At 63.3% G+C, this 226,339-nt stretch carries 213 protein-coding genes, 5 tRNA genes and 2 pseudogenes (2 of these 220 only partly in view); 77 read left to right on the top strand and 143 right to left on the bottom strand.

The window, feature by feature from the left end:
* The 30 genes from JJC00_RS16710 to rpsL all read right to left on the bottom strand — a co-directional run.
* Positions 1-145 carry the beginning of a DNA-directed RNA polymerase subunit alpha gene (locus JJC00_RS16710; RefSeq protein ID WP_200473589.1) on the bottom strand. The gene continues 887 nt to the left of window position 1, outside the view, so the window shows 145 of its 1,032 coding nt (coding positions 1-145); its start codon is at positions 143-145; its stop codon lies beyond the left edge, outside the window.
* Positions 146-257: 112 nt separating this feature from the next.
* On the bottom strand, positions 258-647 hold the full coding sequence (gene rpsK / locus JJC00_RS16705) for a 30S ribosomal protein S11 (RefSeq protein WP_007603045.1): 390 nt from the start codon (positions 645-647) through the stop codon (positions 258-260).
* A 128-nt stretch (positions 648-775) separates the two neighbouring features.
* Positions 776-1,144: a 30S ribosomal protein S13 gene (gene rpsM, locus JJC00_RS16700; RefSeq protein WP_129268084.1), complete on the bottom strand. Its 369-nt coding sequence runs from the start codon at positions 1,142-1,144 to the stop codon at positions 776-778.
* A gap of 188 nt (positions 1,145-1,332) precedes the next feature.
* Positions 1,333-2,199 carry an adenylate kinase gene (locus tag JJC00_RS16695; RefSeq protein ID WP_200473588.1) on the bottom strand — a complete coding sequence of 289 codons (867 nt, stop codon included), beginning with the start codon at positions 2,197-2,199 and terminating at the stop codon, positions 1,333-1,335.
* 277 nt (positions 2,200-2,476) lie between these two features.
* The gene (gene secY, locus JJC00_RS16690) at positions 2,477-3,808 is read right to left on the bottom strand and encodes a preprotein translocase subunit SecY (protein WP_200473587.1); all 1,332 of its coding nucleotides are present in this window, start codon (positions 3,806-3,808) and stop codon (positions 2,477-2,479) included.
* 150 nt (positions 3,809-3,958) lie between these two features.
* A complete protein-coding gene (rplO, locus tag JJC00_RS16685) occupies positions 3,959-4,444 on the bottom strand; it encodes a 50S ribosomal protein L15 (RefSeq protein WP_200473586.1) in 486 nt (161 codons plus the stop codon).
* A gap of 66 nt (positions 4,445-4,510) precedes the next feature.
* Positions 4,511-4,717: a 50S ribosomal protein L30 gene (gene rpmD / locus JJC00_RS16680; RefSeq protein WP_027535307.1), complete on the bottom strand. Its 207-nt coding sequence runs from the start codon at positions 4,715-4,717 to the stop codon at positions 4,511-4,513.
* A gap of 25 nt (positions 4,718-4,742) precedes the next feature.
* Positions 4,743-5,336, bottom strand: coding sequence for a 30S ribosomal protein S5 (rpsE, locus tag JJC00_RS16675; RefSeq protein WP_027535306.1), 594 nt, complete (start codon positions 5,334-5,336; stop codon positions 4,743-4,745).
* Between the two features lie 44 nt (positions 5,337-5,380).
* On the bottom strand, positions 5,381-5,743 hold the full coding sequence (gene rplR / locus JJC00_RS16670; protein WP_027535305.1) for a 50S ribosomal protein L18: 363 nt from the start codon (positions 5,741-5,743) through the stop codon (positions 5,381-5,383).
* 11 nt (positions 5,744-5,754) lie between these two features.
* Entirely contained in the window at positions 5,755-6,288 is a 534-nt protein-coding gene (gene rplF, locus JJC00_RS16665; RefSeq protein WP_200473585.1) for a 50S ribosomal protein L6, read from the bottom strand.
* 16 nt (positions 6,289-6,304) lie between these two features.
* Positions 6,305-6,703: a 30S ribosomal protein S8 gene (gene rpsH / locus JJC00_RS16660; protein ID WP_027535303.1), complete on the bottom strand. Its 399-nt coding sequence runs from the start codon at positions 6,701-6,703 to the stop codon at positions 6,305-6,307.
* Between the two features lie 14 nt (positions 6,704-6,717).
* Positions 6,718-7,023: a 30S ribosomal protein S14 gene (gene rpsN / locus JJC00_RS16655; protein ID WP_057745473.1), complete on the bottom strand. Its 306-nt coding sequence runs from the start codon at positions 7,021-7,023 to the stop codon at positions 6,718-6,720.
* A 46-nt stretch (positions 7,024-7,069) separates the two neighbouring features.
* Positions 7,070-7,627 carry a 50S ribosomal protein L5 gene (gene rplE, locus JJC00_RS16650; RefSeq protein ID WP_200473584.1) on the bottom strand — a complete coding sequence of 186 codons (558 nt, stop codon included), beginning with the start codon at positions 7,625-7,627 and terminating at the stop codon, positions 7,070-7,072.
* Complete coding sequence (gene rplX / locus JJC00_RS16645) at positions 7,620-7,934, bottom strand: 50S ribosomal protein L24 (protein ID WP_007603031.1); 315 nt, start codon at positions 7,932-7,934, stop codon at positions 7,620-7,622. The genes rplE and rplX overlap by 8 nt, the downstream gene beginning before the upstream one ends.
* Complete coding sequence (gene rplN, locus JJC00_RS16640) at positions 7,934-8,302, bottom strand: 50S ribosomal protein L14 (RefSeq protein ID WP_007603030.1); 369 nt, start codon at positions 8,300-8,302, stop codon at positions 7,934-7,936. Before rplN ends, rplX begins: the two co-directional genes overlap by 1 nt.
* Positions 8,303-8,386: 84 nt before the next feature.
* Positions 8,387-8,635: a 30S ribosomal protein S17 gene (gene rpsQ / locus JJC00_RS16635; protein ID WP_027535298.1), complete on the bottom strand. Its 249-nt coding sequence runs from the start codon at positions 8,633-8,635 to the stop codon at positions 8,387-8,389.
* 13 nt (positions 8,636-8,648) lie between these two features.
* Positions 8,649-8,855 carry a 50S ribosomal protein L29 gene (gene rpmC / locus JJC00_RS16630; protein ID WP_094895733.1) on the bottom strand — a complete coding sequence of 69 codons (207 nt, stop codon included), beginning with the start codon at positions 8,853-8,855 and terminating at the stop codon, positions 8,649-8,651.
* Between the two features lie 5 nt (positions 8,856-8,860).
* Complete coding sequence (gene rplP / locus JJC00_RS16625) at positions 8,861-9,274, bottom strand: 50S ribosomal protein L16 (protein WP_008136349.1); 414 nt, start codon at positions 9,272-9,274, stop codon at positions 8,861-8,863.
* Between the two features lie 32 nt (positions 9,275-9,306).
* Positions 9,307-10,032, bottom strand: a complete 726-nt coding sequence (rpsC, locus tag JJC00_RS16620; protein ID WP_148750336.1) for a 30S ribosomal protein S3 — start codon at positions 10,030-10,032, stop codon at positions 9,307-9,309.
* A gap of 18 nt (positions 10,033-10,050) precedes the next feature.
* Positions 10,051-10,440, bottom strand: coding sequence for a 50S ribosomal protein L22 (gene rplV / locus JJC00_RS16615; RefSeq protein WP_057745488.1), 390 nt, complete (start codon positions 10,438-10,440; stop codon positions 10,051-10,053).
* A gap of 10 nt (positions 10,441-10,450) precedes the next feature.
* A complete protein-coding gene (rpsS, locus tag JJC00_RS16610; RefSeq protein ID WP_008136357.1) occupies positions 10,451-10,729 on the bottom strand; it encodes a 30S ribosomal protein S19 in 279 nt (92 codons plus the stop codon).
* Positions 10,730-10,741: 12 nt separating this feature from the next.
* Positions 10,742-11,575, bottom strand: coding sequence for a 50S ribosomal protein L2 (gene rplB, locus JJC00_RS16605; RefSeq protein WP_200473583.1), 834 nt, complete (start codon positions 11,573-11,575; stop codon positions 10,742-10,744).
* A gap of 12 nt (positions 11,576-11,587) precedes the next feature.
* Positions 11,588-11,890, bottom strand: coding sequence for a 50S ribosomal protein L23 (locus tag JJC00_RS16600; RefSeq protein ID WP_195803897.1), 303 nt, complete (start codon positions 11,888-11,890; stop codon positions 11,588-11,590).
* Positions 11,887-12,507, bottom strand: a complete 621-nt coding sequence (gene rplD / locus JJC00_RS16595) for a 50S ribosomal protein L4 (RefSeq protein WP_011088150.1) — start codon at positions 12,505-12,507, stop codon at positions 11,887-11,889. The genes JJC00_RS16600 and rplD overlap by 4 nt, the downstream gene beginning before the upstream one ends.
* Before the next feature lies 1 nt (position 12,508).
* On the bottom strand, positions 12,509-13,225 hold the full coding sequence (rplC, locus tag JJC00_RS16590) for a 50S ribosomal protein L3 (RefSeq protein ID WP_200293126.1): 717 nt from the start codon (positions 13,223-13,225) through the stop codon (positions 12,509-12,511).
* Positions 13,226-13,278: 53 nt separating this feature from the next.
* Complete coding sequence (gene rpsJ / locus JJC00_RS16585) at positions 13,279-13,587, bottom strand: 30S ribosomal protein S10 (protein WP_002712302.1); 309 nt, start codon at positions 13,585-13,587, stop codon at positions 13,279-13,281.
* A gap of 85 nt (positions 13,588-13,672) precedes the next feature.
* Positions 13,673-14,863, bottom strand: coding sequence for an elongation factor Tu (gene tuf, locus JJC00_RS16580; RefSeq protein ID WP_200473582.1), 1,191 nt, complete (start codon positions 14,861-14,863; stop codon positions 13,673-13,675).
* 40 nt (positions 14,864-14,903) lie between these two features.
* Positions 14,904-16,976 carry an elongation factor G gene (gene fusA, locus JJC00_RS16575; RefSeq protein WP_200473581.1) on the bottom strand — a complete coding sequence of 691 codons (2,073 nt, stop codon included), beginning with the start codon at positions 16,974-16,976 and terminating at the stop codon, positions 14,904-14,906.
* 30 nt (positions 16,977-17,006) lie between these two features.
* Positions 17,007-17,477, bottom strand: coding sequence for a 30S ribosomal protein S7 (gene rpsG / locus JJC00_RS16570; protein WP_041748231.1), 471 nt, complete (start codon positions 17,475-17,477; stop codon positions 17,007-17,009).
* 15 nt (positions 17,478-17,492) lie between these two features.
* A complete protein-coding gene (rpsL, locus tag JJC00_RS16565) occupies positions 17,493-17,864 on the bottom strand; it encodes a 30S ribosomal protein S12 (RefSeq protein ID WP_007603006.1) in 372 nt (123 codons plus the stop codon).
* Between the two features lie 683 nt (positions 17,865-18,547).
* On the opposite strand from rpsL, the gene JJC00_RS16560 reads away from it, so the two are divergent.
* Positions 18,548-19,801, top strand: coding sequence for an FAD-dependent oxidoreductase (locus tag JJC00_RS16560; protein WP_200473580.1), 1,254 nt, complete (start codon positions 18,548-18,550; stop codon positions 19,799-19,801).
* On the opposite strand, the gene JJC00_RS16555 is transcribed toward JJC00_RS16560, so the two are convergent.
* The 11 genes from JJC00_RS16555 to JJC00_RS16505 form a co-directional block, all read right to left on the bottom strand.
* On the bottom strand, positions 19,714-21,747 hold the full coding sequence (locus JJC00_RS16555) for an ABC transporter ATP-binding protein (protein WP_200473579.1): 2,034 nt from the start codon (positions 21,745-21,747) through the stop codon (positions 19,714-19,716). The two genes, JJC00_RS16560 and JJC00_RS16555, sit on opposite strands and share 88 nt — an antisense overlap.
* Before the next feature lie 134 nt (positions 21,748-21,881).
* On the bottom strand, positions 21,882-23,942 hold the full coding sequence (locus JJC00_RS16550; protein ID WP_200473578.1) for an FAD-dependent oxidoreductase: 2,061 nt from the start codon (positions 23,940-23,942) through the stop codon (positions 21,882-21,884).
* Positions 23,943-24,134: 192 nt separating this feature from the next.
* The gene (gene rpoC / locus JJC00_RS16545; RefSeq protein WP_200473577.1) at positions 24,135-28,331 is read right to left on the bottom strand and encodes a DNA-directed RNA polymerase subunit beta'; all 4,197 of its coding nucleotides are present in this window, start codon (positions 28,329-28,331) and stop codon (positions 24,135-24,137) included.
* Positions 28,332-28,460: 129 nt separating this feature from the next.
* Entirely contained in the window at positions 28,461-32,579 is a 4,119-nt protein-coding gene (rpoB, locus tag JJC00_RS16540) for a DNA-directed RNA polymerase subunit beta (protein WP_200473576.1), read from the bottom strand.
* A 475-nt stretch (positions 32,580-33,054) separates the two neighbouring features.
* Positions 33,055-33,432 (bottom strand): 50S ribosomal protein L7/L12, encoded by a 378-nt coding sequence (rplL, locus tag JJC00_RS16535; RefSeq protein WP_028152883.1) that lies wholly within the window; start codon positions 33,430-33,432, stop codon positions 33,055-33,057.
* A 54-nt stretch (positions 33,433-33,486) separates the two neighbouring features.
* Positions 33,487-34,005 (bottom strand): 50S ribosomal protein L10, encoded by a 519-nt coding sequence (gene rplJ, locus JJC00_RS16530; RefSeq protein WP_200473575.1) that lies wholly within the window; start codon positions 34,003-34,005, stop codon positions 33,487-33,489.
* Positions 34,006-34,683: 678 nt separating this feature from the next.
* Positions 34,684-35,376 carry a 50S ribosomal protein L1 gene (gene rplA, locus JJC00_RS16525; protein WP_014494487.1) on the bottom strand — a complete coding sequence of 231 codons (693 nt, stop codon included), beginning with the start codon at positions 35,374-35,376 and terminating at the stop codon, positions 34,684-34,686.
* A gap of 6 nt (positions 35,377-35,382) precedes the next feature.
* Positions 35,383-35,811 carry a 50S ribosomal protein L11 gene (gene rplK / locus JJC00_RS16520; protein WP_200473574.1) on the bottom strand — a complete coding sequence of 143 codons (429 nt, stop codon included), beginning with the start codon at positions 35,809-35,811 and terminating at the stop codon, positions 35,383-35,385.
* Positions 35,812-35,944: 133 nt separating this feature from the next.
* Positions 35,945-36,505: a transcription termination/antitermination protein NusG gene (gene nusG, locus JJC00_RS16515; protein WP_129268045.1), complete on the bottom strand. Its 561-nt coding sequence runs from the start codon at positions 36,503-36,505 to the stop codon at positions 35,945-35,947.
* Positions 36,505-36,696, bottom strand: coding sequence for a preprotein translocase subunit SecE (secE, locus tag JJC00_RS16510; RefSeq protein ID WP_007611620.1), 192 nt, complete (start codon positions 36,694-36,696; stop codon positions 36,505-36,507). The genes nusG and secE overlap by 1 nt, the downstream gene beginning before the upstream one ends.
* A gap of 346 nt (positions 36,697-37,042) precedes the next feature.
* Positions 37,043-37,118: transfer RNA gene (locus JJC00_RS16505), tRNA-Trp, on the bottom strand.
* Between the two features lie 148 nt (positions 37,119-37,266).
* On the opposite strand from JJC00_RS16505, the gene JJC00_RS16500 reads away from it, so the two are divergent.
* On the top strand, positions 37,267-38,478 hold the full coding sequence (locus tag JJC00_RS16500) for a serine hydrolase domain-containing protein (RefSeq protein ID WP_200473573.1): 1,212 nt from the start codon (positions 37,267-37,269) through the stop codon (positions 38,476-38,478).
* 193 nt (positions 38,479-38,671) lie between these two features.
* Here JJC00_RS16500 and JJC00_RS16495 read toward each other — a convergent pair whose 3' ends face one another.
* Together JJC00_RS16495 and JJC00_RS16490 are read right to left on the bottom strand one after the other, a co-directional pair.
* Positions 38,672-39,439, bottom strand: coding sequence for an SDR family NAD(P)-dependent oxidoreductase (locus JJC00_RS16495; protein ID WP_200473572.1), 768 nt, complete (start codon positions 39,437-39,439; stop codon positions 38,672-38,674).
* A gap of 69 nt (positions 39,440-39,508) precedes the next feature.
* Positions 39,509-40,207 carry a histidine phosphatase family protein gene (locus JJC00_RS16490; protein ID WP_200473571.1) on the bottom strand — a complete coding sequence of 233 codons (699 nt, stop codon included), beginning with the start codon at positions 40,205-40,207 and terminating at the stop codon, positions 39,509-39,511.
* Between the two features lie 136 nt (positions 40,208-40,343).
* Here JJC00_RS16490 and JJC00_RS16485 point away from each other — a divergent pair, with 136 nt between their 5' ends.
* Both JJC00_RS16485 and argE read left to right on the top strand, forming a co-directional pair.
* Positions 40,344-41,129 (top strand): SDR family NAD(P)-dependent oxidoreductase, encoded by a 786-nt coding sequence (locus tag JJC00_RS16485; RefSeq protein WP_200473570.1) that lies wholly within the window; start codon positions 40,344-40,346, stop codon positions 41,127-41,129.
* A gap of 767 nt (positions 41,130-41,896) precedes the next feature.
* Positions 41,897-43,075 (top strand): acetylornithine deacetylase, encoded by a 1,179-nt coding sequence (gene argE, locus JJC00_RS16480; protein WP_200473569.1) that lies wholly within the window; start codon positions 41,897-41,899, stop codon positions 43,073-43,075.
* A 196-nt stretch (positions 43,076-43,271) separates the two neighbouring features.
* On the opposite strand, the gene JJC00_RS16475 is transcribed toward argE, so the two are convergent.
* From JJC00_RS16475 to JJC00_RS16460, 4 genes are all read right to left on the bottom strand, one after another.
* On the bottom strand, positions 43,272-43,895 hold the full coding sequence (locus JJC00_RS16475; protein WP_200473568.1) for a LysE family translocator: 624 nt from the start codon (positions 43,893-43,895) through the stop codon (positions 43,272-43,274).
* Positions 43,896-43,952: 57 nt separating this feature from the next.
* Positions 43,953-44,537 (bottom strand): DUF2199 domain-containing protein, encoded by a 585-nt coding sequence (locus JJC00_RS16470; protein WP_200473567.1) that lies wholly within the window; start codon positions 44,535-44,537, stop codon positions 43,953-43,955.
* 61 nt (positions 44,538-44,598) lie between these two features.
* Complete coding sequence (locus JJC00_RS16465; RefSeq protein ID WP_200473566.1) at positions 44,599-45,657, bottom strand: phosphotransferase family protein; 1,059 nt, start codon at positions 45,655-45,657, stop codon at positions 44,599-44,601.
* Between the two features lie 53 nt (positions 45,658-45,710).
* Positions 45,711-46,946 (bottom strand): acyl-CoA dehydrogenase family protein, encoded by a 1,236-nt coding sequence (locus JJC00_RS16460; protein ID WP_200473565.1) that lies wholly within the window; start codon positions 46,944-46,946, stop codon positions 45,711-45,713.
* Positions 46,947-47,162: 216 nt separating this feature from the next.
* On the opposite strand from JJC00_RS16460, the gene JJC00_RS16455 reads away from it, so the two are divergent.
* Positions 47,163-47,819, top strand: a complete 657-nt coding sequence (locus JJC00_RS16455; RefSeq protein WP_200473564.1) for a TetR/AcrR family transcriptional regulator — start codon at positions 47,163-47,165, stop codon at positions 47,817-47,819.
* 4 nt (positions 47,820-47,823) lie between these two features.
* Here JJC00_RS16455 and JJC00_RS16450 read toward each other — a convergent pair whose 3' ends face one another.
* Entirely contained in the window at positions 47,824-48,216 is a 393-nt protein-coding gene (locus JJC00_RS16450) for a RidA family protein (RefSeq protein ID WP_200473563.1), read from the bottom strand.
* 99 nt (positions 48,217-48,315) lie between these two features.
* Positions 48,316-48,531, bottom strand: a complete 216-nt coding sequence (locus tag JJC00_RS16445) for a hypothetical protein (protein ID WP_148778652.1) — start codon at positions 48,529-48,531, stop codon at positions 48,316-48,318.
* 349 nt (positions 48,532-48,880) lie between these two features.
* Between JJC00_RS16445 and JJC00_RS16440 the strand changes: the two are divergent.
* A pseudogene (locus JJC00_RS16440) lies at positions 48,881-49,789 on the top strand (AraC family transcriptional regulator); the annotation flags it as partial.
* 242 nt (positions 49,790-50,031) lie between these two features.
* Here the strand turns inward: JJC00_RS16440 and JJC00_RS38140 are convergent.
* From JJC00_RS38140 to JJC00_RS16420, 5 genes are all read right to left on the bottom strand, one after another.
* Complete coding sequence (locus JJC00_RS38140; protein WP_246774234.1) at positions 50,032-51,294, bottom strand: HlyD family type I secretion periplasmic adaptor subunit; 1,263 nt, start codon at positions 51,292-51,294, stop codon at positions 50,032-50,034.
* A 135-nt stretch (positions 51,295-51,429) separates the two neighbouring features.
* On the bottom strand, positions 51,430-53,553 hold the full coding sequence (locus JJC00_RS16435) for a type I secretion system permease/ATPase (RefSeq protein ID WP_200473561.1): 2,124 nt from the start codon (positions 53,551-53,553) through the stop codon (positions 51,430-51,432).
* A 29-nt stretch (positions 53,554-53,582) separates the two neighbouring features.
* Positions 53,583-55,547: a hypothetical protein gene (locus JJC00_RS16430; RefSeq protein ID WP_200473560.1), complete on the bottom strand. Its 1,965-nt coding sequence runs from the start codon at positions 55,545-55,547 to the stop codon at positions 53,583-53,585.
* A 112-nt stretch (positions 55,548-55,659) separates the two neighbouring features.
* Positions 55,660-56,463 (bottom strand): hypothetical protein, encoded by an 804-nt coding sequence (locus JJC00_RS16425; protein ID WP_200473559.1) that lies wholly within the window; start codon positions 56,461-56,463, stop codon positions 55,660-55,662.
* A 280-nt stretch (positions 56,464-56,743) separates the two neighbouring features.
* A complete protein-coding gene (locus JJC00_RS16420) occupies positions 56,744-57,298 on the bottom strand; it encodes a hypothetical protein (RefSeq protein WP_200473558.1) in 555 nt (184 codons plus the stop codon).
* Between the two features lie 120 nt (positions 57,299-57,418).
* Between JJC00_RS16420 and JJC00_RS16415 the strand changes: the two genes are divergently transcribed.
* Complete coding sequence (locus tag JJC00_RS16415; RefSeq protein WP_200473557.1) at positions 57,419-57,940, top strand: hypothetical protein; 522 nt, start codon at positions 57,419-57,421, stop codon at positions 57,938-57,940.
* 81 nt (positions 57,941-58,021) lie between these two features.
* Here JJC00_RS16415 and JJC00_RS16410 read toward each other — a convergent pair whose 3' ends face one another.
* The 12 genes from JJC00_RS16410 to xylB form a co-directional block, all read right to left on the bottom strand.
* A complete protein-coding gene (locus JJC00_RS16410) occupies positions 58,022-59,251 on the bottom strand; it encodes a CaiB/BaiF CoA transferase family protein (RefSeq protein WP_200473556.1) in 1,230 nt (409 codons plus the stop codon).
* A 170-nt stretch (positions 59,252-59,421) separates the two neighbouring features.
* Entirely contained in the window at positions 59,422-60,630 is a 1,209-nt protein-coding gene (locus JJC00_RS16405) for an MFS transporter (protein ID WP_200473555.1), read from the bottom strand.
* Between the two features lie 183 nt (positions 60,631-60,813).
* Positions 60,814-60,984 carry a hypothetical protein gene (locus tag JJC00_RS16400; protein WP_200473554.1) on the bottom strand — a complete coding sequence of 57 codons (171 nt, stop codon included), beginning with the start codon at positions 60,982-60,984 and terminating at the stop codon, positions 60,814-60,816.
* Between the two features lie 42 nt (positions 60,985-61,026).
* Positions 61,027-61,230 (bottom strand): hypothetical protein, encoded by a 204-nt coding sequence (locus JJC00_RS16395; RefSeq protein WP_200473553.1) that lies wholly within the window; start codon positions 61,228-61,230, stop codon positions 61,027-61,029.
* A 10-nt stretch (positions 61,231-61,240) separates the two neighbouring features.
* Entirely contained in the window at positions 61,241-62,575 is a 1,335-nt protein-coding gene (locus JJC00_RS16390) for a PQQ-dependent sugar dehydrogenase (RefSeq protein WP_200473552.1), read from the bottom strand.
* Entirely contained in the window at positions 62,572-63,024 is a 453-nt protein-coding gene (locus JJC00_RS16385) for a DUF2231 domain-containing protein (protein ID WP_200473551.1), read from the bottom strand. Before JJC00_RS16385 ends, JJC00_RS16390 begins: the two co-directional genes overlap by 4 nt.
* Positions 63,025-63,090: 66 nt before the next feature.
* Positions 63,091-64,047 (bottom strand): GDP-L-fucose synthase, encoded by a 957-nt coding sequence (gene fcl / locus JJC00_RS16380; protein WP_283816819.1) that lies wholly within the window; start codon positions 64,045-64,047, stop codon positions 63,091-63,093.
* Positions 64,028-65,098 carry a GDP-mannose 4,6-dehydratase gene (gene gmd / locus JJC00_RS16375; RefSeq protein WP_200473550.1) on the bottom strand — a complete coding sequence of 357 codons (1,071 nt, stop codon included), beginning with the start codon at positions 65,096-65,098 and terminating at the stop codon, positions 64,028-64,030. Before gmd ends, fcl begins: the two co-directional genes overlap by 20 nt.
* A 170-nt stretch (positions 65,099-65,268) precedes the next feature.
* On the bottom strand, positions 65,269-66,216 hold the full coding sequence (locus JJC00_RS16370; protein ID WP_200473549.1) for an ABC transporter substrate-binding protein: 948 nt from the start codon (positions 66,214-66,216) through the stop codon (positions 65,269-65,271).
* Positions 66,217-66,422: 206 nt separating this feature from the next.
* Entirely contained in the window at positions 66,423-67,463 is a 1,041-nt protein-coding gene (locus tag JJC00_RS16365; protein ID WP_200473548.1) for an ABC transporter permease subunit, read from the bottom strand.
* Positions 67,456-68,979 (bottom strand): sugar ABC transporter ATP-binding protein, encoded by a 1,524-nt coding sequence (locus JJC00_RS16360; RefSeq protein ID WP_200473547.1) that lies wholly within the window; start codon positions 68,977-68,979, stop codon positions 67,456-67,458. Before JJC00_RS16360 ends, JJC00_RS16365 begins: the two co-directional genes overlap by 8 nt.
* A 126-nt stretch (positions 68,980-69,105) precedes the next feature.
* Entirely contained in the window at positions 69,106-70,551 is a 1,446-nt protein-coding gene (gene xylB / locus JJC00_RS16355; RefSeq protein ID WP_200473546.1) for a xylulokinase, read from the bottom strand.
* A gap of 240 nt (positions 70,552-70,791) precedes the next feature.
* On the opposite strand from xylB, the gene JJC00_RS16350 reads away from it, so the two are divergent.
* Complete coding sequence (locus JJC00_RS16350) at positions 70,792-73,167, top strand: glucose/quinate/shikimate family membrane-bound PQQ-dependent dehydrogenase (RefSeq protein WP_200473545.1); 2,376 nt, start codon at positions 70,792-70,794, stop codon at positions 73,165-73,167.
* Positions 73,168-73,305: 138 nt separating this feature from the next.
* Here the strand turns inward: JJC00_RS16350 and JJC00_RS16345 are convergent, their stop codons facing one another.
* Positions 73,306-76,092 (bottom strand): UPF0182 family membrane protein, encoded by a 2,787-nt coding sequence (locus JJC00_RS16345; protein WP_200473544.1) that lies wholly within the window; start codon positions 76,090-76,092, stop codon positions 73,306-73,308.
* A gap of 481 nt (positions 76,093-76,573) precedes the next feature.
* On the opposite strand from JJC00_RS16345, the gene JJC00_RS16340 reads away from it, so the two are divergent.
* A complete protein-coding gene (locus JJC00_RS16340) occupies positions 76,574-77,368 on the top strand; it encodes a pentapeptide repeat-containing protein (protein WP_200473543.1) in 795 nt (264 codons plus the stop codon).
* 174 nt (positions 77,369-77,542) lie between these two features.
* Here the strand turns inward: JJC00_RS16340 and JJC00_RS16335 are convergent, their stop codons facing one another.
* The 4 genes from JJC00_RS16335 to JJC00_RS16320 all read right to left on the bottom strand — a co-directional run bounded on the left by JJC00_RS16335 (position 77,543) and on the right by JJC00_RS16320 (position 82,688).
* On the bottom strand, positions 77,543-78,742 hold the full coding sequence (locus JJC00_RS16335; RefSeq protein ID WP_200470730.1) for an IS256 family transposase: 1,200 nt from the start codon (positions 78,740-78,742) through the stop codon (positions 77,543-77,545).
* A 960-nt stretch (positions 78,743-79,702) separates the two neighbouring features.
* Positions 79,703-80,524: an ATP-binding cassette domain-containing protein gene (locus tag JJC00_RS16330; RefSeq protein WP_200473542.1), complete on the bottom strand. Its 822-nt coding sequence runs from the start codon at positions 80,522-80,524 to the stop codon at positions 79,703-79,705.
* On the bottom strand, positions 80,500-81,582 hold the full coding sequence (locus JJC00_RS16325; protein WP_200473541.1) for an ABC transporter permease: 1,083 nt from the start codon (positions 81,580-81,582) through the stop codon (positions 80,500-80,502). Before JJC00_RS16325 ends, JJC00_RS16330 begins: the two co-directional genes overlap by 25 nt.
* An 80-nt stretch (positions 81,583-81,662) precedes the next feature.
* Complete coding sequence (locus JJC00_RS16320) at positions 81,663-82,688, bottom strand: sugar ABC transporter substrate-binding protein (RefSeq protein ID WP_200473540.1); 1,026 nt, start codon at positions 82,686-82,688, stop codon at positions 81,663-81,665.
* Positions 82,689-82,959: 271 nt separating this feature from the next.
* On the opposite strand from JJC00_RS16320, the gene JJC00_RS16315 reads away from it, so the two are divergent.
* The 4 genes from JJC00_RS16315 (at position 82,960) to edd (ending at position 88,671) form a co-directional block, all read left to right on the top strand.
* Positions 82,960-84,165 (top strand): ROK family transcriptional regulator, encoded by a 1,206-nt coding sequence (locus tag JJC00_RS16315; RefSeq protein ID WP_246774233.1) that lies wholly within the window; start codon positions 82,960-82,962, stop codon positions 84,163-84,165.
* Positions 84,166-84,168: 3 nt separating this feature from the next.
* Positions 84,169-85,119, top strand: a complete 951-nt coding sequence (locus JJC00_RS16310) for a carbohydrate kinase family protein (protein WP_200473538.1) — start codon at positions 84,169-84,171, stop codon at positions 85,117-85,119.
* A gap of 54 nt (positions 85,120-85,173) precedes the next feature.
* Positions 85,174-86,652 (top strand): glucose-6-phosphate dehydrogenase, encoded by a 1,479-nt coding sequence (gene zwf, locus JJC00_RS16305; protein WP_200473537.1) that lies wholly within the window; start codon positions 85,174-85,176, stop codon positions 86,650-86,652.
* Positions 86,653-86,844: 192 nt separating this feature from the next.
* Positions 86,845-88,671 carry a phosphogluconate dehydratase gene (gene edd / locus JJC00_RS16300; protein ID WP_433996530.1) on the top strand — a complete coding sequence of 609 codons (1,827 nt, stop codon included), beginning with the start codon at positions 86,845-86,847 and terminating at the stop codon, positions 88,669-88,671.
* A gap of 296 nt (positions 88,672-88,967) precedes the next feature.
* On the opposite strand, the gene JJC00_RS16295 is transcribed toward edd, so the two are convergent.
* The 13 genes from JJC00_RS16295 to iolG form a co-directional block, all read right to left on the bottom strand.
* Positions 88,968-90,086: a branched-chain amino acid ABC transporter permease gene (locus JJC00_RS16295; protein ID WP_200473536.1), complete on the bottom strand. Its 1,119-nt coding sequence runs from the start codon at positions 90,084-90,086 to the stop codon at positions 88,968-88,970.
* Entirely contained in the window at positions 90,083-90,949 is an 867-nt protein-coding gene (locus JJC00_RS16290) for a branched-chain amino acid ABC transporter permease (RefSeq protein WP_200473535.1), read from the bottom strand. The genes JJC00_RS16295 and JJC00_RS16290 overlap by 4 nt, the downstream gene beginning before the upstream one ends.
* Before the next feature lie 7 nt (positions 90,950-90,956).
* On the bottom strand, positions 90,957-91,661 hold the full coding sequence (locus tag JJC00_RS16285; RefSeq protein ID WP_200473534.1) for an ABC transporter ATP-binding protein: 705 nt from the start codon (positions 91,659-91,661) through the stop codon (positions 90,957-90,959).
* Positions 91,658-92,371, bottom strand: coding sequence for an ABC transporter ATP-binding protein (locus tag JJC00_RS16280; RefSeq protein ID WP_200473533.1), 714 nt, complete (start codon positions 92,369-92,371; stop codon positions 91,658-91,660). The genes JJC00_RS16285 and JJC00_RS16280 overlap by 4 nt, the downstream gene beginning before the upstream one ends.
* Positions 92,372-92,415: 44 nt before the next feature.
* Positions 92,416-93,744, bottom strand: coding sequence for an ABC transporter substrate-binding protein (locus tag JJC00_RS16275; protein ID WP_433996508.1), 1,329 nt, complete (start codon positions 93,742-93,744; stop codon positions 92,416-92,418).
* A gap of 66 nt (positions 93,745-93,810) precedes the next feature.
* On the bottom strand, positions 93,811-95,616 hold the full coding sequence (locus tag JJC00_RS16270) for an FAD-dependent oxidoreductase (RefSeq protein WP_200473532.1): 1,806 nt from the start codon (positions 95,614-95,616) through the stop codon (positions 93,811-93,813).
* 39 nt (positions 95,617-95,655) lie between these two features.
* Positions 95,656-96,591 (bottom strand): intradiol ring-cleavage dioxygenase, encoded by a 936-nt coding sequence (locus JJC00_RS16265; protein WP_200473531.1) that lies wholly within the window; start codon positions 96,589-96,591, stop codon positions 95,656-95,658.
* Between the two features lie 178 nt (positions 96,592-96,769).
* Positions 96,770-97,660, bottom strand: a complete 891-nt coding sequence (locus JJC00_RS16260; RefSeq protein WP_200473530.1) for a helix-turn-helix domain-containing protein — start codon at positions 97,658-97,660, stop codon at positions 96,770-96,772.
* Between the two features lie 875 nt (positions 97,661-98,535).
* Positions 98,536-99,540, bottom strand: coding sequence for a substrate-binding domain-containing protein (locus tag JJC00_RS16255; protein ID WP_200473529.1), 1,005 nt, complete (start codon positions 99,538-99,540; stop codon positions 98,536-98,538).
* Between the two features lie 54 nt (positions 99,541-99,594).
* Entirely contained in the window at positions 99,595-100,677 is a 1,083-nt protein-coding gene (locus JJC00_RS16250) for an ABC transporter permease (protein ID WP_246774232.1), read from the bottom strand.
* Positions 100,678-100,687: 10 nt separating this feature from the next.
* Positions 100,688-101,473, bottom strand: coding sequence for an ATP-binding cassette domain-containing protein (locus JJC00_RS16245; RefSeq protein ID WP_246774231.1), 786 nt, complete (start codon positions 101,471-101,473; stop codon positions 100,688-100,690).
* A gap of 245 nt (positions 101,474-101,718) precedes the next feature.
* Positions 101,719-102,528, bottom strand: coding sequence for an SDR family oxidoreductase (locus JJC00_RS16240; protein ID WP_200473527.1), 810 nt, complete (start codon positions 102,526-102,528; stop codon positions 101,719-101,721).
* Between the two features lie 95 nt (positions 102,529-102,623).
* Positions 102,624-103,628 carry an inositol 2-dehydrogenase gene (iolG, locus tag JJC00_RS16235; RefSeq protein WP_200473526.1) on the bottom strand — a complete coding sequence of 335 codons (1,005 nt, stop codon included), beginning with the start codon at positions 103,626-103,628 and terminating at the stop codon, positions 102,624-102,626.
* A gap of 305 nt (positions 103,629-103,933) precedes the next feature.
* Here iolG and JJC00_RS16230 point away from each other — a divergent pair, with 305 nt between their 5' ends.
* Positions 103,934-104,806 (top strand): MurR/RpiR family transcriptional regulator, encoded by an 873-nt coding sequence (locus JJC00_RS16230; protein WP_200473525.1) that lies wholly within the window; start codon positions 103,934-103,936, stop codon positions 104,804-104,806.
* A 44-nt stretch (positions 104,807-104,850) separates the two neighbouring features.
* On the opposite strand, the gene JJC00_RS16225 is transcribed toward JJC00_RS16230, so the two are convergent.
* From JJC00_RS16225 to iolD, 4 genes are all read right to left on the bottom strand, one after another.
* A complete protein-coding gene (locus tag JJC00_RS16225) occupies positions 104,851-105,924 on the bottom strand; it encodes a Gfo/Idh/MocA family protein (protein ID WP_200473524.1) in 1,074 nt (357 codons plus the stop codon).
* Positions 105,925-105,992: 68 nt separating this feature from the next.
* Positions 105,993-106,967, bottom strand: coding sequence for a Gfo/Idh/MocA family oxidoreductase (locus JJC00_RS16220; protein WP_200473523.1), 975 nt, complete (start codon positions 106,965-106,967; stop codon positions 105,993-105,995).
* A gap of 89 nt (positions 106,968-107,056) precedes the next feature.
* Entirely contained in the window at positions 107,057-107,956 is a 900-nt protein-coding gene (gene iolE, locus JJC00_RS16215) for a myo-inosose-2 dehydratase (protein ID WP_200473522.1), read from the bottom strand.
* Positions 107,957-107,962: 6 nt separating this feature from the next.
* Complete coding sequence (gene iolD, locus JJC00_RS16210) at positions 107,963-109,834, bottom strand: 3D-(3,5/4)-trihydroxycyclohexane-1,2-dione acylhydrolase (decyclizing) (protein WP_200473521.1); 1,872 nt, start codon at positions 109,832-109,834, stop codon at positions 107,963-107,965.
* Positions 109,835-110,003: 169 nt separating this feature from the next.
* On the opposite strand from iolD, the gene JJC00_RS16205 reads away from it, so the two are divergent.
* The 3 genes from JJC00_RS16205 to JJC00_RS16200 all read left to right on the top strand — a co-directional run bounded on the left by JJC00_RS16205 (position 110,004) and on the right by JJC00_RS16200 (position 112,957).
* Entirely contained in the window at positions 110,004-111,134 is a 1,131-nt protein-coding gene (locus JJC00_RS16205; RefSeq protein WP_200473520.1) for a Gfo/Idh/MocA family protein, read from the top strand.
* Positions 111,135-111,852: 718 nt separating this feature from the next.
* Positions 111,853-112,311 (top strand): hypothetical protein, encoded by a 459-nt coding sequence (locus tag JJC00_RS38135; RefSeq protein ID WP_246774230.1) that lies wholly within the window; start codon positions 111,853-111,855, stop codon positions 112,309-112,311.
* Complete coding sequence (locus JJC00_RS16200) at positions 112,235-112,957, top strand: hypothetical protein (RefSeq protein WP_246774229.1); 723 nt, start codon at positions 112,235-112,237, stop codon at positions 112,955-112,957. The genes JJC00_RS38135 and JJC00_RS16200 overlap by 77 nt, the downstream gene beginning before the upstream one ends.
* A 71-nt stretch (positions 112,958-113,028) precedes the next feature.
* On the opposite strand, the gene JJC00_RS16195 is transcribed toward JJC00_RS16200, so the two are convergent.
* Both JJC00_RS16195 and JJC00_RS16190 read right to left on the bottom strand, forming a co-directional pair.
* Positions 113,029-113,102 (bottom strand) — tRNA-Gly (locus JJC00_RS16195).
* Positions 113,103-113,451: 349 nt separating this feature from the next.
* Positions 113,452-115,854: an ATP-binding protein gene (locus JJC00_RS16190; RefSeq protein ID WP_200473519.1), complete on the bottom strand. Its 2,403-nt coding sequence runs from the start codon at positions 115,852-115,854 to the stop codon at positions 113,452-113,454.
* A 335-nt stretch (positions 115,855-116,189) separates the two neighbouring features.
* Between JJC00_RS16190 and JJC00_RS16185 the strand changes: the two genes are divergently transcribed.
* The gene (locus JJC00_RS16185; RefSeq protein WP_200473518.1) at positions 116,190-116,903 is read left to right on the top strand and encodes a substrate-binding periplasmic protein; all 714 of its coding nucleotides are present in this window, start codon (positions 116,190-116,192) and stop codon (positions 116,901-116,903) included.
* A 20-nt stretch (positions 116,904-116,923) separates the two neighbouring features.
* Here the strand turns inward: JJC00_RS16185 and JJC00_RS16180 are convergent, their stop codons facing one another.
* Positions 116,924-117,109 carry a hypothetical protein gene (locus JJC00_RS16180; RefSeq protein WP_200473517.1) on the bottom strand — a complete coding sequence of 62 codons (186 nt, stop codon included), beginning with the start codon at positions 117,107-117,109 and terminating at the stop codon, positions 116,924-116,926.
* 203 nt (positions 117,110-117,312) lie between these two features.
* On the opposite strand from JJC00_RS16180, the gene JJC00_RS16175 reads away from it, so the two are divergent.
* Positions 117,313-117,699, top strand: coding sequence for a YciI family protein (locus JJC00_RS16175; RefSeq protein WP_200473516.1), 387 nt, complete (start codon positions 117,313-117,315; stop codon positions 117,697-117,699).
* A gap of 9 nt (positions 117,700-117,708) precedes the next feature.
* Here the strand turns inward: JJC00_RS16175 and JJC00_RS16170 are convergent, their stop codons facing one another.
* A complete protein-coding gene (locus JJC00_RS16170) occupies positions 117,709-118,299 on the bottom strand; it encodes a TMEM175 family protein (RefSeq protein WP_200473515.1) in 591 nt (196 codons plus the stop codon).
* Positions 118,300-118,426: 127 nt separating this feature from the next.
* On the opposite strand from JJC00_RS16170, the gene JJC00_RS16165 reads away from it, so the two are divergent.
* The 3 genes from JJC00_RS16165 to JJC00_RS16155 all read left to right on the top strand — a co-directional run bounded on the left by JJC00_RS16165 (position 118,427) and on the right by JJC00_RS16155 (position 122,953).
* Positions 118,427-120,484, top strand: a complete 2,058-nt coding sequence (locus tag JJC00_RS16165) for an ATP-dependent helicase (protein ID WP_200473514.1) — start codon at positions 118,427-118,429, stop codon at positions 120,482-120,484.
* Positions 120,485-120,580: 96 nt separating this feature from the next.
* A complete protein-coding gene (locus tag JJC00_RS16160; protein WP_200473513.1) occupies positions 120,581-121,612 on the top strand; it encodes an LLM class flavin-dependent oxidoreductase in 1,032 nt (343 codons plus the stop codon).
* A gap of 369 nt (positions 121,613-121,981) precedes the next feature.
* Entirely contained in the window at positions 121,982-122,953 is a 972-nt protein-coding gene (locus tag JJC00_RS16155) for an MBL fold metallo-hydrolase (protein ID WP_200473512.1), read from the top strand.
* 139 nt (positions 122,954-123,092) lie between these two features.
* On the opposite strand, the gene JJC00_RS16150 is transcribed toward JJC00_RS16155, so the two are convergent.
* Positions 123,093-123,178 (bottom strand) — tRNA-Tyr (locus tag JJC00_RS16150).
* A gap of 207 nt (positions 123,179-123,385) precedes the next feature.
* Here JJC00_RS16150 and rlmB point away from each other — a divergent pair.
* Positions 123,386-124,216 carry a 23S rRNA (guanosine(2251)-2'-O)-methyltransferase RlmB gene (rlmB, locus tag JJC00_RS16145; RefSeq protein WP_200473511.1) on the top strand — a complete coding sequence of 277 codons (831 nt, stop codon included), beginning with the start codon at positions 123,386-123,388 and terminating at the stop codon, positions 124,214-124,216.
* Between the two features lie 62 nt (positions 124,217-124,278).
* Here rlmB and JJC00_RS16140 read toward each other — a convergent pair whose 3' ends face one another.
* Both JJC00_RS16140 and JJC00_RS16135 read right to left on the bottom strand, forming a co-directional pair.
* The gene (locus JJC00_RS16140) at positions 124,279-124,803 is read right to left on the bottom strand and encodes a hypothetical protein (RefSeq protein ID WP_200473510.1); all 525 of its coding nucleotides are present in this window, start codon (positions 124,801-124,803) and stop codon (positions 124,279-124,281) included.
* A gap of 44 nt (positions 124,804-124,847) precedes the next feature.
* Positions 124,848-125,333 (bottom strand): hypothetical protein, encoded by a 486-nt coding sequence (locus JJC00_RS16135; RefSeq protein WP_200473509.1) that lies wholly within the window; start codon positions 125,331-125,333, stop codon positions 124,848-124,850.
* Between the two features lie 303 nt (positions 125,334-125,636).
* On the opposite strand from JJC00_RS16135, the gene JJC00_RS16130 reads away from it, so the two are divergent.
* Positions 125,637-126,077 (top strand): hypothetical protein, encoded by a 441-nt coding sequence (locus tag JJC00_RS16130; RefSeq protein ID WP_200473508.1) that lies wholly within the window; start codon positions 125,637-125,639, stop codon positions 126,075-126,077.
* Between the two features lie 167 nt (positions 126,078-126,244).
* Positions 126,245-126,319, top strand: a tRNA-Thr gene (locus tag JJC00_RS16125).
* 68 nt (positions 126,320-126,387) lie between these two features.
* Here JJC00_RS16125 and JJC00_RS16120 read toward each other — a convergent pair.
* Positions 126,388-127,073: pseudogene (locus JJC00_RS16120) on the bottom strand (class I SAM-dependent methyltransferase).
* Positions 127,074-127,157: 84 nt separating this feature from the next.
* On the opposite strand from JJC00_RS16120, the gene JJC00_RS16115 reads away from it, so the two are divergent.
* Positions 127,158-127,913, top strand: coding sequence for a dienelactone hydrolase family protein (locus JJC00_RS16115; protein WP_246774228.1), 756 nt, complete (start codon positions 127,158-127,160; stop codon positions 127,911-127,913).
* A gap of 221 nt (positions 127,914-128,134) precedes the next feature.
* On the opposite strand, the gene JJC00_RS16110 is transcribed toward JJC00_RS16115, so the two are convergent.
* Both JJC00_RS16110 and JJC00_RS16105 read right to left on the bottom strand, forming a co-directional pair.
* The gene (locus JJC00_RS16110) at positions 128,135-129,832 is read right to left on the bottom strand and encodes a methyl-accepting chemotaxis protein (protein ID WP_200473507.1); all 1,698 of its coding nucleotides are present in this window, start codon (positions 129,830-129,832) and stop codon (positions 128,135-128,137) included.
* Between the two features lie 201 nt (positions 129,833-130,033).
* Positions 130,034-130,198: a hypothetical protein gene (locus JJC00_RS16105; RefSeq protein ID WP_200473506.1), complete on the bottom strand. Its 165-nt coding sequence runs from the start codon at positions 130,196-130,198 to the stop codon at positions 130,034-130,036.
* 105 nt (positions 130,199-130,303) lie between these two features.
* Between JJC00_RS16105 and JJC00_RS16100 the strand changes: the two genes are divergently transcribed.
* Positions 130,304-130,696 (top strand): hypothetical protein, encoded by a 393-nt coding sequence (locus JJC00_RS16100; protein WP_200473505.1) that lies wholly within the window; start codon positions 130,304-130,306, stop codon positions 130,694-130,696.
* 316 nt (positions 130,697-131,012) lie between these two features.
* Positions 131,013-131,267, top strand: coding sequence for a hypothetical protein (locus JJC00_RS16095; protein WP_200473504.1), 255 nt, complete (start codon positions 131,013-131,015; stop codon positions 131,265-131,267).
* A gap of 27 nt (positions 131,268-131,294) precedes the next feature.
* On the opposite strand, the gene JJC00_RS38765 is transcribed toward JJC00_RS16095, so the two are convergent.
* The 4 genes from JJC00_RS38765 to JJC00_RS16075 form a co-directional block, all read right to left on the bottom strand.
* Complete coding sequence (locus tag JJC00_RS38765) at positions 131,295-131,537, bottom strand: hypothetical protein (protein WP_200473503.1); 243 nt, start codon at positions 131,535-131,537, stop codon at positions 131,295-131,297.
* Positions 131,538-131,791: 254 nt separating this feature from the next.
* Positions 131,792-132,499, bottom strand: coding sequence for an outer membrane protein (locus JJC00_RS16085; protein ID WP_200473502.1), 708 nt, complete (start codon positions 132,497-132,499; stop codon positions 131,792-131,794).
* 285 nt (positions 132,500-132,784) lie between these two features.
* Positions 132,785-133,207 (bottom strand): hypothetical protein, encoded by a 423-nt coding sequence (locus tag JJC00_RS16080; RefSeq protein ID WP_200473501.1) that lies wholly within the window; start codon positions 133,205-133,207, stop codon positions 132,785-132,787.
* 200 nt (positions 133,208-133,407) lie between these two features.
* Entirely contained in the window at positions 133,408-133,827 is a 420-nt protein-coding gene (locus JJC00_RS16075; protein WP_200473500.1) for a His-rich protein BRANT, read from the bottom strand.
* 250 nt (positions 133,828-134,077) lie between these two features.
* Here JJC00_RS16075 and JJC00_RS16070 point away from each other — a divergent pair, with 250 nt between their 5' ends.
* Together JJC00_RS16070 and JJC00_RS16065 are read left to right on the top strand one after the other, a co-directional pair.
* Positions 134,078-134,620, top strand: a complete 543-nt coding sequence (locus JJC00_RS16070) for a tetratricopeptide repeat protein (protein WP_200473499.1) — start codon at positions 134,078-134,080, stop codon at positions 134,618-134,620.
* 110 nt (positions 134,621-134,730) lie between these two features.
* Positions 134,731-136,116, top strand: a complete 1,386-nt coding sequence (locus JJC00_RS16065) for a serine hydrolase domain-containing protein (RefSeq protein ID WP_200473498.1) — start codon at positions 134,731-134,733, stop codon at positions 136,114-136,116.
* Here JJC00_RS16065 and JJC00_RS16060 read toward each other — a convergent pair.
* Positions 136,106-137,677 (bottom strand): S10 family peptidase, encoded by a 1,572-nt coding sequence (locus tag JJC00_RS16060; RefSeq protein WP_200473497.1) that lies wholly within the window; start codon positions 137,675-137,677, stop codon positions 136,106-136,108. The genes JJC00_RS16065 and JJC00_RS16060 overlap by 11 nt on opposite strands.
* Before the next feature lie 252 nt (positions 137,678-137,929).
* Between JJC00_RS16060 and JJC00_RS16055 the strand changes: the two genes are divergently transcribed.
* The 3 genes from JJC00_RS16055 to JJC00_RS16045 all read left to right on the top strand — a co-directional run bounded on the left by JJC00_RS16055 (position 137,930) and on the right by JJC00_RS16045 (position 139,961).
* On the top strand, positions 137,930-138,709 hold the full coding sequence (locus JJC00_RS16055) for an NAD kinase (RefSeq protein WP_200473496.1): 780 nt from the start codon (positions 137,930-137,932) through the stop codon (positions 138,707-138,709).
* Between the two features lie 97 nt (positions 138,710-138,806).
* Positions 138,807-139,352 carry a response regulator gene (locus JJC00_RS16050; RefSeq protein ID WP_008133731.1) on the top strand — a complete coding sequence of 182 codons (546 nt, stop codon included), beginning with the start codon at positions 138,807-138,809 and terminating at the stop codon, positions 139,350-139,352.
* 30 nt (positions 139,353-139,382) lie between these two features.
* Complete coding sequence (locus tag JJC00_RS16045; RefSeq protein ID WP_200473495.1) at positions 139,383-139,961, top strand: Hpt domain-containing protein; 579 nt, start codon at positions 139,383-139,385, stop codon at positions 139,959-139,961.
* Between the two features lie 103 nt (positions 139,962-140,064).
* On the opposite strand, the gene JJC00_RS16040 is transcribed toward JJC00_RS16045, so the two are convergent.
* The 4 genes from JJC00_RS16040 to folE form a co-directional block, all read right to left on the bottom strand.
* A complete protein-coding gene (locus JJC00_RS16040) occupies positions 140,065-141,240 on the bottom strand; it encodes a DUF2336 domain-containing protein (RefSeq protein ID WP_200473494.1) in 1,176 nt (391 codons plus the stop codon).
* A 159-nt stretch (positions 141,241-141,399) separates the two neighbouring features.
* Entirely contained in the window at positions 141,400-142,416 is a 1,017-nt protein-coding gene (locus tag JJC00_RS16035) for a transglycosylase SLT domain-containing protein (protein WP_200473493.1), read from the bottom strand.
* Between the two features lie 190 nt (positions 142,417-142,606).
* Entirely contained in the window at positions 142,607-143,029 is a 423-nt protein-coding gene (gene hisI / locus JJC00_RS16030; protein WP_200473492.1) for a phosphoribosyl-AMP cyclohydrolase, read from the bottom strand.
* A gap of 27 nt (positions 143,030-143,056) precedes the next feature.
* A complete protein-coding gene (folE, locus tag JJC00_RS16025; protein WP_200473491.1) occupies positions 143,057-143,749 on the bottom strand; it encodes a GTP cyclohydrolase I FolE in 693 nt (230 codons plus the stop codon).
* Positions 143,750-143,991: 242 nt separating this feature from the next.
* Here folE and JJC00_RS16020 point away from each other — a divergent pair, with 242 nt between their 5' ends.
* Positions 143,992-144,447: an iron-sulfur cluster assembly scaffold protein gene (locus JJC00_RS16020; RefSeq protein ID WP_200473490.1), complete on the top strand. Its 456-nt coding sequence runs from the start codon at positions 143,992-143,994 to the stop codon at positions 144,445-144,447.
* Between the two features lie 16 nt (positions 144,448-144,463).
* On the opposite strand, the gene JJC00_RS16015 is transcribed toward JJC00_RS16020, so the two are convergent.
* Positions 144,464-145,363, bottom strand: coding sequence for a hypothetical protein (locus tag JJC00_RS16015; RefSeq protein WP_433996507.1), 900 nt, complete (start codon positions 145,361-145,363; stop codon positions 144,464-144,466).
* A gap of 239 nt (positions 145,364-145,602) precedes the next feature.
* Between JJC00_RS16015 and yidD the strand changes: the two genes are divergently transcribed.
* Together yidD and JJC00_RS16005 are read left to right on the top strand one after the other, a co-directional pair.
* Positions 145,603-145,941 (top strand): membrane protein insertion efficiency factor YidD, encoded by a 339-nt coding sequence (gene yidD / locus JJC00_RS16010; RefSeq protein ID WP_200473489.1) that lies wholly within the window; start codon positions 145,603-145,605, stop codon positions 145,939-145,941.
* 92 nt (positions 145,942-146,033) lie between these two features.
* Positions 146,034-146,246, top strand: coding sequence for a hypothetical protein (locus JJC00_RS16005; RefSeq protein WP_200473488.1), 213 nt, complete (start codon positions 146,034-146,036; stop codon positions 146,244-146,246).
* On the opposite strand, the gene JJC00_RS16000 is transcribed toward JJC00_RS16005, so the two are convergent.
* Both JJC00_RS16000 and JJC00_RS15995 read right to left on the bottom strand, forming a co-directional pair.
* A complete protein-coding gene (locus JJC00_RS16000) occupies positions 146,247-147,449 on the bottom strand; it encodes a hypothetical protein (protein WP_200473487.1) in 1,203 nt (400 codons plus the stop codon).
* A 2-nt stretch (positions 147,450-147,451) separates the two neighbouring features.
* Complete coding sequence (locus JJC00_RS15995; protein WP_200473486.1) at positions 147,452-148,816, bottom strand: APC family permease; 1,365 nt, start codon at positions 148,814-148,816, stop codon at positions 147,452-147,454.
* Between the two features lie 320 nt (positions 148,817-149,136).
* Here JJC00_RS15995 and JJC00_RS15990 point away from each other — a divergent pair, with 320 nt between their 5' ends.
* The gene (locus tag JJC00_RS15990) at positions 149,137-150,465 is read left to right on the top strand and encodes an alpha/beta hydrolase (RefSeq protein WP_200473485.1); all 1,329 of its coding nucleotides are present in this window, start codon (positions 149,137-149,139) and stop codon (positions 150,463-150,465) included.
* 157 nt (positions 150,466-150,622) lie between these two features.
* Here JJC00_RS15990 and JJC00_RS15985 read toward each other — a convergent pair whose 3' ends face one another.
* Both JJC00_RS15985 and JJC00_RS15980 read right to left on the bottom strand, forming a co-directional pair.
* Positions 150,623-151,012 (bottom strand): hypothetical protein, encoded by a 390-nt coding sequence (locus JJC00_RS15985; protein WP_200473484.1) that lies wholly within the window; start codon positions 151,010-151,012, stop codon positions 150,623-150,625.
* An 89-nt stretch (positions 151,013-151,101) separates the two neighbouring features.
* Entirely contained in the window at positions 151,102-152,277 is a 1,176-nt protein-coding gene (locus JJC00_RS15980; protein WP_200473483.1) for an MFS transporter, read from the bottom strand.
* Positions 152,278-152,463: 186 nt separating this feature from the next.
* Here JJC00_RS15980 and thrS point away from each other — a divergent pair, with 186 nt between their 5' ends.
* From thrS to JJC00_RS15965, 3 genes are all read left to right on the top strand, one after another.
* Entirely contained in the window at positions 152,464-154,506 is a 2,043-nt protein-coding gene (gene thrS / locus JJC00_RS15975; RefSeq protein ID WP_200473482.1) for a threonine--tRNA ligase, read from the top strand.
* 93 nt (positions 154,507-154,599) lie between these two features.
* A complete protein-coding gene (locus tag JJC00_RS15970; protein WP_200473481.1) occupies positions 154,600-155,163 on the top strand; it encodes a nitroreductase family protein in 564 nt (187 codons plus the stop codon).
* Between the two features lie 66 nt (positions 155,164-155,229).
* Entirely contained in the window at positions 155,230-156,498 is a 1,269-nt protein-coding gene (locus JJC00_RS15965) for a serine hydrolase domain-containing protein (RefSeq protein WP_200473480.1), read from the top strand.
* Here JJC00_RS15965 and JJC00_RS15960 read toward each other — a convergent pair.
* Positions 156,484-158,946, bottom strand: coding sequence for a putative bifunctional diguanylate cyclase/phosphodiesterase (locus JJC00_RS15960; protein ID WP_200473479.1), 2,463 nt, complete (start codon positions 158,944-158,946; stop codon positions 156,484-156,486). The genes JJC00_RS15965 and JJC00_RS15960 overlap by 15 nt on opposite strands.
* A gap of 449 nt (positions 158,947-159,395) precedes the next feature.
* Between JJC00_RS15960 and JJC00_RS15955 the strand changes: the two genes are divergently transcribed.
* Positions 159,396-160,667: an IS110 family transposase gene (locus tag JJC00_RS15955; RefSeq protein ID WP_200469934.1), complete on the top strand. Its 1,272-nt coding sequence runs from the start codon at positions 159,396-159,398 to the stop codon at positions 160,665-160,667.
* Between the two features lie 791 nt (positions 160,668-161,458).
* Here the strand turns inward: JJC00_RS15955 and JJC00_RS15950 are convergent.
* Both JJC00_RS15950 and JJC00_RS15945 read right to left on the bottom strand, forming a co-directional pair.
* Positions 161,459-161,653, bottom strand: a complete 195-nt coding sequence (locus JJC00_RS15950) for a hypothetical protein (RefSeq protein ID WP_200473478.1) — start codon at positions 161,651-161,653, stop codon at positions 161,459-161,461.
* A gap of 285 nt (positions 161,654-161,938) precedes the next feature.
* A complete protein-coding gene (locus tag JJC00_RS15945; protein ID WP_200473477.1) occupies positions 161,939-162,922 on the bottom strand; it encodes an aldo/keto reductase in 984 nt (327 codons plus the stop codon).
* Between the two features lie 103 nt (positions 162,923-163,025).
* Between JJC00_RS15945 and JJC00_RS15940 the strand changes: the two genes are divergently transcribed.
* A complete protein-coding gene (locus JJC00_RS15940; RefSeq protein ID WP_200473476.1) occupies positions 163,026-163,919 on the top strand; it encodes a LysR family transcriptional regulator in 894 nt (297 codons plus the stop codon).
* A gap of 3 nt (positions 163,920-163,922) precedes the next feature.
* Here JJC00_RS15940 and JJC00_RS15935 read toward each other — a convergent pair whose 3' ends face one another.
* Positions 163,923-164,996, bottom strand: a complete 1,074-nt coding sequence (locus tag JJC00_RS15935; RefSeq protein WP_200473475.1) for a hypothetical protein — start codon at positions 164,994-164,996, stop codon at positions 163,923-163,925.
* A gap of 243 nt (positions 164,997-165,239) precedes the next feature.
* On the opposite strand from JJC00_RS15935, the gene JJC00_RS15930 reads away from it, so the two are divergent.
* Positions 165,240-166,280, top strand: coding sequence for a patatin-like phospholipase family protein (locus JJC00_RS15930; RefSeq protein WP_200473474.1), 1,041 nt, complete (start codon positions 165,240-165,242; stop codon positions 166,278-166,280).
* Positions 166,281-166,289: 9 nt separating this feature from the next.
* Here JJC00_RS15930 and JJC00_RS15925 read toward each other — a convergent pair whose 3' ends face one another.
* On the bottom strand, positions 166,290-166,718 hold the full coding sequence (locus JJC00_RS15925; RefSeq protein WP_200473473.1) for a CBS domain-containing protein: 429 nt from the start codon (positions 166,716-166,718) through the stop codon (positions 166,290-166,292).
* 188 nt (positions 166,719-166,906) lie between these two features.
* A complete protein-coding gene (locus JJC00_RS15920) occupies positions 166,907-167,719 on the bottom strand; it encodes a rhomboid family intramembrane serine protease (RefSeq protein WP_200473472.1) in 813 nt (270 codons plus the stop codon).
* Between the two features lie 453 nt (positions 167,720-168,172).
* Here JJC00_RS15920 and JJC00_RS15915 point away from each other — a divergent pair, with 453 nt between their 5' ends.
* Positions 168,173-168,727 (top strand): PAS domain-containing protein, encoded by a 555-nt coding sequence (locus JJC00_RS15915; RefSeq protein WP_200473471.1) that lies wholly within the window; start codon positions 168,173-168,175, stop codon positions 168,725-168,727.
* A gap of 219 nt (positions 168,728-168,946) precedes the next feature.
* Positions 168,947-169,738: a Crp/Fnr family transcriptional regulator gene (locus JJC00_RS15910; protein ID WP_200473470.1), complete on the top strand. Its 792-nt coding sequence runs from the start codon at positions 168,947-168,949 to the stop codon at positions 169,736-169,738.
* 274 nt (positions 169,739-170,012) lie between these two features.
* Here the strand turns inward: JJC00_RS15910 and JJC00_RS15905 are convergent, their stop codons facing one another.
* Together JJC00_RS15905 and JJC00_RS15900 are read right to left on the bottom strand one after the other, a co-directional pair.
* A complete protein-coding gene (locus JJC00_RS15905) occupies positions 170,013-170,498 on the bottom strand; it encodes a phasin (RefSeq protein WP_200473469.1) in 486 nt (161 codons plus the stop codon).
* A gap of 353 nt (positions 170,499-170,851) precedes the next feature.
* Positions 170,852-171,241, bottom strand: coding sequence for a COG4315 family predicted lipoprotein (locus JJC00_RS15900; RefSeq protein ID WP_200473468.1), 390 nt, complete (start codon positions 171,239-171,241; stop codon positions 170,852-170,854).
* Here JJC00_RS15900 and JJC00_RS15895 point away from each other — a divergent pair.
* Both JJC00_RS15895 and JJC00_RS15890 read left to right on the top strand, forming a co-directional pair.
* The gene (locus tag JJC00_RS15895; protein WP_200473467.1) at positions 171,240-171,407 is read left to right on the top strand and encodes a hypothetical protein; all 168 of its coding nucleotides are present in this window, start codon (positions 171,240-171,242) and stop codon (positions 171,405-171,407) included. The genes JJC00_RS15900 and JJC00_RS15895 overlap by 2 nt on opposite strands.
* 29 nt (positions 171,408-171,436) lie before the next feature.
* Positions 171,437-171,940, top strand: a complete 504-nt coding sequence (locus JJC00_RS15890) for a GNAT family N-acetyltransferase (protein ID WP_200473466.1) — start codon at positions 171,437-171,439, stop codon at positions 171,938-171,940.
* 19 nt (positions 171,941-171,959) lie between these two features.
* Here the strand turns inward: JJC00_RS15890 and JJC00_RS15885 are convergent, their stop codons facing one another.
* Positions 171,960-173,984: a DEAD/DEAH box helicase gene (locus JJC00_RS15885; protein ID WP_200473465.1), complete on the bottom strand. Its 2,025-nt coding sequence runs from the start codon at positions 173,982-173,984 to the stop codon at positions 171,960-171,962.
* 454 nt (positions 173,985-174,438) lie between these two features.
* On the opposite strand from JJC00_RS15885, the gene JJC00_RS15880 reads away from it, so the two are divergent.
* Complete coding sequence (locus JJC00_RS15880; protein ID WP_200473464.1) at positions 174,439-174,792, top strand: cupin domain-containing protein; 354 nt, start codon at positions 174,439-174,441, stop codon at positions 174,790-174,792.
* A gap of 9 nt (positions 174,793-174,801) precedes the next feature.
* Here the strand turns inward: JJC00_RS15880 and JJC00_RS15875 are convergent, their stop codons facing one another.
* The 3 genes from JJC00_RS15875 to JJC00_RS15865 form a co-directional block, all read right to left on the bottom strand.
* Positions 174,802-175,314 (bottom strand): hypothetical protein, encoded by a 513-nt coding sequence (locus tag JJC00_RS15875; RefSeq protein WP_200473463.1) that lies wholly within the window; start codon positions 175,312-175,314, stop codon positions 174,802-174,804.
* Between the two features lie 109 nt (positions 175,315-175,423).
* Positions 175,424-175,864, bottom strand: a complete 441-nt coding sequence (locus JJC00_RS15870) for a VOC family protein (RefSeq protein WP_200473462.1) — start codon at positions 175,862-175,864, stop codon at positions 175,424-175,426.
* Between the two features lie 90 nt (positions 175,865-175,954).
* The gene (locus tag JJC00_RS15865) at positions 175,955-177,106 is read right to left on the bottom strand and encodes a zinc-binding dehydrogenase (protein ID WP_200473461.1); all 1,152 of its coding nucleotides are present in this window, start codon (positions 177,104-177,106) and stop codon (positions 175,955-175,957) included.
* 241 nt (positions 177,107-177,347) lie between these two features.
* Between JJC00_RS15865 and JJC00_RS15860 the strand changes: the two genes are divergently transcribed.
* On the top strand, positions 177,348-178,514 hold the full coding sequence (locus tag JJC00_RS15860) for an MFS transporter (RefSeq protein ID WP_200473460.1): 1,167 nt from the start codon (positions 177,348-177,350) through the stop codon (positions 178,512-178,514).
* A gap of 69 nt (positions 178,515-178,583) precedes the next feature.
* A complete protein-coding gene (locus JJC00_RS15855; RefSeq protein ID WP_027536189.1) occupies positions 178,584-179,195 on the top strand; it encodes a PilZ domain-containing protein in 612 nt (203 codons plus the stop codon).
* Here JJC00_RS15855 and JJC00_RS15850 read toward each other — a convergent pair.
* Positions 179,182-179,385, bottom strand: coding sequence for a hypothetical protein (locus JJC00_RS15850; RefSeq protein WP_200473459.1), 204 nt, complete (start codon positions 179,383-179,385; stop codon positions 179,182-179,184). The genes JJC00_RS15855 and JJC00_RS15850 overlap by 14 nt on opposite strands.
* 140 nt (positions 179,386-179,525) lie before the next feature.
* On the opposite strand from JJC00_RS15850, the gene JJC00_RS15845 reads away from it, so the two are divergent.
* Positions 179,526-180,152 (top strand): transglutaminase-like cysteine peptidase, encoded by a 627-nt coding sequence (locus tag JJC00_RS15845; RefSeq protein WP_200473458.1) that lies wholly within the window; start codon positions 179,526-179,528, stop codon positions 180,150-180,152.
* A 129-nt stretch (positions 180,153-180,281) separates the two neighbouring features.
* Here JJC00_RS15845 and JJC00_RS15840 read toward each other — a convergent pair whose 3' ends face one another.
* The 4 genes from JJC00_RS15840 to glsA all read right to left on the bottom strand — a co-directional run bounded on the left by JJC00_RS15840 (position 180,282) and on the right by glsA (position 184,933).
* Positions 180,282-181,622 carry a metal-dependent hydrolase family protein gene (locus JJC00_RS15840; protein WP_200473457.1) on the bottom strand — a complete coding sequence of 447 codons (1,341 nt, stop codon included), beginning with the start codon at positions 181,620-181,622 and terminating at the stop codon, positions 180,282-180,284.
* A gap of 24 nt (positions 181,623-181,646) precedes the next feature.
* Complete coding sequence (locus JJC00_RS15835) at positions 181,647-182,210, bottom strand: HdeD family acid-resistance protein (RefSeq protein WP_200473456.1); 564 nt, start codon at positions 182,208-182,210, stop codon at positions 181,647-181,649.
* On the bottom strand, positions 182,207-183,868 hold the full coding sequence (locus JJC00_RS15830; RefSeq protein WP_246774224.1) for an MFS transporter: 1,662 nt from the start codon (positions 183,866-183,868) through the stop codon (positions 182,207-182,209). The genes JJC00_RS15835 and JJC00_RS15830 overlap by 4 nt, the downstream gene beginning before the upstream one ends.
* Before the next feature lie 66 nt (positions 183,869-183,934).
* Positions 183,935-184,933 carry a glutaminase A gene (glsA, locus tag JJC00_RS15825; protein ID WP_200473455.1) on the bottom strand — a complete coding sequence of 333 codons (999 nt, stop codon included), beginning with the start codon at positions 184,931-184,933 and terminating at the stop codon, positions 183,935-183,937.
* A 367-nt stretch (positions 184,934-185,300) separates the two neighbouring features.
* Between glsA and JJC00_RS15820 the strand changes: the two genes are divergently transcribed.
* Positions 185,301-185,510 (top strand): hypothetical protein, encoded by a 210-nt coding sequence (locus JJC00_RS15820; protein WP_200473454.1) that lies wholly within the window; start codon positions 185,301-185,303, stop codon positions 185,508-185,510.
* A gap of 17 nt (positions 185,511-185,527) precedes the next feature.
* Here the strand turns inward: JJC00_RS15820 and JJC00_RS15815 are convergent, their stop codons facing one another.
* Positions 185,528-186,235: a GntR family transcriptional regulator gene (locus JJC00_RS15815; RefSeq protein WP_200473453.1), complete on the bottom strand. Its 708-nt coding sequence runs from the start codon at positions 186,233-186,235 to the stop codon at positions 185,528-185,530.
* A gap of 267 nt (positions 186,236-186,502) precedes the next feature.
* On the opposite strand from JJC00_RS15815, the gene JJC00_RS15810 reads away from it, so the two are divergent.
* The 6 genes from JJC00_RS15810 (at position 186,503) to JJC00_RS15785 (ending at position 192,472) form a co-directional block, all read left to right on the top strand.
* Positions 186,503-187,489 (top strand): ABC transporter ATP-binding protein, encoded by a 987-nt coding sequence (locus JJC00_RS15810; protein ID WP_200473452.1) that lies wholly within the window; start codon positions 186,503-186,505, stop codon positions 187,487-187,489.
* 44 nt (positions 187,490-187,533) lie between these two features.
* Positions 187,534-188,823: an ABC transporter substrate-binding protein gene (locus tag JJC00_RS15805; RefSeq protein WP_200473451.1), complete on the top strand. Its 1,290-nt coding sequence runs from the start codon at positions 187,534-187,536 to the stop codon at positions 188,821-188,823.
* Positions 188,823-189,782, top strand: a complete 960-nt coding sequence (locus JJC00_RS15800) for an ABC transporter permease (RefSeq protein ID WP_200473450.1) — start codon at positions 188,823-188,825, stop codon at positions 189,780-189,782. The genes JJC00_RS15805 and JJC00_RS15800 overlap by 1 nt, the downstream gene beginning before the upstream one ends.
* A gap of 3 nt (positions 189,783-189,785) precedes the next feature.
* On the top strand, positions 189,786-190,664 hold the full coding sequence (locus tag JJC00_RS15795) for an ABC transporter permease (protein ID WP_200473449.1): 879 nt from the start codon (positions 189,786-189,788) through the stop codon (positions 190,662-190,664).
* 5 nt (positions 190,665-190,669) lie between these two features.
* A complete protein-coding gene (locus JJC00_RS15790; protein ID WP_200473448.1) occupies positions 190,670-191,401 on the top strand; it encodes an aspartate/glutamate racemase family protein in 732 nt (243 codons plus the stop codon).
* A gap of 579 nt (positions 191,402-191,980) precedes the next feature.
* Positions 191,981-192,472 carry a hypothetical protein gene (locus JJC00_RS15785; RefSeq protein ID WP_200473447.1) on the top strand — a complete coding sequence of 164 codons (492 nt, stop codon included), beginning with the start codon at positions 191,981-191,983 and terminating at the stop codon, positions 192,470-192,472.
* 218 nt (positions 192,473-192,690) lie between these two features.
* Here JJC00_RS15785 and JJC00_RS15780 read toward each other — a convergent pair whose 3' ends face one another.
* Positions 192,691-193,059 (bottom strand): hypothetical protein, encoded by a 369-nt coding sequence (locus JJC00_RS15780; protein WP_200473446.1) that lies wholly within the window; start codon positions 193,057-193,059, stop codon positions 192,691-192,693.
* Positions 193,060-193,214: 155 nt separating this feature from the next.
* Between JJC00_RS15780 and JJC00_RS38965 the strand changes: the two genes are divergently transcribed.
* A complete protein-coding gene (locus JJC00_RS38965) occupies positions 193,215-193,586 on the top strand; it encodes a hypothetical protein (protein WP_200473445.1) in 372 nt (123 codons plus the stop codon).
* A gap of 2 nt (positions 193,587-193,588) precedes the next feature.
* Here the strand turns inward: JJC00_RS38965 and JJC00_RS15770 are convergent, their stop codons facing one another.
* From JJC00_RS15770 to JJC00_RS15760, 3 genes are all read right to left on the bottom strand, one after another.
* The gene (locus JJC00_RS15770) at positions 193,589-195,286 is read right to left on the bottom strand and encodes a PAS-domain containing protein (protein ID WP_200473444.1); all 1,698 of its coding nucleotides are present in this window, start codon (positions 195,284-195,286) and stop codon (positions 193,589-193,591) included.
* Between the two features lie 120 nt (positions 195,287-195,406).
* Entirely contained in the window at positions 195,407-195,937 is a 531-nt protein-coding gene (locus JJC00_RS15765; protein ID WP_200473443.1) for a gamma carbonic anhydrase family protein, read from the bottom strand.
* Between the two features lie 87 nt (positions 195,938-196,024).
* The gene (locus tag JJC00_RS15760; protein WP_027536204.1) at positions 196,025-196,354 is read right to left on the bottom strand and encodes a DUF6949 family protein; all 330 of its coding nucleotides are present in this window, start codon (positions 196,352-196,354) and stop codon (positions 196,025-196,027) included.
* 222 nt (positions 196,355-196,576) lie between these two features.
* Here JJC00_RS15760 and JJC00_RS15755 point away from each other — a divergent pair, with 222 nt between their 5' ends.
* The 3 genes from JJC00_RS15755 to JJC00_RS15745 all read left to right on the top strand — a co-directional run bounded on the left by JJC00_RS15755 (position 196,577) and on the right by JJC00_RS15745 (position 200,109).
* Positions 196,577-197,308 (top strand): hypothetical protein, encoded by a 732-nt coding sequence (locus JJC00_RS15755; protein WP_200473442.1) that lies wholly within the window; start codon positions 196,577-196,579, stop codon positions 197,306-197,308.
* Positions 197,309-197,585: 277 nt separating this feature from the next.
* The gene (locus JJC00_RS15750) at positions 197,586-199,433 is read left to right on the top strand and encodes a caspase family protein (RefSeq protein WP_200473441.1); all 1,848 of its coding nucleotides are present in this window, start codon (positions 197,586-197,588) and stop codon (positions 199,431-199,433) included.
* A 280-nt stretch (positions 199,434-199,713) separates the two neighbouring features.
* Positions 199,714-200,109: a PaaI family thioesterase gene (locus JJC00_RS15745; RefSeq protein ID WP_200473440.1), complete on the top strand. Its 396-nt coding sequence runs from the start codon at positions 199,714-199,716 to the stop codon at positions 200,107-200,109.
* 129 nt (positions 200,110-200,238) lie between these two features.
* Here JJC00_RS15745 and JJC00_RS15740 read toward each other — a convergent pair whose 3' ends face one another.
* Together JJC00_RS15740 and cysE are read right to left on the bottom strand one after the other, a co-directional pair.
* The gene (locus JJC00_RS15740) at positions 200,239-200,457 is read right to left on the bottom strand and encodes a DUF3126 family protein (protein WP_007602550.1); all 219 of its coding nucleotides are present in this window, start codon (positions 200,455-200,457) and stop codon (positions 200,239-200,241) included.
* Positions 200,458-200,581: 124 nt separating this feature from the next.
* Positions 200,582-201,406 (bottom strand): serine O-acetyltransferase, encoded by an 825-nt coding sequence (gene cysE / locus JJC00_RS15735; RefSeq protein ID WP_200473439.1) that lies wholly within the window; start codon positions 201,404-201,406, stop codon positions 200,582-200,584.
* A gap of 276 nt (positions 201,407-201,682) precedes the next feature.
* Between cysE and JJC00_RS15730 the strand changes: the two genes are divergently transcribed.
* On the top strand, positions 201,683-203,173 hold the full coding sequence (locus JJC00_RS15730; RefSeq protein WP_200473438.1) for a hypothetical protein: 1,491 nt from the start codon (positions 201,683-201,685) through the stop codon (positions 203,171-203,173).
* Here JJC00_RS15730 and JJC00_RS15725 read toward each other — a convergent pair.
* Both JJC00_RS15725 and JJC00_RS15720 read right to left on the bottom strand, forming a co-directional pair.
* Positions 203,054-203,809 carry an alpha/beta fold hydrolase gene (locus JJC00_RS15725; protein ID WP_200473437.1) on the bottom strand — a complete coding sequence of 252 codons (756 nt, stop codon included), beginning with the start codon at positions 203,807-203,809 and terminating at the stop codon, positions 203,054-203,056. The genes JJC00_RS15730 and JJC00_RS15725 overlap by 120 nt on opposite strands.
* Positions 203,810-203,844: 35 nt before the next feature.
* Positions 203,845-204,981 (bottom strand): hypothetical protein, encoded by a 1,137-nt coding sequence (locus tag JJC00_RS15720; RefSeq protein ID WP_200473436.1) that lies wholly within the window; start codon positions 204,979-204,981, stop codon positions 203,845-203,847.
* A gap of 306 nt (positions 204,982-205,287) precedes the next feature.
* On the opposite strand from JJC00_RS15720, the gene JJC00_RS15715 reads away from it, so the two are divergent.
* Entirely contained in the window at positions 205,288-205,533 is a 246-nt protein-coding gene (locus JJC00_RS15715) for a zinc-finger domain-containing protein (RefSeq protein ID WP_007602543.1), read from the top strand.
* A 19-nt stretch (positions 205,534-205,552) separates the two neighbouring features.
* Positions 205,553-206,755, top strand: coding sequence for an FAD-dependent monooxygenase (locus JJC00_RS15710; RefSeq protein WP_200473435.1), 1,203 nt, complete (start codon positions 205,553-205,555; stop codon positions 206,753-206,755).
* Positions 206,756-206,773: 18 nt separating this feature from the next.
* On the opposite strand, the gene JJC00_RS15705 is transcribed toward JJC00_RS15710, so the two are convergent.
* Positions 206,774-207,184, bottom strand: coding sequence for a twin-arginine translocation pathway signal (locus JJC00_RS15705; RefSeq protein ID WP_200473434.1), 411 nt, complete (start codon positions 207,182-207,184; stop codon positions 206,774-206,776).
* A gap of 173 nt (positions 207,185-207,357) precedes the next feature.
* On the opposite strand from JJC00_RS15705, the gene JJC00_RS15700 reads away from it, so the two are divergent.
* Together JJC00_RS15700 and JJC00_RS15695 are read left to right on the top strand one after the other, a co-directional pair.
* Positions 207,358-207,446: transfer RNA gene (locus JJC00_RS15700), tRNA-Leu, on the top strand.
* Between the two features lie 32 nt (positions 207,447-207,478).
* Positions 207,479-207,634 carry a hypothetical protein gene (locus JJC00_RS15695; protein ID WP_200473433.1) on the top strand — a complete coding sequence of 52 codons (156 nt, stop codon included), beginning with the start codon at positions 207,479-207,481 and terminating at the stop codon, positions 207,632-207,634.
* Positions 207,635-208,748: 1,114 nt separating this feature from the next.
* Here the strand turns inward: JJC00_RS15695 and JJC00_RS15690 are convergent.
* Positions 208,749-210,056: a hypothetical protein gene (locus JJC00_RS15690; protein ID WP_246774220.1), complete on the bottom strand. Its 1,308-nt coding sequence runs from the start codon at positions 210,054-210,056 to the stop codon at positions 208,749-208,751.
* Between the two features lie 313 nt (positions 210,057-210,369).
* Between JJC00_RS15690 and JJC00_RS15685 the strand changes: the two genes are divergently transcribed.
* Both JJC00_RS15685 and JJC00_RS15680 read left to right on the top strand, forming a co-directional pair.
* Entirely contained in the window at positions 210,370-211,620 is a 1,251-nt protein-coding gene (locus tag JJC00_RS15685) for a multidrug effflux MFS transporter (RefSeq protein ID WP_200474130.1), read from the top strand.
* A gap of 54 nt (positions 211,621-211,674) precedes the next feature.
* A complete protein-coding gene (locus JJC00_RS15680) occupies positions 211,675-211,815 on the top strand; it encodes a hypothetical protein (RefSeq protein ID WP_200473432.1) in 141 nt (46 codons plus the stop codon).
* Positions 211,816-211,822: 7 nt separating this feature from the next.
* Here JJC00_RS15680 and JJC00_RS15675 read toward each other — a convergent pair whose 3' ends face one another.
* Both JJC00_RS15675 and JJC00_RS15670 read right to left on the bottom strand, forming a co-directional pair.
* Positions 211,823-213,421 (bottom strand): glycosyltransferase family 39 protein, encoded by a 1,599-nt coding sequence (locus tag JJC00_RS15675; protein WP_200474129.1) that lies wholly within the window; start codon positions 213,419-213,421, stop codon positions 211,823-211,825.
* A gap of 231 nt (positions 213,422-213,652) precedes the next feature.
* Entirely contained in the window at positions 213,653-215,263 is a 1,611-nt protein-coding gene (locus tag JJC00_RS15670; protein WP_200473431.1) for an ABC transporter substrate-binding protein, read from the bottom strand.
* 267 nt (positions 215,264-215,530) lie between these two features.
* Between JJC00_RS15670 and JJC00_RS15665 the strand changes: the two genes are divergently transcribed.
* The 8 genes from JJC00_RS15665 to JJC00_RS15630 all read left to right on the top strand — a co-directional run bounded on the left by JJC00_RS15665 (position 215,531) and on the right by JJC00_RS15630 (position 225,875).
* On the top strand, positions 215,531-216,661 hold the full coding sequence (locus tag JJC00_RS15665; RefSeq protein ID WP_200473430.1) for a M20/M25/M40 family metallo-hydrolase: 1,131 nt from the start codon (positions 215,531-215,533) through the stop codon (positions 216,659-216,661).
* 250 nt (positions 216,662-216,911) lie between these two features.
* Positions 216,912-217,853: an ABC transporter permease gene (locus JJC00_RS15660; protein ID WP_200473429.1), complete on the top strand. Its 942-nt coding sequence runs from the start codon at positions 216,912-216,914 to the stop codon at positions 217,851-217,853.
* A 19-nt stretch (positions 217,854-217,872) separates the two neighbouring features.
* Positions 217,873-218,760 (top strand): ABC transporter permease, encoded by an 888-nt coding sequence (locus JJC00_RS15655; protein ID WP_200473428.1) that lies wholly within the window; start codon positions 217,873-217,875, stop codon positions 218,758-218,760.
* Positions 218,761-218,917: 157 nt separating this feature from the next.
* Entirely contained in the window at positions 218,918-220,567 is a 1,650-nt protein-coding gene (locus JJC00_RS15650) for an ABC transporter ATP-binding protein (protein ID WP_200473427.1), read from the top strand.
* 164 nt (positions 220,568-220,731) lie between these two features.
* Positions 220,732-222,234: a M81 family metallopeptidase gene (locus tag JJC00_RS15645; protein WP_200473426.1), complete on the top strand. Its 1,503-nt coding sequence runs from the start codon at positions 220,732-220,734 to the stop codon at positions 222,232-222,234.
* A 27-nt stretch (positions 222,235-222,261) separates the two neighbouring features.
* On the top strand, positions 222,262-223,425 hold the full coding sequence (locus JJC00_RS15640; protein ID WP_200473425.1) for a M20 aminoacylase family protein: 1,164 nt from the start codon (positions 222,262-222,264) through the stop codon (positions 223,423-223,425).
* 2 nt (positions 223,426-223,427) lie between these two features.
* Entirely contained in the window at positions 223,428-224,849 is a 1,422-nt protein-coding gene (locus JJC00_RS15635; protein WP_200473424.1) for an amidase, read from the top strand.
* A gap of 135 nt (positions 224,850-224,984) precedes the next feature.
* Positions 224,985-225,875 carry a crotonase/enoyl-CoA hydratase family protein gene (locus JJC00_RS15630; protein WP_200473423.1) on the top strand — a complete coding sequence of 297 codons (891 nt, stop codon included), beginning with the start codon at positions 224,985-224,987 and terminating at the stop codon, positions 225,873-225,875.
* Positions 225,876-226,093: 218 nt separating this feature from the next.
* On the opposite strand, the gene JJC00_RS15625 is transcribed toward JJC00_RS15630, so the two are convergent.
* Positions 226,094-226,339, bottom strand: partial view of an IS110 family transposase gene (locus tag JJC00_RS15625; protein WP_246774273.1) — the 3' end only. It continues 1,002 nt past the right edge of the window; only the last 246 of its 1,248 coding nucleotides appear in the window; the start codon falls outside the window, past its right edge; its stop codon occupies positions 226,094-226,096.

Here is a 226,339-nt window from a genome sequence, read left to right as displayed (position 1 = left end):
TGCCGAGCGTCTGGCCGAAGCCACGCTCGAGCGGCTCGGCGACGATGGTCGCAAAGCGGGTCGAATCGCTGCCCGGCTGAATCTGGAGCTTGTTCGGCCGAATCAGTTCTTGCCAATTTTTCTGGATCGTCACTGTTTCACCCATACAGGCCAGTCGATTTGAAAATTCAAATACCGGCGTTGGAGAAAGGCCGCAGATCAAACCCGCGGCTTCTTAAAAAAAGCATCGCGGGCGACGATGCGCCCGCAATTTCGTATCAGACGCGCCGACGCTTGCGCGGACGGCAGCCGTTGTGCGGGATCGTTGTCACGTCGCGGATCGAGGTGACGGTGAAGCCCGCGGCCTGCAGCGCGCGGAGCGCCGACTCACGGCCCGAACCGGGACCGGCGACTTCGACTTCCAGTGTGCGCATGCCGTGTTCCTGCGCCTTCTTGGACACGTCTTCGGCTGCGACCTGCGCGGCATACGGGGTCGACTTGCGCGAGCCCTTGAAGCCCATCGTGCCGGCGGAAGACCAGGCAATCGTGTTGCCCTGCGCGTCGGTGATGGTGATGGTCGTGTTGTTGAACGACGAGTTCACGTGCGCGACGCCGGAGGCGATGTTCTTGCGCTCACGACGGCGAACGCGGGTGGCTTCCTTGCCCATGGACTACCTTTCCTGGAGATCTCAAACGCCGCCGTAATGCCAGCGGCTACACCTGTGAAAATGCGAGTGGCAAATGGCGAGTGGCGAATGAATCCATTCGCCACTCCCTATTCGCCATTCGCGTCGAATTACTTCTTCTTGCCGGCGATGGCCTTGGCCGGCCCCTTGCGCGTACGCGCATTGGTGTGGGTCCGCTGACCGCGCACCGGCAAACCGCGACGATGACGCAGGCCGCGATAGCAGCCGAGGTCCATCAGACGCTTGATGTTGATGCCGACCTCACGACGCAGATCGCCCTCGACGAGATAGTCGCGGTCGATGACCTCGCGGATCTGGAGCACTTCAGCGTCGCTGAGCTGATTGACGCGGCGATCCTCGGTGATCTTCACCTTTTCGAGGATCTCACCAGCGATCTTCTGGCCGATGCCATGGATGTACTGGAGCGCGATCAGCACGCGCTTGTTGGTCGGGATGTTCACGCCGGCAATACGGGCCACGGCCTTCTCTCCTGTCGCCGATCCCTCGTCAGGAATCGGGCTTTAAGTGCTTATGTTTCTCGGGCAGGTGTTCACAAACGCGAACACGACGCCCACCCCTGGTCTTCCTGGGGCCCGGCATCGTTTGAAACTATCCGACTTGGATGCGGGGCTTATTAAGGGATTCAGGGGGCTTTCGTCAACCGCCGCTAGCGCTTGGCTCGCTTTTTCGTGACCTTTTTTGGACTCTTCTTCGAACCTTTTTTGACGGCCTTTTTGACCGTTTTCTTGACCGTTCTCTTAGTTGCCTTCTTGGTCGCTTTTTTGGCGCTCTTCACGGCCTTTTTTGCGGATTTAGCCGATTTGGCAGCCTTTTTGGCCGCTTTCGCTGGCTTTTTGGCCGTCTTCTTCGCCACCTTGGCCTTCTTGGCCCCCGTCCTGGCAGGCGCGGCCTTGGCCGCGCTGCGGGCATGGCTCCTGGGTTCAACCGCGCCGAGCGCCAGCAGCTGGCGGTGGATGGCGCGGGTGACTTCGTCGATGGCCATCATGCCGTCGATGGTGGAGAGCTTCCGACGCTCGGAATAATAGTGAATCAGCGGTTCCGTCTGGCTGCGGTAGCTGGCTAACCGCTTGGTCAGGACCTCCGGGGTGTCGTCGACCCGGACCTCCTCCCCGCGCTCCCGCATCTGGGCGACGCGGGTCTCGACGCGGCTCAGCAGCGCGCTCTCGTTGACGCGGAGCTCGATCACGGCGTCGAGCTTGAGATGCTTGTGCCGGAGCAGATCATCGAGCGCCTCGGCCTGCGGCACGGTGCGCGGAAAACCATCGAGGATGAAACCGTTCTTCGCATCCGCCTGGTCGATGCGGTCGGAGATGATGCCCACCACAACCTCATCGGGCACGAGCCCGCCGCCGGCCATGATCTCCTTGGCCTTCAGACCGACCGGCGTTCCCGCCGCGACGGCTGCACGCAACATTTCGCCGGTCGAGAGCTGGACGATGCCATAGCGCTGCACCAGCAGTTGCGCCTGGGTCCCCTTGCCTGACCCCGGCGGTCCCAGAAGTATAATTCTCATCGGCGTACGCCCCCCGAATGGTGAGCGATACGTCGCGCACCCGTGTTTGAAAGTTCAGTAGCAGTGCAAATCATAATCGGCGCCGCACCGCCACCCATATCATAGGGGAGCAAATGCCCGGACGCCAAGAAGGCCTTTGAAATCAGTGATTGTGCTGCGGTGAGAGCAGCTCCGCCGATGCGGCCGAATGACTAGCTGATCGCCTCGGCGGGCGCCGCGCGTTGCTCGCGCGGCGAATCGGCGGCGCGGGCGCGCCGCCTCGAGAGGACGCCGCGTCTTAGCGGCGGCGGCCCCGCAGCTTCGACTTGCGGATCAGGCCTTCATACTGATGGGCGAGCAGATAGCCCTGCACCTGCGCCACCGTATCCATGGTGACGCTGACCACGATCAGCAGCGAGGTGCCGCCGAAGTAGAACGGCACCGAGGCATAGGAGATCAGGATTTCCGGGATCAAGCAGACGATCGCCAGATAGATCGCGCCGAGCACGGTGATGCGCGACAGCACGTAGTCGATATATTCCGCGGTACGCTCGCCCGGTCGGATGCCCGGGACGAAGCCGCCATGCTTCTTCAGATTGTCCGCGGTCTCGGTCGGGTTGAACACGATCGCGGTGTAGAAGAAGGCGAAGAACACGATCAGCGCGAGATAGAGGATCAGGAACAGCGGACGGCCGTGGCCGAGCTGGGTGGTGATCCACTGGAACCATTCCGGCCCACTGCCCGCGTTGAAGTTCGCAACCGTGGTCGGCAAGAGCAGCAGCGAGGACGCGAAGATCGGCGGGATCACGCCGGAGGTGTTGAGCTTGAGCGGCAGATGCGAGGACTGGCCCTCGAACATCTTGTTGCCAACCTGGCGCTTCGGATACTGGATCAGGAGGCGGCGCTGGGCCCGCTCCATGAACACGATGAAGGCGATCACGGCGACCGCCATCACGATCACGACCAGGATCAGGCCGGTCGACATCGCGCCCTGACGGCCGAGCTCGAGCATGTTGGCCAGCGCCGCGGGCAGCTCCGCAACGATACCGGAGAGAATGATCAGCGAGATACCGTTGCCGATGCCGCGCGAGGTGATCTGCTCACCCAGCCACATCAGGAACATGGTGCCGCCGGTCAGCGTGATCGCGGTGGAGAGACGGAAGAACATGCCGGGGTCGCTGACGACGTTGCCGGCGCCTTCGAGGCCGACTGCGATGCCGTAGGACTGGAACGCGGCCAGGATCACCGTGAGGTAGCGGGTGTACTGGTTCAGCGTCTTGCGGCCCGCCTCGCCTTCCTTCTTCAGCGCCTCGAGCTGCGGCGAGACGGTGGTAAGGAGCTGGATGATGATCGAGGCCGAGATGTACGGCATGATGTTCAGCGCGAAGATCGCCATGCGGTGGATGCCACCGCCGGCGAACATGTTGAACATGCCGAGGATGCCGCCTGCCTGCGAGCGGAACACCTGCTCCCAGATGTTGGGATCGATGCCGGGCAGCGGGATGTAGGTTCCGAGCCGATAAACGAGCAGCGCACCCAGGGTGAACCAGATGCGCTTCTTCAGTTCGTCGGCCTTGGCGAACGCGCCGAAATTGAGGTTGGCTGCCAGTTGTTCCGCTGCTGAGGCCATATTGGACTTTCTCCCGCCGCCTTTTGCGCCGTCATACCCGCGGCCGGGCTAATTTAGCGGACGCCGGACATTATCTGGGGCTTCGGCTTCGATAAGTCCATCGTCCCGCATGCGCAAAGGCCCGCGAGGCGCGGGCCAATGACGCAGTTGTTACGCCGCCTCGCCTTCTTCCTTGGCAGGGGCGAGGATCTTCACTGAACCACCGGCCTTCTCGACCGCTTCGATCGCGGTCTTGGTGGCACCATGGACTTCGATGTTCAGCTTGGCCTTGAGCTCGCCGCGGCCGAGCAACCGCAGGCCACCCTTGGCGCGGCGCAGCACGCCGGCCCTCACCAGGGCCTCAACGTTGACGACGCTGCCGGTGTCGAGCTTCTTGGCATCAACCGCATCCTGGAGCCGGTCGAGATTGATCTCGGCGAACTCCACGCGGAAGATGTTGTTGAAGCCGCGCTTGGGCAGACGGCGATGCAACGGCATCTGGCCACCTTCGAAACCCTTGATGCGCACGCCCGAACGCGCGGTCTGGCCCTTGCCGCCGCGGCCGGACTGCTTGCCCTTGCCCGAACCGATGCCACGGCCGACGCGCATGCGCTTCTTGCGCGAGCCGGCATTGTCGGCGATATCGCTGAGCTTCATCGCCCTGCTCCTTGTGTTTTGCGCATGATCTGGTCCGAAAACCGGTTCGGGATCATGCGCGCAATTTTACTTCTCGTCGACAATGCGAACGAGATGGTGAACCTTTTCGATCATGCCGCGGACCGCCGGGGTATCCGGCAGTTCGCTGGTGCGGCCGATCTTGTTGAGCTTGAGCCCGATCAGCGTCGAACGCTGCGAGTGATGGCGGCGGATCGCGCTGCCGGTCTGCTCGAGCTTGATCGTCTTTGCGGACATTGCGGCGTCCTTGGCCATCGTCGTCTACTCCGAAAAGCGTTCGTTAGTCCGCAGCCGCCTCGGCATCGCCGCCGACGCGACGACCCTGAAGGGTGGACACCTTGATATTGCGGCGCGCCGCGACCGAACGCGGGCTATCCTGATGCTTCAGCGCATCGAAGGTCGCGCGAACCATGTTGTACGGATTCGACGAGCCGATCGACTTCGCCACCACGTCCTGGACGCCGAGCGTCTCGAACACGGCGCGCATCGGACCGCCGGCGATGATACCGGTACCGGCCGGAGCTGCACGCAGGTAGACACGGCCCGCGCCATGACGGCCGGCGATGTCGTGATGCAGCGTACGGCCCTCGCGCAGCGACACGCGGGTCAGGTTGCGCTTGGCGGACTCGGTGGCCTTGCGGATCGCCTCAGGCACTTCGCGCGCCTTGCCGTGACCGAAGCCGGCGCGGCCCTTCTGATCGCCGATCACGACCAGCGCTGCGAAACCGAAGCGCTTGCCGCCCTTGACGACCTTGGCCACGCGGTTGATGTGGACGAGCTTGTCGACGAACTCACTGTCGCGCTCCTCGCGCTGCTGGCGGTCACGTCCGCCGCCGCGTTGATCGCGTCCACCACGTTGTTCGCGTTCTGCCATTTTTCCAATCCTTCAGAGGCTTGCGCCTCAATCCTCAAATTCTGTTAGAAGCTCAGCCCGCTCTCACGCGCAGCGTCGGCCAGTGCCTTGACGCGCCCATGGTAGAGGTAGCTGCCGCGATCGAACACGACTTCCTTGACGCCCTTCTCGGCGGCGCGCTCGGCCAGCAGCTTGCCGACCGCCTTCGCCGCATCGATGTCGGCGCCGGTCTTGCCGCCGTCGCGCATCGACTTCTCGAGCGACGAGGCAGAGGCCAGCGTCTCGCCCTTCAGGTCGTCGATGACCTGGGCGTAGATGTGCTTGGACGAGCGGAACACCGACAGACGCGGGCGGCCAGCACCGGAGCGGCGCAGCTTCAGCCGCACACTCCGCTTGCGCCGGGCATTTGTAACCTTGGCTTTGGACATGACCGGCTCCGTTACTTCTTCTTGCCTTCCTTGCGGAAGATGAATTCGCCAACATACTTCACGCCCTTGCCCTTGTAGGGCTCCGGCGGACGATAGGAGCGAATCTCGGCGGCGACCTGGCCGACACGCTGGATGTCGCTGCCCGTCACCGTGATCTCGGTGGGCTTCGGCACCGTGATCGTGATCCCTTCCGGGATCGTGTAGACCACGTCGTGGCTGTAGCCGAGCGCGAGCTGCAGGTTCTTGCCCTGCATCGCGGCGCGGTAACCGACGCCGGTGATTTCGAGCTTCTTCTCGAAGCCCTTGGTGACGCCTTCGACCAGATTCGCGACCTGGGCGCGAGCGGTACCGTACAGCGCCCGCGCGCGGTTGGTCTCGACCCGCGGGTTCACCTTGATCTGGCCGCTCTCGAGCTTCACCTCGACGTCGTCATGGACGACGAACTGAAGCTGGCCCTTCGGCCCCTTCATCTTGACGGTCTGCCCGTCGACGGTCGCGGTCACTCCGGACGGCACCGCAACAGGCCTTTTGCCAACACGTGACATGGATCAAAAATCCTTCTCAGAACACCGTGAAGAGGACTTCACCGCCCACGTTCGCTTCACGCGCACTGTGGTCGGCCATGATCCCCTTCGGCGTCGACAACACCGAAATACCGAGTCCGTTATTGACCCGCGGCAGGTTCTTCACCGAGGCGTACACGCGACGCCCGGGCTTGGAGACACGTTCGATCTCGCGGATGACGGGCTCGCCGTCGAAATACTTCAGCTCGATCTCGATCTCACTGCGGCCCGAGGAGTGCTCGAGCGTGGCGTAACCGCGGATGTAGCCCTCGCTCTTGAGCACTTCGAGGACGTTCTCGCGCATCTTCGAGCCGGGCGTGGAGACCTTGCTCTTGGCGCGCATCTGCGCGTTGCGGATACGGGTGATCAGATCGCTGATTGGATCGTGCGTAGACATCTAAACGACCCTCCTTACCAGCTCGACTTCACGAGGCCCGGGACCATGCCCTTGGAGCCAAGGTCGCGCAGCGCGATACGGGACAGCTTGTTCTTGCGGTAATTCGAGCGCGGGCGGCCCGACAGCTCGCAACGCAGACGAATGCGGGTGGCCGACGAATTGCGCGGCATTTCCGCCAGCTTCAGGGTCGCGGCGAACCGCTCCTCCATCGGCAGCGTCTTGTCGGCGATGATCGCCTTCAACCGCTCGCGCTTCGGGGCGGCGTTCTTCACCATCCGCTTGCGCCGGTTGTTCTTCTCGACTGAACTCTTCTTTGCCATGCTTGGCTCCTGGGTATCCGCGTTTGAGAGGCTTTAGGTCAGCGTCTCACTGCCGGAACGGGAAATTGAAAGCGGTCAACAAGGCCCTCGCCTCTTCGTCGGTCTTGGCCGTGGTGCAGACGGTGATGTCCATACCGCGGGCTTCCGTGACCTTGTCGAAGTCGATCTCGGGGAAAATGATGTGCTCCTTGATGCCGAGCGAGTAGTTGCCGCGACCGTCAAAGCTCTTCGGGTTCAGGCCGCGGAAGTCGCGGACGCGCGGCAGCGCGACCGTCACCAGGCGATCGATGAACTCGTACATACGGGCCTTGCGCAGCGTGACCTTGCAGCCGATCGGCTGATTCTCACGCAGCTTGAAGGTCGCGATCGCGATACGCGAATAGGTCACGATCGCCTTCTGGCCGGCGATCTGGCTCAACTCGGCAGCGGCGGTCTCGGCCTTCTTGCGGTCGTTGACGGAATCGCCAACGCCCATGTTCAGCACGATCTTGTCCAGGCGCGGAACCTGCATGACGTTCTCATAACCGAACTTCTCGGTCATGGCCGTGCGGATCTTCGCATCGTATTCCGCGCGCAGGCGCGGGGTGTAAGCGGCCTCAGCCATCGATCTCAGCTCCCGAGCTCTTGGCGATGCGGACCTTCTTGCCGTCAGCCAAAATCTTGAATCCGACGCGGGTCGGCTTTCCGTCCTTGCCGACATACGCGATGTTGGACAGTTGGATCGGCGACTCCTTCGAGATGATGCCGCCCTCCTGGGCCTGCGTCTGCTTCTGGTGACGCTTGACCATGTTGATGCCACGCACCAGCGCCGTGCCGGCGTCGGGGCGGACTTCGAACACTTCACCGGTGCGACCCTTGTCGCGGCCGGTCAGCACGACGACCTTGTCGCCCTTGCGGATCTTCGCAGCCATCACAACACCTCCGGCGCGAGCGAAATGATCTTCATGTGGTTCTTGGCGCGCAGCTCGCGCGGCACGGGCCCGAAGATACGGGTGCCGACCGGCTCGGACTGATTGTTGATCAGAACGGCTGCGTTGCGGTCGAACCGGATGACCGAACCGTCAGCGCGGCGGATGTCCTTGCGGACACGCACCACGACGGCCTTCATCACGTCGCCCTTCTTCACCTTGCCACGCGGAATCGCTTCCTTGATCGAGACGACGATGATGTCGCCGATCGTGGCGTAGCGGCGCTTGGAGCCCCCGAGCACCTTGATACACATAACACGGCGTGCGCCAGAATTATCGGCCACGTCGAGGTTGGTCTGCATCTGAATCATTGATGCACCTCGTCCTCTTTCTCTTTGCGCCAGCCTAGCCGGCGCTCAACATTTCCCTGAAGTCAGTCGGCCAAAGCCAACAGATCAGGCGCTTTTCTTGTGCTCGCCCCGGATCACGATCCAGGACTTCAACTTCGAAATCGGCTTCGATTCCTCGATCCACACCATGTCGCCCGGCTTGAACTCGTTGTTCTCGTCGTGCGCGTGGTAGTTCTTCGAACGGCGGATCGTCTTCTTGTAGATCGGATGCGTAAAGCGGCGATCGACGCGCACCACGACGGTCTTGGCAGTCTTGTCGCTGACGACCACGCCTTGCAAAGTACGTTTCGGCATATTCGTAAGCCCCTTACTTCTCTTTCGCGCGCTTCTGCGCGGCGACGGTCTTGATACGGGCGATGTCGCGGCGAGCCTCGCGCAGGCGCGAGGTGTTCTCGAGCTGCCCGGTGGCGCGCTGGAAGCGCAGGTTGAAGCGCTCCTTCTTCAGGTTCAGGACGGCGTCGTCCTGCTGGTCGGGGCTCATCGCGCGGATGTCTTCGATCTTCATCTGGGCCATGGCCATTACTCCGCAATGCGCTCGACGAAGCGCGTCTTGATCGGCAGCTTGGCGGCCGCCAGCGTCAGCGCTTCACGCGCGGTCTGGGTGTTGACGCCGTCGATCTCGAACAGCACCCGGCCCGGCTTGACGCGGGCGACCCACAATTCCGGCGAACCCTTGCCGGAGCCCATGCGGACTTCGGCCGGCTTCTTCGACACCGGAACGTCGGGGAATACGCGGATCCAGACGCGGCCGGCACGCTTCATGTGGCGGGTCAGCGCGCGGCGGGCCGCTTCGATCTGGCGCGCGGTGACGCGCTCAGGCTCGGTCGCCTTCAGGCCGAACTGGCCGAACGCCAACGTCGCGCCCGAAGACGCAACGCCGTGGATGCGGCCCTTATGCGCCTTCCGGAACTTCGTTTTCTTAGGTTGCATCATGGCTTTAAGCCCTCAAATTCTCTGTGCTGGCGTCAGGCCGCAGCGTGGTCGCGGCGCTGACGGCCACCACGATCACCACCGCCGCCGGTCTCGCCTTCGGCCATTCTCTTGTCCTGGGCCATCGGATCGTGCTCGAGGATCTCGCCCTTGAAGATCCAGACCTTGACGCCGCAGGTGCCGAAGGTCGTGAACGCGGTCGCAACGCCGTAGTCGATGTCGGCGCGCAGCGTGTGCAGCGGCACGCGACCTTCGCGGTACCACTCCATGCGCGCGATTTCAGCACCGCCCAGACGACCCGAGCAGTTGATGCGGATGCCTTCCGCGCCGAGACGCATCGCCGATTGAACGGCGCGCTTCATGGCGCGACGGAACGCCACGCGGCGCTCGAGCTGCTGCGCGATCGATTCGGCCACCAGCGTCGCATCGAGCTCCGGCTTGCGGATTTCGACGATGTTGATGACGACGTCGGACGAGGTGATGTCCGCGACCTTCTTGCGAAGCTTGTCGATGTCGGCGCCCTTCTTGCCGATCACCACGCCCGGACGAGCCGAGTGGATGGTGACGCGGCACTTCTTGTGCGGACGCTCGATCACGATTCGGGCGACGGCCGCCTGCTTGAGCTCCTTGTGCAGGATCTCGCGGATCTTGACGTCCTCATGCAGCAGCTTGCCGTACTCCTGCTTGCCGGCGAACCAGCGGGAATCCCAGGTCCGGTTGATGCCGAGACGCAGACCGATCGGATTGATCTTTTGACCCATCGTATTCTCCTGCGACCCTTAAGCCGCTGCTGCTTCGGCTTCGACCTGACGCACAATGATCGTCAGCTGCGAAAATGGTTTGTAGACCCGGCCCGAGCGGCCGCGGCCGCGAGCGGCAAAGCGCTTCATCACGAGACCGTTGCCGACGAAGGCCTGCGCCACGACGAGATCGTCAACGTCGAGGTCGTGGTTGTTCTCGGCATTGGCGATAGCCGATTCCAGGCACTTCTTCACGTCAACCGCGATCCGCTTGCGCGAAAACTGCAGGTCGGCGAGCGCAGCGGAAGCCTTCCGGCCGCGAATGAGCTGGGCGACCAGGTTGAGCTTCTGCGGGCTCACCCGCAGCATCCGGGCGACCGCCTTGGCCTCGTTCTCGGCGAGGCTCCGTTCGCGCTTAGGTTTGCTCATCGTTTAATCCTCAAGCCTTCTTGGCTTTCTTGTCGCCGGAGTGGCCATGGAAGGTCCGGGTCGGCGAGAACTCGCCGAACTTGTGACCGACCATTTCCTCGTTGACGGCCACCGGCACGTGCTTCTGACCGTTGTAGACGCCGAAGGTCAGGCCGACGAACTGCGGCAGGATCGTCGAGCGACGGCTCCAGATCTTGATGACGTCGTGACGGCCGGACGCGCGCGCGGCATCTGCCTTCTTGAGCAGAGAACCCTCGACGAACGGGCCTTTCCAGACTGAACGAACCATGTCCGGCGTTCCTTACTTCTTCCGCTTGTGGCGGCTTAGGAGAATGAATTTGTTGGTCGACTTGTTGGTGCGGGTCTTCTTGCCCTTGGTCGGCTTGCCCCACGGAGTAACCGGGTGGCGACCGCCCGAGGTACGACCTTCACCACCGCCGTGCGGATGGTCGATCGGGTTCATCGAAACGCCGCGGTTGTGCGGCTTACGACCCAACCAGCGATTACGACCAGCCTTGCCGATCGAGGTGTTCATGTGATCGGGGTTCGACACCGCACCGATCGTGCCGCGGCAACGGCCGTGCACCAGGCGCTGCTCGCCCGAGTTCAGGCGGATGATGACGTAGTCCTGGTCGCGACCGACGAGCTGGGCGTAGGTGCCGGCGGAACGGGCGAGCTGGCCGCCCTTGCCGATCTTGACCTCGATGTTGTGGATGATCGTGCCGACCGGCATGTTGCCGAGCGGCATGACGTTGCCCGGCTTCACGTCGACATAGTTGCCGGCGACGATGGTGTCGCCCACGGCCAGCCGCTGCGGCGCCAGGATGTAGGCCTGCTCGCCGTCCTGATACTTGATCAGGGCGATGAAGCCGGTGCGGTTCGGATCGTATTCCAGCCGCTCGACGGTCGCAGGAACGTCGATCTTCTCACGCTTGAAGTCGACGGTGCGCAGCGTCCTCTTGTGACCACCACCGCGGAAGCGAACGGTGATGCGACCGGTGCTGTTGCGGCCGCCCGAAGAGTGCTTGCCTTCGGTAAGCGCCTTGACCGGCTTGCCCTTGTAGAGCGCCGAACGATCGACCATGACCAGCTGGCGCTGGCCCGGCGTCGTGGGATTGAATGTCTTCAGTGCCATCGTCGTACGACCTTACAGACCGGTGGTGACGTCGATCCGGTGGCCCTCTTCGAGGGTCACGATCGCGCGCTTGGTGTTCGACTGCGAGCCGAGATTGCCGCGGAAGATCTTGGTCTTGCCCTTGCGGACTAGCGTGTTGACGCTCTTGACCTTGACGTCAAACAGCTTCTCGATCGCTTCCTTGATCTGCGGCTTGGTCGCCTTGGCGGCCACCTTGAACAGGACCTTGTTGTGCTCGGACGCAAGCGTCGCCTTTTCGGTGACGACCGGGGCGACGATCACGTCGTAATGGCGAGCCTCGATATTCTTCGTCATTTGAAGCGCGCCTCCAGCGCATCGATGGCGGCCTTGGTCAGAACGAGCTTCTGACGGCGCAGGATGTCATAGACGTTGATGCCCTGGATCGGCAGCACGTCCATGTTCGGGATGTTGCGGGCCGCGGCGGCAAAGCCGTTGTTGAGCTCGGCACCGTCGATGATCAGCGCGTTGGTCAAGCCGAGGCCCGAGAAGTGACCAAGCAGCGCCTTGGTCTTGGCGGCTTCCAGGGCGGCCTTGTCGATCACGAGCAGATCGCCGTCCTTGGCCTTGGCCGAGAGCGCATGCTTGAGCGCGAGCGCACGGACCTTCTTCGGCAGATCGGTGGCGTGCGAACGCACGACCGGACCGAAGGCACGACCGCCGCCGCGGAACTGCGGCACGCGGGCCGAGCCGTGACGAGCACCGCCGGTGCCCTTCTGCTTGTACATCTTCTTGCCGGTGCGCCAGATCTCGGCGCGGCCCTTGGCCTTGTGGGTGCCGGCCTGACGCTTGTTGAGCTGCCACTGCACGCAACGCGCAATGATGTCCTGACGCGGCTCAAGGCCGAAAATGGCGTCGGAAAGCTGGACCGAGCCGGCTTCCTTGCCCTCGAGGGTGGTGACCTTCAGTTCCATCTCACGCACCCTCTTGCTGGGCCGCAGCCTCGGCTTCGCCGCCCGCAACCTTGAACTTGCCGGGCTTCGGAGCATCCTTCGGCAGCGGCTTCTTGACGGCGTCGCGCACGCGGATCCAGCCGCCCTTGGAGCCGGGAACGGCGCCTTCGACGAGGATCAGGCCACGCTCGACATCGAGCTGAACAACGCGAAGGTTGAGCGTGGTGATGCGGTCGACACCCATATGGCCGGGCATCTTCTTGTTCTTCCAGGTCTTGCCGGGGTCCTGACGACCACCGGTCGAACCGATCGAACGGTGCGAAACCGACACACCGTGCGTGGCGCGCAGACCGCCGAAGTTCCAGCGCTTCATACCGCCGGCAAAGCCCTTACCGACCGAGGTGCCGGTGACGTCGACGAACTGGCCGACGACGAAGTGGTCGGCGAGGATCTCGGCGCCGACGGGGATCATGGCGTCCGCGGAAACGCGGAACTCCTCGACCTGCCGCTTCGGCTCGACCTTGGCGACCGCGAACTGGCCGCGCTCTGCCTTGGGCATGTACACGGTCTTGCGGCTGCCAGAACCAAGCTGGAGCGCGACGTAACCGTTCTTCTCTTCAGTGCGGTGGCCTACGACCTGGCAATTGCCGAGCTTCAGCACGGTCACGGGGATATGTTCGCCGGCCTCTGTAAAGACCCGCGTCATCCCGACCTTTTGTGCGATCACTCCGGAGCGCATCGGCGTGCTTCCTGTTCTTTCTGTCCGCGAGGTGCGAACGTGATCCAAAAATCTTAGAGCTTGATCTCGACGTCGACACCGGCGGCCAGGTCGAGCTTCATCAAAGCATCGACGGTCTGCGGGGTCGGATCGACGATGTCGAGCAGGCGCTTGTGAGTGCGCATCTCGAACTGTTCGCGGCTCTTCTTGTCGACGTGGGGCGAACGGTTGACGGTGAACTTCTCGATGCGGGTGGGCAGCGGAATGGGTCCGCGGACCTGCGCACCGGTGCGCTTCGCCGTGTTCACGATCTCGCGGGTCGACGTATCGAGGATACGATGGTCGAACGCCTTGAGACGGATGCGAATATTTTGGCCGTTCATTGCCGTGTCTTTCTTAGTGAGTGGCGAGTAGCGAATAGCGAATGGACTTCATCCACTCGCCACTCGCCATTCCCTATTCGCGTGATTACTCGATGATCGAAGCGACGACGCCGGCGCCGACGGTGCGGCCACCTTCGCGGATCGCGAAACGGAGCTTCTCTTCCATCGCGATCGGCACGATCAGGTGCACTTCCATCGCGATGTTGTCGCCCGGCATCACCATCTCGGTACCTTCCGGCAGATGCACGACACCGGTCACGTCGGTGGTGCGGAAGTAGAACTGCGGACGGTAGTTGGTGAAGAACGGGGTGTGGCGACCGCCCTCTTCCTTGGTGAGGATGTAAGCCTCAGCCTTGAACTTGGTGTGCGGCTTGACCGAACCCGGCTTGCACAGCACCTGGCCGCGCTCGACGTCTTCGCGCTTGGTGCCGCGGAGCAGCGCACCGATGTTGTCGCCGGCCTGGCCCTGATCAAGTAGCTTGCGGAACATTTCGACGCCGGTGACGGTGGTCTTCTGGGTGGCACGGAGACCGACGATCTCGATTTCCTCGCCGACCTTGACGATGCCGCGCTCGACACGGCCGGTCACGACGGTGCCGCGACCCGAGATCGAGAACACGTCTTCAACCGGCATGAGGAACGGCTGGTCGATCGGACGCTCCGGCTGCGGGATGTACTCGTCGACGTTCTTCATCAGCTCGAGGATCGCTTCGTGGCCGAGCTTCTTGTCGGAATCTTCGAGAGCGGCGAGAGCCGAACCCTTGATGATCGGGATTTTGTCGCCCGGGAAGTCGTACTTGGAGAGCAGCTCGCGAACTTCGAGCTCGACGAGCTCGAGCAGCTCCGGATCGTCGACCATGTCGCACTTGTTGAGGAACACGACGAGCGCGGGCACGCCGACCTGGCGGGCGAGCAGGATGTGCTCGCGGGTCTGCGGCATCGGGCCGTCAGCGGCCGACACGACCAGGATCGCACCGTCCATCTGGGCGGCGCCGGTGATCATGTTCTTCACGTAGTCGGCGTGGCCGGGGCAGTCGACGTGGGCGTAGTGGCGGTTCTTGGTCTCATACTCGACGTGTGCGGTCGAGATGGTGATGCCGCGCGCCTTCTCTTCCGGCGCCTTATCGATCTGGTCGTACGCCGTGAACGTCGCACCACCAGTTTCAGCGAGGATCTTGGTGATCGCCGCGGTCAGCGAGGTCTTGCCATGGTCGACGTGACCGATGGTGCCGATGTTGCAGTGGGGCTTGTTACGTTCAAACTTTGCTTTGGCCATTTGACTCTCCGTTCAATCGTCAGTTCGAGACCGACGACAATCAGGCAAACTTCTTCTGGACTTCTGCCGACACGTTGGCCGGCGCTTCTGCGTAGTGGTCGAACTGCATGGTGAAGGTTGCGCGACCCTGGCTCATCGAGCGCAGGTTATTCACGTAACCAAACATGTTCATGAGCGGCACCATCGCGTTGATGACGTTAGCGTTGCCGCGCATGTCCTGCCCCTGGATCTGACCGCGCCGGGAATTCAGGTCGCCGATGACCGAGCCGGTGTAGTCTTCCGGGGTCACCACTTCGACCTTCATGATCGGCTCGAGCAGGACGGACTTGCCCTTCTGCAGCGCTTCGCGGAAAGCCGCGCGCGATGCGATTTCGAAGGCGAGCGCCGACGAGTCGACGTCGTGATACTTGCCGTCGACGAGCTGAACCTTGACGTCGACCACGGGGAAGCCCGCGACAACGCCAGAGCTCATCACGCTGTTGAGGCCCTTTTCAACGCCGGGGATGTATTCCTTCGGAACCGCACCGCCGACGATCTTGGACTCGAACTCGTAGCCCTTGCCGGGCTCGTTCGGCTCGACCACGATCGACACTTCCGCGAACTGACCGGTACCGCCGGTCTGCTTCTTGTGGGTGTACTTGACCTCGGCCTTCTTGGTCACGCGCTCACGGAACGCCACCTGCGGCGCGCCGATGTTCGCATCGACCTTGTAGGTGCGACGAAGAATGTCGACCTTGATGTCGAGATGGAGTTCGCCCATGCCCTTGAGGATGGTCTGGCCGGACTCCTGGTCGGTCGAGACGCGGAAGGACGGATCCTCCGCAGCGAGCTTCGCCAGCGCGACACCCAGCTTTTCCTGGTCGGCCTTGGACTTCGGCTCGATCGCGATCTCGATGACCGGCTCGGGGAATTCCATCTTTTCGAGGATCACCTGCTTGTCGGGATCGCACAGCGTGTCACCGGTGCGCGCTTCCTTCAGGCCGGCCAGCGCGACGATGTCGCCGGCATAGGCTTCCTTGATGTCTTCGCGGTTGTTCGCATGCATCAGCAGCATGCGCCCGATGCGCTCCTTCTTCTCGCGCGTCGAGTTCACGACGCCCGTGCCGCTCTGGAGAACACCAGAGTAGATGCGGCAGAAGGTGATGGTGCCGACGAACGGGTCGTCCATGATCTTGAACGCGAGCAGCGCGAGCGGCTCCTTGTCGTCGGCCTTGCGCACGACCTCGTTGCCGCGATCGTCGGTGCCCTTGATCGCGGGCACGTCGATCGGCGACGGCAGATAGTCGACGACGGCGTCGAGCAGCGGCTGTACGCCCTTGTTCTTGAAGGCCGAACCGCACAGCACGGGGTAGAACGCGCCGGTCAGCACCGCTTTGCGGATCAGCCGCTTCAGCGTGGCTTCGTCCGGCTCGTTGCCATCGAGGAAAGCGGCAAGCGCATCGTCGTCAAGCTCGACGGCGGCTTCCACCATCTTCTCGCGGTATTCCTTGGCCTGCTCGACCAGATCTTCCGGGATATCGACATAGTCGAACTTCGCGCCGAGCGATTCATCGTTCCAGATGATGCCCTGCATCTTCACGAGGTCGACGAGACCCTTGAAGTTGTTCTCGGCACCGATCGGAAGCTGGATCGCGATCGGCTTGGCGCCGAGGCGATCGACGATGTCGGCCAGGCACTTGAAGAAGTCGGCGCCGGTCTTGTCCATCTTGTTGGCGAAGACAATGCGCGGAACCTTGTACTTGTCGCCCTGACGCCAAACGGTCTCGGTCTGGGGCTCAACACCCTGGTTCGAGTCGAGCACGCAGACAGCGCCGTCGAGCACGCGCAGCGAACGCTCGACTTCAATGGTGAAGTCGACGTGGCCGGGAGTGTCGATAATGTTCAGGCGCTTGCCGGCCCAGAACGCGGTGGTCGCAGCCGAGGTGATCGTGATGCCACGCTCCTGCTCCTGCTCCATCCAGTCCATCGTCGCGGCACCTTCGTGCACTTCGCCGATCTTGTGGCTCTTGCCGGTGTAATAGAGGATGCGCTCGGTGGTCGTGGTCTTGCCGGCATCGATATGCGCCATGATACCGAAGTTGCGGTAATTCTCTATGGCATGAACGCGAGGCATGGGCTGTTCCTTAGATTCCGTGTGCCGCCGTTACCAGCGATAGTGCGAGAAGGCGCGGTTGGCTTCCGCCATCCGGTGCACGTCTTCACGCTTCTTGACGGCGTTGCCGCGGTTGTTCGATGCGTCCAGGAGCTCCGCGGAGAGCCGCTCGGTCATCGTCTTCTCGTTGCGCTCGCGCGCAGCCGAGATCAGCCAGCGGATGCCCAGCGCCTGACGGCGCACCGAGCGAACCTCGACCGGAACCTGGTAGGTCGCGCCGCCGACGCGGCGGGAGCGCACTTCGATCGTCGGCATGACGTTCTCGAGCGCCTGCTCGAACACGCCGAGCGGGCTCTGCTTGGTCTTGGCTTCGATGAGACCGAACGCACCGTAGACGATGCCTTCGGCGACCGACTTCTTGCCGGCGTACATCACCGAGTTCATGAACTTCGTGACGATGATGTTCCCGAACTTCGGATCGGGAAGAACTTCGCGCTTTTCCGCTGAGTGGCGACGAGACATTGAGCTGGTTCCCGCTTACTTCGGACGCTTGGCGCCGTACTTCGAACGACGCTGCTTACGGTTCTTGACGCCCTGGGTATCCAGAACGCCGCGGAGGATGTGGTAGCGCACGCCGGGCAAGTCCTTGACGCGGCCGCCGCGGATCATGACCACCGAGTGCTCCTGGAGGTTATGGCCCTCACCGGGGATGTAGCCGATCACCTCGAAGCCGTTGGTCAGGCGCACCTTGGCAACCTTACGAAGCGCCGAGTTCGGCTTCTTCGGGGTCGTGGTGTAGACGCGGGTGCAAACACCACGCTTCTGCGGCGACTGCTGCAGCGCCGGCACCTTCTTGCGCGACTTCTGCACTTCACGCGGTTGAGCGATCAGCTGGTTGATCGTCGGCATCCTGGCCTTACCCTTTGTTATCGCAGCCCCTTGCGGGCCCGCTGTCTTGCCGCGGCCCGTTGCCGGGACCGCAAATTCTTTCGAGCTACCCACCCGACGGGGCCACCTCGCACGGAACAATCCGCACAAAGCGAAATTGCGCCAACCGCTCCATCACTGAGCGGAAAGCGTTTCGACGCCACAGAGGACCGCAGTATCAAGGCCAACCAGCATAAAGCCGCGGCCCGCGCACTGAGGTCATGCATCCGAATTCGGTCTCAGGAGAACATGCTCCAGAGGCCTAAAATCGCACTGGCATTGCCTAGCTATTATCGACAGCGTTTGAGCGGCATTGGTCGAGGTTGGTGCCCGCCTTTAGCGACCCCTGGAGATCAAATCCCTGGGGATCAACGGGTGGCCCGTTCCGACGTTGGCTATGCTCACCGCCTGTCGTCAAGTGAGGCGCTTTCTATAAGTGAGAATCGGTCAAGTCAAGGTGAAATGACCGTCAGAAAGCGCTTATCGCGCCTGAAGAAAAAGCCTGTTCGCCCTCTCTTCCCGCACCTTCCCGATATGGGATCGAACTACCGGTTCCGCTAGGCCGCGAGCAGATTATACCCGGGAGAAATGTACTTTTATAACCAATGCTAAGGCTTTTTTTCCTCTTGATGGTCAATCTGCCCTCTTCGGCAGAGACAAGCGCCATGCGGTACACCGACATTGCCATCATTGGCGGGGGACTTGCCGGCTCGACCGCCGCCGCGATGCTCGGGCGCGCCGGCATTTCGGCGGTGCTGATCGACCCGCATCAGACCTATCCAGCCGACTTTCGGGTCGAAAAACTCAGCGGTCGCGGACAGGTCGAGCGATTCCAGCGGACTGGAATCGCAGAATCAGTGCTGCGCCGCGCGACGTTCTCCGGCGAGAACTGGATCGCGCGATTCGGGCACCTGCTCGACAAGGCGCCGAGCCAGCAATTCAACATCCTTTACGATTCGCTGGTTAACGCGATCCGCGACGAGATTCCCGAAGCCATCGAGCGAATCTGGACCAAGGCGGTGTCGGTCGAGACCAGCCCCGAGCGCTCGAGAATCGCGCTCGCCAACGACGAGACGATCTCGGCCCGCCTCATCGTGCTCGCCAACGGCCTGAATGTCGGCCTGCGTCACCAGCTCGGCATCACGCGAAACATCGTCAGCGCCTGCCATTCGATCTCGATCGGGTTCGACGTGGTGCCGGCCGGGCGGAATGCGTTCGACTTCCCGGCGCTGACCTATTTTTCGGAGCGGCCGAGCGACCGCATCCCTTACATCTCGCTGTTTCCGGTCGGCACGCGGATGCGGGCCAACCTGTTCGTGTACCGCGGCTTTGACGATCCGTGGCTGCACGAGCTGCGCCGCGCGCCGGCCGCAACGCTGGACGCCGCCCTGCCGCGGCTCAAGCGCATCACCGGCGCCTTCGACATTCCCGGCGAGCTGAAGATCCGCCCGGTCGATCTCTATGTGAACGATGCCAGCCATCAGCCCGGCGTGGTGCTGGTGGGCGATGCCTTCGCCACCTCCTGCCCGGTCGCCGGTACCGGTTGCGACAAGGTGTTCACCGACGTCGAGCGGCTCTGCAACATCCACATCCCGCAATGGCTGGCGTCCGACGGGATGGATGCGGACAAGATCGCCGCCTTCTACGCCGACCCGGTCAAGCGGGGCTGCGACGAATGGTCGGCGGCGAAAGCCTTCGACTTCCGCTCGGTGTCGATTGCGACGAGCCCGTACTGGACTGCGCAGCGCTGGGCGCGCTTCATGGCGTGGTCGAGCCAGGGATTATTGCGGCGACTGGGAGGGGCGTTCCACCTGGAGCCGAATTTCCTCGGTCACTCCTCCTCGTCGTCCTCATCATCCGCGTCGAGGTCGTCCTCATCCTCGTCGCCTTCGTCATCATCGCTGTCGTCGTCGGCCTGAGCGGCCGCGCCGTGCGGCTGGTGGATCTGGTCGTTCCACAGCTTGCGATAGGTGCCGTTCTTGGCGAGCAGCTCGGCATGCGAGCCGCGCTCGATCGCCCTGCCCCCCGAAATCACGATGATCTCGTCCATCTCGACCACCGAGGTCAGGCGGTGGGTCGACCAGATCATGGTGCGGCCCTTGGCGACCTTCAGCAGCGTGCGGTTGATCGCGGCCTCCGTGGTCTGGTCGAGCGCCGAGGTGGCTTCGTCGAGCAGCAGCACGGAGGGATTGCGGATGATGGCGCGCGCGATCGCGATGCGCTGGCGCTGGCCGCCTGACAGCGTGTCGCCGCGCTCACCGACCGGGGTGTCGTAGCGCTGCGGCAGGCTCATGATGTAGCGGTGGATCTCGGCCTTCTTGGCAGCGTCCTCCACCTCCTTGTCGGTCGCGCCTTCCTTGCCGAGCCGGATGTTCTCCCGGATCGACATGTTGAACAGCATGTTCTCCTGGAACACCACCGCCATGCTCCGGCGCAGCGAATCCAGCGTCACCTTGCGGACATCGACACCGTCGATGGTGACCCGCCCCTCGTCCGGCACGTAGAGCCGCAGGATCAAATTCAGCAGCGTGCTCTTGCCGGAGCCGGAGGGGCCGACGATGGCGATGCTCTTTCCCGCATTGAGCTTGAGGCTGAGATTGTCCAACACCGGCGTCTGGCCGCCTTCATACTGGAACGTCACGTGGTCGAAGGTGATGTCGTGGGTGATGCGCGGCAGATCGGGCGCGCCGGGACGATCGGCGCCGCGTGTGGGCTCGTCCAGCAACTCCTGCATGTGGCGGATCGCGGCTGCCGAGGAGATCGACACCGGAATGAAATGCATGACGTGGGCGATGTTGTAGGAGACCTCCCAGAATGCGCTCTCGAAGGTGACGAAGGTGCCGATCGTGATCTGGCCCTTGGTTGCGAGATAGGCGCCGATCGCGAGCACGACGAGGTGCAACAACAGCACCGAGATGGTGACCGTCCGCTCCACCATGGTCGACAGGAACGCAGCCGCGGCAATCCTGTTGCGGGTCTCGTCGTTGCGGAAATTGAAGAAGCCGAACATCCTGCGTTGCAGGCTGAACGCCTTGATCACGGCCTGCGCCGCGACGTTCTCCTGCACCATGCCGAGCAGCGCGCTTTCGTTGAGCTTCTGCTCGTAGTTGGCCTGCACCGCTTTCGGCGTCAGGATGCGCGGGCCGATCAGCGTGATCGGAAACACCAGCAGCGCAACCAGCGCGAGCTGCCAGTTCAGAAAAAACATCAGGATGATGCCGGCGAACAACTCCAGGAACGGAAGTGCCGCGCTGTTGGCAAAGGTCTTGACCGACCCTTCGAAGGCCGAGAGATCGACCGAGAAGCGCGACAGGATTTCGCCGCGCTTGGTGCGGCCGAAATAGGCCGCCGGCAGGTCCTGGACGTGCTCGAACAGGCGCTTGCGGACGTCGGAGATGATGCAGGCGGCCAGCCGCGCGTCCCAGCGCTCGTACCAGACCGCGACGATCGAGGTGAAGATGCCGGCGGCCGCGAGCACGCCGAGGATCTTGTACAGCGCCTGGAAATCCTCCTCGCCGAGCGCGTCGTCGATCAGGAACTTCAGACTGAGCGGCATGATGACGTTGAACAGCGTCTCGACCGTAACGCCGAACGCCACATAGCCCAGGATGCGCTTGTAGTTGGACAGGAACGGCTTGACGAAGCCCAGGATGGTCGCGAGCGCGCCGGCGGCTTCGCGGGCGGTAAAGACGACGAGATCCTCGTCCTCATCGTCGTCGAGCTCAAGCTCGTCGTCGTCCTCATCGTCGTCGTCCTCGACGTCTTCGAGGTCCGGCTTGGCGCTGGAGGCGAGCTTGTCGTCTAGCTCCGCCGCCTCTTGTGCGGCGAGCTTCTGTTTGTCGGGAGAGAGAGGCTTGGACGCCATGAAACCAACCGATGCTGACGGCCGGCATGACCGCAGAGAAAGCAGGACATAGCGGAACGCCGCTACTTCCACCGATTCTATGCGATCAGGATGAATTCGGCAAAACAATTGGCGAATTCATCCGCGCTGTGATGCTAGTCGTCGTCTTCGTCCTCGACCTTGTCGAAGAAGGAATAGCGCAAGGAGTCGGCGTCGGCATACCACTGCCCCGGCCCCTTGTTGGCCGCGAGCGTCGCCGCCCAGAGCGCGTCGGCGCAGTCCTTGCGGTGCATCGACAGGTCGAAGCCGTTGCCGAAGAACAGTTCGGACCATTCCCACCAGGTGCCGAGCTTCTTGACCCCGCGCAGCAGGTCGTAGCGGTCGATCACGACCGAGGCCATGTCCGAGGTGATCGAGCCGAACACGAGGCCGGTCTTGACCACGCGGTTCAACTCTCGGATCGCACGGACCACCTGCTTCGGGGCAACGTGGCAGAGGCTGGTCTCGAACACGTAGTCGAATGAGCCGTCCTTGAACGGCATGTCCAGGATCGATCCAAGCTTGTTGTACTTCTTCAGCGCCTTCGGCGTCTTGGCGTGAATGACGCGGTTGTTCTCGATGCCCCAGGCATCGATACCACGCTCGCGCAGCGCGCCGACCAGCTCGCCGCTGGCGGAGCCCGCGACCAGGAGTTTTGCGCCCTTCGCCTTGCCCCAGACGATGCCGATCAGCTTTGCAAGGTAATCGGGATCGGTGAACTGCCGCCATGCTTCGCTATAGGGGCCAACGCCGCGATAGTTCTCAAAATAGTTGCGGTCGATCTTGTCCGAGACCGCCTTGCGGTCCTGGGCGTGCTCGCGGCGCAGCCGCATCATCTCGGTCAGGATGATGTCGGTCGCCGCGTCCGACGAGTCGAGCAGGCCGTTCAGCGTGGAGTCGAACAGATAATCGCCGACCACGACGATCCCGGGATGTTCCTTCGGCTCGGGCCGGTGATTGGTCATGACGTCGCGCACGGGCAGACCACCCGGTATCGCGTTCACCGACGACAGCCAACGGTGGATCTTGCCTTCCACGAAATGCCCACGCGCATCACCGAGCGAGGCCGGCAGCGATTTCAGCGCGGCGTCGATCAGTTCCTGGTCCGACAGATTGGCGAATGCCAGCGCATCGGAGCCGGGAATGAGCCAGTTCAGGACGCCGTGCTTGCCAACGTCGTGGCGCGCGCCCTCATTGTAGACGCAGCAGCCACCGAAGGCTTCCGACATGAACCAGGCGCCGGAAATCTTGTCACCCCAGAACGGGGACTCGAACAGGATCGAGACGCGCAGATAATGCGCGGGACGATCGAAATACGAAACGTGCTTGACCATCGATCTGCGGAGCTGCTCGCCTTCCCAGCCGACGGTGGAGAGCCAGGAATGCGGCAGGCAGACCAGCACGAGATCGAAGTCGCGCGTCTCCGGCCCCTTCCCGTTCATCATCTTGAGCTGATAGCGGCCGGTCGACGCCTTGCCGACGGTAAGCACGCGGTGATTGAGCTGGATGTCGGCGTTGACCTCCGACTGCAGGCATTCGATCAGCTGCTCGTTGCCGTTCTGGATGGAATATAGGCCGATATAGCCGTCGACATCCATCAGATAGTTCTTGAGCGCGTTGAGACCGTTGGTGTTGTGACTCTCGGTCGCAATATCGGAGCGCGCCATCACCTTGAAAAAGCGCTTTGCGGTCTCGTCCTCGACCTCTTCGTCGAGCACCTGCTCGGCGGTCTTGTAGGCCCAGGGGTTCTCGTTGTCGTGCGCGCCGACGCCCTCGTAATATTCGATCGGCGTCATCGCCTCGGCGCAGCGCATGCGGAACGATTCGATCGCTGCCGCAGTCTTGGCGCCGTATTTGCGGCGCATGCCGGCGACGTCATTGAGCAGTTCGCCGCCGAACTGCACCTGCTCGGCGTCCATCGGAATGGTCTGCAGGCCGAAATGCTGGATCAACTCGCGCAGCGGATCGGGACCCGTCATCGAGTAGTCGTAGATCTCGGCGACGCCGGCCTCGTACATCGCCGGCGCGGAATCGAATTTGCGCGTGACGATCTTGCCGCCGAGCCGATCGGAGGCTTCGTAGATGGTGATGCGGCAGAGGTCGCCAAGCTTACGCTTCAGGTACCAGGCGCTCATCAGCCCGCCGGGGCCGCCGCCTACGATTGCGAGATCAAGCATGTCAGTTCCGTGGTCTCCGGCCCTGCCCCCGTCACGGGACCACCGGCCTAAGCTCCCCTAGCAGAAGCGCTTTTCTGACTGAAGGAAAGATGAACAAAGGTTGATCCCGCATCGCAACAGGCAAACAAAGCAGCAAAAAGGCCGGCTTTCGCCGGCCCTTTCGTTGTCCTCTGTATTCCTACGGATGAACCATTATTCCGCGGGCGGCAGCGCAGGAAGCTCCGCTTCCGGCGCGGGCGACACGACGGCCGCCTGCTTCTCGCGCTCGTCGAGAATCATCTTGTCGCGCTTCACTGCGACTTCGCGGATCTTGGCCATGGAGGCGCCGGTGCCCGCCGGGATCAGCCGGCCGACGATGACGTTCTCCTTGAGACCCTCGAGCGGGTCGACCTTGCCGTTGACCGCCGCTTCCGTGAGGACGCGGGTGGTCTCCTGGAACGAGGCCGCCGAGAAGAAGGAGCGGGTCTGGAGGCTCGCCTTGGTGATGCCGAGCAGAACCGGCGTTCCCGTGGCGATCTTCTTGCCCTCTTCCTTGGCCTTCTCGTTCAGCGCGTCGAACTCGATCTTGTCGACCTGCTCGCCGGAGATCATGTCCGTGTCGCCCTGGTCGGTGACTTCCACCTTCTGGAGCATCTGACGGACAATCACCTCGATGTGCTTGTCGTTGATGAGCACGCCCTGGAGCCGGTAGACCTCCTGGATTTCGTTGACCAGATAGGCCGCGAGCTCCTCGATGCCCTTGACCGCAAGGATGTCGTGCGGCGCCGGGTTGCCTTCCACGATGAAGTCGCCCTTTTCGACGACGTCGCCGTCCTGAAGGTGGATGTGCTTGCCCTTCGGGATCAGGTACTCGCGCGGCTCGTCGGTCTTGTCCATCGGCTCGATCGAGATGCGACGCTTGTTCTTGTAGTCGCGTCCGAACCGGATGGTGCCCGCGATTTCGGCGATGATCGCCGCATCCTTCGGACGCCGTGCCTCGAACAGCTCCGCCACCCGCGGCAGACCGCCGGTGATGTCACGCGTCTTGGCGCTTTCGGTCGACACACGGGCGAGGATGTCACCCGGGTTGACCTTGGCACCGACGTCGACCGACAGAATGCCGTCGACCGACAGCATGTAGCGAGCATCGCCGCCACGGGCGAGCTTGAGCACCTTGCCGTCCTTGCCCTTGACCACGATGGCCGGACGCAGATCCGCGCCGCCGCGGGTCGAGCGCCAGTCGATGACCACGCGCTTGGCGATACCGGTGGCCTCGTCCAGCGTTTCCGTGATCGACTGCCCTTCGACCAGATCCTCGAAGCCGATGGTTCCTTCGACCTCGGTGAGCAGCGGACGGGTGTAGGGATCCCACTCGACGATGCGCTGGCCACGCTTGACGGTGTCGCCCTCGTCGACGTGCAGGCGCGCGCCGTACTGGATACGGTGCGTCGCACGCTCGGTGCCATCGGCATCGACGATCGCCACAACCATGTTGCGCACCATCGCGACCAGGTGACCTTCGCTGTTGCGGGCGATGGCCTTGTTCCGGATCACGATCTTGCCGTCGAAATTGGCTTCGACGAAGGACTGCTCGTTGAGCTGCGCCGCACCACCGATGTGGAAGGTGCGCATGGTGAGCTGGGTGCCCGGCTCGCCGATCGACTGCGCCGCGATGACGCCGACGGCTTCACCGTGGTTGACCGGCGTGCCGCGGGCGAGGTCGCGGCCGTAGCACTTGCCGCAGATGCCGTTGACGAGCTCGCAGGTCAGCGCCGAGCGGATCTTCACCTCCTGCACACCACCCTGCTGGATGGCGTCCAGATGGCTTTCTTCCATCAGCGTATCGCGCTTGATGATCACCTTGCCGGAGCTGTCACGGATGTCTTCGCAGGCCGTGCGTCCGAGGATGCGCGAGCCGAGCGAAGCGACCACGGTGCCGGCATCGACGATGGCGCGCATCTTGATGCCGAGCTTGGTGCCGCAGTCGGACTGCGTGATGATGCAGTCCTGCGCGACGTCGACCAGACGACGGGTCAGGTAGCCCGAGTTCGCGGTCTTCAACGCGGTGTCCGCGAGGCCCTTGCGGGCGCCGTGGGTCGAGTTGAAGTACTCGAGAACCGAGAGGCCTTCCTTGAAGTTCGAGATGATCGGCGTCTCGATGATCTCACCCGACGGCTTGGCCATCAGGCCGCGCATGCCGGCGAGCTGGCGCATCTGGGCCGGCGAACCGCGGGCACCGGAGTGAGCCATCATGTAGATCGAGTTGATGTCGGCATCGGCTCCACTCGCCGTCTTCTTGGTGGAGGAGATCTCCTTCATCATCGCCTTGGCGATTTCTTCCGTGGCCTTCGACCAGGCGTCGACGACCTTGTTGTACTTCTCGCCGTGGGTGATCAGACCGTCGTTGTACTGCTGCTCGAAATCCTTCGCCAGCGTACGGGTGGTGTCGACGATCTTCCACTTGCTGTGCGGCACGACCATGTCGTCCTTGCCGAACGAGATGCCGGCCTTGAACGCGTTGTAGAAGCCGAGCGCCATGATGCGGTCGCAGAAGATCACGGTCTCCTTCTGGCCGCAGTGGCGGTAGACCTGGTCGATGACGCCCGAGATCTCGCGCTTGGTCATCAGCTTGTTGATGATCTCGTACGAGATGCGCGGGTTCCGCGGCAGCAGATTGCCGAGCATGACACGGCCGGCGGTGGTCTCGATCCAGCGCTTGGAGATCTTGCCGGTCTCATCCATGCCTTCCCACCGATACTTGATCTTGGTGTGGAGGTGGATGACCTTCGCATGCAGCGCGTGCTCGAGCTCGGCCATGTCGCCGAACAGCTTGCCCTCGCCGGGCAGGCCTTCGCGCATGATCGAGACGTAGTAGAGACCGAGCACGATGTCCTGCGACGGCACGATGATCGGCTGGCCGTTCGCCGGATGCAGGATGTTGTTGGTCGACATCATCAGCACGCGCGCTTCCAGCTGCGCTTCGAGCGACAGCGGAACGTGCACGGCCATCTGATCGCCGTCGAAGTCGGCGTTGAACGCGGAGCAGACCAGCGGGTGAAGCTGGATCGCCTTGCCCTCGATCAGCACCGGCTCGAACGCCTGGATGCCCAGACGATGCAGCGTCGGCGCGCGATTGAGCAGCACGGGATGCTCGCGAATCACCTCGTCCAGGATGTCCCAGACCTCGGGCCGCTCCTTCTCGACCAGCTTCTTCGCCTGCTTCACGGTGGTGGACAGGCCCTTGGCGTCAAGCCGCGAATAGATGAATGGCTTGAACAGCTCGAGCGCCATCTTCTTCGGCAGGCCGCACTGATGCAGGCGCAGCTCGGGACCGACCACGATCACCGAACGGCCCGAATAGTCGACGCGCTTGCCGAGCAGGTTCTGGCGGAAACGGCCCTGCTTGCCCTTCAGCATGTCGGCGAGCGACTTCAGCGGGCGCTTGTTGGCACCCGTGATGACGCGGCCGCGACGGCCGTTGTCGAACAGCGCATCGACCGCCTCCTGAAGCATGCGCTTCTCGTTGCGGATGATGATGTCAGGCGCGCGCAGCTCCATCAGCCGCTTCAAGCGGTTGTTGCGGTTGATGACGCGGCGGTAGAGGTCGTTGAGGTCGGAGGTCGCGAAGCGGCCGCCGTCCAGCGGCACCAGCGGACGCAGGTCCGGCGGGATCACGGGAACGACAGTCAGGATCATCCATTCCGGCTTGTTGCCGGAGTGGCGGAAGGCCTCGACGATCTTCAGGCGCTTGGCGAGCTTCTTGTGCTTGATGTCGGAGTCGGTCTCCTGCATCTCGGCGCGCAAGGTCAGCTCGAGCTTCTCGAGGTCCATGCCCTTGAGCAGTTCGCGGATCGCTTCCGCGCCGATCATGGCGGTGAAGGAATCCTGGCCGTACTCGTCCTGCGCCTTCAGGTACTCGTCTTCCGACAGCAGCTGACGGTCCTTCAGCGCGGTGAGGCCGGGCTCAAGCACGACGTAATATTCGAAGTAGAGGATCCGCTCGAGATCCTTCAGCGTCATGTCGAGCAGCAGGCCGATGCGCGACGGCAGCGACTTCAGGAACCAGATGTGGGCGACGGGAGCCGCGAGCTCGATATGGCCCATGCGCTCGCGCCGGACGCGCGACAGCGTGACCTCGACCGAGCACTTCTCGCAGATGATGCCCTTGTACTTCATGCGCTTGTACTTGCCGCACAAGCACTCGTAGTCCTTGATCGGCCCGAAGATGCGGGCGCAGAACAGGCCGTCGCGCTCGGGCTTGAAGGTACGGTAGTTGATGGTCTCCGGCTTCTTGATCTCGCCGTAGGACCAGGACAGAATCTTCTCCGGGGACGCGATCGAGATGCGGATCTGGTCGAAGACCTGAGCCGGCGTCGTCGGGTTAAAGAGATTCATAATTTCTTGGTTCATCGTCTTCTCCTCGCGTGCCGGTCGCCTCCGGCCGCAAATTCGAAAATCACTCAAGCGGGGCGCCCTGCCCTCAAGGCATCGGGAGGGGCGCCAATGCCCGGCCGCGAAGGCCGGGCATGAAAGGTCGAATTACTCGGCCGCTTCCGACGTCGGCGCCGGGCCCACCTTGGAATTGTGCAGGTCGACGTTGAGGCCGAGCGAGCGCATTTCCTTGACCAGCACGTTGAACGATTCCGGGATACCGGCCTCGAAGGTGTCGTCGCCACGCACGATCGCCTCGTACACTTTGGTACGGCCGGCGACGTCGTCCGACTTCACGGTCAGCATTTCCTGGAGCGTGTAGGCCGCGCCATAAGCTTCGAGCGCCCACACCTCCATTTCGCCGAAACGCTGGCCGCCGAACTGCGCCTTGCCGCCCAGCGGCTGCTGGGTGACGAGCGAGTACGGACCGATCGAACGCGCATGGATCTTGTCGTCGACGAGATGGTGCAGCTTGAGCATGTAGATGTAGCCCACCGTCACCTTGCGGTCGAAGGCATCGCCGGTGCGGCCGTCATAGACGGTCGACTGACCCGAAGCGTCGAGACCGGCAAGCTTCAGCATCTCCTCGATGTCGGCTTCCTTGGCACCGTCGAACACCGGCGTCGCGATCGGCACGCCGCGGCTGAGGTTATGGCCGAGTTCAAGCAGCTCGTTGTCGTTGAGCGTCTTGATCGTCTCGTCCTCGCCGTAGACCTTCTTCAAGGTTTCCTTCAGCGGCTTGATGTCCTGCTTCGACAGGTAGGCATCGACCGTCTGGCCGATACGCTTGCCGAGGCCGGCACAGGCCCAGCCGAGATGGGTCTCGAGGATCTGTCCGACGTTCATGCGCGAGGGCACGCCGAGCGGATTGAGCACGATGTCGGCATGCGTGCCGTCTTCGAGGAACGGCATGTCCTCGATCGGCACGATCTTCGACACCACGCCCTTGTTGCCGTGGCGGCCGGCCATCTTGTCGCCGGGCTGGATCTTGCGCTTCACCGCGACGAAGACCTTGACCATCTTCATCACGCCGGGCGGCAATTCGTCACCGCGCTGAAGCTTCTCGACCTTGTCGAGGAAGCGCTGCTCGAGCCCCTTCTTCGATTCGTCGTACTGCTTCCGCATGGCCTCGATCTCGGCCATCAGCTTGTCGTTCGGCGACGCGAACAGCCACCACTGCGACTTCGGGTACTCCTCGAGCACCGCGCGGGTGATCTTGGTGTCCTTCTTGAAGCCCTTCGGGCCCGCAATGCCCTGCCGTCCCTCGAGGAGCTCGGCAAGACGGTTGTAGACGTTACGGTCCAGGATCGCCTGCTCGTCGTCGCGGTCCTTGGCCAGACGCTCGATCTCTTCCCGCTCGATCGCCAGCGCACGCTCGTCCTTGTCGACGCCGTGACGGTTGAACACGCGGACTTCCACGATCGTGCCCTGCACGCCCGGGGGAACGCGCAGCGAGGTGTCGCGAACGTCGGAGGCTTTTTCGCCGAAGATGGCGCGCAGAAGCTTTTCTTCCGGCGTCATCGGGCTCTCGCCCTTCGGGGTGATCTTGCCGACCAGGATGTCGCCGGCGCGCACTTCCGCACCGATGTAGACGATACCGGCTTCGTCGAGGTTCTTCAGCGCTTCTTCCGAGACGTTCGGAATGTCGCGGGTGATTTCCTCAGGCCCGAGCTTGGTGTCGCGGGCCATCACTTCGAACTCCTCGATGTGGATCGAGGTGAATACGTCTTCCTTCACGATCCGCTCGGAGAGCAGGATCGAGTCTTCGAAGTTGTAGCCGTTCCACGGCATGAACGCGACCAGCACGTTGCGGCCGAGCGCGAGCTCGCCGAGATCGGTCGACGGACCGTCGGCGATGATGTCGCCCTTCTTGACGATGTCGCCGACCTTCACCAGCGGACGCTGGTTGATGCAGGTCGACTGGTTGGAGCGCTGGTACTTCATCAGCCTGTAGATATCGACGCCCGACTTGGTCGGATCGAGATCTTCGGTGGCGCGGATGACGACGCGGGTTGCGTCGATCTGGTCGATCACGCCCGAACGGCGCGCCGCGATCGCAGCACCCGAGTCACGCGCAACCACGCCTTCCATGCCGGTGCCGACGAACGGCGCCTCGGCGCGAACCAGCGGCACCGCCTGACGCTGCATGTTCGAGCCCATCAGCGCGCGGTTGGCGTCGTCGTTCTCGAGGAACGGGATCAGGGCCGCGGCGACCGAAACCAGCTGCTTCGGCGACACGTCCATGTAGTCGACCTTGTCCGGCGTCACCGGCAAGACTTCGCCGGCGTGACGGCAGACCACCAGGTCTTCGGTGAAGCGGCCCTTCGGGTCGAGCGGCACGTTGGCCTGCGCGACCGTGTAGCGGCCCTCTTCCATCGCCGAAAGGTACACGACCTCGTCGGTGACGCGGCCGTCCTTCACCTTGCGATAAGGCGTCTCGACGAAGCCGTACTTGTTCACGCGCGCGAAGGTGGCGAGCGAGTTGATCAGACCGATGTTCGGACCTTCCGGCGTCTCGATCGGGCAGATGCGGCCGTAATGCGTCGGATGCACGTCGCGCACCTCGAAGCCGGCGCGCTCGCGGGTCAGACCGCCCGGTCCAAGTGCCGACAGGCGGCGCTTGTGGGTGATCTCCGACAGCGGATTGGTCTGGTCCATGAACTGCGAGAGCTGCGAGGAGCCGAAGAACTCGCGCACGGCGGCAGCCGCCGGCTTCGCGTTGATCAGGTCCTGCGGCATGACCGTGTCGATGTCGACCGAGGACATGCGCTCCTTGATCGCGCGCTCCATGCGCAGGAGGCCGATGCGGTACTGGTTCTCCATGAGCTCGCCGACCGAGCGCACACGGCGGTTGCCGAGATGGTCGATGTCGTCGATCTCGCCCTTGCCGTCGCGCAGGTCCACCAGCGTCTTGATGACGGAGAGGATGTCCTCCTTGCGCAGGGTGCGCTGGGTGTCGGGCGCATCGAGGTCGAGGCGCATGTTCATCTTGACGCGGCCGACCGCGGAGAGGTCGTAACGCTCGGCGTCGAAGAACAGCGACTGGAACATCGCCTGCGCCGAATCCAGCGTCGGCGGCTCGCCCGGACGCATCACGCGGTAGATGTCGAACAGCGCGTCTTCACGCGTCATGTTCTTGTCGGCCGAGAGCGTGTTGCGGATGTAGGCGCCGACATTGACGTGGTCGATGTCGAGCAGCGGCAGTTCCTTGTAGCCGTGCTCGTTGAGGGCCTTCATCGACTTGTCGGTGATTTCCTCGCCGGCTTCGGCGTGGATCTCACCCGTCTTCGGGTTGACGAGATCCTCGGCGAGATAGTTGCCGACGAGCTCCTCATCCGACAGGCGTAGCGCCTTGAGCCCCTTCTCCTGCATCTGACGCGCACCGCGCACGGTGAGCTTCTTGCCGGCCTCGAGCACGACCTTGCCGGTGTCGGCGTCGATCAGGTCGTTGATGGTCGAATAACCGCGGAAACGGTTGGCGTCGAACGGAACGCGCCAGCCTTCCTTGGTCCGCTTGTAGAGGATCTTCTTGTAGAACGTGGACAGGATCGCCTCGCCGTCCAGGCCGAGGGCGAACATCAGCGACGTCACCGGAATCTTGCGGCGACGGTCGATACGCGCATAAACGATGTCCTTGGCGTCGAACTCGATGTCGAGCCAGGAGCCGCGATACGGGATCACGCGGGCCGCGAACAGCAGCTTGCCCGAGGAATGGGTCTTTCCCTTGTCGTGGTCGAAGAACACGCCCGGCGAACGGTGCATCTGCGAGACGATGACGCGCTCGGTGCCGTTCACGATGAAGGTGCCGTTCATCGTCATGAGCGGAATGTCGCCCATGTAGACGTCCTGCTCCTTGATGTCCTTGACCGACTTCGCGCCGGTTTCCTCGTCGATATCGAACACGATGAGGCGCAGCGTCACCTTGAGGGGAGCCGCGAAGGTCATGCCGCGCTGGCGGCACTCGTCGACGTCATACTTCGGCTGCTCGAACTCGTAGCGGACGAATTCCAGCATCGAGGTGCCCGAGAAGTCCGAGATCGGGAACACCGAGCGGAATACGGCCTGCAGGCCCTCGTCGAGGCGACCGCCCGTGGGTTCATCGACCATCAGGAACTGGTCATAGGACGCCTTCTGAACCTCGATGAGGTTCGGCATCTCGGCGACTTCCTTGATGTGTCCGAAGAACTTGCGAACGCGTTTGCGACCGGTGAATGTCTGCTGCGCCATCGTGGCCTCTCATTTCGTCGCCCGCTCTGGGCGCGCCGTCCAGGACGCGGCTGCCACCGCTCCCCGGGTTGAATTTTTCGAACCCGTTTTGGGGAACCGAAAATCCAGTTTCAGGCCGTCATGTCCTGAATCTGTTCTTCAGACCTTCAAAACGCAAAACGACGCGCGGGGCGCATAGGCACGCCCGCCCGTCACAACGATCGTCTTCACGGACTGCAAAAGCCCGAAATAGCCTGCTCTCCCAACGGCTTACAGGGAAATCCGGCATCCCTGCCCACCGCGCTTTCGTGCTGTCGACCCGATATGGGGCGACAATAGTGGAGATTCGAGGGGCACACCCTCAAATCCCCACACATTTTCGTGTTCGGCCTGCGTCGGGACGATCCGTCGCACGCCTTTTGCATCCGGCCCACCCTTTTGAGGGATGGACCAAGGGCCCCGGGGCTCGGCCCGGGGCCTCGTCAGCAAGCGTTGCTTACTTGAGCTCGACCTTCGCGCCAGCCTTCTCAAGCTGGACCTTGATCTTCTCGGCTTCGTCCTTGTTCACGCCTTCCTTGACAGGCTTCGGCGCGCCCTCGACGAGGTCCTTTGCTTCCTTCAGGCCCAGGCCGGTGATGGCGCGGACTTCCTTGATGACCTCGATCTTCTTGTCGCCGGCGGCGGCGAGAACGACCGTGAACTCGGTCTTCTCTTCAGCCGGAGCGGCGGCAGCGCCACCACCAGCCGGGCCGGCCACGGCGACGGCCGCGGCAGCCGAAACGCCCCACTTCTCTTCGAGGAGCTTCGCGAGTTCGGCAGCTTCGAGCACGGTGAGGCTCGAGAGGTCGTCAACGATCTTCTGCAAGTCAGCCATTGTTCAGTTTCCTTGAATGTAAGTCTGGTTCGGGTTTGAGTTTTGCGAAGGGCGTCAGGCCGCTTCGCCCTTTGAGGCATGAGCCTGGATGACGCGCGCGAGCTTGCCCGCGGGCGCGTTGGCGAGCTGAGCGAGCTTGGTCGCCGGGGCCACAAGCAGCCCGACGATCTTGGCACGCAGCTCATCAAGCGACGGCAGTGAGGCAAGTGCCTTCACGCCGTCGACATTCAGGACGGTCTTCCCCATCGAGCCGCCAACGATGACGAACTTTTCGTTCGCCTTGGCGAATTCGACGGCGACCTTTGGCGCCGCTACCGGATCGTTCGAAGTGGCGATCACGGTCGGTCCCTTCAGCATGGGGCCGATGGCAACGACGTCAGTGCCTTCAAGAGCAATTTTGGCGAGACGGTTCTTCGAGACCTTCACAGAGGCGCCAGCCTGCTTCATCTGCGTGCGCAGCTTCTGCATCTGGGCAACTGTGAGGCCGGAATATTGAGCAACGACCGCGACGCTCGTGGTCTTGAAGACCCCATTGAGCTGTTCGACCGCTTCTTTTTTTGCCGCTCGTTCCACAGCAAGCTCTTTCCGGTTGGCGGTCATCGCGAAAAGCGGGACCGCCGGGTTGCACCCATCGCCCCACCCAAAACCTGAACCTCAGGGTCAAAACCCATCGGACACGCGCCGGGCGAGACGACAATTCAAAGCCTGCCCTCCGGGAGCTCGTTGGAGCCCACGGCGTGTCGAGGTCCGAACCAAACCCATTCTGCGACCACCTTAAGGTGGAACGCGAAGTGAAATCCGGTCTTCACCCGTCTATGCAGGCCATGCGATTAAGCCATTGAGAAATCGAAATTTCCCGCAGGCGCCTGCAGTCTTGGACAGGACAAGGCCAGCCGGCGAACCGCCTGACCTCTGCCCGCATCCCACCAACCGATGGATTTTCCTTCCTTTTCGGGCAAATCCTCACGGACGTCCTGAAAAGGAATGATCTCCTGCGTGTCGGGTTTTCGGAATGCGTGCACAGACGCGCCAGCCAAGGCCGGCACGTCCGGAAGCGGTTCTTTAACCGCTCTCTGCCCGCTTGCCAAGAGCAAAATTCACACCAGTTCCAATCCGTTGCCGGTGGGGCTTGAGGCGGCCTGACAAGGGCCGATTCAGGCCGATTTGACCCACAAGGTAGCGGCTTGCACAAACGACGAAGGGCGGAATCGGTTGCCCAATTCCGCCCCTCGCCTCGTGCAATTTCCAGACTTAGCCGAGAATGGTACCCGGCTCGACCTTCACGCCCGGGCCCATCGTCGAGGACACCGCAACGCGCTGGATGTAGGTGCCCTTGGAGCCAGCCGGCTTCGCCTTCGAGACAGCATCGGCGAGAGCCTTGATGTTCTCGACCAGCTTCTCCTCGGAGAACGAGGCCTTGCCGACGCCGGCCTGCAGGATGCCGGCCTTCTCGACGCGGAACTCGACCGAGCCGCCCTTGGCGCCCTTGACCGCACCGGTGACGTCCATAGTCACGGTGCCGATCTTCGGGTTCGGCATCAGCCCGCGCGGGCCAAGCACCTTACCGAGACGGCCGACCAGCGGCATCATGTCGGGAGTGGCGATGCAGCGGTCGAAATCGATCGAGCCGTTCTGCACCTTCTCGACCAGGTCTTCGGCGCCGACGACGTCGGCACCGGCAGCCTTGGCTTCATCAGCCTTGGCGCCACGGGCGAACACGCCGACGCGGAGCGTACGGCCGGTGCCGTTCGGCAGGGTCACGACGCCGCGGACCATCTGGTCGGCGTGACGCGGATCGACGCCGAGATTGATCGCGACCTCGATGGTCTCGTCGAACTTCGCCTTGGCGCGTTCCTTGACCATCTTGATGGCGTCCGCGAGCGGGTAAAGCTTTTCGCGGTCAACACCTTCGCGGGCTTTGTTCAAACGCTTTCCGATTGCCATAAGCCCTTACCCCGCCACTTCCAGACCCATCGAACGGGCAGAGCCCTCGACCATCTTCATGGCCGATTCGATAGTGTCGCAATTGAGATCCTTCATCTTCTTCTCGGCGATCTCGCGCACCTGCTCCTTGGTCACCTTGCCGGCCTTGTCACGGCCCGGCGCCTTCGAGCCGGACTGGATTTTTGCAGCCTGCTTGAGGAAGAAGGACATCGGAGGGGTCTTCATCTCGAACGTGAACGAACGATCGGCGTAGATCGTGATCACGACGGGAATCGGGGTGTTCTTCTCTTCCTTCTGGGTCTGGGCGTTGAACGCCTTGCAGAACTCCATGATGTTGAGACCGCGCTGACCAAGCGCGGGACCGATCGGGGGCGAAGGATTCGCCGCACCGGCCGGGACCTGAAGCTTCAGGTATCCGGTCACTTTCTTTGCCATGTATCACTCCTGTTGTGCCGGCCTGGACCGGCGGTTTCAGGTTCGTGGTCTGGGTCGGATGCGGCTGGCAACCGCCCCCTCCCTCCCACGGCCTCTCTTTGCGGGAAGCCTTTCGGCTTCACGCGTGACCCGATCAGACCTTCTCGACCTGACCGAATTCCAGTTCGACCGGCGTGGCGCGGCCGAAGATCGACACCGCGACCTTCACGCGCGAGCGCGCCTCGTCGATTTCCTCGACAACACCCGAGAACGAGGCGAACGGTCCGTCGGCCACGCGCACGTTCTCGCCGATCTCGAACGACACAGAAGCCTTCGGCCGTTCCACACCTTCCTGCACCTGGTGCAGGATGCGCATGGCCTCGGCTTCCGAGATCGGCATCGGCTTGTTCTCGGCGCCGAGGAAGCCCGTGACCTTCGGGGTGTTCTTGATCAGATGAAACGCCTCGTCGGTCAGCTTCATCTTCACCAGCACGTAGCCGGGGAAGAACTTGCGCTCGGCGTCGATCTTGCGGCCGCGGCGCACTTCCGTGACCTTTTCGGTCGGAACCAGCACCAGCTCGAACAGCTCCTCGAGCCCGCGCTGCTTGGCCTGCTCGCGGATCGATTCGGCGACCTTCTTCTCGAAGTTCGAGTAGGCGTGGACGATGTACCAGCGCTTGTCGGTCGATTGGGTTGCAGCGGCTGCTGTTGCCATCAGTGAATGCCCAAAAGGAAGGTGATGAGGTAACGGATGATCTGGTCGGCGGCGAAGAAGAAGATCGAGGCCACGGCGACCATCACGAACACCATGATGGTGGTGATCGTGGTCTCACGACGGGTCGGCCAGGTGACCTTGGCGGTCTCCGAGCGAACTTCCTGCAAGAACTTGAACGGGCTGACTGCCATCGTTTGAGGTCCAACGTCCTTCGCCAGACGCGATTAAAGATTTCAGGGATCCGAACAGCCGCCTGTGGCCCAGCCCTCTGTCTCGAAGGATGAGCCGGAAAACCGGGCTCGATTGTTCGGGGGATTTCAAAGCCGCGCCGGAAATCCGCGTTTAACGGGCCGGCTGCGAGTGCCGGGTAGATACTGCGGATGGGGCCAAAGGTCAAGGCGTGGCGGGGCGGAATGCGTGTGGACCCGGCTCGCGGACGCGATGCGGATCAAGGGCTTATGGGCCCCGCATGATGCACGGTCCGAGCTTTTCGGCCCGCCGCCGTCCTGCCTGTCGATCCTGATTGTCCGGATTAGCTGGCAGGAGTGGCAGGGCTCGAACCTGCGACCCCCGGTTTTGGAGACCGGTGCTCTACCAATTGAGCTACACTCCTACGGACCCTGCGTTGCCGCGGATCAGGGGCGCTTTCAAGCACAGGGGACGGCTCAATTGCAAGGGTGAAGCGCGCTGGCTTCGCTTGTTTGTACCGTGGCTTCCGGGCCAGAGTTCGTTCCCGACAATCATGGGCCCCGGGAGTGAACATGACCGCCACAGCCGCGACCGCGCTGAAAACACGGCCTCTCCCCGAGGCTAAGCCGGAAACGCTGGGTCTGTCGCGGCCCCGCCTCCAGGCGATGTCGGATGCCTTCAAGCGCGAGATCGACAAAGGAACCGTGCCCGGCGTGACCGTGCTGGTGGCCCGCCGCGGCCAGGTCGGCTGGTTCGAGGCGCTCGGCAAGCAGAGCCCGACGGGCTCGACGCCGATGGCGCTTGAGTCGATCTTCCGGATCTTCTCGATGACCAAGCCCATCGTCTCGGTTGGCATCATGGCGCTGGTCGAGGACGGCCACCTCCTCCTCGGCGATCCCGTCGCGAAATTCATTCCGGAGTTCGCCAACCAGAAGGTCGGCGTGGTCAGCGGCGACACGCTGAAGCTGGTTCCGCCGAAGCGGCCGATGACGGTGCAGGACCTGCTGCGTCACACCTCGGGCCTCACCTACGAGCACCAGGGCGACGGCCCCGTGCACAAGCTCTACCAGGAGTCCCGCGTCCGCAGCCGCAAGATCACCAGTGCCGAGCATGCGGCGTTGGTGGCGAGCTTCCCGCTCGTCTGCCACCCCGGCGACGAGTTCAACTACAGCCGCTCCACCGACATCCTCGGCCGCATCATCGAAATCATCAGCGGCAAATCGCTCGGCAGCTTCCTCACGGAACGTATCCTCGCGCCGCTACAGATGACCGAGACCGGATTCTCGACCTCCGAGGCCAACGCCGGTCGGCTCGCCCAGCCGTTCGAAGCCGATCCCTGGACCGGCGACAAGGTCGCGCTCTTCAACATGCTGGAGCAGCCGGTCATGGAGTCCGGCGGCGGCGGTCTCGTCTCAACCACGATGGACTACGCCCGCTTCGCGCTGATGCTGCGCAATGGTGGCACCCTCCATGGCAACAGGATCATCGGCCGCAAGACGCTGGAGCTGATGGCGTCCGATCACCTCGGGCCTCACGTCGTCACCAACGGTACGCTGCTGTCGCCCGGCCACGGTTTCGGCCTCGGCTTCGCCGTGCGCCGCGAGGCCGGCATCGCGCCCTTCCCCGGCAGCGTCGGCCAGTATTTCTGGAGCGGCATTGCGGGGACGTTCTTCTGGATCGATCCGAAAGAGGATCTGTTCACGGTGTTCATGAGCCAGGGCCCGGGCCAACGTGATTTCACGCGGACACTGGTGCGGAATCTGGTGTACGCGGCGGTGGATTGAGGGCAGACCTGCATCCACATTCTCGCTGTCATGCCCCGCGAAGGGGCATCCAGTACGCTGCGACAGATGTGGTGAGATCGAATTCCCTAACGCTGGCCTCTGGGATACTGGATCGCCCGCCTTCGCGGGCGATGACACCTGTGGATGACACCTGTGTATGGGCGAGCTGCGTGCCACACCGCGCGCAATCGCCTCAGCTAATCGTCGCGCCGCCGTCGATCACCATGGTCTGGCCGGTCATGAAGTCGCCGGCCGCGGATCCCAGGAACACCGCGGCGCCTGCGATCTCGTCGGGGACGCCGATGCGGAGCAGCGGCGAGCGCGCCGTCGAGGCTTTCAGATTCTCCGGATTGTCCCACAGCGCTTTCGCAAAATCGGTCTTGATCAGGCCGGGCGCGATGCAGTTCACGCGGATGTTGTGCTTGCCGTATTCGCAAGCCAGGTTGCGCGCGAGCTGCATGTCGGCGGCCTTCGAGATCGCGTAGGCGCCGAGGATGGTCGACCCCTTGAGGCCGCCGATCGAGGAGACGATGATAACCGAGCCATCCTTGCGCTCGATCATCTGCGGCACCACCATCGAGATCAGCCAGTTGTTGGCGACGATGTTGTTGTCGAGAATTTTTCGGAACTGATCGTCTGAGATGCCGGCGAGCGGACCGTAATACGGGTTCGATGCGGCGTTGCAGACCAGCACGTCGATCTTGCCGAAGGCGCGGTTGCTCTCGTCGACGAGGTTTTGCAGATTTTCCTTCGACGAGATATTCGCCGCGATCGCGACCGCGGTGCCCTTGCCGAACTTGTCGTTGATGCCCTTGGCGACTTCCTCGCAGACATCGGCCTTGCGCGAGGAGATCACGACCTTGGCGCCGTGCTCGGCCATGCGCTCAGCGATCGCAAGCCCGATGCCGCGCGTCGAGCCGGTGATGACGGCAACTTTGCCCTTCATGTCGAACAAGGTCATGTTTCTCTCCCAGATTATGACTTGAATTGCTTGAAGCTTACGCCGCGTCCGCGTGAGCGGACAACGGTCTCAGGCGAGCTTCTTGACTTCCGGCCCCGCCGGCTGATGCATCTCGGCATGCGCATCATCGGCGATCCACGGCTGCTGGTTCACCATCGGCAGCCGCCAGACGGAGCGCTCAGGGCTTGAAAAACAGTCGAGCCGCGTGATCGAGACATTGTCGATGTCGAACGCCAACGCCCGCTCCACCTGGCCGTCGAGTGCGAGACCGATCGCCGCCTTGATGGTGCCGCCATGCGCGACCGCGATCACGTCCTGTCCGGCTGCCTCATTGTTGATCCGCTCGACCGTGCGGCGCGTGCGGTTGTAGAGATCCATAAAACTTTCGCCGCCCGGCGCGGGCTCGTTGATGTCGGCAAACCAGCTCGAGCCGATTGGACGGCTGGCGATGAACTCGGCGCGGTTCATGCCCTGCCAGCGGCCGAGATTTTGCTCGGCGAGATCCGCTTCCCATTTCATCGACGCAGGACGCGGGTAACCCGCCTCCCAGATCGCTTCGGCCGTCTGATGCGTGCGCATCAGATTGCTCGAATACCAGACCGCCTTGCGTGGCAGCACCTTGGCAACAGCGTTGAACACGTAAGTGTCGCTGATGTCGCAGGCGAGATCGCTCTGTCCGTAGATGTTGCCGCCGTCATTGCGCACCGGCGCATGACGAACCCACCACCAGCGTGTCGTGACCACATTCGGCTTGTCTGCGGTTACCATGAGCCTCTTCCATCCCGTGTGATGTCGCTGTACGTCAGGTGCGAACGTGTCTCAAGACACTTTACCGTTTGAAATTCTGTTTGAAATTCCGTCGCGCGGCAAGCGTCACGCGGCACACCAAAGGGAGGAGAAACGCATGGGCCGTCTGCAAGGCAAATCCGTCATCATCACCGGCGCCGGCAGCGGCATCGGCCGCGCGGCTGCGCTGCTGTTCACCAAAGAAGGCGCCAGGCTGATCGCGGTCGATCGCACCGAGGCGGTGAAGGAGACCGTCGACGAGGTGAAGAAGGCCGGCGGCGTTGCGGAAGCGATGCTGGCGGATGCTGGCTCCGAGAAAGACGTGATGGCCGTGATCGACAAGGCGGTGAAGACGCACGGCCGGCTCGACGTGATCTGGGCCAATGCCGGCGTCTCCGGCGGGCTCGTTCCGCTCGGCGAGCAGACCGTCGAACAGTGGCAGGAAGTGCTGCGCGTCAATCTGATCGGACCGTTCCTCGCGGTGAAGCATGCGATGCCGCACATGGTGAAGCAGCAGTCCGGCGCGATCGTGCTCACCGCGTCGGTTGCAGGCCTCAAGGCGGGCGCCAGCGGACATCCCTATGCCGCGAGCAAGGCCGGCGTGATTTCGCTCGTGCAGACCACCGCCTATTCGCTCACCGGCACCGGCGTACGCATCAACGCGGTGTGCCCGGGCCTGATCGAAACCGGCATGACCAAGCCGATCTTCGACCGCGCCAAGGAGCGCGGCACCGCCGACAAGATCGGCCAGCTCAACCCCTTGAAGCGTCCCGGCCAGCCGCACGAGCTCGCGGCGATGGGATTGTTTCTGGCCAGCGACGAGGCGTCGTATGTGAACGGCCAGGCGTTCCCGGTGGACGGCGGCCTGACGGCCTCGATGCCATATGCGGGGAAGCCGGTTTAGCACAGGCGCTCTCGTGTCCCGGACGCGCTGCAGCGTCCTTGCGCTGCTGCGCTGCGTCCGGGGCACGAGACCGTCTTTGAAATATCGACATGAGTTCGCATCCTCGCGGCGCATTTCGCCCGAGCTTTGCTTCAATGCCTCACCCTCCATTGAAAGAGGGCGCAGGGAAGGCCGGGAGCCGGCTGGCTCCCATCGACCGCTATGCCATGAGTAGATTGCGCTACACTGCACAGCGGGTAACAGGGCAGCCGGAGGCATCCCGGCCTTCCCTGCGCGGATGGTTGGAACGGCTTATGTCGTGCTCTCCCCGGGGAGCGATGCACTATTGCCCCCGTCGTCTCGCAGATGACTGACACGAGGGCCCGGTTGAGCCACACGCATCACCACGAGCCTTGACGCACAGACCCCGGGCGTCAGGACCACACGATTTCGCCGTACACGGATCACACCGGTCGTGCGCGCGACGGCTTTGCTCACGGTCGCCCGCCCTGCAAATCCCTTCGCGCCGATATGACCCACGTCCACCGCCGTCCGACCCGCGTTCGTGACGATCGCGATACGCCCCTCTTCCTTGGGTCGGAGTGAGCGAAACATACGCCGTTTCCGAATTTCGGTAAAGTGGAATCTTTTTCACGGCGCGGATTGACCGGCGGCTTGGGTGTTTTGCCCGACAGGCACCGCAAGATGTTGATTTGCCCGACCGGCTCCTTCGTTGGTATGGTTCATGCAGGCCCCGCAGAGCCGTCCTCCATCTCATGAACGAGACAATGCCAAGCCAAAGATCTGACCGTATCCGCAAGCTGCTCGCCGACCTCGTCGGCTTCGACACCATCAGCGACCGCACCAACCTCCCCTTGATTGCACATATCGAAAACTATCTCGCAGCCTTCGGCATCAAGGGCGAGCGGATCACCGACGTAACAGGGCAGAAGGCTTCGCTCTGGGTCACGATCGGGCCAGAGGATCGGCCGGGCTTCGTGCTGTCGGGCCATACCGACGTCGTACCGGTGGTGGGCCAGGACTGGAGCCATGATCCGTTCAAGCTCATCGAGCGCGACGGCAAGCTCTATGGGCGCGGCACCACCGACATGAAGGGCTTTGTCGCGGTGTGCCTGGCCATGGTGCCGGAGATGCTGGAGGCGAAGCTTTCGACACCGATCCATCTTGCGATCTCCTATGACGAGGAGATCGGCTGCGTCGGCGTGCGGCCGATGCTCGCCGATGTCGCGAAGAAGAAGGTGAGACCGCTCGGCGCCTTCATCGGCGAGCCGACCGAGATGAAGGTCATCATCGGCCATAAGGGCAAGCACGGCGTGCGCGCGACGTTCCACGGCCTCGCCCGCCACTCCTCGATAGCGCCCGACGGCGTCAACGCCATCGAATACGCCGCCGAGTTGATCACCGAGATCCGCCGCCGCGCGGTGAAGCTCGCAGGCGAAGCCGAGCGCGGCAGTCTCTACGATGTCCCGCACTCGACGCTGCTGACCAGCATCGTGCATGGCGGTGCGGCGCTCAACATCGTGCCCGATACCTGCACGGTGGATTTCGAATGCCGCGGCATCGGCATCACGGAGTCGCGGGAGGTGACGGATGCGATCGTCGCATGGGCCAAGGCCGAGCTGGAGCCCGCGATGAAAACGAAGTGCCCGGAATGCAGCATCGATTTCGAGGAGATCCTCGATTACCCCGCCCTCGACACCAAGGCCGACGCGGCGATCGTCACGTTGGCCAAGCAGCTAGCCGGGCGCAACGATCACGCCAAGGTCGCCTTCGGCACTGAGGCAAGCCTGTTCGCCAGCATGGCCGACATCCCCTCGGTCGTGATCGGCCCCGGCGCGATCGCGCAGGCCCATACGCCGGATGAGTTCGTGGCGATCGTGGAACTGGAAAAGTGTGCGGGGTTCGTGGAGAAGCTGATCGCGCATTGCGCGGAGGCGGCGGCGTAGGCGACGCTGCCGTAGGGTGGGCAAAGCGAAGCGTGCCCACCCCCATTCGTCGTTGAGGAAGGGTGGTGGGCACAGCGCTGCGCGCTTTTGCCCATCCTACGAGAGCTCGCGTAGCCAGCATGAGCGAAGCGACATGCGGGACCACCTGCCCCGGATATCGCTTCGCTCATCTGCGGCAACGGAAGCACGCGGCGCCTCATCGCTCCTGCAGAGCCAGTCGCACACCGACGGCGCAGTAGATGGTCCCAACTACCTTGCCCTGCCACTTCACAACAGCCGGATGGCGGCGCAGGAGATTGCCGAGACGGCCGGCGCCGACGGCGAATACAACGGTGCTGAGCAGGCCGAGCATCACGAAGACGACGCCGAGAGTCGCAAGCTGAAATGCGACCGAACCGTGCTCCGGCCGCACGAATTGCGGCAGGAAGGCCAGGAAGAACAACGCAGTTTTGGGATTGAGCACCTCGGTCAGCACAGCCTGCCGGAAGGCGCGGCCCGCACTGATCGCAGGCGCGCCGTTCAACACGATCGGCGCCTTGTCGAGCATGGCGCGAATGCCGAGATAGATCAGGAAGCCGGCGCCGGCATATTTGACGATGCTGAACAGCAGCGCCGACGTGGCGATGATCGCCGACAAGCCGACGATCGCCATGCTGGTGTGGATGATGTCGCCTACGGCAATTCCTGCGCCCGTTGCGATGCCGACCCGCGTTCCCGAACTTGCCGCCCGCGCCATGGTGAGCAGAGTCGCCGGGCCTGGAATGAAAACGAAGCCGAGCACGATAAGGACATAGGTGATGAGGGTGGCATGATCGATCATGTGGCTGGCTCCCTTGGCTTCGCGCCAGCGACTTATACAGGCGTGCGAGAGGAGCGATCAATCCGACAATGCCCGCCTGATGTCATGGCCGTAGAGGGCGTAGATTTCGAGCAACCTGTCGAAGGTCATTCCACGCTGCTGCTCCAACGCCAGCGGATGCTCGGTCGGCTCCAGCTCGACTTTCGGACGTTGGCGATCGTTCTGAAAATGCAGCCGGCATTTGAGATTGAGGGTGTCGGGATAACCTGCGAGCCGGTTTGAGAACCAGCCGAACCACGGTCCGAGTTCCGCTTGCTCGCCGCTGTCGAAGCTCTCGACATAGCGCTCGAAATTCGGGCGCGACAGCGTTGCCCACACGCCGAAGCCGAAGCACCTGCCGTCGCCGCCAATAATCGGCAGTACGAGCACCGCGCGCACGAAGAAATGCTCGCCGCGGAGCACGCAGAAATCCTCGGAGAGGAAGTCGCCATTGAGATCGAGCGCGCTGTTCGGCGCGCACTGCACCTTTCCCGGCCATTGCTCGGGATTGTCGCAGGCGAGATCGAAGACGCCCTTGTGCTCGCCCCGGCAGGACTCACAGCGCCAGGGACGCTCCCACATCCGGCGCCAGCGGGGGTCGTTGGAGAGGTCGTTGTCCTGCATCTCTTGGCAGCCTCTGCGTCACAAATCACAAGCGCGGCCATCAGCCGCGCCTTCGCTCTTCCTACACCGCACCTGCCTTCTGCGCATATTCCCACGACGCCTTTGACAACGGCAGGGTGCGCTTGGCGGATTCGAGCGCCTTGGCGTTGGCGGCGGTGCCGTCGCGGACGCGGCCGGCGATGCCTTGGGTGATGCCGGCGAGCCGGAACAAATTGTAGGCGAAATACCAGTTGAGATCCGGCACCGTCATCCTGGTGACGTTGCAATAGATCTGTGCGGCCTCTTCCACGCTCGGGATGTTGAGCGCCTTGAGGTCGGCGCCGTGCAGGCCCGGCATGACCCACTGCATCAACAGATAGGTGAAGTCGGCCATGGGATCGCCGAGCGTCGACAGCTCCCAGTCGAGCACGGCCTGCACGCGCGGTTCCGTCGGGTGGAAAATCATGTTGTCGAGGCGGTAGTCGCCATGGACGATCGAGACGCGTGCCTGCTCCGGCAGGGTCCTGGGCAGCCACTCGGCAACCTTCTCGAACTCCGGAATGTGTTGCGTCTCAGAGGCGCGATACTGCTTGGTCCAGCGATCGATCTGGCGCGCGAAATAATTGCCGGGCTTGCCGAAATCGCCAAGGCCGATCGCGACGGGATCGTACATATGAAGTTTCGCCAGCGTCTCGATCTTGCTGGTGAAGATTTTTCGGCGCGCATCGGCATCCTGGCTCGGCAGCGTCGGATCCCAGAACACGCGACCGTCTTCCATCGACATGATGTAGAAGGCAGCGCCGATGATGCTGTCGTCCTGGCACAGCGCATAGGCGTGCGCGACCGGAAAACCCTGCTTTCCAAGGGCCGCGATGACGCGGTATTCGCGATCGACCGCATGCGCCGAAGGCAGCAATTTGCCGAACGGCTTCCTGCGCATCACGTAGGAGCGGTTCGGCGTGTTGAGCCGGTAAGTCGGATTGGACTGGCCGCCCTTGAACTGGAGGACGACCAGCGGGCCTTCATAGCCTTCGACGTTGTCGCGCATCCAAGCCTCGAGCCGCATCTCGTCGATACGATGACGCTCCTCGACCGGCTTGGTGCCCGAGAACTCTTCGTCTTTCCTGACGCCGTCAGCCACGGTGACGCTCCCTTGAATTTCTTGAAGGGAGCGCCACGAAGCCCTCCCCGTTCTTAATGCTTGGGAGAATTGGCATACTTCCGAACTTCGAGCCTTGCAATGGCGCGGTTGTGCACCTCGTCCGGACCGTCGGCGAGCCGCAGCGTGCGGATGCCGGCGTAGTCCTTGGCAAGGCCGGCTTCGTCGGAGACGCCCGCGCCACCAAAGGCCTGGATCGCCTCGTCGATGATCTTCAGCGCCATGTTCGGAGCAGCAACCTTGATCATGGCGATCTCGGCCTGCGCGGTCTTGTTGCCAACCTTGTCCATCATGTCGGCGGCCTTGAGGCAGAGCAGCCGCGTCATCTCGATGTTGGTGCGGGCCTCGCCGATGCGCTGCTCCCACACACTGTGCTCGACGATCTTCTTGCCGAAGGCGGTGCGCGACATCAGCCGCTTCACCATCTTCTCCAGCGCTTCCTCGGCCTTGCCGATGGTGCGCATGCAGTGGTGAATACGGCCAGGTCCGAGGCGGCCCTGCGCGATCTCGAAGCCGCGGCCCTCGCCGAGCAGGATGTTATCCTTCGGCACGCGCACGTTCTCGAGCAGCACTTGGGCGTGGCCATGCGGCGCGTCGTCGAAGCCGAACACGGGGAGCATCTTCTCGACCTTGATGCCGGGAGTGTCGAGCGGAACCAGGATCTGCGACTGCTGCTGGTGCTTGGCCGCGTTGAAATCGGTCTTGCCCATCAGGATCGCGATCTTGCAGCGGGGATCGCCGACGCCGGACGACCACCATTTGCGGCCGTTGATGACGTAGTGATCGCCGTCGCGCTTGATGCTGGTCTCGATGTTGGTCGCATCCGACGAGGCCACCGCCGGCTCCGTCATCAGGAAGGCGGAGCGGATCTCGCCGTCCATCAGCGGACGCAGCCATTTGCGCTTCTGCTCCTTGGAGCCGTAGCGCATGAACACTTCCATGTTGCCTGTGTCGGGCGCGGAGCAGTTGAACACTTCCGAGGCCCAGGAGATGTGGCCCATCTGCTCCGACAGCAGCGCGTATTCGAGATTGGTCAATCCCGCGCCACGGAATTCGTCGTCCTCATGCTCGTTCGGCGGCATGAACATGTTCCAGAGGCCTTCGGCCTTCGCCTTCTTCTTGAGGTCCTCCAGCACCGGGATCACCTTCCAGCGCTCGCCGCTGTGATCCTGCTCGTTGTAGATCGGCACCGCCGGACGCACGTGCTTGGTCATGAAGGACTGCACGCGGTCGAGCCATTCCTTCTGCTTGGGGGACAGATCGAAATCCATGGGACGCTCCTCGGTCTCGCTTTTGAAAGCCTGTTTTGCGCCGGACTGTCCTCCCGCAATGTGCGGCCCGCAAGCGCCATTCGGCGGTTGACGGGGCGTGGAACCGGCGCTGCGTGGATCTTGGCGCAATTCCATCATGCGGATTGACATTTACCGGCCTTCAAACGATAGTTTCATACAAGTGTTTGAATTGCAACTCCCTCCCTGAGGGCATCCATGGCCAGCGATCATACGAGGTCTGCCATTCTCGCCGCCGCCGAACGGCTCTACGCCGATCGCGGTTTTGGCGACGTCACGCTGCGCGACATCGTCGCGGAGGCCAACGTCAATCTGGCCGCGGTCAACTATCATTTCGGCTCGAAGGACGAGCTGATCGCGGAATTATTTGTCACCCGCTCGATCGCGACCAATCGCGAACGCTTGCGCCAGTTGAAGGCCGCCGAGGAGCAAGGCGGCGGCCGTGCACCGATTGACGCGATCTTGCATGCGCTGGTCGGCCCGCCTCTGCGCGGCTGCCTGGGACCGGAGAACCAGCGCTCCACCGCGGCGCGCTTCATGATCCGCGCCTCGATCGAGTCCGTGCCGCCGATCCGCCGCATCAAGAACCGCGAGATCGACCATCTCAGGAAATTTGCCGGCGCGATGCGAAGGTCCCTGCCCGACCGCAGCGAGGTCGATATCTATTGGGGCCTGAATTTTGCGCTGGCGATGGCGCACCACACCATCCGCGAGAGCGAGCGACTGACAAAACTGTCGGAAGGCCAGTGCGATCTCGACGACGTCGAGGACGTGGTCGCGCGCGTCGTCAACGTCGCGACGATGGCGCTGACGGCGGGACGGACGGAGACAAAGGCGCGCGCGGTGGCGCGTTAGCGCCTCACATCATCGCGATGCAGTCGATCTCGACGTCGAAGGGGCCGAACCATTCCGGCGTGCAGACGAAGATGCGCGCTGGCGGGTCGACCGGGAAATAGCGCGCATAGACCGCATTGAACGCGGCGAAGTGTTTGGTCGAGGTGCAATAGACATTGCACTTCATGACGTTGTCCAGCGACGCGCCCGCTGTCTCCAGGCAGAGCTTCATCTGCTCCATGATGATCTCGCTCTGCCGCTCGATTGGCATCCCCCCGATCTCGCCCGTCTGAGGGTCGAATGGCGGCAGCCCCGAAACGAAAATCATGTTGCCGGCGCGCGTGACCGGCGAGGCCGGCGCCTTCACGCGGTCGAGAAAGGACGAAATTGGTTCGACGCGGAGCGCTTCGCGTTTCATGGGCCACCACCTTCGGTTCAAGCGAGACTGGTGCCTGCCTACACTATATTGCAGCCGGCATGTTTCGCATCTGACCGAAGTGTGATCGCCTGGCGCGGGCTAGGCCCGCTGCGGCATCTCCTCGGCCTCTTCCTTGGCGAGCAGCAGCAGCATCTCGATGCCCATGTCGCCTTCCTGCGGCGAGCGGATGAACTTGATCTCTTCGGCGCTTTGCCGCAGCGCAGCAATGATCGCGACAGCCTGGTTGGCCGTCGCCGCCTCAGTCGCCAGAATTGCCTTCTGATCCTTCGCCTGGAACCCGATGGTGTAGGACATGCATTTCCCTCCCGAAGTCAGTGGAGGGATCGAATCAGAGTCGCGCGCGAAGTGGAAGCCTGTGCGAGTACGGACCGGGTTTATCTGGGGATTGCGCGCAAGCCCCGCGTAAGGCCACGAGATCATCATGCTTCCGTCACCAGGTGATGCGCAGCGATGAACTCATGCAGCTAGGCCAGGTTAGCGGACGGCATCCACATCATGCCACCTCCGGCTGCGGCGCAGCGAACACCGTGTGGCATCGGCGCCACAATCGCGCGGATAATATTGTCGTGGACGGAACGGTTTCGAACGCAATGGCGTGACGGCGCGTCATAGAGTTCGAGACGATGTTTTCTGGCGGGGGCCAATGCAGGACACGGGATCGCTTCAGCGCGCACGAATCTCTACGGACGCTTTTCCGGAAGCCAGGCGGCTTCAGATGTGGCGCGAGGTCTACGGGCGCGGCCTCGCCGCCGTCGACATCGAGCCGATCGGAGACACCCCGTTCCATGCAGAGGTGATCTTCAGCCAGCTCGCCGGCATCAGCATCGCCGCCGGCTCACGCTCGCCAGCGCATTACCGCGCTTCCAGGGAGCTTGCGGCGCGGGCCAAGGACTTCATCGTCGTCAGCGTGCTGCGCGCGGGCCGCGCCAGCGCCACCCAGTTCGGCAAGGAGCTGATCGCGGGCGTCGGCAGCGCCAGCGTGATTGCCCCGCTCGATGCTTCAACCAGCACCATGCTGACGGAGGGCAGCTTCGTCACCCTGCTGCTGCCACTGCCAGCGATCGCGCGCCGCGCTCCGCACTATACGCAAGCGTTCGGCCGCCCGATTCCGAGTTCCAACACCGCACTGCATCTTCTGAACCGCTACGCGGACGTCGTCGCCGACACCTCGGTGACCGATCCGGCGATCGCGCGCAGCGTCTCCGAGCATATGCTCGACCTCGCCGCGCTCGCGCTCGGCGCTCATGGCGACTATGCCGAGCTCGCCCGCATGCGCGGCGGCACCGCCGCACGGCTGACCGCGATCAAGTCGGACATTCTCCAGGCGCTCGGGGATAGCGAGCTGTCCACCGAAGCCATCGCCATCCGTCACGGCATCTCGCCGCGTTATGTGCGCAAACTGTTCGAACAGGATGGGTCATCATTCTCGACCTACGTGCTGGCCGAGCGGCTGGCGAAGGCCCATCGCATGCTGGTCGACCAGCATTTTGCCCATCTCAACATCGCACAGATCGCCCACGAAAGCGGCTTTAGCGACATCTCCTATTTCAACCGCACCTTCCGCCGCCAGTTCGGTGGCCGCCCGTCCGACTTTCGCGAGGCTGCAAAATGCGTGTGGCGCGCGCAGCGGGACTATAGTCAAAGGCCAGCCATGGCAGATCGAGCTCTCAGACGAACAAATCAGTCAGCTCTTCGCAACCGGGCACGACGCACCAAGCAGCCGTCCACACATGACTCATTGCAGGCGTGTTTGCGCGGCAACGTGCGTGTTCCAGGGATGGTGACCAGCGATTACTACCGCTCCCGGAAAGCTCGTGTCATGCTGTCCTCAAGCGGCTTGGCGATGTACTGGAGGAAGGTCCGCTCCGAGGACTTGATGAAGACCTCAGCCGGCATTCCGGGCGTCGGGCTAAAATTCGGCAGGGTCGCAGCCTCTGCCGCATCCAAGCGGACCCTAACGACGTAGACGTCTGTCGGCCCGACTTGCATGGACTTGTGCTCATCGGGCAAGGAATCCGCCGAAAGATAGATGACATCGCCGCGGATCATCGGTGTGACGCGCTGGCTGAGCGCGGTAAGTCGTACCATCGCATGCTGCCCTTGCCTCACGCTATCGATATCCTGAGGTCTCACCCGCGCCTCGATGATGAGTTCGGCGTTGAGCGGCAGGATCTCCATGATCGGCTTGCCAGGCTCTACGACCCCCCCTTCGGTGTGATACCGCATTTTGACAACGATACCTTCGACCGGAGCCACGATGTTGACTCGATCGAGCATCGCCTGGGCACTATGAACCCGCTCGTTGACGTCTGCGAGCTCGCCACGGACGTCGCGCAACTGATCGACCGCCTTCTTCACCGCGTCCCTTCTCAGTCCGGTGATTTGCTCCTGGGAACGGGCGATGCGCTCCTTGGCGTCACCAATGTCCGCCATGATCCGCCCGACTTCGCCTTCGAGGCTCGCTTTAGTCCGTTGCAACAGCAAGACATCCGGCTTCTTCACCAGACCGGATTGGAGAAGGTGCAGCTTCGTGTCGATGTCCTCATCGAGGAGGCGCATCTGACGTTGGACGCTGTCGAGCTGCACTTTCGAACCTTCGATGCGCTCTTCGATCGCCTTGATGCTCGCCTCGACGGCGGCGATATCGCTCTTCAAATTGTTGCGGCGGGCAACAAGCGTCATTCGTTGAGTATTCAGAATCTCCAGTATTTCCGGATCGCTCGCCTTTTCAGTCAAGTCGTCCGGAAAACTGACTGCGTCCTGCTCCTGAATTTCGGCCTGCAGGCGAATGTCCTCCGCGACCAGGCGGCTCTGTCGGATCTGCAGCCGTCGCAGTTCAGCCTTTGGCGTTGTCGGATCCAGCTCGACCAATGTCTGGCCGGCCTTCACAACGTTTCCTTCCCGCACGGCAATCTTCCGGATGACGCCTCCCTCAAGATGTTGGATCGTCTTGTTTTCACCCGTGGCGACGAACACGCCTGAAGCAACCACCGCTCCGGCGATCGGGGCCGTGCTGCCCCACACGCCAAAGCCCATGACGGTGGACGCGATGATCATGAGCCCACCGAGTGTGGCTGCCTTCGTCGAGCGCGGAAGATCCGCATCCCAGGATGGCCGTGCCTCGACCCCTCTTCGCCTGACTGCGTCAATAAGAAACTTCATGGATAAGCCCCTGGATAAACCATACGCGCTTCACGCACTGAGGATCGGCGGCCCGCCAGGAGATGGCCCGCTCCCGTTCGGCGGCTTGCGGCCGGAAAGGAGATGGATCATTTCATCTCGCGCCCCGAACGCCTGCACTGATCCATTCTGCAGGATCAAGATCTTGTCGACGCTCTGCAGCAGCGCGGGGCGCTGCGTGACCGCGACGATGGTTGTGCCCTTCTGCTTGGCTCGGGTCAGCGCCTTGGCCAGCGCGAGCTCTCCACTCGTATCGAGATTGGCGTTTGGTTCGTCCAGCACGACGAGGCGCGGGCTACCGTAGAACGCGCGAGCCAGTCCGATCCGCTGCCGCTGGCCTCCCGACAAGGGGCTGCCATCCATGCCGATGACGGTTTCGTATCCTTGAGGGAACTCGGCAATCATCTCGTGCACGTCAGCGGTTTCCGCAGCATCGAAAATGTCCGCGTCGCGCGCATCGTCCCGCATACGCGCAATATTGGCCTTGATAGACGCCGGAAAGAGCTGAACGTCCTGGGGCAGATAGCCGACGCATTCGCCAAATTGGCGAGGATCCCAGTTGCGCAGATCCATCAGGTCGAGCCTCACGTTGCCGGCGGTAGGGATGATGGAGCCGACGAGCATCCTTGCAAGCATGGTCTTGCCGGTGCCGGACGGGCCGACGATCGCCAAGGATTCGCCGGGATCGAGCGCGAAGCTCACGCCGTTCAGGATCACCTTCTTCGTCGGCGGCGGGACGTAGAGAATTCGCTCGACGCTGAGACGCCCTTCCGGTCTCGGCAACCGCAGCCGACGGAGGTTGAGCGGAGTGTTTTGCAGAAGCGTCTTGATGCGCTGATAAGCGGACCGCGCATGAACGTAGCTCCGCCATCCCTCGATCGTGCCTTCAAGCGGGGCAAGCGCCCGGCTGGACACAATGGAGGCGGCAATGATCATGCCGCCCGTGAGGTGCGACTCGAGCGCGAGGATCGCACCCCAACCGAGGATTGCGATCTGCGTCCCCAACCTCAGGAACTTGGAGAGGCCGGTCATAAGGACGTTGCGATCCTGAGCGATCACCTGTGCTTTGAGGGACTCCACAGTCTCTTGGCCCCACACTCGAACGCCCTCAGGAATCATGCCCATGGCGTTTATGACCTGCGCATTACGCGCCATGGCTTCGGCCTGAAGGTTGGCACGGGTGACGAAGACGCTGGCTCGGGTAAACGGATCGGCGGTGACATGCTGGTTCAGCAAGGCGAGCCCGGTCAGGCCAAGACCAGCCGCCGTGACGATCAATCCAAGCTGCGGGTGAATGAGGAACACGACGATCAAATAGACGGGCGCAATCGGCGCATCGAACATTGTCAGCAAGACCGGTCCGGTCATGAAGGATCGAAGCTGCTGGAGGTCGGCAAGCGTCTGGAATTCGCGGCTTGATCCGCTCTGTGCCGCCTTCGCCGCCGCACTCAGCACAGGACCGCCAAGCCGCACCTCTGTATCAACGGCAACCCGCATGAGAATGAAACGACGCATCATATCCATGAGCACATGTGCTGCGATCGCAAATATAACGATCGTCGTGAGCATGATCAGCGTGTCGACGCTCCGGCTGGTCAGAACGCGATCGGACATGTTGAAGAGGTAGATCGGAATCGACAGCGCCAGCAGGTTGACGACAAACGAGAAGATTCCAATCGTCAGAAAATTGCGTTTGATCGACGCGAGACCCTTGGAGAGAGTATCGCGGTATTCGTCGCCCCCCGTGGCTTTCTGTAATGGCGACCATCCGCCGCCGCCACCGCCTCCGCCGCTCCTGGTTCCACCGCCGTTCGATCCGCCTTGATGTGATACCTCTTGTTTCTCGGCCCTAGCAATGACTGCCGCGCCCGATCCGTCCCCTTTTGCGAGCGGAGGACTCGCCTGCGGGTCTTTCGAGTGGACCTGCAGATGCCTTGTCTCTGCTGGCTGGCTGGCTGCCGGGCCGGAAGCCGCCGCGTCGGCACGGTGTGATGTCCGGACTTCGCCCAATTCGTCCAGAGCGGCGCCGGCGTGATGGCGCGCGGCTCCCGGATCGAACCTCGAGACGTTTGGCGTTCGCGGATTCCCGCCCGTCCGCGCTGCGTCCGATGAATTTCCTATGCCCCATCTATCCATTACGCGGCCCTTCCGCTTGCGCTCATTTGCTAGTGCATCATGTGTGACATCGGATCATCGTGATTCACCGTGGTCGTCACGTGAACGATGGGATGCGGAGTCGGATCCACGATTTTCGTGTCGTTGAGGAATGCGACGATCTCCGGAGCAAGCGCGTGAGGATCGTTCCAGTGCCCACTGGAGCATCCGCCCTGAGGGAGCATGTTCGCCTGAATCAGCACAGAGTCGGAGTAAACCTGCCCACCGACAAAGGTCTGATCGGGCTTCACGCAGACGATCGACGCCAGGTTGAGATCCAGATCGTGACCGGCAATGAGCGACTGCTCCGCTGTACCATTCGCTAGCGGATTTCCTTGCGTGGGCGATGACTCGTCCTGCAGAACGTAGTTGCTGTTCTGTAGAAGATTGGTTTGCCAGATTGCGTTGACATCGTAGCAATCGCCCGTCACGTACAAGACGTGAAGCGTTCCGCCGTAGCCGTGAATCAGGGATGCCAGCGATGGATCCATGCTAGTCTGGCCATTCTCGATCTCGTTGACGATCTGCTGAAAGCCGCCATTGAGCGGATTGAAATTCTGACCTCCGTATGTATCGATCGTCGCCGCATTGATGAGGTGGTTTCCGCCGAGGCTGATTGACGGCTCACCGAAGCCGCCGGTGCCACCCGCGCTATTCACGGAGTGGATGATGTCGTTATTCACCAGGATATTGTACTGATAGATCATATTGGCGGAGTGGTACGATCCGCCCACGATGATCATATCGTACTTGAAGTCACCGTTCGTGAGCTGAGCCACATTCATCAGCTGGTTCTCGCCAGCCACAACGTCGTAGTGCGTATCCGCGCTCTTCTGCTCGACGACATCGTTGTTGGAGAGGTAGTTGACCTGTGTCAGCGTATGGACCTGGTAATAATTTCCGTTGACAACATCGAAATCCCACGTGGCGCCGGGCGCTCCCGGAGATCCGGCATAAACCGACGCGTGCTGGACAAACCCGGCCGCATTGGTCGACTCGTCGGGCGTAAAATGGACGGAGCCGCGGGGTCCCCAGCTGCCGCTCGTTTCGACATGATCCTTGTTCGCACTGGCGTTGACCTGGAAGATCGCGTTCGTGGTGTAATCGTTTCCCAGCACGATCATTGTCTTGCAGGCGCTTCCGATATCAACGATCTGCGCGGCATTGGTCAGGTGATTGTCTCCGACATCGGCCCATTGTCCGAGCTTGTGGCCGGTGTCCGCGGGCTTATTGTCGAGAGGCGATGACAGATTCTGATGAAGCGCATCCGGCTCCGTTGTGACGGGCTGCCCGTTCAATTGGTACCCGTTCTTCACGGACGGGGGATTGCCTGAATCACCATGGCTGTTGTTCCAGCCTTGGTCCATCGCGCCAAGTGCCGAAACGATCGCGGACGTGTCGTGCGGAAACTTCCAGGACTCCGGAACGGCATCGCTGACCTGGTGGATCATCGTACCAAGCAGTTGATCCGAAATCTGGATGAGGTGGTTCATGATCGGGGGATAGGTGGTCCCGATCAGGTCATTGCCGTCGTTGAAAAGCGCGTTGACCTGATGAGCCTCGATCTCGCTTTGCTCGCCCCCGGGGTGATACACAACCTTAACTTCGAAGCTGGCACCGCCACCGCCGCCGCCTCCACCACCGCCGAAGAATGGCGGCGCCGGCGAGAGCGGCCGATCAGGTTCGTCGGGGACGTCTTCGTGAGGAAAGGTAATTTTTGGAAGATGTGACTGCGGCGCTCGGTGGAATTGGTAGGTGTCATCCGGCAGGTTTCCTGGAGGTGCCACGGCGGCCGTCTGAAGATCGTCGAAGCTGAGTGGGTCACTATTCTGCGGCGGGCGTGGCGTATCGTCCTCATCGGCGGCACGCGCGCCGGGACCTCCGTCAAGTTGCGCGCGATCGCGCGCTATGTCATCGAAGAGATGAAGGTAGCCGGAAAAATAGGAGATTGCTTCCGTCAAGCCGCCCGGAATCATTGTCGATCTCCGCTCACAGATTGGGTCTCTGCGAGCTCAATGGCCGCAATATGGATCAGTGCTAAAATGGAGCGGCCCGCGCGGGTTGAAGCCACGCGGGCCGTGGAGATGACTAATGTGTGCCGATGTCGTGCGTGTCGTGCAGGTCGTTCCCTGCCACCTGCATCGTCAGGCTGTTGAACTGGATGTTGGCACCCAGCGTGATCGTCTGCGTGAAGGCAGACTGCGTCAGGGCGGCATCGGCATGAGAGGTGATGCCGCTGGCCGACGTGCCGGTGACGTCCCCGACATGGCTGTGGTCGGCACTGGAATCGCCGCCAAGGGCCTTGGCGTCCATGCTGAACCCGCCGCCATGCTCGGTCTCGCCACCGGTGAAGGTGACGTTCGCGTTCTCAACATGTCCGTTGTTGATCAGGTTGTTCACCTGATCTATGTTGAACTGGTTGCCGTCGCCGTTCAGCGTTTGGTTCACGACCTGCGGCATGATCAACGAATCGCTGAAGTGGCTCATGTCGTGCATATCGATCACCGGCGAGCTCAGGCCGGTTGCATGCAGATCGAGGTCGACCTTGACGTCGACGTTGACCTTGGTATCGACAGTGTTCTCGACGTTGTTGTTGACCGCATTGTCGACCTTGTTGTGAACGTCGTTGTCGTTGTGGTCGAAGTTGCCGTTGGCGTTCAGATTGCCGTTGCCATTCCAGTTGCCGTTGTCGTTGCTGTTGTCGCTGGAATTGTCGCTGGAGCTGTAAAGCGCCTGCGAGGCAGTCTGCGTCTCGTTCTGACCTTGACCTTGGCCCTGACCTTGACCTTGGCCCTGACCTTGACCTTGCAGGTTCAACTGGCCTTGACCCTGTCCCTGCAAGTTCAGCTGGCCCTGAGCTTGCCCTTGAAGCTGGCCCTGTTTCTTGGACATGAGATACTCCTGTTTCGGTTTGGAGTATCGTCAACGCTTGCGGTCGCTGATCTTCTGCGTCTGCGGCCCCTCACGTCTTTCGATACTGCTCTGCGTTGAGACGGGTTCTCCCGACTACAGACACCGCCTGATGTCTGTGCAATCAGCATCATCAAAGATGTAGAGGTCTTCAAATGCCTTTCCGGAGTAGTGGGCTTGGTCCGCGGGTTGGAATTCGTCTGCTAAGGAGGTAAGCACTTCGACGAGGACGGCTACTACGTTTGAGGTATCGCCCATTCCGTCATTGCTGCAGGTGAGCCTCGAGCTTCGGCAGAAATTCCCAAACATCTCGATTGATGCGGATCATCGCGCGAACCGTATCAGAAAGCGCCTTCAGACGAGCCTCGTCGACCGGTCGCGTTTCTCCAAACGCAAGGCTTGCACGGGTCTGGACCACGCGCATGGATTGAGTCTGGACTATTTCGCCGCTTTCGTCGACCGTATACATGCAATGCGTGAGCTCGTTACGAACTTGCGTCGTATCGTTGAAGCGCTCGATGAGCTTGTTCAACTCTCTATCAAGAGCTGGATCTCTGATCTTGATCCTGGCCAACCGTTGAATCAAATCGAGACGTGCGCGCGTCGTATTCAATGTGGCGAACACTAACGCAGCCGACGCTTCATCCGTGCTGAGCAGGAGCATCAGGACGTAAATGAATAGGCTCTCATTGTTCGACCAATTGAAGATCAGGTTGCCGATCAGCGCGAGGACGTTCGTTCTATGGCCGGCAGATTCCGGCGCGGTCGCCTCAAGCGCACTGAAATTCGGTTTGGGAGGTAACTTGCTCACGGTCATTGGCCTGGACCCCGCGTGACTCCCGACGACTCGCAATCGCTTGCCAAGTCGACTAACCTTGGCACTCTAGCTCAGTTTGACTCCGCCGCGCTACGCTCGTTTGTTGGCGCCGATGGCCCGATGGCAACGCTGGAAGCCAGAATGCTGAGGTGGCTTTTCGCAATGATCGACGTGGCCCGTGTGCGCAATGCCGCCGTCGCGACGATCCAGCCATTGGTTGAGGCAAGCAGAGGACGTCTCGACGGCATTCCCGGCTCGATCTGGCTTGAGCCGTATATGATCGGACTCTTGGGCATGCTGATAACCTTGGCGGCAGAACGGGAGGCGCGCCCTATCGAGGGGGCCGCCCTGCGCCAGGTTCAGACAGAAGCCTGGCGCAAGATTACCGGGCTGGACTATCGGATAGGCGAAGAGATCATGCTTCTCAGTGCGACCCATGACGAGCAGTTCCTCGCAGGGTGCATAGATGCCGCGAGAATAGCCTCCGAGCTATACGGTTATGAAGCAGCCTCTTGGCGCGGCTGGGATGCCCCTGACCTGCCGGGCCCATCGCTCTTTGCGGATCCAGTCGCAGCTCATCAGGTCCGGGACATCGTCCGATGGCGCGAGACATTCGATTCCTACGTCGTGCGCCGGCAGTAGATCGGTCGGCTAGTTTAGGAGCTTACGCCAACCCGAACATCGCGCGCACATCCCGCGGGATCGCAACCGTCGCGCCGAAACTTAGATGATCCCCCGCTTCTTCAGCTCGTCAATCTTGCCCGCATCGTAGCCGAGCTTGGCACTGAGCACCTCCTCCGTGTGCTCGCCGAGCAGCGGCGGGGCGCGGTAGGTCTTGACCGGGGTCTCCGAGAAGGTCAGCGCGTTGCGGATCAGCGACAGATCGGGCTCGAAGGGATGGTCGACCTTCACCCGCATGCCGCGCGACTGGACGTGCGGATCGGAAAACACCTGCTCGAAATTGTTGATCGGACCGGACGGCACGCCGGCCTCCTCGAGCTTGTCCAGCCAATAGGCCACAGGCTTCTTCAGGAACAGACCGGCGAAGATCGCCATGATCTCCTTGCCGTGCACGACGCGGTCGTTGTTCTTGACGAAGCGCTTGTCGTTGGCGAGCTCGGGCTCACCGAGCACGGCGCAGGTGCGCTGGAACTGGCCGTCATTGCCGACCACCAGCATCAGCTCGCCGTCGGTGCAGCGGAACACGCCGGCCGGCATGCCGCCATTGCCCCAGGTGCCGCGGCGTGGCGGCATCTTGCCGTTGACGAGGTAGATCTGCAGCCAATGCGACAGCGACGCGATCACCGTATCGAACAGGCAAACGTCGATGTGCTGTCCCTGCCCGCCATTGACGTCGCGATGGTAGAGCGCCGACAAAAGCCCGATCGACGTGTTCATGCCGGTCATGTAGTCGACGATCGACGGCCCGACTTTCATCGGGCCCTCGCCGGGCTCACCGTCGATATGGCCGGTGACGCTCATCAGGCCGCCCATCGCTTGCAGGATCGCGTCATAGCCGGCGCGCGGCGCATAGGGGCCGGTCTGGCCGAACCCGGTCACCGAGCAATAGATGATTTTTGGATTGATCGCCTTGATCGTCTCGTAGTCGAGGCCGTAGCGCTTGAGATCGCCGACCTTGTAGTTCTCCATGAAGACGTCCGCATCCTTGGCGAGTTCGCGAATGATCGCCTGCCCCTCGGGCTTGGCGATGTTGACGGTGACCGACTTCTTGTTGCGGTTGGCGCACAGATAGAACGAGTTGTTGTTGTTCGCCTTGCCCTCGGGATCGGTCAGGTAAGGCGGGCCGAAGGCGCGCGCGTCGTCGCCGGTGCCGGGCCGCTCGATCTTGATCACGTCGGCGCCGAGATCGCCCAGCATCTGGGCCGACAAGGGTCCTGCAAGCACACGCGTGAGGTCAAGGATCTTGATGCCTGAGAGCGGCAAGGCCGACATGTCGATTTCCTCCGGGGAACTGGATATTGGCGCGGCGGCGAGATCGCGGGCCGGGCTCCCTGCGGATACACCATTTTCGGGCCCCGAGCACTGCGCTGCGGGCATACGGCCATCCCCCGCCCCGCAGCAGAGGTAGCCCGTGACGCAGAATTCCGCGCCGTGAATATTGCTCAGGTCGCGGCTGCTGCCGTAGCCAATCGCGGGCGTCGGCGGCCCAGCAGAATCAGGATCAGCACCGTCGCGCAGGAAAAGGCCAGGGTGAGCCCAAGCGCACCGCGGCTGCCGAACTGGGTGAGCAGGCCAGCCAGCAGTGGCGGCGAGATCGCGGAGGCCAGATTGAGCGGCAGCGCGATCATCGACATCGCCTTGGCGAATTCGGCCTGGTCGTAGAACACGAGCGGGATCGTCGCCCGTGCCACCGCCATCGCACCGCTGCCGGCGCCATAGAGCAGGATGAAGGTCGCGACCGCCCAGGTCGCCCCCTCGCTCAGCATCAGCAGCACCATGGCAACGGGAAGCGCGGTGCCGGCGACGAGCCCCGTGGTAATGCCGTCCCATCGGCCGCCGCCGAGGAAGTCGAGGCCGCGGGCGCTGACCTGGATCACGCCCAGCATCGAGCCGAATGCAAGCGCCTGCGCCGGTGCGAGGCCCTCAGCCCGCAGCAGCTCGATCAGGATGGCACTGATGCCGAAATTGACGAAGGCGTTCATCGTGATCACGCAAACGACGAGACCGAAGGTGCTTCTTGCAATCGCGGGCGGCGGCGCGGCCTTGACGGCCTCGCCACCATCGTCCGTCGCAATTTTCCGGCGCGGCGCGAGAAATGCGTAGAGCGGAAGGTTGATGGCGAGCATCATCGCAGCATAGACGAGACAGGTCCCGCGCCAGCCGAGCCAGGCGCTGAGGAACGACGTGGTCGGCCAGAAGATGCTGCTGGAGAGACCCGTCACCAGCATCAGCCCGCCGATGGCATTCTTGGCGCCCCGTCCGGCGACCTCGTTCAGCATGATATAGGCGCCGGTCGACAACGTGGCGCTGCCGCCCATGCCGAGAATGACCCAGCCGGCGAAATAGAGCATCGGCTCGCGCGCGAAGAACAGGACGATGTAGCCCGGCACGGAGACAATAGTGCCCGCCATCATCACCTTGCGCGCACCGTGCCGCGCAAAGGCCTTGGCGAGCCAAGGCGCGCACAGGCCCATGGTGACATAGAGAACCGAGCTGCCCGCAAACACCGCCGGCAGGCTCAGGCCGAGGTCGGCCCCGAGGTCGCGACCGACCACGGCCGGAAGCCCGATCGTACCCCATCCAATGAGTTGGGTGATTGCCAGCACCAGCAGGACCCCTATGAGCCTGCTGTCAGATTTCAAGAACCGCATTCCAGTCGTCGCCTGCCCGGCAGGCGCCGATCACGCCTGTGACGCCTGTCTTACCCGGAGACTCAGCGCACGGGAACGCCGGCCGCCGAATGGCAATACGGCGCCAGCCGCAGAGCAGCGCGCGGCTCGGCACTTCGCAACACGGGTAGTCGGTCGTCTGATCGTGTTAGCGGCGGATCGGCGTCACGCGGTGTGACCGGGATCAACGTGCTTCGGCGTCTTTTTCTCGCGCTGCGGCGTCATCTTGGCGGGATCCGGCGCATTCGGCACGCCGCGTGGACCGAGCTCATCGCGCTGGATGTCATCTTCGGAGCGGGATGGCTCGACGCCGTTCGGCTCACGGGGCTTGGTCATGGCGGTCCTCCTCCTGCCGAATTCTGTTCCGCAGCCCGAGCGCTAAATGCCGAGCGCGTTATCCCCGGCTTCGCGGCCCGGCACACTGACATGAACTTCGTGTCCCTCGCGAAGAGCCAGGGACGCGGCCGCGACCGCCGACTCGAATGCTGCTTCCTTGGTGGCGTATCTGCTTTTGACGTCACCGTCATGCAGCACGCCCCATTGGTCCTCGACCGGCACGATCGCGTATTGGGCAAGGCCCATCATCCCTCTCCTATCGTTGCGTGACCTGCGGATGCGCGGCTGTCACCCGCCACACCGTGTTGCCGCTGTCGTCGGCGACCAGCAGCGCGCCTGATTTGTCGATGGCAACGCCGACGGGACGGCCGCGCGCCTGATTGTCGCTATTGAGGAAGCCGGTGACGACGTCCTGCGCCGGCCCGCTCGGCTTGCCCTCCGTGAACGGTACGTACACGACCTTGTAGCCGTTCAGCACCTGCCGGTTCCAGCTGCCGTGCTCACCGACGAAGGCGCCGCTGCGATAGGCCTCCGGCATACTGCTGCCGCTAGAGAAAGCGAGACCGAGCCGAGCGACGTGCGAGCTCAGCGCATAATCGGGCACGATCGCCTTGGCGACGAGGTCCGGCCGCTGCGGCTTGACGCGGGGATCGACGTGCTGGCCGTAATAGCTGTAGGGCCAGCCGTAGAAGGCTCCGTCCTTCACCGAGGTCATGTAATCAGGCACAAGATCGGGCCCGAGCTCGTCGCGCTCGTTCACCACCGTCCACAGCGCGCCTGTCTGCGGCTCGAAGCTGAGCCCGTTGGGATTGCGCAGGCCGCTCGCAAAGATCCGCCAGCGGCCGCTGGCGCGATCGACCTCGAGGATATCGGCGCGATTGTGCTCGGCCTCCATGCCGTTCTCGGTGATGTTGCTGTTGGAGCCGACACCCACATAGAGCTTTGAACCATCCGGACTTGCAACGAGGCTCTTGGTCCAGTGGTGGTCGATCGGGCCGCCCGGCAGCGGCGTCAGCACCGTGCCCGGTGCCGTGATCCTGGTATCGCCGTCGGTGTAGGGATATTTCACGATCGCGTCAGTGTTAGCGACATACAGATCGTTGCCGACCAGCGCGACGCCGAACGGCGAGTTGAGGTGATCGAGGAAGACGTTTTGCCTATCCGGCACGCCGTCGCCATTGGTATCGCGCAACAGCGTGATGCGATTGCTCTCGCCGGTGTCGCCGCCGGAGGTCGCCCAGGATTCGATGAAGCCCATCACGATTTCCTTGGGCCGCTTGATCGCGGCGGCCTTCGGCGCCTTGGATTCCACCACCAGCACGTCGCCATTGGGCAGAACATAGAGGAAGCGCGGATGCTGCAGGCCGGTCGCGAACGCCTTGGCCTGCAGGCCCTCGGCAACGGTCGGCGTCTCGTCCTTCTTCCAGCCGACGATCCGCGCGATGTGTACCGGCGGCAGCAGATATTGCTGGATATCGGGCAACTTCGGATTGGCGCCGATTTGCGCGCTGGGATCACCGCTACCATCGTTGCAGCCGGCGAGACTGAGGAGCGAAGTGCACAGCAAGGCGCGTGCAGGCAGAGACATCATCGCGCAACTCCTACACCGTGGCGGTACACCATGGCCCAGCCGAGCCAGCCGGTCACCGGCAGGATCAGCACGGTAAGCACCGACAGAATGAGACCGAGCGGCCACACCGAGGTCCAGGCATCACGCGTGTGAATGAGCGCATTGCAGATCGCCAGGATCATCGCCACGGCGTTGCCGATCAGATGCGGCCAGGCCGGCGCCTGCGCGCGCACCAGGCGATTGCCGAGGAAATCGGTTAGCCCTGCAATTGCGGCCAGCACGCCGAAGATGACGCCGACCAGCAGAAGCCAGGCAGAGAAATTCGCCCACATCATCTCGGCCGAGACCAGATAGGCGATGTCGGTCAGCAACGCCCCGACGAAGCACGCGATGGGGATCGGCACCAGCATCGGATGAATGGGATGGCCCGCGATTTGCGCTGTCGAGCGCACGCGCACGATGTCCTGCACGGTCGGCCTCGTGTGACGTTTTGCCCGCCCCGATCGGCCAACTCGTTCTGAAAACGATGGTTCCTACTATTGTGCGGGGACAACCAAGCCGGCGAGGTACGCGTCGTAGGACCGCTTCAAGCCATCGTGAAGCGACATTGTCGCGCGCCAGCCGAGCTGTTCGAGGCGGCCGATATCGAGCAGCTTGCGCGGGGTGCCGTCGGGGCGCGAGGTGTCGAAACTGATCTCGCCGCGATAGCCGACGATGTCGGCGACGACACGGGCGAACTCGGCGATGGCGATGTCCTCGCCGGCGCCGATGTTGATCAGCTCCGCGCTCGAATAGGTCTTCATCAGGTGCACGCAGGCATCCGCCATGTCGTCGACATAGAGGAACTCGCGCCGCGGCGTGCCGGTGCCCCAGACCACGACGCTCTTCGCGCCCGAGACCTTTGCCTCGTGAAAGCGGCGGATCAGCGCGGCGACGACGTGGCTCAGCTCGGGGTGATAATTGTCGCCGGGGCCGTAGAGGTTGGTCGGCATCACGCTGATGAAGTCAGAGCCATACTGGCTGCGATAGGCCTCCGCCATCTTGATGCCCGCGATCTTGGCAATGGCGTAAGGCTCGTTGGTCGGCTCCAGCGGGCCGGTCAGAACGGTGTCCTCGCGCAAGGGCTGCGGTGCGAGCTTCGGATAGATGCAGGACGAGCCGAGGAACATCAGCTTCTCGGCGCGGTTCACATGCGCGGCGTGGATCACGTTCGCCGCGATCGCGATGTTGTCGTAGATGAACTCGGCGCGTAGCGTGTTGTTGGCGACGATGCCGCCGACTTTTGCCGCAGCGAGGAAGATCACCTGTGGCCGCACCTTCGCGAACCAGTCGAACACGGCGGCCTGGTTGCAGAGATCGACCTCGCGCCGGTCCACCGTGACAAGCTTCACGTTCTCGCGCGCCAGCCGGCGCAGCAGCGCCGTACCGACCATGCCGCGATGGCCGGCGACGTAGACGCTCTTGCCCTTCAGCTCAAACGGTGCGCTTGCCATTTGCGATGTCCCGTTTGGCCTCGGCCAGATCGCTCGCCATCATCTCCTCGACCAGCTGCGCAAAGGTCCGCTTCGGCTTCCAGCCGAGCACCTCGCGAGCCTTGCTGGCGTCGCCGATGAGGAGATCGACCTCGGTCGGGCGGAAATAGGTCGGATCGATCTTCACCACCGTCTTGCCGCTTTTGGCATCGACGCCGGTCTCCTCGACGCCTGCGCCGCGCCATGCGAGGCGACGGCCGACCTGCGCAAAGGACAGCTCGACCATCTCGCGCACCGAATGCGTCTCGCCGGTGGCGAGCACGAAATCGTCGGGCTTGTCGGCCTGCAGGATCATGTGCATGCCCTCGATGTAATCCCTGGCGTGGCCCCAGTCGCGCTTGGCCTCGAGATTGCCGAGATAGAGCGTCTCCTCGAGCCCGACTTCGATGCGCGCCACGCCGCGCGTGATCTTGCGGGTCACGAAGGTCTCGCCGCGGATCGGGCTCTCATGATTGAACAGGATGCCGTTCGAAGCAAACATGCCGTAGGCTTCGCGGTAGTTCACCGTAATCCAGTAGCCGTAGAGCTTTGCGACGCCGTAAGGCGAGCGCGGATAGAATGGTGTGGTCTCCTTCTGCGGGATCTCCTGCACGAGGCCGTAGAGCTCGGAGGTCGAGGCCTGGTAGAACCGCGTCTCCTTCTCCATGCCGAGGATGCGGACCGCTTCCAGCAGCCGCAGCACGCCGATACCATCGGCATTGGCGGTGTATTCCGGACTCTCGAAGCTGACAGCGACGTGGCTCTGGGCGGCAAGATTGTAGATCTCGGTCGGCCGGATCTGCTGCACCAGGCGGATCAGATTGGTCGAATCCGTCATGTCGCCGTAATGCATCAGGAACGGCACGTCGCCGACATGCGGGTCCTGATAGAGATGGTCGACGCGCGCGGTGTTGAACGAGGACGAGCGCCGCTTGATGCCGTGCACGACATAGCCGAGCGACAGCAGATGTTCGGCGAGATAAGCGCCGTCCTGGCCGGTCACACCGGTGATGAGAGCGACCCGCTGGCTCATAATGTAGACTTGCTCCCGATGACACCCCGACAGGCGCGATTGACGCCACCGTCGAAAACTCTCCCTTCTTTGACATATCGGTCGCCGCGGTCAACCTTACAGGTGCGCCCGGGCGGGAATCCCGGGCGTTCCTGTCGAATTAGGCCGCAGCCGGCAAAGACTGTGGGACTTTACTGCGAACGGTCCGAGGTCCAGCCCTTGTAATCCTTGATATTATCGCGGGTCACGAGCTTCGACGGCAGCAGCTCGACGGTCGAGGCCGGCTTCTGCCCGTTGAGAATGCCGACGCCGACCTGCACGGCTCGCCGTGCCATGAAGAATGGGTCCTGCGACGCTGACGCCTGGATCTGCGGGGACGCGGGATCCTTCAGCGAGGCCTCGATATCCGGCGCGCCGTCGACGGCGGTGATGATAATGCCGCTGCGATTCTGCTGGCGCGCCGCAAGGTCGGTGCCGATCGCCTGCGGGTCGTTGATGGCGAAGATGGCGTCGATCTTGGGAAAGCGCGTCAGATAGCCCTGCGCGACGGTGAGGCCGCCCTCACGCGACCCCTTGCCATCCTGGTCGCCGGACAGCACCTTGATCCCCGCATTCTTCGCGAAGACGTTCTTGCAGCCGGTGACGCGGTCGATGACCGCGGAGACCTGCGGCCCATTCTCGATGACGACGTCGCCTTTGCCGCCCAGCTTGTCGACGATGTACTGGCAGGAAATCTCGCCGGCCTGGACGTTGTTCGTGGTCACCGTGGCATCGGCGCCTTCGGCCGCGGTGTCGACCGCGACGACAACGATACCCGCCGCCTGCGCCTTCTTGATCGCCGGCCCGATCGCCTTGGGATCGCCGGGGTTCAACAGGATCAGGTCGACGCCGGCGGCGATGAAATTGTCGATCTGGGTGACCTGTTTGCCGAGGTCGTATTCGAAACCGACGGTGGTGATCTTCACATTGGGATTGGTCTTCTTGGCCTCGAACTCGGCGCCCTTCGACAGCGCGACGAAGAACGGATTGCCCATCGACCCCAGCGAGACGCCGATCGACTTGAGCTCCTTGGCGAAGGTTGGCGCGGTGGTCAGGGCGAGCGCCATCGCGGCGCCGGCAAGCGTGGTCTTCTTCAACATAGGTTTCCTCCCTGGTCGGTCCTTAATCCGGCACGGCAGACCAGTTGCCGCAACGGAATTTCGCATCACGCAGCGCGCATTCAGGTGCGCGCGAAGCCTTCAGGTTCTGGCGGACCCTTTTCAGGTTCTGGCAGAGCCTTTTTCACGTTCTGGCAGAGCCTTTTTCACGTTCTGGCGGAGCCTTTTCACGTTCTGGCGGAGCCTTTTCACGTTCTGGCGGAGCCTTGCAGCCGATAGCGGTCCAGCGCCACGGCGCCGATGATCACCAGACCCTTGATCACATATTGCCAGATGTCGGAGACGCCTGTGAGGATCAGGCCGTTCGAGAGCACGGCGATGATCAGCGCGCCGACCAGCGTCCCCCAGATCGAGCCGATGCCACCGACGAAGGACGTGCCGCCGAGAATGACTGCAGTGATGGCGTCGAGCTCGTAGCTTTGCCCGAGTTGCAGACCATTGGCCGCGTAGAGCCGCGCCGCCTGCATGGCGCCGCCCAACCCGGCCAACAATCCCGACGCGCCATAAACGAAGATCAGGACGGCCCAGACCTTGATGCCGGCAAGCCGCGCCGCGCTCTCGTTGCCGCCCACCGCATAGATATGCACGCCGAGCACGGTCCGGCGCAGCACCAGCCACGAGATCAGGATGACGAGCAGAGCGATCACCGAGAGCCAAGGGATCGACGCCACGCCGGGCACAAGCGTCAGCGATCCGTTGCCGATGAAGGCGTAGGGAATGGATGGATTGAACACCGTGGTGTCAGCGCCGAGCAACCGCGCCAGACCGCGCACGGCGGTGAGCGACCCCAGCGTGACAATGAAGGGCGGCAGGCGCAACAGCGCAATCAGCGCACCGTTGACGACGCCGAAGCCGAGCCCGGTAAGGACGGCGGCCGGCAGCCACAGCGCCCCGAGCTCGGGCAATTTCGACATCGTCAGGCCGGCCATCGCGGACGCCGCCAGGATCGAGCCGACCGAGAGATCGATGCCGCCGGTGAGGATGACGAAGGTCATGCCCGCGGCGAGCACGGTGTTGACGGCGGCCTGCTGCAGGACGATGCCGAGATTCTGTCCGGTGAAGAAACGGCCGTCCGACAGATAATGAAAGCCGGCGCATAGCAGCAGCAGCACCGGCAGCATGCCGGCCGCGCGGATCAGCAGCCGGATGCGCTGGCGCTTGGTTTCCTGGGCGGCGGCAAGTCCGTTTGCCGTGGCGACCTTCACCTGTGTCGATCCGTTGTCAGGCATCGAGATGCTCCGTCCCCGTGGCGAGGGCCATGATGTCTTCCTGGGTTAATGGCGCCGTCTCGGTTCGCCTGACCTCGCCCGCGACATGTCCCGACCGCATCACGATGACCCGGTCGCAGATGCCGATGATTTCAGGGAGGTCGGACGAGATGACGAGGATCGCGGTACCGGCCTTGGCAAGATTGTCGATGATCGAATAAATCTCGGACTTGGCGCCGACGTCAACGCCGCGCGTCGGCTCGTCGAGGATCAGCACCTTTGGCGCGATGGCGAGAAGCCGCGACAGCAACACCTTCTGCTGGTTGCCGCCGGAGAGGCCACCGGCGGGCACGCCGACATTGGCGGCGCGGATGCTGAGCCCTACAAACGCCCTGTCGGCGCGCTCGCGCGCCTTGTCGCGATCGAGGAAACAGCCGAGCTTGGCATCGCGCCCGAGCACGGCGAGATTGATATTGTCCAGGCACGACATGTCCAGAAATAGGCCAAGCGCCTTCCGGTCCTCGGTCAGATAGGCGATACCGGCCTCGAGCGCTTCGCCGGGCGTGCGGATATCGATTGGCTGGCCCTCAAGCTCGAGACGGCCCGAAATTCTCGACACCGCGCCGATGATGAGATGCGCAAGCTCGGTGCGGCCGGCGCCGATCAGGCCGGCAAGCCCCACCACCTCGCCCGCATGCACGGTGAGCGAGCAGCCCTTGACGCGCAGCCCGTCGGCCATGTCAATAGCGCTGAGCACGGGGTGCCCCTTCCCGGCCTCGGGATCATGATCCTTCTTGTAGAAGGAGGAAACGTCGCGCCCGACCATCATGCGAACGATGGCGTCGGCGCGGATGTCCTGCTTGTCGAGCGAGCCGACCAGGCGGCCGTCGCGCAGCACGGTGACGCGGTCACCGAGCGCATAGACCTCGTCCATGCGGTGCGAGATGTAGATGATGGCAAGTCCCTCGGCACGGAGCTGACGGATCAGCGCAAACAGCCGCTCGCTCTCGCCGGCTGACAGCGCGGTGGTCGGCTCGTCCATGATCAGGATTTTCGAGCGCGCGTGCAGCGCACGCGCGATCTCGACGAGCTGGCGCTGGCCCATGGAGAGATGCGCGACCAATGTCGACGGCAGGAAGTCCGCCCCCAGCCGCTCCAGGATCGGGCCGACGCCCTCGCGCATGGCGCCACGTGCCAGCAAACCTGAACGCGAGATCTCGCGGCCGAGATAAATATTCTCCGCAACGCTCAAATTGGGGGCCAAAGACAGTTCCTGATAGATGATCGAGATGCCCGCGGCACGGCCGCCAAGCGGGCCTTCAATGCGCACCGGCTTGCCCTCGATGCGGATCTCGCCGCCGGGATCGGGCCGGTAGGCACCTGACAGGATCTTCATCAGGGTCGATTTGCCGGCACCATTCTCGCCCATCAAGGCATGAATCTCGCCGGCATAGACCGTCAGATCAACCGCTCGCAGCGCCTTGATGCCGAAGAAGGATTTTGAAACTCCCCGCATCTCGAGGATCGGATCGTTCATCGTGCCTCCCGGCGCACAATGCATTTGCTGTCCGCATCTCGTTTTCTAGGCGCGGTTCGCCATTAAACAAAAGGCCGTCGCACAGGGCAACAGCGAACAGGCAGAAATGCGCAACCAAAGCGACCGCTAGTGGCGCGGCCGATACAATTTGTGCCAGGCGGGGAGCCGTTCGGCATAGGATTCGACCAGCGCGCGATCGGGTTCGAAGGTTTCGACGCGCTGCGGGGGCGTGCAGACGGCCGCGATTGCCTCGCCCGTGACAGCAAGCCGCCCCAATCTCGCCGCACCGAACGCCGCTCCGGTTTCACCGTCGGCAAAGCGATGGATCGGAACATTCAGAATATTGGCCAGCACCGACAGCCAGAACCGGGACCGCGATCCGCCGCCGATGACATCGGCTTCGGTCACCGCAATGCCGGCATCGGCAAGTGCGTCCCGGCAATCGGCGAGCGCAAAGGCGACGCCCTCGAGCACGGCCTGCACGATCGCCGAACGGTCGGTGCCGTGACTCAAGCCATCGAGCATGCCGCGCACGACGGGGTCGTCATGCGGTGTCCGCTCGCCGGCGAGATAAGGCAGGAAGCTCACGGGAGACGGCGCCCGCGGGCGCGCGCCCAGCGGTGCCAGCAGCTCGGTCTCAGTGACGCCGAACAGCCGCGCGGCCCAGGCCAGACACGAGGCCGCCGACAGGATCGCGCCGGCCTGAATCCACATTCCAGGGATTGCATGGCAGAAGGTGTGGACCACGCGGTCCGGATTGGCGGCCATGTGGCTGGTCGGCGCCAGCACGGCGCCCGAGGTTCCCAGCGAGATGAACGCGGTTCCGGGCCTGATCGCGCCGATGCCGATGGCACCCGCCGGATTGTCGCCGGCGCCGCCCGCGATCATCGGGCACCTCGCCATGCCCCAGCGCTGCGCCAGTTCGCTGCGCAATGTCGCTGCGGGCGCGCACCCCTCGACCAGGCGCGGCATGTACGCGCGCGACAGGCCGGTCGCGGCCAGCGCCGCATCCGACCAGTCCCGCCGCGCCGCGTCGAGCCACAACGATCCCGACGCGTCCGAGACGTCCTCGACCGCCTCGCCTGACAGCACCAGCCGCAGATAGGCCTTCGGCATCAGGACGCGTGTCGTCGCCGCAAAAATCTCGGGCTCGTGTGCGGCGATCCAGAGCAGCTTGGGCGCGGTGAATCCGGGCATCGCCTTATTGCCCGTGATCGCACGCAAGGCGGGCCAGCGCTGCTCGAGGATGCGACACTCCGCGGCGGAGCGTCCGTCGTTCCAGAGAATGCAAGGCCGCAATGGCTTGTCGCTCGCATCAAGCAGCGTGGCGCCATGCATCTGGCCGGACAGCCCGATGCCTTCGACCGCTGCCAGCTCGTTTCCGTGTGATGCCTTCAAGGCGTCGAGCGTGGCAAAGGTCGCCTCGATCCATTGCGCGGGATGCTGCTCGAAATAGCCCGGCTGCGGCGAGGCAATCGTCAGGGCCCGGCTCTCGCTCGCAATCACGCGCTGCGCGCCGTCGACGAGAACGGTCTTGACCGCTGAGGTGCCGAGATCGATGCCGAGATACATGACAATATGGTTCCCGAGGTTTAGCGGCGACTGCGAACACGACGCCAGGCATTACGTTCCCATTTAAAAGAACTTTGCTTCCGCAGCCTAGTGCATCGCGACTTTGCGCGCAGATGTTACATGAATGCAGCAGTTGGCGATTGCCAGTTCTGGTTGATTGGACCACAGTCCTTGAAAGTGGGGGTCGTCTGTTGCGCTTGCGCGGCACAGGCGCGATCCGTTTTCCGCGCCGGAGCAGCCATGCAGCGATCCAGGGCAGTCTTTATCACGGGTCTCGTCTACGCTCTAATCGGTCTGGTGCTCGCGGGCGGCGGCCTCTGGCTCGCCGCATTGGGTGGGTCGATCTTCTATGTTGTTCTCGGTGTCGGCGTTCTCGCCACCGGTGCGTTGTTGCTGGCGCAGCGCCGTTCGGCGCTGTGGCTGTTTGCGATCGCGCTGGTCGGCACACTGGCGTGGGCGGTCTCGGAGGTGCAATTCGACTGGTGGCCGCTCGCATCGCGCGGCGACATCGTCTTCCCCATGGCGCTCTGGCTTCTCACGCCGGTGATCGTCCGCGGTCTGCTGCGAGACGAGCCGGCGTCCTACCGAAGCGCGACGCTGCCACTCTGGATCGGCGTAGCCGCTTCTTCCGTCGTACTCATCATCGCGCTTCTGTCGAGCTATCACGACATCAACGGCTCGATCGTCGCGCAAGCTTCTGCCGTGCCGCAAAGCGAAGCCGATCCTCAGCCTGAGGCCGATTGGCGCGCGTATGGACGCACGCAATTCGGACAGCGCTATTCGCCGCTGAAGCAGATCACGCCTGACAATGCCGCCAAGCTTCAGGTCGCCTGGACCTTCCGCACCGGCGACGTGCCGACGCCAGAGGATTCCGGCGAGACCACCTTCGAGGTCACGCCGATCAAGGTGCGCGACACGCTCTATCTCTGCTCACAGCACCAGGTACTGTTTGCGCTCGATGCCAAGTCCGGCAAGGAACGTTGGCGATACGATCCCAAGCTGGTGTTCAACAAGACGTTCCAGCACATGACCTGCCGCGGAGTCTCCTACCACGAGACCGCCGCGGGCGCGGTCGACAGCAGTGGCAGTCCCGCGCCCGCGGAATGCCCCCGCCGGATCTTCCTGCCCGTCAATGACGGGCGCATGATCGCGCTCGATGCCGACAGCGGCAAGCTCTGCGATGGTTTTGGCGATCATGGCAGCCTCGACCTCCAGCAAGGCATGGGGATCAAGACGGCGGGCTTCTTCGAGCCGACGTCACCGCCGGTTGTCAGCGACAAGATTCTCGTCGTCGCCGCCGCGGTGATCGACAATTACGCAGTCGAAGTGCCTTCGGGCGTGATCCGCGGCTTCGACGTCTACACCGGCAAGCTGGTTTGGGCCTGGGACTCCGGCGCGGCGGACGAGAATGAGTTGCCGTCGCCGACGCGGCACTACACCAACGGTTCGCCGAATTCGTGGATCGCAGCCTCGTTCGATCCGAAATTGAACCTCGTCTACATCCCGACAGGCAATAACGGACCCGACATCTGGGGCGGCAATCGCAACGCGCTGGTCGAGCGCTATTCCAGCTCGATCGTTGCGCTCGACGTCAACACCGGCAAGCGCGCCTGGTCGTACCAGACGGTGCATCACGACCTCTGGGACATGGACGTGCCCTCACAGCCGAGCCTGGTCGATGTGACCACGGCCAAGGGCGTCGTTCCCGCGATCATCCAGCCGACCAAGGTCGGCAACATTTTTGTGCTCGATCGCAGAACCGGCGAGCTGATCGTTCCGGCGCCGGAGCGCACCGTCCCGCAAGGCGCCGCACCCGGCGACCGCGCCGCGCCGACGCAGCCGTTCTCCGAGCTGACATTCCGCCCCGAGGCGAAACTGACCGGCGCGGACATGTGGGGCGGCACGATCTTCGACCAGCTGCTGTGCCGGATCATGTTCCACCGGCTGCGTTACGAAGGCACGTTCACACCGCCATCACTGCAGGGCACGCTCGTCTTTCCGGGCAATCTCGGCATGTTCGAATGGGGCGGCATCGCGGTCGATCCGGTGAGACAGATCGCCATCGCCAACCCGATGTCGTTGCCATTTGCCTCAAGGCTCATTCCGCGCGGTCCGCAGAATCCTCCGGCGCCGACGACCGAAAAGCCGGTCGGCAGCGAGGTCGGAACGCAGCCGATGTACGGCACGCCGTTCGGGGTGGAGATCCAAAGCTTCCTCTCGCCCCTCTCGGTGCCGTGCTACCGGCCGCCATGGGGCTCGATGGCCGCAATCGATCTGAAGACGATGAAGATCGTCTGGCAGCATCCGAACGGCACGATCCGGGACACCACGCCGCTGCCGCTGCCTTTCAAGATGGGCGTGCCGATGCTGGGTGGGCCGATCACGACTGCCGGCGGGGTCGCATTCTACACCGGCACCTATGAGTACACGATCCGGGCTTACGACGTGCGCGACGGCAAGGTGCTCTGGGAAGACCGCTTGCCGGCCGGCGCCCAATCGACGCCGATGAGCTACGAGGTCGACGGCAAGCAATATGTCGTCACCGCGGCCGGCGGCCACGGCTCGTTCGGTACAAAACGCGGTGACTACGTCATCGCCTACGCCTTGAAGGACTGAACCCCGGCGGCACCGCCGCCAATCCGAACGCGTTGATGTCGGGCTGAAGACGGTCGCGAATATCTGAGATTGCGCGAAGCGCGTTCACCGCCCGCGTTTCGGACGATTGAGATCACTACAAACAGCGCGCACTGGGATTTAATGCCCGGCCGATTGCCGGCTCATTTTCTCCAAAAGATCACGCATCGCGTCGATCTCCTTGCCGAAGCCTCCCCAATCCCCAGACCTCAACAGCTCCATTGCCCGGTTGTAGCGATCGAGCGCCTCCTGCGCTCCACTTTCCGCAGGGCTTGCACGTGGCATTTCCGTTGCAGTACTCGGCGATGTCGGCGACGCGTTGGTTTCTATGAAAAGCGCGGACAGGGCCTCGGCAAGCGTCTCTTTCATCACGACATGCTCGCCATAGGCCGCGATCACGCGCTTGAGCTCCGGCAAATGTCCCTGCTCCGCTCGCAAATACAGCGGCGATATATAGAGGATCGAGTTCTCGATTGGGATCACAAGCAAATTCCCGCGGATCACCCGCGAGCCCATCTGGTTCCATAGCGATATTTGCTGGGAGATCTCGGTGTTCTGGTGAATACGCGCCTCAATCTGGAACGGTCCGTAGACCAGCTTTTCCTTCGGGAATTCGTAGACGATCAGCTTGCCATAGTCGGGTGCGTCGCAGCGGGCTGCGAGCCACGCGATCATGTTATCGCGGCGGCTCGGCACCATGGGGATCATGATAAAGAACTCAGCCTGCGCTTCTCCGGGCAGTCGCATGATGATGTAGTAAGGGACCATCGGAGCGGCGCCGCCGTCGCTGGTCGGCTGCCGCGGAAATTGCCAAAGATCCTCGCGGTTATAGAAAACGTCGGCAGCTTCCATGTGGTAGGTTTGGTAAAGCTGCGCCTGAATCAGGAAAAGGTCCTCGGGATAGCGAATGTGCTTTTGCAAATCCGGCGGCATGACCGCGAATGGCTTGAACAGTCCCGGAAAGATACGCTGGTAGGTGGCGGCGATCGGGTCCTCCGGATCGATCAGATAAAAATCAACCGTGCCGTTATAGGCGTCTATCACGATCTTCACCGAATTGCGGATGTAGTTGAGATTGAGGTCGGGCGCTGGCTGCGCCGACGGGAAATATTCGCTCGTCGTATAAGCGTCCTGCATCCAGAACATCCGTCCCTCGCTAATGACCAGATAAGGGTCATGATCGAGACTGAGGAACGGGGCGATCATGTGTACCCGTTCCCGGATGTTGCGCCGGATCATTATTCGGCTGTCGTCGGTGACGTAGTCCGAGAGAAGCAGGTTCACGTCGTTGAAGTGGTGGGCGAAGATCAATCTCCGCAGCATCCCTCGCAACGAGATGCCACCGGAGCCGCCATAAGCGGCGTAGACGTTTTCCTTCCCCTTCGGATAGTCGAATTCGGGTGTGGTTCCCTTGACGATGACGTACTCGCTTTTCTCCTGTCCATAATAGATGCGCGGCTCGCGGATTTCGGGACCCCCGTCCGCAACAGGAGGAATATCGCGCAGATAGAGCAGCGGAAGTCCCTCGCCGCTCTTTTGGGTTACCGGACTCATCACCGCACCATTGCCGTGGGTGAATAGAACGTGGAGGTTGACCCACGTCTGTGCATTGGGCGGCAGAAGCGAGGATTTGAGCTCGCGCGCCGAGAGCATCACGCTTTGGTAAGTACTGCCAAGCCAGTAGCGATCCACATCGAGATCGCGCAATTTATAGTAAGTGCGAATCTCCTGCAGTTGCGCGTAGGTATCCGACAATGGTTGCCAGTCCCACAATCTTATATTTTCAATCGTCGCCTTGTTGGCTTCGAGGGTCTTGAAGGTGAGGTTCTGTTCGGCGGGAAATGGCTTCGCCGCGATCCGATCGAGATTGTAAGCCTCCCGGGTAAGCTTGATGTTGCGTTCGATGTAGGGCCGCTCCCACTCCAATTCGTTCGGGCTGACGTAAAATCGCTGGAACAATCCGGGGATCACGCCGGATAGCAAGAAGGCGCCGCCGAACAGCAGCACGATCGCGGCAGCGGGAAGCCGGTAGGTGCGCACCCGCGCGTTCGCACATGCGGCGAATGCTGCGATGCTCGAAAGTCCGACCAGCAACCACAGGACGGGCAGTCCTACATGGATGTCGGTGTAGCCAGCGCCGACCACAACGCCATTGTTGCCGTACAACAGCAGGTAGCGGTCAAGAACGTAGGACAATGCCTTCACGGCAAAGAACAGGCCGAGGAGCGCCGAGCCGTGGGCAATCGCCGTTGGCGATATCGACTGTCGCTGGGCCTGGTATTCGATGGCGCCATGCAGCCAATAGATCAATCCGGCGAACAGCGCGCTCATGAACAGCGTGAGCATTGCCCAATTCTTGATGGCGATATAGCCGGGCAGCGAAAACAGATAGAATCCAATGTCCTTGTCGAAAAGCGGATCGTGGGCGCCATAGGGCATCTGATAGAGGAACTGCAGAATAACGCTCCAGTTGCCGACCTCTCCCCAGGCGACAAGCAGCGCGAGGAGTCCGGCGCTGCCGGCGATGGTGAGCGGCCACGGCAGCCGATCGCGTATGAATTCGAAGAGATCGGGCGGCGTCGCAGTGGCCGCGAGCTTCCAGTCGAAGCCGGGGGGAAGCCAGCCTCGCTGTCGTCGGACAAGAAAGAGTGCGAGCCGTGCGTTCGCCCACAAGATGACGGCAGTTGCCACGAAGACGACGGAAAAGACTCCGGCTTTCGCGCCGATCGTCGTCCAAAAAACCTGCGAATAACCGACCGCGGAGAACCACATCCAGTCGACCAGGAGGTCGCCGACGATCGCGAGAATGATCAGGCAAATTCCGGCGAAGATGCCAGTCACGATCAGTCCGACCACGGCGTTTCGCCCTGGCGACTTCCGTTCGGGCCCGGTAATCCCGATCGACATGTCTGGATTATAGCAGAAACGAGAAACGTACTGGCACCTGTCGCGGGCCTGGCACCTGTTTTTTTGCGTCTCCCTTCCCACATAAGGCCAGAGGCGCGCATCCCCATACGCGCGCCCGAATCGGGAGAGCGCGCCATGGGCAGTGATCTCACGACGCTGTGGCGCCTATGCGCCTTCACAAATGGTCGGAATGGCGCGCCAAGCCGGCGCGGCGGATGATGGCGACAGGAGCGCAGTCATGACCGATTTCGCCGGCCTTGAAGTCCGTTTCGGCGCAGGAAACTACGCTCGATTCAGGCCTAGCGGCCGCCAATGTTGGGCAGGCCTGCTCCGATCCAGTCTCGACGCCGGTCGACAGCCGGCCCGTGACGACCAAGACCGAGATCGCGCGGCGAACCAGCGACGATCGAGTCGCCGCGAGGAACGCCAGATAGGCGGCGCTCGCGCCGCGTAGCAAGGCATACTGTCGATGGAGTTGGCGATGAAACGAACGTTCGGAGTCGCTGCGCTGGGCCTCGCGCTTCTCGCCGCGACGGCGCAGGCGCAAGAAATGATGCGTGACGTCGACCTCTCGTCACCCGATATGGTCTCGGCGGAATTGACTCGCGCGGAGGTCGAGACCGCGCTTGCTGCAGCTACTGCTGCCGCGCCCGCCGATTTTACCAATAGGCGGCTGTCTGGCCTCGACCTGTCCGGGCTCGACCTGTCCGGCGCGATATTTCGCGCCGCACGGCTCAACAAGACGAAGCTTACCGGCGCAAAACTCGATCTCGCCGTCCTCGACCAAGCATGGCTGCTCGAAGCAGATCTCACCGGCGCAAGCCTGAAGGGCGCAAACCTGTTCGCCTCGCAGATGCTTCGCGCCCGGCTCGACGGCGCCGATCTCTCACAAGCACGGGTTGCGGCTGACCTGACTGGTGCGAGCCTTGTTGGAGCCTCGATCGCGGGCGCGAATCTGGGCGTCGACATGCGCAACCAGTCGATGGGCCTCATCCGCACAGTATTGAAATCTGCTAATCTGGAACGGCTTAACGCGCGCGGCGCCGACTTGTCCCGCGTTGACCTCGAATTCGCTTCGCTGAAGAATGCCGACCTGACCAACGCTTCTCTCAAGGGCGCCCAGCTCGGCGGCAGCGACCTGACTGGCGTCACCTTCATCGGTACCGATTTCGACGGTGCCGATCTTGCTTCGGCGAAGGTCAGCGCGCCGATCGGCCTCGACCAGGCCAAAAATTTCGACAGGGCCAAAAATCGCGACCGGCTGATAAGAGAGTGACGGCTCCAAGCGTTCGGTCACCACGAAACGATGGGCATGATGCGACAGAAAACACGTCAAAATAAGAATCTAGAGCCCCGTTCCGATTCCATCGGAGCGGAAATGGCGATCGTGTCCCAGGGAGTGGTGTAACTGGCGGTGGGACACCGCGCTCGCCGGCAAGGGCCGGACTGGTCAGCTGGCGATAGCCGGAAGGCTGACGGTTGGATCATCGCTCAACGGCGCGATGGTTTCCAGCGTCATGTAGCGGGCACGTTGGACGGCCCATTCATCGTTCTGCTCGAGCAGGATCGCACCGATGAGGCGGACGATGGCATCCTCGTTGGGGAAGATGCCGACCACCTCGGTGCGCCGCTTGATCTCGCCGTTGAGGCGCTCGATCGGGTTGGTCGAGTGCAGCTTGGTTCGATGCTGCGGCGGGAATGTCATGTAGGCCAGCACATCGGTCTCCGCTTCGTCGAGGAAGCCGGCCAGCTTGGGCAGCTTGGGGCGGAGTTGATCGGCGACCTTCCGCCATTGGGTTCGCGCGGCCTCGGCATCGTCCTGGGCGAACGCGGTGGCAATGAAGGCGGAGACGACGCGCCGCCCACTCTTGCCGGCATGCGCCAGCGCGTTGCGCATGAAGTGGACGCGGCAACGCTGCCAGGTGGCGTTGAGCACCTTGGCGACGGTGGCCTTGATGCCCTCGTGAGCGTCGGAGACGACCAGCTTGACGCCACGCAGGCCGCGGCGAGCAAGCTTGCGCAGGAATGCCGTCCAGAACGTCTCGGCTTCGGAGGGACCGATGTCCATGCCGAGCACTTCGCGGCGGCCGTCACTGTTGACGCCGACCGCGATAATCACCGCGACCGAGACGATGCGGCCATTTTGGCGCACCTTCACGTAGGTGGCGTCGATCCACAGATATGGCCAGTCGCCCTCGATCGGCCGGGCGAGGAAGGCCTTCACCTTGTCGTCGATCTCGCCGCACAGCCGGCTCACCTGGCTCTTCGAGATGCCGGTCATGCCCATGGCCTGCACGAGGTCGTCCACCGAGCGGGTCGAGACGCCCTGCACATAGGCTTCCTGCACCACGGCGGTCAGCGCCTTCTCGGCCATGCGGCGTGGCTCCAGGAAGCCCGGGAAGTAGGAGCCCTTGCGCAGCTTGGGAATACGCAGCTCAACTGCGCCGGCGCGGGTCTCCCAGATCCGGTCGCGGTAGCCGTTGCGCTGGGCCAGACGTTCGGGGTTCTTCTCGCCATAGCCCGCTCCGGTCTGGCCTTCGACTTCCAGCTCCATCAGCCGCTGGGCCGCAAAGCCGATCATCTCGCGCAACAGATCGGCATCAGGGGTCTTCTCCATGAGCGCGCGCAGGTTCATCATCTCGTCGGTCATCGGTGGTTCCTCGAATCAGGTTGGTGTCAGCAACCCGACCCTACCGACGAATCATCGATGACCACCGCAAAGCCGCCCGCCCGCTACGGCGCTATTTGACGGCGCGCGTGCGGGCGGCTTTGCTCTACCGAGCTACACCATCAATTGGGACACGACCGAAATGGCTCCAGGCTGGCGCTGCGCCGCCGCTGAGTCCAATCCCGTTTGCGAAAGAGACCCGGCCCTCGCCGCGCGGCAAACGCGGCTGGCAGGTGGCTGCTATCCGTGCTTGCAAAGCGAAAACGATGGAGCGGGTGAAGGGAATCGAACCCTCGTATTCAGCTTGGAAGTCTCCGAATTTCCGTAGTGTTTTCAAGACCCCTTCCGACATTTTTCAGCTTTCCGGGCGATTGAGATCACTACAGAATTTCTCCTTGTCGGAATGGCCTGGCGAGACTCATGAGCGATCAGGTCTATGGAAAATCCGTGACGTATGGGCGGCAACGCCTGTATCAGCAAAACGGCGCTTCCGCCCAATCCGGTCGCCCCACCACGAGCAGGAACAGGACGCGTTCCCAAAGCCATGCCCGATTGGTGTCGGATCTGTTGTTGCTCCGGCCATTGGCGTTCATTCGGCCCAACTAACGAACCAAGCGCGCGAAATCGTAGTTTGGCGCACAAAATCGCGCAAATGGCGGAGAGAGTGTCAGTCAACCCCCATTGAAAGACAAAACATTTTCGACCTTCCTGGACCAAAACCCACCGATTGAGCTACCGCCGGAAAACGGATTCCTCCTTCGACTGAAGGCTGTCGTCAACGGGCCTTCTGCCACGATCTGGGTGACGGTGATGAGTTGGATCAGAAAGTGCGGCGACTGATCTCAGCCCTGTTTGTGCATGCGCCGCCGAACGCTGAGAAGCTCGAGGTAGAGATCAGGGGGCGACTTGGGAAACTACGCAGCCGCCGGCCGCAAGAAGCTGTCAGGCCGCCATCTCGACCGGCAGCCGCGCTCCCGTCATGAAAGCGACCGCATCCGACATCGAATACGCCTTGGGATCGATCACGGTGAGCCGCCGTCCCAACCGGTGAATATGGATGCGGTCGGCAATCTCGAATACATGCGGCATGTTGTGGCTGATCAGAATGATCGCCACGCCACGCCGGCGCACATCCTGGATCAGTTCGAGCACCCGCCGCGACTCCTTGACCCCAAGCGCCGCGGTCGGCTCGTCCATGATGACCACGCGTGAGCCGAAAGCGGCTGCGCGGGCGACCGCCACGCCTTGTCGCTGCCCGCCCGACAGCGTCTCCACGCGCTGATTGATGTTCTGCACCGTCAGAAGACCGAGCTCGGTGAGTTTTTCGCGCGCGATACGCTGCATGGCGCTGCGATCCAGCATGCGGCAGATCGAGCCGAGCGGACCAGGCCGACGCAATTCGCGGCCGAGGAACATATTGTCTGCTATCGAGAGGCTCGGCGAGAGCGCGAGTGTTTGATACACGGTTTCAATGCCGGCAGCCTGCGCATCGAGCGGCGAGTAGAACGCAATCGGCCTGCCATCGAGCCTGATCTCGCCTTCGTCCGGCACCAAAGCCCCGGACAGCGCGCGGATCAGCGACGACTTACCGGCGCCGTTGTCGCCGATCACGGCGAGGATCTCACCGGGATAGAGATCGAGATCCGCATGGTCCAGCGCCGTGACGCGCCCATAGCGCTTGACGAGGCCGCGCGCCTGCAGCAGCGGCTCCACGGATTGGGATGTGTTGAGTTCGACAGTCATGCCGACACCTTCCGGATCCATTGGTCGAGGGCGACCGCGATGATAATCAGCCACCCGACGGTGAATTCCTGCCACAACACATCGACGCCGGACAAAGCGAGGCCGTTGCGGAACACGCCGACGATCAAAGCGCCGATCAAAGTCCCGACGATCGAGCCGCGACCGCCGAACAGGCTGGCGCCACCCACCACCACCGCGGTGATGCTGTCGAGATTGGCGGTCTGACCGGCCTGCGGGCTGATCGAGCCGATCCGCCCGATCAAGGTCCAGGCGCCGAGCGCGCAGATCGTTCCAGCCACGACATAGACGGTGAACAGGACGCGCCCGGTGCGGATGCCGGCGAGCCGTGCCGCATCCGGATCGTCACCGACGGCGTAGAGGTGACGTCCGAAGGCGGTGCGGTTGAGCACGAACCATACGAGGCTCAGCAGCGCCAGCAGGAAGAACGAGCCATAGGTGAAGCGTGCGCCGGCTATGTCTACGGGCATTCCCAGCCATTGCAGGAACGGCGCCGCCTTGCCGACATCCTGTGCGCGGATGGTTTCCGATGCCGAATACCAGAGATTGAGCGCGAAGAAGATCGACCAGGTGCCGAGCGTGACGATGAACGGCGGCAGCTTCAGCCGCGTCACCAGCATGCCGTTGACCGCACCGCAGCCTGCGCCCGTGGCGATGCCGGCCATCAGCGCGAGCGGTGCCGGCAGGCCGGTCGCGATGGCGAGTTTGCCCATCACCACCGAGCACAGCACCATGATCGCACCGACGGAAAGATCGATACCGGCGGTGATGACGATCAGCGTCTGGGCAATACCGATCACGCCGATGATCGTCACCTGCTGAATGATCAGCGATAGGTTGAACATCGACAGGAAGCGCGCGCCAACGATCAGGCTGAACGCCACAACGCCGAGCAGGAGCACGATAGCCGGCACGGCTGTGGGATTGGCGTGCAGGAAATGCTGGAGCTTCTGCAACGGAGACTTGGCGCGCACCTCGAATTCAGCGACGCGGGTGTCAGGCTTGGCGAGCGCGGCCTCAAAAGCCTGCACACCGGGATGGCTACTGCCGATATCGGTCATCCTTGGTCCCTCGCAGCGGGGAGACACCGACGCGCTTGTCGGCACCGGCGCTTCCCTCGTTTTTACCGCCGGCTTGAAGTTCAGCCCCAGCACTTCTTCAGGGCGACCGCACTGTCGATCGACGTCTCACCAGCGAGCGGCTTGTCGGTCACCAGTTCCACGCCGGTATTGAAGAAGGTGAGACCGGGAGACGGCTGGGGCTTACTGCCGTCTGTCGCGAATTTCTTGACCGCTTCGACGCCCTTGGCCGCCATCAGCAGCGGGAACTGCATCGAGGTTGCGCCGATCACGCCATCCTTCACGTTGCGTACGCCAGGGCAGCCGCCGTCGACGGATACAAGCACCACGTCCTTGTCTCGGCCGACCGAGCGCAGCGCCTCATAGGCACCGGCCGCCGCAGGCTCGTTGATGGTATAGACCACCGAGACACCGGGGTCCTTCTGCAGCAGGTTCTCCATCGCCTTGCGGCCACCTTCCTCGCTGCCGGCCGTGACGTCATGTCCGACGATGCGGGCATCCTTCTCGTCGCCGATCCTGGCAGGGTTGCCGATATCGATGCCGAAGCCCTTGAGGAAACCCTGATCGCGGGCGACGTCGACCGAGATCTGGTTCACATTGAGATCGAGCATGGCGATCTTGGCCGATGCCGCCTTCTCGCCGAGGGTCTTGGCGGCCCATTGGCCGATCAACTCGCCCGCCCGGAAGTTGTCAGTGGCAAAGGTCGCGTCCGCCGCATTCGGTGGATCGAGCGGCGTGTCGAGCGCAATCACCAGGAGGCCGGCTGCGCGCGCCTTCTCGATGGCCGGCACAATGGCGCGTGAATCGTTCGGCGTGATCAGAATGCCCTTGGCGCCGGCGGCAATCAGATTTTCCACGGCCGCGACCTGACCGTCATTGTCGCCATCCACCTTGCCGGCGAAAGAGCGCAGCTCGATATCATTGGCCTTTGCGGCCTCTTCGGCGCCCGCCTTCATCTTGACGAAGAACGGGTTGGTGTTGGTCTTGGTGATGAGACCGACGATTGGCTTGTCGGCGGCATTGGCGGCTTGAAAGCTCACAGCAAGCGCGAACGCAGACACGGCGAAAAGCCCGTATGCCTGACGCATGGTTTCCTCCTTGGAACTGTTGTGATCGGCGCGGTTCGACCGCAGGCCTTTTGTTTGAGTGATCTTATGAGACACGGACCGAGGTAACCTGTCAATAAATAAATCATCCCGATTTAATAATTGACACCGAGGAATCATTGGGCTCATTCTCGGTGCGGATTTCGCAAGCGGCGCTACGGACGCTACAGAGCTGTCGCGAAAACAAAACGAACAAGGTTTTTGGGAGCTGAGGATGGGAGAAGGAGCGCCGCTCCCGGAGACCGATCAACCCGTGGCAACGGTTTCCGCCGAGGGTCGAGGCACTACGCAGACGGGCGTGCGGCTCTACAACGAGCGTCTGATCCTGTCGCTCATCCGTCGACACAAAAAACTCGCCAAGGTCGAGATCGCGCGCCTCACCGGGCTCTCGATCCAGACCACGACCGTCATCATGAACCGGCTGGAAGCGGATGGGTTGCTGCTCGCGGGAGAGCCTCAGCGCGGCCGCATCGGTCAGCCGTCGGTGCCCTATTCGCTCAATCCTGACGGTGCGTTCGGGATTGGCTTGATGATCGGTCGGCGCAGCTCCAACCTTGCCCTGATGGATTTCACTGCTGGCATCCGCGCCAGACGTCGCACGATCTACGCGTTTCCTGCACCGCGCGACATTCTGGCGTTTGTCGAGCGCGAGATGCCGAACCTTCTCGCAGAGATACCGGACACACAACATGAACGTATCAGCGGCCTCGGCGTCGCCATGCCGTTCGAGTTGTGGAACTGGGAAACTGATCTCGAAACGCCAACGGGCGCACTCGGTGAATGGCGGGATTTCGACGTCGCCGCCGAATTGTCGCGCCATTTCGCACCATGGCCGGTGCGACTCTGCAATGACGCGACCTCGGCCTGCGCCGCCGAGCTGACATTCGGCGCCGGCAGCGCCTATCGCGACTTCGCCTATTTCTATGTCGGCACCTTCATTGGCGGCGGCATCGTGCTCAATGGCAGCCTGCTTCCCGGCCGCAGCGGCAACGCCGGCGCGCTTGGCTCGATGCCGGTGATGCGACGCGAGCAGAACGGCGCGGCCAGTCTCCAGCAACTCATTCGCACTGCCTCCATCTATCGCCTGGAACGACGGCTGATCGACGCAGGCCAACGCGGCACCGACATCTGGCTCTCGCCCGACGACTGGTCGAGCTTCAAGGAACCGCTGGACGCCTGGATCGCGGAAGCTGCCGAGGCCCTGGCGCAAGCCGTTGCTGCTGTGCTGGCCGTGATCGACTTCGAAGCAGTCGTCATCGACGGCGCCTTTCCCGCCGACGTGCGTCGGCGTCTTGTCGGGCGTGTCAACGAACGGCTCGCCGGCATCGACCGGCAGGGCCTGACCGAAGCCGCGGTCGTGGAGGGCTCGATCGGGCGCGATGCGCGAGCAATCGGCGGCGCGGCGCTGCCGCTGCTCGCCGCCTTCGCCCGCGACCACGATGTCCTTTTCAAGGATTGAAGCATGATCCTCGTGTGCGGCGAAGCCCTGATCGATCTCTTCGTTGGTCCGCCAGAGGACGCTGAAATGCCGGCTCGCGCTATTGCCGGCGGCTCTCCCTTCAACGTCGCCATTGGTCTTTCCCGGCTCGGCATACCAAGCGCCTTCCTCGGCGGTATCTCGCGCGACCGCTTCGGCACGCTGCTCGCCGATACGCTCGCCCGAGAGGGCGTCGACCATCGCTTCCTTGTACGCGCCGATCGGCTCTCGACCATCTCCGCTATCGCCACCGCCCGTGACGGCCAGCCGAGCTACACTTTTCATGGCGAGGGTGCGGCCGACCGCTCACTTGGACTCTCCGATCTGCCTGCCGTACTGCCCGAGGAGATCCAGGCTTTGACCTTCGGCTCCTACACGATGGTGGTCGAGCCGGTGGGCTCCGCCTTCGCGGCACTGGCCGAACGCGAGAAGTGCCGGCGTGTCATCAGTGTCGATCCCAATATGCGCCCGAACGTAATCGGCGACATGGCGCGCTGGAACACCGCGGCCGAGCGCTTCTACCGGACTGCGACGTTGATCAAGGCGAGCGACGAGGATGTGCGCATCGCATGGGGCGGCCGCGTCTCCATCGCCGAGGCCGCCGCCTATTGGCTCGGCTGCGGCGCCCGCCTGGTGGTGGTGACAGAGGGAATACGCGGAGCGACCGCTTTCTCCGCCGCGGGCAGCGTCTCGGTGCCCGCCCCCTCCGTCGTGGTGCGGGACACGGTCGGGGCCGGCGACTCCTTTCACGCAGCCGTGCTCGCACAACTCGCCAAGGCCGGCAAACTTCATCCTGATTCGATAGCGGCGCTCGACACGCAAGCGATCGGTGATCTGCTCGCCTATGCGACTGCGGTCGCCAGCATCACCGTCACCCGGCGTGGCGCAGACCTGCCGACCGCGGCCGATGTCGAAGCGAACCTGCTTCATGCCTAGCGTCCGAACTGGATTGAGATTGAGATTGAGATTGAGATTGAGAGAGGCCCTTGCATGACCAGCCGCGTGATACCGGTGGCTCCCTTTGTCCTGACCGTGTTTGGCGCGACGGGCGATCTCGCGCGCCGCAAGCTGCTACCGGCACTGTTTCATCGCGATTTTGCCGGCCAGTTGCCCGAAGAAGCGTCCATTCTCGGCGTGGCGCGGCGCGCGATGGCCCCGGACGAGTTCATTGCGTTGGCGCGCAAAGCCGTGATCGAGCATGTGCCGGTATCGATAGCGACCGGCCCCGAGCTCGAGCGCTTCCTGGCACGGCTGAATTATGTGGCGGTCGATGTCGAAGGTGAGGATGGCTGGACCGATCTGGCCGGGTTGATCACGCCCCATGCAGGTCGCATCCAGGTTCATTATCTGGCCACGGCACCGCATCTCTTCGGACCAATCTGCGAGAAGCTCGGCCGCTATGGTCTGGCTGAAAACGAAGCCCGGGTGGTGATCGAGAAGCCGATCGGCAAGGATCTCGCTTCGGCGATCCGGGTCAACGAAGCCATCGGCAAGGTCTTTCCGGAGGAGCGCGTGTACCGGATCGACCACTATCTCGGCAAGGAGACGGTGCAGAACCTGATGGCGCTGCGCTTTGCCAACGCGCTGTTCGAACCAGTCTGGAACGCCGCCCATATCGACCATGTCCAAATCACCGTCGCCGAGTGCCTCGGCGTCGAGGAGCGCGCAGATTATTACGATACGGCCGGCGCCATGCGCGACATGGTGCAGAACCACCTCCTCCAGCTCCTCTGCCTCGTCGCCATGGAGCCGCCGCCCTCGCTCGAGGCCGATGCGGTACGTGACGAGAAGCTCAAGGTGCTGCGCGCGCTGAAGCCGATCGACGAGCATAACGCGGCGAGCCTGACCGTGCGCGGCCAGTACCGCACAGGCGCCTCTGCAGGCGGCGCCGTCCCGGGCTACCTCGACGAGCTCGGCAGCAGCCTCAGCCGGACCGAGACCTTCGTGGCGTTGAAGGCCGAGGTGGCGAACTGGCGCTGGGCTGGCGTGCCCTTCTATCTGCGCACCGGCAAGCGCCTCGCCACACGTGTCTCGGAAATCGTGGTCGGCTTCCGGCCTGTGCCGCATTCGGCCTTCGGCGGGACGGCAGGGCCGATCCACGCCAATCAGCTGGTGATCCGGCTACAGCCGGACGAAGGGGTCAAGCTATGGCTGATGATCAAGGATCCCGGTCCCGGCGGCATTCGCCTCAGCCATGTGCCACTCGATATGAGTTTCGCCGAAGCCTTCAAGGTGCGCAATCCCGATGCCTATGAGCGCCTGATCCTGGATGTGGTGCGCGGCGACCAAACGCTGTTCATGCGCCGCGACGAGGTCGAGGCAGCCTGGCGTTGGGTCGATCCCATGCTGGATGCCTGGCGCATCATGAACGAACCACCGCGTCCCTATACCGCTGGCACCTGGGGCCCCTCGGCCGCGATCGCGCTGATCGAGCGCGACGGAAGGACGTGGCAAGAGGACGGAGTGTGAGGAGTCCGTATGCGGATGCGGCGCCGGCAGCGCCGCGAGCCCCGGCTCAACGCGTGCAGAGACTTTTGGGCTCTGTCGCCGACAAGCCTGTCAGTACGCGCGAAACATCTGCCGCGGGTTTGCCGCGTTTCTGATTGCAGCCCGACTAGACCAGCAAAGGAGATGCGGATGACCGACCAAGCCAACCACCCCATGATCAATGCCCGTATTGGCGAGGTGACCGATCGCATCGCCAAACGCTCCCACGACACGCGCGGGCGCTACCTCGACCGGCTGGCTGCTGCCGCCGACAACGGCCCGCGCCGCCAGAAACTCGGATGCGCCAATCAGGCCCATGGCTTCGCCGCCTGCGGACCCGGCGACAAGGCGATGCTGCGCGCCGGCGCAGCGGCCAATCTCGGCATCGTCACCGCCTATAACGATATGCTCTCCGCTCATCAGCCTTATGAGCGCTTTCCCGAGTTGATCCGCGCCACGGCCCGAGCCGCCGGTGGAGTTGCCCAGGTTGCGGGCGGCGTGCCGGCCATGTGCGACGGCATCACCCAGGGCGAGGCCGGCATGGAACTCTCGCTGTTCTCCCGCGACGTCATCGCGCTCGCCACCGCAGTGGCGCTCTCGCACCAGACTTTTGATGCGGCAGTGTTCCTCGGCATCTGCGACAAGATCGTGCCGGGCCTCGTGATCGGCGCGCTCTCCTTTGGTCATTTGCCGGCGGTGTTCATCCCGGCCGGACCGATGACCTCTGGCCTCTCCAATGACGAGAAGGCAAAGACCCGGCAGCTCTTCGCCGAGGGCAAGGTCAGCCGCGATGCACTGCTGGAGGCCGAAGCACAATCCTATCACGGCCCCGGCACCTGCACGTTCTACGGCACCGCCAATACCAACCAGATGGTGATGGAGATCATGGGCCTGCACCTGCCCGGCGCCTCATTCGTCAATCCCAATACGCCGCTACGTGATGCGCTCACCAAGGCAGCCGCCGAGCGCGCGATGGCGATCACCGCGCTTGGCAATGACTATACCCCGGTCGGGCGCATGCTGGACGAGCGCGCCTTCGTCAACGGCGTGGTCGGACTGCATGCCACCGGCGGCTCGACCAACCACACCCTGCACCTGGTCGCCATGGCCGCGGCCGCCGGCATCCGGCTGACCTGGGACGATTTCGCCGATCTCGCCGAAGCAACGCCGCTGCTCACGCGGATCTATCCGAACGGCAAGGCCGATGTGAACCATTTCCACGCCGCCGGAGGCATGGGCTTCGTCATCCGCGAGCTGCTTGGCGATGGGCTCCTGCATCGCGACGTCGAAACGGTCTGGGGCAAGGGGCTCGATGCCTATGTCCAGGAGCCGATGCTTGGCGCCGACGGCGCGCTCGCCTGGCGCGATGGCGCAAAATCCAGTGGCGACGAGGCGGTGCTGCGCGGCGCCAAGGCTCCTTTCCAACCGACCGGGGGCCTGACGCTGCTCACCGGCGATCTCGGTCGAGCGGTGATCAAGACCTCCGCAATCGCCAGGGAGCGTCACGTGATCGAGGCCCCGGCCTGCATCTTCCACAGTCAGGAAGCCTTGCAGGCGGCGTTCAAGGCCGGCGAGATCGAACGCGATTTCGTCGCGGTGGTGCGCTTCCAGGGGCCACGGGCAAACGGCATGCCCGAATTGCACAAGCTGATGCCACCGCTCGGCGTTTTGCAGGATCGCGGCTTCAAGGTCGCGCTGGTCACCGACGGACGGCTCTCGGGTGCATCCGGCAAAGTGCCGGCGGCGATCCATGTCACGCCGGAAGCCGTCGATGGCGGCCCGATCGCGCGCATTCGCGACGGCGACCTGGTCCGCCTCGATGCGGTGGCCGGCACCCTGACCGTGCAGGTGGATGCCGACGAATGGGCGGCACGCCGTCCGGCTGAAGCCGATCTTGAACCGTCACATTGGGGTGTCGGTCGGGAGCTGTTCGGCTCCCTCCGCACCAAGGTTGGCACGGCCGATCGCGGCGCGACGATTTTTTCTGACTTCCCCGCGTGACGCCACGAACCGCGCGATCGGCTTCGTTAGAACCAGCAATTTTCACTGGTGACAGTTGCTTCTCAGCGCATTGGGCTCGCCCTCGCCGTCCGTTTCGCCGGAAGGTGCGAATGTCGCAATCAAATTCCTTGTTTCCAATGCCATCGCAGAAGAGCCGTCCGCTCTCTGAAGGCCGCGTCGGCAGAAGCAATACGATGACGGCCAGCTTCTCTTGCTTCACGCAGACGTCGGCAAGTTCGAGGATTGCGGGTCACGCAAGCGCTTCGATCTGGTAATATTCGTTGTCGCAGCGCGACCTACTTTGCCAAATCGTTGTGGTGCGAATCACGGCTGAGCATGCGTTGAGTTGGAAAGAGCCGAATCTCCCACCGCCTCGAGATCTCGCCCCAGATGCCCTTGGGCATGAACAGCACTATTAAAATCGCAACGGTGCCGAGTACGACCAGATAGAGACTGCCGTATTGCGCCAGATGTGTGATCAGGCCCCACAACGTCAGCACGCCGATCATCGGTCCTTCGATGGTGCGGACGCCGCCGATCACCACGATGAAGATGACGTAAGCAGTCCAGTCGGTGACGCTAAACGCCGCATCCGGCGAAATCCGCGCCTTCTGGAGGTAGACGACCGCGCCGACCATGCCGGTCGCGAACGCAACCATGATCCAAAGCAGGTATCGGATGCGGCCGGTGCGCACGCCGACGCTCCGCGCGGCGGCGGCATTGTCCCGGCTGGCCGCGAGCGCGAGCCCCATCCGCGAGCGGGCGAACGCAGTGATGCCGAGGGTCACCATCACCGCGAGCAGCAGCGCGATCCAGTAGATCAGCACGTCCCGCGCGGCAGCGGGACGCATGCCAAACAGCGCCTGAACCGGTTTCAGGCCGATCATCTGCGACAGATCCGATGGCGAGATCGACATGCCGGTGCCGCCGCCGAGTGTCTTGAATTGCGCGCAGACGAGCCGCAGCGCTTCCGCCGCCACCCAACTGCCGATGGCAAAATAAGGGCCGTCCAATCGAAACAGCAACGGTCCCAGCATGGCGGCGACCACGGCCGCAAACAGACCGGCGAGCGGGATCGCGAACATCGGATCAATCTGGACCATGATGACGCCGGCAAACAGCGCATACGCACCGAGTCCGACGAACGCCTGCTGCCCGACCGAGACCAGACCGCCCCATCCCGCCAGCACGTTCCACAATTGCGCCAGGGTCAGCATCGTGAACACGAAAATCAGATCTTGAATCAAGTTGCGCGACGCGATCGCCGGCAGCAACGCCAACGCCACCATGATGGCCGCAGCGGCAATCGCCGCTGCGCGCGACAGCGACGTACCGACGCGTACCCGCCACACCGGCGCGGCTTCAGCGTTCTCGATCTCGATCTCGATCTTCTCGCGCACGGCCACCACACTCATGCTCGCCTCGATGGGAACAGACCACGGGGACGAACCATCAACACCACCAGGAAAGCGAGATGGCCGGCGAGAATCTGCCACTCGGGATTGATCCGCGCGCCAATGGTTTGCGCCAGACCGAGCACGATGCCACCTGCTAGCGTGCCCCACAGGCTGCCCAAGCCGCCGATGATCACCGCCTCGAACGCATAGAGCAGCCGCGCCGGTCCGATCGAGGGATCGAAATTGGCACGGATGCCGAACGTGATCGCGGCGATCACCGAGACCGCAAGCGAGATCCCCACCGCGACGGCGTAGATGCTGCGCTCGTTGATGCCCATCAGCTGCGCGATCTGCGGATTGTCGGCGGTCGCGCGAAACGCCCGGCCGAGCGACGTACGATAGAAAAGCAGTTGCAGCAGCGCGACGGCAATGATGGCGGTGAGCAAGGCCGTCAGCGGCGCGAGACCGACGCTCAATCCCCCCGCCAGCGCCACCGACGATGACTCGAACGCACCGGCCTGGAGCCTGTGGCTGTCGGCGCCATACGCCAGCAGCAAGCCATTCTGAATGACGATGGAGAGCCCGAATGTCACCAGCAATGGCGGCAGGATGTCGTCCCCAAGCACCCGCTCGAGCACCAGCCGCTGCAAGGCAAAGCCGGCCGCAAACATCACCACCACGATCATCAGCGTGGCGACGATCAAGGGAACGCCGAGCACGGTTGTGACGCTGAATAACAAATAGGCCGCAAGCAGGATCAAGTCGCCATGCGCCAGATTGACCAGCCGCATGATGCCGAAGATCAGCGAGAGCCCCAAGGCGAACAGTGCATAAACGCCGCCAAGCAGCACACCCTCGATCGCCGTGTCCAGTCCGATCATCGCGGCCTCATGTTCCGAAATACGCCGAGTGAATGGCGTCCTGGCTCGCTTCCGCCGGCCGGCCCGCGAGCGTGACCCGGCCCTCCTGCAGGCAGTAGAAGCGATCGGTGCTGCGCAGCGCGCGGGCGATGTCCTGCTCGACGACGATGATGCCGGTGCCGTTGTCGCAAATCCGCGGCAGCATCCGGTAGATGTCCTCCACGATGATGGGCGCGAGGCCAAGGCTGATCTCGTCGCAGAGCAGGACCGATGGATTGGACATCAACGCGCGGCCGATTGCCACCATCTGCTGCTGGCCGCCCGACAGCACGGTGACGCTGCCGCGCCTTCGTTCATGCAGCACCGGAAACATCCGGTACACCGATGCCAGATCCCACGGCGAGGTGCGCTCACCGCCGAACGCGCCGATCAAAAGATTTTCCTCGACGGTTAGCGAGGGAAACAACTGCCGGCCTTCCGGCACCAGCGCGAGCCCCAGCCGCACGATGCTTGCAGCCGGACTATCGCCGATCTGCCGGCCGGCAAGACGGACCGCATCGGGCCGGTTGCGCACCAGTCCTGCCAGCGACTTCAACAGCGTCGATTTGCCCGCGCCGTTTGCGCCAATCACTGCCACCGCCTCGCCTTCTCGGAGCTCGAAATCGATACCGAACAGCGCCTGGAAGTCGCCATAGAACGCATCGAGTGCGGTGACCCTGAGCAGCGCGGTCATGCCGGCACTCCCATGTAGATGGTCTGCACCTCGCTGGAGCGCATGACCTCCGACGGCGCACCCTGCGCGACCACCCGCCCGAAATCCAGCACCGCCAGCCGTTGCACCACCGCCAGCAGCGCGTGAACCACGTGCTCGATCCAGATGATGGCGATGCCTTCCGCGTGAATGGTACGAATGGTCGCGATCAGCTCGTGACACTCGCCTTCGGTCAGGCCGCCGGCGATTTCATCGAGTAGCAACGCGCGCGGACAGGTGGCGAGCGCACGCGCCAGTTCCAGACGCTTGCGATCGAGCAGCGGCAGGCTTCCCGCCAGCCGGTTGGCCTTCGCCTCAAGTCCGGTCAGCACCAGCGTCCGGCCGCAGACCTGAACGGCCTCGGCCTCCCCCAGGCCGCCGCCGAACAGAGCCGCGACCGAGAGATTTTCGAACACCGACAGATGATCGAATGGCCGCGGGATCTGAAAGGACCGACCGATGCCCGCACGGCATCGGTCTTCCGGCGCAAGATCCGTGATGTCCTCGCCATCCAGGACGATGCGGCCGGAATCCGGCCGCAGCATCCCGGTGATGAGGTTGAACAGCGTCGACTTGCCGGCGCCGTTGGGTCCAATGACGCCGAGCGCTTCGCCGGACGACAGGCGGAGGTCGATGCGCTCGGCCACGACGATGGCGCCGAACGCCTTGGAGACGGCTTTGAGTTCAAGCATCGTTGCGACCCGTTATCGATCAAAAAATGCGAAATGCGCCGGCGTTAACTCAGCGCCTGCATGTCGCCACCGAGCGGAATCTGCGGGGCCTGTTTATTTTCGGTGATGACCATGTCGTACTTTTCGTCGTTCAAACGCCACTGGCCACCGACGAGCGGCGTCTTGGCGATATTCTTCGCGGCGAACGGCGGCACCTTGTCGGAGCCGAACGCCACCGGTCCCACGATGGTTTCGAGCTTGGTAGTGCCGATCGCCTTCGCAAGCGCGGCGCCATCGGTCGGATCACCAGCGCGCTTGATGGCATCGACCGCGACCTCGAACAGCGAATGGACGAAGCCGATCGGCTGGGTCCATTGCTTGCCGGACGCTTGCTCGTAACCCTTGGCGAGATCCCTGGCGCTGACGCCGGTCAGGCTCGATTTGTAGGGATGGCTCGGGGTCCACCACACCTCGGTCGAGATGTTGTTGCCGCTCTTGCCCAGCGCCAGAACAGTGGTCGGGAACAACAGTGCCTTGGCGACCGACACGACCTTGGGCTTGAAGCCCTTCTGACGTGACTGATTCCAGAACGTCGTAAAGTCCGGCGGGATGATCACGCCGGTGACGATCTCGGCGTCGGCGCCGCGGAACGCAGAGATTTGCGAGGAGAAGTCGTCGGTCAGATTCTGGAAACGGCCCGGATCGGTCAGCTTGAAACCTTGCGTCGAAAGCACCGGCGGGAAGCCGATACCCTTGTCGCCCCAAGCATTGCCATCGGCGTCGTTCGGAAACAGCGCACCGACCGATTTGTTGGTCGCGACCTGCTGCCACATGCCTGTGAACACGCCGATGACGTCTTCAAGCCCCCAGAAATAATGGAAGGTGTAGTCGAACGGCTTCCAAGTCTTGGGATCACCTGGATTGGCCTGCCGGCCGATGAAATTGGTCTGCCACGGCGCCACGCTCGAGATGCAGGGGATCTGCTCGAGCTCGCATTGCGTCGCCACCGGATTGTTGGTCTCGGGCGTAGCGGCGACCAGGATCAGCGAAACATTGTCGCGCGTGATCAGCTCCTTGGCGACCTCTGCCGCACGATTCGGATTCGACTGGCTGTCCTTGGTCACGACCTCGATCGGATAGGTTTGCGAGCCGACCTTCACGCCGTCCTTGACGAATTTGCGGAATTCACTAAGCACGAAATCGTCTGCCTCGGCGAAAGCGGCGAGCGGCCCGCTTTTCGGCGAGACATAGCCGACCTTGATCGGCTTTGCGGCACGAACCGCGGGGGCGAACAACGTCATCGCGCCGGTCGCAGCGATGCCGCCGGCGAGGCCTTGCAGAATGCGGCGACGACTCATTCCTGCCGCCGGATATCCAAATGTCTTGCTGGTCATATGATTTTCCCTCCTCCGTGTCGGCCGGTGCATAGCCGGCCGCAATTCATTTGCTTGAAAGCCTCGTCAGGCCGCGGCGACGGAAGCCTCGGAGCGCCCCGTTTCGGCGGCGCGGCCGAGCAATTGTCCGAATACGCCGATCAGGACATCCGAAGCGCCCGCCACGGCTTGCCTGGCGCGCCAGGCGACGTAGATGTCCGGCCGCACCACGACGCAGCCGTCCTCATCGACCTCGCTCTGCCGATACCAGTCGGCATAGATGTCCTGCGCATCGCAGCCGGCGGGACCAATGCTCACGACATCGACGGGCAAGCCATAGGCCGCTTCAACCGCGGCGGCGGCATCACGCCAGCATTCGCCGCCGATGCCGGTCAGCAGGGTGAAACGACCCTTGCCGACGAGGTCGAGCGTCGACTTGCGAACGCCGTGATGCTCGATCCAGACATGGGGAAGATGCGCGCCCGGCCAGGTGGTGGCGTGGTAATAGAGCTCGTGGTCGCGGGTGAACGCCGGCTCCGCCGTGCCGTCGGAGACCACGGCGCTGGACGCGTAGCGCTGGTTCATCTCGACGCCGTGACAGTTGAACTCGTAGCTCTTGTGCGCAATCGCGGCATAAAGCTTCTTGCGCCGCGCCTTGCCTTCCTCGGTCGGAGCCTTACGCGCCTCGATATTCTTCCTCGCCTGATCCGGATCGGTGGACGACAGCAAGCCGACCGCCTCGAAGATCGGCGGAAAGTCGCCGATGCTCTTGTTGGCGCGGGTCACGATCTGCTTCCCGACTGGCTGACGTTCCGCGGAGTAGCTGTCGAGCAGCGCTGGCGCTGCCTTGTTCTCCAGAACCAGTTTCAGCTTCCAGCACAGATTGTAGGCGTCCTGTATCGAGGTGTTGGAGCCGAGCCCGTTGGTTGGCGGGTGCCGGTGCACCGCGTCGCCCATGCAAAACACCCGGCCCGACGAATAGTGCCCCGCATACATTTCATTGACCGTCCATGTCGAGGTCGACCGGACCGTGACCTCGATCGTCTCGTCGCCGACCAGATTGCGCACGATCGAAATCGCCTCATCATCGGTCAGTTGCCGTTCGCCCTGCTCGATGTCGTAACCCCAGATGAACAGCCATTCGTTCCACGGCCGAACCATGCGCACCAGGCCGGCCCCGATGCCGCCGATCTGCGCGCCGGGTTGCAGCACCCAGTACAAAACGCTCGGTCGATGGGCGACGTATTTGGTGAGATCAGCTTGCACGATGATGTTCATGCTGCCGGCGCGGCCCATCTGTCCCTGCATCGGCAGGCCGATGACCTCGGCGACGCGGCTGCGACCGCCGTCGGCGCCGATCAGGTATTTGGCGCGGATCTCGTAGGTCTCCCCGGTCTGCCGATCCTTCACGGTCGCGCTGACGCCGTCGGCGTCCTGGACCAGATCGACGAATTCGGTGTTGAATCGGATCGAGGTACCGCGCTGGCCCGCGGCCTCGAGCAAAATCGGCTCCAGAAAATTCTGCGGCAGGTCGCAGATGCTGACCGGGCTCGCCAGTTCATAGTCGGCGCGCCTCGCCGGATGATTGCCCCACGAATACAACCGGCCGAGCTCTTCACCCGCGAGGCTTTCACAGAACACGTTGTTGGCCATCAGATGCTGCGGGGTCGCCTGGGCAACGGCCTTTTCCTCAAGGCCAAGGTCGCGCAACACTTCCATGGCCCGCTGGTTGGTGATGTGGGCGCGTGGTGTATCGGCGAGCCAGCCATATTTGGTCACCAGAATATGCTTGACGCCGTACATGCCGAGCAGCGCCGCGGCGGTCCCACCGGCGGGCCCGCTTCCAACCACCAGAACGTCCGTCTCAACTGTGGTCCTAACCGTCTTGGCCATTTCCCTCTCCCAATTTCGTCTGTGACGTACGAGATCGCGCTACTTCGCTGCGACCATCATCGGCCGCGGCACGACGCCCGTCCCCGGCTTCATCTGAAATTCATAAGACATGAGATGCCACGACCCGGATGCTGGCGTGCCATCGGGCATCACCGGCAGGTCGTGACGTTCGACCCTGGCCACAAGCTCGTCTTTGACGCCGAACACCGCATCCGAGGCGAGGTATTCGTCGCCTTCGATGAACACGTGCGTCACCAGCGGCTCAAAGCCTTTCGCCTTGACCAGGAAGTGGACATGGGCCGGGCGCATCGGATGACGTTTGGTCGCCGCGATCAAATCGCCGACCGGGCCATCGGTCGGGATCGGATAGCTGCAGGGCAGAATGGTGCGGAACGAGAACCGCCCCTCGGCGTCGGTAACGAACCGCGCCCGCAGCGATGGACCTTGCGTCTCATAGGATGGCTTTTGCGAATCGTAGAAGCCGTCGTCGTCGGCGTGCCAGACGTCGATCTCGGCGCCCGCGAGCGGCTGGCCGGCCAAATCGGTGACGCGGCTGCGTACGAACATCGGCTCGCCGGTGATGCCCCGCGAAATATCGGAGCCGTGCGGCGTCGGCTTGTGTTCGCCGACATAGAACGGCCCAAGCACGGTGGTCTGGGTGGCGCCTTCCCGTTCGCGGTGATTGACCGCATCGACCAGCATCGACACGCCGAGCACGTCGGAGAGCAAGATGAATTCCTGCCGCAGCGGCGTGCAAGTCTGTCCGGTTCGGGTCAGGAAATCGATCGCCAGCTCCCACTCTTCAAAAGTGAGATTGGTGCGGCGCACGAGATCGTGCAGCGACGTCACGACCTGTTCGAGAATAAATTTGAGCCTGGGATCTGGTGTGGCGTCAAAGCTGCGGATCACTTCCGCGGTGAGTTCCTGATCGTCGAACTTGCCTGCATGTTTGGCATCAATACCGGCGATGCTCATGGCGTCCTCCCGCGCCGGAGGTCCGGCGATCTGGATTGCTTGTCGTTTTGGGTGGGAGGCTATGCGCGACGGGCGGTGCGGGCCTGCACGAAACCGGAGGACTCCTGCACAAAACTGCGAAAATGATGCCCTCTCCTGCCAAGAGGACAAAAGACCGGCTTAGCGCACGGACGCGCGTTCAGTGGGGGCCGCGGTAGCGGCCCGGGGTCATGCCGGTGAAGCGGCGGAACATGCGCGTCAGGTGTTCCTGGTGCGAGAAGCCGCATTGCAGGGCGACATCGGCGATGCTCGAGCCTTCCTCGCAAAGCAACGCCTTGGCGCGCTCGATCCGAAGATTGAGCACGTATTGATAAGGCGAGATGCCGACCGTCGCCTTGAAGATACGCACGAAATATTCGGTGCTGCGGCCGCAGACGGCCGCCATCATGTCCAGCCGGATATCGTTCTCGAGGTTGGCCTCGACGAAGTCGCGGATTCGCTGCATCTGCCGATGGTTCAGCCGCTGCGTCTGCTTGCCCGGCTCGACCGCCGGTGTGTGATAATTGATGGCTATGAAGCGGTTGGCGATCGCCTTGACGATCGGATCGACGAACAGCGATGCGGCCGGCAGGTCACCGATGATGGTCTCGCCGATCGCCGCGGCGAGATGCTCGAGGACCGCGTCGCTCTCGCCAAGCCTGGGAGCCAGTCCGCCGACGACGTTGTGGGCGCCCCTCTCCTGATCCGCGAACAGGTCGGAGCGAAGATAGATGTGGGTCGTATCGAGCGCGGCACGCAGCGCAACGTCGCATTCATGGCCAGCCGGGAGAAAGAACACGCCGCCCTTAGGGATGTGCCGGTTAATGGATCTTCCGTCCACGGTATAAGTGATATCGACCGGGCCGCCGCGATGCAGGACCATCAGGCTGTCCGAGAGCACATGCAGCTTGCCCTCATAGGCTCGTTCGCGCTGGATCGAGGCAAATGCCGAAGACCAGCCCAGGCCCTCGCTTGAGGCGCGGATGTCGGCCTGGAACCGGTGCAGGATACGATGGGTGTCCTCTATCCCAAAGACCGGTTTCAATTGCATTGGGCGGCCAGCACGGTTTGAGGCGTCAGGCGCGGAAGTGAAGCCCAAGAGCTGTAGAATTTCAACAGACGGGAGGAGCCAATTGCCGCGCAGTTCCGGGTTTGGCCATTTTGTTGCAGTGCGACACGTCGATGAATCCCTATGCGAAATCCTCTGATTGTCGAACCTGCCTGTAGCCCTTTAGCAATTGGCTGGTGGGCGCCGCGCAGACTCGGTGTTTTCCGTAGGCATTCCTACGAGCCCTCGAGTTCTTCCGACGTGCTCCGAAATGCTGACACCTCTGATCGCGCAGATTGTCCGATTTGCTCGCCCCAATATCCAAATCTAGGACGCGCACAGAGTCACCGCGTACCAATGGGACTGTACGCGGTATGGTGCTCAGGATGAGGAGGAACTGGCGGAGAGAGTGGGAGTCAAACCCAAGATCTTCGATCATTCAACCTCGAACAACTGAGACTGCTCGTAAGCACTCGCCCGCTTCCTGCACTCGGAAATTCAAACCGTGGACATGCGCCACAGGCCTGCTCACGTAAGCTGTGACAAGATTTTTCTTGATCTGCCGGTGCACACGTCGTGCACACGCCGCCTTCTAACCAACTGAAATTACTGAACTCTCGCTCCGATCCATCATGGGCAAGTTTGAGCCAACCGCTGCCAACAACATCAGGGCCGATAAGTTGTGGTCAACCTTACGCCAACGACTGCCCCTCCCCTAAGCCGCGGTTCGTATGCTGGCGATGCCTCTCACAGCTCGGCAATAGTGCCCCCGAGGTCAGGTACGATTGAAGATCCCAGGCGGCTCGCGGCTGCATTCGATTTCATCGTCGTGAAACGGCAGCGGGCTAGGTACCTAGCCCGCCGCCGTCAAGCTCGGACTACTTCGCAATGCAGGTGTCGACGTTCTTGGACGTGCAAACGTCGAGTCCCGTATAGGTCGGATCTTTGGGCGGAGCCTTGCCTTCCTTGACGTCCTTCAGCGCGAACATGGTCTTGTAGCCCATCTCAAACGGACGCTGTCCCACTTGGCCGAGCGAAAACCCCTCCTTCATCTGGTCGATCTGAACCGGCAGTGTGTCGGCAACCACCAACGCTAACTCCTTCTTGGCGATCTTGTCCTTGAAGGGCGCAACCGCAGCGCGGTTGGCGTCCGGTACGAATTGCGGGAAGCCGCCCGTCGGCGTGAATGCGTCCAGGCTGGGGTTCTTTGCCATGGTGTCCTGGAATTGCTGCACCGACAGAGGGAAATCGTCGTTGGTGTAGAGCGGGCAGCCGTCGATCTCTTTCCAGCCATTCTGTCCAGTCAGCCGCTCCCCGGGCGATTGCGCAGACTCCTTGCCGGCCAGCGTGTCACGGATGCCCTTCATGCGCTCATTGTGGTTGGCTGCAGCTGCGCCGCCGGACTGGATACAGATCGAGCCGCCTTTCGGCTTGATGGTCTGCACGATCTTGGCGATGTTGACGCCAATTTCGTAGTTGTGGGTGCCAATATAGGCAAGGCGCAGATCCTTGTTCTCGGGGAGAACGTCGGAGTCCCAGGTCAACACGGGAATGCCTGCGCCCTTGGCGGCCTGCAGCGCGACGGCCATCGCTGCAGCGTTGGCCGGTGCCACGGCAATGCCGTCCACCTTCTTTGCAACGAGGTCCTGCACGATCTGCACCTGCTCCTCGCCGCCGCCGTGCTCTCCGGGGCCGATATACATGCATTGGAAGGCGCCCTTGGACTCGGCTTCCGCCTTCTTGCAACCGTCGCGCGCCTGGTCGAAGAACGGATTGTTCATGTTCTTGGGAACGAGCGCAAAGGTGAACTTCTGCTGCGCGTAGGCCTGTCCTCCCATCAGCGCTGAAAACGCGACGGCAGCCATTAGTAGATGTTTATACACGTGTCTCCTCCCTTTTGTTGATTCCAAGTCTCCGACACTATCTCCATCGGATTCCTAACTACGCTTCCAGACAACCCACTCACGGATCGTAGCGACCAGCGACGTTCCGCTCGCCTGCATGCCGAGCAGCACGGCGATGACGATGAACATGCCAACGAAGGCACCTTGCCAGTTCGAATCTATGCCGGCCATCAAAAGCGCGTTGCGAATAACCTCGAGGAACGCCGAGCCGATCACGGCGCCGAAGGCGGTCCCATAGCCGCCCATCAGGTTGGCGCCGCCGATGACCGTGCCGGCGATGACGCGGAGCTCGTAGCCGGTCCCCATCGCGTTGATGGCCGAGCCGCTGTAGCCAAGGAGCAGCAGCGAGGCGATGGAGGCCGTGAACGACGAAAGGACGTAGGCCTGGAACTTGATCCAGTCGACCGGCACGCCGGTCAGGCGCGCGGCGTTCTCGTTGGAGCCGATCGCGTAGAGGTGGCGCGCCCAGGCCGTGAATATGAAGATGGCGCCAAGAATGGAGGCAAGAATCAGCATTACCCAAAAATGGGAGGACAACTCCGGAATCGAGCGTGGCGCCCAGCCAGCTGGCGCATGGAGCGGCCATTTTGCCTGGCCGATTGCCCTGACGATCGGCGCGTCCGGACCAAACTGGTACAGCATCTGGTTGCCGGACAGCACGACGGCCAGCGAGCGCGCGATCGACAGCATACCGAGCGTCACGACGAAGGACGGCATGCCAACATAGGCAACAAAGAAACCATTGAAAGCGCCGCACGCCAGTCCCGCGAGGAGTCCGGCGGCGAAGGCGACGTACCAGGGATGATGCCAGGTCAGCAGCAACCCGGTGACAATGGCAACGAGCCCCATCACCGAACCGACGGATAGATCGATGCCCCCTGTGATGATGACCACAGTCATGCCGAGGCTCATGATCGCAAGCGGAGCGAAGTTGCGCGTGATGTTTGTTACGTTGTCGGCTGTGCCGAAACTCGGCTCCAGCCAGGTCATGAAGATCACCAGAGCCAAGAGCGCGGCTGCGACCCAGAATGCCTGACTGGTCACCAGGCGTTGGAAGGCCGTCTGCTCGCGAATGCTGACGACGTCGCTGAGTGCGGCGTGTGTTTCTTCTATCACTTTGGTGGAGCTAGGCTTCACGGATCGCCCCCGTAATCAGGCCGGTGATCTGCTCCGGCGAGGTCGCTGCGGTTTCCTTGTCAGCCACTTTTGAGCCACGCCGGAGCACAATGATACGATCGCAGACGGTAAACACGTCAGGCATGCGGTGGCTGATCAGCATCACCGATACCCCGCGAGACTTCAGTCGGCGGATGAGCTCGAGCACTTCGGCGACCTGTCGTACAGAAATGGCAGCAGTCGGCTCGTCCATCAGGACGAGCTTGGGGTTGGACAGCCGGGCCCGGGCAATCGCAACAGCCTGGCGTTGCCCCCCGGACATCTTTTTCACGAGGTCCCGTGGACGAGTTTCCGACTTAAGCTCCGCGAAGAGCTCGCCGGCGCGTCCGATCATCGACTGCTTGTCGAGGATGCGGAACGGCCAGATCCCCTTCTTGACTTCCCTTCCGAGGAAAACGTTCTCCGCTGCGGTGAGGTTGTCGGCGAGCGCAAGCTCCTGATAGACAACTTCGATGCCCTCGGCCCGCGCTTCGATTGGCCGGTGAAAATGGCATGCCTTGCCGTCGACGACGATGGCGCCCTCGGTTGGCGGGAAGTTTCCGGCGATCAGCTTCACCATGGTCGATTTGCCGGCGCCGTTGTCGCCCATCAGCCCGACCACTTCCCCCGCATCGATCGAAAAGCTGACATCGGACAGCGCGCGAATGGCACCAAAGCTCTTCGAGATGCTTCGCACATCGAGCAAAGCCACGCATTCCCTCCATCGTGCGATGGCGGCTCTATCCGGCCGCTTCATATCGCCTGCAATTAATATTGCACGAACTACGTTTGCGCAATACCTATTTCACTTGCTAGGCGGGTGTCCTTGCCGTGGATCGTTCATGGCGGCTTGGCCAGAACGCCCGGAAATCAGAAGTGCGAGAGACCATATCATTGCTCGCCGGGCTAAAATGGGCGACACGAGAGCACCGACGCCATCAACGAAGCCAAAGGCCAGTGCGGTCGCCGTTCGTCACAAAGAAAAGCCTGCCTCGGATCGTCTCAGAGCGGCGTTTCCGGTTGCGGCGACGTATCGTAGGCGCCCCAGATGCTTTGATCGAAGTTGATTGTGGCTCCCGTCATCATTCCGGACTCGTCGCAGGACAGGAACGCAACGGCTCGCGCGACCTCGATGGGATCGAGCAATCGGCCGAAGGGCTGCTGCGCGGCGGCTTCTTCGAGCCAGTTCGCAGACCGGCCATGGTGGACCTGCTGCGTGTTGAACTCGCCTTCCGAGGCCATCCATCCAATGTTGAGACCGTTGACACGGATGCGGTTGCGCAGCAGCGCATGAGCGGTATTTCGCGTCAGCGTATCGAGTGCCCCCTTCGATGCGCAATAAGCAGCAATGAAGGATTGGCCCCCCATCGCCGACATTGAAGAGACGTTGACGATCGTGCCCTGCACGCTGTCGCGGCGCATGAGCTTGATCGCGTCCTGCATCAGAAAGAAGGGGGCGCGCGTATTGACGGCGAAGATCTTGTCGAAAAGCTCGGGGCTTGTGTCGATGATGGTGCCGCGGCTTGTGTCGCCCGCGGCGTTCACCAAGGCGTCGACGCGCCCGAAGGCCCTGTCCGCTTCAGCCACGACTTTGGCGCAATCCTCGATCTTTGTCAGGTCAGCGCGCACGAATGCCACGGCTGCGCCCGTGGCTGTGGCGATTGCATCGGCCTTTGCTCGCCCCTTCGTCTCGTCACGACCGCACGTTACGATGCCCTTCGCGCCGCGCTCGGCGAAGAGTTTGGCGATGGCGGCACCGAGCCCCTGCGTACCGCCCGTGACAATCGCGATCTTTCCATCCATCGAAGTCATACAAGTTCTCCAACGATCGGATCGGGCTCTCGGTTATGAGACCTTGCGTAGCCTGACCCTGCTGCTGTTCGACGCCCCGAAGGCACGTTTCAACGTCACGCGATATTGCGGACCTCGACCTTTCTGCCGGTCTTGGCGGAGTCGATCGCCGCCTCCGCGAGCACGAGCGCACGGTAACCGTCATCGAAAGTCGCTTGGGTCGGCCGACCATCGCGAATGGTGGCAATGAACGCGGCGATCTCGGCTTCGTAGGCCTCCGCATAGCGCTCGATAAAGAAGTTGAGGTAGGGCTCGGCCGCATCGGTGGTGGTCGAGCCATAAAATTTCAGCTCGTGCGCCTTCCTGTTGTCGGAGATGAACATCCCCTCGCTGCCAAACAACTCTATCCGCTGATCGTAGCCAAAGGCAGCACGTCGAGAGTTATTGATATGGCACAGCTTTCCATCAGCAGTGCGCATAACAACCATGATAGAGTCGAAGTCGCCAAAATCGGCTCCGATGGTGGGATCAACAAGCGCGCTGCCGGTCGCGAAGACCTCGGTCGGCTCGTCGTTCAACATGAACCGCGCCACGTCAAAATCGTGGATCGTCATGTCACGGAAGATACCGCCGGAGACTGCCGTGTAACCTCGCGGTGGCATCCCCGGATCACGCGATGTGATGACGACCTGCTCAAGTTTCCCGATTTTGCCTGCGGCGCAGGCGTTGCGAGCGGCGCGGTGCCCGGGGTCGAAGCGGCGATTGAAGCCAATCTGAATTGGGACGTTGTAGCCTTCGATCGCCTTCCGGCATGCCCGCACCCGATCGAGACTGAGATCGATCGGCTTCTCACACAAAATCGGCTTGCCAGCTTTTGCCGCGAGTTCGATCAAATCGGCATGCGTGGCAGTCGATGTCGCAATCAGAACTGCGTCGGCCTTACAAATCGCATCTTCCACGCTTGCGGATACCCCGCAGCCATGCACTCTGGCGACCGCTTCGGCGGCAGTTGTGTTCGGATCGAATACCGTCTCCAGGCGCGCCCCGTCCGCCTTCGCAACATTCCGAGCGTGCAAGACGCCAATACGCCCGCACCCGAGCAATGCGAATTTGATCGCCACCATGTCCTCCCGCGACGCCTGTTCGATTTACTTGCAAGAGTTATTGCTAATATGCAAAAGTGTCAATAATTGTTCGCCGGCCCTATCGATGATTCTATGCCGCCGCCAGGGATGGTGACGCGAGGGCGCGTGAGTCACCTTGGGTCTTTAACCCGGCCGATCGACGACGAGGCCTTATTGCTGGATACCTGGGTCACGGAGATGCCTTAACTATCGCAAATTGACTTAGGGAGGGCCGCTTCCCAAACCAGGGCAAATTGTCGGCATTCGCAGGCAATGAAACGAGAATGGCGAGAGCACGGTAGATGCAGGACGTGAAGACACCGGAAAACTACGAGGAATTGATCCGTGTCATCCACGATCGCTACGATGACATGAGCAAGTCCTATCAAAAGATAGCCGTTTACCTGACCCAGAACCCGAATGATGTCGCGGTCCTGTCGGTAAACGCGATCGCCGATCGCTGCGGCATCCATGCTTCAAGCTTCGTGCGCTTTGCGCAGTCGCTTGGCTACGAAGGCTTCAAGGAACTCCAGGTACTGTTTCAAAGGCGCTTGTCGACCGCCGCCCCGGGTTTTGAGGCGCGCATTAAAGCTCTGGAAATCGAGTTGGGTGCTCGTACGGATCGCAGCGAAGTTGGCTTTCTGCGCGACCTGGTCGTCCGTGACATTGCTTCTCTTCAGGACATGCTCACGGATATTTCGCCGAAAGCTCTCTCGGAAGCGGTGAGTCTCCTTGAGAGAGCGGACTCGGTTTTTCTGATCGGGCAACTGCGTTCAGCGCCCGTGGTTGAATTCCTTCGCTACATATTGACCATGCTGGGCAAACGTTGCGTGTTGCTCGACGCAGGCGGCGGACTTGCTACGCACATGGCGCGTACGATCCGCAAGAAGGACGTGCTCGTTGCCGTGTCGTTCCGATTCTACGCAAACGAGGTCGTCAACGTTGTGGAGGAAGCCGGGCGCAATGGTGTTCCCATCATTGCGATGTCGGATAGCACGCTATCGCCGCTGACCAAGAGCGCCCGCGTTCTGTTCGCTGTTCCAGAGCATGAATACACCTTTTCGCGTTCGCTCGCCGCTCCGATGTGCCTTGCACAGGCTTTGACGGTAGCGCTGGCAGCGAGGCTACAGAAAAACGACATCAATCCGCGGATTCCAACAGTGACCAGTCAGTAGAACTACTCGAGTGGGCTTACTACGCTAAGATGCCACGCAGCGCTTCAGAAAACCAGTCGCCGATCGGTTACGGGGGTCACTCGCACCATGTCGGGTGTCGGATGGCGGTCACGTGGAGGGGACGCGATCGTTTGTGGTTGTCCGGTCAGGGCGGCCGTCTCAATTGCGACCAGTGCGCGCAAGTCCGCCAACCCCTCCTCGCCATCAGCCTCTGGCGGTGTTCCGGCTTTGATACAATCTGAAAAGTATTCCACCTGGGCGCCAAAATGGTCGATTTGCGGAAATTGAGTTTCGCGGACCTCGCCGTCGCGGCGCAGACGGAGTTTTGTTGCAGTCTCGAACCTGAAGCCGGGATCGAGTTCGAGATCGCCCGCCGTCCCGACGACCCGATAGTTGTCGACAGCGGCCGCCCCGAAGCTGGCGACAAATTGCGCCAGGCCGCCCGAAGGGAAACGCAGCATTGCTGCGACAGACGCTTCCACCTCGCAAAAGCGCGGGTCTCCGTTCGGTCGGTGCACCATCGCCATGGCCTCAATTGGCTCTTCTGCAAAGACGTGACGAGCCGCATTGACGCAATAGACCCCGACGTCCTGGAGCGGTCCGCCCCAACTCGCAGCTTTCAATCTGTGGTTCCCTGGCGGCGCTTGAAAGCTGAACACCGATTGAAAGAAGAGAGGCCGGCCGATCGCGTTGTTGCGGATCTGTTCGAGCACCGCGACGGTTCCGGGTTCGTTGTGGAGTCTGTACGCGGTCATCAGAAACACGCCGGCCTCGCGCGCAGCGGCGATCATGGCGAGGGCATCTTGTTCGCTTGTGGCTAGCGGCTTCTCGACCAAGACGTGCTTGCCGGCGCGAGCCGCGCGAACGGCGAAGTCGGCATGCAAGTGGTTGGGAAGAGCAATGTACACCGCATCGACATCGGAGCCCCTCAAAAGGGCATCATATCCGTCATATCCGACAATCTGCCCGATGCCATAGAAATCCGCCAACCGCACTGCCTTGTCCGGATCGCCCGTCACAATCGCGGTAACCTTCGAGTTTGTGGACTGTCCGACTCCCGGCAAGAAGGCTTGTTGCGAAATCCAGCCCGCGCCGACAACTGCATACTTGATCATCATTTCCTCTCCAGCACTCGCATTGGATCGCGTGAGACGTTGTCGACTTCCGTGCAGCCTCGTTCGCTCTGTCAGTCATACAGCGAGGGACGTGGCCCATATCGCAGCGGAGCCACACCATTTCCGGCGAGAGCCTCAGCGACTTGCTCTGCGATGGCCGAGGCGACATAGCCGTCCCATGCACTTGCTCCGACCGACGCTCCGGTCTTCACAGCGCCGACCCAATCGGCCATCTGCCTGCGATACGCCTCTTCGAACCTCGGCACCCAATTGTCCGGATACGAATGACCGCCAGCTTTGTCTCTGTTCAACAGCGTCAGCGACGCCGGCGCCAGCGATACCGTGCCCTGCCGACCGACCAGTTCGACATGGACGTGGTAGCCGTAGCCGGCGTTTACGAAAACCTCCGTCGAAACAATCTCGTCCTTGTCGGTCTTCATCGTGATCATGAGGGGCTCGCCGCCGGGCCCCGCCTCCACGTGCGCAGAAACCATCTCCGACCCCAGCAGCCAACGGCTGACGTCGATCTCGTGGACGAACGAATTCGTGATGGCCATCGAACCGTTGAACCACTCCGGCGCGCGAACGTTTCGGTGCACGTTGTGCAACAACACGGGGCCACCCAATTGGCCGGTGTCTTTGACGCGTTTGATCTCCTGATAGCCGGGGTCAAACCGGCGCATGTATCCGACCTGGATGAGCCTGCGACCCAAAGCGACTTCCGCCTGCACCACGTCCAGGGCATCCGCCGCTGAGGACGCCAAAGGCTTTTCGCAGAGAACAGGCTTCCCCGCCTCGACGCAGGCGCGTGTTAGCGCCGCATGTGTTGCATCGGGCGATGCAATCACGATGGCGTCGATCTGATCCGACGCGATCAACAATTGAGGATCCGAAAAGACGGTTGCTCCAGAGGCAACTGTCTGCGCCCGATCCGGGTTGGCATCACAAATCCCAGCAAGATGAGCGCCGGGAGTCCCGTGTCGGAGTATCCGAGCATGCTCGGCGCCCATTACACCTGTGCCAATGATCCCTATACCGATGCTCATTTCACACCTCCTCTCCCGACTTGACGCCAAGATGACCCCGCCAGGACAGGGCGAGACCTGAGCGCTTCTTCGCGTACGCCCGGTGTGGTTCATTGCGCGACTTCGTATCCAGCAGATGCCATCAAGCGCATCAATTCCGCGTGACCTTTCTTGGCCATTTCCAGCGGCGGACTGACCTTCGGATCCTGCTCCGCCTCGACGACGAACCAACCCTCGTAGCCGTAGGACGCGAGGCGGGCGATGATCGCGGCGAAATCGAGCGAGCCGTCGCCCGGCACGGTGAAGGCCCCTTTCACGACCGCGTCGAGGAAGCTCTGCCGTTTCCGGTCGAGCTTGTCGATGACGCTGCCGCGAACGTCCTTGGTATGCACATGGCCGATGCGAGAATGATGTTTATCGATGACACGCAAAACGTCGCCGCCGGCAAATGCCAGGTGACCAGCATCGAACAACAACGGTAACGCCTCACCAGAATTCGCCATGAGCATGTCGAGCTCAGCTTCGGTCTCGATCGCAGCAGCCATGTGGTGATGGTAGGCGATCGGCATTCCCTGCCCGGCACACCATTCCGCGAAAGCCGTCATCTTGCGTCCATACGCCTTGATCTCCGCCTCCGAAAGCCTGGGTTTGGTATCGAGCGGCGCAGAGCGAATGCCTTGGATCGAGCGCGCCGTTTCGCCGTAGACGATGCAGGGCGCCTTCGCCGCAACGAAGAAATCCATTTGAGCGCGAATGCGGTCCTTTTCCCGTTCGATGTCACCGTCGAGCAGAAGACCGGAGAACCAGCCGCCGCACACGGAAATGCCAAACCGCGCGAGTATCGGGCCGAGCTCCTTTATGTTCATGGGGAATCGCCGTCCGGTCTCCATTCCCGTAAAGCCGGCGACGCTCGCCTGCCGTAAGCACTCCTCCAGGCTCACGTCGTCGGAGAGTTCGGCAAGATCGTCGTTCCACCAGGCAATGGGGGCAATTCCAAGTTTCGCCTTCATGACTCATCACACTCCAATGCGCTGCTTCGCGCGAATCTCGTCCTGCTGCTTGCGCGCGCTTCGAACCGTCTCGCGCGAAGATACCTGAGGTACGCCGACGTCCCAGTCGGCATCGCCTGGAACCCACGAATACGCGTCCGAGGCGATCGAAAGCACGGTGGTGCGGTCGTTGCCTTTGGCCCATTCGAGCGCGGCAACAAGATCGGCAAGACTCTCGCAACGCCGTGCAGCCGCCCCCATGGCCTCCGCGTGCTTGGCAAAATCTACGTGAGGAGGATTGTCGCGATTCTGAACGCGACAATCGGTCAACAAATTGTTGAAGCCTGGCACGCCCTTGAACTGCTGCAATCGGTTGATCACCGCGAACCCGCCATTGTCACAGACCACAACAATCATCTTGTGACCGCTCAGAACCGTCGAGTAGATGTCCGAGTTCATCATCAAATAGGTACCGTCGCCGACCATCACGATCGGCGTGCCGCCGAGTCCACCGGGCCCGGAATTGGCCATCGCATGGCCCCAACCGGCCGCGACCTCATAGCCCATGCAAGAGAAGCCGAACTCAAGGTCAAAGGTATTCGGCGCCTTGACGCGCCATCCTTTTGCCACTTCGCCAGGCAGCCCGCCGGCGGCTGAAATCAAGGTATCTGTCTCACCGGCGGATGCATTCACTGCCTGCACGACCTGCGCGTAGGTCGGTACCGGAGCGTTGCTGGGGGCCTGCAGCGACTCGAGCAGCGCATCCCATTCCCTAAAGAGCGTCTGAGCACGCGCCATATAGGCGGGGTCGACGCGCCATGAGCCGAGCGCCGCATCGAGTTCCTCAAGCGTCTCCCGCGCGTCCCCCACCACCGCCAGCGCACGATGCTTCACCGCATCGAACCTGGCCGCGTTGATCGAAATGAAACGAGCGTCCGGGCTAAAGGCGGTCCATGAGCCTGTCGTGAAGTCCTGAAGGCGTGTACCCACCGCAAGGATAACATCGGCTTCGGCTGCGAGCGCATTCGCTGAGGTTGAGCCGATAATTCCGATCGGCCCCGCATGAGCCGGGTGATAGTGAGTCACCGCGCCCTTGCCGGCGACCGTCTCCACAATAGGAACTCCACGCTCGACCGCAAAATTCGCGATGACATTTCCCGCCAGCGAGTAGCGCACGCCGCCACCAGAGATGAGAAGCGGCTTCTTCGCGGTCTTGAGCAGCGCGGCCGCTTCCGCGAGTTTCTGACGGTCGGGACGCGGACGCGGGATGATCCAGGTTCGAGACTCGAAGAAGACCTCGGGGTAGTCGAAAGCTACCTCCTGGGTGTCCTGTGGTAGCGCGAAAAAGGCCGGGCCGCAGTCGGCCGGATCGAGCATCGCGGCTACTGCCTGCGGCAGCGAAGACATGATCTGCGCGGGATGAGTGATCCGATCCCAGTAACGCGTGACCGCCTTGAAGGCGTCGTTCACAGTGACGGTCGGGTCGCCAAAATGCTCGACCTGCTGGAGAACTGGATCCGGCAGCCGGTTGGTGAACGTATCGCCAGCGATAAGAAGGAGGGGCAATCGATTTGCATGAGCTGTTCCCGCCGCCGTCACCATATTCAGAGCGCCGGGCCCAATGGACGACGTCGCCACCATGATTTGCCGCCGAAGCTTGGCCTTGGCGAAACCGATAGCCGCCAACGCCATCGATTGCTCATTCTGTCCACGCCAGGTCGGCAGACGATCCTGCACCGCCTCCAAGGCCTCGGACAGACAGGTCACGTTTCCATGACCAAAAATGCCGAAGACGCCGGCGAACAGGGGCACGCGAACACCCTCGATTTCGGTGAACTGTTGGGTCAGCCATCGCACCAGGGCCTGGGCCATTGTGAGTCGGATTGTGGCGCCAGTCATGTGATCTCCTCCTTCGACGGGTTGTGAGAAACATAACCTCATGCATTGAATATTGACAATGATATTTTTTCGCAACAATTATTGCCGTTGGCGCCTTCCATTCAGAACGTGCTCGATTTCTTCGCGGGTCGCCTCAACTCCGACCTCATCGTGAACAAGGATTTTCGGCATGACTAAACCGAAGCTTCGCATCGGCCTCATCGGTAGCGGATTCATGGGGAAGACTCACGCTTTCGGTTACTCCATCGCTGCGCGTGTCTTCGACCTCCCCTTCGAGCTGGAACTGCATACGATCGCGGATATTAGCGACGAGGCGGCCGCGAAAGCAGCCTCGGCACTGGGCTTCGCGCGCGCGACCTCGGACTGGCCGTCACTCGTGGCGGACCCAGGTATCGACGTCGTGAACATCACCACGCCCAACGCGCTCCACAAGAAAATGGCCTTGGCCGCGATTGCCGGGGGCAAACATGTGTATTGCGAAAAGCCGCTGGCGCCGCTTGCGATCGACTCCCGCGAAATGGCTGACGCCGCTGAAGCGGCCGGAGTCAAGACGCAAGTCGGTTTCAACTACCTGTGCAACCCTATGCTGGGCCTCGCGCGCGAAATGATCGCCGCCGGAGAGCTCGGCGAGATACGCGGCTACCGCGGAGTCCACGCCGAAGACTACATGGCAGATAGCGCTGGGCCGTTCACCTTCCGGCATGATCCGACTGGCGGCGGCGCACTAGCCGACATTGGCAGTCACGCGTTGGCAACAGCCGAATTCTTATTGGGTCCAGCCGCTGGACCGATCACCCGGGTCATGGGCGATTGCGTCACGATGATTGAGGAGCGTCCCGATGGTAAAGGCGGCCGGAGGCGCGTCGAAGTCGACGATGTCGGCCGAGCTTTCCTCCGTTTCGCGAACGGCGCCTCCGGCTCGATCGAAGGGAATTGGATTGCGACAGGGCGGAAGATGCAACACGACTTCGAGGTCTATGGAACAAGGGGTGCCCTCGCCTTTAGCCAGGAACGATTCAACGAGCTGCATTTCTTCTCGACCGATGACCGCCGTGACCGTCAGGGATTCCGCCGGATCGAAGCAGGCCCGGACCATCGACCATACGGCCTGTTCTGCGTTGCGCCTGGCCACCAGCTTGGCTTCAACGACCTAAAGGCGATCGAAGCCGCGGGCTACCTTGACGCTATCGCTGGACGTCGGCCGGAGCCATTCAACTTCCGCGCTGGCCTGCGCATCCAAACACTCGTCGAGACGATTCACGCCTCGAGTCGCGCTGGAACATGGAAGGACGTTCCTTGAGAAATTCTTCCCTCGAAAATCGCCACGTGGGGCGGCACCCACTTCTACGGACGTCACCGTCGCTTCAAAGAACGATCGCGCTCACTTGCGCTCAATAGATTTTTCTTGATCTCCCAGTGCACACGTCATGCACACGCCACCCTCTAACCAATTGAAAGACTTAAACTCTAGCTCCAATCCATCATGGGGAAGTTTAAGAGAGCGTGAGCCATACAACAGCAGCCTGGTCCAACTGCACTTCACCGCTTCTACGAGCTCAACGAAATATGATCGCTAATCTCTCCTGTGATCGCTCTTCCTTACTTCAAATCTAGACCCCGTCAGATGCTCCACCATGCACCAAGCTTTCTCTACTTTCAGTGGAGCGATCACTACGGGTCATGATTGAATGAATTACCAATTGCGCCTTCGCTTCCGTACCCTTCCGGCTTGGATGTCGACAGTGGTGGCAAAGTCGCGCGTGTCGAGATTTGGCCTGACGGACGCATTTCTGTGTTGATACGAGAAGAAAGATCGACTCCAATAGATCCTGAGGACGATCCGGAGGTGTCTAGGAGTTTGCCGTGATGAGGGTGGGACGTTCGGCGCTGCCGCTGCCTCGCTACACAAGGCACAAACGCCTTCAGAAAGGACCTTTGCGTATTTCTTCGACGTGCCAACGTGGGCACGTAAAAAAGGTTGTCCAGTCAAGAACAAACCGCTCGGCGCCGATTACGATATGGCCGTGCAGCGCGCCGAGAAGATCTTGCTGCCTGCGTTCGACAGCTGGCTAACGGGGAGCGATGATGCGAATCCCGTGGGCATTGGAGTGGTGATCGGAACGCTGGATTGGATGTTTCACGAGTATCGTCGAACGTGGAAACAGAAGACGGCTAAGCGTTTGCAGCCTTTGAGCCCCGGTCAATGTCGCGTGCATGAGACCGGCATCAAGATGATCTGCGAATACCTGTTGAAGGACGGAAGGCGTCTTGGCGCGCTGCGCGTTTTGAGCATCGATACGGCATTTGCGGACGATTTGTTCGAGAAACTGCTCTACAAGACTGCTCTACAAGAATGTCGACGGCGAAAAGGTCGAACGCCGCACGACCGTGAACCACGCGATGAAGACCGCCCGCGGCGCGTGGAACACGATCTCACGGGCGCACCCTCACCTGTTTCCGCCGAAGAACCCATTTGAGAAGATGGGCCTGCAATCGACCTCGCGCGAAACGCCGCATGCCAATTTTGACGAGTTGGCGGCGTTCCGTGAGAAGGCGATCGAGTTGGGCTATCCGTCATTGGCAACAGGTGTCCTGATCGGCTGGGAATGGCTACAGCGCAAGGCCCATATCTTCATCCGGTTTATGGCGGAGCACTACCGGCCGGAAAGCCGCCCGAACCATGTCTACGTCATCAACTACAAGACGAGCACGGGCTCGTGGGAGCCGCTCTTTGATAGGAAGGGTAAGCCGCTCTATCCCCTGCTGATGGCCGAGCTCGACGCCATGAAAGCTTTGCGGCCGACCGGCGGACTGATGCTGCGGCGAGATGGAAGCAGTCTGCCCTGGAGCGGCAAGGGCGAGATGCTGACTCAAGTCGAGCGCATTTCGAAGAAGATCATTTTGGCCGCGGGTTTGCGTCCTGAGCTGACCTTCACGTCGTTTGGCCGGCATGGCGGGACCACTGAGGCGAGCACGTCCGGCCTCACAGAAACGCAGCTGATGAAGAAGGGCCAATGGTCATCGACCAAGGCGATGGCGCACTACCTCCATCACGACGACGAGGCCAAGCAGGACGCACAAATCAAGCGCATCAAGCGGCGCAAGCAAGCGGCCAGAAAGTGAACATTTGTCGGAATGGATTCCGCGGTCTTGTCGGAATGAAAACTAACAAGCCGATAAGTTCTTGAAATCATTGGAGCGGGTGAAGGGAATCGAACCCTCGTATTCAGCTTGGAAGGCTGCTGCTCTACCATTGAGCTACACCCGCGACACCGGCTCCCTAACACGGCCGGGCGGCGGTCTCAACTGCCCCCAGGACCACTTTCGGCTTTCCGTCCCCTTGCGCACAGGCCTGGTTCCGCCCGCCCCGCCGGCCCTTAACAGCGGTGGCCTTCCCGCCTATATTGAGATCTCCCGCAATCAACGAAAGGAGGTGATCCAGTGTCTTTTACCAAGCGCTGTCACCTCGCTGGGATCGCCCGCTAAGCTTTAAGTGAGGCTTGGCATCGGGGCGCTCTCAGCCCTGGACCAGCGAGCAAGAGATCGGGCGCGACGGGGTTCTCCCCGCCGCGCCTTTTCTTTGGCCAGGCCCGCTTCGCCGGCATCGCGCGTGCCGCTCAGAGCGGTCTCTCGCCCGCAAGCATCTCTCGAATCTTCTGAGACAGGTCAGCCTTCCGATACGGCTTCCGAAGCAGGGCCACGCCGGGATCGAGATGTCCCTCGTGGACGATGGTGTTGTCGGTATAGCCGGATGTGTAGAGCACCCGCACGCCCGGCCGGCGGAGGCGGACCGCTTCCGCCAATTCCCGCCCGTTCATGCCGCCGGGCATGATGATGTCGGTGAACAGGAGATCGAAGCTCGCCCCCTGGTCGACCAGCGCAAGCGCGGTTGCGCCATCGCTGGCAGTCAGCGTGCGATAGCCGAGGCTGCCGAGCTGGGCGATGACATAGCCCTGCACGAGCGGATCGTCCTCGACCACGAGGATGGTCTCGTGCCCGCGCGCCGGCGCGGGCGCCGCCACCGGCCCGGTCCTCGCCACAGACTCGCCCGCTGATCTCGGCAGGAACAGCCGCATCACCGTGCCGCGACCCTCCTCGCTCTCGATCGCGACGGTGCCGCCGGTCTGCTTGGCGAAGCCGTAGACCATGCTCAGACCAAGTCCGGTGCCGCGGCCGAGCCCCTTGGTGGTGAAGAACGGCTCGAACACGCGGTCGCGGATGTCGGCCGGGATGCCGTGGCCGGTGTCGGCCACGGCGACCATGACGTAGGAGCCGGCATCGCCGTCACCGTTGCCGGTGCTGTCGAGCTCCCGGTTTGCCGTCTCGAGCGTAAGCCTGCCGCCATCCGGCATCGCATCGCGCGCGTTGACGGCGAGATTGACGATCGCCGACGACAGCTGCGACGGATCCGCCATCGCCAGCCACGCATCGTCCGCCAGCCGGGTCACGATATCGACATGCTCGCCGAGGATCGGCCGCAACAGCTTCGCCGTCTCGACCACGAGACCATTGACGTCGATCTCGCGCGGCTCCAGTGGCTGGCGCCGCGCAAAGGTCAGGAGCTGAGACGTGATCTCGGCGCCGCGCGAGGCCGCATCGTCGATGAGCTGGGCGATCGCGGCGAGCTGTGGCTTGTCAGCAAGCCCCTCCTGAATGATCTCGATGGTGCCGGTGATGACGGTGAGCACGTTGTTGAAGTCGTGCGCGACGCCGCCAGTGAGCTGGCCGATCGCATCCATCTTCTGGGATTGGCGAAGCCGCTCCTCGGTCTCGTGCTGCGACGTGAGATCGGTGGCGGAGCCGCGATAGCCCATGAAACGCCCGTCCTCGGCGAACACGGGCTGACCGTTGACACTGAAATAGTGCAAGCGCCCGGCGCTATCGCGGCCGCGATACTCGAACTTCCGGAACGGCTCATGGCGATCCAGCGTCGCCATGTGATCGCGCCATTTCTGCACTTCGGCGTCTTGATCAATGGCGGCATCCGGACGTCGCTTGCCGATCAGGGCCTCGCGATCCATGCCGAACGCGCCGGCCCGGTCCGATATGTAGGTGAACACATGATCCGGCCCGGTTTCCCAGAACCAGTCGGATGCAGTCTCGGCATAGTCGCGAAAGCGCTGCTCGCTCGCGCGCGCATCCTCTTCGGCGCGCCGGCGGATCTTCAGATCACGTTCGAGATTCGCATTGGCCTCGCGCAGCTCGCCATAGGCACGGCCGAGATTGGCGCACATGGCGTTGAACGCATCGATCACCTTGTCCAGCTCGTCGGGATCGTAAGGAGGCCGTCGCTGCAGGTGCAACGGCGGCGGCGGCCGCGCCGGGCTGTACTTGCTGACGAAATCGGCAATCGCAACCAGATGCCGCGTCACCAGAATGTGGACCATGTAGATGATGAACAGCGAGACGATGAACGTCTTTGCCGCCTGGCTTGCCAGGATGACGAGGGCCCGGTTCAGCAATTGCTGATAGACATCGCTCAGCGTCGCCTCGACATGGAGCACGCCGATCGCGCGCGCGGTCCCCTGCACGGTGGTGGTCAGGGGATAGTCGCGCGTCACGACCGAGCGGCTGCTTCGCTCCCCGACGGCGACACGAATAGGATTGGGGCGATCGGCAATCTCACGGACTTCGGCGGCGCGCATGCTGGGCAGCCGCAGGATACCGTCGAGCTGGAGCTTGAGCTGGTTCTGGTCGAGATTCCACAGGCTCTCGCTGAGGCTGCCGGTAGTGCTGCGGCCGACCTCCTCGAGCCGCGTCTCGATCACGCCGACTTCACGATCATAGTCCAGATAGAGCTGGAGCGCGGTCAGTGTCAGCGTCACGATCGAGGAGAACAGCAGCACTGCGGCAAGCAGGCGGGGCCCGATGCCGCTCCGCGACCAGTTGAAGATCCGCGACGGTAGTGCCGCGAGCATCGGTGACGTGAACGCGGTTCCGATGCCGTTCAAATCCTGCTTCGCAGCCGCCGGCGCAACAGCGCGGCCGCGATCGGGATTCTTGTCACCTGCATTGCCCATGCATCCCGTTCCCGAAAATGGCGACACCTCTCCGGCCTGCCGGTCGCAGCCTTATGCAGTTCAACGGTTTTGATTCTTCCTCAGCGCGCGATGCGCGCAGCGATCCTGTCGGCCCTTGGGCGATCCGAGGTCGGTGGGGTCATATCTTGCGCCCAGCAGCAGGATCCTCGCGCAAGGTACCACTTCACATGCTAGAATGACATCGGTGAAAATCAGGAGGCGCGCCGCGTGGCCGGCGAGCGGTGAGCATCGTGGCTTCGCACGAGCGCCATCTCCGGTAGATCACGCGGGCCCCAAAACCCAATGGTAGCAAACAAGGGTCAGATAGGCGCCCCATGTGGCGGATAGTTGTCGTCTGCCTGTCGCTGTTCGCAGCCGGCTCGTCCTCCGCACAGTCGGTGATCCGGCTGGCGCGGATCGCCGACATCCCCGATCAATATGTCGGCGGGGAGATGCTGCGGGCCGTCTACGCCAAGCTGAACATCAAGCTCGAATTCGAGGACGTCCCAGGCAAGCGCGCGCTGGCCCTGTCGAGCGCCGGCGAGGTCGATGGTGAAATCCAGCGGATCGGAACGCTGTCGCGCGAATACCCGACACTGCTGCAGGTGACGCCGGCGATCAACTACATCGAACCCGCGGTGTTCGCGACCAAACTCCATTTCGACGTGGACGGCTGGAATTCGATCAAGGACTACAGCATTGGCATCGTCCGCGGCGTCGGCTCGTCGGAAGCCGGCACGCGCGGCATGGACCGCGTCACGGCGACCACGAGCCTCGAGAACATGATCAGGATGCTCGATGCCGATCGTTTCGACGTGATAGTCACCGACCTCTTCAGCGGGCTGGTCGCTGTTCGCAAGCTCAATCTACAGGCCAGGATATATCCGCTCTCCCCGCCACTCGAGCGCATTCGCATCTTCCACTACCTGCACGAACGCCACCGCGATCTCGTGCCGAAAGTTGGACAGGTGATCGAGCAGATGGAGGCGAGCGGCGAGCTGGCGGCGCTGCGCGAGGTCCTCGTCAAGCAGGTTCTAAGCGCCCCCTGACAACCCCGGCCCAGCGCGGCTCAGAAACCGAAGAGGGCGAGCACGGACGGACGCTTGCCACGGCGGCTCTCGACAATGCGTTCGCCGCCACTCTCGACCGAGCTGCCGTAATAGCGATGATGGCCGGCCTGGTCGTGCAGGTCAGCAGGTTCGGACTTCCCTGCCCGCCGTGCGTCGCAGATGATCTTGATGGTCTGACCCGACATTGCCGCCTCCGATGAGCCTCAACTGTTCTTGTGGCAATCAGTCGCCTCTTCTCCGGACGGCGTTCACCCCGCCGGCCGGCAATCGGGTTTCAGAACGGTTTCGTCATCATCGCCGCGACGCAATATTTTGCGGTCGGCCGTTGTCGGTATCGGCGGCGACCATACGTCCTTCGGGCTGCGTGCCCGAAACAAACGAGGTGAAGATGCTTTACGCGATCCTGGCTTACCATGTGGAAGACGAGGTTTTGGCGTGGTCGCCGGCGGAGGACGCCGCGGTCGTCGCCAAGGTCATCGAGGTTCAGGCGCCCTTGAGGGCAAGCGGACACCTTGGGCCGGCCGCCCGTCTGGATGACACCCAAAAGGCCCGCACCTTGCGTGGCCCCGGCCCCGGGATCGTGCTGGATGGCCCGTTCGCAGAAACCAAGGAGCAGCTTCTGGGCTTCCACCTCGTCGAATACGACACCGAAGATGAGGCGATCGCGGCGGCGCGGTTGCTGCGCCAGGTCAATCCCAGTGCGGTCTACGAAATCCGTCCGGTCAAGCTTTACGTGCCCGCCGATGGGTTCGGCGCGACGCCCTCGAAAGGATGAGCGCCGGCTTCACACTTCGGTCTCGGCGCCGGCCCCATGGAAGCGCCGGATCAGAAGTCCGCCGAAGGCGATGAACCACAGGAAGGGCGCGACATGCGGCGCGAACCCCGCAACGATCGTGCCCGGCACAAACACGAGCAACGGAAACAGCGAGGCCATGGTCTCCCGGCGCCAGCCGCCAAGGATCGTCCACCAAAGCCAAGCATTGAGGCCAGCGATCGCGGTGAGGTGCAGGCCGTAAAGCACGGCGACGGCGCTGCTCATGGCGTAGTTGGTGTAAAGGCCGTTGGTCACCGGCAGCAGCACGATCGAGAGCAGGAAGAACAGATTGAGGATCACCGCGCCGCGGCTGCCCATCGGCTGGCGCGCGAGCCGGCGGTGATGGCTGATCCAGAACAGGCCGGCGATGATGAAACTGAGCGCAAAGCCCGCAAGCTTGCCGGAATAGGCCTGGGCCAGATCGCTCCAGTCCGGCGCGTTGGTGAACACCCCCGCCTTCGGCAGGTCGTAGGCGAGCAAGGTCATGGCGACACCAAATATGGTGTTGCTGAGCGACTCCAGCCGCCGCATTTCGAATTGTTCGGGCTTGAGCTCGGTCATGCCGGGGTGCGTGTCGCGGGCTGGAACTTAAGGCGGTCTTTTCCCTAGGTGTTAAATCCGGTTCCGTCCAGCCGCATTGCGATTCGCCAGCGGATCGCCGACTCTCTCCCTTTCACCGGGGCGATTCGTGACAACCTATCTGGACACGCTCAATGCGGAGCAGCGCCGCGCCGTAGAGCATGGCGTGGCCGATGGCGCGACCGTGGGCGCCCCCCTTCTCGTTATTGCCGGCGCCGGTTCCGGCAAGACCAATACGCTCGCCCACCGCGTCGCGCATCTGATCGTCGCCGGCGCCGATCCGCGCCGCATCCTACTGATGACGTTTTCGCGCCGCGCCGCCGCTGAGATGGCCGGCCGCGTCGAGCGCATCGCCCGAAAAGTCCTGGGCGAGAACAACGCCGCGATCATGCGCGACGCGCTCACCTGGGCCGGCACATTCCACGGCATCGGCGCGCGGCTGTTGCGCGAATATGCCGAGCGCATCGGCATCGATCCCGCCTTCACCATCCACGACCGCGAGGATTCCGCCGACCTGATGAATCTGGTCCGACACGAGCGCGGGTTGTCGAAGACGGAGAGCCGCTTTCCGGCCAAGGGCACGTGCCTGTCGATCTACTCGCGCTGCGTCAATGCCGAGATGGAGATCGAGAAGGTGCTCGGACAGCACTATCCCTGGTGCGCAGGCTGGGCCGCCGAGCTGAAGGGGCTGTTTGCCGCTTATGTCGAGGCCAAGCAGGCCCAGCACGTGCTCGATTACGACGACTTGCTGCTCTACTGGTCGCAGATGATGAGCGACGCGCTGATCGCCGACGAGATCGGCGGCCGCTTCGATCACGTGCTGGTCGACGAATACCAGGACACCAACCGCCTGCAATCCTCGATCCTGCTCGCGCTGAAGCCGGATGGACGCGGGCTCACAGTCGTCGGCGACGACGCGCAGTCGATCTATTCGTTCCGCGCCGCCACCGTGCGCAACATCCTGGACTTCCCGCAGAGTTTTTCGCCGCGCGCGGAAATGATCACGCTCGACCGCAACTATCGCTCGACCCAACCCGTACTGGCGGCGGCCAACGGCGTCATTGGCCTTGCCCGCGAGCGTTTCACAAAAAACCTCTGGACCGAGCGCACCTCCGCGCAAAAGCCGCAGCTCGTCACCGTGCACAATGAGGCCGACCAGGCGCGCTACATCGTCGAGCAGGTGCTGGCCAATCGCGAGCAAGGCGCGCTTCTCAAGCGCCAGGCAGTGCTGTTCCGGACGTCCTCGCATTCCGGCCCGCTCGAAATCGAGCTGACCCGCCGCAACATCCCCTTCGTGAAATTCGGCGGACTGAAATTCCTCGACGCCGCGCATGTCAAGGACGTGCTGGCGCTGCTGCGCTTTGCCGAGAACCCGCGCGACCGCGTCGCTGGTTTTCGCATCCTGCATCTGCTGCCGGGCATCGGTCCCGCCACCGCGCAGCGCGTGCTCGACCAGATGGCCGAGAGCATGGACCCGCTGCACGCGCTCGGTCAGCTTCCGGTGCCGGCGCGCACCGGTGCGGACTGGACCGATTTCGTCCGCACCGTCGAAAACCTGCGCTACTCGGAATGGCCTGTAGATCTCGAGCGCGTGCGGTTGTGGTATGAACCGCACCTCGACCGCATCCACGAAGATTCCGAGACGCGCCGCGCCGATCTGATGCAGCTCGAGCAGATCGCGAGCGGCTATTCATCGCGCGAAAAATTCTTGACCGAGCTCACGCTCGATCCGCCGGATGCGACAAGTGACAAATCAGGCCCGCCCTTGCGCGACGAGGATTATCTGATCCTCTCCACCATCCATTCCGCCAAGGGCCAGGAGTGGAAATCGGTGTTCGTGCTCAATGTGGTCGACGGCTGCATGCCGTCCGACCTCGGCGCCGGCACCAGTGCCGAGCTCGAGGAGGAGCGCCGCCTGCTCTATGTCGCAATGACGCGCGCCAAGGACGATCTGCACCTCGTGGTGCCGCAACGCTTCTTCGTCCATGGCCAGGCCGCCAAGGGCGACCGCCACGTCTACGCCTCGCGCACCCGCTTCATCCCGGAGCAGTTGGTCTATCTGTTCGAACGTACCGCCTGGCCGAAGGCCGCCGCGGCCGGTGCGCGCGCCGCATCACAGGGCCCGAAGGTCGACATCGGCGCACGGATGCGGGGGATGTGGCGGTAGATCGCACAAACGAAAACCGAGCATTTCCGAAAGCCGCCTTGTGACTTGGCCGCCGTCCATTAAATCCGGTCGATCCTCCCCACAGAGACCTGATCGATGACCGCACCGCTCGAATTCGGACTGGATACCTTTGGCGACGTCACCAAGGACGCCACCGGCGCCATGCTTCCGCATGCGCAGGTGATCCGCAACGTCGTCGATGAGGCGGTGCTGGCCGACGAGCTTGGACTCGACTTCATCGGGCTCGGCGAGCATCACCGTGCCGATTTCGCGATCTCCTCGCCCGAAACCGTGCTCGCCGCGACCGCATCGCGCACCAAGCGCATTCATCTCGGCTCGGCCGTGACGGTGCTGAGCTCCGATGATCCCATTCGCGTGTTTCAGCGCTTCGCGACCTTGGATGCGCTCTCCGATGGCCGCGCCGAGGTGATCCTCGGCCGTGGCTCGTTCACGGAATCCTTTCCGCTGTTCGGTTTCGACCTGCGCAAATACGAAGAGCTGTTCGAGGAGAAGCTCGATCTGTTCGCCGCATTGCTGTCGCAGAAGCCGGTGAGCTGGGAAGGCAAGCTGCGCCCGCCACTGAAGGAGCAACTGGTCTATCCGCCGGTTGAGAATGGTCAGCTTAAAACCTGGATCGGTGTCGGCGGCAGCCCGCAATCCGTGGTGCGCGCCGCGCATTACGACCTGCCCCTGATGCTCGCCATCATCGGCGGCGATCCCGAACGTTTCGCGCCCTACGTCGATCTCTATCACCGCGCCTTCAAGGAGTTCGGCCGTCCCGCACAGCCGATCGGCGTGCACTCACCCGGCTATGTCGCCGAGACCGACGAACAGGCGCGCGAGGAGCTGTGGCCGGACTACAAGGCCATGCGCGACCGCATCGGCCGTGAGCGCGGCTGGCCGCCGATGGGCCGCGACGAATTCGTCAACGAGGCCGAGCACGGCTCGCTCTATGTCGGCTCGCCCCAGACGGTCGCGCGCAAGATCGCCAAGACCGCCAAGGCGCTTGGCATTGCGCGGTTTCAGCTGAAATATTCGGCGGGGCCGTTGCCGCACGAAAAGCTGATGACGAGCATCGAGCTCTACGGGCGGAAGGTGGTGCCGATGGTGCGGGAGATGGTGAGCTAGCCGGAGTCATCTGGACCCGCGCATGCGACGCAGATCGCCGGATGTGTAACCGGGTTCGCGGCGCATCCATCGCGACAAGTCAGATTGATGAGTCGGCGGCCGGTGGTGCCAGGACGTGCTGAGGACGCATGCCGGTGTCCCAAGCTTTGGCGGAACGTGTCCAAGATTTGGCGCATCGTGCTCGAACTTCAATGGAACCAGGCCACAGAGTCTTGAGACGATGATCCAAGAAACCCTGTCAGACCGAGGCCGGCCATTTAGCGCAAGGAGAGACGTCCGCTCCGATCACTAAGCAGATCGATCGCTCACCCGCCGCAGCAGGTCTGTACGGCCCTGCGGACATCCTCAAGAAACCATGGAAGCAACATCATGAACATCGACCGCCGAACCTTCGGCCGTGCCGCACTTGGCGCCGCCACCCTGCTCGCTACAGGGACCAACTCCTACGGCACGAAGGCCGCAACACTCGACGCGACGCCACCTGCGCGGCTACCCGCCGCCCATCGCTTCGCGCTCGGCGACTTCACGATCACGGCGCTCAGCGACGGTTACCTCAATCTCGGCCTCGAACTCTTTCCAGCCGCCAGTCCGGCTGTCGCCGAGTCGCTGCTGGCAAGAGCATTCCTGCCAAGTTCTATCCCTACATCCGTAAATGCCTACCTTGTCACGCGTGGCGACCGGCACGTCCTCGTCGATACGGGCACCGCATCGGCGATGGGACCGACGCTCGGCCATCTGCCGGAGGCGCTCGCCGCGGCCGGCGTCAGGCGGGAAGAGATCGACGCCGTCATCGTCACCCACCTGCATCCCGATCATGCCAACGGCTTGATCGGCGTGGACGGCAAAGCCGCCTTTCCCGCCTCTGAGATAGTGGTTGCGGGCGCCGAATTCGGCTTCTGGCATGACGACGGCATCGTGTCCCGGGCCCCCGATCAGATGAAGCCGTACTTCGAAATTGCGCGCAAATCACTCGCACCGTACCGCGGCAAGATCCGGCAGATCGTCGGCGAGGTCGAGATCGCACCTGGCATCACCGCGGTGCCGGCGCCCGGCCACACGCCGGGGCATCTTGCCCTGCGGATCGGCGCCGGCAACGCCAACATGCTGCTCTTTACAGACGTCATTCACGCATCCGCCTTGCAGTTCGCCCATCCGGAATGGGCGATCGCCTTCGATGTGGATCAGGCGGCCGCCGTCACCACACGCAAGAAGATGCTGGAGATGGCTTCGGCTGACAGGCTGCTCGTCGCCGGTATGCACCTGCCCTTCCCCGGCGTTGGTCACGTCACGCGCGAAGACGGCGCCTACGGCTACATTCCGATGCCGTGGCCGGCACTGTGAGAGGTCGATAAAGGCGCTCTGTCGGGTCGACAGCTCGCCTTGCCCCCCACGGGCTACGGGCGCGGCAGCCTTCGCTCGCCACGCGCCACGATCGTCTGAGCTGGCTTGCCTAGCTGAAGCTCGCGAAGCGAGCAAAGGCTGGTGGGGGAGGCAGGACTCGAACCTGCGAAGCCATGAGGCGGCTGATTTACAGTCAGCTCCCTTTGCCACTCGGGACACTCCCCCGCTCGACGGCAGCACAATCGGGCCGGACCTTGCCGGCGGACCGAATACGGCCATGGAACGTGAAGGCCGCGACAGCCCGGATGGGGGCGCGACCGGGCGCGGTTATGGGCGATCCGGTGGGGCAAAGTCAACCGAGGCGAACAGCTAAAATCACCCTCGAAGCCTCCCAAATTGCCATATTCCAGGACCCGTGACACAAGCGAGCCCATGAAGGATCGAAAATTCATCCCCAAGGGTCCCCGAAGCGGGTCTAAGCCCTTCAACAGGCCCGGGAAATCGACCCGCCGTCCGGCCTGGCGCGAGCGCGATTCGCACGCTGACGGGCCCGTCATCCTCTATGGCTGGCACACCGTCACCATGGCGCTCGCCAACCCGCAGCGCCGGATCCGCAAGCTGACGCTGACCGAGAACGCCGCAAAGCGGCTCGCGGACGAAAACATCGAGACCCGGATCGCGCCCGAGATCGTCCAGCCGCAGGAGATCGACCGCCTGCTCTCGCCCGACGCGGTGCATCAGGGCCTGCTCGCCGAGGCCGATCCCCTGCCCTCACCTGACATCGAGACGTTGGCGCAAGAAGGCATGGTGCTGGTGCTCGACCAGATCACCGATCCGCACAATGTCGGCGCGATTCTGCGCTCGGCTGCGGCGTTCGCGGTGAAGGCGATCGTCACCACCGCGCGCCACAGTCCGGAAGCGACTGGCGTGCTCGCCAAAGCCGCCTCCGGCGCGCTTGAGCTGGTGCCTGTTATCACGGTGCCGAATCTCGCCCGCGCCCTGAACGAGCTGAACGAAAACGGCTTCCAGACCGTCGGCCTCGACAGCGAAGGCACCGAGGACCTCTCGGACGTCGCGCTGCGCGAGCCGCTCGCGCTGGTGCTGGGGGCCGAAGGCAAGGGTCTGCGTCAGCTGACGCGCGAGACCTGCAGCGTCGTGGCGCGGCTCGACATGCCCGGCGAGATCAAGAGCCTCAACGTCTCCAACGCCGCCGTGCTCTCGCTCTATGTCGGCGCGAGCCGGCTCGGCTTGATGAAGCGCTAACGAAACAAAACGCCCGTCCGCATCACGCGGACGGGCGTTTCGTTGGCTCAACCGATCAGAGATCAGTAATAGCGGCGCAGCACGCGATGGCCGCCGTAATACGGCGCGTAGCGATGGGCGTAGCCATAGCGCGGACCGTAGCCGTAATGCGTGCGCGGCAGGTAGCCGTAGCGCGGGCCGTAGCCGTAGCGATACGGACGGTAGTACGGGCGGCGATAGGGATAGGCGGCCGGCGGCGCGACAGCAGCAGCGCGATAGCCATAGCCGTAGCCATAGTTAGCGGGCGCGACGACCGCGTCCTCCTGGTAGGTCGGATACGGCGCGAAGGCGCCCGGGCCGGTGTAGGTCGGGCCCTGGTTGACGTAGTAATATTGCGTGGTCGGTTCGGCGAGACGCTCATAGCCTCCGCCATAGCCATAGCCATAACTGGCACCATAGCCGTAGCCATAACCACCACAGCCGGTGTTGCAGCCGGAGAAAACCGGCGCAACCGGCTGGCACGGGTTGAAGCCGCAGGCCGTGGCGGGCGCAGCGCCCACAAACATCACGGCAGCCGCCGCGACCAGTCCCGAAATCATCTGACGCATTACTCTCTCCTGTTGATTTCCGTCTTGTTGGATTTTGACGTTTCTTAACCCGGCGGCTTGCCGGGTATTGCTGCATGCGGCCGTGGCCGAGGCCGCCGCGGATGGTCATTGATCTCGGGCGCGAGGATCACCGGCGGCGGATTGACGGGCACATCCATCTGCGGCGGCAACGGCGCGGACTGCGCGCCCCAGCTCTCATGATAGCTTTCGGCCGGCTTCGGCAATTTGCGGTTCGCAGGCGGCTCGACCTCGAGGCGGCCATAGCCGGGCTGCAAGCCCATGCTCGGATAATAATGGCCGACGTCAGAGGGCTGCCGCTCGGCCACGTAGCGCCCGCCATAGATCGTGGGCTGCACCTGGACGTTCTTGCCCAGACCCCAGACGCCCTCGACGACGGAATAGGACACATCGATATTGTTGATGATGATGGGCACACCGGGACGCCCGGGCACGACGATATCGAAACCGCCGCCGGCAAAGGCCGTTGCAGGCAGTCCGATCAGAAAGGCTGCGAGCGCGGAAGCGCGCATGGGAGGATCCCGGTTGTACAGCCGGCAACCTATCCGATCACGGCAGACAGAGGGTTAAGGCCCCCTCACCAAATGCCGGTAAGCCTAACGCACAAGGGTCGGTAGCGGCTCAAATGCTGCCGGGCGCACTAGCGAAACGTTAACGGCACACAACCCCTCGCACCGGCGAGGGCGCCGGGTTGCGCGATATGAACCGCACATCCTGTGCGGGCTCACGTTGATGTGACCCCGTATCCGAGAAACCGCGGAACCACCGCCGAATGTCGCACTTAGCACAGGTCTCAACAACATGGAGAAAACGCCATGACGCGCCTGAAACTTCTGGGCCTGGCCGCAATTGTCGCGTCCACGCTTGCCGCACCAGCCTACGCGCAAACCGTGATCGACAATTCGGCCCGCTGCACTGGGCCCTTCCAGGATCCCAATTGCCAGAATCTTCGCGCCGGCAATCCGACCGCCGATCGCGCCTATCGGCGTCGGCACATGGCGCGTCGGCAGGTGAATGACCAGTCGGGCTTCTGGCCGCTCGACACAGCGGGCGCGGTGGCCGGCGCCGCCGTCGGCACCGCGGCAGCCGTCGCCTCCGCACCGTTCCAGGGCTGGAGCAATTCCTATGCGAGCTACGACCGCGGCGGACCGGGCTGGCACGGCAATTGGGACGCCTACGCAGCCCGCAATGGCATTGTGTGCAGGCCCGGCACCCGGTTCAAGGGGGAAGACGGCCGGCAGCACGTCTGCCAGTAGCCCACAGTCAGGCGAAATGGTTCAGGCGGCCCCAAGGGGCCGCCTCTTTCGTGCCGGCGAACGCCACCGCCAGGTTCTGGTACTTCCCGGACAAGTCTGGTATTGCGACCGCGCACAAGCGGAAGCGCCGGCGCCAGCCGGAACCCGCGCGGGCTCCTAGCAAAGTGGCCGGCTTAGCTCAGCGGTAGAGCAGCGGTTTTGTAAACCGAAGGTCGGGGGTTCAATCCCCTCAGCCGGCACCACCACTCAGCTGCGCGATCAACTTCAAGTCTTCCACGCGCTGCCCTGTTGAAGATGCTCGAGCGGCCTGTCAAACGGGCTCGGCGCCGCCCTCCGGCAACTCATTCAGCCGCCAGAGCCCGAGGCTCTTGTCGCGCCAGCCGCCACCGCCCTCGTCGCAGCGTTCATCGATCAACTCGCGCGGAGGCGGCCAGTGGAACGGCGCCTTGGTCATGTTGAGCGCGCGCCAGTCGCCGTCCTCGCAATCGCCATTGTCTTTCCACTCCGGAAACGTCGTCATCAGCAGGAATTGCGCGCCGCTCGCGCGAAAGCAGGCGATGGCGCGCGCGATGTTCTGAAAACTCAGATGCACAAGACAGTCGCGGTACAGAATGACGTCGCAACCCGGCAGCGGATCGCGCGTGATGTCGGCGACGAGAAAGCGGCCGCGCAGATCACCTCGCGCCGCACGCGCCATGTTGGCTTCGATCAGGTATAATCGACCTCGAGCTTGACGCTGCCGATCCAGCCCGCATCGCCGCAGGGCGCATCGAGCAGCGAACGCGAGCCAAGCCGCCGCAACAGGCCGGGCAGCGCCGCGCGGATCCCCGCGGTGGCGCGATCCTCGGAGCCGAGGCCCGAGACCGAGGTCGGAGCCCCCCAGAGGTTGGTCCGCTGAATCCGCTCAAAGCGCGCGGCGAGATCGAGGCCGGCAAAATTCGCGCTGTCGGCAACGAACCGCTCATGGGCAAGCACGGAGGGGCGATGGGAGATCATCGGGTGGGACTCGTGTCAAGATTCCGTCGCAAGCGCAGTATAGAGGCGGCACGTCGCGTCCGAAACATGTCTCCGAGCTCGCCGATGATCAGCCGACGCGCGGCTCTGGCCGCCATCGCCGCACTGCTGTCCCCCGTCGCCGCACGCAGCGCGCCCGGCGAGCAATTCGACGTCACGAGTGGCCATGACAGCCTGCCGGTGTCGCGCTATGCGGCGGCAGTCGACGGAAAACGTCCGGCCGTGATCGTGCTGCACGGCTCACGTGGCATCGAGCTCAGGGCCCGCGCCTATGAGCGATATGCCGACGCGCTGACGGCACGGGGCATCGACGCCTATTTTCTCCGCTACATGACCCCGGCCGATATGGCTGCGTTGACATCCGACGCGCATGAGAGCCGCGAGGCCTATGAGACGACGCGGTTCGACGGCTGGGCCGATACGGTCGGCGCCACCGTGACTGATGTCCTCGACCGACCCGACAGTTCGGGTCGCATCGGCCTGCTCGGCTTCTCGCTGGGCAGCTACATCGCCGCCGAGGCCGCCGCGCGCGACAGCCGCATCGCAGCGCTGGCGGTGCTCTACGGCGGCATGCCCCACGCCATGGCCACCAAGGTCAAACACCTGCCGCCTTTGATCGCGCTGCACGGCGAAGCGGACAAGAATGTCCCGATCGCGGAAGGTCGGCAACTGGTCGCGCTCGGCAAGCTGGTCGGCACCGAGACTGAATTCGTGCCCTATCCGGGCAAGGCTCACGGCTTTGATTTCTCGGACACCGACCCGATGACCCAGGATGCGATCGATCGGGTCACGCGGTTCTTCCAGGCCAAACTCGCTGTCTGACTGGACAAGTCTCAAGTTGGATCAGAGTTCAACATGAGGTAGCGTCCAGGCCGCATGCGGCCCACCACCAGCCGAGAAAACGCCAAGATCATCGCCGGAGCGGTGGCGGCCGTCGTCGCGACGCTCTTCCTCTTCGCTGTCGCGATGGCACTCTTGCTGCCGCAATAAGAGCGGCAGCGTGCCGGCGGCGCGAGGCCGCCGGACCTTTTACGTCGCGCGGCTCAGGCCGCGCGGACCGTCCGCAGGAATTTTCCGACTTCGTCCTTCAGCCGGGTGCTGTCGGTCGCCAGCATCTTCGCGGTGGAGAGCACCTGCGAGGACGCCGAACCGGTCTCAGCGGCGCCGCGCTGCACGTCGGTGATGTTGGTCGAGACCTGCTGGGTGCCGTGCGCGGCCTGCTGCACGTTGCGCGAAATCTCCTGGGTCGCGGCGCCCTGCTCCTCGACGGCGGCGGCAATGGTCGAGGACACTTCTGACAGCCGCTCGATGGTCGCGGAGATGTCGCGGATCGCCGTCACCGATTCCAGGGTGGCGTTCTGGATGCCGGAGATCTGCTGGCTGATCTCGCCGGTCGCCTTCGCGGTCTGCTCGGCCAGCGTCTTCACCTCGGAGGCGACGACGGCGAAGCCGCGGCCGGCCTCGCCTGCCCGCGCCGCCTCGATGGTGGCGTTCAGCGCCAACAGGTTGGTCTGGCCCGCAATGGTGTTGATCAGCTCGACGACATCGCCGATGCGCGTGGCCGCGACCGAGAGCTCGCTGACCCGTTCGGTGGTGGTGCGGGCCTGATTGACGGCTTCGCTGGCCATCCGCGCGGATTCCTGCACCTGCCGGCTGATCTCGTTGACCGACGAAGACAGCTCCTCGGTGGCGGTCGCAACCGACTGAACGTTGCCCGTGGCCTCGCCCGAGGCAACCGCGACCACCGAGGTCAGCTCTTGCGCGCGCTGCGCCGTGGTGGCCAGCGTCGAGGACGACGCTTCGAGCTCGGTAGAGGCGGATCCGACGGCGTCGATGATCTCGCCGACCGCGCGCTCGAAACCGTCGGCGAGGTTGAACATGTCGCGGCGGCGCTGCGCTGCGGCCTGCTTCTCGACTTCCACCTGTGCAGCCTTGAGGCGTTCGACCTCGAGTGCGTTGGTCTTGAACACTTCGACCGTCTTCGCCATCTCGCCGATCTCGTCGCGGCGGTCCTTCTCGGGCACCTCGATCTTGAGATCGTTGCGGGCGAGGCCCTCCATCGCGAGCTTGAGCCGTGCAATCGGCTGCGACATCGCCTTGAGGCCGATGAACAATGCAATCGCGATGCCGAGCAGCAGGCCACCGGCACTGACGCTCATCACGGTCCAGATCGCGGATTTGGCGTCGCGGTTGATGGCAGCCTTGCGCTCGGCGACCGCCTTGCTGACATCGGAGGCAAATGCCGCGACGCGCGTCAACGATGCATCGATCAGCGGGTCGCACTCCTTGTGCGCCCGGTCGGCAGCCTTGGCATTTTCCTGTGGGCTGCTCGCGGCCGCACCGGCCTGAAGCACCGGGTCGCAGCCTGCGAACACGCCCTTCAGCTGGTCGCTGAGGCCCTTGATCTCGGTCGTGCGCGACGGATCGTCCTGCTCTGCCGCGTCGAGGAATTGACGAATTTCATTGCGGTTCTGGTCGGCGGTCTTCAGGCGACCGGCATTTCCCGCTTCCGTCGTCTCGGTGAAGACCGCATAGAGCGCCGCATGATAGGTCTCGAGGCGGCGCTGGGCCCGCGTGAGATTGAGGGTTGCCGACTGCATGGCGGTGAGCTCACTGAAGCCGTCGACGACTGCCGAGAGTTCGCGAGTGCCGAAGGCCGCGACGGCGACCAGGGCAAAGCCCATCACGGTCACGATCAGCGCAACCTTCAACACGATCTTCAAATGGTTCAAAAAGCTCATCGCAGCCGCCCAATAAATTTATCCGGTCACCATTGACCGAAGTGCCCAGCAGCGGCCATTGGAACCGGCTAACGTTAAAAATTGATACTGTTTGGCCGGGCAGCCTTACGGAAAAATAACTTTCCGGCGCCCGGGCATCGGTTCGGCTGGTTGGCGCCCGCTTCGTACCCAACGTCAATCCGCGCCAGCACTAGCTGGCGATCAGGTCGGAGTGGCCTCTTGGCCGTCCTCGGGCCGGGCATGGGCGCGCACCAAATCCTCGACGAACGCGATCACCTCCGCCCGCTTCTCAGGCGGCAATGACAGAAAGGCGCGCACGAGCCGCAGGCCCTGCGCTTCGTCCGACGGGTCGATCTTGGAATCCATTTATCCAATGTCGGGCGTTCGGGAAAAATATGCAATCCCTTGCAGACAGCCTTCTTGATTCGGCGCTCCGGCTTTGGTGGAATAGCTCTAACCGGGTGGTGGATCATGAAGTGGATCAGGGAGCGCGACGCACTGATCGCGCAGACACTGGCCTTCGTTCAATCGGTCTCCGGCAGGAAGGACGACGTTCGTCAGCCGGATACCGCTGCGGCTGCGCCGGTCCTGGCTGCGGAGATCGTCTCCGTCCAGACGGTGACTGTCGCGTTCGAGCCGCCGCAAGCGGATCTACTGCGCCCGGTCGCGCCGCCGCCCCAGCCGCTGCCGGCCGCCCCGCCACGGATGGCCGGCGATTTCCGCAGCGAGATGCAGGCTCGCATCGCCAATTTCAGAAAGCATCAAGAGCGCTTCGAGCGCGAGCGCGAGGAATATTGCGCGGCGACCCTGAGCAAGCTGCGCGCCGCCATCCGCGATGGCGCTCCGCCGCCGGCCCAGAAGTAGGGCTGGCCGGCCCGCCTACGACCTTACAGCCACGACCACACCAGCCAGAGATTGGCTGCGCAGGCGCCAAACAGTGCCAGCGTCAGTGGCAGAAGCATGTGCCCGCAGGAGGTTTTCAGGTCGGCCGACATGGCCGGAAACATCCGCTGATTCCGCCAAATGAGTCCCAAAGTTTCTTTTTTGGGGGATTCAGGACTCGTTAAGGACTCAGAGCCCGGCTGCCTTGCAGTCTGACCGCGGTCGATCACGGCCCCGTGATCGCTCCGGAACCCCTCGCCCCATCAAGTCGTTAACGCGCTTTCCGGGAGCGGGAAGCATGCCCTACGCCCTGTTCTGCAACGACAGCCAGATCAGCAAAGCCTATCCGAGCGAAGCCGACGTCTGGAAGCTCGCGCAACAGAGCGGTCTGGTCGTGGACGTCGGCACCGACGAAGCGCGGCACGGTCCGCGCCGGGTGCTCGACAATGACTATGAGATCAAATCGTGCCGGGCCGCCCAAGGCGAGGACCCCGCCAAGAACAAGGCCGACGCCGAGCGGGAATCCAGGATGGAGCTTCAGCTCAACTCGTAAGATTGGCCCGAAGGCTAGCCGCGTGCCTCAGGGCGTCGCGGTCGCCAGCGATGCCTGCTCACCGGCGAGCGCCACGCAGGCCTTGCGGCGGTGCAGTCCGCGGATCGCCCCGGTGACCTTGAGCACCTTGCCCGACTGACAGGAGGCGTCCTTCACGAAGGCGACCTCGTAAGGTGCCAACATCAGAGGCTCGGATTTGAGGATTGTTTGGGCAGAGCACGGCAGGGCGACGAAGCACGAGAGAGCCACCACCGACGCCAAGATACGCATGTTCGTTGTCCACCAGCCCGGCAATTCAGTAATAACGCCTTCCGGAGCGCGAGTTCCGTAAGTCGCAAAAATTATTTTTGCTTTACCCGATCCCCGTGACACGCGTGAGAAGGCACGCGCCAGACTGTTTGCTGGCAAATGACGTGCCAGATGGTTCACGCGAAGCGAACAAGAGCTCGGAATGGGGCTGGCAAACGAAAGGCCGGCGGCAAGCCGGCCTTTGTCAGATCGCGGTCGTGCTGGCGCCCGGCGGTTCAGTAGCGCGAGGCTGCCGGACCGCCCCAGCCGAAGCGATAGTTCACGCCGACCTTGACGGTATGCTCGTCGTCCCGGCCGCGAACGCCGACGACGTCGGCGGGACCGGAGGTGATCGTCGTGCTGCCGAAGTTGTAATACTGGTACTCGGCCTTGGCCGACCAGTTCGGCGCAAACATGTATTCGAGGCCGGCGCCGACGGTATAGCCGTCCTTGCTGTTGCCGGTGGTGGTGAAGGCCTGTGGCACGCCGGCGATGTTCACGCCAAGGCCGCCATTGCGCCAGGCGTAGCCGCCCTTGGCGTAGAGCAGCGTCGGGCCCCAGGTGTAGCCGATCCGACTGGTCACCGACCCGATCTGGTCGGTGTTGGATGTCACCTGCGTCCCAAGCGGGAACGTAACGCCGTTGTTGTTGGTCGGCAGCCAGGAGTACTGGGCCTCGATACCAACAACCCAATTGGGCGCGAACTGATAGTCGAAACCGCCCTGCACGCCGCCCATGAAGCGGGCATCGCTCGACTGGAAGCTGCTGTCACCGGCGAAGGCGCCGCCGACATGGCCGCCGATGTAGAAGCCAGTCCAGTTGTAGATCGCCTGCGGCGGTGTGTAGGCCGGCGCCTTTGTGTAGGGGCGCGGCTGCATGTCCGCCGCGGCCGCCGGTGCGGCCAGAGCGAGCAGAGCTGCTGCCCCGAGCAAAATCGTCTTCATGGTCATCCCCGTTCTTTCATTACGACACTCAGGAAACAACGTGGCGTGAATTGGGTTGCTTGGCGGCGATGCCGGAACGTTGATCGTTCGTTACTGCGACGGAGCGGCAACATCACGCTTTTGTTCCATCACGTCGGCCCGCGCCGACAGATTTCGTCGTTCGCACAAGTCCAGCCGTAACGATCTGTCGCAAGGCAAAACCGATCCGTTCAAAGCTCGCCGAAATGTGATCCCGCGGCTTCGGCGGCTGTTGTGTAGCACCGTCCGATGAAGGCTGGCTTTGCGCTACCGCGTCATCTTTTCCAGTTCTGGAAAGGGTGCGTAAACCGCACCTGCGCAGAGCTCGTTGGCGCGATCGATGACGCGGTCGGCCCGGCCGTTGACGTAGACAACGGCGCGCTCGCGCATCGCCTTGTAGCTGCCATCGGTCTCGCGCGGTGTGAAGTGCAGGCAACTGACATAGAACTGCCGCCCCCCGACCTCCCGCAGCACCGGATCGGCCATGCTGGCGTCGTGCACACCGACCGGATTGTTGAGATAGGCGCGCATCAGGGCCAGCGCGTCGCTACGAAAATTATCGGGGAATGGCTGCGGCCCTCCGGCCTGGGGCCCCTCCATCAGGGACGGGCGGTCACCCTCGCTGCCGAAACAAGCCGCGAGCGCCAGAGGCAGCGTCAGGATCGCCGCGCGTTTCGCCAATCGCCCCAAGGGATCAAATTCTCCAGCCAGTCCGACTCGGAGATGTTTCTAGCTTCAAGGTGGCTCAAAGGGAATTCGCTTCCACAAACGGCGCACCCGCCCGCCGCCAGCGCCTCACGCTTGCGCGCGGGGCGTGACGAGCGAGCCGGGCCTGAACTCCGCACGCGGCAGCAGGGCAATCCAGGGATGCCGCCGCGCGGGATCAGTCGTTAGCTGCGCTTCTCGGTGGTCACCGGCTTGGTGACGTCCGACTGCGTCTTCAGCGACTTCTTGGCCGACAGATGCTTGTGGTGATGACGATGCGTCCGCACGGTCTTGTGCTCGTCGGGCGTGATCGCGGCGTTGGCGTTCATCGCCTTGGTCTTGGGATCGACCTTGGGATCAACCTTGGCATCGGCCTTCACATCTGGCTTGGCGCCGACCTTGGCGCCCGATTTGATGTCGGCGGTCTTGCCGTCGGTCTTGACGCCGGCGTCGGGTTTGGCAGCGGTGGTCGACATCTTGCTCTGGGTCTGGTCCGCCTTGATGACCGGCGCGGTGGTCGTGGTGGTCTTGCCGGCCTCGGCGGCGAAGGCCGGAGCTGCGATGACGGAAGCTGCAAGCAAGGCTGCGGAAATGGTCTTCAACATGGTGGTCTCCTCTTGGAAGGATCTTGAGGCGGCGCCCTCTTGCCTACCCTTCGATCGTAGGTGGGAGCCTAGAACCCGCGCACTGAACCCAGTCTGAAGCCGGTTGCAGGCTTCCGTTCATCTCGATGACAAGTTTGTCATCTGCCAGAAGGGCGAATAGGACGGGTTGCGGGGAATGTTTTTGCGTGCCGGGTGTTCCGGTCTCTGGGCAATCGTGTAGGATCGCCACGTTCCATACGGGAGAACTTAGATGCGCAAACTCTCAATGCTTGTCGTGCCGGGACTTGTCGCCATGTCGCTGGCGGCCGCGCCGGTGCTGACCAGCGCCTATGCGGCGGGCAGCGATGAGCCTTCCTCACCGCCGAAGTCGGATAGCTCGTCCAAGAAGGGCAAGAAGAAGAGCTCTTCCGTCAGCGATCCCAAATTCCTCGCGGCCTATCGCACCGCCTACACCACGATCTACGATGGCCACGACTACACGAGCGCGATCGGCCAGTTGAAGTCGCTCAAGCGTGACGACGTCGCCGACGTTGCCAACCTGATCGGCTATTCCTATCGCAAGCTCGGCGATTACCAGTCGTCCAAGGTCTATTACGAGATCGCGCTGAAGGACGATCCGAACCACGTCCGCACCTGGCAGTATTACGGCCTCTGGCAGCTCGAGCAGGGCAACCGCGAACAGGCGCAGTATCACCTGAACAAGATCGCCCTGCTCGCCGGCACCGACAGCTCCGAATATCGCTCGCTGGCTGCCGCGCTCGACAAGCCGACCGGCGCGACGCTCGTCTACTAAAGACATCGCATCTTCGCACGACGCGAACGGGCGCAACCTTCCGGGTTGTGCCCGTTCTGCTTTCTCGGCTAGCTTCTCGCACCGATCTCCCCTCGCAAACCGGTAGCGCAATGGACACCTGGCTGCGATCCGCGATCGACTACATCGGCTCCTGGATCGAATTCCAGCAGACGACGTTCCAACAGCCCGGCGTCATGGTCGCGTTTGTTCATCGCGGCGAGGTCGTCGCCGAGCATGCGTTCGGCCTTGCCAATCTCGACACCGGCGAGAAGCTCACCCCGCGCCACCGCTTTCGCATCGCCTCGCACTCGAAGAGCTTTACCGCGGCCGGCATCATGAAGCTGCGCGAGCAGCGCAAGCTCAGGCTCGACGATCCCGTTGGTCAGTATGTCAGCGGCCTGCATCCGCGCGTGGCCGAGACCACGATTGCCCAGGTCCTTTCGCACAGTGCCGGGCTGACGCGCGACGGCGCTGATTCCGGCCAGTTCATCGACAGCCGCCCCTATCTCAACGCGAAAGAGCTTCTCACCGAGTTGATGGAGCCTCCCGCGATCGAGCCCGGCACGCGCTTCAAATATTCCAACCACGGCTTTGCCCTGATGGGGCTCGTCATCGAAGCGGTGACCAAGGAGCCCTATTCCGCCTGGATCAAGCGCGAGATCGTCGAGGCTGCAGGCCTGCGCGAGACCGAACCGAACGCACCGCTTCCCAGGGGCGCGCTGTTTGCGCGCGGCCATACGCGCAAGCTGCCGCTCGGCGAGCGCTGCGTCATCCCCGGCGATCATCCGGCACACGCGATGGCATCGGCCGCGGGCTTCGTCGCCACCGCCGCCGACACCGCGCGTTTCTTTGCCCAGCTCGCCCCCAACGCCAGAAAGAGCGTGCTGTCAGTCGCGAGCCGCCGCGAGATGACGCGCAATCATTGGCGCGTGCCGCAAGCCTTGGAGGCCTATTACGGCCTCGGCGTCAACGCCGGCAAGACCGACGGCTGGGACTGGTTCGGCCATGGCGGCGGCTTCCAGGGCTACATCTCCCGGACCTGCTCCATCCCCGGATGCGAACTTGCGATCAGCATCCTCAGCAACTCCATCGATGGCGCTGCACCGTTCTGGATGGACGGCGCGATGCAGATCCTGCGCGTCTTCAGGAGCCGTGGTGCACCCGACCGGCGTGTGCGCGACTGGACCGGCCGCTGGTGGACGATCTGGGGCGCGACCGATCTGGTGCCGGCGGGCAACCGCGTGCTCGTCGCCAATCCGCAGTTCAACAACCCGTTCATGGATGCCGCCGAGATCGAGGTTACCGGCCGCGACACCGGCAGGCTCGCCTGGGCGGCCGGAGTTTCCAGCCATGGAGAGCCGGTGCGCCGCGTCCGTAACAAGCGCGGCAAGGTCAGCGACATCTGGATCGCCGGCGCCAACGTCAAGCCGGCAGCCGTCGTCGCGCGCGAGATCGCACGGAGATATCCGCCGCGCAAACGCCGACCTACTCCCTGATCAGCGCCTCGACCTCGCCGCGAAGCGCCTGTCGCGAGCCATCGCGCGAATAGAACATGTGGCCGCCGGGATAGACCACGAACTTCACGCGCGACGTCACAAAGGCCGGCAACTGGTCGAGCGCCCGCTTCGTTCCGAAATAGGGCGTGGCAAGATCGAACAGGCCGTGTGCGACCAGCACGTTCAGCTTCGCATCGGTGGCGAGGATCTGGCGCAACTCCGACAGCGATTGCGGCGGGTTGATGCCGCCGCCAAAGTCCCAGTTGCGCTCGACGGCACCGTTGAGGACTTCGTAAGAGCCATCCGGCCGCCAGTTGAGTTTCCGCGTGAGAACATCGACCGCGGCACTCGTCAGCGGCGCCTGGAGCACATCGCCTGAGGGGTCGCCGAAGCGCGAGCTGCTCGAATCCGGATAGGGATCGAAGCCGCGCACGGAGGCGTCGTAACGCCCGGTCACCATGCCGTTCTTGCGGTCGAGTTCGCGGCGGAATTCGCCGACGTCGAAGCGGCCGGCGAGCCTGCGGCTCACCGCCTGGTCGATGCCGGTGAGCTCGGCGACCTTGTCGGCCAGGCGATTGGACGCTTCCTTGTCAGCCTGCCCCTTGACGAGATCGGCTAAAAATTCGCCGCGGGCGTAGGCTTCGACATCGGCGAGGTCGGCGCGCTTGACCGGGCCCTTGGCTTCGCGCGCGACCGCCACATAGCTCGGCAAGGTCGCGACATATTGCAGGAGGCTCGTGCCGGTGAACTCGCGGAAATCCAATAGCGGCGACATCAGGATCAACCCTTTGACGCCGACGCCGTGCTGAATCTGCAACTGGCGCACGACCTTCGGCCCGCGAATGCCGCCATAGCTCTCGCCCGCGACATATTTCGGCGAGGTCAGGCGGTTGTGCTTCTCGAGCCAGCGGCGGATCACGAGCGCAATCGAGTTGATGTCGCCGTCGACCGAATAGAACCGCTTGCGTGCATCCTCGCCGCTCGCGATGACGCGGCTGTAGCCGGTGCCGACGGGATCGATGAAGACGAGATCGGTGAAGTCGAGCCAGGTTTCCGCATTCGGCTTCACCTCGGGCGAGGCCGACGGCGACAACCCCTCGCCGTCGAGCGGCAGCCGCCAGGGCCCAGCCGCGCCGAACTGGAGCCACGCCGACGAGGCACCGGGCCCGCCGTTGAACAGGAACGTCACCGGGCGCGTGGCGCGATCGGCACCATCGAGCTCGTAAGACGTGGTGGCGATATCGGCGAGCGGCTCGCCCTTGTCGTCGAACACGCGGATGGAGCCGGCGGTCGCGGCAAAGTTGAGCGTTCGGCCCGGCAGATCGAGGGTCTGCTTGGTCGTCGAATCTCCAGGGAGACGACGATCGGAAGCCGATGACGAAGCCTGCGCCGCATTGCCGCCGCGCCCGCCCTTTTGCCCCGCAGGAGCCGCCGCCTCGTTGCGCGGCTGCGGCGGATCGTCCGCACGCGCCAAATCTGCGAGCGTCACGTCTGCGAGCGCGAAGGCAGACACCGCCAGCACCAATCCCGCGTAGCGCAGCGCCGGCAAGCTCATGATCATGATTGTTCTCCCTGCCGCCCGCACCAGCAACGTGTCGGTCGCAGCTTTAGCCGCCAATTGCGACGGTTTGGGGGATCGGAGGCTTGGGACCGGCTTTTCGGGCGAATCAACCCGGGTTTTGCCCTGAACCGGGACCCCTGCCCCGACCGACCCGTTTGCCTCGCCGGGCGGTCATCCTCGACAATAGACGCCCATGTCGTATAGACGACCTCGGCGGAACTTTCTCGAGCCAGCGACACCTGCCTGGAAGCCATGACCAAGCCATCGCGATACGACCGGATCGCCTTCGTCGCCAGCCCGAGCAGCGAGGCGCAGACCGCCTTCCACCAGCTCACCACGCAATATGGCAATTGCGATCCGAGCGAGGCCGACGTCGTGGTCGCGCTTGGCGGCGACGGGCTGATGCTCCAGACGCTGCACCACCACATGCGCTCGGGAAAACCGATCTACGGCATGCACCGCGGCACGGTCGGCTTCCTGATGAACGAATACTCGACGCACGATCTGCGCGCCCGGCTCGAGGCAGCGCATGAATCCGAGATCAACCCGCTGCTGATGCGTGCGACCGACGCCAATGACCGCGTCCACCTGCATCACGCCATCAACGAGGTCTATCTGTTCCGCCAGACCTCCCAGGCGGCGCGCCTGCGCATCCTGATCGACGAGCGCGAGCGCATGCCCGAGCTGATCGCCGACGGCGTCATCGTGTCGACGCCGGCAGGCTCGACCGCCTATAATCTCTCCGCCCAGGGGCCGATCCTGCCGATCAACGCTGCGCTGCTGGCGCTGACACCGATCAGCGCTTTCCGGCCGCGGCGCTGGCGCGGCGCACTGCTGCCCAACACGGCCTATGTCGTGATCGAGGTGCTGGAAGACGACAAGCGGCCCGTCGCGGCCGTCGCCGACCATGAGGAGGTACGCAGGGTCCGGCGCGTCGAGATCCTGTCAGACAGGACCATCTCGATGCGCATGCTGTTTGACCCAGGCCACAGCCTGGAAGAGCGCATTCTTCGCGAGCAGTTCGGCTACTGAGCTGCCTGCCCGGCCCCGCCAGAGGCCCGTTCGCAACGCTTCGTTAACTCCCGGCGCGATATGGTTAACGAAGGTTGACCGCTCTGGCCCAGGCGTCATGTTCCGCATCGATTTCAACAAGCTGCGCTTCCTTGTCTGCGACGACAATCCGCACATGCGCCGCATCCTGCGGACGCTGCTGCATTCGTTCGGCGCGCGTGAGGTCTACGAGGCCGAGGACGGCGCGACCGCCCTGGAAATGTACAGCCACTACGTGCCCGACATCGTCATCACCGATTGGGCGATGCCGATCTTCGACGGGCTCGAGCTCGCGCAGATGATCCGGCAGCCGGAGTCCAAGGGCAACCCGTACGCGCCGATCATCATGCTGACCGGCCATTCCGAAAAACGCCGCGTCACGGTCGCGCGCGATGCCGGCGTCACCGAATTCCTGGCCAAGCCGATCTCAGCCAAGGGCCTCTACCAGCGCATTCTCAACGTGGTCGCCAGTCCCCGGCCCTTCATCAAGACCAAAACCTATTTCGGCCCGGACCGGCGCCGCAACACCAACTCCGCCTATATGGGCCCGGAGCGCCGCGTCGGCGAAAAGCACGAGGTGCTCCAGCAGCCCTCGTTGCTCGACAAGGCCCGCTCCTCCATCTAGCGCAACGTCTCACCCGACTAGGCAGGCATCATGGCGAAGAACAGCGCAAAGGACATCGAGGTCACGGCCTTTGCCACGCATCATGTCATCACGCAGCCCAATCCGCTCCGCAAGGTGCTGCGCCGGGTCGAAGAAAAGGATATGGACGATCCGATCGCACGCGCCGAGCAGGCGCTTGCCGATTTGTCCGGCGAGTTCAAGAGCTGGATGACGACCGAGGTCAACCGGCTGTCGGCTGCCTACGTCGCGATCCGCAACGACGGCTTCACCAAGGAGCGCCGCGACGAGCTGTTCCACGCCGCGCACGACATCAAGGGCGACGCCGCCACGTTCGGCTTTCCGGCCGCGGCAGGAGTCGCCGAGAGCCTGTGCCGCGTCATCGAGCATGCACCGGATCTCGAGAGGGTGCCGGCCGAGCTGTTCACGCACCACATCAACGCGATCCTCGCCATCGTGCATGAGAACACCAAGCTCGACAGCATCAGCGTCTCCGCCGAGCTCAGCCGCCGGCTACGCAAGGTCGCCGACGACTATCTCGCCGACGTCAACCGCGACCGCCCCGAGCATCTCGAAGTGATCCTCGCCCCGAGCATCGTGCCGGCGGAGTAGGTTCGGCTCTCTCCTCTCGTCATTGCGAGCGCAGCGACGCAATCCAGACCGTCCCCGCGCGTCGCTGCGCTCGCAATGACGGAGTTTGCGGGTCCGGCGAGAACTACGCCGCAATCAGATCATCATATCCCGGATCGATCGCGTCTTCCGCCACGAGCTCGTCGCAGAACAGCCTTGCCTCTTCGCGGGCGGATTCGGTGGCGAAGCGGCGCAGCAGGACCATGAGCGGCTCGGTGGCACCGCGGTCGGTCTCGCAATGGGTCAGCACACGCTCGACCATGCGGCGGCGCAAGCGCGCCGCGGTGTCGTCGGTGTCGACAAAGCCCTGCTCGTGGCAGGCATCGAGCGCGACCTGGAACGCGGCGAACGTCGCCTCAGGCAACCCGGCGCGACGAAGCAGCGCGTGCAAGCTGTTGCCGCCACGATCGTGCAGCAGAGCGGACACGCGCGCCAGCGGCAGATCGGCGAGTTCAGCGAGCGCGGCATCAAACAATTCGAGATTGCTCGACAGCAGCGCGCGCAGGATCAGGCCCGCGGTGAGCTGGCCAGTGATCCGCAGGTGCTTCACCAGGCCCTGCATGTCGTCGCCGCGCGAGCGCGCCGCGATATTCATGGTGGAGCGATCGCGCGCCTCGGTCGTCATGCGCTCGGCACGGTCGGCGCTCAGCCAATTCCGCGCCACGACGAACTGCGCCAGCGTTTCGGAGAGCTTTGCCACCAGCGCGGCGCGCGTCGCGGCCGGAATGTCGTCCAGCACCAGCATCGCCTCGCGGATCGCGGCGAGATGGCCGTGACGCTCGACGATGCGATTCCAGGAGAACGGCGCGAGCTCGGCGTGCGGATTTTCGATCAGCTCCAACGCGGCCGCCGCGCAGCCGACCTCGGCGATGGCGGCGCAGACCGAGACCGGCAGCGCGATGCGGCGGGCGACCGCGCATTGCACCTCGTCATTGCCGGTCGCGACGATATCGACGAGATCGGCATCGATCAGCAGCGGCGAATGTTCGAGCACGGGCAGCGCCACGGTCGGCTGGTCCGCCGACAGCGCCCGCACGATCGACGCCGGGGCATCCGTGCTGCGCGCAAAAGCCTCGGCCATCGCCTGCCGCACCAGCGGCGACGGGTCGTCGAGCAGCATCAGCAGCGCGCCTTCGGCGGCGACGCGGTCGTCGTGGGAAAGGTCTGAGATCAGCCAGGCCCGGGCCAATGCCCGCGTTGCCTCCGCCCGCTCTCCAGCGGGCGCGGTCCTGATCCAATTGATGAACTGCCGAACAATCATGGTGCTTCCGGCTTACGCAACGAAAAAGCGAAACGGTGACGGCCCGTCACCTGCAACACAAAATAAACCACGACGCTTAACAAAGCGTTCACCATAACTGGCTGGTTTTATTGATGATTTGTTAAGTTCCGGAAGCAGCCAACGGCTGCCGATCGCGCGTTAGCTGGAGAACGTGCCGCTGCGATCGCTGAACAGATCGAGCGGTTGCGGCGGACGCACATTGGGCGTCGCTGATGCAACGGAGGTGAGCGAGGCGTTGTTGCCCCACAATTTCTGTACCGTCGTCGAGACCGGTTGCGTCGCATCGCCGGGCTGGTAGATCGAACGGAATGCCGGCGTGACCGGTGTGTCGTCAGCCACCGTCGTCGACGACATCGCGCTCACCTGCGTCACGCCACGTGCATCCGGAAAGGTCTGGAGATAGGCGGCGCCATTGACCATCGGCACGGTGGGCTGCACACCGTTGGCGCTCGCGACCTGCGTGGTCGACGGCGTGCCGCCATACATCGCGATCGCGCTGCGCGTCGATTTTGCATTCGAAGCGCTGGCATAGCGCGCATTCAGCACCGAATAGACTTCGGAGACGCTGCGCGCACGACCATCCTTGGCGTAGAAGATCGAACGGTTGGCGGAGGCCGCGTTGGGAAACAGCCGCGCACCGACCGCTTGCGGGTTGTCCTCGGCATTGGCGATCAGTTTCGCCGCGCCGCCGACGCCCATGAAATGCGCCATGTAGAGCTCGCTGTCGGACGGCCTGCGGCCGAGCAGACCGGTGAGCTTGAAGCTGTTGGACTGCGTCAGCGCCGCAGCCATGCTGGAAGCGGCCTCGGGATCGTCGCGCAGCTTCATGATCGAGCGCTTCATGAAGGGATCGTCGACGGTGTAAGTGCCGGACGACGTCCGGGTGATGGCATCGGAATAGTTGCCATAGCCAAGCTGGATGCCCGCCTCCTTCACCGTGCCAAGCCAGGTCTGGTCGATGAACTGATAGAGGCCGTGGGCGGACGAGGTGGTGGCGCCGGCCGACGGATCGAAATCCGATTCCATCTTGGCGGTGGTCAACATGTATTCGAAACTGACGCCGGTCTGGTTCGAGGCCTGCTTGATCGCGCCCGCAACACGCCGCGACGCGTCGGTTGCGACCGTCTGCGAGGCACTGGAATTGTCGACCGACATGATGGCGTGACCGGCCCGCGCGGCGTTTGAGCGGCGCCGGCAATTCGGACGCCTGATCGTCTCACCGTGGGACAGCTATGGTTAATGCGGGGTTAATTCGCGCCCCGTCGTCATTCCGGGGCGCGCGAAGCGCGAGCCCGGAATCTCGAGATTCCGGGTCGGCTCTTCGAGCCGCCCGGAATGACGAACGTCATTTCTTATAAACTGCATCCGGATCGAACAGCCTCTCAGCATCGACGAAGACGAGCTTTGCACCGCCGCCGTCGGCTTCAACCTTGCGATAGAAGCAGGACCGGCGACCGGTGTGGCAGGCGGCGCCGATCTGCTCGACGCGAAGCCAGACTGCGTCCTGGTCGCAATCGGTGCGGATCTCGACCACGTGCTGGGTCTGACCTGAGGTCTCACCTTTTCGCCACAAGGCATTGCGCGAGCGACTGAAGTACCAGGCCTCGCCGGTGGCAATGGTCTTGCGCAAAGCCTCGTCATTCATATGCGCGACCATCAGCACGTCACCGCTGGCGACGTCAGTCGCCACGCAGGTCACGAGGCCATTCGCATCGAACTTGGGGAGAAAGGTCAGGCCTTCCTCGATCTCGTGGGAGTGAGCGGACACGACACATCTCGCCGGTTATTCGCGAGGTCAGCGCGTCATGCCTCGCACCATGGACAGGAAGCGGGCCTGCTCCGCCGGGTTGTCGCGGAACATGCCGGTGTAACGGCTGGTGAAGGTCGAGGCGCCATGCTTGGCGACGCCGCGCACCGACATGCAGGTATGCTCGGCCTCGATCAGGACGGCAACGCCACGCGGCTTCAGGATCTCATCGATCGCGGCTGCGATCTGCGCCGTCAGATGCTCCTGGGTCTGGAGCCGGCGGGCGAAGATGTCGGTCAGGCGCGCTAGCTTCGACAGGCCAACGACGCGCTCGACCGGCGTATAGGCGATGTGTGCCTTGCCGTAGAACGGCATCATGTGATGCTCGCATTGCGACGTGAACTCGATGTCGCGCACGAGCACGAAGTCGTCATAGCCGGCGGTCTCGCCGAAGGTGCGGTCGAGCACCTCTGCCGGGCACTGGTGGTAGCCCTGATAGAGCTCGTCGAAGGCCTCGACCACGCGGCGCGGCGTGTCGAGCAGGCCCTCGCGCCCGGTGTTCTCGCCGATATAGGCGAGCAGGGTCTTCACCGCAGCTTCGGCCTCGGCACGAGCCGGGCGCGGCTGGTCGGCGCGAACGGCGGCCGCGAGAAATTCGGAAGGATCAAGCTCGGCCGGGCGGCTCTCGGGCTGCCGGTCGGAAGGCTTGTTCGGGCGGATGGATTTGATCGTAGCGTCCATATCGACTCCGTTCGACGGCCTTGCGGCCGGAGTGTCACCGGCAGACGGGGCGGACAAGCCGCCGGACGCCTGAAGAGATCAGTATTTGGCGAAAGAGGTCTCTTGGCAATAACGCGGCAATGCAGATCTCGATCATCGCCCACGCGCCGCCGGACTGTTTTTCCGCCAGTTCCGACCCTATATAGGACCCTGGACCGCGCCCGCCAAGGCCGATCCGGCAGGTAAGTGTTGGACTCCATCACATGCTGAACGACATCTATAACAAGCGGATCATCGAGCTGGCCGGGAATATTCCGCGCCTCGGGCGTTTGTCGGACCCCGATGCCACCGCCACCGCCCATTCCAAGCTGTGCGGCTCGACCGTGAAGATCGACCTCAAGATGGAGGGCGACACCGTCACCGACTTCGCCCATGACGTGAAGGCCTGCGCACTGGGCCAGGCCTCTTCATCCATCATGGCAAGTCACGTGGTCGGCTCGACTGCGAGCGAACTCCGTGAGTTACGCGAAACCGTTCGCAAGATGCTGAAAGAGAATGGGACACCTCCCGAAGGCAAGTGGGAGGAAATCAAATTCCTCGAGCCGGTCCGCGACTACAAGGCGCGCCACGCCTCGACGCTGCTGACCTTCGATGCCGTGGTCGATGCGATCGGCCAGATCGAGGCCAAGGCGAAGCAGCCGGCCACCGCGCAGGGCTGAGACTGGACTGAAGCTCTTACTTCTGCGACGGCGCAGCCGGTGCTGTGACCGCGCTACCCGTCGGCACCGCGGCCTCCGCCGTCTTGGTCGACTTGGCTGGCTCCACCTGCTCCCCGCCGAACCTTGCTTGCGTCTTCGGCGCGAGCTCCGCTAACGCCGGCGCCGTGATGTCCACACGCGGCAGCACGTCAGCCACCAGATCGGTCGTCACGAGATTGGTGAGCTTCAGCTCGGCTGCGTCGAGCTGGTGCAGATCTTCCCAGGGCGGGACATTGAGTGCGAGCGACAGGAGGTCGCCTGCCCCGCCCATGTCAAAGGTGTATTTGGCGAGCCGGCCGATGTCGCGTTCCACGATCATCAAATCCTGCGCGCTATAGCTCGCCGCCTTGGCATCATCGGCGCGGTCGCCCATCCAGATCTGATGGACGCGGACATGGGCCGCTTCCGGCACGAAGCGCTTCTTGCCGGCCAGCAGCAGGAACACGCACATGGATTCGCAATAGGCTTCCGAGGCGACCGTCGGACGGGCGCCCTGCCCGCCGCGCTGCTGCGTGATGCCGACAGTGGTCAGAAGGCCGAGATTGCGGAAGCGCCGACCGAGCGTGATCGCATCGTTGACGGAACCGCCGCTGGAGTCGAGCACGACGGTGGCGCCGCCGAGCTGGCGTCCGCGGGCGAAATCATCGAAATCCTTGGGGGTATCAGCGGTGATGATGCCGACCGCGCTGACCCAGCCGCGGCAGTTCGTCTCGCAGGCGACCCAGCCAAACTTCATTGGCAGCTTGCGCTCTTCGAGGGCAGCGCCGGCTCGGGCCGACGACCCGACTATCGCGACGGCGCCAGCCAGCACGATTCCACATACGGCGGTTCCCACCAGCAACCAGCCGCGAAGATTGAGCGACTTCAGAAGTTTCAAACCGATCCCTTCCCCAAAACCCCAGCTGGCGCGATTATCCCCGCTTCGCGCTCGATGAGTCGATCATACAGACGTATGTTTCCACGAGTGTCACAAAAATGGTATCCGGAGGACTACAGCTCGTCCATACGACTTGCTGCACTGCTCCCTAAAAACATGCAAAATATGGCGAGCGTGCAACGGGTTGAGGTTCCCTGCGCAGGAACCGCGCATTCAGGACAGAGATTTGTAAAGCGCACATGAAGCATTCAGCCTGCGAGCACTGTTCCACTCCCGTTGCCGAGGCGTTGCGGCTGCCGCGCAAATTCGGTCGCGCGCTGATCTGGCTGTATCGACATACGCTGTCGCCGCTGGTCGGCTACAACTGCCGCCATCTGCCGACCTGCTCCGCGTACGGCGACGAGGCGATCGAACGGTTCGGACTCTGGGCCGGCGGCTGGATGACTCTCGCGCGCCTGTTGCGCTGCAACCCCTTCGGCACCTCTGGCATCGACAACGTGCCTCTCGCCGCGCCGAGAGGTGCGCGTTGGTACCTGCCCTGGCGCTACGGCCGCTGGCGCGGCGTCAACGCCTCGTAAGCATGCTGCGATGCTTTGCGCATCCCTGCTCTGACTGGAACCGGAACTCCGCCCTCGCGTTGTTGTGATGCTCCCACGGGGAGGAAACAACAATGCGCTGGAAAATCAGCCCTCATTTTCACTTCAGACCTGGCTCACATCTTGGCTTTGATCCGCGGGATCACGATCCCCGAACCATCGACATGCTCGCGATCGTCGCGCTGCTCGTCCTTGTTATCGGCTCCGGCTGGTATCTGGCGACAAGCCTTGCGACGCCGCCAAGCACGACAGCGTTCATCGTGCCAAGCCAGAGCGTGCACTGGTAGCTAGCGGAACCAGAAGAAACGTCCGGGCGGCGGCTCGGGCGGACGCGGCCGCTTCGGCCGCGGCTTCGGCGGCGGTTCGGCGAACGAGGTCGTCTCCGCGGCCGGCGCGGCTTCGCTCCCGGGGATCTTCACCGACAGCAGCAAGTTCGACTCGTGCATCCGCCAGCGATAACCGACGCCGAAATCAATCGGCTGGGCGCGCGTGAACAGCTCGGCGTAACGCTCCTGATAGCGGCCGGGGAATTCGTCGATCGGCCCCAGATAGCGGCCGAACGGGAAAAAGCGCCATTGCCGCGAATTGTAGTTGGCGAGCGGAATGCCGGAATCATCCTGGATGATGGTCGCACTGTTGGCGAGCAGCCAGTCGCGGGCGACGGTGAAGTTGCCTCCGTGCAAGAGATACGACGCGCTCTTGAGCAGGCTGTTGCCGGGCCCGAGCGTCTCGCAGAATTTCAGGAAGCCGGCTGCGCGCGCGCCGGAATTGGAGAGATCGGTCGAGAAATAATACAGCGTGCGCGCCTCGCCGTCGGCGCCTGCAAAGGTGATGCGGACCCCGCGTGTGGCATTCGGCCCGGGATTGTCATTGCCGGTGTGCACGCCGCCCTTGTCGTCGAGCGCGACCATCTCGACGTTGCGGATGGTTTTGCCGGAGCGCGCCAGGAAGACGTAGAGGATCGGCAATGTGCCGTTGACCTGGTTGGCGTGCAGGTCGACTTTCATCTGCTTGGTGATGAAGAAAGAGAAGCTCAGGATCGAGCCGAGCGAGCGCTCGACATTGTAGAGCGCGGCATTGACCGAGCCGCGCGGCAACCTGGTCAGATCGGGCACCGCACCGGCCGGCTCCAGCGCGCCCAGCACGTAGGTGCTGGCCCTGGAATAGAAGGCGTTGGCGTAGAGGAAATCCGGGCCGCTGAAAAAATAGAACATGGTCGGCCGCGGCGCGGCGAGATTGACGTCCGACCAGCTCCGGATCCTCGACAATTGCCGCTGCTCGAGCTGGGCGAAGGCGCCGTCGAAGAATTTTGCGTGATGCTCCCAGGACGGATCCCTGGTGAGCGCCACCAGCGGCGAGTCCGCTGAAGGCTGCATGCCCGCGAGGAAGCGCGCAGTGTCGTCGAAGGTGACCTCGGCTGCACGCGCGGACGAGATGGCCGCAGCCATAAGGGCAAGAGCGACGGCCGCAAGTCTCATGGGACGAAACATGTCTATTCGCGATTGTGTGACGTGGCAGCGGCGACCGGCCGCCTGCGGAAAATAGCATAGATCAATAGGCCCGAGAGCATGACCAGCATCCCCGACAGCGACTGCACCGGCCGCTCGGTCAGGAGGTAGTACATCATGGACGCGGTCACGAGCAGGAAAATCAGAGGCGTGAACGGGTATCCCCAGGTGCGATAGGGCCGCGGCAAATCAGGATCGGTAATGCGCAGCTTGATGACGCCGGCCACCGTGAAGAACGAGCAGAACAGCAGCGAGAACTGGATGAAGTCGAGCACCGCTTCAAAACTGCGCGTGAACAGCAACAGGTTGGCGACGGCGAGCTGAAACAGGATGGCATAGGCCGGCGCGCCGCGCGCCGACTTGCGCGAGAACACGCGCAGCGCCGGGATGTCCTCTCCCATCGTCATCATCACGCGCGGGCCGATCCACATCATCGCGCTGATCGAGGAGATCAGGCCGACACAGATCATCGCACCGACGATCCGGCCGCCGAGGCCTCCGAAGATGGCGCTGCCGGCCACGCTTGCGATGTCGAGCTGGCCGGCCAGCGCGCTGATTGGTGTCGAGTAGAGGAACACCGCGTTGAGCGCGACATACAGCACCAGCACGATCAGCGTGCCCGCGAGCAGCGCGCGCGGCAGGCTCTGCTGCGGCGTGTTCATCTCGCCAATGATGTAGGTCGCGGCGTTCCAGCCCGAGAACGAGTACATCACGAAGACGAGCCCGATCGCGAAAGGCGCACTCACGATATGGGCGAGGTCACCGGCGTGCGGCGCAAAGGAGATCGGCTGCGGCGTGCCAACGACGAAGCCAGCAACGAGGAAAGCGACGATCAGCACGACCTTGAGGATGGTCGAGATGAGCTGGAAGGTCGAGGAGTGCTTGACGCCGGTCAACTGCACGATCGAGACCAGCCACACCACGCCGATGGCGAGCGGGATCGGCGGCACCTCGGGCACGACGGACTTGGCGTATTCGCCGAAGGCCATGGCCGCGAGCGCTACGGGCGCGGCGAAGCCGACCGTCGCCGAAACCCAGCCGGCGAGAAAGCCGAAGGCCGGATGATAGGCGCGGCCGAGGAAATTGTACTCGCCGCTCGAGCGCGGAAACATCGCGCCCAACTCGCTGTAAGAGAACACGCCGCAGAGCGCGACGACGCCGCCGACGGTCCAGAGCGCGAGAATAGAGAAGCCGGAGGGGATGTCCTTGACCTGGAAGCCGAGGCTGGTGAAGACCCCGACCCCGATCATGTCGGCAACGACGATCGCGGTCGCGACCAGAACGGAAACCCCGGAGCCGCCGGTCAGCCGCCCGGTCCAGGGCGCGGTTCCCGCATCTGATGCCGTCATCTGGGTCCTTAGCCTCAGGCGTCGCGCCTCATGGGAAGCATCGTGCAGATTGGTCCAGTCAATTCAAGCAGGGTTAACAAGGGTTAAATGTGGCGACCGGAATAGGTAATTAGCCACCCTTCATACCCGCCCTTGGGCAATAAACCCGTCATCGGCCGCGAAAATCCGCTCTCCTCTCCCACATTCGCGACACGATTCCGTGGTCTTTTCTGAACGTTCCGGATGTGGGGAAGTTTCTCCGGACACTTAACGTCGCCTAAACGCCAGTCGGCTCAATTGTCTTAAGATTGCCGATAGACGTGACTTGGGGTCATGGGTGGATGGTCGGGGCCGTTCCGAAACTGAAAGCAGACACGCGCGCTGACCGGACCAAGGCGTCCGGGGCGCGCGGTCGTGCGCTGCGGATCGCCCTGATCTCAGGCTTGGTGCCGTTCTCGCTGACGTTGGTTCAATGCGGCAACGCGCCCAATCCGACAGCGCTCGCAGCGAACTCACAGGCCAATGTACAGGTCGTCAATCAGACCATCGCCAAGACAAAGATCGCAAGCGGCGACACATTCGAGGATCGCTTCCCCGCCCCGCAGTTCAAAGAGCGCTTTCCCTCGGCGAGCGAAAGCCTTCTGCAACGACAGATGTCGGACTTCTCGCCCAAGCGCGCCGTGCAGCAACAGCCGGAGCAGACGCCCTACAAGGTCGCCTCGCTCGCGCCGCAGGTCCCCTACCAGCGTCCGGCGCGCGACGACCTGACGACCCTCATCAGCATGAAGTCCTCGGCCTTCCCCTATTTCGGCAACAACCCCGCCTCCGACTCGCCCTTCCTCAATATCTCCAAGGGCGACCGCCGCGGCCATCGCAGCTATTCGGGGCGGGTGTTCTGGCAGGACGAGACCTACAACGACAGCCGCGTGCTGGTGCATGTCCCCGAACATTTCGACGTGCGCAAGCCCGGCGTGATCGTGGTGTTCTTCCACGGCAACGGCGCAACGCTCGAGCGCGACGTGCGCGACCGCCAGCTGGTGCCGCAGCAGATCACCGATTCCGGCGCCAATGCCGTGCTGCTCGCGCCGCAGATGGCTGTCGACGCCGCAGACTCCAGCGCCGGAAAATTCTGGCAGCCCGGGGGCCTCAAGCGCTTCATGGAAGAGTCAGCCAGCCACCTCGCGCAGCTGACCGGCGATCCCAACAGCGCACGTGCCTTTGCCAACATGCCGATCGTGATCGTCGGCTATAGCGGCGGCTTCCTGCCAACCGCCTGGAGCCTCGAGGTCGGCGGCATCAGCGATCGCGTCCGCGGCGTCGTGCTGCTTGATGCCGTCTATGGCGAAATGGACAAGTTCGCGTCCTGGATCGAGAGCCATCGCTCGGGCTTCTTCGTCAGCTCCTATACTCACTACACCGCACGGCGCGACCGCGAGCTGATGAGCATGCTGCGGCAGAAGGGCATCAGCGTCTCCGAGGACATGGAGGGGCCCTTGCGTCCTGGCAGCGTCGTGTTTGTCGAGACCGGCGACGGCATCACCCACCGCGACTATGTCAACCGCGCGTGGACGCAATACCCGCTCAAGGACGTGCTGGTGAAAATGTCGGCAACGCCGGCGCTGGCGCTGACGCGGGTCGCAGCCACCAGCTCTTCGGCATCGAGCCGTTAGTTGCACACGCCGGCATTTCGGCGCTCGCCGGCCGGGAGGACGGCGACACGGCCGAGTTCGAAGGCACCGCGCTGCAAGTGCCGGGCGTTGCCTTCAGGGCGGTGTTGGGCCGGATCGCCGACCAGGCGCCCGGCCCTCGAACCTCAGCTCTCGATCTCTAGGTTTTGGGCAGCTTCGGAATGCTCTCGGCAAAGCCGTTGAAGCAGGCCAGCCGCTCGTCTTCTTCCTTGAAGAAACGGCAATCGGCGTAGCCTTTGGCCTTTGCCGGCTTCGGCTTGGGCGTCGGCGGGATAATAGCGTCGTAGCAGTTGAGCCGGTCCTTGGTGCCGTCGTCAGTATCGAGGCAGGCCTGAAGCCGAGCCGCGATCGATTGCGGCTTGCCCTTGGGCGCTGCAGCCGGCTTGGCGGCGGCCTCTTTGGTGCCGGCCTTGGTCTCCTTGGGCTTCACCTGCACCAGCGGCTTGTCCCCCACCATCGGTGGCTTGTCGGTCTGCGCAAACGCGGAGGCTGAATAGAGCACCGCGGCAACCGCCAGAATCATCCTCATTTCAGTCAACTCTCTTTGGTCCCCATGACGGGCGTTCTAGCGCTCTCCCGCGCGGTTTGCCAAGCGCCTTGCACACAGGAATGCCTGCTTCAGCCCGGCGCGGCAGCCGCCGGCCGGGGACGGCTCACAAGCACCAGGACCAGCGCCAGCACGACAAAGCCGACAGCCACGAAGCCTGTGCTGTGCAGCAACTCGCGGGCAAACAGCAGCCCCCCGACGGCCGAGCCAATCGCCTGGCCGATATAGAGGACCGACGTATTGAGCGCGACGGTTGCAGGCGCGAGCGGGGGCGCGGCCGCGACCAGGCGCACCTGCTGCATCGAGTTGGTCGAGGCAAAGCCAAGTCCCCAGATCGCCACCGCGATCGCCATCAATGCGAGGGTGCCCGCGCTCAGCGCCCACCCGGTGATACCCGCGAGTAACAGGCACGTGAACAGCAACGAGGTCCGATATGGCCCCCATGTGTCGACGATGCGGGTCGCCACCGCAACGCCGAGAAAACCGCACACCCCATAGATGCCGAACACCAGGCCGATCGCGTCCGGGCTCGCCTCGGTCAGCTTCTTGAGCAGCGGGCCGATGAAGGTGAACACTGCGAACTGTCCGGACATCTGCAGCATCGTGATCGCGAGCAGCAGCAGGATCGTCTTGTTGCGGCCGACCTCGCTCCAGGTTTTCAGGTCGACCGGCGTCCCCTTCAAGCCAGCCGGCAGGCGCACCAGCAGCAACAGGAAGCTGACGCAGCCAAGCGCGCCGATCTCGCCATAGGCGGCGCGCCAGCCATAGCGGCTGGCGATAAAGGTGATCAGCGGGAGGCCGACGGCGGCAGCCAACGACCAGCCGAGGAAGATGTAGGCAATCGTGCTGCCGCGCCGCTCCGCCGGCACGATCAGCGCCGCCGTACCGGCAGCCTGCGGCGTGTAGAGCGCGCCGACGGCAAGCATCACCAGGCGAATGACAAGGAGACTTGCGTAGTCGGGCGCAAAGGCCGAGGCGAGATTGCCAAAAGCGAGCACTGCAAGTGTGGTGGTGAGCAAAATTCGGCGTTCGATGCGGCTGGTCAGCCACGCCGTCAGCGGCGAGCCGATGCACAGCGTGATCGCGCCAAAGGTGATGAGCAGCCCGGCCGCATGGATGCTGACGTCGAGCCCCGTCGACAATTCCGGCAGCATGCCCGCCGGCGCCAGCACCGAGCAACCGGTGACGAGATTGCCGAGCATCAGGGCGGTTGGCGTGAAACGGCCGACGGCAGGCGATTTTTCCATGCAAATGCATGTAGAGCAGGGCCGCGGCCAGTGAAAGGGCGCGGACCGAAATAGTTGAAGCACCGCCCCGGCTTTTGCGCGCCACTTTCTTGGAATTGCCGGATTGCACAGGCCGAATCGCCTGATATATCGCTCGTTCCCGCTTACCTGCGCTCGTTCGCAGGAGTGAGCCTCAGGAGAAAAGCAATGACCGATGATCGCAAGTCCGAATCCGGCTTCCAATACTCCCTCAGCAACCTGAAGCCCGTGACCCCCGCCGCCAAAGTCACCCTCACCTTCCCCGACGGCGCCCAGCGCCAATATGACCAAAACATCACAGGTCTCGATATCGCCAAGGGGATATCGCCTTCGCTCGCCAAGCGCACCGTCGCGATGGCGCTCGACGGCGTGCTGACCGATCTCAACGATCCGATCGAGGTCGACGCCAAGATCAAGCTGGTCACCCGCGACGAGCCGGAGGCGCTCGAATTGATCCGCCACGACTGCGCGCACGTGCTCGCCGAAGCCGTGCAATCGCTGTGGCCAGGCACGCAGGTCACCATCGGCCCGGTGATCGAAAACGGCTTCTATTACGACTTCTTCCGCAACGAGCCGTTCACGCCGGAAGACTTCGCCGCGATCGAGAAGAAGATGCGCGAGATCATTGCGCGCGACAAACCTTTTACGAAGGAGGTTTGGGACCGCGAAAAGACCAAGCAGGTGTTCCGCGACAAGGGCGAAGCCTTCAAGGTCGAGCTGGTCGACGCCATTCCCGGCAACGAGCCGATCAAGATCTACTATCAGGGCGACTGGTTCGATCTCTGCCGCGGCCCGCACATGACCTCGACCGGCAAGGTCGGCAACGCCTTCAAGCTGATGAAGGTGGCCGGCGCCTATTGGCGTGGCGATTCCAACAACCCGATGCTGACACGCATCTACGGCACGGCTTTCGCCAAGCAGGAGGACCTCGACGCTTACCTCAAGCAGATCGAGGAAGCCGAGAAGCGCGACCATCGCAAGCTCGGACGCGAGCTCGACCTCTTCCACTTCCAGGAGGAAGGTCCGGGCGTCGTGTTCTGGCACCCGAAGGGCTGGACCATCTTCCAGCAGCTGATCGCCTATATGCGCCGCCGCCTGACCGGAGATTACAACGAGGTCAACGCGCCGCAGATCCTCGACAAGTCTCTGTGGGAGACCTCCGGCCATTGGGGCTGGTATCGCGAAAACATGTTCGCGGCGCAGTCGGCTGGCGACGAGGCCGAGGACAAGCGCTGGTTCGCGCTCAAGCCGATGAACTGTCCCGGTCACGTCCAGATCTTCAAGCACGGCCTGAAGAGCTACCGCGACCTGCCGCTCCGCCTTGCCGAGTTCGGCGTCGTGCATCGCTATGAGCCGTCCGGCGCCATGCACGGCCTGATGCGCGTGCGCGGCTTCACCCAGGACGACGCGCACATCTTCTGCACCGAGGACCAGCTCGCCGAAGAGTGCCTGAAGATCAACGACCTGATCCTGTCGACCTATGCCGATTTCGGCTTCACCGGCGATCTCACCGTGAAGCTCTCCACGCGGCCGGACAAGCGTGTCGGCACGGACGCGATGTGGGATCACGCCGAGCGCGTGATGGCGACCGTGCTGCGCGAGATCCAGTCGCAGAACAATCACATCAAGACCGAGATCAACCCGGGCGAAGGCGCCTTCTACGGGCCGAAGTTCGAGTACGTGCTGCGCGACGCCATCGGCCGCGACTGGCAATGCGGCACCACGCAGGTCGACTTCAACCTGCCCGAGCGGTTCGGTGCGTTCTACATCGACCATGACGGCGGCAAGAAACCGCCGGTGATGGTGCACCGCGCGATCTGCGGCTCGATGGAACGCTATATCGGCATCCTGATCGAGCACTATGCCGGCAACTTCCCGCTCTGGCTCTCGCCGGTGCAGGCGGTGGTCACCACTATCACCTCGGAAGGCGACGAATACGCCAAGCAGGTGCTGGAGCAGGCGCGGCGCGCAGGGCTTCGGGTCGAGATCGACCTTCGCAACGAAAAGATCAACTACAAGGTCCGCGAGCATTCGCTGGCCAAGATCCCGGCACTGCTCGTGGTCGGCAAGAAAGAGGCCGAAACGCATTCGGTCTCCGTCCGCCGGCTCGGCAGCGACGGGCAGAAGGTGATGGCGACCGCGGAGGCAATCGCCGCCTTGGTCGACGAGGCCACCCCGGCGGATGTCCGGCGGATGCGTGAGGCGGTCTGATCCCTGAAATCGATCTAAACTCGCTTTCGGTTGCGGGCGTGCATGCTTATCTCGGCATGGCACGCCCGACGACCAGCCGAAGAGGTAACCGCAGTGCCCGACGCCATTGAACTCCTCAAGACCCGCCGCTCGGTCAAGCCGCGCGAGATGACCGGCCCCGGCCCCTCGCCGACCGAGCTCGAGACCATTTTGACCATCGGCGCACGGGTGCCCGATCATGGCAAGCTCGCGCCCTGGCGCTTCATCATTTTCGAAGGCGAGGCACGCCAGCGCGCCGGCGAGGTGATCGCCAAGGTCTTTGCCCGCAAGAATCCCGGCGCCCCCGCGGCCGATATCGAGACCGAGCGCAAGCGGCTCACCGATGCGCCGCTGGTGATCGGCGTCGTCAGCTTCACCAAGCCGCATCCCAAGGTGCCGGCATGGGAGCAGGAATTGTCGGCCGGCGCGAGCGTCATGAACATCGTCACGGCCGCGACCGCGCTCGGCTACGGCGCCTGCTGGCTCACCGGCTGGTTCGCCTTCGATCGCGACGTGCTGGACGGGCTTGGCCTCAAGGCGGACGAAAAGCTCGCCGGGCTCGTTCACATCGGCACGCCGACCAAGCCGAGCGAGGATCGTCCGCGACCGTTCCTTTCTGAAATCGTGACGCGTTTTTAGTCGAAGTCTCGTTGACGCCTCGAACGTCTTGCGGCTTTGATCCCTCCCGCGAGGGAGGAAGCCCGGATGAAGCGTCGTGAATTTTTGGTGGGGGCCGCGATGCTGGCCGGCACGATGGCGCGGAGCCGCGCCAGCGACATCCCCGCTCCCTCGGCCGACGGCCTGCGACGCATCACTTCGTTCTTCGAAAACGAGGTCACTGCCGGCCGTTTGCCAGGGGCGATCGTTCTGATCCAGCAGCACGGCAGGCCGGTCTATTTCAAGCTGTTCGGCGAGCGCGACGTCAGGACGCGGCTGTCGATGACGCCGGACACGATCTTCGCCATCCATTCCATGACCAAGCCGATCACCAGCCTGGCCGCGATGATGCTGATCGACGAGGGTAAGCTCGCGCTCACCGATCCCGTGTCGAAATACATCCCCCTCTTCGCCGGCACGAAAGTGGGAATGGAGATCACCAAGCCCGACGGCTCGATGGCGCTCGACCTGGTGCCGCCGGTCCATCCGGTGACGATCCGAGATCTGATGCGGCATACCTCGGGCATCAGCTACGACTATATCGGCGGTAAATGGGTCGAGCTCGCCTACAAGGCGGCCAAGATCTTCGAGGGCCACTTCAACAACAGGGAATTCGCCGACCGTATCGCCAAGCTGCCGCTGGCGCGCCAACCGGGCACGCTGTGGCGCTACGGTCATTCCACCGATGTGCTCGGCAGCGTCATCGAAATCATCACCAGGCAGACGCTGTACGACGCCTTGAAGCAGCGCATCTTCGATCCGCTCGGCATGACCAACACCAAATTCGTGCTGACGACGCTCGACGAGCTCGAGCGCATGGCGCGGCCGTTGCCAAGCGACCAGATCCTGCTCGATGCCGAGCGCGAGCGTCTCGACCATCCGGAATGGCAATCCGGCGGCGGCGGCCTGCTCTCGACCATCACCGACTATCAGCGTTTCTCGCAAATGCTCCTCAACGGCGGCGAATTCGACGGCAGGCGCTATCTCAGCCCCGCCGCGTTCAAGGCCATGACGACCGATCAGATCGGACCCGGCTCCGGCGTCGATCGCGACTATTTCTATTTCCCGGGCGATGGCTTCGGTTATGGCTATGGCCTTGCCGTGCGCACCGACCCCGGCAACGCAAAGCCGCCGCCCGCGGGCTCGATCGGCGAGTTGAAATGGGACAGTGGCAGCGGCACCTATTTCGGCGTCGATCCCAAGCTCGACATGGTCTACCTCCTGATGCAGCAGACCCAGAACGAGCGCGGCCGCATCACGCCCGCTTTCAAGGAATTGGTCTATGACTGCTACCCCGAGGGCTTACGCCGCCCGTGAGGCGCGCTGGCCGAAATCGGCCAGCAGCTTTGCGATCTCGGCCGCGGGCCGCGCCGCGCTGAACAGGAAGCCCTGCACCTCGTTGCAGCCTTCGGCGCGAAGCCAATCGAGCTGATCCTCGGTCTCGACGCCCTCCGCGGTCGTGGTGATGTTGAGGCTGCGGCCGAGCCCGGAGATCGCACGCACGATGGCGACGCAATCAGGCCGCTGCGCCAGATCCTTGACGAACGAGCGGTCGATCTTGATCTTGTCGAACGGGAAGCTGCGTAGATAGCTGAGGCTGGAATAGCCGGTGCCGAAATCATCCATGGAGATGCTGACACCGAGCTCGCGCAACTGGTGCAGGATCGCGAGATTGGCATCGGTCTCGGCCAGGAAGATCGACTCGGTGATCTCGAGCTCGAGCCGCTTCGGCGACAGGCCGGATTGCGCCAGCGCCGAGATCACGACCTGAACCAGGTTGCGGCTGCGGAATTGCGCCGGCGACAGATTGACCGCGACCTTGACGTCGGAAGGCCACTTCACCGCTTCGGCGCAGGCCTCGCGCAGCACCCACTCGCCGAGCTGGGTGATGAGACCGATGTCTTCGGCAACCGGAATGAACTCGGCTGGCGAGATCATGCCCTTGTCGGGGTGGTGCCAGCGCAGCAGCGACTCGAATCCCGAGATGCGGTCGGAAGCGATCGACACCAGCGGCTGGTAATGCAGCTCGAACTCGCCATTGGCAAATGCACGGCGCAGATCGAGCTCCATGTCGCGGCGCTTCTGCGCCTGCAGGTCCATCTCGCGCTCGAAGAAATGATGCACGCCGCCGCCGTCGGACTTCGCCCGATACAGCGCCATGTCGGCGTTGCGCATCAACTCCTCCGACGTCACGCCGTCGCCCGGCGACAACGCGATGCCGATGCTGGCGCCGATCACCATCTCCTGGCCGTCGATGTCGTAGGGCGTCTTCAGCATGTCGATCAGCAGAGCCGCACAGGCGCTGGCCTCGTTCGGCGAGACGTCGGCGGCGAGGATTACGGCGAACTCGTCTCCGCCGAGCCTTGCTGCGACATTGGCGCCGCGGACCGCGGTGGTGAGGCGTTCGGCCACCTCCTTGAGCAGGCGATCGCCCGAAGGATGCCCGAAGGAATCGTTGATGTTCTTGAACAGGTCGAGGTCGATGTAGAGCACGCCGACACGCTTGCCGCCGGCCTGGTCGAGCGCCTGTTTCAGGCGTTCCTGGAAAAATTCGCGGTTCGGCAGATCGGTGAGCCCGTCATGGTGGGCCATGTGCGCGATCCGCGCCTCGGCCTTGCGCCGCTCGGTGATGTCGACCACCGCGACCAGATAGCCGTCGCGATCATCGAAGACGACGCGACGGCCGAAGGTCAATACCTCGATCTCGCTGCCGTCGGCGCGCAGATGCCGCCAGTTGCGCGAGGAATGATAGGTGTCGCCGATGCGCTCGAGTGCCTCGGCGTGACTGTCCCATTCGTCCTGCGGCCAGATCTCCGGCAATGTCATCCGCAGGAACGCCGCACGGCTGTAACCGTAATGCTGGACCGCGGCGTCGTTGACGCCGAGGAACTGCTTGGTGTCGGCGTCGAACACCCACATCGGCATCGGATTATTGTCGAACAGCAGGCGGAACGAGGCATCGCGGCGCTTCAGCGCGGTGACATCCGAGATTGTCAGCGAAACGACGTCGGCGAAGGCGGTGGCACTCAGCCGGAGATAACGGCCATCGTGCTCGATCTCGAGCTGCTCGCCGCGGCCGCCGGAGACGGCCTTGAGCAGAAACGTCATGATCTCGGGCGAAGCCAGCAGCGTGCTGCCCTCGCCGATCCGCCGCCACAGCAGATTTCCGCTCGCGATCTTCAGCAGCAGTCCGGCGCTCTTGTTGTGATGCACGACCTGGAGATCGAACGGCGCGCCGTTGCCGTCGCGCAGGGTCGCCAGCGACACCACCGCGTCATCGGTCGACGAGAAGATCGCGTCGAGCAGATTATATTGCGCGCCGCGCTCGTTGACGTACGTACCGACCAGCGTCGCGCCCCAGCGCGACGAGGTCGGCAGCGCCAGCAGATCGTAGGTCCTGACCATGCCGTCGCGCACGCAATGCGCGCTCGCCTGGTGCGGCTGTCCGTTCTTGAGTGCGTTCGCCGCCGCTTCCGACAATGCGGTCGCGCAATCCGGCGACAGCTCCGCGACCGGAATGTCCCAGCGCTCCTCGCCGAGCCATTTCTGCACGTAACGGCCGCTGCGCGAGAGCTCGAGCGCGCTATCGTTCTTGAGCAGCGCGATATGATCGGCGAGCCGCCCAAGGCTGCCGAGCATGACGTCCTCATAGCGCGGCAGCCGGTCACCCGGCTTCAACGCGGCACGCCATTTGCGCTGAAGCACCGGGATGTCGTCAAACATTTCGGTGGCCGGTTTGCCCGGCATCTTCTTCGCGGCACTCATTGCAGTCCCCAACGCACTTTCCCCGCGCATCCAAATGCCGGCCCGCTTAATGGCGTGTAAAAAGGCCACAGCCGCGGCTCCATTTTAGTGATTATGACAGTTTTAAGTCGCGTGTTGGTTAGTGGGCGTTAGAGACTATGACGGTTGCGTAAAATGTGATGCGCCCGGGGTGCTAAATTCCTGCACAGGACTGTCTCCACATCGTCATTGCGAGTTTAGCACCGGCCGGTGGCCGACCCGCGCTTGATGTAACGGCGTCGAGGTCGGAAGATGGGGAGCTGCCGGCAGCGAGGTCGGCTGCTGTCTGGTGCCGAGAGCCCGATTGCGAGTTTGGACCCGGGATGCCTTGATGACCCCAACTGGAGCCCGGGGCGAGAGCCCCGGAGCCCGCTTCTTAGACTTCCTATCGATGAGGCCCCACGCCGGCAGTGCAAGCGTTGGAGGCGCCAATGGATGTCTTATACGAACGAGTGGCCGGATTGGATGTGCATAAGGCGACGGTCGTTGCCTGTGTGCGGAGAACGACGGCAGGGAAGGTGGAGCGGGAATGCCGCACCTTTGAGACGACGACGGCAGGGTTGCTGGCCTTGCTCGAGTGGCTGAGAGAAAGCAAGTGCACGCATGTCGCCATGGAGGCCACCGGCGTGTATTGGAAGCCGGTCTGGAACATTCTGAGCGATGGCGCTTTCGAGCTCATCCTGGCCAACGCCGCGCATATCAAGAACGTGCCTGGCCGCAAGACCGACATGAACGATGCGATGTGGATCGCCGATCTCGTGGCATGCGGCCTGCTGAAGGCGAGCTTCGTACCCAAGGAACGGCTGCAGGAGCTGCGCTCGCTGATGCGGACCCGCAAACAGCTTACGCGCGAGCAGACGCGGCATGTGCAGAGAATCGACAAGACGCTGGAATCTGCCAACATCAAGCTCGGTTCGGTGATCTGCGAGGTCATGGGTGTCAGCGGCCGACGCATGATCGAGGCGATGATCGCGGGGGTGCGTGACCCGAGCAAGCTGGCAGCGTTGGCTCATGCGCAGATCAAGGCCTCTCCCAAACAGCTTTATGACGCGCTCCATGGTCGGCTGACTGAGCATCATCGTTTTCTCCTGCAATTGCACATCGGGCAATACGATGCCCTGAGTGCGGCCATCGATCAGATCGATCGGCAAGTCGACACCGCGATTGCCAGGCTGGATAAGGAGGCCGCCGACGGCCAGGCCTCCTTTCGCGATCTGATCTCGCTCCTTTGTACGATCCCAGGTGTCAGCACCTTGGCTGGCACATCGATCCTGGCCGAGATTGGCCGCGACATGAGCCGCTTCCCGAGCGCAGGCCATCTCGTCGCCTGGGCTGGGTTGTGTCCGGGACAGAATGAGAGCGCCGGCAAGCGCAAACGCACGCGGCTGCGCAAAGGAGCGCCATGGCTGAAGACCATGCTCGTGCAGTGTGCCTGGGCCGCCAAGCGAAAGAAGGACAGCTTCTACAATGCCCGCTTCAACCGCCTGAGCCGCCGCCGTGGACCACAGAAAGCCATCTGCGCCGTGGCAGCCTCCCTGCTCACCGCCATCTATCATATGTTGAAGGACGGAACCGAGCACCACGACTTAGGCGCCGCGCATTTCGATCATCGCTCAACCGCCGCAAAGGCCAGACGTCTCGTCGCCCAGCTAGCCAAGCTTGGTTATGCCGCTCAGCTCCAGCCACTTCCGGAGGCCGCCTGATCCAGCCTAGTTACTTCTTACCGCAGCGAAGCAATCCAGAGTCTTTCCGCGGCGACAGTCTGGATTGCCTCGCTACGCTCGCAATGACGGAGCAAGCAGACACAGCTTCGCATCCTCGCGGCGCATCTCGCCCGAGCTTTGGCCGTCGCCTCACCCTCAATTGAAAAGGGCGCAGGGAAGACCGGGTGCTGGCTGGCACCCGCGGTCCACTGTGCGATGGTTGCGCTACAAGAGGCTGCACAGCGGCATACAGGTGAAGCCGTGACATCCGGCCTTCCCTGCGCAGTGGTTTGACGGCTTATGTCGTGCTCTCCCCGGGGAGCGATGCACTATTGCCCCCGTCGTCTCGCAGATGACTGACACGAGGGCCCGGTTGAGCCACACGCATCACCACGAGCCTTGACGCACAGACCCCGGGCGTCAGGACCACACGATTTCGCCGTACGCCGATCACACCGGTCGTGCGCGCGAGGTTCTTCGCTCACGGTTGCCCGCCCTGCAAATCTCTTCGCGCCGATGTAATCCACGTCCACCGCCATCCGGCCCGCGTTCGTGACGATCGCGATACGCCCCTCTTCCTTGGGCCGGAGTGAGCGAAACATACGTCGTTTCCGAATTTCGGTAAAGTGGAATATTTTCGATGATCAGTATCGACCAAGGGATGGCGTGTTTTGCCCGTCAGGCAACGCAAGGGATTGTAGCCGGATGGGCGAAGCGACGTCCGGGATTCTACCACGAGCGGTCCGGGTGTCGCTTCGTTCACCCAGGCTGCGGACCGATACCGATCGAATCTAGTCCTCGCTCGCAGCCGCGGAACGATTGTGCAAATGAGCCTGCGACAACAGGAAGAATAGCGCGCGCTCGCCATAGTATTTGGCGGACGGCCGCGTGCGCTCGAAGCCGTCGGCAAATATCTTGCCGGACTGGTCGCAGACCTGCCACCGCCAACCGAACCGTTTGCGCCTGGTGAGGATCACTTCGAACATACCGACGAGCTTGGCCCCTGCTCCTGCCGGTCTCGCAAAGCCACCAAGCCTGCGCCGGCCTCCCCCATTGGACGGATGCCCGACATATAACCCAGCAGCGTGGAAAGCGAATGAAATTGATTATCGGAAATACGTATCTTGCACCGGTTATGACGACTTCGGGCCGAGCCCGGAATAAGCCGGTGTTTTCCAATCCCTCCGCAGCGGCGCTTGGTAGCGCTTTCAGCGATACACGGGACAAAGATGTCCGGTAAGCGAACGCTCACCGGACATTCATAACAAATGTTAGCGGCCGACCCGCGCCTGGAGATGCGCCGGATAGCGGTCGCCTTGCACCGCCACATTGGCCAGCACCTCTGCAATGGCCCCGAGATCGGCCTGCGACAGCGTCACCGCAGCCGCGCCGAGATTTTCCTCGAGCCGGTGCAGCTTGGTGGTGCCAGGTATCGGCACGATCCACGGCTTCTGCGCGAGCAGCCAGGCCAGCGCGATCTGCGCCGGCGTCACCTTCCGCGCGGCAGCAAGTTCGCCGAGCAGATCGACCAGCGCCTGATTGGCTTTGCGTGCGCTCGATGAGAAGCGCGGTACGATGTTGCGGAAATCGTTGCTGTCGAAGGTCGTGCTCTCGTTGATCGCGCCGGTCAGAAAGCCCTTGCCGAGCGGGCTGAACGGAACGAAGCCGATGCCGAGCTCTTCTAGCGTCGGCAGGATCTCCCGCTCCGGCTCGCGCCACCACAGCGAATATTCGCTTTGCAATGCGGTGACGGGCTGCACCGCATGAGCGCGGCGGATGCTCGAGGCGCCCGCCTCGGACAGGCCGAAATGCAGCACCTTGCCCTCGCGGATCAAATCCTTCACCGCGCCTGCGGTGTCCTCGATCGGCACCGCGGGATCGACGCGATGCTGATAGAACAGATCGATGCGGTCGGTCTTGAGCCGCTTCAGCGCGGCCTCCGCCACCGCCTTGACGTTGGCGGGGGAGCTGTCGAGCCCGGCGTCGACCTTGCCATCCCTGAAGCCGAACTTGGTGGCGATCACCGCCTTGTCGCGGAACGGCGCCAGCGCCTCGCCCACCAGCTCCTCGTTGACGAAGGGGCCGTAGGCCTCGGCGGTGTCGAAAAACGTCACGCCGCGCTCGAATGCCGTCCTGATCAGCGCGATCGCCTGCGATTTCTCGGTCGCGGGGCCGTAGCCGTAACTCAATCCCATGCAGCCGAGGCCAAGGGCCGACACTTCGAGACCACTTTTGCCGAGTTTGCGCGTCTGCATCGCAGCTCTCCTTTAAACACCACGTTCGACTGCGAATTTAGGCCGCGCGCGGCCCCGCGATTAGGTGATAAAATCGGCATGTACTCATGAACTGGACTCATGAATGGCCCGCACCAACACCAAAGACCTGATCGCCTTTCTCGCCGTCGCGCGCGAGCGCAGCTTTACCCGCGCTGCCGCCCAGCTCGGCGTGTCGCAGTCGGCGCTCAGCCACACGGTGCGTGCGCTAGAGGAGCGGCTGGGCTTGAGGCTTCTCACCCGCACCACCCGCAGCGTCGCGCCGACGGAGGCCGGCGAACGGCTGCTCCGCACGATCGGGCCGCGCTTTGACGAGATCGACGCCGAACTGTCAGCGCTCACCGCATTGCGTGAGACGCCGGCCGGCACGGTGCGCATCACCACAGGCGAGCATGCGGCGCAGACGGTCCTGTGGCCGGTGCTGGCAAAGCTCCTGCCGCGCTGTCCCGACATCAAGGTCGAGCTCGTCGTCGACTATGGCCTCACCGACATCGTCGCTGAGCGCTACGACGCCGGCGTGCGCCTCGGCGAACAGGTCGCCAGGGACATGATCGCAGTGCGGATCGGGCCGGAGATGCGGATGGCCGTAGTCGGCGCGCCCGCCTATTTCGCCGCGCGCGGCAAGCCGAAACAACCGCAGGATCTCACCGAGCACAATTGCATCAACCTCCGCCTGCCGACCTATGGCGGGATCTATGCCTGGGATTTCGAGAAGCGCGGCCGCGTCATGAAGGTGCGCGTCGACGGCCAGCTCGTGTTCAACACCGGCCTGCTGCGGATGAACGCTGTGCTGGCCGGGCTTGGCCTCGCCTACATCCCGGAAGATCTCGTGAAGCGCGAGATCGCCGACGGCCGGCTGATCCGCGTGCTCGCCGACTGGTGCGCGCCGTTTGCGGGCTATCACCTCTATTATCCGAGCCGGCGGCAGCCAACGCCGGCGTTTGCCGTGCTGGTGGAGGCGCTCAGGTATCGGAGGTGAGCGCTAGCGCGCGACGACTTCGACTTCGCCGTCGACGCCGTTGACGACGTTGAAGCCGCGCTCGTAGACCTTGCCCTCGTTCTTGGCGATGGCGCGGTATTCGCCCTCGGAGAGCACGACGCGCGGGAAGGCGCCGATGGATTCCTTGATCACGTCGCCGCCGGGGGTCAGCACCGACCAGGCGGTGTTGGCGAGCGCCTCGCCGCCCTTGTCGCTGACGAGCTTGAGCGTGATCACGGCGGCGCGGTGGGTGATGGTGACGTCGGTGAGCTTGCCGGCCTGGACGCGGATGTCCGAGCGGACCACCGAATTGGCGTCGCCATAGTTGGAGATGATGTAGTAGGTGCCCTCCGGCAGCAGCACGACGTCGCCGGCGGCGACGTTCGGCACCAGCGAGGCGCGCTCGCCGGATTCGAACTGGCTGCCCTTGTAGATCGCGAACGAGATCTGGTTCAGCGGAATGCGGCTGGTGCCGACGCGGCCCTCGATGCGCAGGCCGCCGGCCGGCAGCACGAAGGATTCGCGATCGGTCTCGGCCTTCAGGCTGACGGTGCGCACCGCGCTGACGAGGCCGAACGCGACGTGCACGACGTAATTGCCAGGCGGCAGCACGATGTTGGGCGTCGCGCTGCGATCCTCGCGGATCAGCTTGAAGGTGCCGTTCTCGTCGGGGCGATCGGCAAACACCCGCCACACCAGGCCGCTGCTGATCGCGGGCGTGTCCTTGCCGTATTTGGCGCTCAGGGACAGCACGGCCTGTCCGGGCGCGGCGGCATTGAGGGGGGCTGCCGGCGGAACGCTCGTCACCGCGGGCGGCGGCATGCTGGGCGTGTTCGGCTGGGTCAGGGTCGGCGGCAGGCTCAGAGGGCCGGCCCCCGGACCGGAGGGCGGCGCCAGGCTGACGGCGCCGCCGGGATCGGGCACCGAAGCCGGGGGCACCGGCGGCGGCCGATCAGAAAAAAGCTGGGCCTGCGCAGCATTCTGGCCTGATACGGCGAGGCTTGCGGCAAGGGCGAGCACCGGCAGCAGCTTGCCGCCGCGCCGCCATCCGATGATGCCGTCACCCCCGAGAGTCATGCCCTCTGCTTTTCACCGAAAACGCGGCAAATTCAAGCCTCTGAAACCCCAGGAATTACGGCCCGAGGCAGTTCTTTGGAACCCGGTTGACGCCTGCGTGATTACATCAGGGGCAACCCGCCCTCGCCACACTCCTGCCCACTGCGTCCCGAACGCTATAAACGGAGCTTTGCCCTCTGTCTGGCGAAGCGGCAGCGCGGCGCCTACTCTGGAGTGAGGATGGCCCGGAGTAGGAGAGTTTCGGTGCTGGAGATGTTGAGAGGTCGGAGCCTGAATGGCTCCAATGGCGAGAAAGTCGGGCTCGGCAGCATTCGCAAACCGGTTATTGGCTTGGCCCTCGGCGGCGGCGCGGCACGCGGTTTTGCCCATATCGGTATCATAAGGACGTTGCTGGCCAACGGCATCGTGCCCGATGTCGTGGTCGGCACCTCGATTGGCGCGGCCGTTGGCGGCGCCTATGCGGCCGACCGGCTCGACACGCTGGAAGACTGGGCGCGCAGCCTCCAGGGCGTGCGCAACATCCTCGGCTATCTCGACATCCGTCTCGACGGCTCGGGCCTGATCGGTGGCGAGAAGCTCGCAAGCCGGCTCGAGAAAGCGATCGGCCAGACCATGATCGAGGATCTCCCGATGAAGTATGCCTCGGTCGCGACCGAGGTCCGCACCGGCCACGAGATCTGGCTCACGCGCGGCCGCCTGATCGAGGCGATTCGCGCCTCCTATGCGCTGCCCGGCATCTTCTCGCCGGTGATGATCGGCGACCGTTGGCTGGTCGACGGCGCGCTGGTGAATCCGGTGCCGGTTTCGGCTGCGCGGGCACTCGGGGCCGAAATCGTCATCGCCGTCAATCTGTCCACCGACGTCTTCACGCATTCGACGACGATCTATCAGCACGGTGCGACGCCCGCGCCGGTTGCCCCAGTCACCGAGGAGATTCCGGCCAAGCGGCGCTTTCCGCGCTTCTTCTCGCCGGAGAAAACTGTCAAGCGCGAGTTCTTCGGCACCGCCGGGCGTCCCGGCATCTCCTCGGTGATGGTGGATGCCTTCAACATCATGCAGGACCGCATCACCCGCGCGCGGCTCGCCGGCGATCCGCCGGACCTTCTGATCACGCCGCGGGTCGGCCAGTTCGGCTGGTTCGACTTCCATCGCGCCGAGGAGCTGATCGCGCACGGCACCCGCGCCGCCGAACGCGCGCTGGAGTCGATCCAGGAAACGATCGACGTGCTGGCGCCGGCGCCCGAAGGCGTCGCGCCCAAGCCGATCGAGCAAGGCGGGAAATAACCGCCCCGCTCAGGCCGTCTTGATGTAGTCGCGCAGGGCTTCCTGCTCGGCCTCGTATTCCTGCACGCGGCGCTTGACGATGTCGCCGATCGAGATCAGCCCGACCACTTGGTTGTTATCCAGCACCGGGAGGTGGCGGAACTTGCCGGTGGTCATCATTTCCATCAGTTCGGCGACCGTGTCGGTCTCCTTGCAGGTGACGACCTTGCGGGTCATGACCTGAGACACCGGCTCTTCCAGCACGCCGGCACCGCGCTCACCGAGCACGCGGACGATGTCGCGCTCCGACAGGATGCCCTCGAGCCGGCTCTGGCTCATCACCAGCACCGCGCCGATCTTCTTTTCGCCGAGCAGCTTGACTGCGTCAGCCAGCTTCGCGTCGGGCTCGACGCTCATGATCTGGTGGCCCTTGGTGTTGAGAATGGAACGTACCGTCATTGTCGCCTCCCTGAATCGGATCCGTCCGCTTGGCGCGGCACGGACTTGTTCGCGAGTCTTCAACTAACAGTTTCGGCGCCGGTTTCACCTTCAGGCGCTTTGCGAAGCAAAGCCGCTACGAGCTTGTCGCTTCGGAACATTCTTCACGAGAATGATGGATGAATTCGGGCCGCACCGCAAGCGCCGCTTCAAATCCCGCCTGTAATGTCTTGCGATGACGCATCCGCAGCATCATCGTTTCGCACACGCGGCACAGGATCGAACAGCGCGAACAGCAACAGCCCTGCGAAGAAGCCGCCGAAATGCGCCTCCCAGGCGACGCCCGCGGTGTCGCTTTCGACGCCGATGGCACCGACGCCGAAGATGATGTTGAGGGCGAACCACACGCCCAGGAAGCCGACGATGCGCCGGTCGCGCAGTGCCTGCAACAGCGGCAGTGCCGGAACCTTTGCGGCGGTATCGGCGTCCGAACGGCTGAACGACAGGAAGCTGCCGCGCACGAAGGCGAACCGGATCGCCGCCGCCATCGCGCCCGACACCGAGGCCGAGGCGCCGATCATCGGCACCACCGCGTGCTCATGGGTGACGAGATGGGCGAGCGCACCGGCGGCGGCCGTCACCGCCAGGAACACGAGGAAGCGCACCGCGCCAAAGCGCCGCGCGAGCGCGCTGCCGAATGGCAGCAGCCACAGCACGTTGAAGGCGAGATGGGTGAGATTGGCATGCAGCAGCGAATAGGTGACGAAGGTCCAGACCTTGGCACCGGCGCCGCCCTCGAATTGCAAATTGACCAGCGAGGAATCGTAGCGCTTCGGGATGAAGCCGAAGACGTCGATGGTCCAGTTCTCCAGCTCCGCCGGCAGCAGCACCCGCTGATGGATCACCGCCAGCAGGACCACATAGGCGGTCAGCGGCAACGGCAGCGTCAGGATCGGCTCGCGCGGGGCGACCTCTTCGAGGACGACCGGCTGGTCTGACGGTGGTTGTGGCGGGGAATCCAAGGCGGTTTCGCTTTCAGGCGCGATCGAAGCAACGGCTTGGAGATAGTCGCCTTTACCGGCCTTGCGCAAGTGCACAAAAGGAAAAGGCAGGGCCCTGGGAAAGCCCTGCCTGTCCGTGTCGATCTTGCCGGCACTGCGGAGGAACAAGGAGTATCCCCACCCCTCCCCGCGGCCAGTGACCAAACTGTTTGACGCCCGTGTACAGGCCTCGCCGAGAACCTGGAAGAAAGCGGCGAGGCTTGCGACCGCGATCACCATAGCAGCCGCGCCGCCACGGCAAAGCGCATAGTTAATTTAACGTTAACGCCGCAAAGTCGGCCCGTGCGAGGCCAAAAACGCCCCCGCGGCATGGACGCTGCAATTCCCCTGCTGCACAACAACACAGGGATCTCAGGTGCACTGAAGCGGGACAGCTTTGTCCCACATGGTGCGGCCCCGGGGTAAGCGTCAGTCATGAAACATCGGTCGAGCCGCGCATTCTTCGCGTATTGGGACAGGAAGCGCGGCAGCGCGCGAGCCCCTGATCGGGCCGATATCGACCCCGCCGCCGTGCGCGAGTTGCTCGGCGACATCTTCGTCCTGTCCTGCGAGCCGAAGCTCGGCTTTCCGTTCCGCGTCGCCGGCACCCGCGTCTGCGCGCTCGCGGGCTGCGATCTCAAGGACGCGAGCTTTGCTGCGCTATTTACCGAAGCGAGCCGCGGCGAGATCGAAGAGATCGCGACCATCGTCGCCGACGAGACGCTGGGCGCCGTCGCCGGTCTCACCGCCACACGCGAGGACGGCAGCAAGGCGCATCTCGAGCTGCTGCTGCTGCCCTTCAACGCCCGCCCGCACACGCCGGTGAGCGTGACCGGCGTGCTTGCGCCGTTCGACGACGAATGCGGCGCGCTTGGCCCGTTCACCGTCACCTCCTGGCGCTATCTGCATCAGCCGGAGAAATTGCTGCCGCGCGCCATCCGCAAATTGCAGATCGCTCGCGGGCTGATGGTGTATGAGGGGCTGCGGTAGAGCAACGTTCGTGCCGTGCGCAGCGTGTGCAAAACGGCCCGACCGTCGCCTCTGAATCAGATGGCGATCGGACGCGCCGGCCTGCAGTCCTGCGATCCCTCAACGGAACCTTACCCCCTTCGGTACGTTTGCTTGTTTGCCGGGCGAGTATCTGCACGGCAGCGCGGCTCGGCCGCAGACGATGCGTTCCTAGCCGCTTCCGTCGAGGGACGATTACCCGTGATGGAGCACGCGACCAGAGTTGGTAATCGCCTGTTAGCTGCTTTACCGCCGGCCGACTTCGCTTTGCTTGCACCGCATTTGCGCAAGGTACCGCTCCAGCACGACGCAGTCCTGCTTCGATCGGGAGACCGGATCGATCACCTCTGCTTCCCCTGCAGCGGCGCTATCGCCCTCATCATGGAGCTGCCGAACGGACAGACGGCCGCAACCGCCGTGATCGGCAACGACGGCGCCGTCGGACTTATGACGGCGCTCGGCCCGCACCGCTCACCCATGACGGCGGTCGTCCGCGTCGCCGGCACCGCGTTGCAAATCTCGCCCGCGCGATTTCAGACGGCGCTCGAACGCAGTCCCGCCCTCAGAAATTTAGTTCAGCTTCTCGCCAGGGCGCTGATGACACAAATCCAGCACGTCGCGGCCTGCAATGCGCTGCACTCCGTCGAAGCCCGCCTGGCCCGCTGGCTGCTTCACATTCACGACCGGACGGATGGCGGTGACGTTCTGCCCTTGACGCAGGAGACGCTATCGGAATTGCTCGGCGTCCGGCGTACCACGGTCACGCACGTCGTGGGCGCACTTCGAACGTCAAGGGCCCTGAAATCCAGTCGGCGCGGTCAACTCGAGATCGACAGGCGGCGACTCGAGGTCGTCGCATGCGAGTGCTACAAGGTGATGAGCCGCAGGATCGATCGGATCGTTTCGCAGGATGCCTTGAGGCTCCTTCACGCCGCGCCGGCGCCGAACGACTCCCCGCCCCCGTACTTCCCGTTCGCCAAGGCCGACTCGTAGACCCAGGCCTCCTTGGCGAACCACTCGTGCGTCGCCGCGCACATCCGGCAATATGTCCGCGAAAAGAACACTGCACTGCATCGAAACCTTTCGCGATCCATCTCGATGCCCGTCGGAATGACGCTTCCCGTTTCCGGGCACTTGATCATCACCATACCCATCCTGATTTCCTCCAGCTTGGCATCACCTCACGGCGAGGGATGGCCGCCATCGGCTGGACGGCGTCTCTTCTGGCGAAGACGCTCGTCCAGCCGATCCACGCGGCCGGTCGCTTTCAAGCAGTCCTGTGCAGAACCCGGTTGAAGCTCTTCTTGATCGGCTCGGTCGTCTCGATCGCGGCCTTTTGGGTCAGGTCCCAAAGCTCCCGATTTTGGGCGGAAGCCGCTTCAAAGGTCTTGCGGCTGTGGGCGGTGGAGAGGTTCACGAGATCCGCAAACGATCTCGCATCCGCAAGCTGGGAGAGGAAGTCCAGCGTGGAGGTGGTCCTGGTGTTGGATATTTCGATGACCTTGGTGCCGTACTCGGCGGCATGTTTGGCAGTGGTCGAACAGGCGTCGTAGAGAGCGCCGGTGATGTCTTCAGAAGTCGCCTTCATCTGCTCGAAATTCGCCTTGGCCCGCGCGGCGGCCGGCTCAGCGAGATTACCGAAAATCGTCTGGATGTTGAAAAAGGGTACGTCGAATGGGAGCTTTGCGCTTCCGTTGGCCATTCCATTCAGCGGAGCGGCATTCGTTTCGGCTTTCACATTCGCATCATTCACGGGCTTTCATCCTTTCAAGCGAAACTAGATAATGGATTGAAGACTCCCCGACGCGTCCAGGTGCTTGCTGCACCGGGACACCAGTGCTCCTACTTTTCACGTTGGTGGGATGCCGTTGCGGCTGTGCCGCTCTCGCCCCCTGCCGGAGCCAACTATGGCCAACGACAGTCGAAGCTTCGGTTCGCTTTCGGACTCTTGGCTTGATTTAATTCGAATCATGCGATGATGCGGCGCAGACCGCGTCCCGCCTCTTTAAAGTTGCTGCAATCGTATGCGCCAACTTGAGATCAGTGGCGGCGTTGGCGCCGGACATCGCCTGCACCGGCGATGCCCGGCTCCGTACTATCGATCCATCACGGCATCGCCAGATGCCAGGCGCCATTCAGGAAGCCGTCGCCGGTGATATCGCCGGGCTTGGTGTCCTTCGCGAAAGTGTAAAGCGGCTTGCCCTTGTGGGCCCACTGCTTGGAGCCGTCGTCGCGGGTGATGATGGTGTAGCCGTCGTCGGCGGCATCGCTGGCCTCGGCTTTCAGCGCCGGCCAGTTCGTCGCACACGGGCCGTTGCAGGCCGACTTGCCGTCCATGTCCTTGTCGAAGGTGTAGAGCGACATGCCCTTGGCGTCGGTGAGGACGTTGCCCTTGTCGGTCTTGCCGGTCTTGGTCGGCGGCGCCGCGAAGGCAGCCGAGGTCATCGCAAGCGACGCAACAAGCGTGAGCGCGAGGCGGATCGAGGAAGTCGTCATGGTGTCTCCTGTCATGCAATTGGCTTTGCAGATTTGGTTTGCAAATCCGGTTCGCAAATTTGGTTCGCAAATTTGGTTCGCATGGGTAGGACGCCGCACCGCGCGCGCTATTCCTCAGAATGGCGCAAAGATATTTTTGGCTGCGCACAGCAGCGCGACGGAATAAATTGCGTTGGTTGATACGGAACAATTGAGATGAGCAAGCCGCATTGGCGCCACGCGCGCACAACCGACCTCGACGCGATCAGCGCGATCGCGGCGCGAATTCATCCCGATCTCCCCGAACGCCCCGAAGTATTTGCGGAAAAGATGCGGCTCTATCCGGACGGCTGTTACGTGCTCGTCGCAGGTGACGAGATCTCCGGCTACGGCCTCGCGCATCCCTGGATACAGCAACAGATTCCGCCGCTCGACGGGTTCCTCGACCGACTGCCCGATGCTGCGGACTGTCTCTATGTGCACGATGTCGCCGTGCTGCCCGACTTCCGCGGCGGCGTGGCGCGCGTTTATGTCGCGGAGATCGAAGACCTCGCGCGATCATCAGCCATCACGACGCTTGCTTTGGTCTCGGTCTACGGCACGCGACCGCTGTGGGAGCGTCTCGGCTTCCTAGGCGTCGCACCGGATGCGGCGCTGCGCGACAAACTCTCGTGCTATGGCGAGAGCGCGACCTACATGCTGCGCGAGCTCACCCAATAGCCGCCTATCCCGCGGCAGTTCAGCTGCGGCGCTTCTTCTTACCCTTCTTCGCGGAAGCACCCGGCCATTCGGTGACCGATGGCGCATATTTGGCGTCACCGGATTTGTCTCCGAATTTCTTGTTCTTCTTGCCGAACGCCGGCTTGCCGAATTTCCCGTCGTCGTGAGACTTGGCGTGAGGCTTGGCGTGAGGTTTGGCGTGAGGTTTGGCGTGCGGCTTGCCTTGGTGCTTGGCCTCTGGCTTTCCCCGCGGCCTGTCGTGCTGCTTCGGCCCGTTCGGGTTCCAGGGATTGTCGCGGCGGCGGACAACATGATCGTCGTCACCTTCCTCGCGCTCCGGAGCGCGTGCGCGCTTCTCCGTCGGCGCCTGTGCTTGCGGTGCGCCCGTCATCGGCTCGATGCGGATGCTGTCTTCCTTGTCCGGACGCTTGACCTTGGCGGCGAAAGATTCCGCAACGCGCTCGGAGATCTCGAACTCGGTGGTGGTGTCCATGACCTTGATGGCCCCGATGTCGCGCTTGTCGATGCCGCCGCGGCGGCAGATCATCGGCAACAGCCAGCGCGCTTCCGCATTCTTGCGGCGGCCGATGGCAGCCCGGAACCAGACGGTGGGCTCCGCCATGACGTGCTTCGGCGACGATTTGCCCGATTTGGCACGAGGTCGCTCAGAGCGATCGTCGCCACGCGGTGCGCGATCGTCGCGGTGACGATCATCGCGCGGCCGGCTGCTTCGCTCGCCGGGATCGATGATATCTTCAGGCGACGGCAGCCGCGCGCGATAAAGCCGCGCCAGCGCCGCGGCGATATCCTCGGCGGACCGCTCTGCCAATAAGGCCTTCGCCAGTTCGAGATCGTCGGCGGTCGTCTCCTCGGTGAACAACACGTCCTTCATGCGGTCATGATCGAGCTTGCGAATCTCATCCACCTGCGGCGCCGTGCCCCAGTTCGCCTCGATGCCGGACAAATTCAGCAACACCTCCGCACGCCGCCGTCGTATCGGCGGCACCAGCAGGACGCTCGTGCCCTTTCGGCCCGCGCGCCCGGTGCGGCCTGAGCGGTGCTGCATGACCTCGGGGTCGTTCGGCAAGTCCGCGTGAATGACGAGGTCGAGGCTCGGCAGGTCGATGCCGCGCGCGGCGACGTCGGTCGCCACACAGACGCGGGACCGTCCGTCCCGCAACGACTGGAGCGCTGTGGTGCGCTCGTTCTGGGTCAGTTCGCCGGAGAGAGCGACCACCGAGAAACCACGCTCCAGCAACGCCGCCTGCAAATGCCTGACGGCATCGCGCGTGTTGCAGAACACCAGCGCGCTTGGCGCTTCGAAGAAGCGAAGCACGTTGACGACCGCGTGCTCGACATCACCTGGAGCAACCCGGATGGCGCGATATTCGATATCGGCGTGACCGCCTTCGTCGCCCGCAACCTCGATGCGAAACGCGCCCTGCTGATACTGCTTGGCCAGCGCCACGATGCCACGCGGAAACGTCGCCGAGAATAATAGGGTGCGCCGCGTCTCCGGCGTGGTCTTGAGGATGAACTCCATGTCCTCGCGAAAGCCGAGATTGAGCATCTCGTCGGCTTCGTCGAGCACAACGACCTTCAATTCCGAGATGTCGAGGCGGTTGCGCCGCAGATGGTCGCACAAGCGGCCGGGCGTGCCGACGACGATGTGGGCGCCCGCGGCCAGCTCGCGCTGCTCGCGGCGCGGATCCATGCCGCCGACGCAGGAGACGACGCGCGCGCGGGCATGCTCATAGAGCCAGGTGAGCTCGCGCTGGACCTGCAAGGCGAGCTCGCGGGTCGGCGCGACGATCAGGGCCAGAGGTGCACCGGCCTGCTCGAACCGCTCGGCACCATCGAGCAGATCCTTGGCCATCGCCAAGCCGTACGCGACGGTCTTGCCCGAGCCGGTCTGGGCCGACACCAGCAGGTCGCGATCGAGGGCATCCTCGCCGAGCACGGCGAGCTGAACCGGGGTTGGTGAATCGTAATTGCGCTCAGCCAAGGCACGGGCGAGCGGCGGGGTCAGGGCCGGAAAGGACACGGGATGGAAAACCTTGGTTGGTCCGGGGGCGCGGAACGGAAAGCCGAGGGGAGTGATGCTGCAGTCACTGCAGAAGGCCCGGTCACACCCATCATGATTTTGATTTGGACGCTCTTTACGCCAGAAGCGGCCAAACCACCATGGCTTTGATGCATGGCATTGGCGACAGGGTGAACATGCCCGGGATGCTCAAACCGGCGCTTTTTGACGCGCTTTGAAGCCTCCGGCACGCTTTTTGGCCCGGAACGGCGGACTTTTGCGGTCATCTCGCCTAAATTGCGCCACGCACCAGCTATCGCAAGCCGGACGGCTCCGAAGGAGCTGGCCGGTACACGGACGACTGGCAATTCCGGGATGGACGTTGGCAGTGCGTCTCTGCTCACGTGTCTCGTGCATAAGCGAGACGGTCGCAGGCATTAGGCTTGGCGTTGAGAGAACAGGATACGGGTAAAACATGGCCGACAGCATATCTCTTGCCGACAAGCTCGCGACCTTCAATGATTTCTGGTCGCCGCGCACGATCACGACCTTCAACGATTGCGACGTGATGGTGGTGAAGGTGAAGGGAGAATTCACCTGGCACAAGCACGACGACACCGACGATTTCTTTCTCGTCCTGAAAGGCCAGCTGGACATCGAATTGCGGGACCGCACCGTGACGCTCGGAACTGGCGAGCTCTACGTCGTGCCCAAAGGCGTCGAGCATCGCCCGGTGGCCCGCGAGGAGGTTCATCTCATGCTGATCGAGCCGAGCGGCACGCCGAACACCGGCGACAAGGCCACCGCCGCAGCGCGCAAGCTCGCATAAGGCGCGGCTCTAATCCCTTGATGTCACGAGCCTGCTGAAGCCGCCGGCCAGCCTTGCTCTGGCCCGCACGACAAAGTCCTTCGCGGCTTGGCTCAGGGCGCGGATGGCGCGCCAGGCTTCGGTGGCCTGCAGCCATGCCCTCATCGCGGTGAACTTACCGTAGCCCCACGCGAACGCTGGAATCCGCATCAGCTTGTCCCGCGTGAGATGGAACAGGCGCTCGACCAGCACCAGCTTGAGCAGCTCGCAGCCGACAAACGCCGCCATACCGCTCAGGAACTGACCGGTCGCGACGAGGTACGCGGCCAACGGCTTGATCGGTTCCAGAATGATCACGGGCACGGAAAACAGCGCAAGCGACGGATAAGGCGGCAGCGATTTGATCCAGGCCCGTAGCCGCTTAAACACAAAATGCCGTGCCAGCCAGCGGGAGATTGGCATCGCCACGGCCATGAACACCGCGTCCACCAGGAAGTAGATGGCGGCCAGGACGTAGGTGATGGGTTTCAGGATTCGCTTCACAATAACTCTCCCGTGAACTGAAAGCCGGAACTGGGGCCTAAGTTTCACCGCGACGTGAATAAGTCGCGGATTCCCTGAGGAACTTTTTGGGCGTTTGCCCCGGCCCAACTCATATCTCGGCATAGACCTCCAGCAGATTGCCGTCGGGATCCCGAAAGAACAGCGTCCGATGCCCAAACGGCTGGTTTGTCGGTGACGACAGCAGCGGCACGCCCTGCCGCACGAGTTCGTCAGCACAGGCATCGACCTCGGTTGCGGAGACCCTGAAGGCCAGTTGCAGCGAGGCGCTCCCCACTGGCATCGGCGCATCCGCCGCGGTCCGGCTTGGTCGCGCCAGGACGAGCGTGTTGCTGCCCAACCCGTATTCGATCCAGTTCGGCGAAAGCTCGCGCAACGGGGATAAGGCGAGCACGTCCTCATAGAAGCGGCGCATCGCGGCCATGTCGCGCACGAAGATCACGGTGTAGTCGATCGCGCGGATGGCGCTGAAGGGCGAGTGGGTGCGCGGGTTGGCTCCTGTTGTCTGTTCGCTCGTCATTTCGCCCTTCATTCCAAACTCCAAATCGTAGCCCGCATGGAGCAGAGCGGAATGCGGGATCGCCCGCCCCGGATTACGCTGCGCTCCATCCGGGCTACAATCTTATTCCACCAATTCCGGCCACGGCACGATGGTCGACTTCACCGTCTTCATCGCCATCGCGTCCTTCACCGCCTGTGCCACGCCCGCTTCCGTGAACGGATAGATCGTCTGCATCTTCAACCAGGGATATTTGTCACGGGTGCGGTAGAGCATGTCGACACCGAGCGGCAGATCGTTGCCGGTAAAGCCCCAGGACCCCAGCACGTTGAGGTCCTTGGTGCAGACGCGGTGCCAGGAGGTCTCGATCGAGCCGGCATCGGTGAACTGGCCCATCTCGACATAGGTGCCGCCGTCACGCAGCATCTCGATGCCTTCGGGGCCGGCGGTCGGATGACCCGAGCAATCCATCACCAGATCGGCGCCGAAGCCACCGACGATCTCGCGGACGCGCGCGATACGATCTTGCGGCGATGTGATCTGCTCGATGTTCACGGTCGCTTCCGCGCCGAACTCGCGCGCGAGCTTGAGCCGCGGCTCCTCCGGCGCACCGACGCAGATGACGCGCCCTGCCCCCATCTCTTTTGCGGCCGCGACCGCCAAAATGCCGATCGGGCCCGAGCCCTGGATCACCACCGTGTCGGCCCAGGTGAAGCCGCCGGCGCGGGTCGCACGGTTGAAGGCGCGGATGCAGGAGGTCAGCGGCTCCGACAGCGCGCCAAGGCGCAGCGACATGTCGTCGGGCAGCTTGTAGATCTTGGTGCCCGGCAACATGTCGAGATCGACATAGACATATTCGGCCCAGCCGCCCCACATGTGCGGCGCCTTGTCGAAGCCGAGATAGCGGCCGTAATAGACCGGCGTCAGGCATTTGTTGGCGGTCTGCGGATAATGAATGCAGTAATAGCAGCGGCCGCACGGCATCAGCGGCGGGATCATCACCTTCGATCCGACCTTGAGCGGCTTGCTCATGAAATCCTCAGTAAATTCGTCGCCGCATTCGACGATGACACCGCCAATCTCGTGGCCAAGCGTGAACGGCCAAGGCAGCGGCTTCGGCCAATGGCCTTTCAGGATATGCAAATCGGTGCCGCAGACGCCGCACGCACCGATCTTGATCAGCGCACCCTTCCGGCCGACCGTCGGCCACGGCACGGTTTTGATCACGGGCTCTGCGCCCGGCCCTGCGTGGGTGCAGACGCGGATCTGTTCCATGGCTGTTTCCTCGCCGCCCCTCTGTTATGATTGTTGGTCCGGGCGTGAGGCGAAGCGTATGTGAGATGCGTGGTCGTGCCAAGCGCGGGTCTCGTGGCCCGCTTGAGCGCAACACATGCCGGAAGAGAAAAATCCGAATGTCGCTGCACTCATGGCTGAGGACGAAAGCAGTCCGGCGCAGCCGGTTGACTCCGGAGCACTGCCACAGCACGCTCTTCGCAACGGCCGGGGAGATCGGGCATTGCGCAATCGCTGGGCTATTCTTGCGATCCTGTTCGTCGTTCGGCTCACCATCGCGTTCCAGTTTCAGAGCGTGGCGGCAGTTGCGCCGCTGCTTGAAAAGACCTTCGGCGTCGGGCTCGCCGATATCGGCATCCTGATCGGGCTCTATTTCACCCCGGGCGTGGTGCTGGCGCTGCCGGGCGGCGCGATCGGGCGAACGCTCGGTGACAAGCCGACCACGATCGCGGCGCTGCTGCTGATGACGGCGGGCAGCCTGGTGATGGCGACCACCGACATCTGGGGCCTGCAGCTGACAGGCCGGCTCGTCTCCGGCGCCGGCGGCGTGCTGCTGACGGTGCAGCTCACGAAGATGGGCACCGACTGGTTTGCCGGTAAGGAGATTGCAACCGCGATGGCGATCTTCGTCAACTCCTGGCCGGCGGGCGTTGCGATCTCGCTGCTGGTGCTGCCGGCGATAGGCACCGCCTATGGCGCCGGCGCCGTGTTCGCCGCGACCGGTGCACTGAGCGCGATTGGCGTTGCACTCATCATGCTCTACCAACCGCCGCCGAGCGTAACAGTCAGCGCAGCCGGATCAGGCCGGCTCGATCCGCTCGCACTGCTCGCGGTGATCGTCGCTGGGCTGATCTGGGGCCTCTATAATGTCGGCTTCGCCATGATCTTCTCGTTCGGCCCCTCCTTGCTCGCCGAGCGCGGCTGGAGCATTTCGGCGGCAGGCTCGGCGATCAGCGTCGTGATGTGGCTGTCGGTGATCTCGGTGCCGGCGGGCGGGTACCTCGCCGATCGCTTCAAGCGGCCCTTTACATTGGCGATCGCGGCCAGCCTCGTGGTGGCCGCCCTGTTGGCCTGGCTGACCCGGTCGGATGGCGTGATCACGATCCTGGTCCTGATCGGCCTGATCGGCGGCCATCCGGCCGGCCCGATCATGAGTCTCGCCGCCCGCGTGCTCGTCCCGGAGACCAGGGCGATCGGCATGGGCGTGTTCTATACCCTCTTCTATGGCGCGATGATGTTGGGGCCGGCGGTGGCGGGGTGGCTGGCCAAATCGGCGGGGACCGCGGCGGTCGCGCTCGACCTTGGCGCGTTGACGGTTTTGGCCTGCCCGCCGCTGATGTGGCTATTTGAACGCATCGTGTCGGTGCGTGTTCGCCGCGCCAAATCATAACGCGGCATTAACCCTATACACCTTAGGGTCGTGCCGGAGGCCGCCCGGGCGGGGGGTCGGGTAGTGAAAATGGCGTTGGCGAACAAAAAATTTCTTCCGGCCGCCGAGGAGCGTCGGCGTTTCCAGCGGGTGAAGGTGCACCTGCTCGGCCGTTACATGCTGCCGGATCGCCGTGAATTCCCCTGCCAGGTGATCAACATGTCGCCCGGCGGGCTCGCGCTGCTGGCGCCCGGCATCGGCAATGTCGGCGACCGCGTGGTCGCCTATCTCGACCATATCGGCCGGGTCGAGGGCAAGATCACCCGGATCATCGACAACGGTTTTGCGATGACGGTCGGCGCGACGCCGCGCAAGCGCGACAAGCTGGCGGCCCAGCTGACCTGGCTCGCCAACCGCGACATCCTCAACCTGCCCGAGGACCGCCGCCACGACCGTATCGTGCCGCGCAACCCGATCGCGGTGCTGACGCTCGAGGACGGCACCAAGATGACCTGCCGCATCATCGACCTCTCGCTGTCGGGTGCTGCCATCGCCGCGGAGAACCGTCCGCCGCTGAAATCGACGGTTCTGCTCGGCCGGGTCCAGGGCCGTGTGGTCCGAAACCTCGAAGACGGCTTCGCGCTGGAGTTCTTGCACTCGCAGCCGATCGAGACACTCGAAGAGAGCGTTACCGCGCGGTAAAGCGCGACAACGCCAAAACCCCGGTTTTCTCAGCCTCAAAGGCGGCCTCCGCGATACGGATGCCGCTTTTTTTGCGTCCGGATGCGGTATCACGCAGGTTAACGCACGGCCCCTGCGCGGATGGAAACAGCACTTCCGCCAGCGTTTCCGCGTTAATCCCTACAATTTGAATCGATTGCAGTATTCTCAAATTTTATTCGAATTCGATTCAAGTATAGATCGAATTCGCTGCGCCTTTTACTTGCATTCATCTCGACTTGACTTGGCTGACTTAGCGCCAACTCAAAAGCTCCGTGCGAAACGTGGTCCCAACAAGAAACGGGGGCCGCAATGTTGGACTTCAGGGCACAGGGGAAGGCGCTGGCACTTGCTGCCATGCTCTTCGGGATCAGCGCGGCAGCGCAGGCCGGTGAAAGCCGTCTGCTCTACGCAAGCCTCGGCGACACCGCGCGTGCGCCGATTGGCTGGGTCGAGTTTTGCGCAGAGAATGCCGCTCAGTGTCAGAGCGGGCCGACGCAACCGCGCGACATCGCGATGTCGCAGACCGCGTGGCGCGACCTGACCAAGGTCAATCGCTGGGTCAACGAGACGATCAAGCCTTTGACCGACCAGGACCACTGGGGCGTGATCGAGAAGTGGTCGCTGCCGACCGATGGTTACGGCGACTGTGAAGACTACGTGCTGTTGAAGCGCAAGATGCTGATTGATGCCGGATGGCCGCGCGAGGCCCTGCTCATCACCGTCGTGCGCGACAAGAAGGGTGAAGGACACGCGGTGCTGACGGTGAAGACCGACAAGGGCGAGTTCGTTCTCGACAATCAGAACGAGAGCGTCGTTGCCTGGACGGAGACCGGCTACCGCTTCGTCAAGCGCCAGTCGCAGGCCGATCCCAACGTCTGGGTTTCGCTCGGCGATACCAAGCCGGCGGTCTCCACCGCCAGCGCAAGAGACCAGTAAGTCGATCAGTAGGAACGAGACAACGAGTTACGCGACCCGGTCACATCCCCACCCCTCCCCGTCCCAGACCGGTTCGCGCGCGCCCAGCCATCCCCCAATGGCTGGGCGCAACTTTTTTGGCGACAGCCTTCAGTGCGTGAGGATGTTCTTGTAGATCTTGCCGCCCTTCACGATCACCATGAAGTTCTTCGCGGGATCCTCGACGAGCGCGATGTTGTCGAGCGGATTGCCGTCGACCAGCAGGAGATCGGCGAGCGCACCCTCCTCCACCACGCCGAGCTTACCGGGATAGGGATTGCGCAGGCCCGACAGGCTCAAGAGTTCGGCATTGGTCGACGTCGCCATGGCCAGCGCTTCGGCCGGCGTGTACCAGCGGGTCAGCGCGGCCAGCATCGAGCCTTGCTTTTCCGCTTGCGCCTGCGAGAACAGGACATCGGTGCCGAATGCGGTCTTGAGGTGGTATTTCTTTGCCAGCGCATAGACGCGGTCGGTGCCGGCAACCACCTGCCGCATCTTGTCCTGTTCCGAAGGCCCGAGCGCGGCGGCGCCGGACAGATCCAGGAAAGGCTGCGTGCTCAGCCAGATCCCCTTCTCAGCCATCAGCTTTGCGCTCGCCTCGTCCATGAGATGGCCGTGCTCGATGCATCTGACGCCGGCGGCGATCGAGCGCTGGATCGCGACCGGCGTATAGGCGTGGGTGGCAACGTAGGTGCCCCAACTGTCGGCGGCCTCGACGGCGGCGCGCAGCTCGGGCTCGGTGAAGGTCGAGACGTCCAACGGGCTGAACGGCGAGGCCACGCCGCCGCCCGCGGTGAGCTTCACCTGGGAAGCACCCTGCATCAGCTGCTCGCGGGCGCGCACGCGCACCTCGTCGGGACTGTCGGCGACCATGCTGCCGCCGATCCGCTCCATGCGGCTGAGCATGCCGCCGATGGTGCGTGGCAAGTCGGAAAGCTGGCGGAAGTCGCCGTGGCCGCCGGTGATGGTGATGATGGCGCCGGACGGATAGATGCGGGGACCTGCGACGAGATCCTCGTCGATGGCCTGCTTGAGGCCAAAACTCGGCCCACCCATGTCGCGCACCGTGGTGAAGCCGCGCATCAGCGTCGCGGTCGCTTCGCCGGCGGCGAGCAGATTGTTGTAGCCGATATCGCCTGCGAGCGCGGCCATCGGCGTCGGGCGCACCAACATTGCGTGCCAATGCGCATCGATTAGCCCCGGCATCAGCACGCGGCCGCCGCCGTCGATCACCTGGCCGGTAGCACTGATATCCGCGGTCGAGATCTTCTCGATCTTCCCGTCCCTGACCAGGACATTGGACGCGGCTGAGAGCGTTCCGTTCTTGCCGACGAAGATTTTGACGTCGCGGAACAGGACGGCAGAATCCTGCTGGGCCGGTGCTGGCGACGCGCTGCAGAGAAGCCCTGCAAGCAGCACCGCGAGCCCGGCCCGCGCCTTCAATCCCAACATATTCAGTCTCCGCCCCGACCGTTGTTATGCAGTTGCAGCCACGGGCCGCCACGCAAACGTCAGCCAGCCGATGCCATGCGACAACAGATCGATGCCGAGCAGCATTCCGAGCACCCAGAGCCCGGTCATCGGAAAACCGGTGAGAATGATGAGACCGGCCAGCACGCCGAACAGGCCGGACGCCAGCATGATGCCGCCGCCCTGCCGCCAGCGGCCAAAGCCGATCAGCATGCGCACCACCCCGGAGACGAGAAGCGCGAGGCCAAGCACATAGGTCAGCAGCAGCGCGCCGGTCAGCGGCTGGCTGATCAGAATAATGCCAAAGGCGATGTAGAGAACGCCGAGCGCCACCTGCCAGACGAAGCCGCCCCAGCCCTTGGTCCAGAACGCGTGAAAAATCTCGAAGGCGCCGGTGGCAATCGCCATCCAGCCGATGAACAGCGCGCTGATCACGGTGAAGAAGGCAACGTCGCCCAGCACCATCAGTCCCGCGAACACCATGAAGAGACCCAGCAGCACGCACACCCAGCGGGACGGTTGCGGCAGGCCGGTCGCGCCCATCGGCGCGCTGTGATCGTAAGTCGTCATGACGTCCTCCCTTCGTTAGCGCCAACGCCGGCAGCCTCATCGCTCGGAATTTCGCCAGGCAGGTAGTTCGGCAGCCGTCCCGCCGGGATGATCGCGATCAGCGCGAGACCCGCCATCACCAACAGTCCGATCTTCAGCGCACGCAGCCGCGCCTCGGTGTTGACGCGGACGGCCTCCGCGACCTGCTCCGGCGTGCCGCTGGTGCGTTCGAGCACGCTGCGCAGGCGGTCATTGCTGACGAAGGTGATGTTGCCGAGATCGACCTGCGCCTGGAGCTCCGGCGTCAGCATCGGGCTCGCCGTGATCTTGCCGAGCGCAATGGTGCTGAGCAGGCCGACCAGCAGTGCCCCCGCCACCGCCGTTCCGAGCGCTGCGGCGAGGTTCTGCGTGGTGCCGCGCAGGGAGCCGACGTCACCGGCGAGCGTCTTCGGCGATGCCGTCACCAGGACGTTGAACAGCAAGGTCACCAGCGAGCCCTGTCCGATGCCGAACAGGACGAGCCCGAGCAGCACGGGAACCTCGCTCCAGTCGTTGCGCACAACAAAAGCAAGCCAGACCAGCGCGACGGTGCAGAGCGCAAAGCCGTAGCGGCCGATCTGCCGCGGCGTCAGCCGCTCATAAACTTTCACGATCAGCATCGCCGAGAAGAAGACCGTGAGGTTGAACGGCATCATCGCCACCGCGGTCGCGATCGGCGAACGGCCCTGCACGATCTGGATATAGAGCGGCACGGTGAAGTTCAGCGCCGCCTCGAGCGCGACCACCGCGAACAAAGCAAAAACCGCACAGCGCTCCTCCGGCGAGTCGATCACCTCGAGCGCCAGGAGCGGCGTCTTGCCGGCGGCCTGGCGCCGGTGCGTCCACCTCAGGAAGCCCTGACCCAGCACGATGCCGACGACGATCATGACCGGCGCGGGCGACAGGCCGAGCAGATCGAACGGCGCATTTGCGGTCGCAACCGCAAGGCCCCAGCCGTTCAGATTGTTGAAGCCGAAGCTGATGAGAATGATCGCACTCGCCGCAAGCGCCACCCCGACCAGGTCGATCTGCACGTCCGGCCGGCCGCGATCAGGCTTGAGGCGAAAGCTCATCAGGAACACGATGGCCGAGGCGGCGATCAGGATGCCGAACGCCGGCCGCCAGCCGATATAGGTGCCGAGCACGCCGCCGATCACGAAGGCCAGCACACCGGCCGCCGCACGCGCGGAGCCGAGCGCGCCAAGCGCGGTTGCCTGCTGGCGACCGGCATAGTTCTCGGCAATCAGCGCCACGAGCGAGGGTACGATGACCGCCCCCGACGCACCGCAGAGCGCCTGCGCGGAGATCATGACCGTCGCCGTCGGACTGAACGTCATCATCAGCTGCGAGACGAAGAACAGCACGACCGCGCCGCGGAACACCTGCAAGGCGCCAAAGCGCTGGGCGAGCTTGGCGCCGAGCATCACGAAGCCCGCAACCAGCATCGAATACGCCACGATCCCGGTCGCGACCGTGGTCGGCGCGACACCGAAGCTCGTGACCATGCCACCCATCGCGACCGGCAGCGAGGCCACGTTGAACGACATGATCATCTGGCCGAGCGCGATCGAAATCATGGGAATCCATGACACGCGCACTTCCCCGTGGATGCCGCCGATCGAGATTGTCTGCGTGGCCATGGCGTCCTCCCGTTAATCGGCGTTGCGATCGGTCGGGCCAGCGGGCCGCCGATCTTTTTTGCGCATTCACTGTTCCGGTTGCGATACGAACAGATCCATCCCCAGCCGCTGCGACAGGAACTTTGCGGCAAGCTGTCCCCGGACGCTGTTGCCAGCTGCGTCGAGCGGCGGCGCGAAGGTGCCGAATCCTCCCTTGCCCGGCGACACCGCGACGATGCCGCCGCCGATCCCACTCTTGCCGGGCAGGCCGATGTCGTAGAGCCAGTCGCCTGACGTCTCATACAGCCCGGCGGTGATCATGACGGCGAGCGCGTAATGGCAGACCGAGGCATCGACGACACGCTGCTTCGTGACCGGATTGACGCCGCCATCGGCCAACGTCGCGCCCATCACGGCAAGATCGCGGGCGCTCACATTGAGCGAGCACTGCCGCGTGTAGAGATCGGTCGCTTCCTTGGCGTCGCAATAGATGCGGCCGTAGCTCTCCAGCAACCGCGCGATGCTGCGGTTGCGGAAATTGGTCTGCGAGGCTGACGCATAGACCTCTTCGTTGAGCGGCAGCGTGCGGCCGGCAAAGCGCGAGAGCCCGTCATGGATGAATGTCCACCGCGCCCCGGCAGTCGCGCCCGGCGCCAGGCTGGTCGTCGCTATCGCGCCGGCATTGACCATCGGATTGGTGCGGCCACTGCCTTGCTCGATCGCGGCGAGCGAATTGAATGGAAGCCCGGTCGCGTTGGCGCCGAGCTTTGCGCGCGCCTCCTCGGGCCCGATGGTCTCGCAGACCAGCGCGAACAGGAACGGCTTCGACACGCTCATGATCGAGAATTCGTAGTCGACATCTCCGGCGCCATAGACGCGCCCGCTGGTGCCGACGACGCAGACGCCGAACAATTCGCTCGGCACCCGCGCGAGCGCGGGATAGACCTGCGAATTCTCACCGTCGCGGTTTGATTGAAAGCGTCGCTGCGCCTCGTTCACCAGCGACTGCACAGCCTCCGGACCCGGCAGATGGCCGGTCGAGACATACGCAGGCTCCCGCTCTTCGACGACGGCATGCGGCGCCATTGCACTACTCCGAGGAACGGTGCGCCTGGTGTCGGCTCCGCTCCAGAACTCAAAGCGCGCAGCAAGTTGATGCTGATGTCGATGCGGAGTCAATTTACAACTATAGGGCGATTCTGCAGTTCAGCCATACCACTCCGACGGTGATGCATCGCAACAGATGATCGCCTCGGGAATTTTAGGCAATTGAGTAAGTGCGTCTGCCTCACAAGCGTCGAACTCAAATTAAATGCAATTGCCACGAAACGTTTGCGGTCAACGCAAGATTGCAACCAGCGCGATCGAGCGTACGATGGGCGGAGCCTGTTCGACGGGGATATGACAGCAGGGGCAGCGAACGCAGGCGCGACAACAAGTGATGAGGCGTAACATGGCGGCACAAACAAGTGACGGACACGTCCTGCTCATCAAGAAGCTCGGCGGGCTCTTCGCGATCATCGTCGGATGCCTGCTGACCGCAGTCGGCGTGACCTTCGAATCCGGCGACACGACTTTCGTCGGGGTTCTCTTCCTGATCCTGGGCGCCGGTCTGCTGGTGCTGAAGATCGTCAGACGCAACGAGGGATCTTCGCTGCCCTAGGAGGCCGTGCGGCTCGCTTACGCGCCCAGCACGTCCGCGAGCCGCAGCTCGTCGGCGGCGGGATCCTTCAGGAACAGCTCGGCCTCGATCTCGTTCAGATGCGACAGCATCTGCGAACGTGCGGCCTGCTTGTCGCGCGTGCGGATCGCGGTGACGATCTCGGCGTGATGATCAGTGCCGCAGGCCGGCGTGTCGTGACGGCGATAGAGCAGGATGATCAGCGAAGAGCGCGCGATCAGCTCTTTCAGGAAGCCGAGATAGATGCTGTGGCCGCTCATCTCGGCTATGAGCCGATGAAAGTCGCCGGAGAGCCGGACCGAGGCGCGCGCGTCGCCACGCAGCTCGGCCTCGCGCTCCTCAGTGAGGTGCTGCTGAAGGCGATTGATCCACGCGGGCGAGACGGCATCGACAGCGTGATCGACGATGGTGGGCTCGATCAGGCGGCGCGCCTCGAACACTTCGCGTGCGTCCGCCGGCGTCGGGCGCGCAACGAAGGCGCCGCGGTTCTTCTCGATGTTGACGATGCCCTCATGCGCGAGCTGCTGCAGCGCCGTGCGGACCAGCGTGCGGCTCGCGCCATAGATCTCGCCGATCTCGTCCTCGCCGAGCTTGGTGCCCGGCAGCAGGCGATGCTCGAGGATCGCCGCAGTCACTCCCTCCCTGATCCGGCTGACGCGATCGCTCACGTCGGGCGCATCGGATTTTGGGCGGGATTTGGCGGCCATTAGTTCGAAGGCTGAGTTTGAGGGCTTGGTCGACGACGTTTGGCCTCGTATGGTAATCGACGAGCTGTATCCAATCACAGGCGAAACTTTATACAATCTCCGCCCATTTCGTGTGCACATCCCTGCGCGGCCCGTGCGCTGCACAACCGCGCCGAATTCGATCTAACGACCTGACTCCGCTGCACAGTTTTTAGATTCGACCAGATTTGCGCTGTTGGCACGGACCTTGCGGAGAGAGGCGGAACACTACATCGTCCCGGACACACCATGGCCACTCCCGCCGCTCTCGAACTGGTCGCCGTCACCAAGCGCTACGACACGACGCTGGCGGTCGACACCGTCAATCTGAAGATTCCCGCCGGCACCTATTGCTGCCTGCTCGGCCCCTCCGGCTGCGGCAAAACCTCGACGTTGCGCATGGTCGCGGGCCACGAGGCGGTCAGCGAGGGCGACATCATCCTGGGCGCGCAGAACGTCACCGACCTCGAGCCCGCCAAGCGCGGCACGGCGATGATGTTTCAGTCCTACGCACTGTTTCCGCATCTGAGCGTGCTCGACAATGTTGCGTTTGCCCTGAAAATGCGCGGCGTCGATCGCGCGACGCGGCACAAGCGTGCCGGCGAATTGCTGGAGCTGGTGGCGATGAGCCCCTACGCCGGCCGCCTGCCGGCCCAGCTCTCCGGCGGCCAGCAGCAGCGCGTCGCGCTCGCCCGCGCGCTGATCACCGAGCCGCAGATCCTCCTGCTCGACGAGCCGCTGTCCGCGCTCGATCCGTTCCTGCGGGTGAGGATGCGCGGCGAATTGAAACGGCTGCAGCGCGAGCTCGGCATCAGCTTCATCCAGGTCACTCATGGCCAGGAAGAGGCGATGGCGCTCGCCGACCACATCGTGGTGATGAACCAGGGCAGGATCGAGCAGCAGGGCACGGCCCGTGACATCTTCCACCACCCCCGCACCGAATTCGTGGCGCGCTTCATCGGCGGCCACAACGTCCTCAGCGACGCCGGCAGCCTCATCGCCGTGCGCGCCGATCAGCTCGGCATCAAGCCGGTCACTGACGGCGCGTTCGGCGCGCCGGCGCTGCTGACCCAGACCGAGTACCAGGGCTCCTATGTCGCCGTCTCGCTCACGCTCGACGACGGCACCGCCCTGTTCTCTCACGTTCCTGAAGCCGCCTTCGACGTCCACCCGTTCCGTCCGGGCGATCGCGTGCTGGCCACCTGGGATCCCGCCAAGGCGCAACGTCTGCAATAGCGCCGTCATCTCTAGAAAATGCGCAACACAGAGGAGTGACTGGAATGACCGAGACCACCAAAAAGACCGGCGTCAGCCGCCGCACGCTACTCAAGAGCACCGCGGGTCTGGCGGGCCTTGCCGCCGGCTCCGGCGCCATCACCGGCTTCCCCTACGTGATGTCGGCCGAGCCGAAGGTGCTGCGCTATCTCGGCACCGCCGTGAACGAGGGCGACGACATCTCCAAGCAGTGCCTGAAGGACACCGGCATCAAGATCGAATACATCACCGCGACCACCGACGACGTCACCAAGCGCGTGATGACCCAGCCGAATTCCTTCGACGTGCTGGACATCGAATATTTCTCGCTGAAGAAGATCGTGCCGTCGGGCAACATCCTTGCCCTCGACGCCAAGAAGATCAAGGAATTCGACAACATCACGCCTGTCTTCACCAAGGGCGAGACGCCCGGCGGGAAGAAGATCGGCGGCCAGGGCACCGCACCGTGGAAGGTGCTCTATCTCGAAGGCAAGGACTCCAAGAAGTTCGCGACGTCGGCGACCGAGTTCGTCACGCTGATCCCGACCGTCTACAATGCCGACACGCTCGGCATCCGCCCCGACATCATCAAGCGCCCGATCAGCTCCTGGGCTGAGCTGCTCAACCCCGAGTTCAAGGGCAAGGCCTCGATCCTCAACATCCCCTCGATCGGCATCATGGATGCCGCGATGGTCGTGGAAGCCACCGGCAAGTACAAATATGCCGACAAGGGCAACATGACCAAGGAAGAGATCGATCTCACCATGAAGGTGATGACCGAGGCGAAGAAGGCCGGCCAGTTCCGCGCGTTCTGGAAGGACTTTAACGAGAGCGTCAACCTGATGGCCTCGGGTGAGACCGTCATCCAGTCGATGTGGTCGCCGGCGGTGACGAAGGTGCGTTCGATGGGCATCGCCTGCACCTTCCAGCCGCTGAAGGAAGGCTATCGCTCCTGGGCCTCGGGCTTCTGCGTCTCCAAGGGCGTCTCGGGTCCGAAGCTCGACTGGGCCTATGAGTTCGTGAACTGGTTCCTGTCCGGCTATGCCGGCGCGTACCTCAACCGCCAGGGCTATTACTCGGCCGTGCTCTCGACCGCGAAAGCCAACATGGAGCCCTACGAGTGGGCTTACTGGATGGAAGGCAAGCCGGCCGAGAAGGACATCAAGGCGCCCGACGGCTCGCTGCTGGAGAAGGCAGGCTCCGTGCGTGACGGCGGCTCCTACGAGGACCGCATGGGCGGCGTCGCCTGCTGGAACGCCGTGATGGACGAGAACGACTACATGGTCCGCAAGTGGAACGAGTTCATCGCCGCGTGATGGATACGTCGGAAGACATCCTGCAACAGGCAGCCCCGGGATTGATCCCGGGGTCGGGCACAGCGCGCGCCGCAAAGCCGACGCGCCTGTCGCCCTCCTTCATCTCCTGGCTTCAGGCCGGTCCGATGATGCTGGTGTTTCTCGCTTTCTTCCTGATCCCGCTCGTCTTCGTCGTCATCGTCTCGTTCTGGGACTACAACGAATATCAATTGCTGCCGGCCTTCTCCGGCCGCGGCTACACCGACACGTTTGAAGGCTGCATCGCGCAGCTGCCCGATCTCTGCACCATCGCCAAGACCTATCTGAAGACGCTGAAGCTGTGCTTCCTGGTCTGGGCCATCACGCTCTTCATCGGCTTCTGGGTCGCCTATTTCCTTGCCTTCCACGTCAAGTCCAAGACCTGGCAGATGGGACTGTCGCTGCTCTGCACGATCCCGTTCTGGACCTCCAACGTCATCCGCATGATCGCCTGGATCCCGCTGCTCGGGCGCAATGGCCTGGTGAACTCCGGCCTGATGAAGACAGGCCTGATCAACCAGCCGGTGGAATGGCTGCTGTTCTCCGAATTCTCCGTGGTGCTGGCGCTGGTTCACCTCTTCACCTTCTTCATGGTGGTGCCGATCTTCAATTCGATGATCCGGATCGACAAGTCGCTGATCGAGGCCGCCTATGACGCGGGCGCCACCGGCTTCCAGACGCTGACTAACGTCATCATTCCACTCGCCAAACCCGGCATCGTGATCGGCTCGATCTTCGTCATCACCATCGTGATGGGCGACTTCATCACCATCGGCGTGATGGGCGGCCAGCAGATCGCGGCCGCCGGCAAGATCATCGAGACGCGGGTGAACGCGCTGCAATTCCCGGCCGCGGCCGCCAATGCCGTGATCCTGCTCGTCATCACCTTCCTGATCATCACCATGATGTCGCGCATCGTCGACATCAAGAAGGAGCTGTAGGCGATGAAGGAAGGACGCTCGCGCTCGTTCTACGTGCTCGCGATCTTCTTCGCGGCCTATGTGCTGTTTCTCTACGGCCCGATGATTGCGATCTACGTGTTGTCGTTCCAGGGGCCGCAAGGCGGCCTCACCTTCCCGATGAACGGCGTGTCGACCTATTGGCTGACAAAGCTGTTCCAGGGGACCGGCATCGTCGATCTCGGCGCGGCCTTCCGCCGCTCGCTGCTGCTCGGCGTCATCGTGATGGCCGTCACCGTCGTGCTGTCGGTCGCCGCCGGCATGGCCTTCCGCCGGAAGTTCAAGGCGCAGAGCATTCTGTTCTATTCGGCGATCGCGAGCCTCATCGTGCCCTCGATCATCACCTCGCTCGGGATCTCGCTCGAATTCCGCATCGTCGACGATCTGATCAAGGCGCACTGGAACGAGAGTTTCGAGACCTCGATGGGCCTGCTCACCTCCGGGCTCGGCGCGCACCTGACCTGGACGCTGCCGTTCGGCCTCCTGATCATGTTTGCGATCTTCAACCGCTTCGATCCCCGGCTCGAGGAAGCCGCGCGTGATCTCGGCGCGACGCCGTGGCAGGCCTTCCGTCATGTCGTGCTGCCGATCATCCTGCCCTCGGTGATCGGTATCGGCCTGTTCGGCTTCACGCTGTCCTGGGACGAACTCGCGCGCTCCAGCCAGGCGATCGGCGCGGTGAATACATTGCCGCTCGATCTCCAGGGCCTCACCACGACCGTGACGAACCCGGACATCTATGCGCTCGGCACCATCATCTCCGCGGTGTCCTTTGCGGTGATCACGCTTGCGCTCGGCACCATCCACATGCTCAACAAGCGGCAGGCGGCCAAAGGCTCGGACGCCGGCAAAGGGCTCGTCTGATCACGATGCGACTGCACGTCGTCAATCCCAACACCACGGCCACGATGACGGCGAAGATCGCCGCGGCGGCGCGCGCGATCGCGCTGCCCGATACTGTGATCGATGCACGCCAGCCCGCGATGGGGCCGGTCTCGATCGAGGGATTTTACGACGAGGCCTTCGCAGTCCCCGGCATGCTCGGCTGCATCCGCGAAGCCGACCGCGACGGCGCGGACGCGCATCTCATCGCTTGCTTCGACGACACCGGCCTCGACGCGGCACGCGCTGTGGCGAAGGCGCCGGTGATCGGTATCGGCGAAGCCGGCTTTCACATCGCGAGCCTGATCGCAGCGCGCTTTGCGGTGGTGACGACGCTCGGTGTCTCCATCGTGCCGATCGAACACAATTTACGGAAATACGGCCTCGCCGAGCGCTGCGCCCGCGTCCGAGCCGCCGAGGTCCCGGTGCTCGCGCTCGAGGAGCGCAACGCAGATGCCCTTGGCAAAATTTCCGCGGAGATCACGGCCGCGATCCGCGACGACCGCGCCGAGGCCATCGTGCTCGGGTGCGCCGGCATGGCTGATCTGGCCGCCGAACTGGCTGCCACTCATGGCCTGCCCGTGGTCGATGGCGTCGCCGCTGCGGTGACACTGGCCGAGGGACTGGTGCGGCTTGGGCTGACGACCTCGCGGCTCGGTCCCTACGCGGCGCCGCGGTCGAAGACCTATTCAGGCCCATTTGCGCCGTTTCAGCCGTAAGCCTGCGGTCCACACGCTGATAGCGCGATCAAATTTTATGTATCTGTCATAAGCGTCCCCGGTTTCGCCCGAAGCTGTGCTAAGAGGCCGCGCCAGTATTTTTACGGGGTTTGTATGAAAAAGGACGATGTCACCTGCTCAGCGTGCGGGGCCGGTTTTCGGCGACTTGAGCTCGCTACGCCGCCCGCCAACACAGGCGAGTATCGCTGTCCGGCCTGTGACGAGGTTTTGGAGACGTTCGACGGCAGCGCCTTCATTGCCTATCGCATGACGATCCAGCCTTCGTTGAAGGCCGCGCGCCCGTAACGGCCCCGTTTCCCCGCCGCTAGCACGGTGGGCTGCTAAGCATATTCTGATACTGCCCGCTCAAGCCGAATTCGGCCTGGACAGGGACTTCTTTTGGGCGTGCCGCCGGAGCCGTGGCCCTGGGTCAATTGCGCTTTTTCCGCCGGCGGCCACCTTTTCGTCCCATTTGTTGCTGAACTGTAACGCTTTCGGGACGCCCCGGCCGCCTCGTTCTGCGTTCTTGCGCTGCCGCTCTTCGCCACTCACCAAGTTTCAATTTGGGTTTTGTCAGCGATGATCGATCTCGCAGAGGACACAACGTCCAATCCGCTCCTCCGTCTCGGTGCCCAGCCGATCGCGCTCACGGCCGTAGCGCTGCTGCTGCTGATCGCAGGCGTGACCTCGATCGCGATCTGGCGCGCCTATACTGGCGCTACGCCCGAGACCGACCGGGTAGTCGCATCGCGGCAGCTTCAGGCGCGCACGGCGCAGGCCTCCGAGCAACTCGTCGAGAAGACCAAGGGGCTGGAAGCGACCCAGCAGGAATCGATCGACCAGCTCCAGGTCGTGCAGGACCAGCTTTTGACCATGAAGCGGCTGCTCGCCTCGCAGCAGGCCGATACCAAGCGACTGTCGGACCAGGTCGCCAATTTGAACGAATCCATCGACGGTCTGCGGCAATCCTTTGCCAGTGTCCGCTCCACCGAGGCGGATAGGCCCTCGGTTACCTCGAGGAAACCTGCGCGTAACCGCCATGCCAGCGCCCGCAAACGCTCACGCGGCTGATTAGATCCCGCGCCGCCGCCTTTTATTTTCGTCACTTGTGAAATGGATCACACTCGCCCGTATGATTCCGCGCGATGCTCGCCCATACCGGATGGCGTGAGCCGATTTCAATATCCGGGGCTGGCAAGGTCGTTGACGGTATACTGCGTCAACGGCCTTGTTTTTTGCTGCCTCGGTAGTCTGGTGCCTCAGACGGGCACCCACGCTGGTCGCAGCTCCTATTCACAGACCTGAGCGCGACGGACGCGCCAGCCCGCTGGCGTCGTGACCCGCTTCCGCACGGGGTAGCACTGCGCGCCGTAGTCCTCGTAGCCGACGCCATAATAATAGGGGTTGCCATAGTACGGGTAGCCATACGCGCCGTAATAGCCGGCGCCTGCGATGCGAGCGCCGATTGCGACACCCGGCCAGAAGCCGCCGCCGTGCCAGCCATGACCCCAGCCGCCATGGCCCCAGCCACCGTGTCCCCAGCCACCGCCGCCCCAATGGCCGCCTCCGCCAAAACCGCCCCGCGCTTGCGCCACCTGGGGCGCTGCGAGACCGACGGCTGCGACAGCCAGTGCGGTCATGATCATCTTGCGCAACATCAACTCATCCTCCGCGTGGAAACCGTCCACGCTCCAAAGCGAGGCCAAGCTAATGTCACTCGATCACGGATGATAGGCGGACAGGCTCACTTCCACGCGAGCATCAGCAGCCACGGCAGATGCTTTTCATCTTCTTGTCGAGCTGCCGGTTCTCGGTGCTCACCGTTGCATCGGCGTCGGCGTTCGATCCGGAAGCGGCGCCTGTGGTCACCCCCGGCGCCGTGTTCGCGCCGGACGATTGCGCCGTGCCCAAGCTGTTGGTGCCGGGCGGCGGCGCTGATGCCTTGGGGACGCCGCCAGTCAATCCGGTCGACCCGCCGATGGTTTGCGCGAACGAGATCGCTGGCGTCGCAGCGAGAGCGAAGATCACGATCAGCGTCTTGATGGAAGCGCTTGCGGACGATCTGGTCATCGGAGATTCTCCCTGCCTCACCAACGGCTGCGGCAAAGACAGGTTCCGGAGCCAAGCCAGTCACATCAGCTTGAAACAGGTGGCAGCCACGATCATGCGCAAACTGATCGCGTAGCGCTACGCGGCTGCCACCATCTTCTCTGTTCGGTCCTCGACCATGGTCACGAACATGTGGGATTCCTCGCCGGCGCCGCCGATCTGAACCCGGCGGGCCGAGATCACGCGGCGCCCGCGCGTCGGATTGTCGATCGTATCGATGATAGGTTCGAGCTGCTGCTTCTGTGCGAGAAGCTGCCGGTCGCGCCGCTCGATCAGCTCGGCCGCCTCGGCGGAGAACAATTCCCGCGCGGTCTTGCCGATGATCTCGCCCCGCGACATGCCGATCATCTTCTCGGCCGCCTTGTTGACGAAGACGTAGCGCTGGTTCCGTGCATCCTTGGCGATGATGCCTTCGGTCACGTTCTCGATGATGGTGGCGAGGAAACGCTCCATGCGTTCGAGCATGCGCTCGCGCTGGCGCTGTTCGGTGACATCCTCCTGCACCGACACCCAGCCGCCGCCGTCCATCGGACGCTCGTAGATCTTGATGATGCGGCCGTCGTTCAGGCTGATCTCATAGGCCGTCGGCTCACGCCTGGCGATGCGCTCGCGAACGGCCGCGACATATTTTGCGACGTCGCCGCTGAACAATCCGCTCTTGACGCGGTGCTGGAGGATTTCCTCGAGCGTCGATCCCGCCTGGATGGTTTCGGGCAGATTGTAGATCCGCCGGTAATTGGTGTTCATGGCGACGACCACGGCCGCCTTGCCGTCGAGCATGATCAGGCCCTGCGGCATGCTGTTGATCGCTGCCGAGAGCTGCCACTTCTTGGCCTGGTACTTGTCGTTGAACTTGTCGCGCTCTCTCCTTGCAGCGTCGCGCGCCTGCGCGGTACCGAGCTCAAGCTCCTCCAGCTCGAAAATGCGCGCCACTGCGTCGCGGAAGTGCTGCACGGCGCGCGCAAGATGTCCGATCTCGTCGTGACGGCGCAGATGCGGCACCTCGCTCTTGACGTCGCCGTCCGCAATCCGGTCGGTCGCCTGCGTGATCTCGGCCAGCGCGCCCACCACCGCGCTCCGCATCACGACGACGTTGAGGCCGGCGAGAACGAGCGCGACGAGTCCGAGCATGAACAGATAGGCGGCAGCGTAGCGGTTCTCGTTCGCGAGGTCGTCGGCCTCGCTGGCGCGTTGCCTGTAGATGCGTTCGAGCGCCTCGAGGTCGACGTTGAGCTTGCTGCGCAGCGTCCGGTTGGCATCATTGTCGCCCCACTCGCGCGCTGCCGCCGGGCTGATCTCGAGCCCGCGTCGCGCCAGCTCCTGGCGGAAGTCGATGAATTGCGCGATGCGCTGACGGAAGCTCGCCAATTGCTCGGCGTCGTCGTCGCCGGCGGTCCGCTCCATGCTCTTCACGGCGACAGCGAGCTCGTGATTGCGCCGCACCAGCCCGTCGGCAAACGGCCTCATCGCGCCACGATCACTGGACATGTAGATGCCGCGCGATTCCATCACGATGGCGTAGATCATCGCATTGATGCGTCCAGTGTTGATCGCTGCTTCCACGGAGGTCGCATGCATGTGGCGATAGGACGTTTGCAACCGGACCGTCTGGACCGACATCACGAGCAGGAAGGTGGTGACGATCGCGAGGAAGCCCGCGATGCTGTACACCTTCTCCGCGACGCTGAGCGTGTCGGTACCGCGCGCGAAGCTAGCGAATTTCTTGAACAGTTTGGTTCCGGCGTCGAGCCTGGATCCAAGTGTCGCAGCGCCCATGGCGACGCTCCTCCTGGTTGTAAGCGCGCCAAGGTAGCCTGATTGCGCTAGCGGCGGATTAAATTGCCGGCACGTATTGTTACGGTATGGAACCACGGATCGGCGGATCCGCGTCCATCTTCAGCCGATCCGCTTCAGGCCCTTCTTGAAGCGCGGACCGTTGGCGACGTAGAACCGCGCAGCACTTCCCATCTTCTGCACCTGGGCGTCGTCGAGCGTGCGGATCACGCGCGCGGGCGAGCCGATGATCAGCGAGCGCTCGGGAAACTCCTTGCCCTCGGTGATGACGGAGCCGGCGCCGACGATGCTGTTGCGGCCGATCCTGGCGCCGTTCATCACGATCGAGCCCATGCCGATCAGCGCGCCCTCCTCGATGGTGCAGCCGTGCAGGATGACGTTGTGGCCGACGGTGCAGTTTTTGCCGATGACCATCGGAAAGCCGAGGTCGGTGTGGCAGGTCGAACCGTCCTGCACGTTGGCGCCCTCGCCGATCTCGATCCACTCATTGTCGCCGCGCAGCACCGCGCCGAACCAGACGCTGGCGCCCGGCTTCAGGCGCACGCGGCCGATCACTGTCGCGGTCTCCGCAATGAAGTAATTGCCGTCAGGGGGAAGATCGGGCGCCTGCCCGTCGAGCTCGTAGATCGCCATGGAGGTCTCCTGTCACTTCAACCTCAGCCATAGCGAAACGACGGCGCGGAGGCAAAGGGCCGCCGCAGCGGGCAGCCCTGCAAGGCGTCAGCCCAGCACGCCGGTCGCGCGCAGCGTCATCAGGAAGAAGGTGCCGCTCATCATGCTCCAGAAGCCGGCGATGACGGTCGCCATCATCACGAACTCGAAGCGGCGGCTCTCCAGCCGCATGCCGCGCAGCGTGTTGCGCATGATGATGAAGGGCGCCGCGAACACCAGGAACGGTACCGCTGCAAATGTCCTGGGGGCCACGCCCTCCTGCAACAGCCCGAAACCGGCGGGCCGTTGCGACATCGCCTGGTATCCGTTTGCGAGCGCGCCCGCGAGCGCGAAGCCGATGCAGATCGAGAAGAGAGTGTTGAAAGCTTCAGGTGTCATCGGAAGTCCGCCCATACGCAACGCGAGGTGCTTTCCTGTGACAAATCGTGCCGGTTAACGCTACATTATCCTTAAGCGAAGGTTAACGCTGGCGCCCGGCCCGCGCAGAGCTCTCCCCCGTTCCCGGTAGCCGGGAACCTTCCGCGAAATCGCCGCCGCGTGGCATATTCGCCGGTGATTCGTCGGCCACCGGCCGACCTCCCGGGCCATTTGCGCGACGTCATGACGGTGTTTTCGGCAACCTCCCCTCGCTCTTCCAAGACAAGCGCAAGGACAAGCGCAAGGACGCGCGCCCGGGCGCATCTCGTCCCGTTTGCGCTCACCGGTGTATTCGCGGCGAGCGCGATCGCGCTGGTCGCCTATCTCTTGTGGCCGACCTGGAGCACCGGCGGCGCGGACGCGCCGGACAAGCTGCCGGTCAGCGTCGGCGGAACGCTGTTCAACCTGCCGATCTCGGCGATCCGGATGAAGATCCAGCGGCACTCCGGACCGCAGGAGCGCATCGATCTCGATTTCCTCTATCCCTCGCTGGACGCGCCTAACGGACCGCGGCACGTGACTGCCGACAGCGTGGACACGGCCATGCAGCCGATCGACCGCATCTTCCTGTCGATATCGGCGCATCACGATGCGCTGTCGCCCCAGCAGCGAACCGCGACGATCTATCCGCGCTATTTCGACCAGGCTGCGGCAACGCCGGGCGATGGGCTGACGATGCGGATGTTCCGCAGCGACACGCCCTATGGCAGCGAGGATTTCTATTCCGCGACGAGCCCCGCCCTCGCCGCGCGCTGCACGCGCGATGCAGCCACGCCCGGCATGTGCCTGTCCGAGCGCCGCGTCGGCGGCGCCGACCTCACCTTCCGCTTTCCGCGCAGCTGGCTGTCGCAATGGCGCGACGTCGCGGACGCGATGGAGCGGCTGATAACGCAGTTGCGCGGGCCGCGGAGCTGAACGCGGAGCCAGCCCGACAAAAAGTCGAAAACAACCCCATGCACAGTAGACAGGCATGGGCATGGCTTCGTTTTTTTCGAAGACGAGCTTGACCCGTCGGGCAAAACAGGGGCACACTGGGCATCGTGGGGAATTTGATTTGAATGATGCGGTCACGCATCCCGGCTCGGCGCCCCGTTGACTGGATGGCGCAGGGATGTGTGACAAGCATCACTGATCGTGGATTGCATTTGGCCATTCTGCGAATAATCTGACGCGATTGCATTCGGGGGCTGGAATGCGGCTTCGGCTGTTTGTTTTGTTGATTGTTTCGACTTGGTTTGCGACCTGGCTTGGGACCGGCTCCGCACAGGCCGAAAGGCGCGTCGCGCTCGTCATGGGCAACTCGGCTTACAAGAACGTGGCGAGGCTGGCGAACCCCGCGAACGATGCCGCGCTGGTCGGCGGCATGTTCAGGAAGGCCGGCTTCGATACGGTCGATGTCAAGCTCGACCTGAACGTCGCCGAGATGCGCAAGGCGCTGCGCGATTTTGGTGGCAAGGCGCGCGAGGCCGACGTTGCGGTGGTCTATTATGCCGGCCACGGAATTGAGCTCGACGGGACGAATTATCTGATCCCCACCGATGCGACGCTCGAGACCGACAGCGACGTCCTCGACGAAACGCTGCCGTTGGACCGCGCCCTGTTCGCGGTCGAGCCTGCCAAGCAGCTCCGACTCGTCATCCTGGATGCCTGTCGCGACAACCCGTTCGCCAAGACCATGAAGCGGACGATCGCCGCCCGGGCAATTGGGCGTGGCCTTGCCAAGGTCGAGCCGACCAGCCCGAACACCATGATTGCCTTCGCGGCGAAGGCCGGCTCGACCGCCTCGGACGGCGACGCGAAGAACAGCCCGTTTGCCACCGCTCTCGTCGAGCGTCTGCCGATGCCGGGCCTCGACCTCCGCAAGGCGTTCGGCTTCGTGCGCGACGACGTCCTCAAGACCACCGGCTACAAGCAGGAGCCGTATGTGTACGGCTCGCTCGGCGGCGACGATGTTTCGCTGGTGCCGGCCAAACCGGCAGCAGCGCCGGGCCCGCAAGCCAATCCCCAGGACAGCGTGCGCCGGGACTATGAGCTGGCGCTCCAGGCGGGAAACCGAGACGCATGGGAAGCATTCCTGCAGGCCTATCCCGACGGATTCTATGCGGGCCTCGCCCGCGCGCAACTGAAGAACGTCGCGGCCGAGGAGGCGCGCGCAATTGCGGCCGCGAAGGCACGCCAAGCCGAAGACGAAAAGGCAAGGCTCGCAGCCGAGCGTGCCAACAAGGCCGAGCAGGAGAAAGCGGCCGCCGCCGCCAAGGCCGCCGAAAACGTCCGCCTTGCCGCGGAAAAGGCCAAGCAGATCGAGGAGGCCAAGGCGGCCGCAGCCGAGCAGCGCCGCAAGGACGCCGAGGCCGCGGTCGCGAAAGCGTTGGCCGACAAGCAAGCCGCTGAGAAGGCGCTTGCCGACAAGATCGCGAACGACAAGGCTGCCGCAGAGAAGCAAGCTGCCGAGAAGCAGCAAGTCGCCGATAGCGCACAGAAGGTTGCAGCCGTTGCGCCGACCTCATCGCAGCCGAGCTTGTCCCCCGCAGACACGGCAAAGCTCGTTCAGTCCGAGCTGCGCCGCGTCGGCTGTCTGGCCACCGCTGCCGATGGCGACTGGAATGCGTCATCGCAACGCTCGCTGACGCTGTTCAACAAATATGCCGGGACGAAGTTCGACGCCAAGGTCGCGAGCTTCGACGCGCTCGACGCGATCAAGGCCAAGCCGGGCCGGGTCTGCCCGCTGGTGTGCGATCATGGCTTCAAAGCCGACGGCGACGCTTGCGTGAAGATCGCATGCCGCGCCGGCTATCGCATCAACGATGACAATGAATGCGAGAAGGTCCAGGACAAGAAGCCGGTTGCGACCCGCGAGGATGCCAAGAAGCGAGACGACCAAAGGAAGAACGGCGAGGCCGCGCCCGCGAAGCCGCAAGCAACCGGACAAATGATTTGCAACAACGCGGGTTGTCGTCCGGTTCAGCCTGGCTGTCGCGCACAACAGGCCAGTCCTACCGATCTATGGCGGCGGGGGGGAATAGTGGAAGTTTGTAATTAGCTTCGGCACCGCAGGTACAGGCTTCAAGAGGCTACGCTGACAGTGCGCCAAATCCGCTGATTTTGCGCGACCGCCACCGTCTTCTCGTTGACCTACATCTAATGTGACTGAGTGTCGCCGTAATGGCCGCGCTCTTCGCCATGAACGAATAGCTGCGCCATCCAGCGCCAAAGCGCAGGACGTATCGTCATCTCGTTGGCGAGCAGATTGACTGAACCGCCTTGCGCGGGATCGACTGCTTGATACCCCTTACCGTCACGAAATCATTGCGGCGACCGATATGACCGATGCAGCAGAAAACTTGCCACCAGGCGCCCAACTCCTGGGACGCGAATGGATTGGCACTGACGAGAGCGGGCATGCCGTGATCCGCTTCCAGGCTCAGGTCGCGTTCACCAACAGGCACGGGACCGTCCAGGGCGGATTTCTCGCGGCGATGCTGGACTCCGCCACCGGGGCTTGCGGGCTCGCAAGACTCTCGCCTGACCTGACCGTGGTCACCAGGAGCCTCGACACGCGCTTCCTGAGACCTGCGGCGGTGGGAGCCATTACGGCGCGGGCGCGGGTGATCGAGCAGACGGAGCACGACATGGTCGTGCAAGCCGAGCTCATCGATGCGGAGGGCATTACGGTCGCCGACGCCACGGCGCGGCTGCGGATTCTGGCAAAGAAATAGAGTTGTGAGGCCGCGACGGCGGTCGCGGGGATAGGATCCGTCATTGCGAGCGAAGCGAAGCAATCCAGGCTGCATCCGCGGAGGGACTCTGGATTGCTTCGCGTCGCTCGCAATGACGAGAGAGAGTGGCTATTCCTGATCGACCAGATCGTCTTCCAGGATCGCCATCTGGAACTGGAACGAGCGATCATCGTCCTCGTCGTCAACGAACAGCACGCCGATGAACTCCTCGCCGATATAGACCTCGGCGGAGTCGTCCTTCTTCGGCCGCGGCACGACGCGGATCTTGGGATTGCCGAATACGCGCTTCAAATACGCATCTAACTTTCTGACTTCTTTGACGTCCACGGCAAGTCTCCGATCAAAATTGGTCGGCGGGTTTTAGGACGAGACGCGGCCAACCGCCAGCATGAATCGCCAAAGAATTTGGGGACGAAAAGGGCCGGAATATCCGGCCCTTAACGCGCTAGTCTCAAAGCCCCAGCGCGTTGATCATCTGGTCCATGGTGCGCGACGGCTCGGCACAGCCGGCTTCGCCCACGATCTTGGCCGGCACGCCCGCGACCGTGACGTTGTGCGGCACCGGCTTGACCACGACCGAGCCTGCGGCGATGCGCGCGCAATGGCCGATCTCGATATTGCCGAGGATTTTTGCACCGGCGCCGATCAGCACGCCGTGGCGGATCTTGGGATGACGGTCCTCGTTCTCCTTGCCGGTGCCGCCGAGCGTGACGCCGTGCAGGATCGAGACGTCGTCCTCGATCACCGCGGTCTCGCCGCAGACGAAACCGGTGGCGTGGTCGAGGAAAATGCCGCGGCCGATGCGCGCGGCGGGATTGATGTCGGTCTGGAACACCGCGGAAGCGCGGCTCTGCAGATAATACGCAAAATCCTTGCGGCCCTTCAGATAGAGCCAGTGCGCGAGGCGATGGGTCTGGAGCGCGTGAAAGCCCTTGAAGTAGAGCAAGGGATCGATGAAGCGCGAGGTGGCGGGATCGCGGTCGTAGACGGCGACGAGATCGGCGCGGAAGGCGTTGCCGAGATCGGGATCCTCGCGCAGCGCTTCGTCATAGGTCTGGCGCACCAGATCGCCGGAGAACGCGGCGTGATCGAGCCGGTCGGCGACGCGGTGGACCACCGAATCCTCGAGGCGGCTGTGGTGCAGCACCGTCGAATAGATGAAGGTCGCAAGCTCGGGCTCGCGATGGACGATGTCCTCCGCCTCGCCGCGGATCCGGTCCCAGATCGGATCGAGCGTTGCGAGCTTTCCTCCCGGATTGACCTGATGCACTGCCATGGGATCTGCTCTTTCGAATTGGCTCGTTTGGCTGGCTCTATAGCACAGTCTAGGCGGCAAAGTCCTGACGGGCTTGCCTGAGAGTGAACAGTGCCTTGCCCCGCGAAAGCATACCAACGCGTTGAAACACAATAGGTTCTCGGAACGCCCCAAGCGGCAAGGTCGGCTCAAAATGGTCAGAGTCTCGCCAAATTCAAGCCGGGCGGCGTCAAACTATTGGTGAATTTCGTCCCGAACGTTATTGCGGTCATGGTCTGTCGGGGACGGGGAGCGGATTTGAGCATCACCACCGATATTTTGCGCGCCCGCGCCGCCGGGTCGTTCTGGCTGCAGCTGGCGGCGGTGGCTCTGCCCCTCCTCCTGATCGCGCCGGCATTCTGGAACGGATATCCGCTGTTGCAATGGGATACCGGCGGCTATCTGGCGCGCTGGTACGAAGGCTATCTCGTTCCCAGCCGGTCCACCGTGTTCGGTCTCTATCTGCATTATGGCGAGAATTTCGGCTTCTGGATCAACCTCGCGGTCCAGTCGCTGGCGACGTTGTGGCTGTTGCAGCTGACGCTGCGCGTGCTCGGCCTGATGCAGACATTCCGCTTCGTCGCGATCAGCCTGCTGCTGATCCTGTCGACGGCCCTGCCCTGGCTCGCCAGCATGCTGCTCACCGACATCTTTGCGGGACTGTCGATCCTGTCGCTGTTCCTGCTGATCGTTGGTGCAAGCCGGACCTCGGTGCTCGAAAAAATCTCGCTGTTCGCCTTCACCGCCTTTGCCGCCGCGACCCACAGCGCCACGCTCGGCGTGCTGCTCGGGCTCTGCGTCGCCGGCTGGATGATGCAGCCGTTCCTCGGGCGCCGTCTCCCGATTGCCGGGCTGGCGCAGGCGAGCCTCACGATCGTCGCGGGCGGCCTGATGCTGATCGCGGCCAACCACGCGCTGTCGGGCAAATGGGCCTGGACGCCCGGCGGCACCGGCGTCGCGTTCGGCCGTATGATGCAGGACGGCATTGTCGCGCGATTCCTGAGCGACAATTGCCCGCGCGAAAAGTTCAAGCTCTGTCCCTATCGCGACGAGCTGCCGGCGACGGCCGATGAATTCCTGTGGGGCAAGAGCATGTTCAACACGCTCGGCCGCTTCGAAGGCATGAACGACGAGATGGGGGCCATCGTCGTGCAATCGCTCGCCGACTATCCGGCCTGGCAAGCCGGCGCGGCCTTGCGCGCGATGGGGCAGCAATTGCTGCATGTGGCGACCGGCGAAGGCGCCAGTGTCTGGATTCCGCACACCTACGGCATCATCGAGCGCTACATCCCGACGCAGGTCGCGCCGATGCGCGCGGCGCGCCAGCAGAATTGGGGCCTCGATTTCGACTACATCAACTGGCTGCACGTGCCGGTCGCACTGGTCTCGATGCTGGGTCTGCTCGCACTGCTCGGACACGCGCTCGCCCATCGAAGGCTCGACGACCTGACGCTGCTGGCGGCCACGGTGACGCTGGCCCTGCTCGGCAACGCCTTCATCTGCGGCGTGATCTCGGGCCCGCACGACCGCTACGGCGCGCGCATGGTGTGGGTTGCGACCTTCGTGGTGCTGATGGCGCTGTTTCGATCGATCGGCGACGACGACGACGAAGAGCCGGCGGATGAGGCCTCAGCCGCGGCGCGACAGGAAGTCGAGCACGCCGGTCTTGTAGACCTTGTCGCCGACCGCGCGCATGTGGTCGCGGCCCGGAATATCGAGCACGTCCGAGCCGGGGATGATCGCAGCTAACGCGCTGGCCGAACCCGCAACGTCATCGGTCGAGCCGACCGCGATCAGCACGGGCACGTCGATGCGCGCGGCCTCGCCCCTGGTCATGAGATCGCGCGTGCCACGCAGGCAGGCAGCGAGCGCACGGCGATCGGAGCGGGTCTGATCGGCGAAGGCGCGAAAGGTGCGGCCGACGGGATCGGTGACGTCGTCGAGCGAGGGCGCTTCCAGCGCCTTCGCCACGTTCTCGCCGGGCCCGGTGCCCTCGATCAGGCCGCCGATGCCGATGCCGCCGAGGATCGCCGAGCGCAGCCGCTGCGGCTCGTTCAGGCCGAGCCAGGCCGTCATCCGCCCGCCCATCGAATAGCCCATGATGTCGGCCTGCGGGATGGCGAGATGGTCCATCAGCGCGAGCACGTCGCCGGCCATGGTGGGAATCGAGTACTGCGCGGGCTCGTAGAGTTTTGCGCTTTCGCCATGACCGCGATTGTCCAGGGCAATGACGCGGCGGCCGTTCTTGCGCAGTTCCGAGACCCAGGTCGGATAGACCCAGTTCACGTTCTTGCTCGAGGCAAAGCCGTGCACCAGGATGATCGGATCGCCCTCGCCTTCGTCGAGATAGGCAATTTCAACGGCGCCGTTGTGAAAGCTCGGCATCATCAGTTCCGCAGTGTTTTGGGGATGGGTTGATCTTAGGCCGTGACGGCCGTGTTTGCCAGAGCGGCCTCAGCAGCGATCCGCGCCTGACGCAGCCTCCGCGCCCGCCTGCGATCGCACCAGGCTTGTGTCAGGCGCTCGGTGGTCGCCTTGATCGAGGATAACAGGCCGAACAGTGTCAACGCTGCGCCGAATAGCCAGAGCGTGAGATCGAACGCGCCGCCGAGGAGCAGCAGCGCGCCGCGGCCGAGCACCTTCATGATCGCGCGTGTCTTGCTTCCTTGCGCTTCCGCAAGCCGCGCCGCGCGCGCGACATCCTTCGGACCCTCGGCGATGCGCAGCGTGTCCATGGCGCCGCGCGTGCCGGTCTTCTCGGCCACGCGCGTGACGTCCTTGCCGAGCCGGACCAGCGCACCGGCCTTCTCGACGCGGAACGCGGCCTTGATCGCGCTCACCGTCTCACCCGGGCGGAACACCGAACCCTTGGAAACAGCGTTCTGAAGCATCGGCGTATCGACCACTTCGCGCGCCGACCGGCCGGCCCATGCGGCGAGACCTTCGCCGAGCCGCCCGACCTTGCGGGCATCCTTCACCAGTGTCAGCCCGGCGCGCACCGGCGCGGCACCGCCGGCCGACACATAGGTCACCGCCGTCACCGCGAGGCCCGCGGTCGCAAGGCCGAGCACGAGGCGATCGGTGTTCTCGCCCATGGCGAGATGCTTGCTTTCACGGATGACGTCCCTGATATCGCCGATCACGAAGAGATCGCCGGCCACCGTTCCCGAGAGACTCGCGACGTCGTCGGCATTGCCGGTGACGAGCCCGGTGGCAAAGCGCTTGGCGAAATGCGAGGTGGAGTTTTCGATTTTGACGGCATCGCTGACCCGGCTCAGGAGATCCTCGGGCAGCGCGATGTTGCGGTCACGCGCGAGCGCGACAAAACTGTCGGCGAGATCGGCATCGGAGGCCGCAAGCGCCGCCTCGATATTGTCCTGAACCAGGCGCTCGTTGTGCGCCAGAGCCGCATCGAGCTTGAGCTCGGACAGCGCCGCCGGATCGTCCTGGGCGGCGAGAACAGCGCCAGCCTCGCGGGCATGCGGCGCTACCTGCGCGAGCACAAAGCTGCATGCAGCGATCCCGGTCAACGCTGAGCTGATTCGCAGCCACTTCATGCCAAGAGCCTGGACGGTCCTAAGATCAGTTGCGCCTGATGGTTCGTCTTTCGCCGCAATTGTACGCGTGCACTGACATAGTATGCCAAAATTGCGACACAACGTCCCCGACGAAAGAAGGGCTTCTCTCAGGCCGCAAGATTGTGTCGAATTTGCATGAGCAAATGAGCATGGGGCAATTGCGAACCTTTCGGTTCCGCCGGGCTAGCAATCACCTGCACCCATCAGTATGGTCCGCGGCGTCGAAATTATGCCGCGTCACTGCTGATTGTGTCTGCCGCCATTGCCACTCCAGGATGAACTACGATGTCCGACCATGTCGTCCCGCACTTCCATAACGATGCCGGTGTCCCCGTCATCGAGATCGGCTCGCAAGAGTTCATGTGCGTCGGCGCCAACCCTCCGTTCGATCATCCGCACGTCTTCCTGGACCTCGGCAACGACAACGAGATCATCTGCCCGTACTGCTCGACGCTGTACCGCTTCGCGGCCGACCTGAAGGCGGGCGAAGCCCGTCCGCCGGAATGCGTGCTGAAGGACAAGGTAGCCTGACCGCTCATCTCGGTCAGGGGTGGCCCTCCCGCGAACGATCGTCATTGCCGGTGCCGGAATCGGAGGACTGACGGCTGCGCTTGCGCTGGCCGCCCGCGGTTTCCGCATCGTCGTGCTGGAAAAGGCCGAGCGGCTCGAGGACATCGGCGCCGGCCTGCAACTCTCTCCCAATGCCAGCCGCGTGCTGGTCGAGCTCGGCCTGACGGAACGGCTGAAGCTGCGCGCCGTCGTCCCCGACGCGCTCTCGATCATGAGCGCGCGGGCCGGCGGCGAACTTTTGCGGATGCCGCTCGGCGAGGCTGCCGTTAATCGCGCCGGCGCGCCCTATTGGGTGATCCACCGCGCCGACCTGCAATCCGCGCTCGCCGGCGCGGTCGCCGACCATCCCGATATCGACTTGAAGCTAGGCGCGACATTCGAGGATGTCGCACTGCATGCCAAGGGACTGACGGTCGTCCATCGCAGCGGAACCATCCGCCGCAGCGATCTCGCCAGCGCCCTGATCGGCGCCGACGGCATCTGGTCGACAGTCCGCCAGCATCTGTTTCCCGAGGTGCAGCCGCGCTTCTCCGGGCTGATCGCCTGGCGCGGCACGCTGGATGCCACGCAGCTGCCCAAGGAGTACACCGCGCGGCGGGTGCAGCTCTGGATGGGCTCGAACGCCCATCTCGTCGCCTATCCGATCGCGGGCGGCCGCCAGCTCAACGTGGTGGCGGTGCTGCCCGGCACCTGGAACAGACCGGGCTGGAGCACACCCGGCGATCCCTTCGAGGTGATGGACGCCTTCGCCGCGCCGCGCTGGCCGCCGACGGCGCGGATGATGCTCGCCGCCGTCGACAGTTGGCGCAAATGGGCGCTGTTCGGCGTGCCGGAGGGATGCCCCTGGAGCAAGGGCCCGGTCGCGTTGCTCGGCGACGCCGTGCACGCGATGCTGCCGTTCGCAGCCCAAGGCGCCGGCATGGCGATCGAGGATGCCGCCGTGCTCGCCCGGCATCTGAGCCTCGAGGCCGCCGAGGACGCAGGCAGCGTCGCCGCGGCGCTGACGCAATATGGCCTGATACGTCAGGCCCGTGTCAGGAACGTGCAGCGCACCGCGCGGCAGCAAGGCCGGATCTATCATCTCGGCGGCCCCTTCGCGCTCGCGCGCGATCTCGCGATCCGCGCGCTCGGGCCGGAGCGCATGCTGGCGCGGCAGGACTGGATCTACGGCTGGCGTCCCTGACGCGAGAGCTGCAGCACCTTAGCGCTTCGGAGCGGGCTTGATGTCCGGCCGCTGCGGCGTAGATGTTGCCGGCGCCGCGTTCGGCGGCGTTTCCCGGCACCTGTTGCGGCGCCAGGCGTCTTCGGCCAATTGCGCCGAGCCACGGACCGCGACGTAATCGTTGCGATAGGCAAGCTCGGACACGACGGCGCCACCGGTCCCGGTCTCCGCCTTGTCCATCAGCTTCTGCAAGTCGGCGGTACGGACGGCGAGCGCCTTGCGCTCCCCTTCGAGCTGCTTGCAGTCGTACAATTCGTATTTGGCGGGGTCGGCAAAGGCCGGAGCGATCGTCTCGCTCACGCCGGCGCAGCCGGACAGCGCGAAGGCGGCCGCGACCAGCGCAGCAACCGCGCAACCGGCGCGCAGGGAAGAGGAAAGCGGAGCAGGCATGGCCGGAAAAATAGTCCCCGTGAATTGAGAATGCCTAAAGCAGGGCCGGATGTCGGGATTGAGGCTTTGCCTTGTGCCGCCGGCTCGCTTAAGGAAGAACCGCCTGTCCAGCACGATAAGCGCCAATTCCAGACCGCTGGGCAGGACTTAAGTGTTTGATCTCGTTGGATCAAGCGGGCATGGCGGAATTGGTAGACGCAAGGGACTTAAAATCCCTCGGTGCGCAAGCGCTGTGCCGGTTCGACCCCGGCTGCCCGCACCATTTGAACTGACGACGCCGTCTGCGCCCACAGCATGATCCAGAAGCAGACGATCGCGACCGCGAGCAGGTCGAATCCGTCCACGAACGCAATGCCGGAGACCGCCACCACGAACGGAATCGCGATGACCATCGCCAGCATGACCGCGACCATCACCGCGGGCAAGTCGACGATGAGAACGGCGGCGTAAAGCGCCGCCTCGAAAAAGGCATAGACCTTCAGTCTCGGTGCGCAGAGATAGAGCGCGTACATCGCAAGCACAGTGATACGCATCGCGGCGCCGGGATGATCCATCAGCCAGTCGTCGAGGGCTTGAAGCGGCGAGATCTTCGTGCCGCTGCCGTGCGCCCTGACCATACGCCGCACGAAAATGACGAGCGGTGCGAGCAGGAGTGCGACCGCGATGAGCCCATAGAGCACGGCAACGACCGGCTTGCTGCCGGCGAGCGACGTTCGGTCCGCAAGTGTCTGGGCCAGGAAGAGCAGCGACGGATTTGTCTCGCCTCCCGGCGAATGCTGTCCGGGAATCTGGCCGAAGATCGCGCTCAACCAGCTTGAAAACAGCTCGGAGTAGAACACCGCCGAAACCAGGATCGGCAGCGCGAACATGCCCGCCGCCACCGCGATCAGGACAAGCTTGCGACGTCGCGGCTGCGGCAGGAGATAGAGCGCGGCGAGGACCGGGACAAACACCAGCTTGAACGAGGTGACGAGGCCGAGCAGCGCCGCGCCGGCGAGCTGTGGCATGAAGCTTCCGTCCTCGCGCCCTTCGGACTGCGCGGGACGCAGCAGCAGCGCAAGCGATGCCGCCGTCAGCAGGCCGCTCAGCATCGCGAAATTGCCGCTCGCCAGCACCCATTCGAACCCGAGAAAACCACCCAGCGCGAACACGCCACGCAGCATGACGTCGCGCAGGCCCTCGCGGCCCCCGCCGAGACCGGGCAGCAGCAGGACGCAGATCAGCCCAAGAACGAGATAGATGGCGTTGTAGTGCGCGACGAGAAAGCCGCCGGCACAGAGCGGCCGAAAGGCATCGAGGGTGACTGGAAGATAGGGATAGGAGAGATCAGTGCCCTTCAGGTTTCTGACGAAATAGGGATCAAGTCCCTCGCGATGGGCGTCCACCGCCGCGCAATTCACCCGCACGTCCGAGCCGAAGGTCTTGTTGACGCTGAGATCGACGGCGATGGCCGTAGGGATCAACACGGCCAAGATCAGCAGGAGGCGGCTCAGCCGGCTCCTCCGCGGCGCCCCCGCGGCAAGCGACCGCTCCTCTGCCGCATCTGCGGACGAGGCGATGCTTGTCATGGACACACGCCCTTCTGCTCGAGGCGTTTTGGCCCGGCTCGAAAATCGGGCAACAGGATCCAGAAACACATCAGCGCGACCGCGAGCTGGACAAAGCCGCCTTCAATCGACATCCCCGTCATCGAGACCAGCGTCGGAACGGCAACGCCGATGGTCAGCACAGCGACAAGGGCTGCGGCCGGAAGATCGACGATCAGGACGGCGGCGTAGACGGCGAGCTCGAAGAAGGCATATTCCTTCAGACGTGGCGAGCAGAGATAGAGGCCGTACATCGCGAGCACCGTGATCCGCATCGCGGCCCGCGGATGATCGATCAGCCAGCGGTCGAGGCGCGCCGGCAACGATCCCTCATTGTTGCGGATCGCGTGCAGCAGAGACCAACCGAGCGGCGCGAGCACGAACGCGGTCGCCGCCAGCGCGTAGAGCGCGAACACGAGCGGCTTGCTGTCAGCGAAGCCAACGCGGTCCACGATGGTCTGCGCCAGCAGCAGCAGCGACGGATTGGCCTCCTCGATCTGGACCGAACGCTGACCCGGGATCCCGCCCGTGATCGCGAGCAGCCAGCTCGAGAACAAGCCTGGATAGAAGACGACCGAAACCAGGATCGGCAGCACGAAGCCGAGGCCCGCCACCGTCATCAGGACAAGTTTCCGCCGCCGCGACAGCAGCAGGAAATAGAGTGCGGCCAGCACCGGGCAGAACACCAGCTTGAACGACATGACGAGGCCGAGCACTGCCGCCCCTGCAATATGAAGGACGTCATGCCGATCGTCGGACTGGGCGGGGCGAAGCAGAAGAGCGAGCGCTGCGGCCGTCAGTCCGCCGCCCAGGATCGCGAAATTGCCCGAGGCCAGCACCCATTCGAAACCAACGAACGCGCCGAGCACGTAAAGTCCCCTCAGCGCCACGTCACGCAAGCTGCGTGTCCGGCCAATCCCGGGCAGCAACAGTCCACTGAGCACGCCGAGGAGGAGAAAGACGCCGCGGTAATGATCGACAAGGAAGCCGCCCGCACACAGCGGACGGAAGGCATCCAGCGTCGCCGGCAGATAGGGATAAGAGAACTTGGTGCCTTTCAGATTTTTCATGTAGTACGGATCGAGCCCGTCGACACGTGCATCGACCGCCGCACAATTGACGCGGACGTCCCAGCCGTATCGAACATCGAACGCGGCATCGTTGGCGAGATTGGCGAACACCAGGAACGCCACCAGCGCGATCAGGCAGGCAAGCCAGACGTTGCGCTTGCCGGCCATGTCGGCCGACGGTCCTGACCATCGTGCTGTTCCGGTGATATCGGACACGTCTGATACCTGCCTGTTCCCTGAGTTCCCTCGGCGCCTGATCCGCCGTCCGATCAGGCCACATTGGACAGGATGCGTTGCGGATTCATCTCCCTGACGGGCGGTCGCCGCGGTTATGGTGAATCCCTGGTTTCCAAACCGCATCATCGCGCTCCAGGGGTGACGGCACGCGCGAGCAGATCGTCGTCGCGGCGACGCGCCTGTTCTATGGCGAGGCCATCAGGGCTGTCCCGCCTGACAGCCATCCCAAAACATGGGTTGTGCGACGCAGCATGGGCACTAGATATGGCCTCTGAAATCAGGGGTGAGCTTTTTGTCCGACGTCAATGCTGACGACTGGGTGTCCTCCGGACACCGTCCGATGGGTTTTCCCGAATTCGTTGTCGTGATCGCGTCCATCATGGCGCTGAATCCGCTTGCCATGGACATGATGCTGCCGGCGCTGCCCAATATCGGGGCGGCCTTCGGCATTCCCAACGCCAATCATCTCCAGCTCGTGCTGTCGACCTTCCTGATCGGCTTCGGTGCCGGACAGTTCGTGATGGGCCCGTTGTCCGACCGGTTCGGGCGACGGCCGGTGCTGCTCGGCGGAATGGCGGTCTATGCGGTGGCGAGCGTGCTGGCGGTTGCGGCGCCCTCGTTCGAGACGCTGCTGCTCGCCCGCGCGCTGCAAGGCCTCGGCACCTCGGCGACACGCGTGATCGCGACCTCGATCGTGCGCGACTGCTATGCCGGCCGCCGCATGGCGAGCGTGATGTCGCTTGCCATGATGATCTTCATCGCGGTGCCCGTGATCGCGCCTTCGTTCGGACAGGCGGTGCTGCTGGTCACGCAATGGCGCGGCATCTTCGTCGTGCTGATGCTTTACGGCGTGCTCGCGCTCGCATGGAGCGTGCTGCGGCTGCCTGAAACCCTTCCCGAGTCCGAACGCAGGTCGCTGGCGCCCGCCGACGTGCTCTCGGCCTTCCGCCAGACCGTCACCAACCGCCAGACCATCGGTTATGCAACGGCCGCCGGCGCCGTCATGGGCGCGCTGTTCGCTTTCGTGTTCTCCGCGCAGCAGGTCTTCACCGGCATCTATCACCTCGGCCACTCCTTCCCGCTCGCCTTTGCGGCGATCGCGGCCGGCACAGCCGTCGCCGGCTTCCTCAACGCAAAGCTGGTGGGGCGGCTCGGCATGCGCGTGATCTCACACGGCGCGCTGACGCTGTACACCGCGGTGGCCGGCGTGATGCTGCTGACCGAGATCCTCGGTGTGCTGCCGCTTCCGCTGTTCATGGTGTTGTCGGCGCTGATGATGTTCTCGTTCGGCATGATGGTCGCCAATTTCACCGCCCTCGCGATGGAGCCGCAGGGCCACATCGCCGGCACGGCCTCCTCGCTCTACGGCTCGATCACGACGCTGATCGGCATCGCGGTCGGCACGGCGATCGGCCAGAGTTTTGACGGCACGCTGCTGCCGTTCTCGATCGGATTCTTCCTGTCGACGCTTGCAGCGCTCGCGATCGTGCTGGTGGTGGAGAAGGGACGGCTGTTCAAGCCGCATCATCGCCCCATCGTGTGAGGAACTTCGCAGCCCTCGCGATGTTGTCCTGCAGCAATTCGAGAGGCGGCTTCAATGGAACCGGAACACCACGACGAACGTCACGATCAGGACCGGCGACAGACTGAAAAGCCGGCCCCGCCTGCCGAACAAGCCGTCGTCAACCCGCCCTTTGCCAGCGAAGGGCTCGAGCAGGTCCGCGACAGCCACTGCTGAGGGACCCCTACTCCGGACTTCGTTTGCTGGCGCTGAATTCCTGCGCGGCGCTTTCGGGCGATGCGCCGCTGCTCGCACGCGGCGGCACCATCAGTACGACCACGTCCCGACTCAGGCCCGGCCGGCCCCACAGCGACGCCTGCACGGTGAATTCCCGCCTGACAAAATTTCCGGCGCGCGCGGCGACCCATTCCATCCAGCGGCCGCAATCATCCTGGCCACGGAAGCAGAGTGCGGCCCAGCCGCGATCGAGCGTCGTCTTGCGCGGCAGGCCCCAATCATATTGGTGCTCGAACGGTCGCGCGTAATGCGGATGATCCGGACTGTAGAAGGCCGTGGCGAAGGCGAGCGAATCGTCGCCACTGACGGCGCCGAGCGGCTCGCCGGTCAGCTCGCGCCATTGCCGGGTGAGCTCGCCCGCAGCTTGCGCGTAGAGATTCCGTCCCTCTTCATAACCGTGGCTGTTGCGATAGACCGCGTGGATTGGTGCGGCTACCAGGACGGCGACAAGCGCAACACCTGACACAATGACCGTGACATTGACGGTGTAGAACCGTTCGACCGGATAGCGCGCACCGCAGACGATCAGCACGACGAACAGGAACAATCCCTGCAAGGCCCATAGTGACGGCAGATCCGTGCCCATCGCGAGCGACGTCAGGACCGGCAGAGCGATCGTGCCGATGGCGACATAGAAGAGAAGTCGAAGACCTGAGCCCATCGCGGCGAAGTCGGCCGGAAATTGTTTGAGGCGCGTGCCGGCGATGAGCACCCAGATCACGGCAGCGACGCTGATGGCCGCCACAAGTCCCAGCAGAAAATTCCTCACGTCACCGAGCGAGCTGACCGCATGGCCGTTGGCGTGGTTCAGCGCGTAGGTGAAGGTCGATGCGCCCGTGGTCGCGAGCCAATAGATGTGCGGCGACAGCACCGCGAGCCCGGTGACGACCGAGATCCAGGGCGACGCGGAGGTGAAATAGGCGCGCCGCGCCGGGTGCGCCAGCGCGGCGAATGCAAAGCTCGTGACCAGGAAGATCGAGTAGTATTTTCCGACCATCGCGAGCGCCGTGGCGCATCCGACCGCAACCGCCCAGACAGCGGATCTGGTCTCGAACGCGCGCAGAAAACACCACGTGGCCAACGGCCAGGCCGCGAGCAGCACGGCATTGGCGTTGAAGCGCTGGGCGTGGAATTGATAGGCCGGTGTCAGCATCAGGAGCAGCAGCACCAGGATGCGCTTGTGCCCGGTCACGAATTGCCGCGCGACGCAATCGACGAAGACTAGCGCCAGCCCTGCGTTCACCATCGCCATCAGTTGCAGCGACCAGTCGCTGAGCGGGAAGACGGAGGTCCAGCTGGCTGCGATCCAGCCCATCAGCGGCGGATGCTTGTGATAGCCGAAGGCGAAATTCCGGCCCAGCGTCCAGGCCTCGAGCGTGTCGGGATGCAGGCCGCCGCCGGCATAGGCGACGGCAAGATACAGCGTCCAGATCGCAACGAAGCACGCAATGAGAAGCGGCACGGCCCAGCCTGCCTCCACGCCATCGAGCCAGCGCAGCAGCGGCCGCCGCCAGCGCGCCGGCGCGCGATCCGACCGTTCGGCCATCGCCTGAAGTGCAAAATCGATCGCCACGTGATTCAAATCGATGGGAGGGAATGTGATGTTCGAAGACGACCATCTATTTCAGGTCGGAAACAAATAGCAACGATTGGAATCTGGAAGACTTAAAGGCTCCCCGGCTTTCGCCAAAGCATGACCGCCAAACGACAACGACGCCGCTGATGACAGCGGCGCCGCGTGATATCGGGACGAAAGGTGCGAGATGCACCCTCCTCCTTACTCGGACTTGTCGATGTTCCAGAACACCGGGGTCGCCGGGCCGTCGAGCACACCGGTGAGCGATTTCCGCCACGCGCTCGGCGCCAGATACTGGCCGAGCGGGATGTAGATCACCTGGTCATAGGCTTCCTTCTGGATCTCGGTCGCGATCTTCTTCTGATCGTCGAGCGAAGCGGCACGGACGAATTTGTCCTTGAGCTCTTCGATTTTGAGATCTTCCGCCCAGCCGAACCAGCCGCCCTTCTTGCCTTGGCCGCCGATCGAGAGATTGGCGATCGGATTGGACACGTCGGCGCTGACCCAGTTGGTGAAGAACATGTTCCAGCCGCCCTCCTTCGGGGGCTTCTGGCTGGCTCTGCGGCTCACCACCGTCTGCCAATCGGTCGCTTGCGCGTCGACCTTGAAGCCGGCCTCGCGCAGCAGCTGCACCGCGACCGTCGGCTGTGCCTTCAGCGTCACGACATCGCCGGGCACCATGACCACGACGGGCGTGCCGTCATAGCCGGACTCGGCGAGCAGCTTCTTGGCTTCCGCCATGCCATTGCCCTTGACCAGCGTCTCGGAGCCGACATCGGTCGCGAACGGCGTGTCGCAGATGAAGAAGGCGCCGCAGATCTTGTAGTATTTGGGATTGCCGACCAGCGCGTCGAGCACATCCTTCTGGTTCATCGCCAGCATTGCTGCACGGCGGATCTTCGGATTGTCGAAGGGCGGATAGAGGAAGTTCATCCGACCGAGCGTCTGGAAGCCGAACTTGTTCAGCGTCTCGACCTTGAGGTCGGAATTGCCTTCGAGCACCGGCAGCAAATCCCACGGCGGCACTTCCATGAAGTCGATGTCGCCGGATTGCAGCGCGTTCACCGCGGTCTGCGCGTCCGGCATGGTGAGCCACTCGACGCGGTCGACTTTCACCACCTTGCCGCCGGCGGTCCAGCTTGCCGGCTCCTTGCGCGGCACGTAGTCGGCGTTCTTGACATAGACAGCCTTCACGCCGGGCTGGAATTCGCCCTGCACGAACTTGAAGGGGCCGGAGCCGATTTGTTCAGGAATCTGCTTGTCCGGCGGCGTCTCGGCGAGCCGCTTCGGCATCATGAACGCGACGCGCGAGGATGGCTTTCCGATCGAATCGAGCACTAGGCCGTAGGGCTCCTTCAGCTTCAGCGTAATGGTCTTGGCGTCGGTCGGCTCAATGCTTGCGGTGAACTGCAAAAGCTTCTGGCCCATGCCGTCGACGGCGGCCCAGCGCTTCAGCGAGGCAACGCAATCTTCCGCGGTGACCGGCGTGCCGTCATGCCATTTCAGGCCGTCGCGCAGCGTGAAGGTGTAGGTGAGCTTGTCGTCGGATATCTTCCAGTCCGCCATCTGCGGCTGGATCTTGAAGTTCGCATCCGTCGTGATCAGCGTGTCGTAGACCATGTAGCCATGGTCACGCGTGATGTAGGCGGTGGTGAAGATCGGATCGATGATGCGCAGATCCGAATGCATCACCGCGGTGATGGTCTTGCCGGCCGCAAACACCGGCGAAGCCATCGCCGTGGAAAGCGCGACGACCGACAGCGCAAGTGTGGAGGCGAACGCGCGACGCCCTCGGCGCATCAAGCTCAACATAAAAGTTTCTCCTGACGTGAAACTGTTCAAAGGCAGGTCATTGGTTGAGCATTCGGTTCGTTCCTTGGGCGAACTAACCTCATGCAATGCCTTTATCTTTCGAGACTTGCAGACAGTCTTGAGCGCGTCAATCCGGTTTCGGTGCAGCCCATGGTATCGCAGGCACGGGCTCCACAAAGATCGGTTTGGCTCTACAACTCTCTCCGCCTGTCCTGCCCGCGCTGATGCAATGCGCGTTCCATCTTTCGAAGCTTGAGGGATATTGAGATGAATCCAGCCAATCTTCCCTTCGATTCCGAGGCGATGCTCGAGGGTCTGCGCACCTGGGTGGAATGCGAGAGCCCGACCTGGAACGCAGGCGCGGTCAACCGCATGCTCGATATCGCAGCGCGGGATATGGCGATCATGGGTGCGACCATCGAGCGCATAGCCGGCCGTCAGGGCTTTGGCGGCGTCGTCCGCGCGCGCTTCCCGCATCCGAAGCAAGGCGAGCCGGGCATCCTGATCGCCGGGCACATGGATACCGTCCACCCGGTCGGCACCATCGAGAAGCTGAAATGGCGGCGCGAGGGCAACAAGTGCTACGGCCCCGGCATCTACGACATGAAGGGCGGCAACTACCTCTCGCTGGAAGCGATCCGGCAACTGGCGCGCGCGTCCTTCACCACGCCCCTGCCGATCACTATTCTGTTCACGCCGGACGAGGAAGTCGGCACGCCCTCGACACGTGACATCATCGAGGCGGAAGCCGCGCGCAACAAATATGTGCTGGTGCCCGAGCCTGGCCGCGCCGACAACGGCGTCACCACCGGACGTTACGCCATCGCGCGATTCAATTTGGAAGCGACGGGGCGGCCGAGCCATGCCGGCGCGACGTTGTCGGCGGGACGCTCGGCAATCCGCGAGATGGCACGGCAGATTCTTGCGATCGACGCGATGACGACGGAGGATTGCACCTTCTCGGTCGGCGTCGTGCATGGCGGACAATGGGTCAACTGCGTTGCCACGACTGCCACCGGCGAAGCACTCTCCATGGCCAAGCGCCAGGCCGATCTCGACCGCGGCGTCGAGCGGATGCTGGCACTGTCGGGCACCGCGAACGACGTCTCGTTCAAGGTGACGCGCGGCGTGACGCGGCCGGTGTGGGAGCCCGGTGCCGGCACCATGGTGTTGTATGAAAAGGCGCGCGGCATCGCCAAATCTCTCGGCGCGGAATTACCGCATGCGAGCTCCGGCGGAGGATCCGACGGCAATTTTACCGGCGCGATGGGCGTCCCGACGCTCGACGGCCTCGGCGTGCGCGGTGGCAACGGCCACACGCTGGAAGAGTACATCGAGGTCGAAAGCCTGGTCGAACGCGGCCGGCTGATGGCAGGACTGCTGGCAACGCTGGAGTGACACCGCAGCCTGTAAGATGGGCAAAGGCGCGCTCCTCGCGCACCGTGCCGATCATTCCCATCGGAAGCGTGGTCGTGATGGTGGGCAAGCTTCGCTTTGCCCACCCTGCGAAGAAGCCACCATCGAAAGCCGGACATGCCGCCATGTGTGGTATGACGCCACCGATGGCACGGGAATTGCTGAAATGTTAGGCTGATGGCAAGCTGCCAATGGCACCTCGCTGATTTGACTCTAAACTGACGGATCCAATTTGCTCGGATATCTCATACGCCGAATTCTCGCTGCCGTGCCCGTGATGGGCGTGGTGGCCCTGTTCGTGTTCCTGCTGCTGCGGCTGACGCCGGGTGATCCGGCCGCGATCCTTGCCGGCGACAATGCGACGCCGGAACGGCTGGAGCGTATCCGCACCTCGCTCGGTCTCAACGAGCCGCTGATCGTGCAGTTCATCACCTGGGTCGGCAAGCTGCTGCACGGCGACCTCGGCACCTCGCTGATCTCCAACCTGCCGGTCATGAAGATGATCGGCCAGCGCGTCGAGCCGTCGATCTCGATCGCGCTGTCGACCATCATCCTCGCCGTCGTTGTCGCCGTGCCGCTCGGCGTCATCGCGGCCTGGAAGCATGGCACCTGGATCGACCGTTTCGTGATGGGGCTCTCCGTGCTCGGCTTCTCGGTGCCGGTGTTCGTGGTCGGCTATGTCCTGATCGAGGTGTTTGCGATCGACCTGCGCTGGGTGCCGGTGCAGGGATTCAAGAGCATCTCGGCCGGCTTCGGTCCCTTCTTCGAGCGCATCATCCTGCCGACCTGTGCGCTCTCCTTCATCTACGTCGCACTGATCGCACGCATGACGCGCGCGGCGATGCTCGATGTACTGGGCGAGGACTACGTACGAACGGCGCGCGCCAAGGGCATCAACGAGGTCGCGGTGATGATGCGGCACGCGCTGCGCAACGCCGCCGTGCCCGTGATCACCGTGATCGGCACCGGCTTTGCGCTTCTGATCTCCGGCGTGGTCGTCACCGAGAGCGTGTTCAACATCCCCGGCATCGGCCGCCTCACCGTGGATGCGGTGCTGGCGCGCGACTATCCGGTGATCCAGGCGATGATCCTGCTGACTTCGCTGATCTACGTCGTCGTCAATCTGCTGATCGACGTCGCCTACACGCTGCTCGATCCCCGGATCCGGTACTGAGGCAAGGACAAGAACAAAAATGTCAGTCGATACCCTTCCCCAGCCGTCCATTCCGATCACGTCGCCGCTGCGGCCGCGTTTCGGATTCCTCACCTCGACGCCGATCATTGCCACGGCCACCGTGTTGCTCGCGCTGATCGTGCTGATCTCGATCCTGGCGCCGCTGATCGCGCCGCATGACCCGATCCAGCTTGCGCCGTCGCTGCGGCTGAAGCCCTCCTCGGCGCAATTCCTGCTCGGCACCGACGCCTATGGCCGCGACCTGCTGTCGCGCGTCATCTATGGCGGTCGCATCTCGCTTCTGATCGGCATCGGCTCGGCGATCCTCTCGATCGTCATCGGCCTAGCGATCGGCCTCGTCTCCGGCTTCTTCAAGCTGGTCGACGCCGTCCTGATGCGTGTCATGGACGGCTTGATGGCGATGCCGAGCATTTTGCTTGCGATCGCCGTAGTGTCGCTGTCCGGCGCCAGCATCTGGACCGTGCTGATCGCGATCACCATCCCCGAAATCCCACGCGTCGCGCGCCTGGTGCGCTCGGTGGTGCTGTCGGCACGCGAGGAGCCCTATGTGGAAGCTGCGATCTCGGTCGGCTCGTCGCTGCCGAAGATCATGTGGCGGCATCTGATGCCGAACACCATCGCGCCGCTGATCGTCCAGGGCACCTATGTCTGCGCCTCCGCGATTCTCACCGAGGCCATCCTCTCCTTCCTCGGCGCCGGCATTTCGCCGGAGACGCCGACGTGGGGTAACATCATGGCTGAGGGCCGCCAGTACTTTCAGCTCAAGCCGACGCTGATCTTCTGGCCGGGCCTGCTGCTCTCGATCGCCATCCTCAGCATCAATCTGATCGGCGACGCCGCCCGCGACGCACTCGATCCCCGCATGAAGCAGCGGGAGGGGAAGTGATTTGTCCCGCTGGCCCATCCCCTTGTTCCGTCATTGCGAGCGAAGCGAAGCAATCCAGTCTGCATCCGCGGAGAGATTTCTGGATTGCTTCGTCGCCAGCGCAAAATTGCTTTGCAATTTTGTCGCGGGCTCCTCGCAATGACGACGGAGTGACCTGATGACCAACATCGTTCTCGACATCAACAACCTCGTCGTCTCCGTCGGCAAGAAGCCGGGCGGGCCGAAGATCATCGACGGCATCTCGGTCCAGGTCCGCGAAGGCGAGACGCTGTGCCTCGTCGGCGAAAGCGGCTCGGGCAAGTCGGTGACCTCGCTCACCACCATGGGCCTGCTGCCGAAGGGCACGCTGGTGCCGATCAACGGCAGCGTCAAGCTCGTCGGCGAGGAGATCCTGACCGCGACCGATCGCCGCCTCCGCCAGCTGCGCGCGACGCGGATGGCGATGATCTTCCAGGAGCCGATGACGGCGCTCAATCCGGTGGTCCCGGTCGGCCGCCAGATCGACGAAGTCTTGCGCGCCCACACTGATCTCGATGCCAAGGCACGTAAGAAGCGCATCCTCGACATGATGGAGCAGGTGCGCCTGCCCCAGGTCGAGCGCATCTTCGCCTCCTACCCGCATCGCCTCTCCGGCGGCCAGCGTCAGCGCATCATGATCGCGATGGCGCTGGTGCTGGAGCCGAAGCTGCTGATTGCCGACGAGCCGACCACCGCGCTCGACGTCACCACGCAGAAGCAGATTTTGACCCTGATCCGCGACCTCCAGCGCGATCACGGCACCGCCGTTCTGTTCATTACGCACGACATGGGCGTGGTCGCCGAGATCGCCGACCGCGTCGCAGTGATGCGGCAGGGCCGGCTGGTCGAGACCGGCACACTCGATTCCATCCTGCGCAATCCGACCATGGAGTACACCCGCAACCTGCTCGCCTCGGTGCCGAGCCTTGTGCCGCGTGCGGCGCGGCCTGAAACGAGGGAGCCAGTGGTGCTCGAGGCCAACGACCTCAGCAAGGTCTATAAGGAACGCGCGTTCTTCGGCAAAGGCCGCGAGGTTGTCGCCGCCGACAAGGTGACGCTGACGCTGCGCAAGGGCCGCACCCTTGGCATCGTCGGCGAAAGCGGCTCGGGCAAGTCGACGGTCGCGCGCTGCATCGTGCGCCTGATTGATCCGACCTCCGGCGGAGTCCGCCTCGCCGGCCGCGAGATCTCCGACATCTCGCGTCGCCTGCTGCAGCCGCATCGGCAAAAAATCCAGATCGTGTTCCAGGATCCCTACCGCTCCCTCAACCCGCGCGTCACCGTCGGCGAGAGCATCGCGGAAGGCCCGATCAATTACGGCGCCTCGCATGCCAATGCGATGAAGCGGGCGCGCGAGTTGCTTGAGCTGGTCGGCCTGCCGCCCGACGCCGTGTCGCGCTATCCGCACCAGTTCTCCGGCGGCCAGCGCCAGCGCATCGCCATTGCGCGCGCGCTCGCGCTCGATCCCGATGTGCTGGTCGCGGACGAAGCCGTCTCCGCGCTCGACGTCTCCGTGCAGGCGCAGGTGCTGGAACTGCTCGACGAGATCCAGAAGCGGCTCGGCATCGCCATCCTGTTCATCACCCATGATCTGCGCGTTGCCGCCCAAATCTGCGACGAGGTCGTGGTGATGCAGCACGGCCGCGTCGTCGAACAGGGCCCGGCCGCAGAAGTGCTGACGCATCCGCAGGAGGCCTACACCCGGGCACTGCTGGATGCGGCACCGGGACGCGGCTGGGACTTTGCGAATTTCCGGCCGGTGTCGGAGGGCGTGGCGGCCACGGCTTGATCCCGCATACTCCGTCGTTGCGCGCTTCGCTCGCAATGACGGGTGGCGATCAACAGCATTCGAAAATGACGTAAAGCCATGCGCGGCGGCATGGGCTCCTCGCTTGCCCTTGCCTCAAGGCCAAGGCTAACGTCCCGCACCTTTGATTGCCTGGGCTTGAATTGATGACACGTATCGCCGTCGGCGGCTTCCTGCATGAGACCAACACCTTCGCTCCGACGAAGGCGACATTCGCGGACTTCCAGCATGGCGGCGGCTGGCCGGCGATGACTGAAGGTGCCGACGTGCTGAAGGTGATGCGGCGCATCAATGTCGGCCTTGCCGGTTTCGTCGACAGCGCCGAAGCCAACGGCTGGGAACTCGTTCCGACGATTGCCTGCGGCGCGAGCCCATCGGCGCATGTCACCAAGGACGCTTTCGAGCGCATCGTGAAGGTGATGGTCGACGGCATCGCGGCCGGACCGATCGACGCTGTCTATCTCGATGTGCATGGCGCGATGGTGACCGAGCATCTCGACGACGGCGAAGGCGAGATTCTGACGCGCGTGCGCCGCGTCATCGGCAAGGACATCCCGCTGGTCGCGAGCCTCGACCTGCACGCCAATGTCACGCCCGCAATGATGGAACATGCGGACGCGCTGATCGCCTACCGCACCTATCCCCACATCGACATGGCCGAGACCGGCCGCGCCGCCGCGAAGCATCTCGCTTTGCTGCTGCAGACGAAGCAGCGCTTCGCAAAGTCGTTCCGCCAATTGCCCTTCCTGATCGCGATCAGCTGGCAGTGCACCAACGACTTTCCCACCAAGGGCATCTACGAAAAGCTCGCCGCGCTGGAGAGTGATGCGGTTCCGACACTCTCTTTCGCGCCCGGCTTCCCCGCCGCTGATTTCCACGATTGCGGACCGAGCGTGTTCGCCTATGGCCAGACGCAAGCCGACGCGGACCGTGCGGCCGATGCGATCGTCAAATTGATCGAAAGCCACGAGGACGATTTCGACGGCAAGATATGGTCACCCGATGACGGCGTGCGCCACGCCATGGAACTTTCGAAGAGCGCGAGCAAGCCGATCATCATCGCCGACACCCAGGACAATCCCGGCGCCGGCGGCGATTCCGATACCACCGGTATGCTGCGCGCGCTGGTGCGCAATAAGGCGAGTGCCGCGACCGGCGCCATCTACGATCCCCAATCGGCCAAGGCCGCGCATGCTGCCGGCGTCGGCGCCACCGTCACGCTCTCGCTCGGCGGCAAGTCCGGCATTCCCGGCGACGAGCCCTATACCGAGACGTTTGTCGTCGAAAAGCTCTCCGACGGCCGTTTCATCGCGCCCGGCCCCTATTATGGCGGCCGCGAGATGGAGATGGGCCCGTCCGCAGCCTTGCGCATCGGCGATGTCCGCGTCGTCGTCTCATCGCACAAGGCGCAGCTCGCCGATCAGGCGATGTATCGCTATGTCGGCATCGAGCCGACGGCGGAGAAGATTCTGGTCAACAAAAGCTCGGTGCACTTCCGCGCCGACTTCGAGCCGATCGCGGAAAAACTGATGATCTGCGCCGCGCCCGGCGCGATGCCGGCCGACACCGCTTCGCTGCCTTGGACGCGCCTGCGTCCGGGCATCCGCATCAAGCCGAACGGCCCCGTTTTCATGCCCAAATCTCGCTAATCAAGTCACGCCAACCGGACAGGACATATGCCCACCATTGATCGCATCGACGGCTATGCCGACGAACTCACTGCCATCCGCCGCGACATCCACGCCCATCCCGAGATCGGGTTCGAGGAGGTCCGCACCTCCGGCATCGTCGCCGACAAGCTGAAGGGCTGGGGCATCGAAGTGCATCGCGGCCTCGGCGGCACCGGCGTGATCGGCGTCATCAAGGGCAAGGGCTCCAGCGGCAAGCGCATTGGCCTGCGCGCCGACATGGACGCGCTGCCGATGGAGGAGAACACCAATCTCAAATGGAGCTCGAAGATCCCCGGCCGCTTCCACGGCTGCGGGCATGACGGCCACACCACCATGCTGCTCGGCACCGCGCGCTACCTCGCCGAGACCAGGAACTTCGACGGCACTGTGCACCTGATCTTCCAGCCGGCCGAGGAAGGCCTCGGCGGCGCCCGCGCGATGATCAAGGACGGCCTGTTCGAGAAATTCCCCTGCGACGAGCTCTACGGCCTGCACAACGCCCCCGACCTCAATCTCGGCGAGATCGCGATCCTGCCGGGACCGGCAATGGCCGGCGCCGACTTCTTCGATCTCCGCATCACCGGTTATGGCGCGCATGGCGCGATGCCCGAGCGCTCCAAGGACGCGGTGATCATCGCGACCACGCTGGCACAGGCGATCCAGACCGTCGTCAGCCGCAACGTCGAGCCGCTCCAGGCTGCGGTCGTGTCGATCACCCAGATCCATGCCGGCTCCGCCTACAACGTCATTCCCGGCGAAGCGCATCTCTGCGGCACCATTCGAACCTTCTCGGATGAAGTCCGCGCCCTGATCAGCGAACGCATCCGCACGATCTGCGCCGGCATCGCCGCGACCTTCCAGTGCGAGATCGAGGCCGACATCCGTGACACCTTTGGTGTGCTGGTCAACCAGGTCGAGCAGTCCAAGGTGGTCGAGGACGTCGCACGCACCATCGTCGACCCCGCCAAGGTGATCACCCGCAGCCAGCCAAAGATGGGAAGCGAGGACTTTGCCGACATGCTGCAGACCATTCCCGGCGCCTATTTCTGGGTCGGCCATGACGGTTCGGTGCCCGTGCACAATCCCGGCTTCGTGCTCGACGACAAGATCCTGCCGATCGGCGCCAGCATGTTCGCCCGCATCATCGAAACGCGCATGCCGGTAGTCTAGCAATGCAGAAAAAGAGCGTCGAAGAGGCGGTCACCTCGCTGCACGATCTCTCCGCGGTCGATCTGATCGCGGGCTATCGCGCAAAACAGTTCTCGCCAAGCGAGGTGCTCGAGGATTTGCTCGCGCACGTCGCTGCGTGGGAACCGCACCTCAAGGCGCTCTATGCGTTCGATCCCGACAGCGCGCGCGGGGTGGCCGCGGCCTCGACCGCGCGCTGGACCGGCGGCGAGCCGTCCGGCCCACTCGACGGCGTGCCTGTCACGGTCAAGGACAATATCGCGACCAAGGGCGTGCCGGTGCCGCTCGGCGCCGCCAGCGTCAAGCTCGTCCCGGCCGAGAAGGATGCCCCGCCGGCCGCGCGGCTGCGCGAGGCTGGCGCGGTCATCTTCGCCAAAACCACCATGCCCGATTACGGCATGTTGTCCTCGGGGCTCTCCTCTTTCCACGCGCTCACGCGCAATCCATGGGACCTCTCCAAGAATCCCGGCGGCTCCAGCGCAGGCGCTGGCGCTGCTGCGGCGGCCGGCTATGGCCCGCTGCATCTCGGCACCGATATCGGCGGCTCGGTGCGCCTGCCCGCGGGCTGGTGCGGTCTCGTCGGCTTGAAGCCGAGCTTTGGCCGCGTGCCGATCGACCCGACCTATGTCGGCCGCGTCGCCGGCCCCATGACCCGCACGGTCGACGATTGCGCGCTGATGATGAGCGTGATCGCAAAGCCCGACCGGCGCGACGGCATGAGCCTGCCCGCCGAGCCCTTGAACTGGAAGGGATTGGAAAAATCTCCGCGCAAACTCCGCATCGGCCTGATGCTCGATGCCGGCGTCGGCCTGCCCGCGGAAAAGCCGGTCCGTGACGTCGCGGTGAGCGCCGCAAAGGCGTTCGAATCCGCAGGTAGCGTCGTCACCGAGGTCGACGGTATCCTCACGCGCGAGATGCTCGATGGTCTCGACAACTTCTGGCGCGCGCGGATGTGGGACGATCTGTCGAAGCTGACGCCGGCCGAACAGGCAAAGGTGCTGCCCTACATCTTCAAATGGGGCGAGTCCGGCGCAAAGCTGTCGGGCGTCGACGTCATCCGCGGCTTCAACCAGACCATGACGATCCGCGCGGCGGCGTCAAAGCTGTTCTGCGAGCTCGACTATGTGATCTCGCCGACCGCGCCGAACGTGAATTATCCAGCGGAATGGGCCTCGCCGACCAACGATCCGATGCGGCCGTTCGAGCACATCTGCTATACCGTGCCATGGAATATGTCGGAGAACCCGGCGGTCTCCATCAATGGCGGCTTCGACGCCAAGGGTTTTCCCATCGGCGTGCAGATCGTCGGGCGCCGCTTCGACGATATCGGCGTGCTGGGCATGGCCAAAGCGTTCGAGGGCCTGCGCGGCGCGCAGCAGCCCTGGCCCAAGCCGCCGGCAAAGTAGCTGCAGTTCAGTCATTCCGGGTTGCGCCCTCTTGGCGCGAGCTACGGTGCGCAATTGCGCACCGTAGCTCGCGCTTCGCGCGCCCCGGAATGACGTGCTAGAGAGACCGACAAAAAGATAAGGAAGGAAACCGCCATGGCGTATGAGACGATCAAATACGAGGTCGCCGAGCAGATCCTCACCATCACGCTGAACCGGCACGACAAGCTCAACGCCTTTAACGCGCAGATGCAGGCCGAGCTGATCGACGCGTTCGACGCCGCCGACAAGGACGACAATGTCCGCGCCATCATCGTCACCGGCGCTGGCCGCGGCTTTTGCGCGGGCGCCGATCTGTCGTCAGGCGCCGACACCTTTGATCGCGACGCGCGGCGCGGGCCGGTGAAGCGTTTTGCCGACGGCAAGGTCGATTACAGCGATCCGCAGGTCCGCGACGGCGGTGGCCAGGTGACCTTGCGCATTTTCAAGTGCCTGAAGCCCGTGATCGCCGCGGTGAACGGCCCCGCGGTCGGCATCGGCGTCACCATGCAGCTCGCGATGGACATCCGCATTGCCTCGGACGCTGCGCGCTTCGGCTTCGTGTTCTCCCAGCGCGGCATCGTGCCGGAGGCGGCCTCGAGCTGGTTCCTGCCCCGCATCGTCGGAATCTCGCAGGCGCTGGAATGGTGCTATTCCGGCCGCGTCTTCCCGGCGCAGGAAGCGCTGGCCGGCCGCCTCGTCAGCAAGGTCGTGGCGCCGGATGATCTGCTGCCGACCGCCCGCGCGCTCGCCAAGGAGTTTGCAGCCAAGACCGCGCCGGTCTCGGTGGCACTGATCCGCCAGATGATGTGGCGCATGATGGGCGCGGACGATCCGATGGAGGCTCACAAGGTCGACAGCCGCGGCATCTATGCCCGCGGCCGCTCGGAGGATGTGAAGGAAGGCGTGGTGTCGTTCCTGGAGAAGCGGCCGGCGCAGTTCAAGAACAAGGTGTCGAGCGATATGCCGGACTATTTCCCGTGGTGGAACGAGCGGGAGTACGAGTGAAACTCTCACAGGACCTCCTACCCGTAGTCAAGAGGGTCAGGGTCCGTTGATGTCCGTTGATTGGCGAGCATAGCGCCGTGCTCGACGCCGTCCAGGACGCTTCGCGCCGGCTTTGCCGGTGCCGGCGGCATCCTGGACGGCGTCTGCGCGCGACGCTCTAGCGATCGGCAGGTCGGGACGAAGGAATGGTCTCGCCAGGCCGAACAAAGGAATAGGGTTCAGGCTTTTTCTGACGTTTTTGTGTTGTAATCCGCATCGTAAGGGGTCTGACGCTCGAGCGTCGTGCATAGGGCAAAGAGCAGGCGATCGCCGACGCTGCGTAGAGCCCGCGCGTGGCCATGTCCTCGTTGTCGCAAAGCATCATATCGTCGCCGGGTGGCCGCATCGTGCTGGATAGCGACACGGGACCAGTGATGGAGAGCGCTCTGCAGCCGTCTGTTGCAGGCGAGGCGGCGGACCACAAA

Origin of the sequence: Bradyrhizobium diazoefficiens (genome assembly GCF_016616885.1) — a bacterium.
GTDB lineage: Bacteria > Pseudomonadota > Alphaproteobacteria > Rhizobiales > Xanthobacteraceae > Bradyrhizobium > Bradyrhizobium diazoefficiens_F.
Note: the sequence above shows the minus strand (reverse complement) of the source record. Positions and strands in the feature narration are given on the sequence as shown.

What these genes read in the sequence shown, in the direction of transcription:
- rpsK (WP_007603045.1), bottom strand. Translation starts at nt 647, where the DNA reads ATGGGCAAGGAAGCCACCCGCGTTCGCCGTCGTGAGCGCAAGAACATC.
- JJC00_RS16695 (WP_200473588.1), bottom strand. Translation starts at nt 2,199, where the DNA reads ATGAGAATTATACTTCTGGGACCGCCGGGGTCAGGCAAGGGGACCCAG.
- secY (WP_200473587.1), bottom strand. Translation starts at nt 3,808, where the DNA reads ATGGCCTCAGCAGCGGAACAACTGGCAGCCAACCTCAATTTCGGCGCG.
- rplO (WP_200473586.1), bottom strand. Translation starts at nt 4,444, where the DNA reads ATGAAGCTCAGCGATATCGCCGACAATGCCGGCTCGCGCAAGAAGCGC.
- rpmD (WP_027535307.1), bottom strand. Translation starts at nt 4,717, where the DNA reads ATGGCCAAGGACGCCGCAATGTCCGCAAAGACGATCAAGCTCGAGCAG.
- rpsE (WP_027535306.1), bottom strand. Translation starts at nt 5,336, where the DNA reads ATGGCAGAACGCGAACAACGTGGTGGACGCGATCAACGCGGCGGCGGA.
- rplR (WP_027535305.1), bottom strand. Translation starts at nt 5,743, where the DNA reads ATGTCCAAAGCCAAGGTTACAAATGCCCGGCGCAAGCGGAGTGTGCGG.
- rplF (WP_200473585.1), bottom strand. Translation starts at nt 6,288, where the DNA reads ATGTCACGTGTTGGCAAAAGGCCTGTTGCGGTGCCGTCCGGAGTGACC.
- rpsH (WP_027535303.1), bottom strand. Translation starts at nt 6,703, where the DNA reads ATGTCTACGCACGATCCAATCAGCGATCTGATCACCCGTATCCGCAAC.
- rpsN (WP_057745473.1), bottom strand. Translation starts at nt 7,023, where the DNA reads ATGGCAAAGAAGAGTTCAGTCGAGAAGAACAACCGGCGCAAGCGGATG.
- rplE (WP_200473584.1), bottom strand. Translation starts at nt 7,627, where the DNA reads ATGGCTGAGGCCGCTTACACCCCGCGCCTGCGCGCGGAATACGATGCG.
- rplX (WP_007603031.1), bottom strand. Translation starts at nt 7,934, where the DNA reads ATGGCTGCGAAGATCCGCAAGGGCGACAAGGTCGTCGTGCTGACCGGC.
- rplN (WP_007603030.1), bottom strand. Translation starts at nt 8,302, where the DNA reads ATGATTCAGATGCAGACCAACCTCGACGTGGCCGATAATTCTGGCGCA.
- rpsQ (WP_027535298.1), bottom strand. Translation starts at nt 8,635, where the DNA reads ATGCCGAAACGTACTTTGCAAGGCGTGGTCGTCAGCGACAAGACTGCC.
- rpmC (WP_094895733.1), bottom strand. Translation starts at nt 8,855, where the DNA reads ATGGCCCAGATGAAGATCGAAGACATCCGCGCGATGAGCCCCGACCAG.
- rplP (WP_008136349.1), bottom strand. Translation starts at nt 9,274, where the DNA reads ATGATGCAACCTAAGAAAACGAAGTTCCGGAAGGCGCATAAGGGCCGC.
- rpsC (WP_148750336.1), bottom strand. Translation starts at nt 10,032, where the DNA reads ATGGGTCAAAAGATCAATCCGATCGGTCTGCGTCTCGGCATCAACCGG.
- rplV (WP_057745488.1), bottom strand. Translation starts at nt 10,440, where the DNA reads ATGAGCAAACCTAAGCGCGAACGGAGCCTCGCCGAGAACGAGGCCAAG.
- rpsS (WP_008136357.1), bottom strand. Translation starts at nt 10,729, where the DNA reads ATGGTTCGTTCAGTCTGGAAAGGCCCGTTCGTCGAGGGTTCTCTGCTC.
- rplB (WP_200473583.1), bottom strand. Translation starts at nt 11,575, where the DNA reads ATGGCACTGAAGACATTCAATCCCACGACGCCGGGCCAGCGCCAGCTG.
- JJC00_RS16600 (WP_195803897.1), bottom strand. Translation starts at nt 11,890, where the DNA reads ATGACGAAGAATATCGAGGCTCGCCATTACGACGTGATCGTCGCCCCG.
- rplD (WP_011088150.1), bottom strand. Translation starts at nt 12,507, where the DNA reads ATGGAACTGAAGGTCACCACCCTCGAGGGCAAGGAAGCCGGCTCGGTC.
- rplC (WP_200293126.1), bottom strand. Translation starts at nt 13,225, where the DNA reads ATGCGCTCCGGAGTGATCGCACAAAAGGTCGGGATGACGCGGGTCTTT.
- rpsJ (WP_002712302.1), bottom strand. Translation starts at nt 13,587, where the DNA reads ATGAACGGCCAAAATATTCGCATCCGTCTCAAGGCGTTCGACCATCGT.
- tuf (WP_200473582.1), bottom strand. Translation starts at nt 14,863, where the DNA reads ATGGCCAAAGCAAAGTTTGAACGTAACAAGCCCCACTGCAACATCGGC.
- fusA (WP_200473581.1), bottom strand. Translation starts at nt 16,976, where the DNA reads ATGCCTCGCGTTCATGCCATAGAGAATTACCGCAACTTCGGTATCATG.
- rpsG (WP_041748231.1), bottom strand. Translation starts at nt 17,477, where the DNA reads ATGTCTCGTCGCCACTCAGCGGAAAAGCGCGAAGTTCTTCCCGATCCG.
- rpsL (WP_007603006.1), bottom strand. Translation starts at nt 17,864, where the DNA reads ATGCCGACGATCAACCAGCTGATCGCTCAACCGCGTGAAGTGCAGAAG.
- JJC00_RS16560 (WP_200473580.1), top strand. Translation starts at nt 18,548, where the DNA reads ATGCGGTACACCGACATTGCCATCATTGGCGGGGGACTTGCCGGCTCG.
- JJC00_RS16555 (WP_200473579.1), bottom strand. Translation starts at nt 21,747, where the DNA reads ATGGCGTCCAAGCCTCTCTCTCCCGACAAACAGAAGCTCGCCGCACAA.
- JJC00_RS16550 (WP_200473578.1), bottom strand. Translation starts at nt 23,942, where the DNA reads ATGCTTGATCTCGCAATCGTAGGCGGCGGCCCCGGCGGGCTGATGAGC.
- rpoC (WP_200473577.1), bottom strand. Translation starts at nt 28,331, where the DNA reads ATGAACCAAGAAATTATGAATCTCTTTAACCCGACGACGCCGGCTCAG.
- rpoB (WP_200473576.1), bottom strand. Translation starts at nt 32,579, where the DNA reads ATGGCGCAGCAGACATTCACCGGTCGCAAACGCGTTCGCAAGTTCTTC.
- rplL (WP_028152883.1), bottom strand. Translation starts at nt 33,432, where the DNA reads ATGGCTGACTTGCAGAAGATCGTTGACGACCTCTCGAGCCTCACCGTG.
- rplA (WP_014494487.1), bottom strand. Translation starts at nt 35,376, where the DNA reads ATGGCAATCGGAAAGCGTTTGAACAAAGCCCGCGAAGGTGTTGACCGC.
- rplK (WP_200473574.1), bottom strand. Translation starts at nt 35,811, where the DNA reads ATGGCAAAGAAAGTGACCGGATACCTGAAGCTTCAGGTCCCGGCCGGT.
- nusG (WP_129268045.1), bottom strand. Translation starts at nt 36,505, where the DNA reads ATGGCAACAGCAGCCGCTGCAACCCAATCGACCGACAAGCGCTGGTAC.
- secE (WP_007611620.1), bottom strand. Translation starts at nt 36,696, where the DNA reads ATGGCAGTCAGCCCGTTCAAGTTCTTGCAGGAAGTTCGCTCGGAGACC.
- JJC00_RS16500 (WP_200473573.1), top strand. Translation starts at nt 37,267, where the DNA reads ATGACCGCCACAGCCGCGACCGCGCTGAAAACACGGCCTCTCCCCGAG.
- JJC00_RS16495 (WP_200473572.1), bottom strand. Translation starts at nt 39,439, where the DNA reads ATGACCTTGTTCGACATGAAGGGCAAAGTTGCCGTCATCACCGGCTCG.
- JJC00_RS16490 (WP_200473571.1), bottom strand. Translation starts at nt 40,207, where the DNA reads ATGGTAACCGCAGACAAGCCGAATGTGGTCACGACACGCTGGTGGTGG.
- JJC00_RS16485 (WP_200473570.1), top strand. Translation starts at nt 40,344, where the DNA reads ATGGGCCGTCTGCAAGGCAAATCCGTCATCATCACCGGCGCCGGCAGC.
- argE (WP_200473569.1), top strand. Translation starts at nt 41,897, where the DNA reads ATGCCAAGCCAAAGATCTGACCGTATCCGCAAGCTGCTCGCCGACCTC.
- JJC00_RS16475 (WP_200473568.1), bottom strand. Translation starts at nt 43,895, where the DNA reads ATGATCGATCATGCCACCCTCATCACCTATGTCCTTATCGTGCTCGGC.
- JJC00_RS16470 (WP_200473567.1), bottom strand. Translation starts at nt 44,537, where the DNA reads ATGCAGGACAACGACCTCTCCAACGACCCCCGCTGGCGCCGGATGTGG.
- JJC00_RS16460 (WP_200473565.1), bottom strand. Translation starts at nt 46,946, where the DNA reads ATGGATTTCGATCTGTCCCCCAAGCAGAAGGAATGGCTCGACCGCGTG.
- JJC00_RS16455 (WP_200473564.1), top strand. Translation starts at nt 47,163, where the DNA reads ATGGCCAGCGATCATACGAGGTCTGCCATTCTCGCCGCCGCCGAACGG.
- JJC00_RS16450 (WP_200473563.1), bottom strand. Translation starts at nt 48,216, where the DNA reads ATGAAACGCGAAGCGCTCCGCGTCGAACCAATTTCGTCCTTTCTCGAC.
- JJC00_RS16445 (WP_148778652.1), bottom strand. Translation starts at nt 48,531, where the DNA reads ATGTCCTACACCATCGGGTTCCAGGCGAAGGATCAGAAGGCAATTCTG.
- JJC00_RS38140 (WP_246774234.1), bottom strand. Translation starts at nt 51,294, where the DNA reads ATGATCATCGCGTCCACCGTCATGGGCTTTGGCGTGTGGGGCAGCACG.
- JJC00_RS16435 (WP_200473561.1), bottom strand. Translation starts at nt 53,553, where the DNA reads ATGGATAGATGGGGCATAGGAAATTCATCGGACGCAGCGCGGACGGGC.
- JJC00_RS16430 (WP_200473560.1), bottom strand. Translation starts at nt 55,547, where the DNA reads ATGATTCCGGGCGGCTTGACGGAAGCAATCTCCTATTTTTCCGGCTAC.
- JJC00_RS16425 (WP_200473559.1), bottom strand. Translation starts at nt 56,463, where the DNA reads ATGTCCAAGAAACAGGGCCAGCTTCAAGGGCAAGCTCAGGGCCAGCTG.
- JJC00_RS16420 (WP_200473558.1), bottom strand. Translation starts at nt 57,298, where the DNA reads ATGACCGTGAGCAAGTTACCTCCCAAACCGAATTTCAGTGCGCTTGAG.
- JJC00_RS16415 (WP_200473557.1), top strand. Translation starts at nt 57,419, where the DNA reads ATGGCAACGCTGGAAGCCAGAATGCTGAGGTGGCTTTTCGCAATGATC.
- JJC00_RS16410 (WP_200473556.1), bottom strand. Translation starts at nt 59,251, where the DNA reads ATGTCGGCCTTGCCGCTCTCAGGCATCAAGATCCTTGACCTCACGCGT.
- JJC00_RS16405 (WP_200473555.1), bottom strand. Translation starts at nt 60,630, where the DNA reads ATGCGGTTCTTGAAATCTGACAGCAGGCTCATAGGGGTCCTGCTGGTG.
- JJC00_RS16400 (WP_200473554.1), bottom strand. Translation starts at nt 60,984, where the DNA reads ATGACCAAGCCCCGTGAGCCGAACGGCGTCGAGCCATCCCGCTCCGAA.
- JJC00_RS16395 (WP_200473553.1), bottom strand. Translation starts at nt 61,230, where the DNA reads ATGGGCCTTGCCCAATACGCGATCGTGCCGGTCGAGGACCAATGGGGC.
- JJC00_RS16390 (WP_200473552.1), bottom strand. Translation starts at nt 62,575, where the DNA reads ATGATGTCTCTGCCTGCACGCGCCTTGCTGTGCACTTCGCTCCTCAGT.
- fcl (WP_283816819.1), bottom strand. Translation starts at nt 64,047, where the DNA reads ATGGCAAGCGCACCGTTTGAGCTGAAGGGCAAGAGCGTCTACGTCGCC.
- gmd (WP_200473550.1), bottom strand. Translation starts at nt 65,098, where the DNA reads ATGAGCCAGCGGGTCGCTCTCATCACCGGTGTGACCGGCCAGGACGGC.
- JJC00_RS16370 (WP_200473549.1), bottom strand. Translation starts at nt 66,216, where the DNA reads ATGTTGAAGAAGACCACGCTTGCCGGCGCCGCGATGGCGCTCGCCCTG.
- JJC00_RS16365 (WP_200473548.1), bottom strand. Translation starts at nt 67,463, where the DNA reads ATGCCTGACAACGGATCGACACAGGTGAAGGTCGCCACGGCAAACGGA.
- JJC00_RS16360 (WP_200473547.1), bottom strand. Translation starts at nt 68,979, where the DNA reads ATGAACGATCCGATCCTCGAGATGCGGGGAGTTTCAAAATCCTTCTTC.
- xylB (WP_200473546.1), bottom strand. Translation starts at nt 70,551, where the DNA reads ATGTATCTCGGCATCGATCTCGGCACCTCAGCGGTCAAGACCGTTCTC.
- JJC00_RS16350 (WP_200473545.1), top strand. Translation starts at nt 70,792, where the DNA reads ATGCAGCGATCCAGGGCAGTCTTTATCACGGGTCTCGTCTACGCTCTA.
- JJC00_RS16345 (WP_200473544.1), bottom strand. Translation starts at nt 76,092, where the DNA reads ATGTCGATCGGGATTACCGGGCCCGAACGGAAGTCGCCAGGGCGAAAC.
- JJC00_RS16340 (WP_200473543.1), top strand. Translation starts at nt 76,574, where the DNA reads ATGAAACGAACGTTCGGAGTCGCTGCGCTGGGCCTCGCGCTTCTCGCC.
- JJC00_RS16335 (WP_200470730.1), bottom strand. Translation starts at nt 78,742, where the DNA reads ATGACCGACGAGATGATGAACCTGCGCGCGCTCATGGAGAAGACCCCT.
- JJC00_RS16330 (WP_200473542.1), bottom strand. Translation starts at nt 80,524, where the DNA reads ATGGATCCGGAAGGTGTCGGCATGACTGTCGAACTCAACACATCCCAA.
- JJC00_RS16325 (WP_200473541.1), bottom strand. Translation starts at nt 81,582, where the DNA reads ATGACCGATATCGGCAGTAGCCATCCCGGTGTGCAGGCTTTTGAGGCC.
- JJC00_RS16320 (WP_200473540.1), bottom strand. Translation starts at nt 82,688, where the DNA reads ATGCGTCAGGCATACGGGCTTTTCGCCGTGTCTGCGTTCGCGCTTGCT.
- JJC00_RS16310 (WP_200473538.1), top strand. Translation starts at nt 84,169, where the DNA reads ATGATCCTCGTGTGCGGCGAAGCCCTGATCGATCTCTTCGTTGGTCCG.
- zwf (WP_200473537.1), top strand. Translation starts at nt 85,174, where the DNA reads ATGACCAGCCGCGTGATACCGGTGGCTCCCTTTGTCCTGACCGTGTTT.
- edd (WP_433996530.1), top strand. Translation starts at nt 86,845, where the DNA reads ATGATCAATGCCCGTATTGGCGAGGTGACCGATCGCATCGCCAAACGC.
- JJC00_RS16295 (WP_200473536.1), bottom strand. Translation starts at nt 90,086, where the DNA reads ATGAGTGTGGTGGCCGTGCGCGAGAAGATCGAGATCGAGATCGAGAAC.
- JJC00_RS16290 (WP_200473535.1), bottom strand. Translation starts at nt 90,949, where the DNA reads ATGATCGGACTGGACACGGCGATCGAGGGTGTGCTGCTTGGCGGCGTT.
- JJC00_RS16285 (WP_200473534.1), bottom strand. Translation starts at nt 91,661, where the DNA reads ATGACCGCGCTGCTCAGGGTCACCGCACTCGATGCGTTCTATGGCGAC.
- JJC00_RS16280 (WP_200473533.1), bottom strand. Translation starts at nt 92,371, where the DNA reads ATGCTTGAACTCAAAGCCGTCTCCAAGGCGTTCGGCGCCATCGTCGTG.
- JJC00_RS16275 (WP_433996508.1), bottom strand. Translation starts at nt 93,744, where the DNA reads ATGACCAGCAAGACATTTGGATATCCGGCGGCAGGAATGAGTCGTCGC.
- JJC00_RS16270 (WP_200473532.1), bottom strand. Translation starts at nt 95,616, where the DNA reads ATGGCCAAGACGGTTAGGACCACAGTTGAGACGGACGTTCTGGTGGTT.
- JJC00_RS16265 (WP_200473531.1), bottom strand. Translation starts at nt 96,591, where the DNA reads ATGAGCATCGCCGGTATTGATGCCAAACATGCAGGCAAGTTCGACGAT.
- JJC00_RS16260 (WP_200473530.1), bottom strand. Translation starts at nt 97,660, where the DNA reads ATGCAATTGAAACCGGTCTTTGGGATAGAGGACACCCATCGTATCCTG.
- JJC00_RS16245 (WP_246774231.1), bottom strand. Translation starts at nt 101,473, where the DNA reads ATGAAGCGGCCGGATAGAGCCGCCATCGCACGATGGAGGGAATGCGTG.
- JJC00_RS16240 (WP_200473527.1), bottom strand. Translation starts at nt 102,528, where the DNA reads ATGACTTCGATGGATGGAAAGATCGCGATTGTCACGGGCGGTACGCAG.
- JJC00_RS16230 (WP_200473525.1), top strand. Translation starts at nt 103,934, where the DNA reads ATGCAGGACGTGAAGACACCGGAAAACTACGAGGAATTGATCCGTGTC.
- JJC00_RS16225 (WP_200473524.1), bottom strand. Translation starts at nt 105,924, where the DNA reads ATGATGATCAAGTATGCAGTTGTCGGCGCGGGCTGGATTTCGCAACAA.
- JJC00_RS16220 (WP_200473523.1), bottom strand. Translation starts at nt 106,967, where the DNA reads ATGAGCATCGGTATAGGGATCATTGGCACAGGTGTAATGGGCGCCGAG.
- iolE (WP_200473522.1), bottom strand. Translation starts at nt 107,956, where the DNA reads ATGAAGGCGAAACTTGGAATTGCCCCCATTGCCTGGTGGAACGACGAT.
- iolD (WP_200473521.1), bottom strand. Translation starts at nt 109,834, where the DNA reads ATGACTGGCGCCACAATCCGACTCACAATGGCCCAGGCCCTGGTGCGA.
- JJC00_RS16205 (WP_200473520.1), top strand. Translation starts at nt 110,004, where the DNA reads ATGACTAAACCGAAGCTTCGCATCGGCCTCATCGGTAGCGGATTCATG.
- JJC00_RS38135 (WP_246774230.1), top strand. Translation starts at nt 111,853, where the DNA reads ATGGCCGTGCAGCGCGCCGAGAAGATCTTGCTGCCTGCGTTCGACAGC.
- JJC00_RS16200 (WP_246774229.1), top strand. Translation starts at nt 112,235, where the DNA reads ATGAAGACCGCCCGCGGCGCGTGGAACACGATCTCACGGGCGCACCCT.
- JJC00_RS16190 (WP_200473519.1), bottom strand. Translation starts at nt 115,854, where the DNA reads ATGGGCAATGCAGGTGACAAGAATCCCGATCGCGGCCGCGCTGTTGCG.
- JJC00_RS16185 (WP_200473518.1), top strand. Translation starts at nt 116,190, where the DNA reads ATGTGGCGGATAGTTGTCGTCTGCCTGTCGCTGTTCGCAGCCGGCTCG.
- JJC00_RS16180 (WP_200473517.1), bottom strand. Translation starts at nt 117,109, where the DNA reads ATGTCGGGTCAGACCATCAAGATCATCTGCGACGCACGGCGGGCAGGG.
- JJC00_RS16175 (WP_200473516.1), top strand. Translation starts at nt 117,313, where the DNA reads ATGCTTTACGCGATCCTGGCTTACCATGTGGAAGACGAGGTTTTGGCG.
- JJC00_RS16170 (WP_200473515.1), bottom strand. Translation starts at nt 118,299, where the DNA reads ATGACCGAGCTCAAGCCCGAACAATTCGAAATGCGGCGGCTGGAGTCG.
- JJC00_RS16160 (WP_200473513.1), top strand. Translation starts at nt 120,581, where the DNA reads ATGACCGCACCGCTCGAATTCGGACTGGATACCTTTGGCGACGTCACC.
- JJC00_RS16155 (WP_200473512.1), top strand. Translation starts at nt 121,982, where the DNA reads ATGAACATCGACCGCCGAACCTTCGGCCGTGCCGCACTTGGCGCCGCC.
- rlmB (WP_200473511.1), top strand. Translation starts at nt 123,386, where the DNA reads ATGAAGGATCGAAAATTCATCCCCAAGGGTCCCCGAAGCGGGTCTAAG.
- JJC00_RS16140 (WP_200473510.1), bottom strand. Translation starts at nt 124,803, where the DNA reads ATGCGTCAGATGATTTCGGGACTGGTCGCGGCGGCTGCCGTGATGTTT.
- JJC00_RS16135 (WP_200473509.1), bottom strand. Translation starts at nt 125,333, where the DNA reads ATGCGCGCTTCCGCGCTCGCAGCCTTTCTGATCGGACTGCCTGCAACG.
- JJC00_RS16130 (WP_200473508.1), top strand. Translation starts at nt 125,637, where the DNA reads ATGACGCGCCTGAAACTTCTGGGCCTGGCCGCAATTGTCGCGTCCACG.
- JJC00_RS16115 (WP_246774228.1), top strand. Translation starts at nt 127,158, where the DNA reads ATGATCAGCCGACGCGCGGCTCTGGCCGCCATCGCCGCACTGCTGTCC.
- JJC00_RS16110 (WP_200473507.1), bottom strand. Translation starts at nt 129,832, where the DNA reads ATGAGCTTTTTGAACCATTTGAAGATCGTGTTGAAGGTTGCGCTGATC.
- JJC00_RS16105 (WP_200473506.1), bottom strand. Translation starts at nt 130,198, where the DNA reads ATGGATTCCAAGATCGACCCGTCGGACGAAGCGCAGGGCCTGCGGCTC.
- JJC00_RS16100 (WP_200473505.1), top strand. Translation starts at nt 130,304, where the DNA reads ATGAAGTGGATCAGGGAGCGCGACGCACTGATCGCGCAGACACTGGCC.
- JJC00_RS16095 (WP_200473504.1), top strand. Translation starts at nt 131,013, where the DNA reads ATGCCCTACGCCCTGTTCTGCAACGACAGCCAGATCAGCAAAGCCTAT.
- JJC00_RS38765 (WP_200473503.1), bottom strand. Translation starts at nt 131,537, where the DNA reads ATGCGTATCTTGGCGTCGGTGGTGGCTCTCTCGTGCTTCGTCGCCCTG.
- JJC00_RS16085 (WP_200473502.1), bottom strand. Translation starts at nt 132,499, where the DNA reads ATGAAGACGATTTTGCTCGGGGCAGCAGCTCTGCTCGCTCTGGCCGCA.
- JJC00_RS16075 (WP_200473500.1), bottom strand. Translation starts at nt 133,827, where the DNA reads ATGTTGAAGACCATTTCCGCAGCCTTGCTTGCAGCTTCCGTCATCGCA.
- JJC00_RS16070 (WP_200473499.1), top strand. Translation starts at nt 134,078, where the DNA reads ATGCGCAAACTCTCAATGCTTGTCGTGCCGGGACTTGTCGCCATGTCG.
- JJC00_RS16065 (WP_200473498.1), top strand. Translation starts at nt 134,731, where the DNA reads ATGGACACCTGGCTGCGATCCGCGATCGACTACATCGGCTCCTGGATC.
- JJC00_RS16060 (WP_200473497.1), bottom strand. Translation starts at nt 137,677, where the DNA reads ATGATCATGAGCTTGCCGGCGCTGCGCTACGCGGGATTGGTGCTGGCG.
- JJC00_RS16055 (WP_200473496.1), top strand. Translation starts at nt 137,930, where the DNA reads ATGACCAAGCCATCGCGATACGACCGGATCGCCTTCGTCGCCAGCCCG.
- JJC00_RS16050 (WP_008133731.1), top strand. Translation starts at nt 138,807, where the DNA reads ATGTTCCGCATCGATTTCAACAAGCTGCGCTTCCTTGTCTGCGACGAC.
- JJC00_RS16045 (WP_200473495.1), top strand. Translation starts at nt 139,383, where the DNA reads ATGGCGAAGAACAGCGCAAAGGACATCGAGGTCACGGCCTTTGCCACG.
- JJC00_RS16040 (WP_200473494.1), bottom strand. Translation starts at nt 141,240, where the DNA reads ATGATTGTTCGGCAGTTCATCAATTGGATCAGGACCGCGCCCGCTGGA.
- JJC00_RS16035 (WP_200473493.1), bottom strand. Translation starts at nt 142,416, where the DNA reads ATGTCGGTCGACAATTCCAGTGCCTCGCAGACGGTCGCAACCGACGCG.
- folE (WP_200473491.1), bottom strand. Translation starts at nt 143,749, where the DNA reads ATGGACGCTACGATCAAATCCATCCGCCCGAACAAGCCTTCCGACCGG.
- JJC00_RS16020 (WP_200473490.1), top strand. Translation starts at nt 143,992, where the DNA reads ATGCTGAACGACATCTATAACAAGCGGATCATCGAGCTGGCCGGGAAT.
- yidD (WP_200473489.1), top strand. Translation starts at nt 145,603, where the DNA reads ATGAAGCATTCAGCCTGCGAGCACTGTTCCACTCCCGTTGCCGAGGCG.
- JJC00_RS16005 (WP_200473488.1), top strand. Translation starts at nt 146,034, where the DNA reads ATGCGCTGGAAAATCAGCCCTCATTTTCACTTCAGACCTGGCTCACAT.
- JJC00_RS16000 (WP_200473487.1), bottom strand. Translation starts at nt 147,449, where the DNA reads ATGTTTCGTCCCATGAGACTTGCGGCCGTCGCTCTTGCCCTTATGGCT.
- JJC00_RS15995 (WP_200473486.1), bottom strand. Translation starts at nt 148,816, where the DNA reads ATGACGGCATCAGATGCGGGAACCGCGCCCTGGACCGGGCGGCTGACC.
- JJC00_RS15990 (WP_200473485.1), top strand. Translation starts at nt 149,137, where the DNA reads ATGGTCGGGGCCGTTCCGAAACTGAAAGCAGACACGCGCGCTGACCGG.
- JJC00_RS15985 (WP_200473484.1), bottom strand. Translation starts at nt 151,012, where the DNA reads ATGAGGATGATTCTGGCGGTTGCCGCGGTGCTCTATTCAGCCTCCGCG.
- JJC00_RS15980 (WP_200473483.1), bottom strand. Translation starts at nt 152,277, where the DNA reads ATGGAAAAATCGCCTGCCGTCGGCCGTTTCACGCCAACCGCCCTGATG.
- thrS (WP_200473482.1), top strand. Translation starts at nt 152,464, where the DNA reads ATGACCGATGATCGCAAGTCCGAATCCGGCTTCCAATACTCCCTCAGC.
- JJC00_RS15965 (WP_200473480.1), top strand. Translation starts at nt 155,230, where the DNA reads ATGAAGCGTCGTGAATTTTTGGTGGGGGCCGCGATGCTGGCCGGCACG.
- JJC00_RS15960 (WP_200473479.1), bottom strand. Translation starts at nt 158,946, where the DNA reads ATGAGTGCCGCGAAGAAGATGCCGGGCAAACCGGCCACCGAAATGTTT.
- JJC00_RS15955 (WP_200469934.1), top strand. Translation starts at nt 159,396, where the DNA reads ATGGATGTCTTATACGAACGAGTGGCCGGATTGGATGTGCATAAGGCG.
- JJC00_RS15950 (WP_200473478.1), bottom strand. Translation starts at nt 161,653, where the DNA reads ATGTTCGAAGTGATCCTCACCAGGCGCAAACGGTTCGGTTGGCGGTGG.
- JJC00_RS15945 (WP_200473477.1), bottom strand. Translation starts at nt 162,922, where the DNA reads ATGCAGACGCGCAAACTCGGCAAAAGTGGTCTCGAAGTGTCGGCCCTT.
- JJC00_RS15940 (WP_200473476.1), top strand. Translation starts at nt 163,026, where the DNA reads ATGGCCCGCACCAACACCAAAGACCTGATCGCCTTTCTCGCCGTCGCG.
- JJC00_RS15935 (WP_200473475.1), bottom strand. Translation starts at nt 164,996, where the DNA reads ATGACTCTCGGGGGTGACGGCATCATCGGATGGCGGCGCGGCGGCAAG.
- JJC00_RS15925 (WP_200473473.1), bottom strand. Translation starts at nt 166,718, where the DNA reads ATGACGGTACGTTCCATTCTCAACACCAAGGGCCACCAGATCATGAGC.
- JJC00_RS15915 (WP_200473471.1), top strand. Translation starts at nt 168,173, where the DNA reads ATGAAACATCGGTCGAGCCGCGCATTCTTCGCGTATTGGGACAGGAAG.
- JJC00_RS15895 (WP_200473467.1), top strand. Translation starts at nt 171,240, where the DNA reads ATGGTGTCTCCTGTCATGCAATTGGCTTTGCAGATTTGGTTTGCAAAT.
- JJC00_RS15900 (WP_200473468.1), bottom strand. Translation starts at nt 171,241, where the DNA reads ATGACGACTTCCTCGATCCGCCTCGCGCTCACGCTTGTTGCGTCGCTT.
- JJC00_RS15890 (WP_200473466.1), top strand. Translation starts at nt 171,437, where the DNA reads ATGAGCAAGCCGCATTGGCGCCACGCGCGCACAACCGACCTCGACGCG.
- JJC00_RS15880 (WP_200473464.1), top strand. Translation starts at nt 174,439, where the DNA reads ATGGCCGACAGCATATCTCTTGCCGACAAGCTCGCGACCTTCAATGAT.
- JJC00_RS15870 (WP_200473462.1), bottom strand. Translation starts at nt 175,864, where the DNA reads ATGAAGGGCGAAATGACGAGCGAACAGACAACAGGAGCCAACCCGCGC.
- JJC00_RS15865 (WP_200473461.1), bottom strand. Translation starts at nt 177,106, where the DNA reads ATGGAACAGATCCGCGTCTGCACCCACGCAGGGCCGGGCGCAGAGCCC.
- JJC00_RS15855 (WP_027536189.1), top strand. Translation starts at nt 178,584, where the DNA reads ATGGCGTTGGCGAACAAAAAATTTCTTCCGGCCGCCGAGGAGCGTCGG.
- JJC00_RS15845 (WP_200473458.1), top strand. Translation starts at nt 179,526, where the DNA reads ATGTTGGACTTCAGGGCACAGGGGAAGGCGCTGGCACTTGCTGCCATG.
- JJC00_RS15840 (WP_200473457.1), bottom strand. Translation starts at nt 181,622, where the DNA reads ATGTTGGGATTGAAGGCGCGGGCCGGGCTCGCGGTGCTGCTTGCAGGG.
- JJC00_RS15835 (WP_200473456.1), bottom strand. Translation starts at nt 182,210, where the DNA reads ATGACGACTTACGATCACAGCGCGCCGATGGGCGCGACCGGCCTGCCG.
- JJC00_RS15830 (WP_246774224.1), bottom strand. Translation starts at nt 183,868, where the DNA reads ATGGCCACGCAGACAATCTCGATCGGCGGCATCCACGGGGAAGTGCGC.
- glsA (WP_200473455.1), bottom strand. Translation starts at nt 184,933, where the DNA reads ATGGCGCCGCATGCCGTCGTCGAAGAGCGGGAGCCTGCGTATGTCTCG.
- JJC00_RS15820 (WP_200473454.1), top strand. Translation starts at nt 185,301, where the DNA reads ATGGCGGCACAAACAAGTGACGGACACGTCCTGCTCATCAAGAAGCTC.
- JJC00_RS15815 (WP_200473453.1), bottom strand. Translation starts at nt 186,235, where the DNA reads ATGGCCGCCAAATCCCGCCCAAAATCCGATGCGCCCGACGTGAGCGAT.
- JJC00_RS15810 (WP_200473452.1), top strand. Translation starts at nt 186,503, where the DNA reads ATGGCCACTCCCGCCGCTCTCGAACTGGTCGCCGTCACCAAGCGCTAC.
- JJC00_RS15805 (WP_200473451.1), top strand. Translation starts at nt 187,534, where the DNA reads ATGACCGAGACCACCAAAAAGACCGGCGTCAGCCGCCGCACGCTACTC.
- JJC00_RS15800 (WP_200473450.1), top strand. Translation starts at nt 188,823, where the DNA reads ATGGATACGTCGGAAGACATCCTGCAACAGGCAGCCCCGGGATTGATC.
- JJC00_RS15795 (WP_200473449.1), top strand. Translation starts at nt 189,786, where the DNA reads ATGAAGGAAGGACGCTCGCGCTCGTTCTACGTGCTCGCGATCTTCTTC.
- JJC00_RS15790 (WP_200473448.1), top strand. Translation starts at nt 190,670, where the DNA reads ATGCGACTGCACGTCGTCAATCCCAACACCACGGCCACGATGACGGCG.
- JJC00_RS15785 (WP_200473447.1), top strand. Translation starts at nt 191,981, where the DNA reads ATGATCGATCTCGCAGAGGACACAACGTCCAATCCGCTCCTCCGTCTC.
- JJC00_RS15780 (WP_200473446.1), bottom strand. Translation starts at nt 193,059, where the DNA reads ATGTTGCGCAAGATGATCATGACCGCACTGGCTGTCGCAGCCGTCGGT.
- JJC00_RS15770 (WP_200473444.1), bottom strand. Translation starts at nt 195,286, where the DNA reads ATGGGCGCTGCGACACTTGGATCCAGGCTCGACGCCGGAACCAAACTG.
- JJC00_RS15765 (WP_200473443.1), bottom strand. Translation starts at nt 195,937, where the DNA reads ATGGCGATCTACGAGCTCGACGGGCAGGCGCCCGATCTTCCCCCTGAC.
- JJC00_RS15760 (WP_027536204.1), bottom strand. Translation starts at nt 196,354, where the DNA reads ATGACACCTGAAGCTTTCAACACTCTCTTCTCGATCTGCATCGGCTTC.
- JJC00_RS15755 (WP_200473442.1), top strand. Translation starts at nt 196,577, where the DNA reads ATGACGGTGTTTTCGGCAACCTCCCCTCGCTCTTCCAAGACAAGCGCA.
- JJC00_RS15750 (WP_200473441.1), top strand. Translation starts at nt 197,586, where the DNA reads ATGCGGCTTCGGCTGTTTGTTTTGTTGATTGTTTCGACTTGGTTTGCG.
- JJC00_RS15745 (WP_200473440.1), top strand. Translation starts at nt 199,714, where the DNA reads ATGACCGATGCAGCAGAAAACTTGCCACCAGGCGCCCAACTCCTGGGA.
- cysE (WP_200473439.1), bottom strand. Translation starts at nt 201,406, where the DNA reads ATGGCAGTGCATCAGGTCAATCCGGGAGGAAAGCTCGCAACGCTCGAT.
- JJC00_RS15725 (WP_200473437.1), bottom strand. Translation starts at nt 203,809, where the DNA reads ATGCCGAGCTTTCACAACGGCGCCGTTGAAATTGCCTATCTCGACGAA.
- JJC00_RS15720 (WP_200473436.1), bottom strand. Translation starts at nt 204,981, where the DNA reads ATGAAGTGGCTGCGAATCAGCTCAGCGTTGACCGGGATCGCTGCATGC.
- JJC00_RS15715 (WP_007602543.1), top strand. Translation starts at nt 205,288, where the DNA reads ATGTCCGACCATGTCGTCCCGCACTTCCATAACGATGCCGGTGTCCCC.
- JJC00_RS15705 (WP_200473434.1), bottom strand. Translation starts at nt 207,184, where the DNA reads ATGCCTGCTCCGCTTTCCTCTTCCCTGCGCGCCGGTTGCGCGGTTGCT.
- JJC00_RS15695 (WP_200473433.1), top strand. Translation starts at nt 207,479, where the DNA reads ATGATCCAGAAGCAGACGATCGCGACCGCGAGCAGGTCGAATCCGTCC.
- JJC00_RS15680 (WP_200473432.1), top strand. Translation starts at nt 211,675, where the DNA reads ATGGAACCGGAACACCACGACGAACGTCACGATCAGGACCGGCGACAG.
- JJC00_RS15675 (WP_200474129.1), bottom strand. Translation starts at nt 213,421, where the DNA reads ATGGCCGAACGGTCGGATCGCGCGCCGGCGCGCTGGCGGCGGCCGCTG.
- JJC00_RS15670 (WP_200473431.1), bottom strand. Translation starts at nt 215,263, where the DNA reads ATGTTGAGCTTGATGCGCCGAGGGCGTCGCGCGTTCGCCTCCACACTT.
- JJC00_RS15665 (WP_200473430.1), top strand. Translation starts at nt 215,531, where the DNA reads ATGAATCCAGCCAATCTTCCCTTCGATTCCGAGGCGATGCTCGAGGGT.
- JJC00_RS15655 (WP_200473428.1), top strand. Translation starts at nt 217,873, where the DNA reads ATGTCAGTCGATACCCTTCCCCAGCCGTCCATTCCGATCACGTCGCCG.
- JJC00_RS15650 (WP_200473427.1), top strand. Translation starts at nt 218,918, where the DNA reads ATGACCAACATCGTTCTCGACATCAACAACCTCGTCGTCTCCGTCGGC.
- JJC00_RS15645 (WP_200473426.1), top strand. Translation starts at nt 220,732, where the DNA reads ATGACACGTATCGCCGTCGGCGGCTTCCTGCATGAGACCAACACCTTC.
- JJC00_RS15640 (WP_200473425.1), top strand. Translation starts at nt 222,262, where the DNA reads ATGCCCACCATTGATCGCATCGACGGCTATGCCGACGAACTCACTGCC.
- JJC00_RS15635 (WP_200473424.1), top strand. Translation starts at nt 223,428, where the DNA reads ATGCAGAAAAAGAGCGTCGAAGAGGCGGTCACCTCGCTGCACGATCTC.
- JJC00_RS15630 (WP_200473423.1), top strand. Translation starts at nt 224,985, where the DNA reads ATGGCGTATGAGACGATCAAATACGAGGTCGCCGAGCAGATCCTCACC.